General features: G+C 62.1%; 147 protein-coding genes (1 of these 147 only partly in view). 62 read left to right on the forward strand and 85 right to left on the reverse strand.

What is annotated here, in order from left to right; translation table 11 throughout:
- Positions 1-816 carry the 5' portion of a bifunctional 3,4-dihydroxy-2-butanone-4-phosphate synthase/GTP cyclohydrolase II gene (gene ribBA, locus IFU31_RS14405; protein ID WP_122477684.1) on the reverse strand. 333 nt of this gene lie to the left of the window's left edge, so only the first 816 of its 1,149 coding nucleotides appear in the window; its start codon is at positions 814-816; its stop codon lies off the left edge, out of view.
- Positions 817-904: 88 nt separating this feature from the next.
- Between ribBA and IFU31_RS14410 the strand changes: the two genes are divergently transcribed.
- On the forward strand, positions 905-1,207 hold the full coding sequence (locus IFU31_RS14410; protein ID WP_122477686.1) for a DUF1330 domain-containing protein: 303 nt from the start codon (positions 905-907) through the stop codon (positions 1,205-1,207).
- On the opposite strand, the gene IFU31_RS14415 is transcribed toward IFU31_RS14410, so the two are convergent.
- From IFU31_RS14415 to IFU31_RS14440, 6 genes are all read right to left on the reverse strand, one after another.
- Complete coding sequence (locus IFU31_RS14415; protein WP_192055357.1) at positions 1,204-1,767, reverse strand: NUDIX hydrolase; 564 nt, start codon at positions 1,765-1,767, stop codon at positions 1,204-1,206. The genes IFU31_RS14410 and IFU31_RS14415 overlap by 4 nt on opposite strands.
- 5 nt (positions 1,768-1,772) lie before the next feature.
- On the reverse strand, positions 1,773-2,525 hold the full coding sequence (locus IFU31_RS14420; RefSeq protein WP_122477690.1) for a GntR family transcriptional regulator: 753 nt from the start codon (positions 2,523-2,525) through the stop codon (positions 1,773-1,775).
- 125 nt (positions 2,526-2,650) lie between these two features.
- Positions 2,651-3,136: a flavin reductase family protein gene (locus IFU31_RS14425; protein ID WP_185793181.1), complete on the reverse strand. Its 486-nt coding sequence runs from the start codon at positions 3,134-3,136 to the stop codon at positions 2,651-2,653.
- Positions 3,137-3,147: 11 nt separating this feature from the next.
- Positions 3,148-4,629, reverse strand: a complete 1,482-nt coding sequence (locus tag IFU31_RS14430) for an aldehyde dehydrogenase (RefSeq protein ID WP_122477694.1) — start codon at positions 4,627-4,629, stop codon at positions 3,148-3,150.
- On the reverse strand, positions 4,626-5,459 hold the full coding sequence (locus IFU31_RS14435) for an alpha/beta fold hydrolase (RefSeq protein WP_192103398.1): 834 nt from the start codon (positions 5,457-5,459) through the stop codon (positions 4,626-4,628). The genes IFU31_RS14430 and IFU31_RS14435 overlap by 4 nt, the downstream gene beginning before the upstream one ends.
- Positions 5,460-5,482: 23 nt before the next feature.
- Complete coding sequence (locus IFU31_RS14440; RefSeq protein ID WP_192055351.1) at positions 5,483-6,073, reverse strand: amino acid synthesis family protein; 591 nt, start codon at positions 6,071-6,073, stop codon at positions 5,483-5,485.
- A gap of 351 nt (positions 6,074-6,424) precedes the next feature.
- Between IFU31_RS14440 and IFU31_RS14445 the strand changes: the two genes are divergently transcribed.
- On the forward strand, positions 6,425-7,768 hold the full coding sequence (locus IFU31_RS14445) for an MFS transporter (protein ID WP_185793183.1): 1,344 nt from the start codon (positions 6,425-6,427) through the stop codon (positions 7,766-7,768).
- Between the two features lie 59 nt (positions 7,769-7,827).
- Here the strand turns inward: IFU31_RS14445 and IFU31_RS14450 are convergent, their stop codons facing one another.
- Positions 7,828-8,727, reverse strand: a complete 900-nt coding sequence (locus IFU31_RS14450; RefSeq protein ID WP_185793184.1) for a LysR family transcriptional regulator — start codon at positions 8,725-8,727, stop codon at positions 7,828-7,830.
- A gap of 65 nt (positions 8,728-8,792) precedes the next feature.
- Between IFU31_RS14450 and IFU31_RS14455 the strand changes: the two genes are divergently transcribed.
- The 5 genes from IFU31_RS14455 to IFU31_RS14475 all read left to right on the forward strand — a co-directional run bounded on the left by IFU31_RS14455 (position 8,793) and on the right by IFU31_RS14475 (position 14,589).
- A complete protein-coding gene (locus tag IFU31_RS14455) occupies positions 8,793-9,452 on the forward strand; it encodes an RraA family protein (protein ID WP_244657679.1) in 660 nt (219 codons plus the stop codon).
- A 16-nt stretch (positions 9,453-9,468) separates the two neighbouring features.
- Positions 9,469-10,338 carry an NAD(P)-binding domain-containing protein gene (locus tag IFU31_RS14460; protein ID WP_185793186.1) on the forward strand — a complete coding sequence of 290 codons (870 nt, stop codon included), beginning with the start codon at positions 9,469-9,471 and terminating at the stop codon, positions 10,336-10,338.
- A 178-nt stretch (positions 10,339-10,516) separates the two neighbouring features.
- The gene (locus IFU31_RS14465) at positions 10,517-11,368 is read left to right on the forward strand and encodes a LysR family transcriptional regulator (protein WP_192103399.1); all 852 of its coding nucleotides are present in this window, start codon (positions 10,517-10,519) and stop codon (positions 11,366-11,368) included.
- A gap of 110 nt (positions 11,369-11,478) precedes the next feature.
- Positions 11,479-12,474 carry an aldo/keto reductase gene (locus tag IFU31_RS14470; protein WP_192103401.1) on the forward strand — a complete coding sequence of 332 codons (996 nt, stop codon included), beginning with the start codon at positions 11,479-11,481 and terminating at the stop codon, positions 12,472-12,474.
- A gap of 111 nt (positions 12,475-12,585) precedes the next feature.
- Positions 12,586-14,589 carry a hybrid sensor histidine kinase/response regulator gene (locus IFU31_RS14475; protein ID WP_192103403.1) on the forward strand — a complete coding sequence of 668 codons (2,004 nt, stop codon included), beginning with the start codon at positions 12,586-12,588 and terminating at the stop codon, positions 14,587-14,589.
- Positions 14,590-14,598: 9 nt separating this feature from the next.
- Here IFU31_RS14475 and IFU31_RS14480 read toward each other — a convergent pair whose 3' ends face one another.
- The 3 genes from IFU31_RS14480 to IFU31_RS14490 are packed head-to-tail and all read right to left on the reverse strand — an operon-like array spanning position 14,599 to position 17,611.
- A complete protein-coding gene (locus IFU31_RS14480; RefSeq protein ID WP_185793189.1) occupies positions 14,599-15,597 on the reverse strand; it encodes a lysylphosphatidylglycerol synthase domain-containing protein in 999 nt (332 codons plus the stop codon).
- Positions 15,594-16,832, reverse strand: coding sequence for a cardiolipin synthase ClsB (clsB, locus tag IFU31_RS14485; protein WP_192055350.1), 1,239 nt, complete (start codon positions 16,830-16,832; stop codon positions 15,594-15,596). Before clsB ends, IFU31_RS14480 begins: the two co-directional genes overlap by 4 nt.
- Positions 16,829-17,611, reverse strand: coding sequence for an endonuclease/exonuclease/phosphatase family protein (locus IFU31_RS14490; RefSeq protein ID WP_122477706.1), 783 nt, complete (start codon positions 17,609-17,611; stop codon positions 16,829-16,831). The genes clsB and IFU31_RS14490 overlap by 4 nt, the downstream gene beginning before the upstream one ends.
- 346 nt (positions 17,612-17,957) lie before the next feature.
- Here IFU31_RS14490 and IFU31_RS14495 point away from each other — a divergent pair, with 346 nt between their 5' ends.
- Both IFU31_RS14495 and IFU31_RS14500 read left to right on the forward strand, forming a co-directional pair.
- Positions 17,958-18,275 (forward strand): helix-turn-helix domain-containing protein, encoded by a 318-nt coding sequence (locus IFU31_RS14495; protein WP_122477707.1) that lies wholly within the window; start codon positions 17,958-17,960, stop codon positions 18,273-18,275.
- Complete coding sequence (locus IFU31_RS14500) at positions 18,268-19,539, forward strand: type II toxin-antitoxin system HipA family toxin (RefSeq protein ID WP_122477709.1); 1,272 nt, start codon at positions 18,268-18,270, stop codon at positions 19,537-19,539. The genes IFU31_RS14495 and IFU31_RS14500 overlap by 8 nt, the downstream gene beginning before the upstream one ends.
- Before the next feature lies 1 nt (position 19,540).
- Here IFU31_RS14500 and IFU31_RS14505 read toward each other — a convergent pair whose 3' ends face one another.
- The 3 genes from IFU31_RS14505 to IFU31_RS14515 form a co-directional block, all read right to left on the reverse strand.
- Positions 19,541-19,966 (reverse strand): VOC family protein, encoded by a 426-nt coding sequence (locus IFU31_RS14505; protein WP_122477711.1) that lies wholly within the window; start codon positions 19,964-19,966, stop codon positions 19,541-19,543.
- A gap of 122 nt (positions 19,967-20,088) precedes the next feature.
- Entirely contained in the window at positions 20,089-20,952 is an 864-nt protein-coding gene (locus tag IFU31_RS14510; RefSeq protein ID WP_192103405.1) for a LysR family transcriptional regulator, read from the reverse strand.
- Positions 20,953-21,146: 194 nt separating this feature from the next.
- The gene (locus IFU31_RS14515) at positions 21,147-22,115 is read right to left on the reverse strand and encodes an AraC family transcriptional regulator (RefSeq protein WP_192103407.1); all 969 of its coding nucleotides are present in this window, start codon (positions 22,113-22,115) and stop codon (positions 21,147-21,149) included.
- Between the two features lie 102 nt (positions 22,116-22,217).
- Between IFU31_RS14515 and IFU31_RS14520 the strand changes: the two genes are divergently transcribed.
- From IFU31_RS14520 to IFU31_RS14540, 5 genes are all read left to right on the forward strand, one after another.
- Complete coding sequence (locus IFU31_RS14520; protein WP_192103409.1) at positions 22,218-23,465, forward strand: MFS transporter; 1,248 nt, start codon at positions 22,218-22,220, stop codon at positions 23,463-23,465.
- Positions 23,466-23,946: 481 nt separating this feature from the next.
- Entirely contained in the window at positions 23,947-24,459 is a 513-nt protein-coding gene (gene fae, locus IFU31_RS14525) for a formaldehyde-activating enzyme (RefSeq protein WP_192103411.1), read from the forward strand.
- A 10-nt stretch (positions 24,460-24,469) separates the two neighbouring features.
- The gene (locus IFU31_RS14530; RefSeq protein ID WP_192103412.1) at positions 24,470-25,504 is read left to right on the forward strand and encodes an aldo/keto reductase; all 1,035 of its coding nucleotides are present in this window, start codon (positions 24,470-24,472) and stop codon (positions 25,502-25,504) included.
- The gene (locus IFU31_RS14535) at positions 25,501-26,934 is read left to right on the forward strand and encodes an NAD-dependent succinate-semialdehyde dehydrogenase (protein WP_192103414.1); all 1,434 of its coding nucleotides are present in this window, start codon (positions 25,501-25,503) and stop codon (positions 26,932-26,934) included. Before IFU31_RS14530 ends, IFU31_RS14535 begins: the two co-directional genes overlap by 4 nt.
- 100 nt (positions 26,935-27,034) lie before the next feature.
- Positions 27,035-28,399 carry an MFS transporter gene (locus tag IFU31_RS14540; protein ID WP_192103416.1) on the forward strand — a complete coding sequence of 455 codons (1,365 nt, stop codon included), beginning with the start codon at positions 27,035-27,037 and terminating at the stop codon, positions 28,397-28,399.
- Between the two features lie 58 nt (positions 28,400-28,457).
- On the opposite strand, the gene IFU31_RS14545 is transcribed toward IFU31_RS14540, so the two are convergent.
- The 8 genes from IFU31_RS14545 to IFU31_RS14580 all read right to left on the reverse strand — a co-directional run bounded on the left by IFU31_RS14545 (position 28,458) and on the right by IFU31_RS14580 (position 38,579).
- A complete protein-coding gene (locus IFU31_RS14545) occupies positions 28,458-29,333 on the reverse strand; it encodes a LysR substrate-binding domain-containing protein (protein WP_192103418.1) in 876 nt (291 codons plus the stop codon).
- A 204-nt stretch (positions 29,334-29,537) separates the two neighbouring features.
- On the reverse strand, positions 29,538-30,644 hold the full coding sequence (locus IFU31_RS14550) for a hypothetical protein (protein ID WP_244657685.1): 1,107 nt from the start codon (positions 30,642-30,644) through the stop codon (positions 29,538-29,540).
- A gap of 160 nt (positions 30,645-30,804) precedes the next feature.
- Positions 30,805-32,451, reverse strand: a complete 1,647-nt coding sequence (locus IFU31_RS14555; RefSeq protein WP_192103420.1) for a dipeptide ABC transporter ATP-binding protein — start codon at positions 32,449-32,451, stop codon at positions 30,805-30,807.
- A gap of 2 nt (positions 32,452-32,453) precedes the next feature.
- The gene (locus IFU31_RS14560; RefSeq protein ID WP_192103422.1) at positions 32,454-33,290 is read right to left on the reverse strand and encodes an ABC transporter permease; all 837 of its coding nucleotides are present in this window, start codon (positions 33,288-33,290) and stop codon (positions 32,454-32,456) included.
- Positions 33,287-34,240 (reverse strand): ABC transporter permease, encoded by a 954-nt coding sequence (locus IFU31_RS14565; protein WP_090357812.1) that lies wholly within the window; start codon positions 34,238-34,240, stop codon positions 33,287-33,289. Before IFU31_RS14565 ends, IFU31_RS14560 begins: the two co-directional genes overlap by 4 nt.
- A 75-nt stretch (positions 34,241-34,315) precedes the next feature.
- Complete coding sequence (locus IFU31_RS14570) at positions 34,316-35,950, reverse strand: ABC transporter substrate-binding protein (RefSeq protein WP_192103424.1); 1,635 nt, start codon at positions 35,948-35,950, stop codon at positions 34,316-34,318.
- A 457-nt stretch (positions 35,951-36,407) separates the two neighbouring features.
- Positions 36,408-37,637 carry a M24 family metallopeptidase gene (locus tag IFU31_RS14575; RefSeq protein WP_192103426.1) on the reverse strand — a complete coding sequence of 410 codons (1,230 nt, stop codon included), beginning with the start codon at positions 37,635-37,637 and terminating at the stop codon, positions 36,408-36,410.
- A gap of 60 nt (positions 37,638-37,697) precedes the next feature.
- Positions 37,698-38,579: a HalD/BesD family halogenase gene (locus IFU31_RS14580; RefSeq protein WP_192103428.1), complete on the reverse strand. Its 882-nt coding sequence runs from the start codon at positions 38,577-38,579 to the stop codon at positions 37,698-37,700.
- Between the two features lie 116 nt (positions 38,580-38,695).
- On the opposite strand from IFU31_RS14580, the gene IFU31_RS14585 reads away from it, so the two are divergent.
- A complete protein-coding gene (locus tag IFU31_RS14585) occupies positions 38,696-39,610 on the forward strand; it encodes a LysR family transcriptional regulator (protein ID WP_192103430.1) in 915 nt (304 codons plus the stop codon).
- Here the strand turns inward: IFU31_RS14585 and IFU31_RS14590 are convergent.
- Positions 39,548-40,783, reverse strand: coding sequence for an MFS transporter (locus tag IFU31_RS14590; protein ID WP_192103432.1), 1,236 nt, complete (start codon positions 40,781-40,783; stop codon positions 39,548-39,550). The two genes, IFU31_RS14585 and IFU31_RS14590, sit on opposite strands and share 63 nt — an antisense overlap.
- A gap of 483 nt (positions 40,784-41,266) precedes the next feature.
- On the opposite strand from IFU31_RS14590, the gene IFU31_RS14595 reads away from it, so the two are divergent.
- From IFU31_RS14595 to IFU31_RS14615, 5 genes are all read left to right on the forward strand, one after another.
- Positions 41,267-42,199, forward strand: coding sequence for a LysR substrate-binding domain-containing protein (locus IFU31_RS14595; protein WP_064054664.1), 933 nt, complete (start codon positions 41,267-41,269; stop codon positions 42,197-42,199).
- A gap of 152 nt (positions 42,200-42,351) precedes the next feature.
- The gene (gene aldA / locus IFU31_RS14600) at positions 42,352-43,776 is read left to right on the forward strand and encodes an aldehyde dehydrogenase (RefSeq protein ID WP_090362148.1); all 1,425 of its coding nucleotides are present in this window, start codon (positions 42,352-42,354) and stop codon (positions 43,774-43,776) included.
- A gap of 82 nt (positions 43,777-43,858) precedes the next feature.
- A complete protein-coding gene (locus IFU31_RS14605) occupies positions 43,859-45,178 on the forward strand; it encodes an MFS transporter (protein WP_090357825.1) in 1,320 nt (439 codons plus the stop codon).
- Position 45,179: 1 nt separating this feature from the next.
- Positions 45,180-46,397 (forward strand): mandelate racemase/muconate lactonizing enzyme family protein, encoded by a 1,218-nt coding sequence (locus IFU31_RS14610; protein ID WP_090357828.1) that lies wholly within the window; start codon positions 45,180-45,182, stop codon positions 46,395-46,397.
- A 59-nt stretch (positions 46,398-46,456) separates the two neighbouring features.
- Positions 46,457-48,064, forward strand: coding sequence for a GMC family oxidoreductase (locus IFU31_RS14615; RefSeq protein WP_192103434.1), 1,608 nt, complete (start codon positions 46,457-46,459; stop codon positions 48,062-48,064).
- A 272-nt stretch (positions 48,065-48,336) separates the two neighbouring features.
- Here IFU31_RS14615 and IFU31_RS14620 read toward each other — a convergent pair whose 3' ends face one another.
- Entirely contained in the window at positions 48,337-49,251 is a 915-nt protein-coding gene (locus tag IFU31_RS14620; protein ID WP_192103436.1) for a LysR family transcriptional regulator, read from the reverse strand.
- 231 nt (positions 49,252-49,482) lie between these two features.
- Here IFU31_RS14620 and IFU31_RS14625 point away from each other — a divergent pair, with 231 nt between their 5' ends.
- The 5 genes from IFU31_RS14625 (at position 49,483) to IFU31_RS14645 (ending at position 57,525) form a co-directional block, all read left to right on the forward strand.
- Complete coding sequence (locus tag IFU31_RS14625) at positions 49,483-50,496, forward strand: zinc-dependent alcohol dehydrogenase family protein (protein WP_192103438.1); 1,014 nt, start codon at positions 49,483-49,485, stop codon at positions 50,494-50,496.
- A 332-nt stretch (positions 50,497-50,828) separates the two neighbouring features.
- Positions 50,829-52,142 (forward strand): hypothetical protein, encoded by a 1,314-nt coding sequence (locus tag IFU31_RS14630; protein WP_192103440.1) that lies wholly within the window; start codon positions 50,829-50,831, stop codon positions 52,140-52,142.
- Complete coding sequence (locus IFU31_RS14635; protein WP_192103442.1) at positions 52,139-53,542, forward strand: aminotransferase-like domain-containing protein; 1,404 nt, start codon at positions 52,139-52,141, stop codon at positions 53,540-53,542. Before IFU31_RS14630 ends, IFU31_RS14635 begins: the two co-directional genes overlap by 4 nt.
- 84 nt (positions 53,543-53,626) lie before the next feature.
- Positions 53,627-55,279 (forward strand): VRR-NUC domain-containing protein, encoded by a 1,653-nt coding sequence (locus IFU31_RS14640; protein ID WP_192103444.1) that lies wholly within the window; start codon positions 53,627-53,629, stop codon positions 55,277-55,279.
- Positions 55,276-57,525, forward strand: coding sequence for an ATP-dependent DNA helicase (locus tag IFU31_RS14645; RefSeq protein ID WP_192103446.1), 2,250 nt, complete (start codon positions 55,276-55,278; stop codon positions 57,523-57,525). Before IFU31_RS14640 ends, IFU31_RS14645 begins: the two co-directional genes overlap by 4 nt.
- A 95-nt stretch (positions 57,526-57,620) precedes the next feature.
- On the opposite strand, the gene nuoN is transcribed toward IFU31_RS14645, so the two are convergent.
- The 23 genes from nuoN to cspD all read right to left on the reverse strand — a co-directional run bounded on the left by nuoN (position 57,621) and on the right by cspD (position 84,481).
- Positions 57,621-59,105, reverse strand: coding sequence for an NADH-quinone oxidoreductase subunit NuoN (gene nuoN / locus IFU31_RS14650; protein ID WP_122477733.1), 1,485 nt, complete (start codon positions 59,103-59,105; stop codon positions 57,621-57,623).
- 7 nt (positions 59,106-59,112) lie between these two features.
- Entirely contained in the window at positions 59,113-60,645 is a 1,533-nt protein-coding gene (gene nuoM / locus IFU31_RS14655) for an NADH-quinone oxidoreductase subunit M (RefSeq protein WP_192103448.1), read from the reverse strand.
- A gap of 39 nt (positions 60,646-60,684) precedes the next feature.
- On the reverse strand, positions 60,685-62,538 hold the full coding sequence (gene nuoL, locus IFU31_RS14660; protein ID WP_192103450.1) for an NADH-quinone oxidoreductase subunit L: 1,854 nt from the start codon (positions 62,536-62,538) through the stop codon (positions 60,685-60,687).
- Entirely contained in the window at positions 62,535-62,843 is a 309-nt protein-coding gene (nuoK, locus tag IFU31_RS14665) for an NADH-quinone oxidoreductase subunit NuoK (protein WP_043190115.1), read from the reverse strand. Before nuoK ends, nuoL begins: the two co-directional genes overlap by 4 nt.
- A 4-nt stretch (positions 62,844-62,847) precedes the next feature.
- On the reverse strand, positions 62,848-63,345 hold the full coding sequence (gene nuoJ / locus IFU31_RS14670) for an NADH-quinone oxidoreductase subunit J (RefSeq protein WP_049860090.1): 498 nt from the start codon (positions 63,343-63,345) through the stop codon (positions 62,848-62,850).
- A 9-nt stretch (positions 63,346-63,354) separates the two neighbouring features.
- On the reverse strand, positions 63,355-63,903 hold the full coding sequence (gene nuoI, locus IFU31_RS14675; RefSeq protein ID WP_122477739.1) for an NADH-quinone oxidoreductase subunit NuoI: 549 nt from the start codon (positions 63,901-63,903) through the stop codon (positions 63,355-63,357).
- A gap of 11 nt (positions 63,904-63,914) precedes the next feature.
- Entirely contained in the window at positions 63,915-64,922 is a 1,008-nt protein-coding gene (gene nuoH / locus IFU31_RS14680; protein ID WP_122477741.1) for an NADH-quinone oxidoreductase subunit NuoH, read from the reverse strand.
- Positions 64,919-67,636: an NADH-quinone oxidoreductase subunit NuoG gene (gene nuoG, locus IFU31_RS14685; RefSeq protein ID WP_192103452.1), complete on the reverse strand. Its 2,718-nt coding sequence runs from the start codon at positions 67,634-67,636 to the stop codon at positions 64,919-64,921. Before nuoG ends, nuoH begins: the two co-directional genes overlap by 4 nt.
- Before the next feature lie 130 nt (positions 67,637-67,766).
- Entirely contained in the window at positions 67,767-69,125 is a 1,359-nt protein-coding gene (nuoF, locus tag IFU31_RS14690; RefSeq protein WP_122477744.1) for an NADH-quinone oxidoreductase subunit NuoF, read from the reverse strand.
- The gene (gene nuoE / locus IFU31_RS14695) at positions 69,122-69,619 is read right to left on the reverse strand and encodes an NADH-quinone oxidoreductase subunit NuoE (RefSeq protein ID WP_122477746.1); all 498 of its coding nucleotides are present in this window, start codon (positions 69,617-69,619) and stop codon (positions 69,122-69,124) included. The genes nuoF and nuoE overlap by 4 nt, the downstream gene beginning before the upstream one ends.
- Positions 69,620-69,621: 2 nt before the next feature.
- Complete coding sequence (nuoC, locus tag IFU31_RS14700; RefSeq protein ID WP_185793203.1) at positions 69,622-71,409, reverse strand: NADH-quinone oxidoreductase subunit C/D; 1,788 nt, start codon at positions 71,407-71,409, stop codon at positions 69,622-69,624.
- Positions 71,410-71,488: 79 nt separating this feature from the next.
- Complete coding sequence (locus IFU31_RS14705) at positions 71,489-72,163, reverse strand: NuoB/complex I 20 kDa subunit family protein (protein WP_122477749.1); 675 nt, start codon at positions 72,161-72,163, stop codon at positions 71,489-71,491.
- A 10-nt stretch (positions 72,164-72,173) separates the two neighbouring features.
- Positions 72,174-72,587, reverse strand: a complete 414-nt coding sequence (locus tag IFU31_RS14710; protein WP_043190089.1) for an NADH-quinone oxidoreductase subunit A — start codon at positions 72,585-72,587, stop codon at positions 72,174-72,176.
- Positions 72,588-73,183: 596 nt separating this feature from the next.
- Positions 73,184-74,509, reverse strand: coding sequence for an isocitrate lyase (aceA, locus tag IFU31_RS14715; protein WP_192059698.1), 1,326 nt, complete (start codon positions 74,507-74,509; stop codon positions 73,184-73,186).
- A gap of 283 nt (positions 74,510-74,792) precedes the next feature.
- Positions 74,793-75,548 carry a secretin N-terminal domain-containing protein gene (locus IFU31_RS14720; RefSeq protein WP_122477753.1) on the reverse strand — a complete coding sequence of 252 codons (756 nt, stop codon included), beginning with the start codon at positions 75,546-75,548 and terminating at the stop codon, positions 74,793-74,795.
- Positions 75,549-75,771: 223 nt separating this feature from the next.
- On the reverse strand, positions 75,772-76,197 hold the full coding sequence (locus IFU31_RS14725; protein WP_192055321.1) for a GNAT family N-acetyltransferase: 426 nt from the start codon (positions 76,195-76,197) through the stop codon (positions 75,772-75,774).
- Positions 76,190-77,359, reverse strand: coding sequence for a ribosomal protein uL16 3-hydroxylase (locus IFU31_RS14730; RefSeq protein WP_122477757.1), 1,170 nt, complete (start codon positions 77,357-77,359; stop codon positions 76,190-76,192). The genes IFU31_RS14725 and IFU31_RS14730 overlap by 8 nt, the downstream gene beginning before the upstream one ends.
- 84 nt (positions 77,360-77,443) lie before the next feature.
- A complete protein-coding gene (purB, locus tag IFU31_RS14735; protein WP_122477758.1) occupies positions 77,444-78,814 on the reverse strand; it encodes an adenylosuccinate lyase in 1,371 nt (456 codons plus the stop codon).
- A gap of 89 nt (positions 78,815-78,903) precedes the next feature.
- Positions 78,904-79,524 (reverse strand): high frequency lysogenization protein HflD, encoded by a 621-nt coding sequence (hflD, locus tag IFU31_RS14740; protein ID WP_122477760.1) that lies wholly within the window; start codon positions 79,522-79,524, stop codon positions 78,904-78,906.
- Entirely contained in the window at positions 79,521-80,642 is a 1,122-nt protein-coding gene (gene mnmA, locus IFU31_RS14745; protein WP_192103454.1) for a tRNA 2-thiouridine(34) synthase MnmA, read from the reverse strand. The genes hflD and mnmA overlap by 4 nt, the downstream gene beginning before the upstream one ends.
- Before the next feature lie 58 nt (positions 80,643-80,700).
- On the reverse strand, positions 80,701-81,141 hold the full coding sequence (locus IFU31_RS14750; RefSeq protein WP_192103547.1) for an NUDIX hydrolase: 441 nt from the start codon (positions 81,139-81,141) through the stop codon (positions 80,701-80,703).
- A gap of 398 nt (positions 81,142-81,539) precedes the next feature.
- On the reverse strand, positions 81,540-83,768 hold the full coding sequence (locus tag IFU31_RS14755) for an NADP-dependent isocitrate dehydrogenase (protein WP_192103456.1): 2,229 nt from the start codon (positions 83,766-83,768) through the stop codon (positions 81,540-81,542).
- Positions 83,769-84,205: 437 nt separating this feature from the next.
- On the reverse strand, positions 84,206-84,481 hold the full coding sequence (cspD, locus tag IFU31_RS21740) for a cold shock domain-containing protein CspD (protein WP_274598220.1): 276 nt from the start codon (positions 84,479-84,481) through the stop codon (positions 84,206-84,208).
- A 223-nt stretch (positions 84,482-84,704) separates the two neighbouring features.
- Between cspD and clpS the strand changes: the two genes are divergently transcribed.
- Positions 84,705-85,067 carry an ATP-dependent Clp protease adapter ClpS gene (gene clpS / locus IFU31_RS14765; protein WP_043190060.1) on the forward strand — a complete coding sequence of 121 codons (363 nt, stop codon included), beginning with the start codon at positions 84,705-84,707 and terminating at the stop codon, positions 85,065-85,067.
- A 29-nt stretch (positions 85,068-85,096) separates the two neighbouring features.
- On the forward strand, positions 85,097-87,367 hold the full coding sequence (gene clpA / locus IFU31_RS14770; RefSeq protein WP_122477768.1) for an ATP-dependent Clp protease ATP-binding subunit ClpA: 2,271 nt from the start codon (positions 85,097-85,099) through the stop codon (positions 87,365-87,367).
- Positions 87,368-87,509: 142 nt separating this feature from the next.
- On the opposite strand, the gene infA is transcribed toward clpA, so the two are convergent.
- The 3 genes from infA to aat all read right to left on the reverse strand — a co-directional run bounded on the left by infA (position 87,510) and on the right by aat (position 89,274).
- On the reverse strand, positions 87,510-87,728 hold the full coding sequence (infA, locus tag IFU31_RS14775) for a translation initiation factor IF-1 (protein WP_002553999.1): 219 nt from the start codon (positions 87,726-87,728) through the stop codon (positions 87,510-87,512).
- Between the two features lie 99 nt (positions 87,729-87,827).
- Positions 87,828-88,535, reverse strand: a complete 708-nt coding sequence (locus IFU31_RS14780; RefSeq protein WP_122477770.1) for an arginyltransferase — start codon at positions 88,533-88,535, stop codon at positions 87,828-87,830.
- A 58-nt stretch (positions 88,536-88,593) separates the two neighbouring features.
- Positions 88,594-89,274: a leucyl/phenylalanyl-tRNA--protein transferase gene (gene aat, locus IFU31_RS14785; RefSeq protein WP_122477771.1), complete on the reverse strand. Its 681-nt coding sequence runs from the start codon at positions 89,272-89,274 to the stop codon at positions 88,594-88,596.
- A 404-nt stretch (positions 89,275-89,678) separates the two neighbouring features.
- Here aat and IFU31_RS14790 point away from each other — a divergent pair, with 404 nt between their 5' ends.
- From IFU31_RS14790 to cysG, 6 genes are read left to right on the forward strand one after another with little or no spacing between them, the layout of a single operon-like run.
- The gene (locus tag IFU31_RS14790) at positions 89,679-92,159 is read left to right on the forward strand and encodes a DNA translocase FtsK (RefSeq protein WP_244646815.1); all 2,481 of its coding nucleotides are present in this window, start codon (positions 89,679-89,681) and stop codon (positions 92,157-92,159) included.
- Positions 92,160-92,196: 37 nt separating this feature from the next.
- Positions 92,197-92,820, forward strand: a complete 624-nt coding sequence (gene lolA / locus IFU31_RS14795; protein WP_122477774.1) for an outer membrane lipoprotein chaperone LolA — start codon at positions 92,197-92,199, stop codon at positions 92,818-92,820.
- Between the two features lie 21 nt (positions 92,821-92,841).
- Entirely contained in the window at positions 92,842-94,167 is a 1,326-nt protein-coding gene (locus IFU31_RS14800; RefSeq protein WP_122477775.1) for a replication-associated recombination protein A, read from the forward strand.
- Complete coding sequence (gene crcB, locus IFU31_RS14805) at positions 94,164-94,538, forward strand: fluoride efflux transporter CrcB (protein WP_122477777.1); 375 nt, start codon at positions 94,164-94,166, stop codon at positions 94,536-94,538. The genes IFU31_RS14800 and crcB overlap by 4 nt, the downstream gene beginning before the upstream one ends.
- Positions 94,539-94,564: 26 nt before the next feature.
- Complete coding sequence (serS, locus tag IFU31_RS14810; RefSeq protein ID WP_192103460.1) at positions 94,565-95,845, forward strand: serine--tRNA ligase; 1,281 nt, start codon at positions 94,565-94,567, stop codon at positions 95,843-95,845.
- The gene (gene cysG, locus IFU31_RS14815) at positions 95,846-97,237 is read left to right on the forward strand and encodes a siroheme synthase CysG (RefSeq protein ID WP_122477780.1); all 1,392 of its coding nucleotides are present in this window, start codon (positions 95,846-95,848) and stop codon (positions 97,235-97,237) included.
- Positions 97,238-97,280: 43 nt separating this feature from the next.
- Here the strand turns inward: cysG and IFU31_RS14820 are convergent, their stop codons facing one another.
- Together IFU31_RS14820 and IFU31_RS14825 are read right to left on the reverse strand one after the other, a co-directional pair.
- The gene (locus tag IFU31_RS14820) at positions 97,281-97,583 is read right to left on the reverse strand and encodes an RcnB family protein (protein ID WP_122477782.1); all 303 of its coding nucleotides are present in this window, start codon (positions 97,581-97,583) and stop codon (positions 97,281-97,283) included.
- Between the two features lie 43 nt (positions 97,584-97,626).
- Positions 97,627-97,932, reverse strand: a complete 306-nt coding sequence (locus IFU31_RS14825) for a hypothetical protein (protein WP_192103462.1) — start codon at positions 97,930-97,932, stop codon at positions 97,627-97,629.
- 40 nt (positions 97,933-97,972) lie between these two features.
- Here IFU31_RS14825 and IFU31_RS14830 point away from each other — a divergent pair, with 40 nt between their 5' ends.
- Entirely contained in the window at positions 97,973-100,438 is a 2,466-nt protein-coding gene (locus IFU31_RS14830; protein WP_192103463.1) for an autotransporter outer membrane beta-barrel domain-containing protein, read from the forward strand.
- Between the two features lie 84 nt (positions 100,439-100,522).
- Here the strand turns inward: IFU31_RS14830 and IFU31_RS14835 are convergent, their stop codons facing one another.
- The 3 genes from IFU31_RS14835 to IFU31_RS14845 all read right to left on the reverse strand — a co-directional run bounded on the left by IFU31_RS14835 (position 100,523) and on the right by IFU31_RS14845 (position 103,780).
- A complete protein-coding gene (locus IFU31_RS14835) occupies positions 100,523-101,704 on the reverse strand; it encodes an acetyl-CoA C-acetyltransferase (protein WP_192059683.1) in 1,182 nt (393 codons plus the stop codon).
- A gap of 185 nt (positions 101,705-101,889) precedes the next feature.
- Positions 101,890-102,894, reverse strand: coding sequence for a GTP 3',8-cyclase MoaA (gene moaA, locus IFU31_RS14840; RefSeq protein ID WP_192059681.1), 1,005 nt, complete (start codon positions 102,892-102,894; stop codon positions 101,890-101,892).
- A gap of 163 nt (positions 102,895-103,057) precedes the next feature.
- Positions 103,058-103,780: a pirin family protein gene (locus IFU31_RS14845; protein WP_122477788.1), complete on the reverse strand. Its 723-nt coding sequence runs from the start codon at positions 103,778-103,780 to the stop codon at positions 103,058-103,060.
- Positions 103,781-104,049: 269 nt separating this feature from the next.
- Here IFU31_RS14845 and IFU31_RS14850 point away from each other — a divergent pair, with 269 nt between their 5' ends.
- The 3 genes from IFU31_RS14850 to IFU31_RS14860 are packed head-to-tail and all read left to right on the forward strand — an operon-like array spanning position 104,050 to position 106,140.
- The gene (locus tag IFU31_RS14850) at positions 104,050-104,835 is read left to right on the forward strand and encodes a sulfite exporter TauE/SafE family protein (RefSeq protein ID WP_122477789.1); all 786 of its coding nucleotides are present in this window, start codon (positions 104,050-104,052) and stop codon (positions 104,833-104,835) included.
- 45 nt (positions 104,836-104,880) lie between these two features.
- Positions 104,881-105,384 (forward strand): GNAT family N-acetyltransferase, encoded by a 504-nt coding sequence (locus tag IFU31_RS14855; RefSeq protein WP_192103465.1) that lies wholly within the window; start codon positions 104,881-104,883, stop codon positions 105,382-105,384.
- Between the two features lie 57 nt (positions 105,385-105,441).
- The gene (locus IFU31_RS14860; protein WP_192103467.1) at positions 105,442-106,140 is read left to right on the forward strand and encodes a dihydrofolate reductase family protein; all 699 of its coding nucleotides are present in this window, start codon (positions 105,442-105,444) and stop codon (positions 106,138-106,140) included.
- Between the two features lie 17 nt (positions 106,141-106,157).
- Here IFU31_RS14860 and prpF read toward each other — a convergent pair whose 3' ends face one another.
- From prpF to IFU31_RS14910, 10 genes are all read right to left on the reverse strand, one after another.
- Positions 106,158-107,342 carry a 2-methylaconitate cis-trans isomerase PrpF gene (gene prpF, locus IFU31_RS14865; RefSeq protein ID WP_192103469.1) on the reverse strand — a complete coding sequence of 395 codons (1,185 nt, stop codon included), beginning with the start codon at positions 107,340-107,342 and terminating at the stop codon, positions 106,158-106,160.
- 10 nt (positions 107,343-107,352) lie between these two features.
- Entirely contained in the window at positions 107,353-109,968 is a 2,616-nt protein-coding gene (gene acnD, locus IFU31_RS14870; RefSeq protein WP_192103471.1) for a Fe/S-dependent 2-methylisocitrate dehydratase AcnD, read from the reverse strand.
- Positions 109,969-110,130: 162 nt separating this feature from the next.
- Positions 110,131-111,258, reverse strand: coding sequence for a bifunctional 2-methylcitrate synthase/citrate synthase (gene prpC, locus IFU31_RS14875; RefSeq protein WP_122477797.1), 1,128 nt, complete (start codon positions 111,256-111,258; stop codon positions 110,131-110,133).
- A gap of 41 nt (positions 111,259-111,299) precedes the next feature.
- Positions 111,300-112,187, reverse strand: coding sequence for a methylisocitrate lyase (gene prpB, locus IFU31_RS14880; RefSeq protein ID WP_122477799.1), 888 nt, complete (start codon positions 112,185-112,187; stop codon positions 111,300-111,302).
- Positions 112,184-112,936: a GntR family transcriptional regulator gene (locus IFU31_RS14885; RefSeq protein WP_244646817.1), complete on the reverse strand. Its 753-nt coding sequence runs from the start codon at positions 112,934-112,936 to the stop codon at positions 112,184-112,186. The genes prpB and IFU31_RS14885 overlap by 4 nt, the downstream gene beginning before the upstream one ends.
- Positions 112,937-113,066: 130 nt before the next feature.
- Positions 113,067-114,143 (reverse strand): alkene reductase, encoded by a 1,077-nt coding sequence (locus IFU31_RS14890; RefSeq protein WP_192055296.1) that lies wholly within the window; start codon positions 114,141-114,143, stop codon positions 113,067-113,069.
- A 33-nt stretch (positions 114,144-114,176) separates the two neighbouring features.
- The gene (locus tag IFU31_RS14895; protein WP_192059671.1) at positions 114,177-114,740 is read right to left on the reverse strand and encodes a type 1 glutamine amidotransferase domain-containing protein; all 564 of its coding nucleotides are present in this window, start codon (positions 114,738-114,740) and stop codon (positions 114,177-114,179) included.
- 147 nt (positions 114,741-114,887) lie between these two features.
- On the reverse strand, positions 114,888-116,615 hold the full coding sequence (gene ggt / locus IFU31_RS14900; protein ID WP_192103473.1) for a gamma-glutamyltransferase: 1,728 nt from the start codon (positions 116,613-116,615) through the stop codon (positions 114,888-114,890).
- Between the two features lie 76 nt (positions 116,616-116,691).
- Complete coding sequence (locus tag IFU31_RS14905) at positions 116,692-117,414, reverse strand: GNAT family N-acetyltransferase (RefSeq protein ID WP_192103475.1); 723 nt, start codon at positions 117,412-117,414, stop codon at positions 116,692-116,694.
- 47 nt (positions 117,415-117,461) lie between these two features.
- Positions 117,462-117,887 (reverse strand): 3-isopropylmalate dehydratase, encoded by a 426-nt coding sequence (locus tag IFU31_RS14910; protein WP_185793226.1) that lies wholly within the window; start codon positions 117,885-117,887, stop codon positions 117,462-117,464.
- Between the two features lie 195 nt (positions 117,888-118,082).
- Between IFU31_RS14910 and IFU31_RS14915 the strand changes: the two genes are divergently transcribed.
- Positions 118,083-118,967 carry an EamA family transporter gene (locus tag IFU31_RS14915; RefSeq protein WP_197975811.1) on the forward strand — a complete coding sequence of 295 codons (885 nt, stop codon included), beginning with the start codon at positions 118,083-118,085 and terminating at the stop codon, positions 118,965-118,967.
- A gap of 31 nt (positions 118,968-118,998) precedes the next feature.
- Positions 118,999-119,532, forward strand: a complete 534-nt coding sequence (locus IFU31_RS14920) for a DUF4174 domain-containing protein (RefSeq protein WP_122477809.1) — start codon at positions 118,999-119,001, stop codon at positions 119,530-119,532.
- Between the two features lie 44 nt (positions 119,533-119,576).
- Here the strand turns inward: IFU31_RS14920 and IFU31_RS14925 are convergent, their stop codons facing one another.
- Together IFU31_RS14925 and IFU31_RS14930 are read right to left on the reverse strand one after the other, a co-directional pair.
- Positions 119,577-120,398: an aldo/keto reductase gene (locus IFU31_RS14925; protein ID WP_192103477.1), complete on the reverse strand. Its 822-nt coding sequence runs from the start codon at positions 120,396-120,398 to the stop codon at positions 119,577-119,579.
- A 74-nt stretch (positions 120,399-120,472) separates the two neighbouring features.
- On the reverse strand, positions 120,473-121,369 hold the full coding sequence (locus IFU31_RS14930) for a LysR family transcriptional regulator (RefSeq protein ID WP_192103480.1): 897 nt from the start codon (positions 121,367-121,369) through the stop codon (positions 120,473-120,475).
- Positions 121,370-121,498: 129 nt separating this feature from the next.
- Between IFU31_RS14930 and IFU31_RS14935 the strand changes: the two genes are divergently transcribed.
- The 4 genes from IFU31_RS14935 to IFU31_RS14950 all read left to right on the forward strand — a co-directional run bounded on the left by IFU31_RS14935 (position 121,499) and on the right by IFU31_RS14950 (position 124,768).
- A complete protein-coding gene (locus tag IFU31_RS14935) occupies positions 121,499-122,197 on the forward strand; it encodes a CoA transferase subunit A (RefSeq protein WP_192103482.1) in 699 nt (232 codons plus the stop codon).
- Positions 122,198-122,235: 38 nt separating this feature from the next.
- Positions 122,236-122,892, forward strand: a complete 657-nt coding sequence (locus IFU31_RS14940) for a 3-oxoacid CoA-transferase subunit B (RefSeq protein ID WP_192103484.1) — start codon at positions 122,236-122,238, stop codon at positions 122,890-122,892.
- 60 nt (positions 122,893-122,952) lie between these two features.
- Positions 122,953-124,371 carry a short-chain fatty acid transporter gene (locus IFU31_RS14945; RefSeq protein WP_122477817.1) on the forward strand — a complete coding sequence of 473 codons (1,419 nt, stop codon included), beginning with the start codon at positions 122,953-122,955 and terminating at the stop codon, positions 124,369-124,371.
- 166 nt (positions 124,372-124,537) lie between these two features.
- Positions 124,538-124,768, forward strand: a complete 231-nt coding sequence (locus IFU31_RS14950) for a hypothetical protein (RefSeq protein WP_192103486.1) — start codon at positions 124,538-124,540, stop codon at positions 124,766-124,768.
- A gap of 30 nt (positions 124,769-124,798) precedes the next feature.
- On the opposite strand, the gene IFU31_RS14955 is transcribed toward IFU31_RS14950, so the two are convergent.
- The 3 genes from IFU31_RS14955 to IFU31_RS14965 all read right to left on the reverse strand — a co-directional run bounded on the left by IFU31_RS14955 (position 124,799) and on the right by IFU31_RS14965 (position 126,827).
- Positions 124,799-125,026, reverse strand: a complete 228-nt coding sequence (locus IFU31_RS14955; protein WP_192103488.1) for a hypothetical protein — start codon at positions 125,024-125,026, stop codon at positions 124,799-124,801.
- A 34-nt stretch (positions 125,027-125,060) separates the two neighbouring features.
- A complete protein-coding gene (locus tag IFU31_RS14960) occupies positions 125,061-125,396 on the reverse strand; it encodes a hypothetical protein (protein WP_122477822.1) in 336 nt (111 codons plus the stop codon).
- A 135-nt stretch (positions 125,397-125,531) separates the two neighbouring features.
- Positions 125,532-126,827, reverse strand: a complete 1,296-nt coding sequence (locus IFU31_RS14965; RefSeq protein ID WP_122715514.1) for an Nramp family divalent metal transporter — start codon at positions 126,825-126,827, stop codon at positions 125,532-125,534.
- A 275-nt stretch (positions 126,828-127,102) separates the two neighbouring features.
- Between IFU31_RS14965 and IFU31_RS14970 the strand changes: the two genes are divergently transcribed.
- Positions 127,103-127,579, forward strand: a complete 477-nt coding sequence (locus tag IFU31_RS14970) for a hypothetical protein (RefSeq protein WP_185794151.1) — start codon at positions 127,103-127,105, stop codon at positions 127,577-127,579.
- 52 nt (positions 127,580-127,631) lie between these two features.
- Here IFU31_RS14970 and IFU31_RS14975 read toward each other — a convergent pair whose 3' ends face one another.
- The 3 genes from IFU31_RS14975 to IFU31_RS14985 all read right to left on the reverse strand — a co-directional run bounded on the left by IFU31_RS14975 (position 127,632) and on the right by IFU31_RS14985 (position 131,371).
- A complete protein-coding gene (locus IFU31_RS14975) occupies positions 127,632-129,020 on the reverse strand; it encodes an MFS transporter (protein ID WP_192103490.1) in 1,389 nt (462 codons plus the stop codon).
- A 662-nt stretch (positions 129,021-129,682) separates the two neighbouring features.
- Positions 129,683-131,098, reverse strand: a complete 1,416-nt coding sequence (gene mapR, locus IFU31_RS14980) for a GntR family transcriptional regulator MpaR (RefSeq protein ID WP_122477827.1) — start codon at positions 131,096-131,098, stop codon at positions 129,683-129,685.
- Positions 131,099-131,197: 99 nt separating this feature from the next.
- Positions 131,198-131,371, reverse strand: a complete 174-nt coding sequence (locus IFU31_RS14985) for a hypothetical protein (protein WP_192103492.1) — start codon at positions 131,369-131,371, stop codon at positions 131,198-131,200.
- A 208-nt stretch (positions 131,372-131,579) separates the two neighbouring features.
- On the opposite strand from IFU31_RS14985, the gene IFU31_RS14990 reads away from it, so the two are divergent.
- The 3 genes from IFU31_RS14990 to glgB all read left to right on the forward strand — a co-directional run bounded on the left by IFU31_RS14990 (position 131,580) and on the right by glgB (position 139,266).
- On the forward strand, positions 131,580-133,607 hold the full coding sequence (locus IFU31_RS14990) for an alpha-1,4-glucan--maltose-1-phosphate maltosyltransferase (RefSeq protein WP_192103494.1): 2,028 nt from the start codon (positions 131,580-131,582) through the stop codon (positions 133,605-133,607).
- Positions 133,608-133,702: 95 nt separating this feature from the next.
- Entirely contained in the window at positions 133,703-137,026 is a 3,324-nt protein-coding gene (treS, locus tag IFU31_RS14995; RefSeq protein WP_192103496.1) for a maltose alpha-D-glucosyltransferase, read from the forward strand.
- Positions 137,023-139,266, forward strand: coding sequence for a 1,4-alpha-glucan branching protein GlgB (gene glgB, locus IFU31_RS15000; protein ID WP_192103498.1), 2,244 nt, complete (start codon positions 137,023-137,025; stop codon positions 139,264-139,266). Before treS ends, glgB begins: the two co-directional genes overlap by 4 nt.
- A 72-nt stretch (positions 139,267-139,338) precedes the next feature.
- Here glgB and IFU31_RS15005 read toward each other — a convergent pair whose 3' ends face one another.
- From IFU31_RS15005 to glgA, 9 genes are all read right to left on the reverse strand, one after another.
- Positions 139,339-139,947, reverse strand: coding sequence for a class I SAM-dependent methyltransferase (locus tag IFU31_RS15005; protein ID WP_192103500.1), 609 nt, complete (start codon positions 139,945-139,947; stop codon positions 139,339-139,341).
- Entirely contained in the window at positions 139,944-140,702 is a 759-nt protein-coding gene (locus IFU31_RS15010) for a PIG-L deacetylase family protein (RefSeq protein WP_122477836.1), read from the reverse strand. The genes IFU31_RS15005 and IFU31_RS15010 overlap by 4 nt, the downstream gene beginning before the upstream one ends.
- On the reverse strand, positions 140,699-141,706 hold the full coding sequence (locus IFU31_RS15015) for an acyl-CoA dehydrogenase family protein (RefSeq protein WP_192103502.1): 1,008 nt from the start codon (positions 141,704-141,706) through the stop codon (positions 140,699-140,701). Before IFU31_RS15015 ends, IFU31_RS15010 begins: the two co-directional genes overlap by 4 nt.
- Positions 141,703-143,865, reverse strand: a complete 2,163-nt coding sequence (gene glgX, locus IFU31_RS15020) for a glycogen debranching protein GlgX (protein WP_192103505.1) — start codon at positions 143,863-143,865, stop codon at positions 141,703-141,705. Before glgX ends, IFU31_RS15015 begins: the two co-directional genes overlap by 4 nt.
- Before the next feature lie 222 nt (positions 143,866-144,087).
- Positions 144,088-144,438 (reverse strand): DUF2934 domain-containing protein, encoded by a 351-nt coding sequence (locus IFU31_RS15025; protein WP_192103507.1) that lies wholly within the window; start codon positions 144,436-144,438, stop codon positions 144,088-144,090.
- A gap of 14 nt (positions 144,439-144,452) precedes the next feature.
- Complete coding sequence (locus IFU31_RS15030) at positions 144,453-147,242, reverse strand: malto-oligosyltrehalose synthase (RefSeq protein ID WP_192103509.1); 2,790 nt, start codon at positions 147,240-147,242, stop codon at positions 144,453-144,455.
- Positions 147,239-149,323 carry a 4-alpha-glucanotransferase gene (gene malQ, locus IFU31_RS15035; protein ID WP_192103511.1) on the reverse strand — a complete coding sequence of 695 codons (2,085 nt, stop codon included), beginning with the start codon at positions 149,321-149,323 and terminating at the stop codon, positions 147,239-147,241. Before malQ ends, IFU31_RS15030 begins: the two co-directional genes overlap by 4 nt.
- Positions 149,320-151,113, reverse strand: a complete 1,794-nt coding sequence (gene treZ / locus IFU31_RS15040; protein WP_192103513.1) for a malto-oligosyltrehalose trehalohydrolase — start codon at positions 151,111-151,113, stop codon at positions 149,320-149,322. The genes malQ and treZ overlap by 4 nt, the downstream gene beginning before the upstream one ends.
- 35 nt (positions 151,114-151,148) lie before the next feature.
- Positions 151,149-152,711, reverse strand: coding sequence for a glycogen synthase GlgA (gene glgA / locus IFU31_RS15045; RefSeq protein ID WP_192059637.1), 1,563 nt, complete (start codon positions 152,709-152,711; stop codon positions 151,149-151,151).
- Positions 152,712-153,168: 457 nt separating this feature from the next.
- On the opposite strand from glgA, the gene gnd reads away from it, so the two are divergent.
- Genes gnd through nudC form a run of 5 tightly spaced genes read left to right on the forward strand, consistent with a single transcriptional unit; the run spans position 153,169 to position 159,392 of the window.
- The gene (gene gnd, locus IFU31_RS15050; RefSeq protein ID WP_425311959.1) at positions 153,169-154,329 is read left to right on the forward strand and encodes a phosphogluconate dehydrogenase (NAD(+)-dependent, decarboxylating); all 1,161 of its coding nucleotides are present in this window, start codon (positions 153,169-153,171) and stop codon (positions 154,327-154,329) included.
- A complete protein-coding gene (gene zwf / locus IFU31_RS15055; protein WP_192103515.1) occupies positions 154,326-155,834 on the forward strand; it encodes a glucose-6-phosphate dehydrogenase in 1,509 nt (502 codons plus the stop codon). Before gnd ends, zwf begins: the two co-directional genes overlap by 4 nt.
- Positions 155,831-156,658 carry a Cof-type HAD-IIB family hydrolase gene (locus IFU31_RS15060; protein WP_192103517.1) on the forward strand — a complete coding sequence of 276 codons (828 nt, stop codon included), beginning with the start codon at positions 155,831-155,833 and terminating at the stop codon, positions 156,656-156,658. Before zwf ends, IFU31_RS15060 begins: the two co-directional genes overlap by 4 nt.
- A gap of 57 nt (positions 156,659-156,715) precedes the next feature.
- On the forward strand, positions 156,716-158,530 hold the full coding sequence (locus tag IFU31_RS15065; protein WP_192103519.1) for a glycoside hydrolase family 15 protein: 1,815 nt from the start codon (positions 156,716-156,718) through the stop codon (positions 158,528-158,530).
- 31 nt (positions 158,531-158,561) lie between these two features.
- Positions 158,562-159,392: an NAD(+) diphosphatase gene (nudC, locus tag IFU31_RS15070; protein WP_192103521.1), complete on the forward strand. Its 831-nt coding sequence runs from the start codon at positions 158,562-158,564 to the stop codon at positions 159,390-159,392.
- Here nudC and IFU31_RS15075 read toward each other — a convergent pair.
- Together IFU31_RS15075 and tkt are read right to left on the reverse strand one after the other, a co-directional pair.
- A complete protein-coding gene (locus IFU31_RS15075) occupies positions 159,360-160,151 on the reverse strand; it encodes a TSUP family transporter (RefSeq protein ID WP_122477856.1) in 792 nt (263 codons plus the stop codon). The genes nudC and IFU31_RS15075 overlap by 33 nt on opposite strands.
- 303 nt (positions 160,152-160,454) lie before the next feature.
- A complete protein-coding gene (tkt, locus tag IFU31_RS15080; RefSeq protein ID WP_192103523.1) occupies positions 160,455-162,524 on the reverse strand; it encodes a transketolase in 2,070 nt (689 codons plus the stop codon).
- Positions 162,525-162,751: 227 nt separating this feature from the next.
- Here tkt and hemB point away from each other — a divergent pair, with 227 nt between their 5' ends.
- Positions 162,752-163,726, forward strand: coding sequence for a porphobilinogen synthase (gene hemB, locus IFU31_RS15085; protein ID WP_192103524.1), 975 nt, complete (start codon positions 162,752-162,754; stop codon positions 163,724-163,726).
- A gap of 9 nt (positions 163,727-163,735) precedes the next feature.
- On the opposite strand, the gene IFU31_RS15090 is transcribed toward hemB, so the two are convergent.
- Entirely contained in the window at positions 163,736-164,158 is a 423-nt protein-coding gene (locus tag IFU31_RS15090; RefSeq protein WP_192103525.1) for a DUF4174 domain-containing protein, read from the reverse strand.
- Positions 164,159-164,285: 127 nt separating this feature from the next.
- Here IFU31_RS15090 and IFU31_RS15095 point away from each other — a divergent pair, with 127 nt between their 5' ends.
- The 9 genes from IFU31_RS15095 to tpx all read left to right on the forward strand — a co-directional run bounded on the left by IFU31_RS15095 (position 164,286) and on the right by tpx (position 173,564).
- Positions 164,286-164,615: a hypothetical protein gene (locus tag IFU31_RS15095; protein WP_192103526.1), complete on the forward strand. Its 330-nt coding sequence runs from the start codon at positions 164,286-164,288 to the stop codon at positions 164,613-164,615.
- 214 nt (positions 164,616-164,829) lie between these two features.
- The gene (locus IFU31_RS15100; protein ID WP_192103527.1) at positions 164,830-165,768 is read left to right on the forward strand and encodes a hypothetical protein; all 939 of its coding nucleotides are present in this window, start codon (positions 164,830-164,832) and stop codon (positions 165,766-165,768) included.
- 318 nt (positions 165,769-166,086) lie between these two features.
- Positions 166,087-167,007, forward strand: a complete 921-nt coding sequence (locus IFU31_RS15105) for an aldo/keto reductase (RefSeq protein ID WP_122477867.1) — start codon at positions 166,087-166,089, stop codon at positions 167,005-167,007.
- A 12-nt stretch (positions 167,008-167,019) separates the two neighbouring features.
- On the forward strand, positions 167,020-168,321 hold the full coding sequence (locus IFU31_RS15110) for an NTP/NDP exchange transporter (RefSeq protein ID WP_192103528.1): 1,302 nt from the start codon (positions 167,020-167,022) through the stop codon (positions 168,319-168,321).
- An 82-nt stretch (positions 168,322-168,403) separates the two neighbouring features.
- Positions 168,404-170,383 carry a putative bifunctional diguanylate cyclase/phosphodiesterase gene (locus IFU31_RS15115; protein WP_192103529.1) on the forward strand — a complete coding sequence of 660 codons (1,980 nt, stop codon included), beginning with the start codon at positions 168,404-168,406 and terminating at the stop codon, positions 170,381-170,383.
- Between the two features lie 178 nt (positions 170,384-170,561).
- Positions 170,562-171,839 carry a serine/threonine transporter gene (locus IFU31_RS15120; protein WP_192103531.1) on the forward strand — a complete coding sequence of 426 codons (1,278 nt, stop codon included), beginning with the start codon at positions 170,562-170,564 and terminating at the stop codon, positions 171,837-171,839.
- Between the two features lie 88 nt (positions 171,840-171,927).
- Positions 171,928-172,422, forward strand: a complete 495-nt coding sequence (locus IFU31_RS15125; protein ID WP_122477871.1) for a hypothetical protein — start codon at positions 171,928-171,930, stop codon at positions 172,420-172,422.
- Positions 172,423-172,673: 251 nt separating this feature from the next.
- The gene (locus tag IFU31_RS15130; protein WP_122477873.1) at positions 172,674-172,937 is read left to right on the forward strand and encodes a DUF1652 domain-containing protein; all 264 of its coding nucleotides are present in this window, start codon (positions 172,674-172,676) and stop codon (positions 172,935-172,937) included.
- A gap of 126 nt (positions 172,938-173,063) precedes the next feature.
- A complete protein-coding gene (gene tpx, locus IFU31_RS15135; protein WP_192103533.1) occupies positions 173,064-173,564 on the forward strand; it encodes a thiol peroxidase in 501 nt (166 codons plus the stop codon).
- The last annotated feature ends 210 nt before the right edge of the window (positions 173,565-173,774 follow it).

Consider the following 173,774-nt stretch of genomic DNA (forward strand, 5'->3'; position numbering starts at 1 on the left):
GTTGGCGGGACCCGTGTACTCGGCGCCGACCAGGTCGCGCAGCGGGTCGATGACGTGGACCCGCACCAGAGTCGGATCTTCGCGGCGGATGTCGCCCATGACCATGGCCATGTGCACGCCGCCCTGGATGCGGTCTTCATAGCTGACCAGGCGGAACGTGCCGTGCACGGTAGGCAGCTCGCGCTCGCCCATGCGCGTCACCGTGTGCTCGGTGCTCAAGCGGTAGTGGATGAGGTCGGCGATGCTGCCGATCTTGATGCCGTGACGGGCAGCGAACAGCTCCAGGTCCGGACGACGCGCCATGGTGCCGTCGTCTTTCATGACTTCGACGATCACCGCGGCAGGGGTGAAGCCGGCCAGCCGCGCCAGGTCGCAGCCGGCTTCGGTATGCCCGGCGCGGGTCAGCACACCACCTTCGCGGGCGCGCAGGGGAAAGATGTGGCCCGGTTGCACCAGGTCCGCGGCAACCGCCTGAGGCGCTACTGCGGCGGCAACGGTGCGCGCCCGATCGGCGGCGGAGATACCGGTGGTGACCCCGCTGGCGGCTTCGATGGAAACCGTGAACGCGGTGCCGAACCCGCTGCCGTTGCTGGGTACCATCTGCTCCAGCCCCAGCCGCTGGCAGCGTTCCTCGGTGAGGGTGAGGCAGATCAATCCGCGTGCTTCGCGGGCCATGAAACTGATGGCCTCGGCCGTGCAGCAGTCGGCGGCGAGCAGCAGGTCACCTTCGTTTTCGCGGTCTTCGTCGTCCACCAGCAAGACCATCTTGCCTTGACGAAAGTCCTCGATGATTTCTTCGATGCTGTTGAACGCCATGCCTGCACTCTCTGGGATGACTGGTCTGGGATAACTGGCCTAATCGTGGTATACCATAATACGTACATTACCCCCTGTCGAGGTGAAAATGAAGGCTTATTGGATTGCTCATGTAGACGTTACCGATCCTGCGCAGTACGTGCTTTACACCCAGCGCGCGCCGGCGGTTTTCGCCCAGTTCGGGGGGCGCCTGCTGGCCCGTGGGGGGCGTTCGCAAGCCATGGAAGGCAGGGCCACGCCGCAGCGCAGCGTGGTGATCGAGTTCGATTCGTACGCCCAGGCGCAAGCCTGTTACGAGTCCAGGGAATACCAGGAAGCAGCCGCCCTGCGTGCGGGCGCCGCGAAGGCCGAGGTTATTATCGTCGAAGGTTGCGAGGCGGTCGCCGGCTAGCGCATGAAGTGGATGCGGCCGGTATCGTCGTTGCCCATGTAGATGCCGTAGGTACCGGTCGCACGCTCCTGGATGTAGCGCTCCAGGATCTGCCGGATGGCGGGGTAGTAGATACTGTCCCAGGGAATGTCCTGCGGCGCGAAGAACTGCCGTGCGGCAGTTTCCGGGCCGAACTCGTCGGTGATCTCCAGGGCCATCGCGCGAAAGATGATGTACACCTCGCTGATCCGCGGGACGCTGAAGATCGAGTACGGCGAGAGGATTTCGGCGCGCACTCCGGCTTCTTCCCACAGCTCGCGCAGGGCGCCTTCCTCGGTGGTTTCTCCGCTTTCCATGAAGCCTGCGGGCAGCGTCCAGGTGCCGGGGCGCGGCGGGATCGCGCGCTGGCACAGCAGGTACTTGCCGTCGGTTTCGACGATGCAGCCGGTGATGACCTTCGGATTGACGTAATGGATGTGGCCGCAACCGGAGCAAAAGGTCCGCTCATGGGTATCGCCCGCAGGGATTCCGAGGCTCAGGCCGCAGGCACCGCATTGGGGGCAAAACCGTGGAGTGGCCATGGCGGTCAGCGTCCGATGCGCGGTTCGTTGAGGGCTATGGGCGCGGCGATGTCGCGCACCTTGTGATCGTCGTTGCGCTGCTGACGCAATGATTCCAGGGCCACCTTCGCAGCGGCGCGGACGTGATCGACGGACGCCTGGTGCGCCGCCATCGGATCGCCGCTCTTGATCGCGGTGACGATGCGTTCCATTTCGTCGCTACTGACGCCGCGGCGGTTTTCCTGCGACACCGAGGTGGCGCGCAGGTAGCTGATGCGGGCCTGCAACTGGCGCAACTGGGTAGCGGCGACCTGATTGCCCGAGCCTTCGAAGAGCACGTCGTAGAAACCCTGGACCGAGCTCAGGACGTCGGACAATGCACGCTCTTCGAGCGCCTTGCGGTTGACCGCCAACGCTTTTTCCAGGGCGCGGATGTCCCGGGCCTTGGCATTGAGGGTGAACAGCTGGACGATCAGGCCTTCGAGCACGCAACGCAGCTCATAGATGTCGCGAGCGTCTTCCAGGGTGATGATGGCCACGCGTGGACCCTTGGCGTCGGCGAATTCCACCAGCCCTTCGGATTCCAGGTGTCGCAGCGCCTCGCGCACCGAGGTACGGCTCACGCCCAGGCGCTCGCACAGATCACGCTCGACCAGGCGATCGCCCGGCAGGAGCTGGAAGTTCATGATGGCGCTGCGCAACTTGTCGAGCACGATTTCGCGCAGGGTGACGGGGTTGCGATTGACCTTGAAGCTGTCGTCGAGGGGCAGGCGTTTCATCGGGTCCGCTCTGTTGAAAAGGCAAAAAAACAGCGGCGAGTCTAGCACGCCACCCGACCTTGCTGCCCAACGGCGACAGGCCAGGTGCCCAGGTGCGGCCGGCCTGGTGGGTCAGCGCAGGTCGATCATCCCAGGGTCGGCAATGCGCCCAGTTTGCCGCGGTGGTAAAGCATGGGCGTCAACGGCTCGCTGGGCAGGATCAGGTTCTTCACTGCACCGACGATGATCGCGTGATCGCCACCGTCGTACTCGCGCCACAGTTCGCACTCGATGATGGCCGTGGCTTTCTCCAGCAGCGGGTTGCCCAGCTCGCTGAGGTGCCAGGCGATGGCCCGCGCCTTGTCCTTGCCCTTGCTGGCAAAGGCGTAGGCTTCCGCCTGCTGGTCTGCGGACAGCAAGTGAATCGCGAAGCGCTTGCTGTCACGCAGGATAGGGTAGGTGTCCGACTCGTAGTTGGGGCAGAACAATACCAGCGCCGGGTCGATCGACAGCGCACTGAATGCACTGGCGGTGATGCCGACGATGCCGCCTTCCGGGTCCAGCGTGGTAACCACCGTCACGCCGGATGGGAACGAAGCCATCACTTCTTTGTAGATGCCGGGTTCGATCATTTCAAATTACCTCAACGCATCACGAATGGGTCGGGCATGGGGGCCTGGGACAGGTTGATCCATACCGTCTTGAGTTCTGTGTAGGCCAGCACCGAATCGATGCCGCTCTCGCGGCCATAGCCACTGTTCTTGAAGCCGCCGATCGGCGCCATGGCCGATACCGCGCGGTAGGTGTTGACCCAGATGATACCGGAACGCACGTCACGGGCCAGGCGGTGGGCACGGCCCAGATCGCGGGTCCAGATGCCGGCGGCGAGGCCGAACTGGGAGTCGTTGGCCATGGCCAGCGCTTCTGCTTCGGTGGAGAAGCGGATGACCGACGCCACCGGACCGAAGACTTCCTCCTGCATGATCTTCATGGAGTGGTTGTCGCATTCGAACAGGGTCGGCTGGTAGTACCAACCGTCGCTGTCGGTCTGTGCGCGCTGACCGCCCATGCGCAGGGTAGCGCCTTCTTCCAGCGCCTGCGCGACCAGGCTTTCGACCACGGCCAATTGCTGGGCGGTGGCCATAGGGCCCATTTCGCTGGCTTCGTCCTGGGGGTTGCCGATCTTGATGCGCTTGGCGCGCTCGACCAGACGCTCGACGAACTCGTCGTAGATCTCGTCCTGCACCAGCAGGCGCGAGCCGGCCACGCAGCTCTGCCCCGAGGCGGCGTAGATGCCGGCCACCACGCCGTTGATGGCGCTGTCCAGGTCGGCATCGGCGAAAATGATGTTCGGCGACTTGCCGCCCAGCTCCAGGGACAGCTTGGCGAAGTTTTCGGCGCTGCTGCGTACCACATGGCGCGCGGTGGCGGCACCGCCGGTGAAGGCGATCTTGCGCACCAACGGGTGGCGGGTGAGGGCAGCGCCGGTGCTCGGGCCGTAGCCGGTGACGACGTTGACCACGCCCGGCGGAATGCCGGCTTCCAGAGCCAGGCGCGCCAATTCCAGCAAGGTGGCGCTGGCATGCTCTGAGGGCTTGAGAACGATGGTGTTGCCGGCCGCCAGGGCCGGCGCCAGCTTGATCGCCGTCAGGTACAGCGGGCTGTTCCAGGGAATGATCCCGGCCACCACGCCGATCGGTTCGTGCACCGTGTAGGCGAACAGGTCAGGCTTGTCGAGCGGCAGTGTGCCGCCCTCCAGCTTGTCTGCCAGGCCTGCGGTGTAGTGGAAAAATTCGGGCAGGTAGCCCACCTGGCCGCGGGTTTCGCGGATCAGCTTGCCGTTGTCACGGCTTTCGAGCTGAGCCAGCGCTTCCTTGTTCTCGCCGATCAGGTCGCCCAGTCGGCGCAGCAGCTTGCCCCGGGCGGTGGCGGTAAGCCCGCGCCATGCCGGCGCCTCGAACGCCCGCTGTGCGGCCTGCACGGCGCGGTCGACGTCGGCCTCGTCGGCGTCGGGCAACAGCGCCCAGGGTTGGGCCAGGGCCGGGTTGTGACTCTCGAAGGTCTTGCCGGACAGCGCATCGACCCACTGGCCGTCGATGCACATCTGAAAGCGTGAAAGGGTCATGCGACGATCCCCTGTGCCTGGTTGTCCAGGCGCTGGGCCCGGGTGAGAAAATCCAACAACATCTGGTTGACCAGCCGGGGTGATTCCACCGGCATCATATGCCTTTGCTCGTGGAGTATCGCTACCTCGGCGTGGGGAATGCGCTCGGCCATTTCCCGGGCCATCTGTGGCGTGGAGCCCGGGTCGAGCTCACCCGTGGCGATCAGCGCCGGCGCCGCGATGCTGCCGAGGTCATCGGCGCGGTACATGTCCTGGGTGGCGAACAGCTCATAGGTGGTCAAGTAGCCCTGAGGATCATTGCTGGCCAGGGTCTCGCGCAGCGCGGCGATCTGCGCCGGGTTGGCCGCCTGATACTCGCGGCTGAACCAGCGCGACAACGCCGCCTCGGCGTTCGCGTTCGGGCCATGCTCGGCAGCCTGCCCGGTGCGCGCTATCACCCCGGCGCGCTGTTCGGCGCTGCGGTTGAACACGCTGTTGAGCACCACCAGGGCCTGCAGGCGTTCGGGGTAGTGCAGGGCGAACGCCCGTGCCACCAGCCCGCCCATGGAAAAACCGATGACCGTCGCTGCGGGCACCTGCAAGTGGTCCAGCAGTTCGAGCAATTGGTCGGCATAACCGAGCAACGCCGTGCCTGGCGCAGGCAACGCACTGGCGCCATGCCCGAGCATGTCGTAGGCGATAACCTGATAGTGCGGCAGCAGCCCGACGAACTGGCCTCCCCACATTTCCTTGTTCAAGCCCACTCCATGGATGAACACCACGGGCGGGCCGTCACCCGCGGCCAGGTAACTGGTACCGGCCGCAGTGCGTTCAGCGGTAAGCCGAATCATGGAGCGCTCCTGAGTCAAGTGGGTCACTGGGCCTTTTCGGCAGCCAGCTCTTCCAGGTCGATGTAACGGTTGCCGATCCGCGGGTGCAGGCGCCCGCCGTTGGCGCAGCCCAGGACGACGACGATCTCGTCGGCGCGCGGCGAATCCTCGATCTGCATTTCCAGGGTGACGTAGTGGGAGCGCAGGCCTTCGTCGTCCTTGTGCATCATCGGGATCTGGATCGAGGTGCCAGGGCCGCCGCGCTTGTTGGTGAAGCTCAGGTAGCTCTTGGCTTGCACCGCTTCACGGTAATGGTTGCCGAAGCGCAGGGTGTGGATGACGGCCGAAGCGTGCTCGATTTCGCCGTCGGCACCCACCACCGCCGCCTTGCCGTAGGCCTCGATCTTGTCCGCGCCGCCGATGCTGGCCACCAGGCGCTCGACCATCAGGGCTCCGAGGTCCGAACAGTTGGCCTTGATCTCGGGTTTCAGGTCATCGACGAAGCCGCGGCCCAGCCACGGGTTCTTCATGACCACCGCGAGGCCAACCATGGTCACGGGACTGTCGGTGGCCTTGCCGCCTTCGATGAGGGTCTCTTCGGAGTAAGTGACGATTTTGCGGATCTCGAAGCTCATGCCTGTTTCCTTCTTGGAGGGTTTGTATCTGGTATTATGGTATACCAAGAACGAGCTTCGGCAAGTGTTTTTTTGTGGCACGGGCGGTCTCGTCTGACTGCCCGTAGAACTGGGGATAGAACCCGGCTGAAAAGCCAACCATGCTCGGCGCGCGTGGCGCAGGTGATCGGATTCAACCTCGCGTTGTTGTCGGGAAGCACGGTTGGCGGTGCATCGGCGTGAACGACGCGGGCACACTTGTGCGCCGTGTCATGCCAATAGAGAATGAATGAATGTGCTTATTTATCGCTTTTTCTATTTCGCGCAGCTGGCCAAGATTGACCATCGAACAAACATAATAAAGGAACGCTCATGGTCGAATTAGCCCACACCGAGGCCGCCGCTCGGTCGGCCAGGTCGAAGTATCGCTGGATAGTGCTGTCGGTGATCGTCGTGGTGTACATGCTGGCCGCTGCCGATCGCGCTAATATCGGCATCGCTCTGCCGTATATTCAGAAGGAATTTGGCGCCAGCAACGCGCAGGCTGGCATGCTCGTCAGTGCGTTTTTCCTGTTCTATTCACTGGGTCAGATTCCGGCAGGCTTCATCATTAGCCGGTTTGGCGTGCGGCTCGTCGCGCCGGTGTCGATCACGCTGACGTCGATCGTCACCCTGTTGATCGGAACCGCGCATAACTTCGGCATGATCAAACTCTATCGGTCCGCCTTGGGCATCGCCGAAGCCGCACTCCCGCTGTCCATGCTCAGCACCATCAATCGCTGGTTTCCAGCGGGTGAGAAGGGCTTGGCCACGGGCGCATTCCTTTCTGCCGCCAAGATGGGCGCCGTCATAGCCCCACCCGTGGGCGCCGCCATCATCATGCTTTACGACTGGCGCACCATGTTCATCGTCTTCGCCATCCCCGGCCTGCTGCTGGCATTGATCTGGTGGTGGGTAGTGCCAAACGATCCCCGTGCCTGCAAGCGGGTCAACGGTGCCGAAGCCGATCATATCGAAGATCAGACCCCGGCCGAGAGCGGGCCCAAGCGCCGTCAGCGAGATTTCGGCGCGTTGGACAAAGTGCTGCGCTACCAGCGAGTGGCACCCCTGGCTTCCTCTAAATCGGTATTTGCCTCCTGGAACATCTGGGGCTGTGGCCTGGGTTATTTGCTGATGACAGGCGTGGTCAATGTGCTGCTGGCCTGGCTACCCAAGTACCTGAGCGAAGTGAAGCACTTCGAACTGATGCAGGTTGGCTTCATCGCCGCACTGCCGTTTGCCGGTGGAGTACTGGGCAACATCGTCGGCGGCTGGTTCTCGGACCGGATTCTGGACCGTCGTCGCAAGCCCACCATGATGATCAGCGCGGTGGCCACTTGCGTGATGATGGTGGCCTTGGTTTATGCGCCCAACGGGCTGTTGGCAGTAAGCTTGCTGTTGTTCGGCACGGGCTTCCTGCTGAACATCGGTTACTCGTCGTTTTCGGTCTATTCCATGGGCCTGACCAGCCGCTCCACTTACCCGGTTGCGGCCTCGTTGGTCAACAGCGCAGGGCAGGCGGGCGGAGCAATAGCACCCCTGGTCACCGGCTTTCTGCTGGACAGCTACAGTTGGACAGCGGTCTTCATTTTCCTGGGGATCTGCTCGCTGGCGGCCCTGGCCTTCGTGCTGACCATTGCCGAACCGGCTGATCAGGTCGAGCCCGCCGCGCAATGACAACGTTGCGTTGATCCTGGTAATACGCAATGGGGCGCCGAATGCACGGTGCCCCGGGCTCATCGTTGCAACTGGCGAGTGAAGTCGCACAGCTCTACTGCCAGCCCCGACACCTCGGTCATGAACGCTGAAGGGCGATCGTTTCGATACATCGCCTTGTAGGGCACTGGGGGTAATGTGGGGGTTGTGCGGATGATGTTAAGTTTGCCCTCGTCCACCAATGGCCGAAAGCATTCCAACGGCAGATAAGTCACACCCAAGCCTGCGGCTGTCAGTCCGAGCATGGCGGTCAGACTGTCCGAGGACAGCGTCTTGGGCAGGTCGACGCCCAAGGTACGCAGCCATTTGTTCACGAACAGTCCCGAGCCCGATTTCTTGCCTTGAACCAGCATTGGGTATTTCGCCAGTTCCGCGAGGTCCAGCACCTCATCGTGGCCTATCAGGCCCGGTGCGGCCATCCAGGCATTCTCGACCTCGCCCAAGGCGACAGAGGTCACTTCCGGCGCGGTAAAGGTGTCGGGAATGATGATCAGGTCGATCATGTCGTCCATGAGCTTTTCATGGAGGTTGCGGCTCATGTCGACCTCTGGCTCGATAATGAGTCCCGGATAATCGGTTACCAGCCGCGTCACCAATCGCGGCAGCCAAGTCCATGCGGTCAGTTCGGTCACACCCAACCTGAGCCGGCGCTTCACCACTTGGGTACCGTCCTTGAGGGAGTCGATGCGCTCGGCGAGCCCGAGCATTTCCCGCGCTATCACTAACAGTTCCTCGCCAGCGCTGGTCAACCGGGCGCCGCGTTGCGAACGGTCGAACAGCTGCATGCCGGTCGACGCCTCGAGTTCCTGAACGCGTTTGGATATGGCGGACTGAGTGGTGCTCAGGTGCTCTGCAGCGCGCTCGAAAGTTCCGAGCCGCTCTATCCAGTGTAAAGCAAGCAATTGGCGCAGGGTGATCATGTCCATTCCTTAATAGAATGATTGGATATTGAATAATATCGCTTTTTCTATTTCATAGCCTGTTTATGCTGGTGTTATCTGCCATCGGAGAACTGTCTATGACTGCCGTACTCGCCTCATCCGAACGTGAAGAACTGGTAACCGCATTTGCCCGCACCTCCACTTCGATCATCAGTGACTGTCTGGATCGTTTGCCGGGCGCAGCGTTGCGCCCCTTTCACAAGATCGAAGGGACCATGGCTGGTATCGCTTTGACGGTAAAAGTAGCCAATGGCGATAACCGAGCCATTCATCAGGCCCTTGAACTGCTCGAACCTGGCCACGTACTGGTGGTCGATGGCGGCGGCGATGTCAGCCGTGCATTGATGGGCGACATCATGGCGGCGATTGCTGAAAAACGTGGCGCGGCGGGTGTGGTGATTGACGGCGCGATTCGCGATCTGGCAACCATTGGCAAGGGTATGTTTCCGATGTTCGCGCGGGCCGGCATTCATCTGGGCCCCTACAAGAACGGACCTGGTGAGATAAACGTTCCAGTGAGCATCGATGGGATGATCGTGTCGCCGGGCGACTTCGTCGTCGGTGACCACGATGGCATCGTCGCCTTCGCCGCATCGCGCGCGGCCGAGCTGTTGAGCGCCTGTCATGCGACCGAACAAAAGGAAGCGGAAATGATGGCGCAGATCGCCGCAGGCACTTACAAGGGCGCCTACGCCGCTCACTGATTGCAGGAGATACAGCATGAAAATCGGAATTATCGGTGCAGGCGAAGTCGGACTGACCTATGCAAGACCCTGGGCGGCAGCTGGGCACGAAGTCGTTTTGTGCGATCTGAAGCCGTCCGCTGCTGCGGCGGCCTTTGCTGCGCAGGCAGGCAGCGATATCTGTACATCGGTTGCAGACATCGCGCCAAGCTGTGACGTACTGGTATCGTGCGTGTTTGGTACGGTGTCGCTGTCCGTCGCCGAGCAGGCGCTCGCGCATATGGCCAAGGACGCTTTATATGTGGACATGACCACTGCCGATCCCGCATTGATCAGGACGGCGGCGCAACGTGCCGCAGAATTCGACGTGAGTTATGTCGATGTGGCCATCCTCGGTGCGATTGCGCTGACGCACGAAAAAACCAACTTGCTGGGCGCCGGCACTGGTATCGAGCGCGCCCTGACGTTGTTCGCCTTCGCCGGCGCGCCGCTCAAACCAGTGGAGCACGGCGCAGCCGGTGATGCGGCGGCCCTGAAGATCCTCAGAAGCGTATTCACCAAAGGCTTGGAAGCCCTGACTATCGAATGTTTCATGGCCGCGGAGAAGCAAGGCGTCAGTGACAAGTTGCACGACGCTTTGAGCGACATTGATCAGGCAAGCCTGCGCGATTTTCTCGGTGCCCTGATCCGCACCCATGTACTGCATGCGCCGCGTCGCTTGAAGGAAGTCGAAGAAGCTGAGCGGCAGTTGCGTGCCGCTGACATGCCGGTCGCGGTGCTGCCGGGGGTCAGGGATCTCTTCCAGCGCACGACCGACCAGATCGCCGCGAATCCGATCGATGTGGCAACACCCACGCTGCCGCAGGCATTCGAGTGGTTGTTCAAGGTCAACGAAGTATCCAGATGACTGCGCGGTGACGTAGCTTGTGTTCCCTGTGGGAGCGGTCATCGGCCGCGAAAAGGGCCCCGTAGTTTGCCTGATGCTCCGTGGCGTCTGGTTCGCGGCCGCGGACCGCTCCTACAGGGCATTTGCGCGTTTTGAAGGGGGGTGGGGGTATCATGGCCTGATCACAGGCGAGGTATCCATGTTCGATTGGGAAGATCTGAGGCACTTTGCGGCCTTCGTGCGGGCGGGCTCGTTGACGGCGGCGGCCAGGGCGCTGGCGGTGGACCATGCCACCGTGGCGCGGCGCATTGCGTCACTGGAAACCGCGCTCAACCTCAAGCTGGTCGATCGCCGCTCGCGTGCCTACGTGCTGACCCACCAAGGGTTACGGATTGCCGAGTTCGCCGAGCAGATGAGCACCTCTTCGTTCGCCCTTGAGCATTACGCGGGCGCCGATCAGCCGGACGTGCAGGGCGAAGTGGTGCTGTCGGCACCGCCCGTATTGCTGGGCAGCCTGATTGCGCCCCACGCCGGTACCCTGCTGGCGCAGCATCCGGCGTTGTCGCTGCGCCTGGTGGGCACCAAATCGCGCACCTCGCTGGCGCGCCGGGAGGCAGATGTCGCCGTCAGCCTGGCCCGGCCGCTGGAGTCGACATTGGTGGCGAGTCTGCTCGGGCACCTGGACTATGCGCTGTACGCCAGCCCTGCCTACCTGGCGCAGTCAGCGAAGCCGCGTTTCATTGGCTACGACGCTTCGCAAGCCAAATCCCTTCAGCATCGCTGGCTGGTCGAGCAGGCCGAGGACGGCGAATTCGTGCTGTGCAGCAACGACCTGCGCGTGCAGGCACTGGCTGCCGCCGGCGCCGCGGGTATCGTCTGCCTGCCGGCGTTCATTGCCGCCGAACATGGCCTGCAACGGGTCGACCCTGAAGCGGCCACCTTGAACATCGAGGTCTGGATGGCGTTCCACGAAGACGTGCGCGCCACGCCACGCATCCAGGCGGTCAGCGAATTCGTGCGGCATTGCATGGCAGTGCTGCCACGCTTGTGAATTTCTGCATAGCTCAGGTGCGACGCCTGGGGGTTATGTCTGATAGGAGTGGGCGCTAAGGTAAAGGCATCGGACCGGCATGTCGCGCGGTCCTCCGCAGGAGCCTCTCCATGAACTACGTCAAGCTGGGCAACACCGGCCTGGACATTTCCCGCCTGTGCCTGGGCTGCATGACCTTCGGCGAGCCCGATGCCGGCACCCACCCCTGGACCTTGGACGAGGATGCCAGTCGGCCGATCATCAAGCATGCGGTGGAGCAGGGCATCAACTTCTTCGACACGGCCAACAGTTACTCGGCCGGCACTTCCGAAGTCATCGTCGGCAAATTGCTCAAGGAGTTCACCCGTCGCGAGGAAACCGTGATCGCCACCAAGGTGTTCTTTCCGGCCAACATGTGGGAAGGCTCGAAAAAGCCCAATGAGCAGGGCCTGTCGCGCAAGGCGATCATGGCCAGCATCGATGCCAGCCTGCAGCGGCTGGGCACCGACTACGTCGATCTTTATCAGATCCATCGCTGGGACTATCACACGCCCATCGAAGAAACCATGGAAGCCCTGCACGACGTGGTGAAAGCGGGCAAGGCGCGCTACATCGGGGCCTCGTCGATGTACGCCTGGCAGTTCGCCAAGGCCCAACAGGTCGCGGCCAGCCACGGTTGGAGCCGGTTCGTCTCGATGCAGAACTACCTCAACCTCATCTATCGCGAAGAAGAGCGCGAAATGATTCCCCTGTGCCTGGATCAGGGCGTCGGCCTGATGCCCTGGAGCCCGATGGCCCGCGGCCGGCTGACGCGCCCGCACGGCATGCGGACCGAACGCACCCGCACCGACATTTCCGGGCAGTCGTTCTATGCTGCCACCGAGGTCGAGGATGGCAAGGTGATCGAAGTGGTCGAGCAGATCGCCAAGGAACGCGGCGTGCCCATGGCGCAGGTGGCGCTGGCGTGGGTGTTGAACAAGCGCGGCGTGTCGGCGCCCATCGTCGGTGCTTCCAAGGCCGTGCAGTTGGACGATGCCCTGGCTGCACTGCAACTGTCGTTGAGCGAAGAGGAAACGGCGCGGCTCGAAGGCCCCTACGTGCCACACGTGGTGACCGGTTTTGCCTGACAGCGCTGGGCGCAGGTGGGTCGCCGAAGAATCGCGCGGATGCTATCGTTGCTGTGCGATCCACTGCCTGAGTTGAACATGACCCACCCGTTTCCCTTTTCCCGAGAGGGCATGAGCGAGAAAGTACGCTGCCACGACTGGGCCGCGACGCCGCTGGGGCCGATCCACAGTTGGCCTGCCGTGTTGCGCATTGCCGTCGATATGCTGCTGGCATCGCGGTTCCCCGGCTGTCTGGCCTGGGGGGACGAGCGCATCACCCTGTACAACGATGCGTTCGAGCCCTTGCTGGCGGGCAAGCCGCCGGCGCTCGGGGTGCCGATGCACATCGTCTGGAACGAAGTGTGGGACGACATCGAGCCGATAATGACGCGCGCCTTCCAGGGCGAAGCGACTTTCATCGAGGACTTCCCGCTGGTCATCCAGCGCAACGGCAGAGCCGAGCAGGCGTATTTCACCTTCTGCTACAGCCCGGTACGCGACGAACATGGCACCATCGTGGGCATGCTCGACACGGTCATCGAAACCACTGCAACATTGCAGGCCAGGGACAGGGCCGAGCAGGCAGCCGAAGGCTTCGAGCGCGAAGCGGTGGCGCGTACGGCCGAACGTAACCGGTTCTGGGACCTTTCATCCGACATCATGTTGGTGGCCAGCCGCAGGCTCGAAATCACAGCCATCAATCCGGCCTGGTCGCGGGTGCTGGGCTGGAGCGCCGAGGACCTGGTTGGCCGGCACGCCATCGACCTGATCCACCCCGACGATCATGAAGCGGTAGCGGTTGCGATGGTGCCGCTGTATCGCGGCGAACGCCTGCATGACATGACCTGCCGCCTGCGCCACCGCGACGGCAGTTACCGTTGGATTGCCTGGGCAGCGGTGCCTGCCGAAGACTCATTCCACTCCGTAGGCCGCGACGTGACCGAAGAGCGCGAGCGTGCGCTGATGCTGCAGCAGGTCGAAGAACAACTGCGCCACAGCCTCAAGATGGAAGCGGTCGGGCAGTTGACCGGCGGGCTTGCCCACGACTTCAACAACCTGCTGACCGGCATCAGCGCCAGCCTGGAACTGCTGCGCCAACGTGTCGAACAGGGCCGCATCGGCGAGCTCAAGCGTTACATCGACGCTGCACAGGGGGCCTCGGCCCGGGCCGCCACCCTGACTCATCGGCTGCTGGCGTTCTCGCGTCGTCAAACCCTGGCGCCACGGGCTGTCGAGCCCAAGGCCCTGATCGCCGACCTCGAAGACCTGGTACGCCAGACGCTGGGCCCGAGCATCGAGTTCAGTGCCCAGGGCGACGACGATGTCTGGTGGGTGCGCGTCGACGCCAACCAGTTGGAAAGCGCATTGCTCAACCTCTGCATCAACGCCCGTGATGCAATGCCGGGGGGCGGCAGCCTGTGGTTGCGCGCGCGCAATCACCATCAGTTCGCCCGAGCCCGCACCGAGAACGATCTGCAGCCGGGCCAGTACGTGTGCCTGAGTGTGACCGACAGCGGCACCGGCATGGATCCGCAGACCATCGCACGGGTATTCGATCCGTTCTTCACCACCAAGCCATTGGGTCAGGGCACCGGCCTGGGCCTGTCGATGGTGTACGGCTTCGTACGCCAGTCGGGCGGGCAGATTCGCGTCGATTCCTCACTGGGGCAGGGCACCGCAATGCACCTGTTCCTGCCGCGACACACCGGCGAGATCGGTGCGACGCTGCCGGTACTGACCGGAGCCCTGATAGACACCGAAGCCACCGGTGAAACCATCGTTTTGATCGACGACGAAGGAACGTTGCGGCAGATGGTGGGCGAGGCGTTGCGGGAGAAGGGCTATCGAGTGCTGGAAGCGGCCAATGGCGTAGAGGGCCTGTCACTGGTGCAAGGCGGCCTGAAGGCCGACCTGTTGATCACCGATATCGGCTTGCCGGGTGGGCTCGATGGTCGTCAGGTGGCGGATGCTGCCTGGGCGATGGAGCCGGGTCTGAAGGTACTGTTCATTACCGGCTATGTGGATCAGACCGCAGCCATGGACGAGTTGCCCGAAGCTGTTGCTCATGTGCTGACCAAGCCGTTCAGCCTGGACCACCTGACCCACACCGTGCGCTCGATGTTGGTCAGGCGTTAGCTCATACCGCTATCCGGCGCCGCTGCTGGCGCCCGATTCGCGGTCTTTCTCGATGGTTCGGGTGCGTTTCTCCAGCACCAGGTACACCACGCAAGCAATCGCCAGCGGCAGCAGGAAATACAGCGCCCGGTAGGCGATCAATGCGGCCAGCAGCGCACCTTTGGAGTATTGCCCTTGCAGCAGGGTGATGAAGATGGTCTCCAGCACACCCAGGCCGGCTGGGATATGGGTGATCACACCGGCAATGCTGCTGATCAGCAGGATCGCCAGAATGGTCGGGTAGCCGACCTTCTCGGGCAGCAAAGACCACACCAGCAAGCCCATCAGGCTCCAGTTCAACGCGCCCAGACAAGCTTGGGTCAGCGCCATCTTGAACGACGGCAGAAGAATCTCCTGCTTGCGTATCGTCCAGGTGCGTTTCTTCGAGAAGCGGCAGGCCGCCAGGTACGCCAGGCCAAGCAGGATGATCACCACGCCGATGATCTGTAGCCCGGTACTGCCGATCTTGAAACCTTCGGGAAGCGCCGGCAGGCCCATGGCGAACAGTGTACCGGCCACGAACAGGTAGCCCAGCCAGTTGGTGATCAGACACAGGCTGAGAATCTTGGTAATGGCCGGCACATCCAGACCCAGCTTGGAGTACAGGCGATAACGCAGGGCAATCCCACCGACCCACGAGCCCAGGTTGAGGTTGAATGCATAGCACACGAAGGCCAATGGCAGCACCTGCCGACTGGGCACTTCGTGGCCGATATAGCGCTTGGCCAGCAAGTCATAGCTGGCGAACGTCAGGTAGCTGGCCGCGACGATGCCGGCACCGATCAACAAGGTACTCATCTTGTAGGAGCTCAGCGCATGCTTGACCTCCTGCCAGTCGAGGTTTTTCACCAGCATGAACACCAGCACCGGGACCAGGATGAAGCACAGCACGGTCATGATGCGCTTGGCCCATACCCACTTGCTGGATTTCGGCGAGGCCTTCGGCGCGCTCTGCGATGAAGTCGTCATACCGTCTCCTTGTGATCCAGCGACGGCGCCTGGCAATGCTGCGGTTCGACATCGATCAACGGCACCAGCTTGGGCGAGTGCGCTGGAATGAACCCCACCATGGCCGGAAAGTGGCGCAGGAAGTGGAAGGTGAGGAAGATGATCGGCGCGCGCCACCAGTACCCACGCAGAACCCGTTGCAGGCTGATCGACTTGCAGGTGCTTTCGGCCAGTTCCTGCAGGTGATCGTGCAGCCGCTGGTTGAAACGGCGGTCGTTGATGATCAGGTTGCCTTCCAGGTTGAGCGACAGGCTCAGCGGATCGAGGTTGCTGGAACCAACGGTCGACCATTCCCGGTCCACCACCGCGACCTTGCCATGCAGCGGACGCTGGCAGTACTCGCGGATGACCACGCCGTCACGCAGCAGATAGTTGTAGAGCAGGCGCGAGCACAGGCGCACCAGCGGCATGTCGGGCATGCCCTGCAGAATCAGGGTCACGTGGACACCGCGCCGGGCCGCGTTGCGCAGTTCGCGCAGAAAACGGTAGCCGGGGAAGAAGTAGGCGTTGGCGATGATGATCCGTTCACGCGCACCACGAATCGCCTTGAGGTAATGGTCCTCGATATCGGTGGTGTGCTCGTTATTGTCGCGAATGGTCAGCAGCAGCCGCGCGCTGGCGCTGTCGGCATCGGGCGACGGGCTGCGCGAGCGCCATGGCGCACGATCGCGCACGACCTTGCTGGTGCGGTCGAGCAGTGCCAGGGTGGCTCGGTGCAGGTCGGCCACGATGGGGCCTCGTACACGCACGGCATAGTCCTGCTTGGCCATTGGGTCGCCGGAGTCGGCCAAGTGGTCGGAACTGTAGTTGATGCCACCGACGAAACCGATTTCGCCGTCGATGACCGCAATCTTGCGGTGCAGCCGACGAAACAGGTTGGTGCGTACGCCCATTACCCGCGGCTGCGGGTCGAAGGCCAGCAGTTTCACGCCCGCATCGGACAGCTCGCGCAGGAACTGCGTGCTCAGCTCCGCCGTGCCGTAACCGTCCACCAGCACTTCCACACGCACACCGCGTTGCGCCGCTTCGATCAGCACCCGCTGCAAATCCTTGCCTACTTCATCTTCATAGATGATGAAGGTCTCGATCAACACTTCCTCTCGAGCCTGGCCGATAGCCTCGAACACCGCCGGGAAGAACTCCTCGCCGTTGATCAGCAGCTGGATTTCATTGTTGTCACGCCATTGCTCGCTCATAAGCGAACCTCCACTGCGAGGGGCACATGATCGGAAAGATGGGACCAGGGTTTGCGCGACAGCACCTTGGGCAGGTGGGCTGTCGCGTTGCGAATGTAGATGCGGTCGAGCCTGAGCAGTGGCAGCCGGGCCGGGAACGTCTTCGCCGCACTGCCGAAGGCTTCGACGAACACTTCGGTCATGTGGCAGCTCGCCAGGGCTTCGTCGGCACGCACGCGCCAGTCGTTGAAATCGCCCGCGACGATTACGGCAGCTTTTGGATCAAGGCTGTCGAGCAACTGGCAGAGCAACTTCAGTTGCTGCTGGCGCTGGCCTTCGCGCAGCCCCAGGTGCACGCAGATGGTGTGCACCTCTCCATGCCCCGGTACGGCCAGCACCGAATGCAGCAGGCCACGCTCCTCGGTGCCATTGACGCTCACATCGAGGTTTTCGTGGCGCACGATCGGAAACTTGGACAGCAGCGCGTTGCCGTGGTCGCCGTCCGGGTATACCGCGTTGCGGCCGTAGGCGTACACCGGCCACATGCTGTCGGCGAGAAATTCGTATTGGGGAACGTCCGACCAGTTGTCGTAGCGCTGGCCATGGGAGCGATGCATCCCGAGCACTTCCTGCAGGAACACCACGTCGGCGCCCAGCGTGCGTACAGCCTCGCGCAACTCGGGGAGCACGAAGCGCCGGTTCAGCGGGCTGAAGCCCTTGTGGGTATTGACCGTCAGAACATGCAGGGAAGTTACCGCCACAGCGTCCTGGGGTAACGGCTGAGGATTGGGGGTGGTCATTCTGAAGCTCCTGAGGGGACGACAGGGGCACTTTGGCCCCTATGGTCCGACTCGGAAGCGATTGTGAAGGTTCAACGGTGCCATCATTGGAGACCAGGCCCATGCCGGAGCGACCTGATGCTGTAGAAAATGCGTTTCACAGACGTGCTCAGGTCCGCTCAGGGTGCTGGTGCGAGGCGAGGTCATGTGGACTGTATGTGACCTGAAAAATCATAAATCCAATAAGTTGTGGCATAAGTCGATAAAATTGACATAACCAACAGCATAAGGGATTTAAATTTTACCTTGGATGCATGCCCATCCTATAATGTGGGTCACTACGCCAGACAGTCCCCGAGGTTTCGCAATGTTGGATTTATATTTCAACAAGCCAGCCGAGATCGCCAAGCGCCTTTGCGGGCGCTTGCGCACCGAGCGGCTGGCACTGAACATGACCCAGGCCGATCTGGCGGCCCGCGCCGGCATAGGCACCAACACCGTTTCCAACCTTGAAGCCGGACGCAATGTCGGGTTCGAGAACCTGGTCAGGGTGGCGATGGCATTGGGTCGAGCCCAAGAGCTCGATGGCTTGTTCATGCCCAGGCTGGAAAGCATCGATGACATCCAGCGCTATGAAAACAGTGCCAAACGTCTTCGCTCTAAAAGGAAGACTGGCAATGCCTGAGCAGGTGAACGTTTTTTACGAGGGCTGGGGCGAGCGATGGCAGTGGGGCACGCTGGTGTCTACCACTGCCCTGACGGGTCGTCCGGTGATCGTGTTCGAGTACAGCAATGAAGCCAGGGAAAAGGGCTTTGAGCTGTCGTCTTACAGGCTGCCGTTGAAAGGTGCTCGATTGCGACGGGATTTTCCAGACCACCAATGGCATTTGCCAGGACCCGTCTACGACGCGTTACCAGACGGCTGGGGCATGTTGCTGATGGATCGCATGTTCAGGCGTCGTGGGCTCGGCACGGCGCGAATCGGTACGCTGCAACGGCTGGCCTACATCGGTAGCAATGCGATGGGCGCCATGACGTTCGAGCCGGTGGTACCCGAGGGGCAGGAGTCCGATGTTCATATTCCTTTGGAACAACTTGCAACCGAAGTGCAGGAAGTGCTCCAGGGAGACGGCGGTGAGTTCTTGCAGACCCTGCTTCTGGTGGGCGGCTCGCCTCAGGGTGCGAGGCCCAAAGCGCTTGTTCATCGCGACCCGGCAACGGGCGGATTCACCACGGCGGTGATGCCGGGTTTCGAGGCCTGGCTGGTGAAGTTTCCAGCCAAGGACGAACATGCGGAGGTGTGCGCCATTGAAATGGTCTATGCCGAGTGCCTGCGCATGTGCGGGATCGAAACGCCCGAGACCCAGTACTTCGGTCTGCCGGGCGGGTTGGCTGCGTTTGCCAGCAAGCGTTTTGACCGCCGGGGTGGCCTGCGCATCCCGATGCAAAGCCTCGCAGCCTTTACCGGGGCCGACTATAGATCACCGGGCGTATTGGACTACGTCAACTTCCTGCGGGCGACGCATATGTGTACCAACGACGTGCGAGCGATGGCAACGGCGTTCGAGCGTGCGGTCTTCAATGTCGCGTTTAACAACCGGGACGATCACCCGAAGAACTTTGCCTACATCATGACGCGCGACGGTCAGTGGCGATTGTCGCCGGCCTACGACGTGACGTTCTGCGAAGGACCAGGCGGATACCACCAGATGGATGTGATGGGTGAGGCGCTGGCGATTTCACGTACGCAAATGCTGCGGCTTGCCGAGGAAGCAGAGCTCGCCCCGGCTGCCGCAAGCAAAATGATCGAGGGTATTTGTGATGTGGCCAGCCGGTTCGCGACTATTGCTCAGGACCTGTATCCGCAGCTCATTACTCAAGACACCTTGCGCATGATCCAGAACCGTATTGATGAGAACGTTGCTCGGCTGCGAGCAACAGTCAGCTGAATCACTTGGCAAACAGCTGGCTCATGTCCTTGAAGGCCTTGAACTCCAGCGCATTGCCACAGGGGTCGAACAGGAACATGGTGGCCTGCTCGCCGACCTGGCCCTGGAAGCGGATGTAGGGTTCGATCACGAACTCGGTTCCGCGCGCCCTCAAGCGCTCTGCCAGGGCCTCCCACTGCGCCCATTCCAGAATGATGCCGAAGTGCGGGACCGGTACGTTGTGGCCGTCCACCGCGTTGCTGTGCACACTTTCCTGCGAAGCCGTCTTGGGGTGCTCATGGATGACCAATTGATGGCCGTAAAAATCGAAGTCTACCCACTGTGCGCTCGAGCGGCCTTCGGCAAGACCGAACACCTCACCGTAGAAGTGACGGGTGGCGGCCAGGTCGTACACGGGGATTGCAAGGTGGAAGGGCGAAAGGCTCACGGTGATTTCCTTTGGACTGGTTTTGATTTTTATCAATTCTTATCCGGAAATACCCCGAGTAAAAGCGCAAATCTTGGGTTCCGAGCTCCAATTATTCTGATGAATCAAGCGTTCGTTAAGCTTTATACCGCCTGCAGAACGCAGTCTCGAAACAGATTGAACAGCGGCGAATGCTTCTGTCGGTACTTGGCTACCAGCACGATTTCTCTGAAAAACGTCAGCTCACGCAGCTCCAGCACTCTCACGTTCTCCGACTGTTCGAGCCACAGGCCCGCTTTGGGCACCAACGAAACGCCCAGCCCACTGCGCACCATCTTTACAATCGCATCCAGCTCGTCCAATTCCAGGGTTTGGCGAACGTGGATCTTTTGCTCCTTGAGAAACTGGGTGACCAGGCGGCCGCCGAACGATCCGCGGTCATACCGCACGAAGGGCTGTTCTGCGAGAAGCTTGAGCGGATCATCGCCTGCTACATCCTTGGCGGTGATCAGCACGAACGCCTCGCGCGCGATCACTTCGGCCTGCAGATCCTTGGGTAGCGAGAAGGGCGGCTTGATCATGATGGCCAGGTCCAGCTCACCTGCATCCACCTGACTGAGCAGGTTCAACGAAACACCCGGCACCAGGTGGGTTTCGATGAACGGCGCCTGTGATTTCAAGGCCACCAATGCCTGCGGCAGGATACCGGTCTGAACCGTGCCGATGGCGCCGATGCGCAACGAGCCCTGGAAACCATTGGCACTGTCGGCCGCGCCCATTTGCTCGAAGAGGCGCAGGATTTCTTCGGCCATTGGTATGGCGCGTTGGCCTGCCGAATTGAGGGTGGCGGAGCGGCCTGTGCGGTCGAACAGCTTGACGCCGAGTGTTTCCTCGAGACCTTTGATCTGCGCGCTGACGGCGGACTGGGTCAGCCCGACCTGCTGGCCGGCGGCGGCAAAGGTGCCTCGCTGGGCTACGCAGATGAAGGTCTTCAGTTCTCGGATCATGGGGTGCCTTGGCGGGTTGACGGATAGGTGCGCAATGACGGGATATCCAGAAACTGTCCGGATCCTCGAAAAGCACTTTGACTGTACTTCTGGTCGGCAATTACAGCCTGAAAAACACCCTGTTGCTCCCAGTTTCGCCTCTCTTTTTTACCAGGTATACGAGCGTTCGCGAGTGGCGATTTCGGTGGCTGCCACTACCTGCGTTCGGCTTGCCTCACCTTACGGCTCAGCCCAGGCGTTTTGCCGGTAATGCGTTTGAACGCGCGGCTGAACGCGGCCTGGGAGGTGTATCCCAAGCGCTGCGCCACCTCTTCGATCGGCAGCCTGTCCAAGGTTAGCCACTGGCTTGCAAGGCGCATTCGCAGTTCGGTCACGTAGCGCAGCGGCGTCATGCCAACCGTTATCTGGAAGCGTTCCGCGAAGGCTGAACGCGAGGTATTGCAGTGCTCAGCCAACTGCGCGACGGTCCAGTCCCGACCCGGTTGTTGATGAAGCGCCAGCAGTGCACCGGCCAGGCGTGGGTCGCGCAAGGCCGCGACGAGCCCAGAGGCATTGCCGCAGGCGCACTCGACCCAGCCTCGAACGACCATGGCAGCTACCACGTCGGCCAACCGCGCAAGGATACCGGCGAAACCGATACGGGCGGCGCTGACCTCGCGCTCCATGGTGGCCAGAATCGGCACCAGCCCCGGGTAACGCTGGCCGCCGGCATCGATCAGCATCAGCCCCGGCATCAGCCGGCCAAGGCCATGGAGGCTGCCCAGTTCAAACTCCATGCAAGCGCTGAACAATATTGTGCTTGGCGTGGCGCTGGCATCGGTTCCGGTATCCACTTCGCTGACGGTATCACCGAGCGGTGCGCTGTCCAGACGGTCGATGTCTTGAACAGGCGCGTGCGGATGAGAAAACAGTTGATGGGCTGCCCCATGGGAGATGAACACGGCATTGCCGGCAGATAGCGCGTAGGTGCTGCCATCCTCCATTTGCAGCACCGCATCGCCGACGGCGATGAAGTGGAACCAGGCGTGCCCGGACTTTTCCGCGAAACCCAAACCGAAAGTGGGGCCCGCCTGGATACGCCGGTACTCGACGCCACGCAATCGCATGCCGCGCAACAGTTCGTTGATGAGATCCGAGGAAAGAGCAAACTGATCTGCAGACATCGTTCAGGTGTTTCGGTCAAAAACCAGAGATTCCAGATCATAGATCATCCAGATCTCGGCGCCTAGACTTCCGCTCGTAATCAAGATTGGGAGATCTGAGCAATGACTGAAGGTGTATGCAACACCGTATCCGACCGCCATACCGGTATCGACGCGGACGTAGAGCCTGCGACGCCGGCGTGGATGGCCGTCTTCTCGTTGGCAATGGGGGTGTTCGGATTGCTGACCGCCGAGTACCTTCCGGCCAGTTTGCTGACGCTGATGGCTACCGACCTGGGCGTATCCGAAGCGCTGGCTGGCCAGGCAGTGACAGTGACCGCAGTGGTGGCACTGTTCGCTGGCCTGCTGGTGCCAGGTCTGACTCGCAGCATCGACCGGCGCTGGGTATTGCTGGGTTTTTCTACCTTGATGGTCGCCTCCAATCTACTGGTCGCCGTGTCCTCCAGCTTCGCGGTGCTGTTGTCGATGCGCATCCTGTTGGGCGTCGCCTTGGGCGGGTTCTGGAGCATGGCAGCGGCGGTAGCGATGCGCCTGGTGCCAACTGCCTTGTTGCCCCGGGCGCTGTCGATCATTTTCAGCGGCATCGCTATCGGCACGGTCGTTGCGGTGCCGCTGGGCAGCTATCTGGGCGGGCTGTATGGCTGGCGCAGCGCGTTCTTTGCAGCAGCGGCGGTGGGCATGGTGACCCTGGCTTTCCAGTCGTTCACTTTGCCGCGGCTGGCGCCGCGGCGGCCGGCAAGACTGCGTACCATTTTCGAGGTGTTGCAGCGTCCGGGCATTGCCATGGGGATGTTCGGTTGCGTGCTGGTGCACAGCGGCCACTTCGCGATGTTCACCTATGTTCGGCCGTTCCTTGAAGGCACGACCGGCATCGGCACTCAAGGGCTGTCGCTGATGCTGCTGGGCTTCGGTGCGGCGAACTTCGTCGGCACGCTGTTGGCCGGCAAGCTGCTGGAACGAAACCCGCTGGCCACCCTGGTGCTCATGCCCGCACTGGTCGGCCTTGCAGCACTGGCATTGGTGTTGTTGCCAGCCTCGGTGCCGGGGCAGGCGGTACTGCTGGCAATCTGGGGCTTGGCCTTCGGTGGTGTGCCGGTAGCGTGGTCGAACTGGGTCGCCAGCGCGGTCCCTGATCAGGCGGAAAGCGCCGGAGGCATGGTCGTGGCTTCCGTGCAATCAGCCATCGCCACCTGCGCCGCCGCTGGCGGTGCGATGTTCAGCCTTGGCGGCAGCTCAGGCGTATTCGTAGCGGCGGCTGTGGTGATGCTGCTGGCTGCGTTGCTGATTGCGCTGCGGGTGCGCGTTCCTTCTGCGGCTGGAAGCCTGGATGAAGCGGCTGGCGCGAGATGAGTTCGGACAGTAGGCAGGCGGGGTCGCATGCCTACAAAGGGCCGCTGCGAAGTGATTTGAGATTAAAGACTATCCGGATCCCAAAAAACATTTTGACTGGGCTCTAGCGCAGTGATTCAAGGCTGGCCAAATTGAAATTTGCCCCCTGACGTACACAATAAAGTGCCAATCGCGTTCTACCACGCAGGGCTGGTTGACGAACAATTGTCTTCTAATACCGTGCGGGATTTTTCTGGCTATGAGCAGAACTCATATCCCCATTACTTTTAATGGTTACAGCCCCTACGGCTGCCGATGTTAAAAAATCGCAAACACAGCTCATCAAAAACAAAAAGAGCGTTTGCAATCATGACTAAACCCTACTGCCGCGTCCTCGCCAGCCTCGTGTTGCGCTCTTCATACCCTGATGTTTGCCACGCGATCTTCAAGATCCGCGTGCGCGCCTGATCACCCAAAACAAATCCAAAAAGAGGAACGACTCATGAAAGAACTCGACCTGTACATCGGTGAAGGTTTCGAAGGCCCGGGCGTGAATGCCGCGCACATCAACATCCTGATCGGGCCGCGTAACGGTCCGGCGGGGCAGGCATTTGCCAACAGCCTGGCGTCGCCGAGCCAGGGGCATTGCCCGTTCATGGTGATCGCCCAACCGAACATTCCAGTCAAGCCGATGACGCTCTACGTCAACAAGGCCGCGATCAGTAGCGACCTGCACGGCAACGCCACCTGGGGCGCGTCCCAGGCCGGGATTGCCAAGGCGGTGTTGGAAGCCCTGCTGGACGGCACCTTGCCGCCGGAAGCAGAAGACGAGTGGGCCATTGTCACCGCCAACTGGGTCAACCCGGCCTGTGATGACCTGGATTCGGTGTACCTGAATAACTACAACGCTTGCCGAACTGCGATCCGCGCCGCCCTGACCGGCAAGCCGGAAAAAGCGCAATTGGCGGATGTAGTTTATCACATCAGCAACCCCTTCTACACGCCAAAAGCCTGAGGTCCGAGCCATGCAATACATTCGTTTGGGCAACTCCGGCCTGCAAGTCTCCCGCCTGTGCCTGGGCACCATGAACATGGGTACCCCGACCTGGAAACCGTGGATTTTCGATGAGAAGCAAAGTGAGCCCATCGTCGCCCACGCACTCGATAACGGGGTGAACTTCATTGACCTCGCAGATTTCTATTCCGCTGGTGTCGGTGAAGAAGTGGTCGGGCGCATCGTCAAGCGTCTGGCTCGCCGCGAAGATCTGGTGATCACCACCAAGGTTGGCTATGGCACCCGTAACGGCATCAATGCCAGTGGTCACTCGCGCAAACACATCATGGACAGCATCGACGCCTCGCTGAAGCGCCTGAACATGGAATACGTCGATATATTCATGTTGCATTACTTCGACGTGAATACCCCAGTCGAAGAAACCATGAGTGCAATGAACGACATCGTACGTTCCGGCAAGGCCCGTTATATCGGTGTCTCGACCATGCTCACCGGACAATTGGCGAAGATCCTCATGGTCTGCGAGCGTAACGGCTGGGTCAAACCGATCAACATGCAGCTGCAACTGAACTGCGCCTACCGCGAAGAAGAGCGCGAGATGATTCCGTTCTGCCGCGACCAAGGCCTCGGCGTCTCAGTGTTCAGCCCGCTGGCTCGTGGTTTGCTGACCGGCGACGTGCAGTCGACACGCAACCAGACCGACTTTTTCACCCAGCAGATGTACAGCGACGAGGCTTCATTCGAGATCGCTCATTCGGTACAGCGGGTGGCCCGCTCCCGTGGCGTGTCGAATGCGCAGATTGCTCAAGCCTGGGTCGCCAATCATCCGGGCGTCGATTGCATGCTGGTTGGAGCCGACACCACTGCGCAGTTCGACAGTGCTCTGGCGGCGCTGGACACCAGGCTTGATGCTGAAGAGCTGCAGGAACTGGAACGCAACTACACCCCGTGCGACGTTATCAACGACTACACCGCCGGCAAACGCATCCTGCGTTCGGCCCGCCCGGGTCCTGATCGCTTTACTCTGACTGAGGCTGTGGCATGAGCTCGCTGATTCGTAACGGCAATTTTATCGACGGCCAATGGTCGAGCGGCAGTGAGACCTATCCGGTGTTGAACCCGGCCAATGGCGAAGTGATCGCCGACGTGCAAAAGGCCGGTGCCGAAGAAACCAACCTCGCCATCGCCGCGGCGAACCGTGCTTTGGCAGTCTGGCGAAAATTGACCGCCAAAGAGCGCAGCCAGCGCCTCAAGCGCTGGAGCGAACTGATGCTAAGTCATCAGAAAGATCTGGCCACTTTGCTCAGTCGCGAACAGGGCAAACCGCTCGCCGAAGCCATGGGCGAAGTGGTCTACGCCGCAAGCTTTCTGGAATGGTTTGCCGAAGAAGCCAAGCGCGCTTACGGCGACGTGATCCCGAGCCACAAAGCTGATGCGCGGATCATCGTGGTCAAGGAAGCCATCGGCGTGGTCGCGGCGATCACTCCCTGGAACTTTCCGCTGGCGATGGTCACGCGCAAGGTCGGTCCGGCGCTGGCAGCGGGTTGCACAATGATTCTCAAGCCGTCGGAAGAGACGCCTTTGTCAGCCTTCGCCTTGGCGGTGCTTGCCGAACAGGCGGGTATTCCGGCCGGCGTTTTCAACGTCATCTCAGGTGACGCCGTAGCGATTGGCGGCGCGCTGCAAGCCAGCGGTATCGTGCGCAAACTTTCGTTCACCGGCTCGACCCGCACCGGCAAACTGCTGATGCGCCAAGCGGCGGATACGCTGAAAAAAATTTCGCTGGAGCTGGGCGGCAACGCGCCGTTCATTGTGTTTGACGATGCTGATCTGGACGCCGCCGTCAAAGGCGCGATGGCCTCGAAATTCCGCAACACCGGGCAGACCTGCGTCTGCGTAAACCGGTTCTTTATCCAGGACGGCGTCTACGAAACTTTCACCGGCAAACTCGCCGAAGCGGTCGCCGCGATGCGCGTCGGCAGTGCGCTGGACGGTGACACCGAGCAAGGTCCGCTGATCAACGCAGCGGCGTTGGCCAAGGTTGAGTTGCACGTGAGTGACGCCTTGGAGAAGGGCGCCACGTTGTTGTGCGGTGGTCGTCGCCATGCGCTGGGCGGCACCTTCTACGAACCGACCATCCTCTGCGACGCCAACAGCGACATGCTGATCGCTCGGGATGAAACCTTCGGCCCGGTGGCCGCATGCTTCCGCTTCAAGGACGAAGCCGACGTATTGCAACGGGCGAATGACACACCCTACGGATTGTCGGCGTACTTCTACAGTCGCGACATTGGGCGCGTCTGGCGTATGGCCGAAGGGCTGGAGGCCGGCATGGTCGGAATCAACGAAGGAATCATCTCCACGGAAGTCGCGCCATTTGGCGGCATCAAGGAATCGGGACTGGGGCGCGAGGGTTCCAAGTACGGCCTGGAAGATTATCTGGAAATCAAATACCTGCTGATGGGCGGCCTTTGATCCCCAACCGTAATCCCTGTGGCAGCGAGCGAACTCACTCCCACAGGTTCAAGCGCTGTCGATTTCATTTCTCCGTCAATAACAACAATTGGAGACGAATATGTCCGCTCAACCTATAAAGATCGATGACCTGCCTATCGGGCGCTTCCACCTTAAAATCGCAGGCCTCACGTTCGGCGCGCATTTCACCGACGGCTACATCCTCGGCCTGATCGGTATTGCTTTCACGTTGCTCAGCCCGCAGATGCACCTCGATGCCTTCTGGCAAGGTCTGATCGGTGCGTCGGCACTCGTTGGCCTGTTTCTCGGCAGCCTGTTCTTCGGCTGGATTTCCGACAAGGTCGGTCGGCAGAAAATCTTCCTGGTCAGTTTTGTCCTGATCACCATTGCTTCGGTCATGCAGTTCTATGCCCAAACTGCGATGCAGCTATTCCTTTGTAGGGTAATAATCGGCATCGGCCTGGGCGGCGACTTCAGCGTGGGCCACGCTATGCTTGCCGAGTTCTCACCGAAAAAACATCGCGGCGTATTGCTCGGTTCGTTTAGTGTCATCTGGACCTTCGGCTACGTCGCCGCGACCTTTGTCGGCACGGCGATGCTCAGTCTGGAGGATGACGCCTGGCGCTGGATGCTGGCTTCGTCGGCGATCCCGGCGGCGCTGATCCTGGTTGCTCGAATCGGCACACCCGAGTCACCACGCTGGCTGGTCAATCAGGGGCGGATCGCCGAAGCACGGGCGATTATCAAAAAACACCTGGGCGACAATGTCGAACTCGATGAAACCCGCTCCACCGACACCCGTTCCGGGTATGCGGTGCTGGTCAGTCGTGAATACCGGAAGCGTACTGCGTTCAACTGCCTGTTCTTTGTCTGTATCGTCATGCCGTACTTTGCGATCTACACTTTCCTGCCATCGATATTGCAGAAGATGGGCCTGGCGGAGGGCTTCGGCACCGAATTGATGCTCAATATGCTGCTGATCCTCGGCGCATTGATCGGCATCTGGTGCACAGTGAAGTTCTCGCGCCGAGGCTTCCTGATCAATTCGTTCATCATCCTCGCGGTAGCCTTGTTCCTACTGGCGGCCTTGCCGGGCAGTGCGGCGTTCCTGATGGTGCTGGTGTTCGGCGTGTTCACGCTGGTGTTGTCGGCGGTGAGCAATTTGGTGGGCGTGTTCCCGGCCGAGAGCTTTCCGACCGAAGTGCGGGCCAGCGGGATTGGCTTGGCGACGGCGGTGAGTCGCTTGGGCTCGGCAGTCAGCACTTTCCTGTTGCCGGTGAGTGTGGCGGGTATCGGCTTGAGCCCAACGATGGGCATCCTGGCGTCGATTCTCGCACTGGGCGCGATCATTTCCTGGGCTTGGGCACCGGAAACCAAATCCCTGGCACTGAGCCAGGCGTGCAAGGCGCAGGGGCCAATGGAGAGCGCGGCACCCGCTGCCACAAAGGTCGCAGCCCCAATCTAAAACCCATCACACACCCAGCGTGGGAGCAAGCCCGCTCCCATGTTCGACTCTAGGTGTTTCAGGGATTGCTGACCAATCCCAACCAATCAGTAAACAACTGCACTTTTGACAGCCCCCGTTTCTCATTCGCCACATCCAGCCAGTAGCCGTAAGGCCCGATCACTTCCGCCGCAGTGATCGGCAACAGGCTGCCATTCGCCAGTTCCTTTTCGATCATCTGTCGATCAATAACCGCCAACCCGCCCCCCGCCAGCGCAGTGTGGATGACTTGATCCAGCGTGCTGAATTCGAGCCCTTGCGCAGGGTCAATATCCTCGCGACCCATCGCTGCCAACCAGTTCTCCCACACCTTCAAGCGTTTGCCGTCATGCAGTATGTGCAATAGCGGAAACTGCCGCAGATCCGGCGGCTGGCCATTGACGAACAACTCCGGGCTGGCGACTGCCATGTGCCGCTCCATCACCAGCAACTGACTGCTGCAATGGTTGACCCCTTCGAGGCCGAAGCGGATGTGGCAGTCGATTTCCGCAAGGCTGTCGTTGCCGTTCTGGTGGGTCACGCTGAGGCTGATGTCGGGGTAGCGCTGGCAGAACGCGCGCAAATGCGCTGATAACCAGCGCGTGGCCCAGGTAGGTGGCGCGGCGATGCGCAGGCGTTGGCGCAGGTTGGGCACACGTACCGCTTGCAGGGCACGTTCGACGTGGTCGAAGGCATCGCCTAATTGAGGGGAGAGGGCACGGCCGCTTTGGGTCAGCGACAGGCCTTGGGGCGTGCGTGTAAATAGAGCCACGCCCAGGTACTCTTCGAGCTGCTTGATCTGACGGCTGACAGCGCCTTGGGTAACGTTAAGATCCAAAGCCGCCTGGCTGAAGCTGCGATGCCGTGCGACTTCTTCAAAGACGCGCAGCATGTTGAGCGAGGGCAGTTGACGCATGAAAGGGTGGCTCCGTACCGGCCTTCGACGCAGCAGCGCGCGGCCAGGTTTATTGTTTTTGATGACGATTGTCTAGGGTGTAACTGAACCCTTTGGCAAGGGTTGATGCAAGTGCTGTTTGGGCCGCCGCCGCCACAGATGTACGATGAACCTGTGGCTGCGGGCTTGCTCGCGAAGTGCTTCAAAAACGCCGGATCGTCTGGATCAGAAGTAATACCCAATGTTCATGTACAGCTGATTCTCCCACTGGTTACTCCCCCCCGCCGCCAGACTTTGGGTGTAGCTGCTGCCACCAATGTAAGGATCATTTTTGCCATACAACCACTCCGTGGCGATCCACAGTTTGCTCAGGGAAAACGCGGTACCCAGGATCAGCCGTTGCGAGGTCTTGAACGCGTCGGCGGATTTGTCGAAGGCGCTGTAGTTGGCGTACAGCTTCACACCGTCTATCTGATCGAACAGGTATTTGCCAGCAACGTCGTAGCTCAGGTCGGCGACGTACAAATTGCCGCGACTGGCAACGTTGTAGGTACCGTCGTACCCGCCCAGTGTGACCACCTCATCGCTGTCAGGATTACGTGGCGACATCTGCTGCCGCGCCGCTTGCAGCTGCACGCCCCAGGGGCCGTTTTTGCCCAGATAGTGCACGGCCACGGCGTTGCGACGGCCATCGTTGTTGGTATCCTGGTTTTCCAAGGTCGAGGTCAGGCCTGAAACCCCGACTTCAGACGTCCAGCTCCCCAGGTCAAACGCCTTGGCCACCCGCAGTACGACGGTGTTGCGTTCCTGGTTGTTGCTGCCATCGCCCACGTAGCTGTCGGCCTCGGAAATCACGCTGGAATAAGTCACCCCTTTGCTGGTGCCTTTACCTTGCCACGCCGGGCGCAGGTAATAACCAGCCTGGATGTTCCAGTCGCCGCTTTGCTGGACGTACTTGGCGCCGATTTGTTGCAGATCTTCCAGGCCGATGACGTTGCCCAGGGTTTCGTAAAAAGTACTGCCGAAGTACGGCTGCAACCCGAACGGTACGGTATTCAAGCCTACCTGTACTTGTTGATCGGGATTGAATTTGTAGCCGATCCAGGCGAACTTGGCGAACTGGATATCCCCGTAGTTCTTGGTGTACCGATAGGGATAGGAGCGTCCGTAGAAACGGTACTGCGCATCGCCGATCCAGGTGTCAGAGTTGTATTTGGCGCTGAGAAACACGGTGTCCAGACCGAACTTCTGGGTGTCGCGGTCCGGGTCATAGTCCCAACGCGCCCGTACCGCGCCGCCAAGGTCTAGGTTGTCAGTGACCTGCACCGCCATGGCCGGCGGCGCAAGGGCGCCGAGCAGCGCGATGAGAGCAATGTACCGTACTGCAATCCGGGTAGTTGTGTGCACAGCGATACTCCTGTTTTTTAGTTATGGTCGGCAACAGCAGCCCGCGCCGCAACAAACGCTGCAGCTTGGGAAAAGGGTTTTCGAGTCAGTGGGTATGAGGTCGGATCAGCCTCAGCGCGGGTTCGTCGACAGGCACCAGTAGGACTGCCGAAGCGCCTGGGGCAGCCGCCAGCAAAGTCTGTGTGTAGGTGTTTTGCGGACGCAGCAACACCTGTTCAGCCGTGCCGTGCTCTACCACTTCGCCTTGGCGCATCACCGCTATGTAGTCACTGATCTGCGCTGCCACGCGCAGGTCATGGGTGATGAACAAAATGCTCAGGTTGAGGCGCTGTTGCAGCTCGGCGAGCAGCTCCAAGACCTGCTGTTGGACTGAGACATCCAGGGCCGAGACGCTTTCATCGGCGATCAACACCTCCGGGCGCATCGCCAGGGCACGGGCGATGCCAATGCGCTGGCGCTGACCACCGGAGAACTGCCGGGGCTTGCGTTTGAGGGCGTCACGCTTGAGCCCGACCTGTTCCAACAAGTCCCCGGCTTCGGTCCACGCATCCTTGGCCGACAACCCGCGCAGTTGCGCCGCGCGGGCGATGATGTCGCCGACCCGGTGCCGTGGGTTGAGCGAGCCGTACGGGTCCTGAAAAATCATCTGAATCCGCCGGCGATTGGCCGCCAGCGCAGAACCGCGCAACGCCAGGAAGTCCGTGTCACCGACCCAGACATGGCCCCTGTCGCTTTCCACCAACCGAATCGCCGCTTTAACCAGAGTACTTTTGCCCGAGCCAGACTCGCCGACAATTGCCAGCGTCTTGCCCCGTGGCAGTTGCAGCGAGACATCCTTGAGCGCCGCGACTACACGGCCACCGACGTTGTACGTCTTGGTCAGGTGCTCGATGCGCAGCGCCAACTCACCGTCCGCACAGGGTACGTGTAGCTCTGGGTGCAGGGCCGGAACAGCGGCGATCAACTTGCGGGTGTACGGGTGTCTCGGCGAGTTGAGTACTTGATCGCGCTCACCGATTTCCACCAGCACGCCGCCCTCCATCACCGCGATGCGGTCAGCGATTTCCGCCACTACGCCGAAGTCGTGGGTGATGAACAGGATGCCGTGTTGACCACGACCGCGCAGGTCGCGAACCAATTTCAGTACTTGGGCCTGTGTGGTCACATCCAGCGCCGTCGTCGGTTCGTCGGCAATCAGCAAATCCGGGTTCATCGCCAGCGCCATGGCAATCACCACCCGTTGGCATTGGCCGCCCGAGAGTTGATGCGCAAAGCTGTTGGCAATCCGTGGCGGATCGGGCAATTGTGTTGAATCCAGGAGGGCGAGCATGCGTTCGCGTCGCTCCGTGGCGGGCATTTGCGGCGCGTGTATGTCGAAAATTTCCGCGACCTGCTGACTAATGCGAATCGCCGGGTTCAGCGCCGCCATGGGCTCCTGGAAAATCATCGCAATGCGGTTGCCTCGCAGCTTGCGCAGAGCGTTTTCGTCCATGCGGCAAATATCGTCGCCGAGGAAATCAATCACGCCTCCAGTGTGGCGCAGGCCTTTGGCGTAATCGCCCATGATTGCGGCGGAGAGCACCGATTTGCCGGAGCCGGATTCGCCGATCACGCAGAGAATTTCGCCCTTGCGTACATCCAGACTGATGTCCTTGACGGCGTGGCTACGATCGGCGCCGGCGGGCAGTTCGATGGAGAGGTTTTCCACTCTTAATACTTGTTGATGACTCATGCTCAACTCCTTGCGCCTTTTTGGGCGTGTTCGTCCAGACCGTCCGCCAACAGGCTCAGGCCCAGCATCAGGGTGGAGATGGCAATGCACGGGAAGATCACCAGATGCGGGAAAGCGATGGCCATGCTGCGCCCCTCGTTAATCATGCCGCCCCAGTCCGGGGTGGGCGGCGGCAGGCCAAGACCGAGGAAACCGAGGGCGCCGATCATGATCGCGGTGTAGCCGATGCGCAGGCAGAAATCGACGATCAACGGGCCGCCGCAATTGGGCAGGATTTCCACTAGCATGATCCGCAGCGATCCTTCGCCCTGGGTGATGGCGCTGAGCACGTAATCGCGCGAGCGTATGTCGATGGTCAGTGCGCGCATGATCCTGAAGATCGCCGGGGCGCTGGTGAAGGTCACCGCAATCAGAATGTTCAGTGCCGAAGCACCGAGGGCGATGATGATCACGATGTACAACACCAGCACTGGAAAGGACAGCACGGTGTCAGCGACATAGGACAGCAACCCATCGACCCAGCCATTGAAGTAACCGGCGCACAAGCCCATGGCGATGCCGACGGCGAATGCGGTCAGCGTCGCCAGGATCGACCAGAACAACACGGTGCGCGTGCCCCAGATCAGCCGCGAGAGAATGTCCCGGCCAATCATGTCGGTGCCCAGCAGAAAGCGCAGGCCGTCGCCATCCGGCGTCATAGGCGTCAGCAGAGGGGTAAAACTCTCCAGTGGATCGTGGGGCGCCAGCCACGGTGCGAACAGCGCCATCAGCACCCAGCCGCCAACCAATAGCAGACCGAGTAACGCCAAAGGGTGTTTGAACGAATGGAAGACGTTCATTGGCCACCTCCACCAAGACTGCGCAACGTTATGCGTGGGTTGAGCCAGGTGTAGGCCAGGTCTGAGAATATCTTGGTCGCGCCAACCACGATGCCGCTGATCATCGCGCAGGCTTCGATCAGATAAACATCATGATTCAGCGACGCGGTATACAGCAGGGAACCGAAGCCCTTGTAGGCGAAGAACACCTCGACCACGATCACATTCGATAGCAACCAAGGGATGTACAGCATGATCACAGTGATGGGCGCGATCAGGACGTTACGCAGCGCATGGCGCAATACGATGCGTGAGGTCGACGCACCTTTGAGACGGGCGGTGCGAATGTACGGTGCTTGCATCACTTCGACCATCGAGGCCCGCGTGATCCGCGCCAGATACCCGATGCCGAACAGGCACAGCACCATCAGTGGCAGCGCCAGTTCCACTGGGTTGAAGCCGTCGCTCATGCTGCTCACGCCCGGCAGCCAGTTAAGCCAGAACACGAAGATCGCCGAGACAAACACCGCACTGGCGAAGTCTGGAATCGAGGTGGTGACAATCGACAGGAATGACACCAGCCGATCCACCGCCGAGCCCTGGCGAATCCCGGCAAGGATGCCGAGGGTCAACGCCACCGGCACCATTACTGCCAACGCCAACCCAGAGAGGATCAATGTTTGCCCCAGGTTTGGCAGCAGCAGGTCAATCACCGGCTCACGAAAATGCACCGAGGTGCCCCAGTCGCCGCTGAGAAAATCCTTTAACCACACCAGGTAGCGCCAGATGAAGGTTTGGTTGTAACCGTGTTCCGCCAGCCATGCAGCGCGCTGGTCGGCGGCGGAGTAGGGGCCGAGGACGTTGATTGCGACGTCTTCGATATTCAGTTCCAACGCCAGGAACACGATCACTGACACCGACAGCAAGGTTGCCGCCAGCGCCAACAACTTGCGCAATAGAAATTCAGCCATGCTCGCACGCTCCGGCTAATCAAGGGATGGCGGCCCGCCGCAGCTGAGTGGGCGGGCTCGTTCGGGGCGCTTGAATCAGGCGCTCAACCAGACTTGATCCATTGGGTAGAAGTCCGAGGGGTGAACCTGGAACCCCTGGACCTTCTTGCTCGCGGCGGTGAATTTGTCGCCCCAGAACGGCTGGACCATGACGCAGGCGTCTTGCAGGATCTGCTCGACGCGTTGCATCGCTGCGGCCCGTTGTTTCGGGTCGATGACGCCCATGGCGTTGTCCAGCGCTGCGTCGAACGCCGGGTCGCTGTAGTGGCTTTCATTCCAGGCCGCGCCGCTGCGGTAGGCCAGTTCCAGCGACATCACACCAAGCGGGCGGTGCGCCCAGTAGGTGAGGCTGAACGCGGCCTTGTCCCAGATCGGCCAGTATTGCGTGGCCGGGATCACTTTGAGGTTGATACGAATGCCGGCCTCGGCGCAGTTTTGCTGCAGGATCTGCGCGCAATCCTGTTCGTAGCGACCCTGGGTGTTGCCGACGATCAGGTCGATGTCGATGCCGTTCGGGTGGCCGGCGTCGGCGAGCAGTTTTTTCGCACTCGCCACGTCCCGCGCACGTTTGGGCAGCGGGAAGTATTCCGGGTGGGATGGCGCGACGTGGTGGTCTTCGCCCAATGTGCCCATGCCGCGATAGGCGATCTTCAGCATTTGCGCGTTGTCGGCACAGAGCACCACGGCTTTGCGAATGCGCAAGTCGTCGAACGGCTTCTGGTCGCAGGCCATGCGCATGACGATGGTTTGTGCCGACTTGCAGGTAAGTAATTGCGCGCCCGGCAGGCGTTTCGCCAGATCCAGTTCGGCCACAGTCACCCGGTACAACACGTCCACTTGCCCAGCCTGCAGCGCCGCGAGATGGGTGGAAATATCGGTGCCCATGTCGACGTAGCGCAATTCGTCGAGGTTCGCCGGTTTGCGCCAGTAATCGGCACGCTTGGCGAAGGTCGCCTGCTTGTTGACCGCGAATGACACCAGCTTGAACGGCCCGGTGCCCAGCGGGTTTTTCGCCCAGTCTTCACCGGCCTTGAAGCTGCGGTGGACGATGGCGCAGGTGAAGGCGTTGAGCATTTCCGGGATTGCCAGCATCGGTCGCTTGAGCACCAGGCGGAACTGGAAGTCACTGACTTTTTCGAAGGCTGTGATGTCCTGGAATGCCGTGCGGTTGACCGACTTGGAATCGGCGGCAATCCAGCGCTCGATGTTGTGCTGCACGTCCTCCACGTTGAAGGTGTCGCCGTTGCTCCACTTCACGTCCTGGCGCAGGTTGAAGGTCCAGGTTTTCAGGTCGTCGGACGGGCTCCAGCTTTCGGCCAGATACGGGTGAGTGATGTTGTCGGCATCGACCCAAGTCAGGAATTCGAGGCTGTTGCGCAGCAGGTTCGAGGCTTCGATCCAGGTAATCAGCATTGGGTCCTGGATTTCCTGGATTGCACAGGCAAACCGCAGGCTGCCGCCCTGGCGCGGTGTCAGCGCTTCAGCGGCATGGGCCGAATTACCGAGCAACGCGGAACCGAGAAAAGTGCTGGCGCTGGCGGCGGTGACGCCCAGCAGCGCGGCAGTGCGCAGAAATTGTCGACGATTGATCTCGCCACTTTTGACTTGGGTGCACAGGTCGTTCACCGCGGGATGCGGCAGAGTGCCGTCCAGTGTCATTAAGTCTTTCATATGCCTCTCCGATAACGTGCAAAAGTGCGTTTTTCGACTGGCCGCAGATGGAGCAAGCGGCAGACGCGGTCGGTTCGATGAACCGAGACTGTCAGTGGCCGGCAGCGCAAAGGCGCAGGCGTGACAGGCGTGAAGCCGGCAGTAGAACAAGGCGCAACGAAATCAGAAGGGCGGAGGCGAGGTATGACATAGGGCTGCTCTCATGTTGTTTTTATTAGAGATGCCCGCAGTTTTGTCATTTGGGCAACGATCGACAAACGATAAATTCAACGTTGAAACGTTCGATAAATGCATGTTACTGACCGTAATCAAGGCGGCCGCGTGAGCTAGACAGGCCGGACGGAGGAAAGCGCGGGTACAAACACTGCGCGGTGGCCGCAAACGCCCCTTGTTCCGGGTGGGAACAGGGGGAAAAACGGACGGTGTCGAAGGAGGTGACGGCGCCGTCCGGGGCAACTCAGCGCGGCATCAGGCGCGGATCGAACGGATAATCCGAGAGCAACTCGATGCCGTGTTCGTGGATGTAAATCTGCTCTTCGAGCTTGACCCCTTCGCCGCCCGCATCGTGGCCGATGTAGCTTTCCACACAGATGGTCATGCCGGCTTCGAACACCCCGTCGTAACCCAGCGCATCAATGTCTTCGCGGTGCACCACGTACGGGTACTCACCCGTCATGCCAACCCCGTGGGCCAGGGCGAAATAACGGTTGGCCTTGTAGTTGTCCGGGATTCGCCAGGCCAACTCGGCGTACTCCTTGAAGCTGCGGCCGGCCTTGAGCATTTCCATGTTGGTCTGCACTTGTTCGTAGGCCAGTTTGTACAGCTCCTGTTGCTTGGCGGTGGCGGCCTGTTCGCCACAAAGGAACGTTCGCGAGAAGTCGGCGTAGTAGCCAAAACGCCCGACTACGTCAGTGTCCAGCGCGACCAGGTCACCGGCTTCGATGGGCCGTGTGCTGCATTCCTGGAACCACGGATTGGTGCGCGGGCCGGAGGACAACAGGCGGGTCTCGACGTAGTCGCCGTCGGTGGCGATCACGTGCTGGTGCAGGTGTGACCACAGTTCGTTTTCGCTGATGCCCGGCACCAGCTTGCTTTCCATCAAGCGCACACCGGCCTCGGTGGCACGCAGACTGGCGCGGATCATCTTCAGCTCGTTCGGCACTTTGATGCAGCGCGCTCGCTCCAGCGGTTCCTGGGCGTCGAAGATCTGGTAGCCGAGTTTTTGCAGTTCGAACGCAGCGGCTGAAGTCGCGCTTTCGATGGCGACGCGTTTGTTGCCGCCGCCGTGCTTGCGCACCAGTTCACTGATTTCTGCTGCCCATTCGGCGGTGACGTTATTGAGGAAGCTGTCGCAGAAGTAATAGGAGATGGCTTTGGCCGGGCGCACTTCGTCGACGGTGTTGAGCTGTTCTGCCAGGTGCAGACAACCGCCGAATTCGAAGACCACGACCGGGCCTTCTGCCGGGATGAAGGCGTAACGCGCCGGATTTCGCGCTGAGTACACTTGCATGTTGCGCGAACCGGTGGCGTAGCGCATATGGGTCGGGTCGAACAGCACGCACGCGGCGTAGTCACGCTTTTTCAGTTCGTTGCGCACCCGTTGCAAACGGTCGAGCTGGATCTGCTGGATCTCGTCGTACGTCGGTTCGCAGTCGGCGGGGTTTCGGTTAGGGCCGGACAGACTCATGGGGTGTTCCTCGCAGGGCAAATACGGTTGGTTTTTTCTAAGAATTTTTTTTCGCATGAATCAGTCGAGCAACTGGTCGCTGCGCACCAGGTTGCGTTCGGCTTGCAGATGGGCTTCGGACAGGCGTCCGTAAAGCTGCTTGGTGCGCTGGGCACGACCGATGATTCCGGGCTTTTCGGAGTAGGCGAAGATGGCAGTATTGCGCTCGGTGGCGCCCTCGACCCGGGTTACCCGGTGCACTGAAAAGCGACCCTTGAAAATCTGCAAGTCGCCGGGGTTGAGTTCCAGTTCCTGCACGCGGCTGCGGTCGTCGCCGCGTACCACGTTGCCGACGGCGCCGAGGTTTTCCTGGGTGCGCGTGCGGATCATCGGCGCGTACTCGAACAGGCCGCCAGCCTCGGGCTTCTGGGTCATCATGCTGACGATGAATTCGTTGGTATCGAAGTGCCAGGGCTGCTCGGTGCCTTCGGGCATCACGTTGATCACCAGCCCAGCGAACGGGTCGGCGTATTCGAAAATCTCCGGCTCGTTGAGGCAGGCACCGATAAAGCGCTTCATCATCGGCGAAACGTACAGGCGATGAATGATTGCGTCCGGGGCAATCATGTCCCGCGTGACAAAACCGCTGGTGCGCTCCATGAATGTGCGGCGCGGGTCATCCTGGGGCAGGGCGGGGTCGTCTTCGGTGAAGTAGGCGTTGACCTTGCGCACCGAATAAAAGGTCTTGCCCGACAGCGCCTGACCCTCGGTACGCGCCTGTTCCAGCGCCTCGGGCCGCAGGAAATTCTTCAGCAGGCAGCAACCGTCCTCTGCCAGTTCGGCACGGGCGTGTTCGATCAGCGCCTGCAAGCGGACATGGCCCGAATCATGTATGGGGTACAACTCGGTATCAATAATGTCGCTGATATCGCCCACTTCGGCGTCGGCAAGTTGAAGGCTCATGCAAGTCTCCTGAAACTATCAATTAACAGTGTTTGGCGTTGAATCGATAGTTACTTAAAGAGGTGCGAAGTGGAAATTACAAGTTGTGATCGAATCCATCGGCAGGGGCGATAGTTATGTCAGGCGAACTGGATGGAAGCTTACTGAAGGTGTTTGTCGCGATTATCGAGTGCCACGGATTTTCTGCGGCGGCCGAGCGCCTGCACAAAACCCAATCGACCATCAGCCAGAATTTGCAGCGCCTGGAAGAGATCGTCGGCGCGCCGTTGGTTCAGCGCACCAGTCGCTCGGTGAGCCTGACACCCGGCGGCGAGACATTTCTCATCTATGCGCGGCAGATCCTCAAGCTGCATGCCGATGCGATCAACGCCGTGCAGCTGCCCGATGAGCAGGTGTGCATTCACGTCGGCATGCCCGAAGACTATGCGCAGTTTTGCCTGGCCGGGGTGTTGCGCGACTTTCAGACGCAGTTTCCCCAAATGCGGCCGGATATTTGTTGCGAGATGTCGACGGCGCTGGTCAGTCGTTTGCAACGCGGTGAACTGGACCTGGTGCTCGGCGTGCAACATGCCAATCTGCAAGCGGGTGAATACCTGTGCGACGAGCCGCTGGTGTGGGTGGCGGCTGAGGGGTGGTGCGCCGGTGCGCAGGCATCGGTGCCGCTGGCGGTGTATGCCGAAGGCTGCGCCTTTCGAGCCAACGCTGTGCGGGCGCTGGCCGAGGCCGGGCGGGCGTGGCATGTGGTTTACACCAGCCAGAGCCCGCGTGGTATTGGGATTGCCATTGAACAGGGCCAGTCGGTCGGTGTTACGGCGCGGCGCCTGGTGCCGGCAGGTTGGCAGGTGCTGGACGAGGCTCAGGGCTTTCCGCCGATTGAGCCCGCGCGGTTGATGTTCTGGCGTTCTACTCAGTGCGAGGCGCAGGCGGTGGAGGCCTTGGTGTACATTCTGTCGCGTCGCTTGGGCCGTTCAGAGTGGTTGGCCGAGCGCCGGCTCACAGCGTTGACAGCGGGCCATCAGCTGCAGCAATAACAGGCTGGCGGTGACCCAGCAGACGATCCAGCCGTGCACCAGGCCAAACTGCCCGGTCGCCTGCAGCAGCCAGCCGCACAGCCAGTTCGCGGTGGCGCTGCCCAAGCCATAACCGACCATGCTCAGGCTCACCACTTGCAGGCTTTGCATGGGGCTCAAGCGTGCGCTGAGGTAGGCGGCCATCAGGCCCCAGACCGGGAAATAGAATAGCGCGAACAGCCCGGCCGCCAGCCAGGTCAAGTTCAGGCTCGGTTGCCAGAGTAGTGCGAGCATTGTCAGGCCGAAGGCGCTGATGCTCAATGCCATCACCCTCAATGCCCCCCAGCGATCCGCCAACACGCCCAGCAACAAACCGCCAACGACCCCGCCTATTCCGATCAGTGTCCACAGTGACCCGGTGATCTGCGCGTTGGCGCCCAGCCGTTCGCTGGCAAACGCCGAAAGGAAATTCAGGAAGGGACCGCTGATCCCGCCTATGAAAGCGCTGAGCAACAGTATGTGCAACGCCACCGGGTATTCCATGCACAGGTTCACCCATTGTCTGAGTACCCGGCGTAGCGACGGCGCGCTGCTTTGCTTGATGTGTTGGCCTGTTGCCAACGGCGCCAAGGCCCAAAAGGTCAGCAGCGTGACAATCAAGGTCAGCCCGGCGCACATCAGCCAGAAGTACCGCAACGAGATGCCCTGCAACAGGGCGATCAGCACACCGTTAAGGCAGATCGCGAACGCCGCCCCAGACGACGCCAGGCCCAGCACGCGGCTGCGATGGGAAGCGGGGATCACTTCGCCGACCAGTGCGGCGATGGCGTTCCAGTTCGACACGGCGCAGGCCGAGACCAGTGCCAGGCATAGCGCGAACGGCAGCACCCACGGGGTAGCGACCGCCAAGGCCAGCAGCGCCGGGCTCAAGGCCATCGTCAGCTTTACCATGTTGCGCGGGCTGATCCACGCCGCGGCGATGCCGCTGACAATGGACGCCCCCATGTAGAACAGTTGCAGCAGCGCCGCGATGAACGCGGCCTGGCTGTAGCTCAGCTCGAACACCTGGCGGATCTGGGGTAATAAGGCCGAATAAAGGAAGATACTGAAGCCGTGGGTGGTGGCGTTACACACGGTAAAGATAAGCGCCAATAAAACAATACTTCTTGTGGGTGAGTGTGTGTTGATTGGCATGGGGTTGGCTCGGTCAGTTTAATTGCTATGGAATGGGGCATAGGTGCAAGAACTGCCCTATGTAAGTGCGTTAAATTAGACGGGTATTTAATTGAGTAAGACTAGCGCCCATATGAATAAAGCAGCCAGTGCTTAATAGTCGTGAGTATGCTGCGAAATACTCATGCTATTTATACGTCAGCGACAGTGGCGGGGCTGAAACCGACGTCATTGAATATTGCCAATTACTTGTGGCGAGGGAGCTCGCTCCCGTTCGGCTGCGAAGCAGCCGCCATCCAGTCGATAGTGGTATGTCTGGTTCACTGAGGTCGCAGGTTTTTGGGGCCGCTTCGCAGCCCAGCGGGAGCAAGCTCCCTCGCCACAGGCGATTGATGCCCGACCAGAGCGATTGTCCTGCACAACAGAAAAATGCATGTTACTCAGGAAATTTCCCGCAAGCCGTGGGATGCTTATGGCTCGTTAGCCCCAGCGCGAGTCCTGTTTATGAAACGCAAAATGCCCGCGCTCAATGCGCTCAAAGCCTTTGAAGTGGCCGGTAGTACCGGCAGTTTTACCCGGGCGGCGGAGCTGCTCAACGTCACGCAAAGTGCCGTCAGCCGCCAGGTGCGCCAGCTCGAAGAACAGCTCGGTGAGAATCTGCTGGAACGCCGGCATCACCACCTTGAACTGACCAGCGCCGGCCGGGTTTTGCTGCGGGCGCTGCATCAATCCTTCGACAAAATCGAGCTGACGGTGCGTAGCATCCAGCAGAAGTCCCACGCCAATCGCCTGCACATCAACGCACCGCCAACCTTCACCAGCCGCTGGTTGATGCCGCGCCTGGGACGGCTGCGTGAGAAGCACCCCGAATTGGAGCTGAGCATCACCACGCGTTTGCAGGACAGCCTGGCGGAAACCAGCACCCTGGACTGCGCGATCCGCTTTGGTGATGGCGAATGGGATGGGCTGGACAGCTCGCTGCTGCTCCAGGAACGGCACATTGCGGTGTGTGCGTCGTCCTTGTATACGCGGGAGGCGAGCGAGGGCGGAATCGACCTTAATCGCCTGACCTTGCTGCATGTGTTGGCCAGGGAAGACCAGCGTTACCTGACCTGGAAACACTGGCTCGACGCGGCGAAAATCAGCGGCGTGGATACCCAGGGCGGCTATGAATTCGACCTGCTGGACCTGGCGATTCGTGCGGCCACTGACGGCTTGGGCATCACCATTGCCGACTGGCACATGGTTGCCCCGGAGCTGGCCAGCGGGCAGTTGACCCAGGTACTGAACGTGCATGTGGAAGGGCATCAATCCTACTGGTTGGTGACCCGGCCGGAGCAGACGTTGATGCCGCAATTGCAGGTGTTCAGCCAGTGGTTGCAGGAGGAAATCTGGTTGGCGCAGAGGCAGCTCGAACCCTCCACCGCCGCCAGCTGACCCTCCAACCCTCCAACCCTCACGGGAAATTTGATTCTTTCCCGCGTAACCTGCATTTTTTGAATGTTACGCCGCTCAATAAATCGTTTGTTCAACCCCCTCAGGATGCCAAGACTGCGGGGACTGGATAAAAACAACGATGGGCGATGCACATGCGACTTGAGCGAAACTTTGTAAACGGTCACTTCATTGAGCCTGCCAGCGATGCGCTGATTGCAGTCTATAACCCAGCGAGCGAAGCCTTGGTCGGTCAGGTTTCTGCCGCCACCGGTACCGAAGCTACGGCAGCTGTCGAGGCTGCCGCCGTGGCCCAGAAACGCTGGGGCAAGCTCACCAGCATCGAACGCGCCGAGCATCTGCGTTCATTCGCCGACGCCTTGGAAGCGTGCGCCGAGAGCATTGGTGCCGCACTGGCCGCCGAGTCCGGCAAAAGTGTCAGCGACGCCAGCAACGAAGCCCGTTATGCCGCCCAAATCACCCGTTACCATGCCGAGTGGGCGCGACGCATCGAAGGCGAAATCATTCCCAGCGACACACCGAACGAGAACCTTTTCCTGCACCGCGAGCCGATTGGTGTGGTCGCCTGCCTGATTCCGTTCAACTATCCGGTCTACACCTTGTTGCGCAAAATCGCCCCAGCACTGATTGCCGGCAACACCGTGGTGGTGCGCCCGAGCAATAACACCCCGATCTCGGCGTTTGAAATCGCCAAGGCGGCGCAGCAATCCGGTCTACCCGCCGGCGTGATCAATATCCTGACCATGGACCATGCCACCGCCGCAACCGTATGTACCCACAAGGTCGTCGGTTTGATCACCTTGACCGGCAGCGTCAACGCCGGGCGTATCGTGCTCGATTATTGCAAAGCCAATATCGCCAAGCCTTCCCTGGAGCTGGGTGGTAAAACACCAGCGATCATCGAAGCCGACGCCGACCTTGAAGCCGCCGCCAGCGCAATCGTCGCGTCCAAGACTACCCACTGTGGCCAGTTGTGCACGGCGGTGGAGCGCGTCTATGTGCAGGAACGTGTCTACGAACACTTCCTTGCGTTACTTAAAAGCAAAATCAGCATGGTGAAGTTTGGCGACCGTGCCATCGACGCCAGCCTGATGGGGCCGCTGGTCAACGCAAGCTCGCAGCAAAACATCCATGCCATGGTCGAGCGCGCTGTCGCCGATGGGGCCGTACTGGAAACCGGCGGTTTCATTCCAGAGGGCAACGGCCATTTTTACCCGCCGACGCTGTTGAGCAACTGTCGCCAGGACATGGAAATTATCCAGGAAGAAATCTTCGGCCCGGTTCTGCCCGTGCTCAAGTACCGCGACATCGACGAAGCGCTGGCCATGGCCAACGACCATCAGTTCGGCCTGTCGTCGGTACTGTACACCGAGAACTACCGGACCACCCTGAAAGTCGCCAATGCTATCGAAGCCGGCGAGTTGTACATCAACCGGACCCCGGCCGACCCCTATCAGGGTTTCCACGCCGGATGGAAACGTTCCGGCCTGGGCGGTGATGACGGCAAGCACGGCATGCTCGAATTTACCCAGACCCGACTTGTGGTGATGAAGTACTAATCCACCCAGACACGCCTCTCGCCATACCTATAAAAACAATTATTGGGGCGCCTGGACTACCGGGCTGCCCGAGGTCTCACAGATGTCCAAGTCTGCAACCACTGTTGCCGCTGTTCAGGGTCCGAGCACGGATGCAAAAAGCCATAGTGACACGGGAAGTCGCTACGTCCAGTTGATGCTGCTGGTACTGGCCGCCGGGGCTATCTACCCGATCCTGTACCTGCGCCAGGTCTACCAGACCACCATGCTCGAAGTGTTCCAGATCAACCATAGCCAGCTCGGTTATCTGTACTCGATGCTTGGCACGATTTTCTTGCTTAGCTACTTACCGAGTGGGTGGCTCGCGGACCGGATTGCGCCACGTTTCCTGATCTTCTTTTCACTGGTGGCCACCGGAGTCTTGGGGCTTTGGTACTCCACGGCACCATCGATGAGCAGTTTGATGATCATCTTCGGTTGCTGGGGTTTGACCACCGGCCTGACGTTCTGGGCCTCGGTGCTCAAGCGGGTGAAGATGATTGCACATCACACTGAACAGGGGCGGTTTTTCGGCATTCTCGACGGCGGTCGCGGCCTGGTCGAAGCTTTGCTCGCGACTGTCGCCCTAGGGCTGTTCGCGTTCGCCACTGAAACGCGTGGCGAGTCCGCCGCAGAAGGTTTCAAACACGTGGTTTACCTGTACGCCTTCACCTGTATCGCGATCGGCTGTGTGCTGGTGCTGATCGAGGACCCGAAGTCGATGCAAGACACCGCGCCAGTGGAGAAGGGCAAGTACAACCTCCTTAGCGATCTGACCATGCTGGTGAAAATCCCGGAGCTGTGGTTGGTGACGACCATCGTGTTCTGCGGTTATCACATCTTCTGGGCCACCTACAGCTTTTCCGATTATTTGCAGGGCGGCGGCATGACGGCGGTCATGGCCGGCACCATCACCACCATCAAATTGTGGATGCGCCCGATTGGCGGTATCGGCGGTGGCTGGCTCGGTGACAGGTTCTCGAACATTTCGGTGCTGATCGTGGCGCTGTTTCTCGCGACGTTGGCGATGCTCGGCTTGATCGTGTTCCCGGCGCTCAACAGCATGGGTCTGCTGATAGGTACGGTGATTTTCATTGGTCTGATGACTTATGCGATTCGCGGTTTGTACTGGGCCATCCTCGACACCTGCAACATTCCGCTGCGCATCACTGGCCTGGCCATCGGCATTGTCTCGGTGGTGGGTTACCTGCCGGACGCCTTCATTCCCTTGATCAACGGCTACCTTACCGAGCACTTCCCCGGCGCCGTTGGTTACAAGCTGTATTTCGGCTACATCGCCTCCGTCGGCCTGATCGGGACCCTCGCGGCCCTGACCTTGCGCGCGCGTATCAATCGTCAATCTTTAGATGAAACAGGTGCCTGAGATGAAAATCGTCGCTCTTGAAACCCACATTGTTGCCGTCCCGCCACCGCACATCGGCGGCATGTACTGGCTGTTCGTCAAGCTCAAGACCGATTGCGGCATTGAAGGTGTCGGCGAAATCTACGCCGCGACCTTCGGCCCTAAAGCCATGCTGCCGATCATCGAAGACGTGTTTGAACGCTACTTGCTCAACCACGACCCGCACCACATCGAACGCTTTTTTCGCCAGGCCTATTCGAGCGGTTTCACCCAGCGCCCGGACCTGACCATGATGGGTGTGGTCAGCGGCCTGGAGATGGCCTGCTGGGACATCATCGGCAAAGCGGCGAACAAACCGGTCTACGAATTGCTCGGTGGCAAGGTCAACGAGCGCCTGCGTTCCTACACCTATTTGTACCCGGTCAACAGCCTGGGCGAGTACGACTATGACGATCCGGACCTGGCCGCCGAATGCGCTTTAGAGAACATGAGCAAAGGCTTCACTGCCGTGAAGTTCGATCCCGCCGGCCCCTATACCGCCTATTCCGGGCACCAGATTTCACTGGAGGTGCTGGAGCGCTGCGAAACCTTCTGCCGCAAGATCCGCGAAGCGGTGGGCGACAAGTGCGACCTGTTGTTCGGCACCCACGGGCAAATGGTCCCGTCCTCAGCGATTCGCCTTGCCAAGCGTTTGGAGAAGTACGACCCGTTGTGGTTTGAAGAACCGGTGCCGCCGGGGCAGGAGGAGGCGATGGCGCAAGTCGCGGCCAAGACCACCATTCCGATTGCTACGGGCGAGCGGCTGACCACCAAGTACGAATTCTTCAAGCTGTTGCAGGCCGGTGGAGCGTCGATTCTACAAATGAACGTCGCCCGCTGCGGCGGGCTATTGGAGGCAAAAAAGATCGCGAGCATGGCCGAGGCCTATTACGCGCAGATCGCACCGCATCTTTATAACGGGCCGATTGGCGCGGCAGCGAGTTTCCAGTTGGCAACCTGCACCCCGAATTTCCTCATCCAGGAAAGCATCATGACCTGGGGCGGTTTCCACGCCGAAGTCCTGACCAAGCCGCTGCAATGGGAGGACGGCTACATCGTACCTTCCACCGAGCCGGGCCTTGGGGTGGAGCTGAACATGGACGTGGTGCGCAGGCATTCGCCCTATACCGGTGAGCGTTTGCACCTGCAAATGGCGCCGGCCCCGGCAGACGTCAAAGACACATCGCCGGCCAGAGGCTGACGAAAGTGGTGCCGCGCCCTTGTGGGAGCGCCTGACGGTTTATTTGGACAACGACTTACATGACATACGACTACATCATCGCTGGCGCCGGCGCAGCCGGCTGCATCCTCGCCAACCGGCTATCGGCCTGCGGCAACTACACGGTGTTGCTGCTGGAAGCGGGCGGCAAGGACAGTTCCCTGTGGTTCAAGATACCGGTCGGCTTTGCCAAGATGTATTACAACCCGACCTTCAACTGGATGTACTATAGCCAGCCGCAAAAGCAGCTCGACAACCGCGAAATCTATGCCCCGCGCGGCAAGGTCCAGGGCGGTTCGGGCTCCATCAATGCAATGATTTACGTCCGTGGCCAGCCTCATGACTTCGACGACTGGGCGAGCAACGGCAATGATGGCTGGGGTTTCAAGGACGTCCTGCCGTATTTCCGCAAACTGGAAAACCACCCATTGGGCGAAAGTGAATATCACGGCGGCAATGGTCCGATCAGCATCACTCCGATGAAAGGAGAGACCCATCCGATCTGCGATGTGTTCCTCAAGGGTTGCGATGAACTCGGTTACCCGCAGAGTGACGACTTCAACGGGCCGAAATTCGAAGGCTCGGGTATCTACGATGTCAACACCAAGGACGGCCAACGCAGCTCCAGTAGTTTTGCGCATCTGCATCCGGCACTCAGCCGCCCGAATCTGACGGTCGAACATTACGCACTGGTGGATCGGGTGTTGTTCGAGAACGAGCGGGCCAGCGGTATTTCCGTGACCCAACACGGCGTGGTCCGCACCTTCCAGGCGCGCAAGGAGGTGATCCTCTGCGCCGGTGCCGTCGACACACCGAAGATTCTGCAGCTATCCGGTGTCGCCGATCAGGCGTTGCTGGCCAGGCACCAGATCCCGCTGGTCAAACACCTGCCGGCGGTGGGGCAGAACCTTCAGGATCACTTGTGCGTCAGCTACTACTACAAGGCCAACATTCCGACGCTTAATGACCAGCTCAGCTCGCTGTTCGGGCAGTTCAAGCTCGGCCTTAAATACCTGCTGACCCGTAAGGGGGCCTTGGCGATGAGCGTCAACCAGGCCGGTGGTTTCTTCCGTGGCAACGAGGCGCAGGCCAACCCGAACCTGCAACTGTACTTCAATCCGCTGTCGTACCAGATCCCGAAAAACAACAAGGCCAGCCTCAAGCCAGAGCCGTATTCCGGCTTCCTGTTGTGTTTCAACCCCTGCCGTCCGACGAGTCGTGGGCATATCGAGATCCAGTCGAATAACCCCCGGGATGCGGCGCTGATCGATCCCAATTACCTGAGCACACAAAAGGACATCGACGAAGTGATCCAGGGCAGTCGGCTGATGCGCAAAATCATGCAGGCGCCGGCCTTGAAAAGCATCACGGTTGCAGAAGTACTGCCGGGGCCAGTGGTCGAAAGCGATGAACAGATGCTGCAGTACTTTCGCGAAAACAGCGGTTCGATCTATCACCTGTGCGGTTCGTGCGCGATGGGGGCGGATGTACAGACGTCAGTGGTCGATAAACGGCTTAAAGTCCATGGTCTCGATGGTCTGCGCATTGTCGATGCGTCGATTTTTCCCAATGTGACGAGCGGCAATACCCACGCCGCAGTACTGATGGTGGCAGAGAAGGGCGCAGACCTGATTTTGCAGGACGCCTGATTCGTTGCCATAGTGATTGAATGTCTGCCGATTTGTTTTTGTTTAACCTGAGTAGTCGACAATACGAAAGCTGGGGTCGATGGTTGTCGAACCCTTGATCCACCTGACCAAGAGGGAACGGAGCTTAGCCTTAGACTGGGGGCATCCTTTTCAATCCGTCCAAAGCATGCCCTCAGATGTGCCCCCAATTTAGCAATCCACCGGAAGTGAATGGAGCTCCATGGTTTGTGGAAAGGCAGAAATGATCAGATAAACAGCCTGTCCGACGACGCCTAAAGACTCTCAGGATCCCCAAAAAACATCTGAATCCGCGACCTCAACCAACGCTCCCCAGGATCATTATCCTGTGACCCCCGCCAAGCCAGGTGCAACTCGAACGAAGGCGTGTCCAGCGGCAGCGGCTCGGCGCGCACGCCGCCGGCAGCGGTGAGCGAATCGGCGGTGTAGTCGGGCACGGTGGCGACGATGTCGGTGCCGGCGAGCAGGGTGCTGAGGCCGTTGAACTGGGGCACGGCGAGCACCACGTGCCGTGTGCGGCCGTGCTTTTTCAACTCTTCGTCGATGAAGCCGCTCAGGTCGCCGGCGAACGACACCAGCGCATGGGGGCGGGCGCAGAACTCGTCGAGGGTCAGGTTGCCCGGCTTGGTGTCGGCGCGCAGCAGCATGGGGCGATTGCGTCGCAGCACCTTGCGCTTGGCGTTGGCCGGCAGGTCATCGGTGTAGCTGACGCCGATGGAAATTTCCCCGGAGACGAGCAGGGCGGGCATGAGGATGTAGTTGGCGCGACGGATCACCAGCACGATGCCGGGTGCTTCGGCGCGGATGCGCTTGAGCAGCATGGGCAGCAGGGCGAATTCGACGTCGTCGGACAAGCCGATGCGAAAGACCGCGTTGCTGGTGGCCGGGTCGAAGTCGGCGGCGCGGCTGACGGCGGTCGAGATGGAGTCCAGTGCCGGCGACAGCAGGGCGAAGATCTCCATGGCCCGCGCCGACGGTTCCATGCTGCGCCCGGTGCGCACGAACAGCGGGTCGTCGAACAGGCCGCGTAGGCGTGAAAGGGCGGCACTGATGGCCGGCTGGCCGAGAAAGAGCTTCTCGGCCGCGCGGGTGACGCTGCGTTCATGCATCAAGGTTTCGAACACGATCAACAGGTTCAGGTCGACGCGACGCAGGTCGTTACGGTTCATCTATGGGCCCGCTGGAACATGAAGAAGAGGTGCAGGCGTGAATCTTAAGGGCAAAGGCTGCTACCCTGCACCGGAAAATTTCGGTTTGCGTCATCCGCGTGCCTGCCCCGCAGAGCGGCCGCAGGGTCGAATCAATGGCAAGCATGTCGACTATTAACAGGCGCTGATAGCTTAAGCGCGAATGCCCAGATAAAGTTCATGGCATTAGAGGTTTACAAGGCGAGGTTTGCGATGTCCCGCACGATCCGTTTTCATAAATTTGGTCCGGCGCAGGTCTTGACGTGCGAAGAGCATGCAGTGGCATCGCCCGCTCCGGGCGAAGTTCAGGTACGTGTCGAGGCGATCGGTATCAGCTGGTACGACGTGCTCTGGCGGCAGAACCTGGCGCCCTCGCAAGCGCGCCTGCCGGCGGGCCTCGGTCAGGAAATGGCCGGCGTGGTCACGGCGCTGGGTGAAGGGGTCGAGGGTTTCGCGGTGGGCGACAAGGTCGCCAGCTTTCCCGCAGAAAGCCCCAACGAGTACCCGGTCTACGGCGAAATGGTTCTGCTGCCGGCCACGGCCCTTACCCGTTACCCCGACATTCTCTCGCCGCTAGAGGCAGCGGTGCACTACACGCCGTTGCTGATCGCCTACTTCGCCTACGCCGAACTGGCCCGTGCCAAGCCAGGGCAGACTGCGTTGGTAACCGACGCCAGCCACTGCGCGGGACCTTCGTTCGTGCAGTTGGGCAAAGCTTTGGGCCTGAAGGTGGTCGCCGCCACGCGCAATCCGGCCGAGCGCGATTACCTGCTGTCGCTGGGCGCCGAGAAAGTCGTGGTGACCGAGGAGCAGGACCTGCTCATGCAGATCGACAAGTTCACCGGCAATCGCGGCGTGGACATGGTTCTGGATGGGCTGGGCGGGCCGCAGATGTCGGTACTCGGCGACGTCCTGGCACCGCGTGGCAGTTTGATCCTGTATGGCCTGCAGGGCGGCAACCAGACGCCGTTTCCCGCGTGTGCCGCGTTCCAGAAGAACATCCAGTTCCATGTGCATTGCCTGGGCAACTTTCTCGGCAAGCCGGAACTGGGGATCGTCCAGGATGACGAGGCCTTGCAGCGCGCGCTGCGTGATATCAACCAGATGACGGCTGACCGCGTGCTGGTGCCACAGATCGCCAAGGTGTATCCATTCGACCAGTTCGTCGAGGCGCACAAGGCCATGGATGAATGCCCCTGCGGCGGTCGCATCGCGCTGCAGCTGTAACCGGCCGACACGGCAGACCAGGCGTTCCTGCGCGGGACGCCTGGTTTTCAAAGCATCTGCATCGCTGATTCGCGCAGATTTGTAAGACCTTTCCACTCTTTTCTCAGACCTGTCCGATTGCGCCCGGCGTCGGCATGGGCGCCTCATGGTGCTCGTGCGGATTCGCCGTACGCCCGCCAATCTGCATTGTCCGTTGCCTGCTTTCTGTATCTTTTAATCGGAAAACGGCCCTTCATAATGCGAGCTCCATGCCCGTCTCCGGGGCTTTGCAAGCACGTTTCGAAGTGTGGCAGTCGTCCGGCGGGTTCTCGGCCAGTACTCGGAAAGCAGCCATGAGCGCAATGCACCAGCAAGCCATGAATCGCGTCTACCAGCAGGTGCTGTCGCGTTTGCTCGGTTCCTTTTCGCCAGCGCGGCGGGTGGCGGTACAGCCACTGATCCAGCGCTTGATGACCGCCGCCGGCGGCGCCCAGCGGCTGGGCGGCTATCGAGTCGTCTACAGGCTCTGCGGCAGCACGGCCGGCCATGCCGGTCTGGCGTTGCTGCGGGCAGCGCAACTGACCTTGGCTGCCCGTCATCAACCGACGTTTTTCATCCGTGCGGCGGTGAGCAGCCAGGCCCTGCTCGACGATGTCCGCAACGGCAATGTGCAGCGGGCCTGCAATGCGCTGTTTCTGCACGACGATCCGCGCATCGAACTGTTGACGTTCGCCGACGATGCCCTGCGGCCGTACGAGTATCGCCTTGCAGGCGTCGACGCCCAGCGCTCGAGTTGTCGCAGCGAATTGTTGAATGCTGCCCACGAATTCGCCCCCTCTGGATCCGCCGAGCTGCAGCATCGGGGCTATCGAACGATCGCGCGGGTTTATCAGCGACTGCTGGGCTACTCGGCCCCGGCCGATGCCATCGTGCTCGACCAACCGGTGTTGCAGCGGCGACGTTTCGTTGCCTGGGCAATGCGTGAGCGACGCCGGGCGGGCGCATCGCCCGCGACTCGCGACCATTGGCAGGGCAGTGGCTGTCTGCAGGGGCTGGGTGCTGCTGTCGTGGGTATGCCACGCGGCCAGCGCGTCGATCCTCTCGACAGGGCGCGATTGCTGGGTATGCATGATCTGCTCGGCGATCCGTCGGCGTCCGATGACGCCATGTGGCAGTTTCTGGGCTGCCAACCCGTGCGCCCGCTATTCGATCCACACGAAATCCGCCATCCGCAACTGGCCTGGCTGGCTTACCTGCACGGCCTGCGCAGCCAGTGCTTGCACGGGGGTAGCTTCGAGCAGGGGCTGAAGGCCTTCCGCAACACCGTGGGCCGAACGGCGGCGAACCAGGGCTGGCCTGCTACGCAACTGCCCAGAGCACTTGTGCAAGACGCCGCCGAGCAGATGCAGGCCCGCTTGACCACGTGGTACGGCATGACTCCAGCGGAGCTGAACTGTGCGGTGTACGCCCCGTTCAGCGATCGCGGGGCACGCCTGGAGGCATTCCTGACAGCGTGCCATCCGGGTATGCAGGTGGCTCTGCCCCACCTGCACCGCGCGCTGCGTGGTTCCAGGGTTGCAGCGCAGGTCTCGCAGTGGCTGGAATCGGTCAGCGGGCTGTCTTTGCCAATTCTGCAAGGGCTCTACCAGCGACCCAGATTGCCATGAACGGCGCTGCCAGGGACAAGGCCGGCGCGTTCGCTTATCAAGGTGTGTACCGCTACCTATTGCGTCTGATCGACGGGATCGAGCCAGGGCTGCGTGTCAAGCTCCCATCCCTCCGTGCGCTGGGGCGAACCCTGGATGTTTCGGTTTCGACCGTGCAGGCCGCCTACGGGCTGCTCGAAGCCGAAGGGCGAATCGAGCCGATCGCCAAGTCCGGTTACTACGCACGGGGCTCCACAGCCTTCGGGCCGGCGCTGGTCAGCCCCGATCTGCTCCAGCAGGTACTCGCCGGCGCCTGCCAGTCCAGTGTGGACGTATTCAGTGGCGCCGCACCACCGCCGCGTACCGATGCCCTGAAGACCCTGCTCAGGTTCGAAGTCGAACTGGCCAGGCGCTACCCGGCGGGGCTGGGGAGCATCGCCCAGCCGTGCGGTGAACTGGAGCTGCGCCATGCGCTGGCGGCGCGCTACACCCGCTGCCTGGACCACCACTGGTGCGCCGACGATGTCTACATCGGCGGTGACCTGCTCAGTGTGCTGCACATGACCTGGACCGCCATGCAGCTGCAAGGCGCGGTGGTGGTGGTATTGGTGCCGTGCGGCTGGCGCATTCTGCGCACCTTGCAGCAGGCCGGGGCGCGGGTGGTCGAGCTGGCGCTCGATGAGCGCGGCCGGGTGCCGATGCAGCGCCTGCGCGAAGTGCTTGCCAGGCGCCAGGTGCGTCTGATGGTGCTGGGCGCGTCTTTCCATGGCCCACACGGCACCTGCATCGGTGACGCCGACAAGCGCACGATTGCCAGCCTGCTGGAGCGGCACGGGGTGTGGGTGGCCGAGGACGACACCGAGGGCGACCTGTGCTTCGAAGCGGTGCTGCGTTTTCGCGAACTGGTAGCGCCGCAACGCTTGCTGATCTTCGGCTCGCTGCAACCCCTCTTTGGTGCCGAGGCGGCTTTCGCCTACCTGCTGTCGCGGCATTGGCCCAGCCGCCTGCAGCAGTACTGCCTGCAACGCGTGACTGCGGCGCCACCCTTGCGCCACAAGGCGCTCGCTCGGTTCATCGGCAGTGGCGCCTACGACGCTCACTTGAACCTGCAACGTGAAGCCCTGCAGCAACAGGTGACAGCCTTCACCACGCTCCTGCACACGCGGCTGAACGAACGATTGCAACTGACACGCAGCGCCGGTGGCGCCTGCGTGTGGGCGCGGGCGCGCTACCCGGTGGACATGCGCGGCGTCCACGAGGACCTGCGCAGGCAGCGTCTGCTGATCGCCCCGGGTGACATCTTCAGCCTGCAGGGCCATTGCCATCAACACCTGCGCCTCAATGGTTGCGGGCACTCGGCGATGCAGTGGGAGCGCTGCGCCGCAGCGCTGGCAGTGGCCCTGAAAGTGCACGAGGTGTAGTCCACCATCGGTCCATTTCCGATTGCCTTGGCTTTTTTCTGTATGTATAAACAGTGGCTTTCATGACACTGGTTTGGCGAAAACGTGGCATTTGCAGCGCTCGAAGACCCTTTCTATTACTTGGCCAATTTCCGTCGCGTACTGGCGTGGCTGGAGCAACGCTACCTGGACGTGCTGGATACCGAGGAGCTGAGCTTCATCCAGCGTTTCGACGCGCTGCCACAGCCGTCCCAGGCGCTGTTGGTGCGCATGATCATGCGCAAGGGCGAGATGTTCCGCGCCAGTCGCCTCGAGTACGCCGAGATCGGTTGTCCAGACGAAGCAGCGCGACCGCTGCTGGCCAGCGGTTATCTCACCGATCAAGCCCCGCTGACGCTGCAGCAGGTGGGCGAGGTGCTGCTCAAGCCGGAAATCGTCAGCTGTTTCGCGACCCACCTCGCCAAGCCATCGTTGCCCAAGCCGCAACTGCTGCTGGCCCTTGCCGAACACGACTGGCCCGTGCAGCCGTTTCGGGGCTGGTGTCCAACGTTGGCCGACACGCTCTACTGCCTGACGGTGCAAGCGCTCTGTGACCGTCTGCGGTTGCTGTTCTTCGGCAATCTGCATCAAGGCTGGACCGAGTTCGTGCTGGCCGACCTGGGGGTGTATCGCTACGAGGCAGTACAGCTGGCGCCCGAGTCACGGGGGCTGACCCATCGCGACGACGTGGCGGCCGGGCTGGCGCTGCATGCATGCAGCGAAGCGATCGAAGCCGGGCTGCCGTGCGAAGACATTCACCGTCAACTGCTGGCGGTGACCACGGACAAATCCTGGTTGCAGAGCCGTCGGCAGAAGCTGCTGTTCCGCCTGGGCTATGCCTGCGAGCGTCAGCAGGATCTGCAGCAGGCCCTGGTGGTGTACCGCAGCTGCGCGTTTGCCCAGGCTCGTGCGCGGATCATTCGCGTGCTCGAATTGCGCGGTGAATACAGCCAGGCGCTGGAATTGGCCGAGCAGGCCAGCCTGGCCCCGCTCAATCCGGCCGAGGCGCAGCAACTGCCGCGCATGCTGCCGCGCCTGCGTCGGCATCTGGGTTTGCCTGCTCAACCCAAGCGCCAGGCCGCAAAAGTCGCGCGCCTGGACCTGACTCTGGTGCTCTGCGAACAGCGCCTGAGCGTCGAGCGGCGGGTGGCCGCGTCGCTGCACAGTGAAGATGCGCCGGTGCATTACGTCGAGAACACCTTGTTCAACGCCTTGTTCGGCCTGCTGTGCTGGAAGGCGATTTTCGCACCGTTGCCCGGCGCCTTTTTTCACCCGTTCCAGAACGGTCCGGCCGACTTGCATCAGCCCGACTTCCGCGAGCGTCGCAGTGCGCTGCTCGACGCATGCCTGGGCGAGCTGGACGATGGGCGCTACAAGCACACCATCCGCCAGACCTGGCGGGACAAGCAGGGCGTGCAATCGCCTTTCGTGCACTGGGGCATGCTCGACGAAACCCTGCTCGAACTCGCATTGGGCTGTATTCCCGCGCAGCACCTCAAACACTGTTTCGACCGGGTGCTGGAAGACGTCAAGGCCAACCGCACCGGTATGCCCGACCTCATCCAGTTCTGGCCCGCCGAAGGTCGCTACCTGATGATCGAGGTCAAGGGGCCCGGCGACCGCTTGCAGGATAACCAACTGCGCTGGCTGGAGTTCTGTGCCCGCCATGCACTGCCGGTGCAGGTCTGCTACGTGGAGTGGGCAGGACAGCCCGCGTGAGCTACACCGTGGCCGTACGGGCCTTGTGCGAGTTCACGGCCAAGGTGGGTGACCTCGACCTGCGCTTCACACCTTCGCCGTCGGCTCAGGAGGGCATGCTCGGCCATCGCCGGGTGACCCAGGGCCGCGAGGCCGGCTACCAGAGCGAAGTCACCCTCAGCGGCCAATACCATGAGTTGCAGGTGCGCGGCCGCGCCGACGGCTATGACCCGGCGCTGAACCGCCTGGAAGAGATCAAGACCCACCGCGGCGACCTCGATCTGCAGCCCGACAATCATCGCCAATTGCACTGGGCCCAGGCCAAGGTCTATGCCTGGCTGATGTGTCAGCAACTGCAGCTGACGCGCATGGACGTTGCCTTGGTGTATTTCGATGTCGATTACGACAAGCAGACGGTGTTCAGCCAGCAGTGCCAGGCGCAGGATCTGGAAGCACATTTCGAACGGCTGTGTTCGCGCTTCCTGCAATGGGCGCGTCAGGAACTGGCCCGTAGCGCCGAGCGCGACGCGGCGCTGCGTGCACTGACCTTCCCCCATGCGGCCTTTCGCGTCGGTCAGCGCGAATTGGCGGAAACCGTCTACAAGGCGGTCAGCACCGGGCGCTGCCTGATGGCCCAGGCCACCACCGGTATCGGCAAGACCCTGGCGACGCTGTTTCCGTTGCTCAAGGCGATGGTCCCGCAGCAACTGGACAAGATTTTCTTTCTCAGCGCCAAAAGCCCCGGTCGTGCCCTGGCGCTGGAGGCCGTGGCGCAATTGCATCGCCAGCCGGGGCTACCGCTTCGTACATTGGAAATGGTCGCGCGGGACAAGGCCTGTGAGCACCCGGACAAGGCCTGTCACGGTGAATCCTGCCCGTTGGCCAAGGGCTTCTACGACCGCCTGCCGGCAGCTCGCGAAGACGCCGTGCGCTTGCAGATCCTGGATCAGGCACAGGTGCGCCAGACCGCCCTGGCGCACCGGATCTGCCCCTATTACCTGAGCCAGGAACTGGCCCGTTGGGCGGACGTGGTCATCGGCGACTACAACTATTATTTCGACCTCAATGCCCTGCTGTTCGGTCTGGCTCAAGAGCGCCAATGGCGTGTGGCAGTGTTGGTCGACGAGTCGCACAACCTGGTCGACCGCGCGCGCGGCATGTACAGCGCCACCCTCGAGCAGCGCACGCTGCAGGCGGTGCGCGCGGCGCCGCCAAGCAAGCTCAAGAGTCCGCTGCAACGTGTGAATCGGGAGTGGAACGCGCTGCACGCCGAGCAATCGGGGCCATACCAGGCGCACGCGCGTCTGCCGGACAAGTTGATCCTGGCGCTGCTGCGCTGCATCAGTCTGATTGGCGACGAGATGAATGCGCAGCCCCAGGGCATCGATCCGCAACTGCTGGACTTCTATTTCCAGGCGTTGCAGTTCACCCGCGTGGCGGATCTGATCGACGAGCACTATGTATTCGACGTGACTCGCCGCGACGGTTCGGGCAAGCGTGTGCAGTCGCAGCTGTGCCTGCGCAATATCGTCCCGGCGCCCTTGCTGGGGCCGCGCATCGCCGCAGCGCGCAGTGCCATTCTGTTTTCCGCCACGCTCAGCCCGCGACGCTACTATGCCGACCTGCTCGGGCTGCCCAAGGACCATGCGTGGATCGACGTGCAGTCGCCGTTCAGTGCCGAGCAGTTGGAGGTGCGCATCGTCGATGACATCTCCACGCGCTTCAACCATCGGCAGGCGTCGCTGGGGCCCATTGTGGAACTGATTGCCAAGCAGTATCTGGCGCAGCCGGGTAACTACCTGGCGTTCTTCAGCAGTTTCGATTACCTGCAGCAGGTCGAGGCACTGTTGGCCGAGCGCTACCCGAACATCGAGCAATGGGCTCAGGCACGCAAGATGGATGAAGGCGCACGGCGTGACTTTCTTGCCCGCTTCACCTCGACCAGTCAGGGCGTCGGTTTTGCGGTGCTTGGCGGTGCGTTTGGCGAGGGCATCGATTTGCCCGGCAAGCGCTTGATCGGCGCCTTTATCGCTACCCTTGGATTGGCCCAGTTCAACCCGGTCAATGAGCAGATCAAGGGGCGCATGAATACCCTGTTCGGTTCGGGGTACGACTACACCTACCTGTATCCCGGTTTGTGCAAGGTGGTGCAGGCGGCAGGACGGGTGATCCGTGGTCAGGACGACAGGGGGGTGGTAGTGCTTATCGACGACCGCTTTGCCGAGGCGCGGGTCAAGAGCCTGTTTCCGCGATGGTGGGCGGTTTAGTTTTCGGCTATGTGGGAGCGGGCTCTGCCCGCGAAGAGGCCGCCACGGAAACATAAAAAAACCCGCCGAAGCGGGTTTTTTCATACAGCCGATCTTCAGCCTTTCACAACCACCGAACCCAACTGGAACCCGGCATGCTGCACCAGCTCCAGCAGCGGTTGTGGGTACACGCCCAGGAGGAAGGCGAGGGCGGCGATGGCCAGCAGCATCACGCCACCAGTGCGCTGTTCCCACTTGAGCGGGGCATCGGTGCGACGCAGGTTCTTTTCCATCAGGAACAAGGTCACCATCACGCGCAGGTAGTAGAAGACGCCGATGGCGCTACCGATCACCAGCGCACCGGTCAGCCACCACAGTTGCGATTCCACGCCCGTGGCGATGATGTAGAACTTGCCGATGAAACCGGCGGTCAGCGGAATGCCCGCCAGCGACAGCATCATCACGGTCAGCACCGCCGTCAGGTACGGACGGCGCCAGAACAGGCCGCGGTACTCGTACAAAGCATCGGCGTCGCGGCCGTTGTACGGCGACGACATCAGGGTGATCACGCCGAACGCACCCAGGCTGGTGATCACGTAGGTCACGAGGTAGACGCCGATGGCTTCCAGAGCCAGGCCCTTGCTCGCTACCAGCGCGATCAGCAGGTAACCGAAGTGGGCGATGGACGAATAACCCAGCAGGCGCTTGAGGTTGCTCTGGGTCACTGCCAGCAAGTTGCCGATCAGGATCGATGCCACCGCAATCACCGCCAGCACATCGCTGAGCACACCGCTGCTGGCTGCCGGCGACAGCTGGAACAAGCGCACCACCACGGCGAACACCGCGACCTTGCTGGCAGTGGCCAGAAACGCAGCGACAGGCGCCGGAGCGCCCTCGTACACGTCGGGTGTCCACAAGTGGAAGGGCACCAGCGACAGCTTGAACGCCAGGCCTACCAGCATCATCGCCAGGCCCAGCTGCGCCAGCGCACTCGGCACACCGGTGGCGGCCAGGGCCAGGCCGATGCCCGAGAAGCTCAGGCTGCCGGCATCGGCGTACAGCAGCGCCATGCCGAACAGCAGGAACGCCGAGCCTGCGGCCGACAGCACCATGTACTTGATGCCGCCTTCCAGCGAGCGCTTGTTGAAGAAGGCGTAGGCGATCAGTCCGTACGTGGGTACCGAGAGCAGTTCCAGACCGATGAACAGCCCGGCCAGGTGCTGCGCGCAAACCAGTACCAGACCACCCAGCGCGGCCATCAGGATCAGCAGGTAAAGCTCTTCACGGTTGCCGGGATAGCCGGTGGCGCCATCACCCAGGTAGGCGTGCGCCAGGGTCACGCAAGCCAGTGTGGCAACCAGGATCAGCGCCATGTACAGCGCGGCGAAGTTGTCCACCTGCAGCAACGGCGTCACGGTCATGGGCGTGAGCTTGAGCACCGGCAGGATCGACAGCAGCGCCAGGTTCAAGCCCGCACACGAGAGCAGGAAGGTTTGCGAATGGTTGCGCCGCCAGGCGATCGCCAGCATCACCGCAACGACGGTGACGGTGGTGATCAGCAGCGGCGCAAGCGCAATAAAGTGTTGAATCGTCAGGTCCATAGCGCTCTTACCGGGCCGAAGCGAGTTGAGTGAAGGCGGTGCCGAACCACTGCTGCACACCGGTCATGGTGGCGGCGGAGGTATCGAGGAAAGGCTGCGGGTAGACGCCAAGCAGAATCAGCAGGCCCGCAAGACCCAGCACCATGATCAGTTCGCGATTGTCCATGCCGGCCAGTACCGCGTCCGACTTGGAGGGGCCGAAGTAGGCTCGGTGAATCATGATCAGCGAGTACACCGAACCGAATACCAGCCCGGAGGTGGCGATGGCGGTGATCCACGGGGCGACGGTGAAGCTGCCCAGCAGGATCAGGAACTCACCGACGAAGTTGCCCGTGCCCGGCAGGCCCAGCGAGGCAGCGGCGAAGAACAGGCTGATGGCCGGCAGGTAGGCAATGCGCGACCACAGCCCGCCCATTTCACGCATGTCGCGAGTGTGCAGACGCTCGTACAACTGGCCGCTGAGGATGAACAGCGCCGCTGCCGACAGCCCGTGGGCGAGCATCTGGATCACCGCGCCTTGCAGGGCCTGCTGGGTGCCGGAGTAGATACCGATCAGCACGAAGCCCATGTGCGAGACGCTGGAGAAGGCGATCAGGCGCTTGATGTCGCTTTGTGCGAACGCCAGGAATGCGCCGTAGAAAATGCCCACCAGACCGAGGGTCATGGCGATCGGTGCGAACTCTGCCGAGGCATTGGGGAACAGCGGCAGGGCGAAGCGCAGGATGCCGTAGGCGGCGGTTTTCAGCAGGATACCGGCCAGGTCCACGGAACCTGCGGTAGGCGCCTGGGCGTGAGCATCGGGCAGCCAGGAGTGGAACGGCACCACCGGCAGCTTCACCGCGAAGGCGATGAAGAAACCGAGCATCAGCAGGTATTCGACATGTTCCGGCAACTGCGCCTTGAGCAGTTCGCTGTAGTTGAACGTCATCACACCGGTGTTGCTGTAGTTGAACAGCACCAGGCCCAGGATCGCCACCAGCATGATCAGGCCGCTGGCCTGAGTGAAGATGAAGAACTTGGTGGCGGCGTAGATCCGGGTCTTCTTGCCATCCGAGGAACTGTGACCCCAGAGCGCGATGAGGAAATACATCGGCACCAGCATCATTTCCCAGAAGAAGAAGAACAGGAACAGGTCCAGCGCCAGGAACACACCGACCACACCGCCCAGAATCCACATCAGGTTGAGGTGGAAGAAGCCGACGTGGCGCTGGATCTCTTTCCACGAGCACAGTACCGAGAGAATACCCAGCAGGCCGGTGAGCAGGATCATCAGCAGCGACAGGCCGTCCAGCGCCAGGTGCACGCTGATGCCGAAGCGCTGGATCCAGTTGAGCTTGAACTCGTAGGCCCAGACAGGTTCCGCGCCGGGTGCAGGCGCCAGGGTGTAGTCGCCATTGGCCCACAGCCAGAGGCCGAGCGCGAGTTCCAGGGACATGGTCAGCAATGCGATCCAGCGGGGCAGGGTAGCGCTGCTGCGCTCCGCTACCCAGCACAGAAGGCCGCCGATGAAGGGGATCAGGATCAGCCAGGGCAAAATCATGACGGGCTCGTTTCCTTTCGCAAAGTCACAGGATTCATATCAGACCGCCGCCAGCACGACGGCGCCTAGCACCAGCACGGCGCCAGCGGCCATCGAAGCGGCATACCAGCGCAACTGACCGGTCTCGGTACGGCTCATGGCGTTGTTGCCGCCCTTGGCCGTACGCGGGATCAAGCCAATCACCTGGTCAACCGGGTCCTTGCGCAACAGGTGGCTGATCAGCAGGTAGGGTTTGACGAACAGCTTGTCGTAGATCCAGTCGAAGCCCCAGGCGGCGAACCACCAGGCCGACAGCACCCGGCCGATGCCGCTGTTGGCCACGGCCGTGGCAACGCGGCGCTTGCCGAGGAACAGCATGGCTGCCAGCAGGATACCGGCCAGGGCAATGGCGCCCGAGGCGATCTCCAGGCTGTGCTTGGCCTCGCCGCCGGCATGACCGACGCTCTGCGGCAGCACGCCCGCCAATGGCGGATGGATCCAGGCACCGATGAAGGTCGACAGCACGATCAGCACGCCCAACGGCAGCCAGTGGGCAACGCCGTGGCCGGCGTGCGCTTCGGTCTTGGCTTCGCCATGGAAGGTGATGAAGATCAGGCGGAAGGTGTACAGCGAGGTCATGAACGCACCGACCAGGCCGGCGTACAGCAAGCCGTTGTTGCCGCTGGCGAAGGCTTCCCAGAGGATCTCGTCCTTGGAATAGAAGCCGGCCGTCAGCAATGGCAGGGCCGCGAGGGCAGAGCCGCCGACGATGAAGCTGGCGTAGGCCAACGGCAGCTTCTTCCACAGACCACCCATCTTGAAGATGTTCTGCTCGTGATGGCAGGCGACGATCACCGCACCCGAGGCAAGGAACAGCAGCGCCTTGAAGAAGGCATGGGTCATCAGGTGGAAGATCGCGCCGTCCCAGGCACCGACGCCCAGGGCCAGGAACATGTAGCCGATCTGGCTCATGGTCGAGTAGGCCAGGATACGCTTGATGTCGGTCTGCACCAGCGCAGCGAAGCCGGCCAGGACCAGCGTGACCCCACCGACCACACCGACCAGATGCAGGATGTCCGGGGCCAGGGCGAACAGCCCATGGGTCCGGGCGATCAGGTAGACACCGGCGGTCACCATGGTGGCGGCGTGGATCAGTGCCGACACCGGGGTAGGGCCGGCCATGGCGTCTGCCAGCCAGGTCTGCAGGGGCAGCTGCGCGGACTTGCCCACGGCGCCGCCAAGCAGCATCAGCGTGGCCAGCACGATCCAGAAGTCACCGACCTTGAAATGTTCCGGCGCCCGCACCAGCAGTTCCTGGATGTTCAGGGTACCCAGTTGCTGGAACAGGATGAACAGGCCGATGGCCATGAACACGTCGCCGATGCGGGTGACGATGAACGCCTTGAGCGCTGCGTTGCCGTTGTTGCGGTTGCCATAGTAGAAACCGATCAACAGGTACGAGCACAGGCCCACGCCTTCCCAACCGAAGTAGATGAACAGCAGGTTGTCGCCCAGGATCAGGAACAGCATGCTGGCAATGAACAGGTTGGTGTAGGCGAAGAAGCGCGAGTAGCCTTCTTCACCGCGCATGTACCAGGAGGCGAACAGATGGATCAGGAAACCCACGCCTACCACCACGCCGAGCATGGTGATCGACAGGCCGTCCAGGTACAGGGTGAAGTTGGGTTCGAACCCATCCACCGCCATCCAGCGCCACAGCAGTTGGGTGTACACGCCACCCTCGGGCGGCGCGACGTTGAACTGCCAGATAACGTAGGCGGCAACCACCGCCGACAGGCCGATGGAGCCGACGCCGATCAGCGCCGAGAGGTTTTCCGAGAAGCGCCCGCGCGAGAACGACAGCAGCAGGAAGCCGATCAGCGGGAATACGAAGGTCAGAAAGATCAGGTTCATCCGCGCATCTCACTGGCAGCGTCGATGTCGAGCGTGTGGAAGCGGCGATACAGCTGCATCAGGATCGCCAGGCCAATGGAGGCCTCGGCCGCGGCCAGGGTGATCACCAGGATGAACATGATCTGTCCATCGGGCTGGCCCCAGCGTGCGCCCGCCACGATGAACGCCAGGGCAGAGGCGTTCATCATGATTTCCAGACTCATCAACACGAAAAGAATGTTACGGCGGACCATCAGGCCGACCAGACCAAGGGTGAACAGGATGCCGGCGACAGCCAGGCCATGCTCGAGAGGGATAGCGGGCATCTGTTTACTCCTTTTCCGTACGGCCGAGGTGGAACGCCGTCACGGCTGCAGCCAGCAGCAGCATCGACGCCAGTTCAACCACCAGCAGGTAGGGACCGAACAGACTGATGCCGACCGCCTTGGCATCGACTGTGGTCTGGCCGATACCGGCAGCGCTGGGGTTGGCGAACAGCACGTACAGCAATTCGAGCAGCAACAAGGCGCCGAGGAATACCGGGCCAGCCCAGATACCCGGCTTGAGCCACACGCGTTCCTGCTGCACCGAGGCCGGGCCCAGGTTGAGCATCATCACCACGAAGACGAACAGCACCATGATGGCGCCGGCGTAGGCGATCACTTCGAGTACACCGGCGAACGGCGCACCCAGGGCGAAGAAGGTCATCGCCACGGCGATCAACGAGATGATCAGATAGAGCAGGGCGTGTACGGGGTTGGTATTGGTGATCACCCTGAGGGTGGACACCACCGCGATACCCGACGCGAAATAGAAAGCGAATTCCATCTTTCTTCCTTAAGGGAGCAAGCTCTTCACGTTGATCGGCTGGGCTTCGTTCTGCGCGGCGCCCTTGGGCTTGCCGGCTACGGCCATGCCGGCTACGCGGTAGAAGTTGTAGTCAGGGTTCTTGCCGGGGCCGGAGATCAGCAGATCTTCCTTTTCGTAGACCAGATCCTGACGCTTGAACTCGGCCATCTCGAAGTCCGGCGTGAGCTGGATCGCGGTCGTCGGGCAGGCTTCCTCGCACAGGCCACAGAAAATGCAGCGCGAGAAGTTGATCCGGAAGAAGTCCGGGTACCAGCGACCGTCCTCGGTTTCTGCCTTCTGCAACGAGATGCAACCCACCGGGCAGGCCACGGCGCACAGGTTGCAGGCCACGCAGCGTTCCTCGCCGTCGGGGTCGCGGGTCAATACGATGCGGCCGCGATAGCGCGGCGGCAGGTAAACCGCCTCCTCGGGGTATTGCAGGGTGTCGCGCTTACGGAAACCGTGGCCGAACACCATGATCAGGCTGCGCAGCTGCGTGCCCGTTCCTTTTACGATGTCACCGATATATTTGAACATGGGTCAATTCCTCACTGAACCGTGCCGGCGGGCGTGTTCAACAACACGATCGCGGCGGTCACCAGCATGTTGATCAGGGTCAGTGGCAGGCAGAACTTCCAGCTGAAATCCATTACCTGGTCGTAGCGAGGGCGCGGGATGGATGCGCGCAGCAGTACGAACAGCATGATGAAGAACGCGGTTTTCAGTGCGAACCAGACGAACGACAGTTGCGGCAGAATTCCGAACGGACCATGCCAGCCGCCGAAGAACAGCGTCACCAGCAAGGCCGAGATCAGGATGATGCCGATGTATTCACCGACGAAGAACATGCCCCATTTCATGCCGGCGTATTCGATGTGGTAGCCGTCGGCCAGTTCCTGTTCCGCTTCCGGCTGGTCGAACGGATGACGGTGAGTCACCGCCACGCCGGCGACGAAGAAGGTACAGAAGCCGAAGAACTGCGGAATGATGAACCACAGGTTCTGCGCCTGGTACTCGACGATGTCGCGCATGTTGAAGGAACCGGCCTGGATCACGATGCCCATCAGCGACAGGCCCATGAACACTTCGTACGACACGGTTTGCGCGGAAGCCCGCAAGCTGCCCAGCAGGGCGTACTTGTTGTTGCTGGCCCAGCCGGCGAACAGCACGGCATACACCGACAGTCCGGCCATGGCGAAGAAGAACAGCAGCCCGATGTTCAGGTCCGCCACACCCCAGGTGGGGGTGATCGGAATGATCGCGAAGGCGATCAGCAAGGCACTCATGGCCACCACCGGCGCCAGGGTGAAGATCACCTTGTCGACGAAGGGCGGGTTCCAGTCTTCCTTGAAGAACATCTTCAGCATGTCGGCGGCAATCTGGAACATGCCGAACGGACCGACCCGGTTCGGGCCGTAGCGATCCTGCCACCAGCCCAGCAGGCGACGCTCGACGAAGCTGAGCAACGCGCCGCAGACGACCACCGCCAGCATGATGACCAGGGCCTTGACCACACCGATGATGATGTCGATCACTTCAGGGGTGAACCAGGTCATTGTGCTGCCTCCTGCAGGCCTTCGACGGATGCGCCGGCAAACGCCGGCGGGATGCCCGCCAGACCAGCGGGCAGACCCACCAGGCCTGCGCCCAGTTCTTCACTGATGCGCAGCGGCAGGCGCAAGGCCCGGCCGGCGACGGTGAGGCTCAGCAGGGCGCCATCGTTGACGCCCAGACGATCCGCCTCGGATTTGGCCAACGCGACGTAGGGAGCCGGAATCCGCTCCTGCACCGGTGCGGAGCGGGAAGAGTTTTCTTCGCTGCCGAACAGGTGATAGAACGGCACTGCCTGCCAGGTGCCGCGAGCGGGCGAGAAGGCCGCCGGCACGCTGGCGAACCAGCCCAGGCCGTCGCCCTGGCTTTCGATCAGGCGTGTGCCGGGGTCACCGGCACGCAGATGGCCGCCCACTTCGTCCTGGAACTTGTTCCAGGCCTGTGGCGAGTTCCAGCCTGGCGACCAGGCGAATGGCACCTGCTGACGTGGCTCGGCCGAGCCCGAGTAGCCTTCCATGGAGAACGAGAAGGCGGTATCGGTATCCTGCGATGTCCGTGGCTCGTGCACGCTGATGTTGGCGCGCATGGCCGTGCGGCCGCTGTAGCGCAACGGCTCACGGGCCAGCTTCAGGCCCTTGATGCGGAACGAGGCCGAGGGCGCGGCATCGACGATGCGCGCCAGTGGTGCAGCGCTGTTGGCCACGGCAGCGGTGACGTGGTCGAGCTGGGTCCAGTCCACCGGCTGGTTCAGCAGCGTGCTGCGCAGCGCGTGCAGCCAGCGCCAGCCTTCGTGGATCAGAATGCTGGCATCCAGGTAGACCGGATCGAACACCTGGAAGAACCGCTGGGCGCGGCCTTCCTGGCTGACCAGCGTGCCATCGCCTTCGGCGAAGCTGGCGGCCGGCAAGACCAGATGGGCGCGCTCGACGGTGCGGGTGTGCTGGTGATCGGCAACGATGACCACCTTGGCGGCGTTCAGCGCAGCATCCACTTTGGCGGCATCGACACGGGTGTACAAATCGTTTTCCAGGATCACCAGTGCGTCGGCGTGACCGTCGATCACGGCTTGCAGCGCGTCGTCCACCGACTCGCCACCGAGCATTGCCAGGCCCATGCTGTTGGCTTCCGGCACGATCAGGCTCAGCGAGCCGGCCTTGTCGCGACCCTTCAAGGCCTTGGCGATGTTGCCTGCCGCCTCGATCAGGGCGTTGCAGCCCAGCGAAGTGCCGCTGATGACCAGCGGACGCTTGGCGGCCACCAGTGCATCGGCAATGCGCTGGGCCAGCTCGAGGGCTTCGGTGTCCAGGCCGCTGACGGCGGGTGCGCTCGGATCGATCGCATGGGCCACGGCGAAGCCGATGCGCGCCAGGTCTTCGGGCGCGGCGTGCACGCATTCTTCGGCGACGTCGTCGAGCTTGGTGTCGGTCAGGCTGGCGATGAACAACGGATGCAGCTCATGTTGACCGATGTTCTTAACGGCAGCGTCGAGCCACGGTTGAACGCGCATGGCCTCGGCCATAGCCTCTGCCTTGCCCTTCACCGATTGACGCAGTGCCAGCGCCATGCGCGCGGCGGTCTGGGTCAAGTCTTCGCCCAACACGAACACCGCGTCGTGGTCTTCGACCTCGCGCAGGCTCGGGATCGGCAACGGGCTGTTCTGCAGCACCTGCAAGGCCAGGCGGATGCGCGACAGCTCGCCGGCTTCGATGCCGCTGTAGAAGTGCTTGGCACCGACCAGTTCCAGCAGGGCGTAGTTGCTTTCCAGGCTGGCCCGCGGCGAGCCGATGCCGACGATGTTGCGGCCGCGCAACAGCTCGGCAGCCTTGTCCAGCGCCTCGTCGAGGCTCAGCTTGCGGTTGCCTTCGGCCAGCAGCGGTTGCCGTGGGCGATCGGTGCGGTTGACGTAGCCGTAGCCGAAGCGGCCACGGTCGCACAGGAAATAGTGGTTCACCGAACCGTTGTAGCGGTTCTCGATGCGGCGCAGCTCACCGTAGCGCTCGCCCGGGCTGATGTTGCAACCGCTCGAGCAGCCATGGCAGATGCTCGGGGCAAACTGCATGTCCCACTTGCGGTTATAGCGCTCGGAGTGCGTCTTGTCGGTGAACACACCGGTCGGGCAGACCTCGGTGAGGTTGCCGGAAAACTCGCTTTCCAGGGTGCCGTCCTCGACCCGTCCGAAGTAGACGTTGTCGTGGGCGCCGAACACGCCCAGGTCGGTGCCGCCGGCGTAGTCCTTGTAGAAACGCACGCAGCGATAGCAGGCGATGCAGCGGTTCATCTCGTGCGCGATGAACGGGCCCAGTTCCTGATTCTGGTGGGTGCGCTTGCTGAACCGATAGCGACGCTCGTTGTGACCGGTCATCACGGTCATGTCTTGCAGATGGCAGTGACCGCCTTCCTCGCAGACCGGGCAGTCGTGCGGGTGGTTGGTCATCAGCCATTCGACGACGCTGGCACGGAATGCCTTGGATTCGTCGTCTTCGATGGAGATCCAGGTGTTGTCGGTGGCAGGGGTCATGCACGACATGACGATGCGACCACGGGTGTCGTTCTCGTCGGTGTACTGCTTGACTGCGCACTGGCGGCAGGCGCCGACGCTGCCCAGCGCCGGGTGCCAGCAGAAATACGGGATGTCGAGGCCCAGCGACAGACAGGCCTGCAACAGGTTGTCTGCGCCATCGACCTCGAGCGCTTTGCCGTCTACGTGGATAGTGGCCATGGTTCAAGTTCTTCGTTGGCCCGTTGTCAGCGGGCGTGGCTAATGGAAATCTTGTCGTTCGCCCGGCGCAGCCGGAAAGGGCGCGTCAACGGGCGATACCGGCGGCACGGGCCGCCGGGCGTGCTGTTGGTCAGGCGCCGGCCATGGTGGGTGTGGCCACCTGGGTCAGGCTGCCCGGCGTGACGGGCTTGATGCCCGCCTCGAACTCGGCACGGAAATATTTGATCGCGCTGCCCAAGGGCTCCACGGCGCCGGGCGCGTGCGCACAGAACGTCTTGCCGGGGCCGAGAAAACCGACCAGGCCCAGCAGGGTTTCGATATCCCCCGGCTGGCCGTTGCCGGTCTCGATGGCGCGCAGCAGCTTGACGCTCCACGGCAGGCCGTCGCGGCAAGGGGTACAGAAGCCACAGGACTCGCGCGAAAAGAACTCTTCCATGTTGCGCAGCAGGGACACCATGTTGACGCTGTCATCCACGGCCATGGCCAGGCCCGTACCCATGCGGGTGCCGACCTTGCCGATACCGCCGGCGTACATCTGCGCGTCGAGGTGTTCGGGCAGCAGGAAACCGGTACCGGCGCCGCCTGGCTGCCAGCACTTGAGCGTGAAACCGTCGCGCATGCCGCCGGCATAGTCTTCGAACAACTCGCGGGCGGTGATGCCGAACGGCAGTTCCCACAGACCGGGGTTCTTGACCTTGCCGGAGAAGCCCATCAGCTTGGTGCCGTGGTCTTCACTGCCCGGCATGGCCAGCGCCTTGTACCAGTCGATGCCGTTGCCGACGATGGCCGGCACGTTGCACAGGGTTTCGACGTTGTTCACGCACGTCGGCTTGCCCCACACGCCCACGGCGGCGGGGAAGGGCGGCTTGGAACGCGGGTTGGCGCGGCGGCCTTCCAGCGAGTTGATCAGCGCGGTTTCTTCACCGCAGATGTAGCGGCCGGCACCGGTGTGCACGAACAGTTCGAAGTCGAAGCCCGAGCCCAGGATGTTCTTGCCCAGCAGGCCGGCGGCTTTCGCTTCCTGTACGGCACGATTCAGGTGCTTGGCGGCTGTGGTGTATTCGCCGCGCAGGAAGATGTAGCCACGGTAGGCCTTCAGCGCGCGCGCGGAAATCAGCATGCCTTCGATCAGCAGATGAGGCTGCTGCTCCATCAGCATGCGGTCTTTCCAAGTGTTGGGCTCCATTTCATCCGCGTTGCACAGCAGGTAGCGGATGTCCATGGATTCGTCTTTGGGCATCAGGCCCCATTTGACACCGGTGGGGAAGCCCGCACCGCCGCGGCCCTTGAGGCCGGAATCCTTTACCGTCTGCACGATGTCGTCCTGCGACATGTCGGCAAATGCCTTGCGCGCGGCGCTGTAGCCGTCCTTGGCCTGGTACTCGTCGAGCCAGATCGGCTCGCCGTCGTCACGCAGGCGCCAGGTCAGCGGATGGGTTTCAGCGGCGCGGGCAATGGTATTGGCCGGGCCGAACGAGGTGAGCTTCATACGTAGCCCTCCAGCAGTTGGGCCACGCCAGCGGGCTGGACATCGCCAAAGGTATCGTCGTCGATCATCAGCGCCGGGGCCTTGTCGCAATTGCCCAGGCAGCACACCGGCAGCAGGGTGAAGCGACCGTCGGCGGTGGTCTGGCCCAGGCCGATGCCCAGCTTGCTCTGGATTTCGCTGACCACCGATTCATGCCCGCCGATGTAGCAGACCATCGAATCGCATACGCGGATGATGTGGCGGCCTACCGGCTGGCGGAATATCTGGCTGTAGAACGTGGCCACGCCTTCGACATCGCTGGCCGGAATGCCGAGCAGTTCGCCGATTGCGTACAGCGCGCCATCAGGCACCCAGCCGCGTTCCTTCTGGACGATCTTGAGGGCTTCGATGGACGCCGCACGCGGGTCCTCGTAGTGGTGCAACTCGTGCTCGATGGCCGAGCGCTCGGTTTCGCTCAGGGCGAAACGGTCTGTCTGGATGAGCGTGCTGTTCATGCTTAACGGTCCACGTCGGCCATAACGAAATCGATGCTACCCAGGTACGCGATCAAGTCCGCGACCATGCTGCCCCTGATCACCGAAGGGATCTGCTGCAGGTGCGGGTAGCTTGGGGTGCGTATGCGGGTACGGTAGCTCATGGTGCCGCCGTCGCTCGTCAGGTAATAGCTGTTGATGCCCTTGGTCGCTTCGATCATCTGGAAGGATTCGTTGGCCGGCATTACCGGGCCCCACGAAACCTGCAGGAAGTGTGTGATCAAGGTTTCGATGTGCTGCAGCGTGCGCTCCTTGGGCGGCGGCGTAGTCAGCGGGTGATCCGCCTTGTACGGGCCTTCGGGCATGTTGCGCATGCATTGGTCGATGATGCGGATGCTCTGGCGCATCTCTTCGACGCGGACCATGCAGCGGTCATAGGCATCGCCGTTGTGCGCGAGCGGCACTTCGAACTCGAAGTTCTCGTAGCCCGAATACGGACGCGCCTTGCGCAGGTCGAAATCGCAACCGGTGGAGCGCAGGCCGGCACCGGTGACGCCCCACTCCAGGGCTTCCTTGGTGTTGTAGGCGGCGACGCCAATGGTACGGCCCTTGAGGATGCTGTTCTGCAGCGCAGCCTTGGTGTATTCGTCGAGGCGCTTGGGCAGCCATTCGACGAAGTCCTTGACCAGCTTCTCCCAGCCGCGCGGCAGGTCGTGAGCCACGCCACCGATGCGGTACCAGGCCGGGTGCAGGCGGAAGCCGGTGATGGCTTCGATCACCGTGTAGGCCTTCTGGCGGTCGGTGAAGGTGAAGAACACCGGGGTCATGGCGCCGACGTCCTGGATGTAGGTACCCAGGAACAGCAGGTGGCTGGTGATGCGGAAGAACTCGGCCATCATGATGCGGATGGTGTCGACCTTCTGCGGCACCTTGATGCCGGCCAGCTTCTCGACGGCCAGCACGTAGGGCAGGTTGTTCATCACCCCGCCCAGGTAGTCGATGCGGTCGGTGTAGGGGATGAAGCTGTGCCACGACTGGCGCTCGGCCATTTTCTCGGCACCACGGTGGTGGTAGCCGATGTCGGGCACGCAGTCGACGATCTCTTCGCCGTCCAGCTGCAGGATGATGCGGAATGCACCGTGCGCGGAAGGGTGGTTGGGGCCCAGGTTGAGGAACATGTAGTCCTCGTTGGTCCCGGAGCGTTTCATGCCCCAGTCCTCGGGCTTGAAGCGCGCCGCTTCCTCTTCCAGCTGCTGCTTGGCCAGGGTCAGGCTGTAGGGGTCGAACTCGGTCGCGCGCGCCGGGTAGTCCTTGCGCAGTGGGTGACCTTCCCAGGTCGGCGGCATCATGATGCGCGACAGGTGAGGGTGACCGGCGAAGTCGATGCCGAACATGTCCCAGACTTCACGCTCGTACCAGTTGGCGTTGGGCCAGATACCGGTGATGGTCGGCAGGTTCAGGTCGCCTTCGTTCAAGGCCACCTTGAGCATGACGTCGCTGTTACGCTCGACCGACAGCAGGTGGTAGAACACCGTGAAGTCGCCCGCGCCGGGGATGGCGCGGCGATGGGTGCGCAGGCGCTCGTCCACGCCGTGCAGGTCGTAGAGCATGCTGTACGGCTTGGACACGTTGCGCAGGAACGTGAGGATCTCGACCAGCTTGGCACGGGCCACCCACAGCACCGGCATGCCGGTACGGGTTTCCTGGGCGAGGAACGCCTCGGGGCCAAAGCGCTGGTTCAGTTCGACGACCACATCTTGGTCGTCAGCCTTGTAGGGCGGGATATACAGAGCGGTGTCCGCTGTTGTCATGGTCTCGGTCGCTATCGGTCAACTACGGTGTGAAGCCAGGGGTTCTCGGCCTGCATCGGCAGGCGTGACAAACGCTGGATCAGACTTCGTCGGGGCTGCGCAGGTGGGTTACCGCAATACGCTGTTCGCGGCGCTGTTCCTTCTGCGACGGCATCTCGGCGCGGTAGACGCCTTGATCACCGACGACCCAGGACAACGGGCGACGCTCCTGCCCAATCGACTCCTGCAACAGCATCAGGCCTTGCAGGAATGCTTCAGGGCGCGGCGGGCAGCCAGGCACGTAGACGTCCACGGGGAGGAACTTGTCGACCCCCTGGACCACCGAGTAGATGTCGTACATGCCACCGGAGTTGGCGCACGAACCCATGGAGATGACCCACTTGGGCTCGAGCATCTGCTCGTAGAGGCGCTGGATGATCGGCGCCATCTTGATGAAGCAGGTGCCGGCGATGACCATGAAGTCGGCCTGACGCGGCGAGGCCCGAATGACTTCGGCGCCGAAGCGGGCGATGTCATGGGGTGCCGTGAAGGCCGTGGTCATTTCCACGTAGCAGCACGAAAGACCGAAGTTGTACGGCCACAGGGAGTTCTTGCGACCCCAGTTGACCGCGCCGCTGAGGACGTCTTCGAGTTTGCCCATGAAGATGTTCTTGTGAACCTGATCTTCTAGGGGGTCGGAAACAGTTTCCCTGGTGCCGATGGGATACTGCTCGTTGGGAGCATCGGGGTCGATCCGGGTGAGATTGTATTGCATTGCCAAAGCCTCATTGTTTCAGCTTCGCCTGCCGCTTGCGACGAGCTTCCGGTGCCCAGTCAAGGGCGCCCACTCGGAACAGGTAGACAAGACCTGCCAACAGAATTGCTATGAAAACGAGAGCTTCGACGAATCCGGTCCAGCCGCTTTCGCGGACGGACACAGACCAGGCAAAGAGAAAAAGGGCTTCGATATCGAAGATCACGAACAGCATCGCGACCAGATAGAATTTGGCGGAAAGGCGCAGGCGGGCGCTGCCGACCGGCAGCATGCCGGATTCGAAAGGTTCGTTCTTGCTGCGTCCGAAGGCTTTGCTGCCCAGCAGGCTGGAGAGCCCGAGCATGAACGCACACAGACCGGCAACACCGAGAAGGAAGATGGCAAAGCCCCAGTTGTGGGCGATGAGTCCTGTCGAATCGGGCATGCTGGTTTCCTTGGCAGGGGCCGGGGCCTCTGGGTTGAATGAAGTGTCGCAGTGACGATATGTCGCAGCAGAATCAATCGCGATGATTTTATGGGTAAAAGCCGGGCAAGTAAATTTCGGATCGCAAATTAATTCGTATCATTACGCACATAGGCTTATTCAATGTAGCTCACTGGGGGGATTTAGGTGGGTGAAACACGAAAATATCAAGCAGGCCAAGCTTTTACCGTGAGTACGCGAATATCTTAATGATAACTAATATCATTTAGCGTCTTGGATTGACCGTGCAAGTTGGCTCAATTAACTGTGCGCAGTGTTTTACCCGCTTATTCGGTTGCCGGCATTGCGCTGGATCAATCGGACGCATAAAAAAGCCGCCGGCAACTGCATGCGGCGGCTTTGGATTCAACACCCATCCCTGTGGGAGCGACGGTGACCCTGTGGGAGCGGGTTCTACCCGCGACGGCCATCTGCGGTCTGGCGGGTAAAACGCGCCGAATTCTTCGCGGGCAGAGCCCGCTCCCACAGTTACCTTGCCGCACAGGCACCTCGTCCCACAGACGCTGCGCCCTCGCGAGAGCAGCTTGCCTGGGGGATCAGTGGAACTGCTCTTCCTCGGTCGAGCCGGTCAGGGCGGTGACCGACGAGGCGCCGCCCTGGATCACGGTGGTCATGTCGTCGAAGTACCCGGTACCCACTTCCTGCTGGTGGGCGACGAAGGTGTAGCCCTTTTCGGCATCGGCGAATTCCTGCTCCTGCAGCTTCACATAGGCCGTCATGTCGTTGCGCGCGTAATCGTGCGCCAGGCTGAACATGCCATGCCACATGTTGTGGATCCCGGCGAGGGTGATGAACTGATGCTTGTAGCCCATTGCCGACAGCTCGCGCTGGAATTTGGCGATGGTTGCGTCGTCCAGGTTCTTCTTCCAGTTGAAGGAAGGCGAGCAGTTATAGGAAAGCAACTGGTCCGGGTACTCGCGCTTGATGGCCTCGGCGAAGCGACGCGCCTCATCAAGGTCCGGCTTGGCGGTTTCGCACCAGATGAGGTCGGCATAGGGCGCGTAGGCCAGGCCGCGGGCGATTGCCTGATCGAGGCCGGCACGTACCTTGTAGAAGCCTTCGGGTGTGCGGGTGCCGGTCACGAACGGCTGGTCGTAAAGGTCGCAGTCCGACGTCAGCAGGTCCGCAGCGTTCGCATCGGTGCGCGCCAGGATGATCGTTGGCACACCAGCGACATCGGCGGCCAGGCGCGCAGCGGTGAGTTTCTGCACGGCTTCCTGGGTCGGCACCAGTACCTTGCCGCCCATGTGCCCGCATTTCTTCACCGAGGCCAACTGGTCCTCGAAGTGAACGCCGGCGGCGCCCGCTTCGATCATGTTCTTCATCAGTTCATAGGCATTGAGCACGCCGCCGAAGCCGGCTTCGGCATCGGCCACGATCGGTGCAAAGTAGTCGATATAGCCTTGGTCACCAGGGTTCTTGCCGGCTTTCCATTGGATCTGGTCGGCACGTCGGAACGAGTTGTTGATGCGCTTGACTACGGTCGGCACCGAGTCCACCGGGTACAGCGACTGGTCGGGGTACATCGATTCGGCCGAGTTGTTGTCTGCTGCGACCTGCCAGCCGGACAGGTAGATGGCCTGGATGCCGGCCTTGACCTGTTGCACGGCTTGGCCGCCGGTAAGCGCGCCCATGCAGTTGACGAAATCCTTGTCGGGGCGGAATGAAGGCTTGGCGCCCTGGGTCACCAGGTTCCACAGTTTCTCTGCGCCCAGGCGGGCCAGCGTGTGTTCGGGTTGGACCGATCCGCGCAGGCGCACCACGTCGGCGGGCGAGTAGTTGCGCGTCACACCTTTCCAGCGCGGATTTTCGGACCAGTCTTTTGCAAGGGCCGCTTCTTGTTGTTCGCGTGTCAGTGCCATGGAGATAAACCTCGTGCATAGGTTCGATGATGGGGTTGCTGCGCCAGGCGCTGCTTGTGCCGAACTGCCGGTCGGCCTTCACCTTGCGGTGCGTTTGCCAGCGTGGCAAAGGCGCGGATCAGTGAAGGCGAGGCCATCATGCCCCATGGATTTTCTGCACGTCAAACGTTTTGTAGTGGAATCTACTAAGCACTACATAAAGGCCAATTTCGCGACTGTGGAGTCATTTTTCGAGGCTGCGGTCGACGATTCCCGACAGGGGTGGCGCTGTCGCGCCTCAGGCTCAGTCAAGGGTGTCGACCTTGACTCGAACGGTAGTGTCGTTACGCCCCTGAGTGCTGTATTGCCGGGCGATGCCCTGTTGGTTGATGCTCGAATGCTCGTTCATGCCGGCCACCGTGATCCACTCGCCGAGCCGGCCGCTGAGGGTCGATTGCGTACTTTGCACGTTGACCACGTCGGCCCTTTCCTGGCTCAGTCGATCGTTGTTTGTAGCGATGTTGAGGTGCACTACATCACCGGTCAGGCTCGCCGTGACGTAGAAACCCTGGGTGACATCGCGGTACTCGGTCTGCGCTTGCAGGCGACCGTACGCGTCGGTGCCTGCAGTAGTTAGGGGTACGCTTTGGCCGATCTGGATCAGTGCCGGGCTGCCTTCGCTGGCCTGAACCTGCTGCACTCCGCCGCTGCGGTTGTCGGTACCGTACTGGATGATGCGCGTAGTGCCACCGCCGTTGACGCGATAGCCGCGCTGGTTGGCGGTGTTGCTGTCGCTGGTGTCGACACTGATCAGCAGGCGTCGCGCCGGCTTGTCCAATTGCTCGAGCAGCGCCGTGAGCTCGTCGAGCTTGTCGGGCTCGGCGTTGACCACCAGTTGGTTGCCGTAGGCTGCGACGCTGCCGTCTCGTCCCACCAGTTGTTGGGCGATGGGCAGGATATCGGCACTGGTGCGATAGTGAAGGGGCATGACCTGGGTAGCCGCCTGGGCACTGGGCATCAGGCACAACAGCAGGCTGGCGAGCAGAAGGTGCAGCGGCATGTCCGTGATCTCCGCATTGGATGTGCGGACAAGTATGGCATGCGCGCTGAATGTACAGGATGCAGCATATCAGCCGAACCACGTCGCCGCTTTCGCGGCCGCTGACCGCCCGAAGGCGGATGCGAGCCTCCGTAGGAGCGGTCAGCGGCCGCGAAAGGGTCCCCGCAGTCCAGCAGGCGTATCACGATGCGCCGTTCGCGGCCGACGACCACGCTCACACGTGTCAGCTTGGACTGCGAACCATGTCCACATGGGGCAGGCCGGCTTCGAGAAACTCACCGCTGACGACGCGAAAGCCATGGTGTTCGTAGAACGTCGTGGCATGCACCTGAGCGCTGAGTTTCTGCTCGTGCAGGCCCAGTGCATTGGCATGGGCGATGACCGCTTGCAGCAACTTGTCGCCCACCCTCAGGCCGCGCCAGTCCTTGAGCACGGACACCCGGCCGATTTCACCGTCGGCGAGCAGGCGGGCAGTGCCCACCGCATAGTCGCCTTCGACGGCCAGGAAATGCACCGCGCTCAGATCGTCCTCGTCCCATTCCAGCTCGGCCGGAATCGCCTGCTCGGCGATGAACACCGCCTCGCGAATGCGCCGGATGTCGCGATTGTCCTTGTGCCAGTCCGCCACGCGCACGCCAATGCTATTCATCGATGGCGAACCCCAGGCTCCCTTGCTTCACCAGCTCGCAGAGCAGTGCGCGACCCTGTTCGTCGTGCATCCAGGGGCCCAGGTTGTCGATGTGCAAGGCGTCGGCCGCGCAGATCAGCTTCAACAGATCGCGCAGTTCGCCGGGCAACAAGCGGCTTTGGCCACTGGCGAACAACAACAGGTCTGCGTCGACTTCCGACCAGGCCAGGCGGGCGCTCGGGTTACGCACCAGCAGCGCACCCTGTTCCAGTTCGGCAAGCAGATCGGCCTCGGCCATGTCTTCGCCGGCGACCAGCTCCGGATAGCGCGGCTCGGTCATGAACTGGCCAAACCAGGTCAGCAACAGGCGCTCGTCGCTCATGTGCTCGGCCAGCAGGCGCTTGAGCCGATCCAGGGCGTCGTGCTGGATCTGGTGCGGGTCGGCCGCAGGCACGGCATCGGCGTCGCTGTAGCGCTCTTCGTCCGGCAGGAACTGGCTGAGGAAGTCGGTGAAGTGAGTCAGCACTTCGGCAGCGCTCGGTGCACGGAAACCGACCGAATAGGTCATGCAATCGTCCACGGCAACGCCGCAATGGGCCAGGCGCGGCGGCAGATAGAGCATGTCGCCGGGCTCCAGGGTCCACTCTTCGCTCTGCTGGAAGTCGGCCAGGATGCGCAGATCCGGATGATCGAGCAGCGGGCTCTGCGAATCGCACATCTGCCCGACCTTCCAGTTGCGCTTGCCCAGGCCCTGCAGCAGAAACACGTCGTAGTTGTCGAAGTGCGGACCCACACCACCGCCTGGTGCGGCAAAGCTGATCATGACGTCATCGATGCGCCAGCTGGGCAGGAAGCGGAAGTGCTCGAGCAGCTCGGCGACTTCCGGAACGAACTGGTCCACGGCCTGGACCAGCAGGGTCCACTCGGTTTCCGGCAGCTTGCTGAATTCATCTTCGGCGAAGGGGCCGCGGCGCATTTCCCATGGCTGGGCGCCGTGCTCGATGACGATCCGCGACTCGACTTCTTCCTCGAGCGCCAGGCCAGCCAGCTCGTCGGCGCTCAGCGGATTTTCGAAATCGGTGAAGGCCTGCCGTACCAGCAGGGGTTTCTTCTGCCAGTAGTCGCGCAGGAATTCAGCGGCAGTCAGGCCGCCCAGTATTTGAAGTGGGGTATTAGCTTTCATGTGTAACCTGCTGAATAATATTGCTTTTATAACTGGAATAAAAACGCCCGGCGAGGCCGGGCGTCAAAGCGTCGGTAGCGAATGTCAGACGCGCTTGGCCTGCGCTGCTGCATTGCCTATGTAGTTCGCCGGGGTCAGTTGCTTGAGTTCGGCCTTGGCTTCTTCAGGCATGTCCAGACCATCGATGAAAGTCTGCAGTGCTTGTGGGCCGATGCCCTTGCCGCGGGTCAACTCCTTGAGCTTCTCGTACGGGTTCTCGATGTCGTAACGGCGCATGACCGTCTGGATGGGTTCGGCCAGCACTTCCCAGCAAGCGTCCAGATCTTCAGCTATTTTCTGAGTATTGATCTCTAACTTGCTGATTCCCTTGAGACTTGCTTCGTAGGCGATCACGCTGTGGGCGAAACCGACACCGAGGTTGCGCAGCACGGTGGAGTCGGTCAAATCGCGCTGCCAGCGCGAGATCGGCAGCTTGCTGGCCAGGTGCTGGAACAGCGCGTTGGCGATACCCAGGTTGCCTTCGGAGTTCTCGAAGTCGATCGGATTGACCTTGTGCGGCATCGTCGAGGAACCGATTTCGCCAGCGATGGTGCGCTGCTTGAAATAGCCCAGGGAGATGTAGCCCCAGATATCACGATCGAAATCGATGAGGATGGTGTTGAAGCGGGCGATCGCGTCGAACAGCTCGGCAATGTAGTCATGCGGCTCGATCTGCGTGGTGTAGGGATTGAAGCCCAGGCCCAGTTCGTCTTCGATGAAGGCGCGGGCATTGGCTTCCCAATCGATCTGCGGGTAGGCCGACAGGTGCGCGTTGTAGTTGCCTACCGCGCCGTTGATCTTGCCCAGCAGGGGCACGGCTGCCACCTGCGCGATCTGCCGCTCCAGGCGGTACACCACGTTCGCCAGCTCCTTGCCCAGGGTCGTCGGCGAAGCCGGCTGGCCATGGGTGCGCGACAGCATCGGCACGTCGGCGAAGCGATGGGCCAGCTCGCGGATCGACCCGGCGATCTGGCGCATCAGCGGCAGCATCACATCGTCGCGGCCTTCGCGCAGCATCAGCGCGTGGGACAGGTTGTTGATGTCTTCGCTGGTGCAGGCGAAATGGATGAACTCGCTGACCTTGGCCAGTTCCGGCAGCTTGGCAGCCTGCTCCTTGAGCAGGTACTCGATGGCCTTGACGTCGTGGTTGGTGGTGCGCTCGATTTCCTTGACGCGCTCGGCGTGCTCCAGGGCGAAATCACTGGCAAGCACATCCAGTACGGCGTTGGCCTCTGCCGAGAAAGCCGGTACTTCGGCGATTTGCGGGTGCGCGGCCAGGCGCTGCAACCAGCGCACTTCGACCAGAGCGCGGAAGCGAATCAGGCCGTACTCGCTGAAAATGGTGCGAAGGGCCTGGGTTTTGCCGGCGTAGCGGCCGTCTACAGGGGAAACCGCAGTGAGCGAAGAAAGCTGCATGGGTATTCTCGGACAGTCGGGCTTTGAAAAGGGCGCGAATTATACATGAAAAAAGCCGGTTGGGCGGCCCGGGCCAACCCTCCGGTCGTTCATCCGCGCATCAGGGGGTACAGCTCTCGCAACAGCTTGCGGCGGCTGATCACCAGCTGCCAGCGATGCCCGCCCAATTGTCGCCACAGGCGTGCGGCACGGATGCCGGCCAGCAGCAGGGCACGAATCTTGGAAGCGTTGTTGGGCTGCTGCAGGTGGCGCGTATCGCCATGCACCTGGATGCGTTGGCGCAGCGTGCTCAGGGTGTCCTGGTACAGCGCACCAGTAGCGGCGATGACGTTCTCATGGCCCTGGCCGAAGTGCTCGACCTGGTTCTGGATCTGCGGAATGCGCTTGCCGATGATCTCCAGCATCTCGCCGCGCTTGGCCAGCTGCCGCTCCAGGCCCAGCATCGACAGCGCGTAGCGCAGCGGCTCGCGCTGCAGGCTGCCGGGGTCTCGCTCCAGCGCGCTGGACAGCGCGCCATAACCTTCGCGCAGATGGCTGTCGTCGCCACCGAACACTTCAAGCGTGTTCTGCGGATCGACCACCAGCAGGCTGCCCAGCAGGCAGGCGACGTCAGCCTCGGCGGCGGAACCGGTCTTGGCGATACGGTCGACCAGCACCGCCGCCTGGAACACCGCGCCCAGGGCTACCAATTGTTCCTGCAGGTTGTTCATGGCTGGCTCCAGGCCTCGGCGACTTCGATGACGCCGCCACCCAGGCAGATTTCGCCGTCGTAGAACACCACCGACTGACCTGGGGTGACAGCCCGTTGCGGCTCGTCGAATACCGCGCGATAGCCCTCGGCGGTGCGTTCCAGGGTGCATGCCTGGTCGCTTTGACGATAGCGAACCTTGGCCGTCAGGCGCCGCGGCTCGGCCAGGTCCACCGGGTTCACCCAGTAGATTTCCGAAGCGAGCAGGGCGCCGGAAAACAGCAGCGGATGCTCGTTGCCCTGGCCCACGATCAATTCGTTGGCGACCAGGTCCTTGGCCAGCACGTACCACGGGTCGTCACCGGCGTCCTTGAGGCCGCCGATACCCAGCCCCTGGCGCTGTCCGATGGTGTGGTACATCAAGCCGTGGTGACGGCCGATGACCTCGCCGCTGGTGGTCTTGATCTCGCCTGGCTGCGCTGGCAGGTACTGCTTGAGAAAGTCGCTGAAGCGGCGTTCGCCGATGAAGCAGATACCGGTGGAATCCTTTTTCTTGGCGGTCGCCAGACCGTGCATCTCGGCGATGGCGCGCACTTCGGGCTTTTCCAGTTCGCCTACGGGAAACAGCGTGCGAGCGATCTGCTCACCGCCGACGGCGTGCAGGAAGTAGCTCTGGTCCTTGTTCGGGTCCAGGCCCTTGAGCAGTTGCGTCTGCCCGTCGCTGTCGCGGCGACGCACGTAGTGGCCGGTGGCAATCAGGTCGGCGCCCAGCATCAGTGCGTAGTCCAGGAATGCCTTGAACTTGATCTCGCGGTTGCACAGGATGTCCGGGTTTGGCGTACGGCCGGCCTTGTACTCCTCGAGGAAGTGCTCGAAGACGTTGTCCCAGTATTCAGCCGCGAAGTTGGCGGTGTGCAGCTTGATGCCCAGCTTGTCGCAAACGGCCTGGGCATCCGCCAGGTCCTCACGCGCCGTGCAGTATTCGGTTCCGTCGTCTTCCTCCCAGTTCTTCATGAACAGGCCTTCCACGTGGTAGCCCTGCTCCATCAGCAGTAGGGCGGAAACGGAAGAGTCGACGCCGCCGGACATGCCGACGATGACGCGCTGTTTTGCGCAGTGGCGGGGAGCTGGCTCACGCATGGGATTCGATGGGGTCTCTGAAAAGGACGCGATTCTAACAGGGTAAGCTGCAAAACGCTCAGGTGCGAATCAGCCCCAGGCTGTGCAGCGGTCCGTTCAGGTAGTCGTCCAGGCATTGCATGACCAGCTCGCTGCGCAGTCGATGGCCCTGTGCGGCCAGCTCGTCGCGGGTCAGCCAGGTGGTGCCGCTGATGTCCGGATCCAGTTCGAGCTCGGGGTTGAGGTGCAGGGGGCGTGCACTGAAGCAGATGCGCTGGTAGGTCACGCCGTTGCTGGGCGCCGTGTACAGGTAGATGCCGACCACGCCGGTCAGCTCGACGTCCCAGGCAGTTTCTTCGAGGGTCTCGCGCAGGGCGGCTTGCATGAGGTTTTCGTCAGGCTCGAGATGGCCGGCAGGCTGGTTGAGCACCAAACGTCCGCCTTTCATTTCCTCGACGAACAGAAAACGCCCGCTGTCCTCGATGATAGTGGCGACAGTGATATGCGGTTGCCAGGTCATGATGGAATCTCCCATTGATGGACCCCTCGTAGGAGCGGTCCGTGGCCGCGAACCCGGCACCGCGGTGCATCAGACAATACGCGTTGCTCCTTTCGCGGCCGATGACCGCTCCTACGGGCGCATGCGATCTTCCGTAGGAGCGGTCCGTGGCCGCGAACCAGGCGCCGCGGTGCATCAGACAGTTCGCGTTGCTCCTTTCGGGGCCGATGACCGCTCCTACGGGCGCATGCGATCTTCCGTAGGAGCGGTCCGTGGCCGCGAACCAGAGGCGCCGCGGTGCATCAGACAATTCGCGTTGCTCCTTTCGGGGCCGATGACCGCTCCTACGGGAGATCGCCTGCGCTTAAAAAGTCAGCCCCGGCACAGGGCCAGGGCTGGGGGTGTTACCGGTTCAAACCTTACACCAGCGAAGCGATCGCGGCGTTCAGGGTTTCGCTGGGGCGCATGGCCTTGCGGGTCAGTTCGGCATCGGCATGGTAGTAGCCGCCGATGTCCACTGGCTTGCCCTGCACGGCGTTGAGCTCGGCGACGATCTTCGCCTCGTTCTCGGCCAGGGTCTTGGCCAGCGGCGCGAACTGCGCTTGCAGGGCGGCGTCGTCGTTCTGCTCGGCCAGGGCCTGGGCCCAGTACAGTGCCAGGTAGAAGTGGCTGCCACGGTTGTCGATGTTGCCGACCTTGCGCGATGGCGACTTGTTGTTGTCGAGGAATTGGCCAGTGGCCTTGTCCAGGGTTGCGGCCAGTACCAGCGCCTTGGGGTTGTCGTAGGTGCTGCCCAGGTGCTCCAGCGAAGCGGCCAGGGCCAGGAACTCACCCAGGGAATCCCAGCGCAGGAAGTTTTCTTCGACCAGTTGCTGCACGTGCTTGGGCGCCGAACCGCCAGCGCCGGTTTCGAACAGGCCGCCGCCATTCATCAGCGGCACGATCGAAAGCATCTTGGCGCTGGTGCCCAGTTCCATGATCGGGAACAGGTCGGTCAGGTAGTCGCGCAGCACGTTGCCGGTCACTGAAATGGTGTCTTGCCCGGCACGAATGCGCTTGAGCGAGAAAGCCATGGCATCGACCGGCGACATGATCTGGATGTCCAGGCCATTGGTGTCGTGGTCTTTCAGGTATTTCTGCACCTTGTCGATCATCACCGCGTCGTGGGCGCGTGCCGGGTCGAGCCAGAACACGGCAGGGGTGCTGCTGGCACGGGCGCGGTTGACGGCGAGCTTGACCCAGTCCTGGATCGGCGCGTCCTTGGTCTGGCACATGCGGAACACGTCACCAGTCTCGACCTTCTGCTCCATGAGCACGCGGCCATTGCTGTCGCTGACGCGGACCACGCCGTCGGCGGCAATCTGGAAGGTCTTGTCGTGGGAACCGTATTCCTCGGCTTTCTGCGCCATCAGGCCCACGTTGGGCACGCTGCCCATGGTGGTCGGATCGAATGCACCGTGCTTCTTGCAGTCTTCGATGGCGGCCTGGTAGATGCTGGCGTAGCAGCGATCCGGGATCAGGGCCTTGGTATCCTGCAGCACACCTTCGGTGTTCCACATCTTGCCCGAGTCGCGGATCATGGCCGGCATCGAGGCATCGACGATGACGTCGCTGGGCACGTGCAGGTTGGTGATGCCCTTGTCGGAGTTGACCATGGCCAGGGCAGGGCGAGTGGCATAGACGGCCTGGACGTCGGCTTCGATCTGCGCCTGCTGCTCGGCGGGCAGCGACTTGATGCGCGAGTACAGGTCACCGATGCCGTTGTTCAGGTTGAAACCTACCTGCTCCAGCACGTCGGCGTGCTTGTCCAGCGCCTCCTGATAGAACTCGGCGACGATCTGGCCGAACATGATCGGATCGGAGACCTTCATCATGGTGGCTTTGAGGTGAACGGAGAACAGCACGCCCTGTTTCTTGGCGTCCTCGATCTCGGCGGCCACGAAGGCGCGCAGGGCTTTTTTGCTCAGCGCGGCGCAGTCGATGATCTCGCCAGCCAGGACCTTGGTCTTTTCCTTCAATACGGTGGTGCTGCCGTCGCTGCCGACCAGTTCGATCTTGACGCTGCCGTCGGCTTCGATCAGGGCACTTTTCTCGCTGCCGTAGAAATCGCCGCTGCTCATGTGCGCAACGTGGGACTTCGAGTCGGCGGCCCAGGCGCCCATCTTGTGCGGGTGCTTGCGCGCATAGTTCTTGACCGACAGTGGTGCACGGCGGTCGGAGTTGCCTTCACGCAGTACCGGGTTCACGGCGCTGCCCTTGACCTTGTCGTAGCGGGCGCGGGTGTCCTTGTCGGCATCCGACTCGGCGCTGTCTGGGTAGTCGGGCAGGTCGAAGCCTTGGTCCTGCAGCTCTTTGATCGCCGCCTTCAGTTGCGGTACCGAAGCGCTGATGTTCGGCAGTTTGATGATGTTGGCTTCAGGCGTGGTGGCCAGGGTGCCCAGCTCGGCGAGATCGTCCGGCACGGGTTTGCCGGCCTGCAGACGCTCGGGAAAGCTTGAAAGGATGCGCGCCGCCAGGGAGATGTCGCGGGTCTCGACGGCGATGTCCGAAGAAGCGGTGAAGGCTTCGATGATCGGCAGCAGCGAATAGGTGGCCAGGGCTGGCGCTTCGTCGGTGAAGGTGTAGATGATCTTTGAGCGGGTGGGCATAATCGAATTAACTCTCTTCTTTGCTGAGCGTGCACAGAATCTCGAGATGCGCAGGATAGGCGCTTTCGCTCGTTGTCATCAATGAGGCGAAAAATCGAGCATTGGTCGCGGTGATGTGGGATGCATCAGTAGAGCGTCAAGCGGTCGACCGGCAACAACGGCCCTCTCGCGACTCGCATGGGCAGTGCACGCGGGCGGACCGGTCCGACCAAGGTGACCCTGCGGTCACTGCGGCAGTATACCACTGGTCGCGGCGATGAATACTGTGTAGGGGGCACAAAGCTGGGCGGGTCGGCAGCTGCCGGAAACGAAACAGGCCATCCGTGTGGATGGCCTGTCCGGGTGCACATTCGCAGCAATGACGGCGAGCAAGCGCTCACGTTGCACAGCATGCGCCCGAGGAACGCTTGCTCGCGATCACTGTTCCTGCGACGCGATCATGCGTTCGCGGACTCCCTTGCCTCTTCTTTGGTCGTCGCAGTGCTTGCTTGCGTGACTTCGGCCTCTACCGTCTTGATGGCCACGGCGTGCAGCCCCTTGGGTCCCTGTGAGATCTCGAAGGAAACGGCCTGGCCAGCCTTCAGCGTCTTGTAACCCTCCATGGCGATGGCGGAGAAATGGGCGAAAAGATCCTCGGTCTGACCGTCTTCGATAATGAAGCCGTAGCCCTTGGCATTGTTGAACCACTTGACTTTACCACTGCGCATACCCATATCCCTCTGCAAAGGACTCCAGCTCTGGAGTATCATCCACTTCGTGCGCAACACAACCGATTGAAAAAATTTGGTTGACTGCGCGGACCTTTCTTCCCCAATGTGGGTTCTATTGTTTGTAACACCGTTTTGCCGATAGTCAAGGTCATGCGGCGACCGAGTCAAAATTCGGTCACAAGGTCAACCCACCACTTCTATTCGCTCAACGATGAATCTTCTTTCCATGCATGCATTCAGTCAGATTCGACTAACCTTCAATCAAGACCGCCCGCAGTCGCACGAGGACGATTCGGCAGGCATTGCCGTCCAGGAATCCAAGCCTGCATTGCAGGCCCCACCGATGTATAAGGTGGTTCTGTTCAACGACGACTACACCCCGATGGATTTCGTCGTCGAGATCCTCGAGGTTTTCTTCAATCTGAATCGTGAGCTGGCGACCAAGGTCATGCTGGCCGTCCATACAGAAGGACGGGCAGTATGCGGATTGTTTACCCGAGACATCGCCGAAACCAAGGCCATGCAGGTCAACCAGTACGCCAGGGAAAGCCAGCATCCGCTACTCTGTGAAATCGAGAAGGACGGTTAACGCCGACCACTTGGGTATGAGGTGAAGCTATGTTAAACCGCGAGCTCGAAGTCACGCTCAATCTTGCCTTCAAGGAAGCGCGCTCCAAGCGTCATGAGTTCATGACCGTGGAACACCTTCTTCTGGCGCTATTGGACAACGAGGCAGCCGCCACCGTATTGCGCGCGTGCGGCGCCAATCTCGAAAAACTCAAACACGACCTGCAGGAGTTCATCGACTCCACCACGCCGTTGATCCCCGTGCATGACGAGGATCGTGAAACCCAGCCGACGCTGGGCTTCCAGCGTGTGCTGCAGCGTGCCGTGTTCCATGTACAAAGTTCGGGCAAGCGAGAAGTCACCGGCGCCAACGTGCTGGTGGCGATCTTCAGCGAGCAGGAAAGCCAGGCCGTGTTCCTGCTCAAGCAGCAGAGCGTGGCGCGCATCGATGTGGTCAACTACATCGCGCACGGTATTTCCAAGGTCCCTGGTCACGGTGACAGCTCCGAAGGCGAGCAGGAAATGCAGGACGAAGAAGGCGGTGATACCTCTTCGTCGAGCAACCCGCTGGATGCCTATGCCAGCAACCTCAACGAGCTGGCTCGCCAGGGTCGCATTGATCCACTGGTCGGTCGCGAGAGCGAAGTCGAGCGCGTCGCGCAGATTCTCGCTCGTCGCCGCAAGAACAACCCGTTGCTGGTAGGCGAAGCAGGCGTGGGCAAGACGGCGATTGCCGAAGGCCTGGCCAAGCGCATCGTCGATAGCCAGGTGCCTGATCTGCTGGCGAACAGTGTCGTGTATTCCCTCGACCTGGGCGCGCTGCTGGCCGGTACCAAGTACCGCGGCGATTTCGAGAAGCGCTTCAAGGCATTGCTCGGCGAGCTGAAGAAGCGTCCGCAGGCGATCCTGTTCATCGACGAGATCCACACCATCATCGGTGCGGGTGCTGCGTCGGGCGGGGTGATGGATGCGTCCAACCTGCTCAAGCCGCTGTTGTCCTCCGGTGATATCCGCTGCATCGGTTCGACCACCTTCCAGGAATTCCGTGGCATCTTCGAGAAGGACCGCGCCCTGGCACGTCGTTTCCAGAAGGTCGACGTGTCCGAGCCTTCGGTGGAAGACACCATCGGCATCCTGCGTGGCCTCAAGGGGCGGTTCGAGCAGCACCACAACATCGAATACAGTGACGAAGCACTGCGTGCGGCCGCCGAGCTGGCGTCGCGCTACATCAATGACCGACACATGCCCGACAAGGCCATCGACGTCATCGACGAGGCAGGTGCCTACCAGCGCCTGCAGCCTGAAGCCAATCGAGTCAAGCGTATCGAAGTGCCTCAGGTCGAAGACATCGTGGCCAAGATCGCGCGGATTCCGCCGAAGCACGTAACCAGTTCCGACAAGGAGCTGCTGCGTAACCTGGAGCGTGACCTCAAGCTCACTGTGTTTGGCCAGGACGCTGCCATCGACTCGCTGGCCACGGCCATCAAGCTGTCGCGCGCCGGGTTGAAGGCGCCGGACAAGCCCGTGGGCTCGTTCCTCTTCGCCGGCCCTACCGGTGTCGGCAAGACCGAGGCTGCGCGCCAGCTGGCCAAGGCCCTCGGCGTGGAGCTGGTGCGTTTCGACATGTCCGAGTACATGGAGCGTCACACCGTATCGCGTCTGATCGGTGCGCCACCGGGTTATGTCGGGTTCGACCAGGGCGGTCTGTTGACCGAAGCCATCACCAAGCAGCCGCATTGCGTACTGCTGCTCGATGAAATCGAAAAGGCTCACCCCGAGGTCTTCAACCTGCTGCTGCAGGTCATGGATCACGGCACCCTGACCGACAACAACGGACGCAAGGCGGATTTCCGCAACGTGATTCTCATCATGACCACCAACGCTGGTGCCGAAACCGCTGCGCGGGCCTCGATCGGGTTTACCCATCAGGACCACTCATCCGACGCCATGGAAGTGATCAAGAAAAGCTTCACGCCGGAATTCCGCAACCGCCTGGACACCATCATCCAGTTCGGTCGCCTCAGCCACGAAGTCATCAAGAGCGTGGTCGACAAGTTCCTCACCGAATTGCAGGCGCAGCTGGAAGACAAGCGTGTGCAGCTTGAAGTCACCGATGCCGCGCGCGGCTGGCTGGCGGCAAGTGGCTACGATGTGCAGATGGGCGCGCGTCCCATGGCGCGCTTGATTCAGGACAAGATCAAGCGGCCGTTGGCGGAAGAGATCCTGTTCGGCGAGTTGGCCGAGCATGGCGGGGTGGTGCACATCGACATCAAGGACGGCGAGCTGACCTTCGATTTCGAAACCACGGCTGAGATGGCATAACGGCTCGACGCGGCTTGCGCCGCTGCTACAGGGGTTGTGTGAATCTCCCTGCAGCAGCGGCGCAAGCCGCGTAGCTTTTGGTGTCCAAATACCACGCACACAAAAACGCCCGGCAATGCCGGGCGTTTTCATGTGTCTCGGTTCAGCGAGCGCGGTAGGTGATGCGCCCTTTGCTCAAATCATAGGGCGTCAGTTCAACACGCACCTTGTCACCGGTGAGAATACGAATGTAGTTCTTGCGCATCTTGCCGGAGATATGCGCGGTTACGACGTGCCCGTTTTCCAACTCCACGCGAAACATGGTGTTGGGCAGGGTGTCGACGACAGTGCCTTCCATTTCGAAGCTGTCTTCTTTCGACATGCAGTAAAACCCTCGGTATCCAGTTGATGGCCCGGTGCAACTGCGCCAGGCAAAAGCGGCGTGCATTGTGCCCGAAAAAGGGGGCTCAAGCCAAGGGGTTCAGTTAAGTGTTACCCATCTCTGATTGATAAGCAGCTCGATGGGTCGATATTGGGTCTTGTAATTCATCTTCTGGCAGTTCTTGATCCAGTAGCCCAGATAGACCGCATCCAGGTTCAATCGCCGTGCTTCCTCGATCTGCCACAGGATCGCCAGACGGCCCAGGCTGCGCCGCTCTTCGGTCGGCTCGTAGAAGGTATACACGGCGGACAGCCCGTTGGGCAGCAGGTCGGTCACGGCCACCGCCAGCAGCCGGCCTTCCAGGCGAAATTCGTAGAAGCGCGAAAACGGCAGGTCTCGGACCAGAAACGTCGAAAACTGATCACGGCTGGGCGGAAACATGTCGCCATCGGCGTGGCGCTGTTCGATATAGCGCTGGTAGAGGTCGAAATACTCTTCGCTGAAGCGGGGGGTGGCACTCGTCACCTGGACGTCGTGATTGCGCTTGACGATGCGTTTCTGCTGGCGCGAGGGGGTGAAGCCTGCCGTGGGAATGCGTGCCGGCACGCACGCGTTGCAGCGCTGGCAGTGCGGCCTGTAGAGGTGGTCACCGCTGCGGCGGAAACCCATTTCCGAGAGGTCGGCGTAGACGTGGACGTCCATCGGCTGGCTCGGATCGAGAAACAAGGTCGTGGCTTGCTCGTCGGGCAGGTAGCTGCACGAATGGGGTTGAGTGGCATAGAACTTCAGGCGCGCCAACTCAGTCATGATGAACCCTCGGAATGAAACCATTGCATCAAGTGTAAGCCAGTGCCGGAGAACTCGCCTAGCGCTGCCATGTCGCGCTATTGGGTTGGTCGAGGTATTGGCTCAGATAACCGGCGAACTGATCTCGGGCGATGCTTCGTGCGCCCAAGCTGTGCAAGTGCTCGGTGGGCATCTGGCAGTCGATCAGCACGAAACCGGCCTGCTGCAGATGCTCGACCAAAGTCACGAAGCCAACCTTGGAGGCGTTGTCGGTGCGGCTGAACATGGATTCGCCGAAGAACAGTTGGCCCATGGCCAGGCCGTAGAGCCCACCTACAAGCGTCTCGCCGTCCCACACCTCGACCGAGTGCGCGTGCCCTTGCTCGTGCAGGGTGAGGTACGCGCGTTGCATGTCGCTGGTTATCCAGGTGCCGTCGGTGTAATCGCGCGGCCCTGCGCAGGCAGCGATGACAGCGGGAAAGTCCTGGTCGAAGGTTACCGTGAAGCGTTGCTGGCGCAGTACCTTGCGCAGGCTGCGTGACACATGCAGTTCGGCGGGCATCAGCACGGTACGCGGATCCGGCGACCACCAGAGAATCGGCTGGCCGTCCTCGAACCAGGGGAAGCAGCCGTGCCGGTAGGCCTGCACCAGCCGCTCGGGGCTGAGGTCACCACCGGCTGCCAGCAGCCCATTGGGCTCGCGCATCGCCTTGCTCAGGGGAGGAAAGACCAGTTCGTTTCGTTTGAGCCACGTCAGCATGATTGTTCGCTACGGCAGGGGAGGGTGGTACCGGGGGCAGTGAGTTCATCCTGCCACGATCCGGTCGGCACGCCAATGCACGGCAGCAAGGCTGGGCAGTCAGGGCGACCGAGCTTTCATGTAACTTTTTCAGGCAATTGCAGTCCCATGTCACTGTTCTTCAAGATTGGCTCGTAAGGCCTTGTCGGCAAACACAAAGCACCGCTGAATCACATTTCGTGCGTCGCCTGATCCGAAGCTGAATGGCGCACGGCAAGCGACGCTTATATTGCAGATGCGCGAATTGCCGACAAAGCCGTACAATGCGATCTTTGCAGGGCCTGTTGTCCACCGATAGTGGCCATTTGCTGTATTTTTGTCATCCATCAGTTGCGCGCTTCGACAGGCGCAGGAAATCAAGCGTTTTGAAGAAATCCACTGCCTCATCCGCTCCCGCATCGGTGCCCGTCTGGCGCCAGCAAATGCATTATCGCCTCAAGGAAGGCGCACTGATCGCCATGGGCGCGCTGTGCCTTTATCTGTGGATGGCGTTGTTGACCTACGATCAGACCGATCCCGGCTGGAGCCACACCAGCAGCAACATGGACCAGGTGCAGAACGCGGCCGGCCGTGCCGGTGCGTTCGCCGCCGATATTCTGTTCATGGTGCTGGGCTATTTCGCCTATATCTTTCCCCTGCTGCTGGCGGTCAAGACCTGGCAGATCTTCCGTCAGCGCCACGAACCCTGGCAGTGGAGTGGCTGGCTGTTTTCCTGGCGCCTCATCGGGCTGGTGTTCCTGATTCTCTCCGGCGCGGCCCTGGCTCATATCCATTTCCATTCCGCCGGCAGCCTGCCGGCGTCCGCCGGCGGCGCGCTGGGCCAAAGCCTGGGCAACCTGGCGCTCAACGCCTTGAACATCCAGGGCAGCACCCTGTTGTTCATCGCACTGTTTCTGTTCGGCCTGACCGTGTTCACCGACCTGTCCTGGTTCAAGGTCATGGACATGACCGGCAAGATCACCCTCGACCTGCTCGAGCTGATGCAGGGCTCGGCCAGCCGCTGGTGGGCGGCGCGTGCCGAACGCAAGCAACTGGTTGCCCAACTGCGTGAAGTGGACGAACCGGCCTATGCTGCGCCCAGGGTCAGCGAGCCGCGCGATGTCGCCAAGCCCAGGCCGGTGCGGCCGGCGCCGGTGGAACCGACCCTGCAGAGCCGTCCGGTGGCGCCCATCGCGCCGGTCGCAATGGCGGCGCCGGTCGCGGCCAGCCAGCCCGTGCGGCCTGCAGTACCGATCAAGCCGTTGAGCGAAGAAAGTACCCAGGGCGCGCCCAGCGGCAAGCCGCCCGAGCAGAGCGCGCGGGTGCAGAAGGAGAAGCAGGCTGCATTGTTCGTCGATAGCGCCGTGCAGGGCACCTTGCCGCCGATTTCCATTCTCGATCCCGCCGAAGAGAAGAAGGTCAACTATTCGCCGGAGTCGCTGGCGGCCGTGGGCCAGTTGCTGGAGGTGAAACTCAAGGAATTCGGCGTGGAAGTGACCGTCGATTCCATTCACCCCGGCCCGGTGATCACCCGTTACGAGATCCAGCCGGCGGCCGGCGTCAAGGTCAGCCGCATCTCCAACCTGGCCAAAGACCTGGCGCGTTCGCTGGCGGTGCTCAGTGTCCGTGTGGTCGAAGTCATTCCCGGCAAGACCACCGTCGGTATCGAGATTCCCAACGAAGACCGGCAGATCGTGCGTTTCTCCGAAGTGCTGTCCTCGCCCCAGTACGACGAGGCCAAGTCGCCTGTGACCATGGCGCTAGGCCACGATATCGGCGGCAAACCGGTGATCACCGACCTGGCCAAGATGCCTCACCTGCTGGTCGCCGGTACCACCGGTTCCGGCAAGTCGGTGGGGGTCAACGCGATGATCCTGTCGATCCTGTTCAAGTCGGGCCCGGAAGACGCCAAGCTGATCATGATCGACCCGAAGATGCTCGAATTGTCCATCTACGAGGGCATTCCGCACCTGCTTTGCCCCGTGGTCACCGACATGAAGGATGCCGCTAACGCGTTGCGTTGGAGCGTTGCCGAGATGGAGCGACGCTACAAGCTGATGGCGGCCATGGGCGTGCGCAACCTGGCGGGCTTCAACCGCAAGATCAAGGACGCCGAAGAGGCCGGGACGCCCCTCAGCGACCCGCTTTACAAGCGCGAAAGCATTCACGACGAGGCGCCGCTGCTCAAGACCCTGCCGACCATCGTGGTAGTCGTGGACGAATTCGCCGACATGATGATGATCGTCGGCAAGAAGGTCGAAGAGCTCATCGCGCGTATCGCGCAGAAGGCCCGTGCCGCCGGTATCCACCTGATCCTCGCTACCCAGCGACCTTCGGTGGACGTCATCACCGGCCTGATCAAGGCCAACATCCCCACGCGCATGGCGTTCCAGGTATCGAGCAAGATCGACTCGCGTACCATCATCGACCAGGGCGGTGCCGAACAACTGCTGGGTCACGGTGACATGCTCTACATGCCGCCGGGCACCAGCCTGCCGATTCGCGTGCACGGCGCCTTCGTTTCCGACGAAGAGGTGCATCGCGTGGTCGAGGCGTGGAAGCAGCGCGGCGTGCCCGACTACAACGAAGACATTCTGGCCGGCGTCGAGGAAGCCGGCAGTGGCTTCGAGGGCAGCAGTGGCGGCGGCGATGGCGACGACAGCGAAAGCGACGCGCTCTACGACGAGGCGGTGAACTTCGTGCTGGAAAGCCGTCGTGCGTCCATCTCGGCGGTACAGCGCAAGCTCAAGATCGGCTACAACCGCGCGGCGCGCATGATCGAGTCCATGGAAATGGCCGGTGTGGTCACGCCGATGAACACCAATGGCTCGCGCGAAGTGATCGCGCCGGGCCCGATGCGCGACTGATGCAACGCTCGCGCCTTACCCTAGAACGAGGATTCCCATGCGCCTGATTCGCATGCTGTTGGTTTCTGCCCTGGCCCTGGCCAGCCTGTCGGTACACGCCGACCAGAAGGACGTGGCGCGCTTGACGCAATTGCTGGAGAAATCCCAGACGTTGACCGCGCGTTTTTCCCAGCTGACCCTGGACGGCAGCGGTACCCAGTTGCAGGAGACCGCCGGGCAGATGGCCCTGCAGCGGCCTGGCCTGTTCAACTGGCACACCGACGCGCCGCAGGAGCAGTTGATGGTCTCCGACGGCAAGAAGGTTTCGCTGTGGGACCCGGACCTGGAGCAGGTCACCATCAAGACCCTCGACCAGCGCCTGACCCAGACCCCGGCGCTGCTGTTGTCCGGTGACGTGTCGAAGATCAGCCAGAGCTTCGACATCAGTGCCAAGGAAGCCGGCGACGTGATCGATTTCGTGCTCAAGCCCAAGACCCGCGACACCTTGTTCGATTCGTTGCGCCTGTCGTTCCGCAAGGGTGTGATCAACGACATGCAACTGATCGACAGCGTGGGCCAGCGCACCAATATCCTGTTCATGAACGTCCGGGCCAACGAGCCGATCGCCGCGAACAAATTCAAGTTCGACATCCCCAAAGGGGCGGACGTGATCCAGGAATAATTCGAGGTCGATTGTCGCCCCATGGACCTGTTTCGCAGTGATCCCATTGCCCAGCCGCTGGCCGCGCGTCTGCGCGCCAGCAACCTGGACGAATACGTCGGCCAGGAGCATCTGCTCGCCCGCGGCAAGCCGCTGCGCGAGGCACTGGAGCAGGGCGCCCTGCACTCGATGATCTTCTGGGGGCCACCGGGCGTGGGCAAGACCACCCTGGCACGGCTGCTGGCGAAAGTGTCGGATGCTCACTTCGAAACCGTGTCGGCGGTACTCGCCGGGGTCAAGGAGATTCGCCAGGCGGTCGAGGTGGCCAAGCAGCAGGCGGGCCAGTATGGCCGTCGCACGATTCTGTTCGTCGATGAAGTGCACCGTTTCAACAAGTCCCAGCAGGATGCGTTCCTGCCCTACGTGGAAGACGGTACGCTGATCTTCATCGGCGCCACCACCGAAAACCCCTCGTTCGAACTCAACAACGCCTTGCTCTCGCGAGCCCGCGTGTATGTGCTCAAGAGTCTCGACGAGGCGGCACTGCGGCGTCTGGTCGACCGTGCGCTGAACGAGGAACGCGGCCTGGGCAAGCGCCGACTGCGCCTGGGCGACGAGGCCTTTGCCATGCTCATGGCCGCTGCCGACGGTGACGGACGCAGGATCCTCAACCTGCTGGAGAATGCCTCCGACCTTGCCGAGGACGGCGAGGAAATAGGCGTCGAGCTGTTGCAGAGCCTGCTCGGCGATACCCGCCGACGCTTCGACAAGGGCGGCGAGGCGTTCTACGACCAGATATCGGCCTTGCACAAATCGGTGCGCGGCTCCGATCCGGATGCGTCGCTGTACTGGTTCGCACGCATGCTCGACGGCGGTTGCGACCCGCTCTATCTGGCGCGGCGGGTGGTGCGCATGGCCAGCGAAGACATCGGCAATGCCGATCCGCGGGCGCTGCCGCTGTGCCTGTCGGCGTGGGATGTGCAGGAGCGCCTGGGCAGCCCCGAAGGCGAGCTGGCGGTGGCCCAGGCCATCGTTTACCTGGCGTGTGCACCCAAGAGCAATGCCGTCTACATGGGCTTCAAGGCGGCGATGCGCGAGGCGGCCGAACATGGCTCGCTGGAAGTGCCGCTGCATTTGCGCAACGCCCCGACCAAACTGATGAAGCAGCTGGGCTACGGCGACGAGTACCGCTATGCCCACGATGAACCCGACGCCTATGCGGCCGGCGAAGACTACTTCCCCGAGCAACTGAGTCCACGCCACTACTATCGCCCCGTGCCGCGCGGCCTGGAATTGAAGATAGGCGAAAAGCTCAAGCACCTCGCCAGTCTGGACGACAGCAGTCCGCGGCGACGGAGAAAGGCGTGATCCCGACCATTGTCGCGGTATCCCTGGGTGGGGTGGTCGGCACACTGCTGCGCCTGTTCACCGCGACCTACATCAATGCGAACTGGCCACGTCTGTTCTATACCGGTACGCTGGCCGTCAATATCATCGGTTGCCTGATCATCGGCTACCTGTATGGCCTGTTCATGATTCGCCCGGACATTCCGGTCGAGATCCGTTCGGGATTGATGGTGGGGTTCGTGGGTGGCCTGACCACCTTCTCGTCATTTTCGCTGGACACCGTGCGCCTGCTCGAAAGCGGCCAGGGACTGGTTGCCATGGGCTACTGCGCTGTGAGCGTATTCGGCGGCCTGCTGGCCACCTGGGCCGGCCTGGCACTGACTAAAATCTGACCAATACTGATAAACGAGAGACCGACATGCTCGATTCCAAACTGTTACGTAGCCAGCTTCAGGACGTAGCGGATCGCCTTGCCAGCCGTGGCTATGTCCTGGATGTGGCGCGCCTCGAGGCGCTGGAAGCCCAGCGCAAGACCGTGCAGACCCGCACCGAACAGCTGCAGGCCGAGCGCAATGCGCTGTCCAAGTCCATTGGCCAGGTGATGAAAAGCGGCGGCGATGTCGACGCGCTGAAAGCGCAGGTCGAGTCCATCGCCGAGGAGCTGGGGCGCGGCAAGGCGGAGCTGGAACAGCTGCAGGGCGAGCTCGACGGTATTGCCCTGGGCATTCCCAACCTGCCCCACGAATCGGTACCGATCGGCAAGGACGAAGACGGCAACGTCGAGGTCCGCCGCTGGGGAACGCCGACCACCTTCGATTTTCCGGTGCAGGACCACGTTGCCCTCGGTGGCAAGTCGGGTGGCCTGGATTTCGAGACGGCTGCCAAGCTGTCCGGTGCACGTTTTGCCATCATGCGTGGGCCGATTGCGCGCCTGCATCGCGCACTGGCGCAGTTCATGATCAACCTGCACGTCAGCGAACACGGCTACGAAGAAGCCTACACCCCGTACCTGGTGCAGGCCCCGGCCTTGCAGGGCACCGGTCAGTTGCCCAAGTTCGAGGAAGACCTGTTCAAGATCAGCCGTGAAGGTGAAGCCGATCTGTACCTGATCCCCACAGCCGAAGTGTCGCTGACCAACATCGTGGCCGGCGAAATCCTCGATGCCAAGCTGCTGCCACTCAAGTTCGTCGCCCACACGCCGTGCTTCCGCAGCGAAGCCGGCGCGTCGGGCCGCGATACCCGCGGCATGATCCGTCAGCACCAGTTCGACAAGGTCGAGATGGTCCAGGTGGTCGAACCGTCGAAATCCATGGAAGCCCTCGAAAGCCTGACTGCCAATGCCGAGCGCATCCTGCAGGCGCTGGAGCTGCCGTACCGCGTACTGGCCTTGTGCACCGGCGACATGGGCTTCAGCGCGGTGAAAACCTACGACCTGGAAGTCTGGGTGCCGAGCCAGGACAAGTACCGCGAGATATCCTCGTGCTCCAACACCGGGGATTTCCAGGCGCGGCGCATGCAGGCACGCTTCCGCAACCCCGAGACAGGCAAACCCGAGCTGGTTCATACCTTGAACGGTTCGGGCCTGGCAGTCGGTCGCACCTTGGTGGCCGTGCTGGAGAACTACCAGCAGGCCGACGGCTGCGTCCGCGTGCCCGAAGTACTCAAGCCCTATATGGGCGGCCTCGAGGTCATCGGCTAAATGGAGTTTCTGCCGCTGTTCCACAAATTGCGCGACAGCCAGGTGCTGGTGGTAGGCGGGGGCGAGATCGCCCTGCGCAAATCGCGCCTGCTGGCCGAGGCTGGCGCGGTGTTGCGCGTGGTCGCTCCGAGCATCGACCCGCAGCTTGCCGATCTGGTGCGCGGCAGCGGCGGGCAGATGCTCGACAGGGGTTACCTGAGCAGCGATCTGGACGGCTGCGTGCTGGTGATCGCCGCCACCGATGACGAACCGCTCAACGCCCAGGTGTCGGCCGATGCCCGCGCGCGCTGTGTGCCGGTCAATGTGGTCGATGCGCCAGCACTGTGTACGGTGATCTTTCCGGCCATCGTCGACCGCTCACCCTTGGTGGTGGCAGTGTCCAGTGGCGGCGACGCACCGGTCCTGGCGCGGCTGATCCGCGCCAAGCTGGAAACCTGGATTCCATCCACCTATGGCGAGCTGGCCGGCCTGGCAGCGCGCTTTCGGCAGAAGGTCAAGGCGCTGTACCCGGATGTCACCCAGCGCCGTGCGTTCTGGGAGGAAGTGTTCCAGGGCCCGATCGCCGATCGCCAGTTGGCCGGGCAGGGCGCCGAGGCCGAACGCATGCTCCAGGCGAAGGTCGACGGTGCACCGCCCCATGCCCCCGGTGAGGTCTATCTGGTGGGCGCTGGCCCCGGTGACCCGGACTTGCTGACCTTCCGCGCCCTGCGCTTGATGCAGCAGGCCGATGTGGTGCTCTACGACCGCCTCGTCGCGCCGGCGATCCTCGACCTGTGTCGTCGGGACGCCGAACGTGTGTATGTCGGCAAGCGTCGCGCCGAGCATGCCTTGCCGCAAGACCAGATCAACCAGCAACTGGTGGCCTTGGCCAAGCAGGGCAAGCGCGTGCTGCGTCTCAAGGGCGGCGATCCGTTCATATTCGGCCGGGGCGGCGAAGAGATCGAGGAATTGGCGGCCCACGGCATCCCATTCCAGGTGGTACCGGGCATCACCGCAGCCAGCGGCTGTGCGGCGTATGCCGGCATTCCCCTGACCCACCGCGACTATGCGCAATCTGTGCGTTTCGTCACCGGGCACTTGAAGAACAACACCAGTGATCTGCCGTGGCACGATCTGGTGTCCCCAGGGCAGACGCTGGTGTTCTACATGGGCCTGATCGGCCTGCCGATCATCTGCGAACAGCTGATTCGCCACGGTCGCGGCGCGGATACACCGGCGGCGTTGATCCAGCAGGGCACCACGGTAAACCAGCGGGTGTTCACCGGCACCCTGGCGGACCTGCCGCGGATGGTCGCCGAGCATGAGGTGCATGCACCTACGCTGGTCATCGTTGGCGAAGTGGTAGTGCTGCGCGAGAAGCTCGCCTGGTTCGACGGCGCGCAGTATCGCTGACGAGCACAGACCGGCGCCGGCTGTCGCTGACAGGCGACAGCCATTACTTGGGAATGGGCTGGATGTCCTGAATCACCGCGTTGCTGCGTCGGACCAGTACGAAGTTGTCGCCGATCTGCACCCACTGGCTGTCCGGGTCGGGTTGCTTGAGCCCCGAGGATTTCCACCCGATGAAAGCTGAATCGGGTTGGGCATAGGCTGCCGGAACACGGTCGCCCTTGCCCAGGGAAACCAGCTCGGTGGCGTCGCCGGGCGGGCGGAATACCTCGATGGCAAGCGTGACAGGCGATGCGGCCGACAACAGCGCGCCGGTGATGCACAGCGAAGCGAACAGCATGCGGGTCATGGGGGAACTTCCTTTAATCAACCTATTGGCCAAGCTGCAACGATCAACGCGGAACCAGAGGCCACGCAATGTGGTGAACAGGTTCCGAAGAGACGGCTAGGCTTGACGTCTGCCAGTCTGAGATCTCGATTTTTTCAACCGAATCGACCGTAGTATGCCAATTGTACAGCATGCCAAGCGTATTTGAAAAAGCTTCGACGGCAAGTAAGAAACTGCGCAAAGGCAACGTACGCAAGCTCCCATCTGTTCCAAAAATGTAACTTTGCATTACATTGGCGAAGCATGGGAAATTTCCTCTATTTTTCTCCGCCTTGCGACGATTAAAGTTGTTGAAAAATAAATGCGTCATTTTGAGTGCGTGTCATGTATGGAATACAGGATGCCAGTGAGTGCTGAATTTCGTCGGTTTTAAATATTGGTGGGCGGTTGAAATGGCTATAAAAAACAAAATTCTACAATGCTCTGGGCTGGCGTGGATGTTTGTGATGCCGCAGGATGTTGTTGCTCTATCTGTCAATGGCCCTGATCCGTTGAATTTTAATATTCCCTTTAGTCCGACTATCGGGAATGGGTTGAATGTCGGTACGTATGGGTACGGACGAGTGAATATTACAAACGGCGCAAAAGTGACAAGTCATTCAGTGGGAGCTGGATCTGGTCAGCTGGGTGTTGACGCCGGTTCTGAGGGAGTGGTGGTTGTTTCCGGATCAGGTTCTCGCTGGAATAGTACAGGAGACACCAAAGTGGGGGTCAATGGTAAAGGCCTCCTGGTTGTAGATAGCGCGGCGCGTGTTTCTGTAGGTCAGTCGCTCGAGGTCGGAGTAGAAGGGAATTCGATCGGTAGCGTAGTGGTAAGTAATGGCAGCTCTCTATCTGTCGAGAACAAGCTAGATGTCGGTGGGGAAGACTTTTCGCAGGGTAGCGTAAGCGTTACTGGAGGGAGCGTTATAAATGTTGTGGGGGCAGGTGTAGGCTCTATAACGCTCGGTAGAGCAAGCAACTCGGCTGGGGAGTTACTTGTTTCGGGGGGCGGCTCGTCCGTGAATGCGGCTGAAGTTACGGTTGTGGGTAAAGGTGGCAGTGGCATGCTCACGCTTCAGAATAAAGGTGAGCTAAACACCAATAAGCTGGTTTTGGCAGATGCCGCTGGTTCAAGCGGAGTGCTTTACATAGGTTCTTCAAACACTGACGCTCCGGCCGAAGCGGGTTCGCTGAACTCAACCGAGGGCGTTTGGCTCGGTGCCGGCGATGGCAGTATTGTTTTTAACCACACTGCATCGGATTATGAGTTTGCATCGGCTATTAAAGGAGGCGGTTCAGCGTTGATTGCAAATGGCCGAACGATATTGACCGGTGAGAGCACATACAGTGGGTTGACTAAATTAGTGGGTGGAGTGCTTGAGGCAGGAGGTATGAATGTCTTCAGTAAGAACTCTGATTACACTGTATTTGAAGGCGGGGCCTTATCGCTCAATGGATACGGCCAAACGTTGGGAGGGTTGGCCAATAGTGGTGTTGTTTCGTTGCAAGGGCCGCGTGCTGGTGCGGTACTCACAATTGATGGGGATTATACAGGAGGCAATGGATTGTTGATTTTCAACTCAGTGCTAAATGGCGATGAATCCGTGACGGATCGCTTGGTAGTCTTGGGGGACACTTCTGGTCTTACAAAAGTTAGCGTCAATAATTTGGGCGGATCAGGTGCCTCGACACTGAACGGGATAGAACTTATCACCGTCCAGGGCAATTCTTTAGCTCAGTTCGAGCAGGCCGGCCGAATCGTAGCCGGGGCTTATGATTATCGTCTCGTAAGGGGGGAAGGCGCCAATAGTGGGAATTGGTATTTGGACAGTGGAACTTCTGAGGTGCCAGAAATACCTCAGTCGCAAACTATTCGGCCTGAGGCGGGGTCTTACTCTGCAAATCTCGCGATGGCAAATGCTTTGTTTGAAATCAGGTTGGAGGATCGGCGCAGCTCGCGAGATTACACTGATCCACTGAGTGGCGAGCAAAAGACAACGCGTTTGTGGATGAAAACTATCAGGGGGTATGCCCATGGCGTAGATGTCAGCGGTCAGCTGAGTACTCACTCCGACCGTCAGGCTGTGATGATAGGTAGTGATATTGCATCAGGCGCGACAGGGAAAGGAGGAGGGTGGCGAGTAGGCGCATTGGCAGGTTATGGCAGCGGCACCAACGACACTGCATATAAACTTAATTCATACGACTCAAAAGGGCGAGTTTCAGGCTACTCAATAGGCGTTTATAGTACTTGGTACGAAGATGCCGTAGATGAAATGGGTGCTTATATCGACGGTGTATTTCAGTACAGTTGGTTCGATAATTCGGTAAAAGGTGAGGGTCTAAGTGGCGAGCAGTACAAGTCTCGTGGTCCCGTTGCTTCGGTAGAAGTTGGCCGTGTGATGGAAGTTTCCAAGTTTCGCGGTTTTTCATTTTATATTCAGCCCAAGGTGAAATTGGCTTGGTCCAGCATAAAAGCTGAAGATCACATTGAGCGGAATGGAACCGTGGTGAGATTTGGTAATGAAAGCGGTATTTCCACTCATTTGGCAGTGAGAGCATTTCTGAAAAATATAGATCGCGACTCATCAGCAGGGACTGAGATCAAGCCCTACGTAGAGGCGGGATGGATTCACAGTGACAAGGTATATAGTGTCAATATGGATCGTGTAAAAATCTCCCAGGATGGGTATCGGGATGTCGGAGAAATAAAGCTGGGTGTGGAGGGTGAGGTAACTTCTCGACTTGGCCTGAGCGGGGCAGTTGGCCATCGATTCGGTGGCCGAAATTACAGTGACAGTGTTGCCGAGGTGAGTTTGACCTACGGGTTTTAGGTAGGTCGAACTACACCGAAGCTGAGCGTGCCAGTCTCCATCCATTCACCACACGCTGGCCAGTGCGTGTTGCCTGCTGCCGGATCAGTCTCGCGCCAGAGCCAGGGCTACACCTTGCCCACCGCCAATGCACAGGGTGGCCAGCCCCTTGCTGGCATCGCGACGCAGCATCTCGTGCAGCAAGGTGACCAGTACCCGGCAGCCGGAAGCCCCTATCGGGTGACCCAGGGCAATGGCGCCGCCGTTGACGTTGACCTTGTCGGCGTCCCAGCCCAGCACTTGGCCAACCGACAGCGCTTGCGCCGCGAAGGCTTCGTTGGCTTCGATCAGGTCCAGTTGCTCGAGGCTCCAGCCGGCCTTCTCCAGGCAGCGGCGAGTGGCCGACACCGGAGCGATGCCCATCACCGCCGGATCCACGCCGGCATTGGCATAGGCGGCAATGCGCGCCAGCACCGGCAGGCCCAGTGCCTGGGCCTTGGTCGCACTCATCAGCAGCACGGCCGCAGCGCCATCGTTGAGCGACGAGGCATTGCCAGCGGTGACGCTGCCGTCGGCTTTGAAGGCCGGCTTGAGCTTGCCCAGGCTTTGCGCCGTGGTGTCGGCACGGGGCTGCTCGTCTACAGCGAACTGCACGGGCTCGCCTTTGCGCTGGGGCACGGCAATGGGGGTGATTTCATCGACGAAACGACCGGCTTCGATGGCCGCCACGGCCTTTTGCTGGGACTGCGCAGCGAACGCATCCTGGGCTTCGCGGCTGATGCCGTACTGTTCGGCCAGGTTTTCTGCGGTAATGCCCATGTGATAGTCGTTGAAGACATCCCACAGGCCGTCCTTGATCATGCTGTCGACCAGCGCGGCATTGCCCATGCGCAGACCGGTGCGTGCGGCCGGCAGCAGGTAGGGCGCCAGGCTCATGTTCTCCATGCCGCCGGCGATGATCACCTCGGCGTCGCCGCAGCGGATGGCCTGGGCGGCCAGGTGCACGGCTTTGAGCCCTGAACCGCAGACCTTGTTCAACGTCATGGCCGGTACGGCGCTGGGCAGGCCGGCGAACATCGCCGCCTGGCGCGCGGGGTTTTGCCCGGCGCCCGCGGTAAGCACCTGCCCAAGAATGACCTCGTCGACCTGTGCAGGATCCAGATCGGTCTGTGCGATCAGTCGGCGAATCACCGCAGCGCCCAGCTCGACGGCGGGTACGCTCGCCAGCGAGCCCTGGAAACTGCCGACGGCGGTGCGTGTGGCGGCAACGATAACGACGTCTTGCATGAAGGAGTCCTCGGTAGGGCGGCCGGTGGCCTTGTTCTTGTAGGAAGCGGATGGCACCGCTCAACGTACCGGACACACAGCGACGGCACAGAGTGATTGTCGGCCCTGTGCACTGATTTGATAAGTTGCATTTTCAAACAGGTTTATAAGAAAAGCAGAACAATGCCACAGACCAGCGCCCGCACTCAGCCGCCGGTCATGTTCATGAAACGCACCACCTGCACGTCATCGTCGAGGCGGAAGTTGTGGCTCCACGGCTTGAGCTGCATGGCCTGGATGATCGCCTGTTCGAGCACTTCCGGCTGGCCGGGATGATCACGCAGGACTTGCTTGAGGTCCGCCGAATGCTCGTTGCCCAGGCACAGCAGAAGGCGCCCTTCGACGGTCAGGCGCACGCGGTTGCAGGTCGCACAGAAGTTGTGGCTGTGCGGGGAAATGAAACCGATGCGCGTGCCCGGCGCCTGGGGGATGCGCCAGTAGCGCGACGGGCCTTGGGTGGAGTCGGCGGACGGCAGCAGCTCGTAACGCTCGGCGATGCGTGCGCGTACCTGATCACTCGAGTAGAAGGCTTCGGCGCGGCTGTGCTCGCTGATGGCCCCCAGGGGCATCTCCTCGATGAAGGAAATGTCCAGGCCGCGGTCGATGGCAAAGCTCACCAGGTCGACGACTTCGTCGTCGTTGCGACCCTGCATGACCACGCAGTTGAGCTTGGTATGGTGGAATCCGGCCGCGTTGGCCGCGTCGATGCCGGCAATTACCTTGTTCAGGTCGCCGGTACGAGTGAGCTCGCGAAAACGCGCTGGATCGAGGCTGTCCAGGCTGATGTTCAGGCGCTTGACGCCGGCGTCGAACAACGGCTGGGCCAAGGTTTCCAGGCGCGAGCCGTTGGTGGTCATGCACAGTTCCTGCAGGCCGGGCAGGGCGGCGATGCGTCGGCACAGGTCGACGATGCCCGAGCGCACCAAGGGTTCACCCCCGGTCAGGCGAATCTTGCGAGTCCCCAGGGCGACGAAGCTTGCGGCCACCTGCTCGAGTTCCTCGAGGCTGAGAATCTGCTGGCGCGGCAGAAACGTCATGTCTTCGGCCATGCAGTACACGCAGCGAAAATCGCAGCGATCGGTGACCGACAACCTCAGGTAATCGACTTTGCGGGCGAAGCCATCGTGCAGGGTGCGCTCAGGGGTGTGCATCGGGGGTACCAGTAAAGGGCATGACCATTTCGACTGCCAACGCCATGCAGGCGTTGCAAAAAAAATACAGACCTTGAAGGTACGCGCCACACCGGGGTCAAGCCAATCGCTTTTTTCAATGCGGTCATCGACAGGATTGATCGGCCCCCGGTGCACTGCCCGATCATGGCATCTGCGGCAACTCGTTGGGGCGCAGGTCGAATACCAGCACCTCGGCGTCGACCCCGTTGGTCAACCGCAGCACGGTTTCCTCGCGCAGGCGCACGCCATCCCCTTCATTCAGACGCTGGCCGTTGAGTTCGACGCTGCCCGTGGCGACGTGCACATAGGCGTAGCGGTTGTCCGCCAGGGTCAGCGTGGCCTGTTCCGCGCCGTCGAACAGGCCGGCGTAGACCCGCGCATCCTGGCGCACTTCAAGCGAGCCTTGCGCGCCATCGGGCGAGATGATCAGTTGCAGGCGGCCACGTTTCTGCTCGGGCGAGAAGTGTTCCTGCTGGTAGCGAGGCTCGGCGCCTGCTTGCTCGGGTACGATCCAGATCTGCAGGAAATGCACGGGGTCGACATCGCTGTGGTTGAACTCGCTGTGGGCCACGCCATGGCCAGCACTCATCAACTGCACGTCCCCTGGGCGAATGACCGAGCCGGTGCCCAAGGTGTCCTTGTGCGCCAGCGCGCCTTGCAGCACGTAGGAGAAGATCTCCATGTCGCGGTGCGGGTGCTGACCGAAGCCCTTGCCGGCGCTGACCCGGTCGTCGTTGATCACCAACAGGTCGGAGAAGCCCTGCTCCTGTGGGTTGCGGTAGTGGCCGAAGGAAAAGGTATGGAAGGATTGCAACCAGCCATGGTTGGCGAGACCGCGGTCCGAAGCTTTGCGAAGTGCGAGCATGGTGTTCTCCCGATTCTGGTGGGGGCGCAGCGTTGGAGGTGCTGTGCGATGGGTAAAGATTATGCGTTCGCCGCGCCGGGATAAATCGTTCCGGCAGCGCAGGACTGTCGCGCTCAGGTTGACAGTCATGAAGTGCAGGCTTGCTATGCGTGATCGAGTGGTGGTTATAAGCTAATGCTGCATAGTTATAATTGGCTATATCAGAAATTGTTATCCTGCCGCCCGGCTACCGCTCCCGCGATGCTGAATCTGATGTGTAGGACGTAAGAATGGACGTAGGTACCTGGGGTTTCACCGTGGCCGGGCTGGTGGTCGGTTTCATCGTCGGCATGACGGGTGTGGGCGGCGGCTCGCTGATGACGCCCATCCTGCTCTGGTTCGGCATCAATCCGGCCACGGCCGTCGGCACCGACCTGTTGTACGCCGCCATCACCAAGGCCAGTGGCGTCTGGGTGCATGGGCGCAACAAGAACATCGACTGGAAGATCACCGGCTGGCTGGCGCTGGGCAGCGTGCCCGCAGCGGCGCTGGTGCTCTGGTATCTGAAAAGCCTGGATGCCGAACCGCAGGCCATGGGCGCGGTGATCAAGCAGGCATTGGCTGCGGTGCTGTTCCTGACCGCGTTCGCCATCCTCTTCAAGAAGCGCCTGCAGGCCTTCGCCAGTCGCCATGCCGGCGACCGCTACAACCTCAGTGCCAGCACCCTCAACGGGCTGACGGTGATCACCGGCGTGGTCCTTGGTGTGATGGTTTCGCTCACGTCCATCGGCGCCGGTGCGCTGGGCACCGTGGCCCTGTTCCTGCTGTATCCGTTCCTGGCGACGCGGCGCCTGGTCGGTACCGAGATCGCCCACGCCGTACCCCTGACCCTGGTGGCGGGCATGGGCCACGCCAGTATGGGCAACATGGACTGGTCGTTGCTTGGCCATTTGCTGCTTGGCTCGCTGCCGGGCATCTGGCTGGGCAGCCATCTGTCCGGGCGGGTGTCGGACGACATCCTGCGGCCTTGCCTGGCAGTGATGCTGCTGCTGATCGGTTTCAAACTTGCTTTCTGAGCCCCTCCCACTGGCGCGGGTTATCTCATGTGCAGAGCAGATTCCATGAACGCGATAGACATTCGCCCAGTGCGATCGGATCAGGTCGCTGCAACCCTGGATTACGTCATGGCTGCGCGGGCCTCGATCTTTCCGCAGCTGGATGCCACGCAGGTGCCGGATGACCTGGCGCGCTTTGCCGAGGTTTACCAGGGCTCCGCCCAAGGCTGTTTTCTGCTGGCCTGGCAGGCGGGTCAGATCGTAGGCAGCATCGGTTACCTGCCCTACGACCAGCGCTTCAATCAGCTGCAGCTGCCGCTCGAAGCCACCGTCGAAGTCGTCCGGTTGTTCGTTTCGCCCAGCTGTCGTGGCGCCGGCGTGGCCAAGGCGCTGTATGCAGCGCTCCTGGCGCAGGCGCGTGCGGCAGGTGTGCGAACCCTGTACCTGCACACTCACCCGTTCCTGCCCGGAGCCATCGCCTTCTGGCAGAAACAAGGGTTCGAGGTGCTCGACGTCGAGTCCGATCCAATCTGGCAGACGACGCACATGAGCTGCGCCGCTTCAGGCTGAACCAACGGCCAGGGGCGTCGGTCGGTGATAGACATACCGAACGCCCTGGAGCCGCCAATGAAGCCCTATGTAATCTGCCACATGATGTCTTCCGTCGATGGTCATGCGCTGACCGACGGTTGGGCGCGGCCGTTCAAGAACGCCGCAGGTGAGCTGTACGAGCAGTTGGCCAAACAGTTCGAGTTCGATGCCTGGGCCTGTGGCCGGGTGACCATGCAGGAGATCGCCCACGACGAGGGTTATCCGTCCGGCCTGGCCACCGGGCCGATTGCGCGCATCCCGTACTTTGCCGATCGCGCGGCGAGCGCCTATGCCATTTCCATCGACCCGAAGGGCAAGGTCGGTTGGAAATCCAACACGGCGCTGGACTCGCACATCGTCGAAGTACTGACCGAAGGCGTCAGCGACGACTACCTGGCCTATCTGCAGTCGATCCAGGTGTCCTACATTTTCGGCGGCCAGGACACCCTAGACTTGAGTCGAGTGCTGGACATTCTCGGCCGTGAATTGGGCATCAAGCGCCTGGTCGTCGAAGGCGGACCGCACGTCAGTGGCTCCTTCGTGAACGCAGGGCTGGTCGATGAAATCAGTGTCCTGCTGCTGCCTTTGGTAGACGGCCGCGGCGAGCACCCGGCGTCGTTCGAGATCGACGCCGGGCAATGGCAGCAGCCGACTTACCTGGCCCTGGACAGTGCCGAAGTGCAGGAGGGCGGTGCGGTGTGGCTGCGCTACCGGCAGCAAGCACTGCCGGGCTGAAGGCCGGACGCGCGTAGCTAGGCCAGGGTCTGCGCGGGCACGCGTACCCAGCCTTCCATCAGGACTCGCGCGCTGCGGCTCATGATCGCCTTGGTCACTTGCCACTGGCCCGCGACTTCGTTGGCCTGGGCGCCGACACGCAAGGTGCCCGATGGATGGCCGAAACACACCGTACTGCGCACGCCACCCCCGGCCGCGCGGTTGACCACGGTGCCGGGGATTGCCGCGGCGGTACCGATGGCCACCGCCGCAGTGCCCATCATCGCGTGGTGCAGCTTGCCCATCGACATGGCGCGTACGGTCAGGTCGATATCGGCGGCGGCAACGGGTTTGCCGCTGGACGCGAGGTAGTCGGCCGGTGGCGCGACGAAAGCGACCTTCGGCGTGTGCTGGCGGGTCTTTGCATCCTCAAGGCGACTGATCAGGCCCATGCGCAGCGCGCCATGGGCGCGGATGGTTTCGAAGCGAGCGAGGGCCTGTGGATCGCCATTGATCGCCTCCTGCAGTTCGCAGCCGTTGTAGCCCAGGGCGGCGGCGTCGATGAAGATGGTTGGGATCCCCGCATTGATCAGGGTCGCCTCGAAACGACCCACGTTCGGCACGTCCAGCACATCGATAAGGTTACCGGTGGGAAACATCGCCCCCGCCGCGCCCTCGGCCTCGGCAGCCGGATCGATGAACTCCAGTTGCACCTCGGCGGCCGGGAACGTCACGCCGTCGAGTTCGAAATCACCGGTTTCCTGCACCATACCGCCGCTCATGGGCACATGGGCGATGATCGTCTTGCCGATATTGGCCTGCCACACGCGAACCGTGGCGATGCCGTCGTGGGGGACGCGGGAAGGATCGAGCAGGCCAGTACTGATGGCAAAGGGGCCGACGGCGGCGGACAGGTTGCCACAGTTGCCGCTCCAGTCGACGAACGCGCTGTCGATGGACACCTGGCCGAACAGATAGTCGACGTCATGCCCCGGCTGGCTGCTCGGGCTGACGATCACCGTCTTGCTGGTGCTCGAGGTGGCACCGCCCATGCCGTCGATCTGCTTGGCGTACGGGTCCGGGCTGCCGATCACCCGCAGCAGCAGGGCGTCACGCAGTGGCCCTGGCTGGCGCGCCGGCTCGGGCAGGTCGGCGAGGTTGAAGAACACGCCCTTGCTGGTGCCGCCGCGCATGTAGGTGGCGGGAATGCGAATCTGCGTCATGGAGCTGTCCTCAGTGAGCGCCGGCGGCATGGGGAGTAGGCGCGGTGGCCTGCAGGAAATCCTGGGCGAAGCGCTGCAGCACACCACCGGCTTCGTAGATCGAGACCTCTTCGGCAGTGTCCAGTCGGCAGGTCACCGGCACCTCCAGGCGCTCGCCATTGCGCCGTTCGATGATCAGCGTCACCTGCGCCTGGGGTGTCAGTCGGCCGATCACGTCGAACACCTCGGTGCCGTCGATACCCAGGGTCTTGCGGTCGGTGCCGGCGGCGAACTGCAGCGGCAGCACGCCCATGCCCACCAGATTGGTCCGATGGATGCGCTCGAAGCCCTCGGCGGCAATTGCCTCGACCCCGGCCAGGCGTACGCCTTTGGCCGCCCAGTCGCGCGAAGAACCCTGGCCGTAATCGGCCCCGGCAATGATGATCAGCGGCTGCTTGCGCAGCATGTAGGTTTCGATCGCTTCCCACATGCGCATCACCTGGCCTTCGGGTTCCAGGCGGGTCAGCGAACCTTGGCGAACCTTGCCGTTTTCCACCACCATTTCATTGAACAGCTTGGGGTTGGCGAACGTCGCGCGCTGGGCAGTCAGGTGGTCGCCGCGGTGGGTGGCGTAGGAGTTGAAGTCTTCTTCGGGCAGGCCCATTTTGGCCAGGTATTCGCCCGCAGCGCTGTCGAGCATGATCGCGTTGGATGGCGACAGGTGATCGGTGGTGATGTTGTCCGGCAGCACGGCCAGGGGGCGCATGCCCTTGAGCGTGCGCTCGCCGGCCAGGGCGCCTTCCCAGTAGGGCGGACGACGGATGTAGGTGCTCGCCGGGCGCCAGTCGTAGAGGGGCGCGACCTTCGGCCCGGTGTCCTCGTGAATGGCGAACATGGGGATGTACACCTGGCGGAACTGCTCCGGTTTCACCGACGACTTGACCACGGCGTTGACTTCTTCGTCGCTGGGCCAGATGTCCTTGAGCCGAATGGGCTGACCCTGCGGGTCGAACCCAAGCACGTCTTTTTCGATGTCGAAGCGGATGGTGCCGGCGATGGCATAGGCGACTACCAAAGGCGGTGAGGCGAGGAAGGCCTGCCGGGCATACGGGTGGATGCGCCCGTCGAAGTTGCGGTTGCCCGAGAGCACCGCCGTGGCATACAGGTCGCGTTCGATGATCTCCTGCTGGATCAACGGGTCCAGCGCGCCGGACATGCCATTGCAGGTGGTGCAGGCGAACGCCACGATGCCGAAGCCCAGGGTTTCCAGTTCCTCGGTCAGGCCGGCTTCGTCCAGGTACAGCGCCACGGTTTTCGAGCCCGGTGCCAGGGATGACTTCACCCAGGGCTTGCGGGTCAGGCCCAGGCGGTTGGCGTTGCGCGCCAAGAGGCCGGCGGCGATCACGTTGCGCGGGTTGCTGGTGTTGGTGCAGCTGGTGATGGCGGCGATGATCACCGCGCCGTCCGGCATCTGCCCTGGCACGTCGGTCCAGGGGCCGGCGATACCTTGGGCGGCCAGGTCGCTGGTCGCCACCCGCGCGTGGGGGTTGCTGGGGCCGGCCATGTTGCGCACCACGCCCGACAGATCGAAGCTCAGGTCGCGTTCGTAGACGGCGGCGTCCAGGCTATCGGCCCACAGGCCGGTAAGGCGCGCGTAGTCTTCGACCAGCTGCACTTGCTGCTCTTCGCGACCCGTGAGGCGCAGGTAGTCGATGGTCTGCTGGTCGATGGCGAACATCGCCGCCGTGGCGCCGTATTCCGGGGCCATGTTGGAGATGGTGGCGCGGTCGCCCAGAGTCAGCTCGCGCGCGCCTTCGCCGAAGAATTCCAGGTAGGCACCGACGACTTTCTGCTGGCGCAGGTATTGGGTCAGGGCCAGCACCATGTCGGTGGCGGTGATGCCGGGTTGCAGCTGCCCGGTCAGCTCGACGCCGACGATCTCGGGCAGGCGCATCCACGAGGCGCGACCGAGCATGACGCTTTCCGCTTCCAGGCCGCCGACACCGATGGCAACCACTCCCAGCGCGTCGACGTGGGGCGTGTGGCTGTCGGTACCGACACAGGTGTCGGGGAAAGCGACACCTTCACGGACCTGGATGACCGGCGACATCTTCTCCAGATTGATCTGGTGCATGATGCCGTTGCCCGGTGGAATGACATCGACGTTCTTGAAGGCCTTGCGCGTCCAGTCGATGAAATGGAAGCGGTCTTCGTTGCGACGGTCTTCGATGGCGCGGTTCTTCTCGAACGCCTGGGGGTCGAAGCCGGCGCTTTCTACCGCCAGCGAGTGATCGACAATCAATTGGGTCGGGACCACTGGGTTGACCAGCGCCGGGTCACCGCCCTGGGAGGCAATCGCGTCGCGCAGGCCGGCGAGGTCGACCAGCGCAGTCTGGCCGAGGATGTCATGGCACACCACACGCGCCGGGTACCAGGGGAAGTCCAGGTCGCGCTTGCGCTCGATCAGCTGGCGCAACGAGGCGTCCAGGGTAGTGGGGTCGCAGCGTCGCACCAGGTTTTCGGCGAGTACGCGGGAGGTGTAGGGCAGGGTGGCGTAGGCGCCGGGCTGGAGGGCTTCGACGGCTTCTCGGGCGTCGTAATAGTCCAGTGGCGAGTTCGGCAGGGACTTGCGGTGTTGTGTGTTCATCAGGTCGGCTCACGGTGCAAGGCATGGTCAGGCATGGCAAAAGTTCGGCGGGGCGGCCTTCGCGGGCAGAGCCCGCTCCCACATAAAACCCAGCTCCAGATTCGGAGGATTGTGGGAGCGGGGCGGGCGGCGAGCCATCTACCCGCGAAGAGGCCCGCCAGGTCAGCGACGATCCAGGGGCACGAATGCGCGCTGTTCCACGCCGACATACTCCGCGCTGGGCCGGATGATCCGGTTGTTCGCGCGCTGCTCGAATACGTGCGCAGCCCAGCCCGTCACCCGCGAGCAAACGAAGATGGGTGTGAACAGTTCGGTGGCGATGCCCATGAAGTGGTACGCCGAGGCATGGTAGAAGTCGGCGTTGGGAAACAGCTTCTTCTGTTCCCACATGGTCTTGTCGATGGCCTCGGACACCGGGTAGAGCACCTTGTCGCCGGCTTCTTCGCTCAGCTTCTTGGCCCAGCCCTTGATCACCTCGTTGCGCGGATCGTTGTCCTTGTACACAGCATGGCCGAAACCCATGATCTTGTCCTTGCGCTCCAGCATGGCCAAGGTGCCGCGCACCGCCTCCTCGGGCGAAGCGAACTTCTGGATCATCGCCATCGCCGCCTCGTTGGCGCCGCCGTGCAGCGGGCCGCGCAACGAGCCGATGGCGGCGGTCACGCATGAATACATGTCCGACAGGGTCGATGCGCAGACGCGGGCAGTGAAGGTCGAGGCGTTGAATTCGTGCTCGGCGTAGAGAATCAGCGATACGTCCATCACCTTGCTGTGCAATTCACTCGGCGACTTGCCATGCAGCAGGTACAGGAAGTGCCCGGCGAACGTCTCTTCGTCGCTGCTGCAGCTGATACGCACGCCATGGTGGCTGTAGCGGTACCAGTAGCACATCATCGCCGGGAACGCCGCCAGCAGGCGGTCGCTCACGTGTTCCTGCTGGCCGAAGTTGCGCTCAGGCTCCAGCGTGCCGAGGAACGAACAACCGGTGCGCATCACGTCCATCGGATGGGTGCTCGACGGAATGCGTTCGAGCACTTCCTTCAACGGCTGCGGCAGGTCGCGCAGGCTGCGCAGCTTGCCCTGGTAGGCAGCCAGTTCGGCAGGCGTGGGCAGCTCGCCATGCAGCAGCAGGTAGGCGACTTCCTCGAACAGGGCATGTTCGGCCAGTTCGCGCACGTCATAGCCACGATAGGTCAGCCCGGCACCGGGCATGCCGACGGTCGACAGGGCGGTCTGTCCGGCCACTTGGCCACGCAGGCCAGCGCCACTGAGTACTTTTGCTTCGGCCATGGGTTTTCTCCGATCTTGGATTTGTTATTGGAATGCAGTGATCATTTTTTCTGCGCAAACAGTGCGTCCAGCTTGCGCTCGAAGTCGTGGTAGTCGATTGCCTCGTACAGCTCCATGCGAGTCTGCATGGTATCGATGACATTCTGCTGAGTGCCGTCGCGGCGTATCGCGGTGTAGACGTTCTCGGCCGCCTTGTTCATGGCACGGAACGCAGACAGTGGGTAAAGCACCAGGCCCACGCCAACGCCACCCAGTTGCTCGGTGGTGAACAGCGGGGTGGCGCCGAACTCGGTGATGTTGGCCAGAATCGGCGCCTTCACCCGGCTGGCGAACAGCTGGTACATCTGCAATTCGGTGATGGCTTCGGGAAAGATCATGTCCGCACCCGCCTCGATGCAGGCGGCGGCGCGGTCCAAGGCAGACTCCAGTCCTTCCACCGCCAGGGCATCGGTGCGCGCCATGATCACGAAGCTGTCGTCAGTGCGGGCGTCCACGGCCGCCTTGATACGATCGACCATTTCCTGCTGTGAGACGATTTCCTTGTTTGGCCGATGGCCGCAGCGTTTGGCGCCCACCTGGTCCTCGATGTGCATGGCCGCCGCGCCGAACTTGATCATCGACTTGACGGTGCGCGCAACGTTGAACGCCGACGAGCCGAAACCGGTGTCGACATCGACCAGCAACGGCAGCTCGCAGACGTCGGTGATGCGGCGCACGTCGGTCAGCACATCGTCCAGGCCGGTAATGCCCAGGTCAGGCAGGCCCAGCGAACCCGCCGCGACGCCGCCTCCGGAGAGGTAGATGGCCTTGAAGCCGGCCCGCTGCGCGAGCAGTGCGTGGTTGGCGTTGATGGTGCCGACCACCTGCAGGGGTGACTCTTCGGCGAGTGCCTGGCGGAAACGTTGGCCGGGGCTGGACGGCTGATTCATGGTTGGGCTCCTGGGGTGTTGTTGTGGTTGGGTTCCAGGTAATGGCGCTCGATGTTGCGCTTGGACGCGGCGATGTGCCTGCGCATGAGCAACTCGGCCAATTCGCCATCGCGCTCGGCGATGGCGTCGAGAATACGGTGGTGTTCGGCAAAGGCCTGATGGGGGCGGTTGGGCGTGGCCGAGAACTGGATCCGGTACATGCGCACCAACTGGTAGAGGTCGTCGCACAGCATCTGCACCAACGTGCTGTTGCCGCTGCCCTGGATGATCCGGTAGTGGAAGTCGAAATCGCCTTCCTGTTGGTAGTAGCCGACGCCGGCCTGGAACGCGGCATCGCGCTCATGGGTGGCCAGCACCTCGCGCAGTTCGTCGATCTGCACTTGGCTCATGCGCGTGGCGGCCAGCCGGCAGGCCATGCCTTCAAGCGATTCGCGGATTTCGTAGAGTTCGATGAGTTCGGCGTGGTTGAGCGATACCACCCGCGCACCGACGTGCGGAATGCGCACCAGCAAGCGTTGGCCTTCGAGGCGGTGGATGGCTTCACGCAGGGGACCGCGGCTGATGCCGTAGGTGCGTGCCAGCTCGGGCTCGGAAATCTTGCTGCCAGGGGCTATTTCGCCGTTGACGATGGCCGCCTGGATACGTCGGAAGACGTTTTCCGAAAGCGTCTCGGTTTCACCCGCAACACTGGAAACGTGCGGCGCGTCGTTGTTGGGCAGGACGTGTAATGAAACAGACGTGGCAGACATATTGTCGACACCTGGGCAGGTAGTGACAAAAAAATAGCCCCGTTTAAGTGACTAGTCAATACGTCATAGGCGAAGTGTCGACAATCTGTGGAAGTGACCGGGGGCACTGGCCCCCGATACCGTGTTGCGCTCACTCGGCTGTGGGGTAGTCCACGTAGCCTTCGGGCCCCTGGCTGTACCAGGTTTCCATCACGTCCTTGTTTAGCGGCAAGCCTTCGGCGAACCGATGGGGCAGGTCAGGGTTGGCCAGGAACGGTCGGCCGAAAGCGATGGCGTCTGCTTCACCGGCGTCCAGCGCGGCTTGCGCTTTCTCATGGGTGTAATCGGAGTTGAGCACCAGTGTGCGGCTGAAGGCCTTGCGGATGACCGGATGCACGGGCGGGCGGTCGGCCTTGCCGAAGGTACCGTCGAGCGGTGGCTCACGCAGTTCCAGGTAGGCGATGCCGATCTTGTCCAGCGCAGCGGCAGCAGCGGAGAACAGGGTTTCCGGATCGCTGTCGTTGACCCCTTGCGAATCACCATTGGGTGACAGGCGCACACCGGTACGTTCGGCACCGATGGTGTCGACAACCCGCTGTGTGACCTCTGTCAGCAGGCGGATGCGGTTTTCTACCGAACCGCCGTAGGCATCGTCACGGAAGTTGCTGTTGTCGCGCAGGAACTGATCGATCAAATAACCATTGGCCGCATGGATCTGCACGCCATCGAAGCCGGCACGCATGGCGTTCTTCGCGGCATGCTCGTAGTCGTCGAGCAACCGTGGAATTTCGTGGATGCCCAACGGACGCGCCTGCACATAGGGCTGCTTGCCATCGTAGGTATGGGTCTGACCTGGCGCAGTGGTTGCCGATGAGGAAACCGGCTGCGCGCCACCTAGGAAGCTGGGGTGAACAATGCGGCCCATATGCCACAGCTGCAGGTCGATGCGGCCACCGACCTCATGCACCGCAGCGGTGATCTTCTTCCAGCCCTCGACCTGCTCGTCGCTCCAGATGCCGGGCGCGTATGGCCAGCCCAGGCCTTCCTGAGTGATTCCGGTGGCTTCGGTGATGATCAACCCGGCGCTCGCACGCTGGGTGTAGTACTCGATCATCAAGTCGGTGGGTACATGGTTGCGCGTGGCACGGCCGCGGGTCAGCGGCGCCATCAGGATCCGGTGGGGCAGTTTCTGCGCGCCGACCTGGATCGGGTCGAATAAAGAAGGCATCTGGTCTCCCTGGTCTGTGGGTTGAAAGGCGGCTCAGGCGGTGGCGAGGGCTTTGATGATGGCGTCATTGAAGGCCGGGATATCCTTCGGGTTGCGCGAGGTGATCAAGGTCCAGCCGTTGGCCCCGCACTGCTTGACCTCTTGATCCACCCAGCCAGCGGCACCGGCGTTGGTCAGGTCGAGGCTGACGCTGGGGTACGAGGTCAGGGTTTTGCCGGGGATCACGCCAGCATTGATCAGCAGCCATGGACCATGGCAGATGGCGGCCACGACCTTGCCGGCATCGGCGAATGCCTTGACCAGTTGCTGGGCATCGGTGTCCTGGCGCAGGGTGTCGGCATTTACGGTGCCGCCGGGAATCACCAGGGCGTCGAAGTCGCTGGCGTTCAGGCCCTGGATCTTGCCGTCGGATTCAACGGTACGGTCTTTCTCGGTGTCCTGCTGGAAGGTCTGCACGGTGCCGCCTTCGCTCGAAGCGTGGGTCACGGTGGCGCCTGCTTCGCGCAGCGCTTCGAGAGGCTTGAGCAGTTCATCGCGTTCGATGCCGGTGTTGGCAGTGATGAACAGGACTTTCTTGCCTTGCAGTTGGGTACTCATGAAGGTCTTCCTCGGCTCAGTGGGTGCCTGGCACGCCAGGCGATCAGGAAATCTGAGCGCGGAGGAAAATGGAAAGTTCAGGCGGATTCTTCTTCGGTGCGGCGGGCGGGCAGGCCCGATTGCAGGCCTGCCTTTGCGTTTGCCGGCTCAGTAGCCTGCGGCAAGACCAGTGTTGCGGCGGGGATCGTTGGCGCCGTAGAAACGGTTGTTGGCCACCGGTTTGGCGCCCAGTGCCGGCGCGCCTACCAGGATCGCGGCCAGGTGATTGGCGTCCTGGGGCTCACCGAACTTGTGCCCCCAGCTTTCGAGAATCTTGCGTGTGTCGGGGCTGATGGCGAAGTTTTCCAGATTGGTGACGTCGGGCATCCACTGCTGGTGGAAGCGCGGTGCATTGACCGCCTGCTGAATGTCCATACCGTAGTCGATCACGTTGAGCATGGTCAGCAAGGTGGCGGTGATGATTCTGCTGCCGCCGGGCGTGCCGAGCACCATGACTGGCTTGCCGTCCTTGGTGACGATGGTCGGGCTCATGGACGACAGCGGCGTCTTGTACGGCGCGATGGCGTTGGCCTCGCCCTGAACCAGCCCGTACATGTTGGCCACGCCGACCTTGGAGGTGAAGTCGTCCATTTCGTCGTTGAGCAGGATGCCGGTACCGCTGGCCATGACCCGCGCGCCGAACCAGCCGTTGAGGGTATAGGTCACCGACACCGCGTTGCCCCATTTGTCGACGATGGAGTAATGCGTGGTGTTGCTGCCCTCATGGGGTGCCACACCCGGCTTGATGTCGGCGGAAACGCCGGCCTTGTTCGGTGCGATGCTGTCGCGCAGCTTGGTCGCGTAGTTGGCGTCGAGCAGGTGCGCGATGGGGTTCTTGACGAAATCCGGGTCGCCCAGGTAGCTGTTGCGGTCCACGTAGGCGTGGCGCATGGCTTCGATCTGGTAGTGCATGCCCTGCGCCGAGCCATAGCCCAGCTCGGCCATCGGGTAGCCCTGGAGGATGTTCATGATCTGGCAGATGACCACGCCGCCGGAACTGGGCGGTGGCGCGGACACCACATGGTAGCCACGGTAGTCGCACTCGATCGGGTCCAGTTCGCGGGTCTTGTACTTGTCGAGGTCGGCCTGGGTGATGATGCCTTTGCCTGCCTGGCTCGAATCGACGATGGCCTTGGCCACCCAGCCTTGGTAGAACCCGGCGTTACCCTTCTCGGAGATTTCCCGCAGCGTGCGCGCCAGGTCCTTCTGCACCAGCTTCTCGCCGGCCTTGAACGGCTGGCCCTGCTTGAGAAAGATCTTTGCCGAATCCTGGCTGTCCTTGCGGAAGTCCTCGGTGGCAGTTTCCAGTAGATCGACGTCGCCCTGGGCCAGGGTGAAACCTTCGTCTGCCAGCTTGATGGCCGGCGCCAGCAGATCGGCGCGTTTGAAGGTGCCGTATTTCTGCAACGCCAGCTCCATGCCCGACACTGTGCCGGGTATGCCTACCGACAAATGGCCATCGGTGCTCAGGCCCTCGATGACGTTGCCGGCCTTGTCCAGGTACATGTCGGCGGTGGCGGCCAGCGGTGCCTTTTCGCGGAAGTCGAGGAAGGTCTTGCGGCCATCGGCCATCTGCAGGGTCATGAAGCCACCGCCGCCGATGTTGCCCGCAGCCGGGTAGACCACGGCCAGGGCATAGCCTAGGGCCACGGCGGCATCGACGGCATTGCCGCCGTCCTTGAGCACATCCACGCCAATGTGGGTGGCCAGTTGCTGCGCGGTTACCACCATGCCGTTTTCGGCAGCGACGGGGGCGGGAGAGGCGGCGAACGTACAGGCGGGCACCAGCGCGAACGCAAGGGCGATCAGCGACTTGGGCAAGGGTTCGAGTTTCAAGAGGTGGCTCTCTTCTTCTGCGGATGGGGAGCAAAAAAGCGAATGGCTTCGCCAATCGCAAGAATAGCCGTGTTTCTCAATGTTGCTGGCGGCCGGCGGTCAACGCCGTCAGCTGCTGGCCGGCAGCATCGAAGTTATCCGTCGCCAGCCACCGCTCGAAGGCTGCGCGCAGCGCCGGCCATTCGCTGTCGATGATGGAAAACCAGGCCGTATCGCGGTTGCGACCCTTGTACACCAGCGCCTGGCGGAAGATGCCTTCGAAGCTGAAGCCCAGCCGTGCCGCGGCCTTGCGCGAGGGCTCGTTGAGGGCGTCGCATTTCCACTCGTAGCGGCGGTAACCCAGTTCGTCGAACACCCGGCGCATCAATAGGTACTGCGCTTCGGTCGACAGCGGGGTGCGTTTCATCAGGGGCGAGAACGTCACATGGCCGACCTCGATGACGCCATTGGCCGGGTCCATGCGCATCAAGGCCAGGGTGCCCACCGCGCACTGGGTACGCAGGTCGATTACCGCCCAGTGTTGCGGATCCTGGCTGGCTGCCGCGTGTTGCAGGTGACTGCGGTAGCTGTCCAGGTCGGCAAACGGGCCGACCGGCAGGTAGGTCCAGTCGCTGCCATCGGTCTGTTGGCAATAGCCGCTAAACAGGTCTTCGGCGTGGGCCGCAGCGTTCAGTGGCTCGAGCCGGCAATAGCGTCCTTCGATGACGTCGTGGGCCGGGCGAGGGCGAGGGCTCCACTCGGGAAGGGCGTGACCGACAGGCTGGTGGTGCTCGTTGCGGCTGTTCTGGTTGCTGGGCATGACGACTCCTGACGTGAGCAGAGTGAGGCAATAAGGTTGCACCGACCTCAGCGCGGATCCAGCACGATGCCGAAGCCTGTCTTGGCTTCGCTGACGATACGCAGGTGCTGGCGCTCGCCGGGCTGCGCCTGCAGGCGCAGTTCGCGGTTCAGGCGGCCTTTGCTGCATAGCAGGCCACCCTGCTTGTCGGTGGTGATGCCGACGATGTGTTCGCCCGGTGGCAGGTGAAAGGTCGCCACTTCACCCACGGCCAGCAGCGCGGCGGGTTCACGGTCGATCAGCAGTGCCACGTAGCAGCCGCCGCCCAGCATGCCGATATCACGGTCCACCACCAGCTCGCTCGATGGCGACAGCGTTTGTTGCCAGGCCGACAGCCGTTCGGCCGGCACGGCTTTCAGGTGCTCCGAATCAGCGCGAAACGAGGTACAACCCGACAGGCTTGCCGCGGCCAGCATCATCCAGAACACACGCATCGTTCGATTCCTCATAGGGCACTGTGCTCCCACTCTAGCTCAAGCGAGAAGGGGTGCCGAACACTCGCAACGTGGCCAGCTTTAGAAAAGTTTTGAAACAGGTTCCCGCCAGGGTCCGCGATGGGCAAGAATGGTTGGGCTTATCCGAACGGACTGACCTGAACCTGTGGAGGTACCGTGGCACCTAGAGACCTGATGTTGGCCCTGGTCGTGATCGTTGTCTGGGGTTTGAATTTCGTGGTGATTCGCTACGGTCTCGATGGCTTGCCGCCGATGCTGCTGGGCGGCCTGCGCTTCACTTTGGTGGCGATTCCCGCGGTGTTCTTCATCCGCCGGCCGAACCTGCCACTGCGCTGGCTGATTGCCTATGGCGCGACCATTTCCCTGGGCCAGTTCGCGTTTCTGTTCGAGGCCATGGCCAATGGCATGCCCGCCGGCCTGGCCTCGCTGGTGCTGCAATCCCAGGCCTTCTTCACCTTGTTCTTCGCTGCGCTGTTCATTGGCGAGCGCCTGCGCGCCGCCAGCGTGGTGGGCTTGCTGGTGGCGGCTGGAGGACTGGCGATGATCGGCCTGGAAAGCGATCAGGCCACGCCGTTGATGGCGGTCTTGCTGACCCTGTGCGCAGCGTCGATGTGGGCAATGGGCAATGTCATCACCCGCCGCTTCGGCAATATCGACCTGGTCGCGCTGGTGATCTGGGGCGCATTGATTCCGCCCTTGCCGTTCTTCGCCTTGTCGCTGTGGCTGGAAGGTCCGGCACTGATCCAGCAGTCGCTGTTGGGCATCGGCTGGAAATCCATCGGTAGCCTGGTCTATCTGGCTGCTGTGGCTACGGTGCTTGGCTACAGCTTGTGGAGCAAGCTGTTGTCGCGCTATCCGGCCGGCAAGGTAGCGCCGTTTTCATTGCTGGTGCCGGTGGTGGGCTTGAGTTCTTCGGCCTGGATTCTTGGCGAGCGCCTGGGTGCCCTGCAGTGGTGGGGTGGAGCGCTGGTCATGGTCGGGCTGTTGATCAACGTGTTCGGCAGCAGCCTGTTCAGCCGCCTGGGCACGGGTCGCACCGAGGCGAAATCTCTGCAATGATGAGGCCATCGATACGTCAAGGAGATGCAGCATGATGATCCGGTCGCTGACCCTCGCCACACTGTTCGCGTTCGCGGCGCCCTTGCTGGCCGCCGATGGCGACAGCCCTCTGGCCCAGGACCGCGGGAGGGCCCGGCCGCTGGTGGTCATTGCTCCCAGCTCGGTGGATCCCAACCTGCTGAAGCTGCGCAAGGCGCTGGAAGAACCCGCCAACCGCGACGGCTTCAAGCAGCGCGGCATGGTCCTGTACACCGTGATCAATACCATCGGCCAGCGTGACGGCAAGGATCTCGACCCACAGGCCACCATGTCGCTGATCCGCGACTTGAAACTGGGTGCCGGGTCCAGCCAGAAGTTCGTGCTGTTGGGCAAGGATGGCGAGAAGAAGCTCGAACAGGCGGGTTACGTCGAGCCTTCACAGCTGTTCAGCACCATCGACCAGTTGCCGGCAGCGGAAAAGGACGCCAGTGCACCCGCAGCGGCAGTGCCTGCTGCACAGGAGCCCGCCAGCAAGCCCGGCAAGGCGGCCAAGCCGAGCAAGGCGCCGCAGCCGCTCGACGATTGATCCGTCAGCGCTCTACGCCGCGTTGCGGCCTCGGATTCCTGCGTTCAAACCATGTTGAGGCGCTGCTTGCGCCGGGGTGGTGGGTAAGCGGCATCCAGCGAGGCTAGATCTGCTTCGTCGAGCTTCACCTGCAGTGCCCCGGCATTCAGCCTTACATGCTCGGGCGTGGAAGCCTTGGGGATCGCGATCACGTTGTCGTGGCGCACCACCCAGGCCAGGCATGCCTGGGCCGGCGTGATGCCATGACGCTCGGCTACCTGGCGCAAGGCGGGTTGGTCGAGTAGGCGACCGCCCTGGGCAATCGGACAATAAGCCATCAATGGCATCGCCTGCTTCGCGCACCACGGCAACAGGTCGAACTCGATGCCGCGCTCTTCCAGATTGTACAGCACCTGGTTGGTCGCGCATCCGGCGTCGTCCAGTTCGGTCATGTCATCGACATCGAAATTCGACACGCCCCAACGGCCGATCTTGCCCTGGGCCTGCAGCCGCTCGAACGCTTCCACCGTTTCGCTCAGGGGATACTGGCCGCGCCAGTGCAGCAGATACAGGTCGATGCGCTCGGTGTTCAGACGCTGCAGGCTGCGCTCGCACGCCTTGATCACGCCCTGGCTGCTGGCGTTGTGCGGGTAGACCTTGCTGACCAGCATGACTTCGTCACGACGCCCTTGGATGGCTTGCCCGACGATTTTTTCGGCGCCGCCTTCGCCGTACATTTCAGCGGTGTCGAGCAGGGTCATGCCCAGGTCGATACCTTGCTGCAGCGCGGCGATTTCCTGTTGCGCACGGGCAGGATCCTCGCCCATGCGCCAAGTGCCTTGGCCGATTCTCGCGACCGGCCTGCCGGCCAGGCTGATGCTGTTCATCGCAATGCTCCGTGGTTGATAACATGGTAAACGCGCCATCGCTGCAGGATTGGGCAGTGCGATGAAGCTGCGGTTCAACCCAGTCGGCGCTGCGCCGTGTGCTCCAGCAGCACCTCCATCAACGCGTGCGCGGCGGCCGACAGCTTGTGATCGGGCAGGCGCATCAGGCCGATGCGCCGTTCGATGCGCGGTGACTCCAACGGCACGCAGCGCGCACCCAGTTCATGCATCTGCTCGACACACAATGCCGGCACCGCGCTCACCCCCAGGCCGTGGGCAACCATGCGGCCGATGGTGCTCAACTGGTGGCTCTCGAATGCCACCGCAAGCTTGCCGTGCTGCTCGCTGATGGCGCTTTCCAGCAGCAGGCGAACCGCAGAAGGGCGCTGCAGGGCAATGAAATCATGAGCGAGCAGGGTCTCCCAGGTGAGCATCGGTTGCTCGGCCAGCGGTGAATCGGCCGCCACCACCGCCACGAACCGATCGGTGTAGAAGGGGGTGAACACCAGCGACGAGGTGCTTTCCGGCTCGAAGCCTATGCCCAGTTCGACCCGCCGATGGCGGACCATCTCCACCATGTGCTCGTTGATCACATCATGCACGGCAACATTGACCCTCGGGTGCCGGTCGCGAAAGATCCGCAGTGCTGCCGGCAGCAGGTTGCCGGCGAACGACGGCATGGCCGCGATGGACACTTTGCCCAACTGCAGGGTGAAGTGCTGGCGCAGCAGCTCTTCGGTATTGTCCCAGTCCGCCAGCAAGCGGCGGGCCAGAGCCACCAGCACCTCGCCTTCCGGCGTCAGGCTGACGCTGCGCGTGGTGCGGATCAGCAGCGCGCCGCCCAGGTCTTCTTCCAGGCCTTTTATCGTCAAGCTCAGGGCGGGCTGCGAGAGATGCAGTTTTTCACCAGCCTGGGCGAAGCTCAGGGCTTGGGCGACAGCGAGAAAAGCGCGCAGCTGTTTGACGTTCATCTATTTGCAAAACCAATCAATCCCCAAGAAAAACAAAATTAACAAATTACCATCGTGGGGAGAAGATACCGTCACGCTTGCCGTTGCCGACGTGACGGCGCCATAACAAACAAAACAAGGCGAACAATCATGGCTGGACTCGATAAACGAGTGGCAACCTATGCCCAGGCACTCGAAGGCCTGCGCGATGGCATGACCGTACTGGCCGGCGGGTTCGGCCTGTGCGGCATTCCGGAAAACCTCATTGCCGAAATCAAGCGGCTGGGCGTGCGTGAGCTCACGGTGGTGTCGAACAACTGCGGGGTTGATGGTTTTGGCTTGGGCGTGCTGCTCGAAGACCGGCAGATCCGCAAGATGATCGCCTCCTATGTCGGCGAGAACGCCCTGTTCGAGCGGCAGTTGCTCGATGGCGAACTGGAAGTCGAACTGACCCCTCAAGGCACCCTGGCGGAAAAGATGCGCGCCGGCGGCGCCGGCATCCCCGCGTTCTTCACCGCCACCGGCTACGGCACACCGATAGCGCAAGGCAAGGAAATACGTGAATTCAATGGCCGCCAGTACATTCTCGAGCAGGCCATTACCGGCGACTTCGCCATCGTCAAGGGCTGGAAGGCCGACCATTTCGGCAACGTCATCTATCGTCACACCGCCCAGAACTTCAACCCGCTGGCGGCAAGCGCCGGGCGCATCACCGTGGTCGAGGTCGAAGAAATCGTCGAACCCGGCGTGCTCCTGCCCGAGCACATCCACACGCCAGGCATCTACGTCGACCGAGTGATCCAGGGCACCTTCGAGAAGCGCATCGAAAAGCGCACCCTCAAGGCCTGATTGCTCCCATCTGCTCTGTTACACAAGAGGTATTCCAAATGGCACTTACTCGCGAACAGATGGCCCAGCGCGTGGCGCGCGAACTGCAAGACGGTTTCTACGTGAACCTGGGGATCGGCATACCTACCCTGGTGGCCAACTACGTGCCGGCTGGCATCGACGTCATGCTGCAGTCGGAAAACGGTCTGCTGGGCATGGGCGAATTTCCCACCGAGGCTACCGTCGACGCCGACATGATCAACGCCGGCAAACAGACCGTGACGGCCCGCGCCGGCGCGTCCATCTTCGACTCTGCGCAGTCGTTCGCGATGATCCGCGGCGGCCATGTCGACCTCACCGTGCTCGGTGCTTTCGAAGTGGACGTACAGGGCAACATTGCCTCGTGGATGATCCCCGGCAAGCTGGTCAAGGGTATGGGGGGGGCGATGGACCTGGTGGCCGGCGCAGAGAACATCATCGTCACCATGACCCATGCCTCCAAGGATGGCGAGTCGAAGCTGCTGCCGTTGTGCACGCTGCCGCTGACCGGTGCCGGGTGTATTCGCAAGGTACTCACGGACCTGGCCTACCTGGAGATCGAAGACGGCGCGTTCATTCTCAAGGAGCGTGCGCCTGGTGTCAGTATCGATGAGATCAAGTCGAAGACGGCCGGCAAGCTGATCATCGCCGACGACGTCGTTGAAATGAGTTTCTGATTACGTTCCACCACTGCCTTCAGCCGATCTCATACCTATAAGAACAAGGGAAACACCACCATGTCTGCACAACTTGAAGAGAGCCGCTACGCTCGCTTTGCCCTGCGCTGTTCGAGCTGGGCCGAGCGCTGGTTCCCTGATTCCTACGTATTCGCCGCCGTTGCGGTGTTGCTGGTGGCACTGGGAGCACTGGCCATCGGCGGCACGCCGACCGCAACGGCAACAGCCTTTGGCGACGGATTCTGGAGCCTGATCCCGTTCACCATGCAGATGGCCTTCGTGGTGATTGGTGGCTACGTGGTTGCCAGCTCGCCACCTGCGGTGAAGCTGATTGATCGCCTCGCGCGCATCCCTCGCAATGGCCGCTCGGCCGTGGCCTGGGTGGCGTTGATATCGATGGTCGCTTCGTTGCTCAACTGGGGGCTGTCGCTGGTATTCGGCGGGCTGCTGGTGCGGGCATTGGCACGACGGACCGACCTACGCATGGACTACCGTGCGGCCGGTGCGGCGGCCTACCTGGGGTTGGGGGCGGTATGGGCGCTCGGGTTGTCGTCGTCGGCGGCGCAGTTACAGGCCAACCCTGCCAGCCTGCCACCGTCGATCCTGTCGATCACCGGTGTGATTCCGTTCACCCAGACGATTTTCCTCTGGCAGTCGGGTGTATTGCTGCTGGCACTGGTGCTGGTTTCGTTGGTGGTGGCCTACGCCACGGCCCCGGGCCCCAACTCTGCCCGGGACGCCGAGGCCTGTGGCATCGACCCGGCTTTCAGTCTGCCGCCCCTGAACAAGCGCAGTCGACCTGGCGAATGGCTGGAATACAGCCCGCTGATCACCATCTTTCTGGTATTGCTGGCCGCGGGGTGGCTGTTCCACGAGTTTTCCACCAAGCCGGCGATCACCGCCATCTCTGGGCTCAATACCTACAACTTCCTGTTCATCATGCTGGGCCTGCTGCTGCATTGGCGTCCGCGCAGCTTTCTGGATGCGGTGGCGCGTGCAGTGCCGACCACCACGGGGGTGCTGATCCAGTTTCCCCTGTACGGCTCGATCGCCGCGATCATGACCACGGTCAAGGGTGGCGATGCGCAGACCCTGGCCCACCACATCTCCACCTTCTTCGTACAGATCGCCTCGCACGATACCTATGCGCTGTTGATGGGCGTCTATTCGGCAGTGCTCGGGTTCTTCATTCCGTCGGGCGGTGGCAAGTGGATCATCGAGGCGCCCTACGTCATGCAGGTGGCCAACGAGCTGCAATATCACTTGGGCTGGGCCGTGCAGATCTACAACGCTGCCGAAGCCTTGCCGAATCTGATCAATCCGTTCTATATGCTGCCTCTGCTCGGCGTGCTGGGCTTGAAGGCGCGCGATTTGATCGGTTTCTCGTTCGTGCAGCTGCTGGTGCATGCGCCTTTGGTGCTGTTCCTGCTTTGGGCGCTGGGCACGACCCTGGCCTATGTGCCTCCCGTTGCACCCTGAGACAGGCGTGATCTGCGCGCGACGTTGATCGGGAATATGCTCCCGCCGAGCGATTGTTTGCGTAGTGGCTATTGCGAAGTAGCCAGCGCTCGGGGTACACATCTAGGTTGAATGGGATATGGGCTGGACGCCCACCCATCGTGAACCGATGAAGGGAGATCTTGAAATGCTTGATAACGGCGCGGGCGGGGGTCCGAACCAGGGTGACCAGGTCAGTCGGATCATTTCCCAGGAAATACGCAACCTGCATACCGCAGCGTCCAGGGATCTGGATCAGGCAGCGGTGCAGATCATTGGCAAGGTCGAGGGTTTCAGGGAGCAGGGTCTGATCAGTTCGGAGGTCGCTCGGCAGCTGATCTTCGACGTGCGCAACGAGCGCAGCCGTATCAGCCGCTGAGCGAACGGTCAGCCGAGGTGGCGGCGTGGGTCAGCCGCCTGCTGTGTCGATATCGGCGTCGGTTTCTTCGTCGTCCGCACTGCCGGGGTCGACTTCAGGGTCCGATTTGAAATCGGGACTGAAGCGATTGCCTTCAGGGGTGGTTGGATCCCCGGTCTCGTCAGGCTTTGAGTCGAGTGGCGGTTCTTTGGGGCGGTTGCCCTGCGAATCGTCGGTATCACGCTCGACCGTATTCGGTGCAGGTGTGTGTTCGCTCATGGTGTTCTCCCGAGGTGGCTGGATCCGTGGCCGATCAGCGCTTGCCGCCTTCGGACCCGGTGCCGTCGCCACCGTCCATGGTGCCTGAACCAGGCTTGGTCACCGCGCCGCCCATCGAACTGCCTTCGGGGTTGCCGGTATTCTGCGGCTTGATGTCGGTGCTGGTGCCGTTTCGCGGCGCGGCAGTGCCGTCGGTATTGCGATTGGTCATACCGCTATCGGTCCCCGCCGGCACGCCTACCGCTGAAGGTACGGTGCCCTTGGCGGCTGGGTTGGTCGGACCGGTGCTGTTGTCGGCCATGGCCGGTACGGCTGCAGCAGCCAACAAGCCTGCGAGCAACGCTGTGGTGATGTATTTCTGGCTTTTCATGGAGCTCTCCTTGTTCGTGAATGCTTCATGCATTGGGCTATGAGGGAGGCCAGGAGGTGCCCGCATGCCGACGAACGGCATGCGGGCAAACTTGGTGGGGGCGGCCGTCGGCCGCTCACAGGGGGGAAGGGGCGATCAAGCGAGCAATTGCATGCCCAGCTGGAACGCGACCCATACGGCGAGGATGGTGGCGAAGCCCAGCGCGATGTTTTCGAACCAGTTGTTGCGATATTTACCGAGCAGCTTCTTCTGGTTGGACATGATCAGCAGGCCAAGGGAAATCACTGGCAGGCCAATGATGTTCAGCGCATTCACGCCAATGGTCAGGGTCACGAAGTCGGGCATGCCTGGCAGCGACCACACCAGCGGCGTAACCAGGATGAACAGCATGAACCATTTGTGCATCGGGTCATGGTGGAATTCCTTGCCGTACTTCTCGCGACGCTCGGGACGGATGTGCTGGAAGGCATCGGTGATCAGCATCGGGAAGGCCGTGGTCTTGCCAGCGATGCTTGCGAACAGTGTCGCGAACACGCCGACGAAGAAGATCAGCCAGCCGCCAGTGCCGAAGAACATCTGCAGTGCCGAGCCCAGGTCGTCCAGGGTTTTCACTTCGATGCCATTGGGACGCAGGATTTCCGCACCCACCACCCAGATGGCCAGGTTGATGATGATGCCGACGAACACCGCGAACAGCAGGTCGTTACGCTGGATGCGTTTGTGTTCCGGGCCTACCCAGCCTTTCTGGCGCATTACGTAGGGGTGGACGAAGTTGGCGATGGAACCGGCCACCGCACCGATCACCGATACCGCGACCAGCAGCGCGCCATGCACGCCTTCATCCGGCGGAATACTGAAGCCGATGGTCCCGGCCAGAATGCCGCCCACGTCCGGTTTGGACATGATCGCCAAGGCCATGAAAGCCAGGGTCATCAAGGCCAGCAGCCCTTTCATCACGCCTTCGATCAGCGAATAGATGTTGCGCCCCACCAGCAGCCACACACCCAGGACCACGGCAAAGGATGCCAGCAGTGGCTGATTGATGTGGAGCAGCGTGGCCAGTGCCTCGCCGGCGCCCTTGATCATGTAGGCGTTGGTCAAGTGGCCCATGATCAATGCGTAGCCCAGCATGAACCAGGCGAAGAAAGGGTGCAGTTGTGCATAGCCCTGCAGGATGGTCATGCCCTGGTTGTTGCACAGCTGGAAGCGGGCAATGATGTTGACGATGAGGAATCTGAGCAGTAGCGATACTGCCAGCACCCACATCATGGCATAGCCGTAGTTGGCGCCCGCCACGGAGGAGGTGATCAAGTCACCGGCGCCCAGCCATGACAGCACGGCGATAATGCCCGGTCCGATGATCTTGGCAAGGCGGCCCATGCGAGTCGTGGGAGCGGCCGCCTTTTTTTCGAGCGAGTGGGTACTCGTCATTGGGTGAATTCCCTTTGTTGTTTTTGTGGATGGATCAGGGGGTCATTCAATCATGAGTTAGGATGTCATATGACCTGACAAGTTGCAAAAAGGTGTAAGGGGATATTTCACATTTTTACGATTTTAATGACCGTACCCGCCGGTCGGCTGCACTGAACCAATCCCGCCGTAGGCTTTCCGATGAGCCTTACCGCAAAAGGAATGCAGCCATGTCGCAGATCATCGTCGATGACACTCAGACGCCTGCCAAAGCCGACGCGGCAGCCGATGTGCTGATGTTCGGCAGCCCCAAGGATCGCCTGGACTTCTACCGCAAGGAGATCCAGTACGAAACCTCCATTCTTTCCAACCGCACCGACGCCTATCTGTCCGCACAGTCTTTCCTGGTCATTGCCTATGCCTCGTCCATGGCCAACCTGAACCCGGAGTGGGGCAAGCTGTTCACCCTGGTCGTGCCGCCGCTGCTGGCGCTGTTCGGCCTGGTCAGCTCGCTGCATGCCTGGCCGGGCATCCGCTCGGCCTACGACATCATCGACCATTGGCATTTCAAGCAGAGCCAGTTGTTGGACAGCGAGCCGGCGATGGGCGCGGCCTATGACGAGTCGCCCCTGTTCAGCGAGCGCGAGTCGAGTGAAAAGCGCTGGCGCGGAGCGTTGCTGTTCTCCATGAGATCGCCGTTCCTGTTCAGTGTGCTGTGGGTGTTGCTGGGTGTGTTCGCGGTGTATGCGCAGTACACCAATCCGGGCGGTTAGAACGAAAAAGGCCCCTGCATGTGCAGGGGCCTTCGGGTGATGCGGGGGTAGATCAGCGCACCGAACTGAAAGCCTCCTGGCGACTGCGCTCATACGCCTGCGGGTCCACTGCAGCGGCGCCTGGCTTGCCCAGCTCGTTCAACGGGATGCGATAGGTCTCCTTGGCACAGAACGCTGCCAACGCTGCGATGCAGCACACACCCAAGGCCAGTGAACCCACTACCATGGGGATGTTGGTGGAGCCCGGTGGAGCCATCGCGGCGAACAGCACCGGAAGCATGGCGGTGATCAGCGTGCCGACATTCTGCGAAATGGCCATGGCCGAGACGCGGTAGCGGGTTTCGAAAAGCTCAGGGTAGAAACTTGGAAACACCGCGTTGTAGCCCTGGTAGAACACGCCCCACATCAGAATCGACATGCCGATGGCCAGCGGTACGTTATGCACGCTGATCGCATACAGGTAGAAGAACGACAGGATGCCGGAGCTCAGTGCGCCACCGATGATCATCGGACGGCGACCGATCCGGTCCGAGAGGTTACCCACGAACGGGATCACGCATACCGCCACGATGTTGCCGATCACCGGGATCCACAGGTACACGCTCTTCGCGAAACCGATGCCGTAGGCCGGTTGCACCGCGTACGCGGCGCCGAAGATGGTCGCGACCACCGGGATCACGTTCATCAGCGCCATGCACATGACCAGACCCATGTTCCGCCAGCTGTGCTTGAAAGCCTCCAGGACCGGCGACTTGGTGATGGTGGCGCGCGCTTCCTGAGTTTCGAAGGCTGGGGTTTCATTGACCTCGCGGCGAATGATGTAGCCGGCGATCAGCACCACGGCACTGAGCAGGAACGGAATACGCCAGCCCCACGAGTTGAACGCTTCGTCGGGCATGAAATAGGCCAACGGCAGGAAAATCGCTGCGGCAAAGATTTGTCCGGCCTGCACGCCCTGCAAGGTGAAACTGGCGTAGAAACCTCGCCGTCCGAACGGCGCGTGTTCCAGGACCATGGAACTGGCTCCGGATATCTCCCCTGCGACCGCGAAGCCCTGGATCAAGCGCAGTACCACCAGCATGGCCGGTGCCCAGAGGCCGACCTGGCTGTAGGTCGGCAGCAGGCCGACGGCCATGGTGGCGAAGCCCATCAGGAACATGCACAACAGCAATACGTTCTTGCGGCCGCGGGTATCGCCCCAGTGGCCGAGGAAGAACGCGCCGATGGGGCGTGCAACGTAGCCTACGCCGTAGGTGGCCAGGGAGGCGACGATGGCGACCTTGGGGTCGGTGTTGGGAAAGAAGATTTGCGGAAAGATCAACGCCGCGGCCTGGGCATAGATGAAGAAGTCGTAGTATTCCAGAGCGGAACCGACCCAACCGCTGGCGGTGGCCTTCTTGGTTTGCTGCGAGCCGTGCGATTCTGACTGAGCATGCGCCATGCTGTGTCTCCGTTGTTTTTATTATGAAGCATTGGAACCGTTGGCTTCGTTTTCACCCCATTGCAGGCGACGCTGCGTGCGCTGGAGTGAGGCAAAACTAACTGGGTAGTTAATGTTTAGCAGTGGTGCCGAATGGGTGTCAATACGGCTGCATGCCAGGGTTGGAGCGGTCCGTGGGCCGGGGTGCATGCAAGACTGCCCCAAGTGGGTTCGGGTTTCAACCGACAGTGCCGGAATAGAGCGCTGCGCAGGCGCATGGAGCGGGTTGCCCGCGGGCGTGATCGTTGCCTAGCTTGCTTGCTATTGTAGCCGCTGATCGCACACATTTGGTTTTGATTCAGCCCGATCTGCAGTGCTCCCGGACGCGGCTTGCGCCGCTGCTACAGGATCCGGGTTCCACCGCATCCCCGATCGGCCAAGAACCCGAATCCCCCGTAGGAGCGGTCAGCGGCCGCGAAGAGAGCGCCGCAGTACGTCTGTCAGGCCGAGACCCCAAATCCCCCGTAGGAGCGGTCATTGGCCGCGAAGAGAGCGCCGCGGTGCGTCTGTCAGGCCGAGACCCCAAATCCCCCGTAGGAGCGGTCAGCGGCCGCGAAGAGAGCGCCGCGGTGCATCTGTCAATGCACGGTGTGTCATTCGCTGCAGCTGCTTGCGCGCCCGGCTCAGGCCAACTCGCGGACCAGATTGCCCAGCGTCTGCATGGCGGCCAACTGAACCTTGCCCATCGGCGAGCCGTAGTTCAAACGAATGCAGTTGCCGAATCGGCCGCTGGCGGAAAAGATCGGGCCCGGCGCGATGCTGATGCCTTGCGCCAACGCCAGGCGAAACAGCTGCAGCGAATCGACTCTCGTCGGCAATTCGAGCCACAGGAAGTACCCGCCCTCGGGACGACTCACCCGGGTGTCCTCGGGAAAATAACGCGCGATGGCTGCCATCATTGCGTGCTGCTGGCCCTGCAGTGCACCGCGCAACCGATGCAGGTGTCGATCATAGCCGCCGTGTTGAAGATAGTCGGCAATGGCCGCCTGACCCGGCACCGAAGCGCAGATCGAGGTCATGATCTTCAGGCGCTCGACCTTCTGCGCAAAGCGTCCGGCAGCGACCCAGCCGATCCTGTACCCGGGTGCCAGGCTTTTGGCGAACGATCCGCAATGCAGCACCCAGCCATCGCTGTCATAGGCCTTGGCCGGACGCGGCGCGTGTTGGCCGAAATACAGCTCGGCGTACACGTCGTCTTCGATCAAGGGCACCTGGTGTTCATGCAGCAGCGCTACCAGTTGACGCTTGCGCGCCTCAGGCATGCTCGCACCGATCGGGTTCTGGAACGTCGGCATGCACCAGCACGCCTTGATCGGCAGGCGCTGCAGGGCCTTCGCCAAGGCATCCACGTCCAACCCGTCGCGCGGATGGGTGGGAATCTCCACCGCCTTGAGCTTGAGCCGCTCCAACACCTGCAGGCAGGCGTAGAACGCCGGTGCCTCGATGGCCACCATGTCACCTGGCTCGGTCACCGCCTGCAGGCACAGGTTCAGGGCTTCCAGTGCACCGTTGGTGATCAGCAGTTCGTCGACCGGCAGGTTGATGCCGGCGATGTTGTAGCGCAAGGCGATCTGCCGGCGCAGCTCGGGGCTGCCTGGCGACAGATCGGTGACCGTTTCGCGCGGGTGCATGGCTCGGCTGGTACTGGCCAGCGAGCGCGCCAGGCGCGGCAATGGAAACAGGTCAGGGCTGGGAAAGGCAGACCCCAGTGGCACCGTGTTCGGATCCTTGATCGAATCGAGGATGGAAAACACCAGCTCACTGACGTCGACATCGGTCGACTCGGCCAGCACCTGCGAGGTCGCCGAGGGCTCCTCCAGCGATCGTTCGGCCAGCGCATTGACGAAGTACCCGGAACGCGGCCGGGCGCGGATCATTCCGCGTCGCTCGAGCAGGTAATAGGCCTGGAACACGGTAGAGGGGCTGACACCCTGAGTCTGGCTGGCATGCCGCACGGAGGGCACGCGCTCGTCGGGCTTCAGCACGCCGGTGCGAATGAGCTCGGCGATGTGGTGGGCAAACTGCTCGTAGCGTTTCATGACCGGCCTGGGTCCATGGGCGAGGGCCGCACTATGCCACAGCCGTGCGCACCGCCGGCAGGCCATGCGCACATGGCTTGCCGGTGATGCGTGCCAGGTTCAGGCCTGGATCGGCGCAGGGTCGATGGGAGGGTCGCCAATCGGGGTGGGTGGCACGGTCGGTTGCACCGGGACACCGTCCGGATCGTCTTGAGGCACCGTGGGTGGCACGTCCGGCAGGGGAGAATTGTCGATGTTCGGATCCGTTGATTCAGGCGGAAGAGGAAGGTTCATGGGGCGGCCTCTGGTAGGTAATGGACATATGCCTGTGGTAGACATCGTTTACAACGATTTCGGTCCGTCCAAGCGCGTTGCAACGTGTAAAAGCATATGAACTTTCCCTCGAGGCTTGGCTCCGAACCTAAGCGAAAGACAAACCCGGTTCACTTCACCGCTTGCACAAGCACAACAGCGTCCAGGTGACGCACAGGAGCGAGGCTCGATGACGGCTGATCAGACTTTCCAAGCGGACCAGAACGCGACCGACGAACAGACGCCAGACCACGTGCTGAGCCTGTCCCAGGCGCTGCTGCTGCCTCGGATCGTGATCGAAGACACGCAGCCTGTCATTGACGGTGGTCAGTTTGCCGTCAAGGCCATCGTCGGCCAGACGGTCACGGTCAGCACCAAGGTCTACGCCGACGGTCATGACAAGCTGGCCGTGGTCCTGCGCTGGCATGAGGCGGGCACCGACACCTGGCACAGCACTGCCATGCGCGAGCTGGGCAACGACAGCTGGGAAGCCGAGCTGGTCGTCGACAGCGTCGGCACCCATGCCTATTGCATCGACGCCTGGATCGACCAGTTCGCCAGCTACCGCTACGAACTGGAAAAGAAGTACGCCGCTGGCGTGACCATCGACCTGGAACTTGAAGAAGGCCGCGTGCACCTCGAGCAGGCCGCCAGCCGCAGCCAGGATACCCTGGCACGCCAACTGCGCCAGTTGCACGACGAATTGCAGGGGCTGGATCAGGACGCCAAGGTCGCGCTGCTGTTGCAGCGTGACACCCAGGCCCTGATGTCCCTGGCGGACTCGCGCGCGTTCCTCTGCTCCAGTGTCGAATATGCCCTGGACGTAGAACGCGAACTCGCGCAGTTCGCCAGCTGGTACGAGTTGTTTCCGCGCTCGATCACCGATGACAAAGCTCGTCATGGCACCTTCAATGACGTGCACAGCCGTCTGCCGATGATTCGCGACATGAACTTCGACGTGCTGTACTTCCCGCCGATCCATCCAATCGGACGCGCTCACCGCAAGGGCCCGAACAACTCCCTGACCGCCGGCCCGGACGATCCAGGCAGCCCTTATGCCATCGGCAGCGCCGAGGGTGGGCACGAGGCCATTCACCCGCAGCTGGGCACGCGGGAAGACTTCCGCAGGCTGGTGGCCGCGGCGGCCGAGCACGGTCTGGAAATCGCGCTGGACTTCGCCATTCAGTGTTCCCAGGATCACTTGTGGCTCAAAGAGCATCCAGGCTGGTTCAGCTGGCGCCCGGACGGCACCATCCGCTATGCGGAAAACCCGCCGAAGAAATACCAGGACATCGTCAACGTCGACTTCTACGCTGCCGACGCAGTGCCGGGCCTGTGGACCGAGCTGCGCGACGTGGTGTGGGGCTGGGTCGAGGAAGGCGTGAAGATCTTTCGCGTCGACAACCCGCACACCAAGCCGCTGCCATTCTGGCAATGGCTGATCGCCGATATCCGCAGCAAAGACCCAAGCGTGATGTTCCTTGCAGAGGCGTTCACTAAGCCAGCCATGATGGCGCGCCTTGGCAAGGTCGGTTACTCGCAGAGCTACACCTACTTCACCTGGCGCAATACCAAGCCGGAGCTGACCACCTATTTCACCCAGCTCAACCAGGCACCGTGGGCGCACTGCTACCGGCCGAACTTCTTCGTCAACACGCCGGACATCAACCCGTTCTTCCTGCATGACAACGGCCGCGCCGGGTTCCTCATCCGCGCCGCGCTGGCGACCATGGGCTCCGGTCTGTGGGGCATGTATTCGGGTTTCGAACTGTGTGAATCGGCGCCCATCCCTGGCAAGGAAGAGTATCTGGACTCGGAGAAGTACGAGATCCGCCCGCGTGACTTCACCGCCCCCGGCAACATCATTGCCGAGATCGCCCAGCTCAACCGAATTCGCCGTCAGAACCCGGCGCTGCAAACTCATCTGGGCGTCGAGTTCTTTCAGTGCTACAACGATAACGTCCTGTATTTCGGCAAGCGGACCGCTGACCGCAGCAACTATGTGCTGGTCGCCGTGAGCCTCGATCCACACAACGTCCAGGAAGCCCATTTCGAGCTGCCGCTGTGGGAGTTGGGCCTGGACGACGATGCGGCCACCAACGGCGAAGACCTGATGACCGGGCATCGCTGGACGTGGCACGGCAAGAGTCAGTTCATGCGGATCGACCCTGCCTATCAACCATTCGGCATCTGGAGGATCACACGCGTACAGCCGTAGGCAAGCGCGACGTCGTACGCCGCACTCGGTGTCTTACGCTGCTCCAGGCGATGTCCAGCCGCTCCAGACACGCTGCTCACTACAGGGAATCAACAATGGCGAAAAAGCCTCGGTCGCAAGCGTTCATCGATGATCCGCTCTGGTACAAGGATGCGGTTATCTATCAGGTCCACGTCAAGTCGTTCTTCGACTCCGACAACGACGGCATCGGTGACTTTCCGGGGTTGATCGCCAAACTCGATTACATCGCCGATCTGGGCGTCAATACCATTTGGCTGCTGCCGTTCTACCCGTCGCCGCGTCGCGACGACGGCTACGACATCGCCGAGTACAAGGCGGTGCACTCGGACTACGGCACGTTGGCCGATGTGCGACGTTTCATCAGCGAGGCGCACAAGCGCGGCTTGCGTGTGATCACCGAGCTGGTGATCAACCACACTTCCGACCAGCACCCCTGGTTTCAGCGCGCGCGCAAGGCCAAGAAGGGCTCCAAGGCTCGCGATTTCTATGTGTGGTCCGACAGCGACGAGAAATACGACGGCACGCGAATCATCTTTCTCGATACCGAGAAGTCCAACTGGACCTGGGACCCCGTCGCAGGCCAATACTTCTGGCACCGTTTCTATTCGCACCAGCCGGATTTGAATTTCGACAACCCGCAAGTGATGAAAGCGGTCATTGACGTCATGCGCTACTGGCTGGACATGGGCATCGACGGTCTGCGCCTGGATGCCATTCCGTATTTGATCGAGCGTGACGGCACCAACAACGAGAACCTGCCCGAAACCCACCAGGTGCTCAAGCAGATCCGTGCCGAGATCGACGCCAACTACCCGGACCGCATGCTGCTGGCCGAGGCCAACCAGTGGCCCGAGGATACCCAGCTGTACTTCGGCGATGCCCACGGCGACAACGGCGACGAATGCCACATGGCGTTCCATTTCCCGTTGATGCCGCGCATGTATATGGCACTGGCGCAGGAAGACCGCTTTCCAGTCACCGACATTCTGCGCCAGACGCCTGCTATCCCAGCCAACTGCCAGTGGGCGATCTTCCTGCGCAACCACGATGAACTGACCCTGGAAATGGTCACCGATCGTGAACGCGACTACCTGTGGAACTACTACGCGGCCGACAGCCGCGCGCGGATCAACCTCGGCATTCGTCGTCGCCTGGCGCCGCTGCTCGAACGTGATCGCCGCCGGGTCGAATTGCTCAACAGCCTGCTGCTGTCCATGCCCGGCACACCGACCCTGTATTACGGTGACGAAATCGGCATGGGCGACAATATCTACCTGGGTGACCGCGACGGTGTGCGCACGCCCATGCAGTGGTCGATCGACCGAAACGGCGGCTTCTCGCGCGCCGACCCGGCCAGCCTGGTGCTGCCGCCGATCATGGATCCGCTCTATGGCTACCAGTCGGTCAACGTCGAAACCCAGGCCAACGACCCGCACTCGCTGCTGAACTGGACCCGGCGCATGCTCGCCGTGCGCCGTCAGCAGAAAGCGTTCGGCCGCGGTACCCTGACCATGCTCACGCCGACCAACCGCCGCATCCTGGCCTACGTGCGTGAATACACCGGCAGCGATGGCAAGACCGAGATCGTGTTGTGTGTCGCCAACGTCTCGCGTGCCGCCCAAGCGGCTGAATTGGATCTGTCCCCGTACGCCGGCATGGTGCCGGTAGAGATGCTCGGCGGCAGCGCCTTCCCACCCATCGGTCAGCTGAATTTTCTGCTGACCTTGCCACCCTACGGCTTCTATTGGTTCCTGCTGGCCAGCGAAACCCAGATGCCGAGTTGGCACGTCGAACCGGCCCAAAGCATGCCTGACTTCCAGACCCTGGTTTTGAAACAACGGATGGAGGAGTTGCTCGACGAGCCGTCGCGCAGCACTCTGGAACACATTTCTCTGCTGCAGTACCTGCCCAAGCGGCGCTGGTTCGGCGGTAAGGACGTGGCCATCGACAACCTGCGCATCGCCTATGGCGTGCGCTTCGGCACGCCGCAAAGCCCGGTGCTGCTCAGCGAGTTGGAGGTCACTGCTGGTGGCCAGACCAGCCGCTACCAGTTCCCGTTCGGCTTCATTCCCGAGGAGCACAGCGGCTCGCCGCTGCCCTTGCAACTGGCGCTGTCGCGTGTTCGGCGCGGCCGTGAAGTGGGCCTGATCACCGACGCCTTCGTCCTGGAAAACTTCATCCACTCGGTAATCGAAGGGCTTCAGGTCGAGAAGACCCTGGCGACCGGCGAAGGCGAGATCCGCTTCCAGGCCACCGAGCATCTGACGGCCCTGAATCTCGACCAGACTTCGGTGATCCGCTACCTCTCGGCCGAGCAGTCCAACAGCTCGGTCGTGGTTGGCGGCAGCCTGGTGCTGAAGATGATTCGCCGCGTCAGCGGTGGCATCCATCCAGAGCTGGAAATGGGCGCCTACCTGACCGCCGCGGGCTACGCCAACATCTCGCCGCTGATGGGGTCCGTCAGCCGTGTGGATGTCAGCGGAACACCGCACTTGCTGATGATTGCCCAGGGTTACCTGAACAATCAGGGCGACGCCTGGGAATGGACCCAGAACAACCTCGAGCGCGCGATTCGCGACGAGATGGCCTTCGCCCATTCCGAACAAGGCCAGCGCTACGACGCACTGGGCGAGCTGGCAGACTTTGCCGGCATGCTCGGCCAGCGCCTGGGCGAGATGCACGTCGCCCTGGCGGCGTCCGGTGCGCAGGCCGATTTCCTCGCCCGGGTGAGCAACCGGAAAGATGCCCAAGGCTGGGCTACAAGCATCGCCAGCCAGGTCGAGCGGGCGCTGGGCCTGCTCGAGCAGCGCCGCGCCGAATTTGCCGAGCAGGACCAGGCTTTGGTGGCCGAACTGCTGGGCCGACGCGAAGAGTTGCTGGCCCAGGTCGAGCGCCTCAGCGCGCAGGCCACTGGCGGTCTGATCATGCGGGTCCATGGTGACCTGCACCTGGGCCAGATGCTGGTGGTGCAGGGTGATGCCTACCTGATCGACTTCGAGGGCGAGCCTGCACGGCCACTCGAAGAGCGCCGCGCCAAATACAGTCCTTACAAGGATGTAGGAGGCGTATTGCGTTCGTTCGACTACGCTGCGGCCATGGCGATCCGCAATGTACAAAGCACCGATGCCTCCGAGGAAGCGGCATCGGCGCGCCAGCGCGTGGCCCAGCGCTACCTGGCCGAGGCCCGCCATGCGTTCATCGGCGCCTACGACCTGGCGACCCAGGCCGTGCCACATCAGTGGCAGGACCCGGACGGCGCGCGCGCGGCACTGGATTTGTTCAGCCTGGAAAAGGCTGCCTACGAGATCGCTTATGAAGCGGAGAATCGCCCGAGCTGGTTGGCCGTGCCCTTGCACGGACTGTTCGGGCTCTTGAGTACGAGGGAGAATAAGCAATGAGTGCGCACAGCGAACATGGCAAGCGCGATTCCGGCGCGTTGCCGGCAAAAGCCGATATCGAGGCGCTGATCCGTGCCGACCATTCCGATCCGTTCTCGGTTCTGGGTGCCCATAGCGATGGCGGCACAGGCAGCTACATCCGTGCCTACCTGCCGACGGCCCTGAGCGTGCAGGTATTGGCCAAGGACGGGGGGCATCCACTGACGACCCTCGACCAGGGCGACGTGCCCGGGCTGTTTACCGGCCATATCGAGCAAAGCCAACCCTACCTGCTGCGCGTGCAGTGGGCGGGGGGGGTGCAGGTCAGCGAAGATCCGTACAGCTATGGCAATCTGCTCGGCGACATGGACATCTACCTGTTTGCAGAGGGCAAGCATCGCAACCTGGGCAGCGTCTTCGGCGCCCAGTTCATCGAAATCGAAGGCGTGCAGGGTGTGCGCTTCGCCGTCTGGGCACCGAACGCCAAGCGGGTTTCGGTGGTCGGTGACTTCAACGTCTGGGACGGTCGCCGTCATCCAATGCGCCAACGCTTCCCGGCCGGCGTCTGGGAGTTGTTCATCCCCGGCCTGCAGCCTGGCGAACCGTATAAATACGAGATTCTTGGCCAGCACGGCATTCTGCCGCTCAAGGCCGACCCCATTGCCCTGTGCACCGAGTTGCCGCCGTCCACCGCCTCGCGGGTGGCCAAGCCGATGCAGTTCGCCTGGGACGACAACGCTTGGCTGGATATCCGCGCCGAGCGTCACGCCCTGGGTGCACCACAGTCGATCTACGAACTGCACGCCGGTTCATGGATGTGCGAGCTCGACGAAGCAGGCGAGGTGGTTCGTCCCTACAACTGGCATGAACTGGCCGAGCGCCTGATTCCGTACGTGCAGAAGATGGGCTTCACCCACATCGAGTTGCTGCCGATCATGGAGCACCCATTCGGCGGTTCGTGGGGTTATCAGCCGTTGTCGCAGTTCGCGCCGTCGGCCCGCTATGGCACGCCGGAAGACTTCGCGGCGTTCGTCAATGCCTGCCACAAAGCCGAAATCGGTGTGATCCTGGACTGGGTCCCGGCGCATTTCCCCACCGACGAGCATGGCCTGGCGCGTTTCGACGGCACTGCGCTGTACGAATACGACAACCCGCTGGAGGGCTTCCATCAAGACTGGAACACGCTGATCTACAACCTGGGCCGCACTGAAGTGCATGGCTTCATGATTGCCTCCGCGGTTCACTGGCTCAAGCAGTTCCATATCGACGGCCTGCGCGTCGATGCCGTGGCGTCGATGCTGTACCGCGACTATTCGCGCAAGGCAGGGGAATGGGTGCCCAACGAGTATGGCGGCCGGGAGAACCTGGAAACCATCGCGTTCCTGCGTCACCTCAATGACGTGGTGAAACAGGAAGCACCGGGGGCCATGGTGATAGCCGAAGAGTCCACCGCATGGCCGGGCGTGACTCAGCCCACACAGGAAGGCGGCCTGGGCTTCGACTACAAGTGGAACATGGGCTGGATGCATGACACGCTCAACTACGTCCAGAACGATCCGGTCCACAGGCCGCATCATCACGGGCAGCTCAGTTTTGGTTTGGTGTATGCCTATTCAGAACATTTCGTGCTGCCGATTTCCCATGATGAGGTTGTGCATGGCAAACACTCGCTGATCGACAAGATGCCCGGTGATCGCTGGCAGAAGTTTGCCAACCTGCGTGCCTACCTGAGTTTCATGTGGACTCATCCGGGCAAGAAGCTGTTGTTCATGGGTTGCGAGTTCGGCCAGTGGCGGGAGTGGAACCACGATCATCAGCTGGATTGGTACCTCACCGAGTACTCCGAACACAAGGGTGTTCAGCAGTTGGTCGCCGACCTCAACAGGCTGTACCGCGAAGTACCGGCACTGCACCAGCAGGACTGCCAGCCCGAGGGCTTCCAGTGGTTGATCGGCGACGACGCCACCAACAGTGTCTTTGCCTGGCTGCGCTGGAGTGCCAATAACGAGCCGGTGCTGGTGGTGGCCAACTTCACGCCGGTTCCGCGCGAGGCCTACCGCGTAGGCGTGCCGTTCGGTGGCGAGTGGGAAGAGCTGCTCAACAGCGACGCCGAGCAGTACGCTGGCTCCAACTACGGCAACGGCGGCAAGGTCTTCGCCGAAGAGGAGGGCAGCCATGGCCAACCTCACGCCATCAGCCTCAACCTGCCACCGCTGGGTGTATTGATCCTGCGTCCTACGCGGGCCGATATCCAGGGCTGACGGTAATGAAAAGGGGCTCCTTCACGGAGCCCCTTTTTTTCGACTGAGTATCAAGTCTGGGTGTTCCAAGGGTCAGCGCAATCCCTCGTGCTGAGCGACGGTCGTCGACTCGCAGCTCCACAGTTCCAGTAGAAAATCACCCTCCCTGTGTTCCACCAGCCGGTGCATGCCCAATTCCGCGTGCAGCTGTTTGTGGACCTGCGTGGCCGTCTGCGGCGCACCCTCGATGCTCGCCAGCCAGTGACAAGCAACCACTTGGCCTCCGGGGTTCAAGCAAGCACGAGCTTTCTCGATGACCTGGCTGAGGTCGGCGCGACTCAGGTAGTAACCCAGTTCATTGAGGACGATGAGGTCGAAGCGTTCGCCTGGCCAGTCGGCGGGCAGGGCGGCCTGTCGCGCCTGGGCGTGGGCGATGTCGCTCAGGCGCGCCTGGGTCAGGCCCACCGCGCGGGTGTTCATGTCGCAGCTGAGCAGGGCGTCGCAGCGCGTGGCCAGTGCCAGGCTGGTCTCGCCGTTGGCACAACCGGGCTCGAAGATCGCGCCATAGCGCTCCTGCGGCAGGCAGGCGAGCAGCAATGCCCGCTTGCGCCGCTCGTACCAGCGATGCCGCATGGCCCAGGGGTCGTCGTTGCCCTCGTAGAGCTTGTCGAAATACTGGTTGTCGACGCTTTGTCCGCTCATAGAAACACCACCTCGAACGGCTGCAGCAACCGCTCCAGTACGTAGGGGGGCAGCACAGGCGCCAAGCCTATCTGTGGATCGCCTTCCAGCTGACTGGCGAAGGCATGCACCGCATGGCTCTTGCGCGCCACCATCACCTTGTCCAGCGGCAGCTTGCGCGCGCGCGACCACGGGATCCGATCGTCTTCGGGCTGCGCCCAGTGCCAGGTCCAGATCGGCAGTTCATGATGGCTCGCGCCAGCAGCCGCGGCCGCCGTTGCGCCCGCACGGCCTACCGCCTCATGGTCGGTGTGGCCATCGTTGCACCAGGTGCTGAACACCACATCGGTGGGCTTGAGGTAACGCTGAATGAACTCGGTCAGGCGTTGCTCCTCGTGCGCCACACCGCTGTCGGCAAAGCCTCCGCGAATCCATTGCAGGCTGTGCAACGGCAGGCCCAACCGGTGCAGCGCCTCGGCGCTCTCCTGCGGGCGCACTGCACTGAGGCGTTCGGCCGGCCACGTCTGCGAGCCCGGATGGCTGGCGCTGCCGTCGGTGACGGAGATGATCAGGATCTGCCGATCCAGCCCTGCCAGCAATTGCAAAAGCCCACCACAACCGAGCACTTCATCGTCCGGATGCGGGGCGATGATCACCGCCCGCGAGCCGGCCGGTACCAGAGTCTGGGCGTCGATCAATGGCAGTTCGGCCAAGTGCCGCGAGCCGCGCCAGGCCTGCAGGGGCGTGCCCTGGCCTACGATAGGGTTTTCTTTCATAAACTCCAGGTCCGCGTCGTGGGGGCGCCGAGCAACTGGCCCAGCGCAGCGAGGTCGCGCTCGGCATGGCTCTGTCGCAGGTATACCGGCAGATCGGCGATCAACCGGGCGAAATGAGGATCCTTGCAGTACGGGCCCGCGCCCAGGGCTCGGCCGACATGGCTGATGACGGTGTCGGCGGTGTGTTCAGCCACCGCGCGGCACAGTCGCGCCGAATGCTCGAAATGGCCATCGGGCTGCTGGTCGGCAGCAATCGCGGCCGAGCGCAGGACGGCAATGCAGGCCGCCAATGCTCGATCCACTGCGCCCAGGTGCGCCAGTGCATGAGGTTCGGGCCGGGCATGGCAGTGCTGGGCCAGATAGCGCCCAAGCTCACGGGCGGCACCGAACCAGCACGCGGCGATGCCGATGCCGCCCAGCCAGAAACCGGGGCGGTTGAGGTAGCTTCCTGCGGTTCCGACGCACCAGCCCTCGGCGTTTTCCAGCAGGATCTCGACGCTGCCGGTGTTGGCCATGCCCACGGCGTTCCAGCCGTCGTCGGTGACGCACAGGTTGGCCTGGTCCATCGGCACCGCGACCAGTTGTTGCTGGCCATCGTCATCCCAGGCCGTGAGCAGGCCATGGGTGACGACGCTGGCGCCCGAACACCAGGCCTTGCGGCCGCTGAGCAGCACGCGCTCACCTTCGTGGCGAACCATCACCCGTGCCTGGGGCGGCTCCGAGGCCCAAGTGCCCCAGATCGAGCCCTCGGGCGCGGGATCGGCGCCCAGTTCCTGCATGATGGCCAACGCGTCAGTGTGGCCTTCGTACAGTTTGCACAGGCCCAGATCATGCCCGGCCACGGCCGCCAGGCACTGCCAGCGCTGCAAAGTGTCGCCACCGGCGGGCAGCGGCAGGCTGTCCAGGCCCGAGGCGCACAGCCGCCGCAGTTCCTTGCCCAGCGCTGCAGTGTCGGCGTAACCCTGCGCCGGCCAGGTCAGAGCCTCGGTCAGGGTCGGTTTCATTCTTCGACATCCCGGTGCAGTTCGAACATCAGCATCGAGCGACCGGTCACCTGGAATTCGCTGCCGAATTCCAGACGCTCATGCTCACCCAGGTCCGGGCGGTTGGTGTCGATGCGGCAATTCCAGTATTCACCTTCCGGTACTTCGGGAAGGGTGAAGTTGACGACGTCATGGTGAGCATTGACGATCAGCAGCAGGGTCGCATCGGCGCCCGGTTTGCGAATGCCACTGGGCTGCGCGCGGCCATCGAGCATCATCCCCAGGCAGCGGCCATGGGCGTCTTCCCATTGCTCGGCGGTCATCTCGTTGCCCAGCGGGTCAAGCCAGGTCACGTCCTTGACGCCGATGGCTTCGTTGTACTCGCCGACCAGAAAGCGATTGCGGCGCAGGATCGGGTAGCTGTTGCGCAGCTTGATCAGGCGTTTGACGAAACGCAGCAGGCTCTTGCCGTCTTCGTCGAGCTCCCAGTTGACCCAGCCGATCTCGCTGTCCTGGCAGTAGGCATTGTTGTTGCCACCCTGCGTGCGCGAGAACTCGTCGCCGGCGACGATCATCGGCGTACCCTGGGAGAACAACAGGGTGGTAAAGAAGTTGCGCATCTGGCGCAGGCGCAGTTCGATGATTTCCGGATCGTCACTGGGGCCTTCGACACCGTGGTTCCAGGAGACGTTGTTACTGGTGCCGTCCTGGTTGTCTTCGTCGTTGTCTTCGTTGTGCTTGTCGTTGTACGACACCAAATCGCGCAGGGTAAAGCCATCGTGCGCGGTGATGAAGTTGACCGAAGAATAGGGCCGGCGACCGCGCTGGTTGAACATGTCGCCCGAGCCGGTCATGCGCGCGGCGAAGTCGGCAAGCTGGCCGTCGTCACCTTTCCAGAACGCCCGTACGGTGTCGCGGAAGCGATCGTTCCATTCGGCCCAACCCGGCGCGAAGCCGCCCACCTGATAACCACCGGGGCCACAGTCCCACGGCTCGGCGATGAGCTTCACCGAGCGCAGCACCGGGTCCTGGCGACAGGCAACGAGGAAGCTGTGACGTTCCGAGAAGCCGTCGTGGTAGCGGCCGAGGATGGTTGCCAGGTCGAAGCGGAAACCGTCGACGTGCATTTCCGAGGCCCAGTAGCGCAGCGAGTCGGTGACCATCTGCAACACGCAGGGATGGCTCAGGTCCAGCGTGTTGCCGGTGCCTGAGTCGTTGATGTAATAGCGCTTGTTCTCGGGCATCAAGCGATAGTAGGAGGCGTTGTCGATGCCGCGCATCGACAGCGTCGGCCCTTGCTCGTTGCCTTCGGCGGTGTGGTTGTAGACCACGTCGAGAATGACTTCCAGGCCGGCGTCGTGCAGGTGCGCGATCATCTCCTTGAACTCGGCGATCTTGCCGCTGGCGATGTAGCGCGAATGCGGCGCGAAGAACGCAATGCTGTTGTAGCCCCAGTAGTTGTTGAGGCCTTTCTGCAACAGGTGCTGGTCGTTGACGAAGCCATGGATCGGCAGCAACTCGATCGACGTCACCCCCAGGTTCTTCAGGTGGTCGACCACTTCCGGCACGGCGAGGCCGGCGAAGGTCCCGCGCAGGGACTCCGGCACGGCAGGGTGCTGCATGGTCAGGCCGCGCACATGGGCCTCGTAGAAGATGGTCTTGTCCCACGGCACACTGACGCGATGGTCGCGGCCCCAGGTGTAGGCCGGGTCGATGACTTTGCTCTTCGGCACGAACGGAGCGCTGTCGCGTTCATCGAAACTGAGGTCACCATCGGGATGGCCGATGGTATAGCCGAACAGGGCCTCGGACCACTTGAGTTCGCCTACCAGCTGCTTGGCGTAGGGGTCGATCAGCAGCTTGTTGGGGTTGAAACGGTGGCCGTTCTCGGGGTCGTAAGGGCCATGCACACGGTAGCCGTAGATCAGCCCTGGGTGGGCGTCGGGCAAGTAGCCGTGGTAGATCTCGTCGGTGTACTCGGGCAACTCGATGCGCTCGATTTCCTCTTCGCCACTGGCATCGAAGATGCAAAGTTCGACCTTGGTGGCATTGGCGGAAAACAGTGCGAAATTCACACCCAGACCGGTCCAGGTAGCGCCAAGCGGGAAGGGCAGGCCTTCGCGAATACGCGACGGTTCGGTCGGTTCTGGCGCGGGTGCAGCTTTCTTGTGCGGACTCATGGTCGATCCTTGCTCTTGGTTTGCACGCATACGGCGCAGGCAGATGTCATAGCATCATCGGTGTCTTCAGAGTCGGGAGGTGCTGAGGCAGGCAACGGGTCGGTGAACGTGCCGTCCGGGTGACGGGCACGTGAAGTTCGGTAACTGCAGCCATCCAGCCCTGGGGCTGGACCGACGGAAGATGTGCCCGCGTGCCAGGTAGCGGCAGTACGCGGGCGGATGTCACTTTGCAGTGGGCTTTTTCGGTGGACGCGGCTTCTTCGGTGCCGGTGGCTTACCAGCACCGTCAGCCTTGACGGCGGGATCCGCTGCTGCATCGGCTGGGTCAGCAGCCTTGCCCGGGGTCTTGGGTTTGGCAGCAGGACCCTCGCCAGCTGGCTTGGGTTTGGGCTGAGCGGCTGCCTTGGGCTTGGCCGCAGCTTTGCCCTTGGCCGGCTTGGAAGGCGCTAGCGCCTCGGCCTCGGCCAGTTTGCGTGCCATCTCCCAATGGCGCTCGTCCTGCCCTTCGGGCTGACCTTCGGATTCCCAGATCTGATAGGCGAATTCGCGGACTCGTTTATCGTCGGCACTCATTTCAACGCTCCTTATTACAGCTCACTTTGTAGGAAGAGATTGACGGGAAACTCTTTCAGCGCAGTGCTCACCAACAATTCCTTCTCTGCTGTGACTGCGTGGTCGGAGAAAAGTCCCTTCAATGTAGCCCCGGATTGCACCGATGGCAAAACGACACGGGTGTCGCCCCAAGCGCTGGCATCGATCAAAGGCGTCTGGGCATCGGCCAAAAGGCCGCTGGCCAGACGGGGCACGATCACTATGGCCGTCGTGCCGTCCAGTACGCGAGCGAACGCGTGAATGCGATCGGCATGCACACCCTGGACGTCGAGCTTCTGGTAGCTGCCGTCCCGGAATAGCGCCGGGTGTGAGGCACGCGCCTGAAGCGTGCGCTGGATCATGGCCTGCTTGATGCGACCATCGTGCCAGTCTTGCAGCAATTCGCTGACCGCAGGGCGAGCATCGAGCGAATGTTCGCGTGCGGCGTAATCCACCGGACGACGGTTGTCCGGATCGACCAGGCTGAAATCCCAGTACTCGGCACCCTGATACAGATCGGGGATGCCGGGCACGGTCATGCGCAGCAGGGTTTGCACCAGGCTGTACAGCGCGCCGCTGGGCGCAATGGTGCGACTGGCGGCGGCAATGGCATCGCGCAGCGGGCGACCCTTGTCGCCCAGCAGCAATTGCTCGAGAAAGTCGCGGCAGGCTGTTTCGTAGGCTTCGTTCGGCGCACTCCAGCTGCTGATCAGCTTGGCTTCGCGCAACGCCTTCTGCTGCCATTGGTACAGGCGCTCGGCGTAGGCGGTCAGGCCTTCGACGTCGTCACTGCGCAGGTCCAGCGGCCAGCTGCCCAGCAGTGCCTGGTAAAGCATCAGCTCGTCGCCACCACTCGGTGCATGGCCGTCGCCGAAGGCACTGCGCAAGGGCGCAGCCAGCTCCAGCCATTGCTGCACTTGCTCGACGTACCAGGGTGCGCGCTCGCTGAGCACGGCCAGGCGCGTACGGGTGTCTTCGCCCCGCTTGTGGTCGTGGGTGGCAGTGGCCAGCAGATTGTCCGGGAAATGCTCGAGGCGCTGCTGACAGGCCTGGTCGAACGCTTCCGGGGTGCCGGCGAACAGTTCGGTCTCGAAACCGACGTCGTTGCGCGAAAGCAATACGGCAGAGCGGTAGAATGCAGTGTCCTCGACAGCCTTGGCCGCCGCCGGCGATGTCAGTTGCTGGAAGCGCACGCAGGCGTGACGAATCAGCTTGCGTCGACGCCCGATAGGCAGCGCGCGCCAGCGTTCGCCACCCAGCCAGCGCTGCAGGTAATCGAGTACCGGCCAGTCGGCCTCGCCCAAGGTACCGCGTGCGCCGTCCATGGCCTTCTGGAAGAAGGCTTCGTCTTCAGCCGGGCGTCCGCACGGGTTGATATAGGTACGGTACACCGGGAAGTGCACGATCAGCTCTTGCAGCGCTCGGCGGATGGCGCCCAGGGTCAGGTCGCGGCTCATCAAGTCGCCGCGGGCCACTTGCAGCAAGGCCTGGGCCACGGACTCGAAATCGCCGGCGAGGGAACCGTTGAGTACCAGGTTGCGAGCTACGTGGGCTTCTTCGATGAACTCGCTGGGGCGGCCACTGACGCGGCTCCACAGCTCGCCCAGTGGCTGCTCGCCGTCAGGATCATGTTGCAGCAACGACACCTGGTTCATGAACTCGTAGCCGGTGGTGCCATCGACCTGCCAGTCACGGTGCAGTGTTTCGCCTGCGCCCAGAATCTTCTCGACGTAGATCGGTACGTGATCGATGCGCGCGGACGCCGGGCGCTGCTGCAACAGGGCGTTGACCCGACGTCGCAGTTTGCGCGAGTAGCCACGTGGGTCGGCCAGGCCGTCGATATGGTCGATACGCAAGCCGTCCACCAGGCCTGCGCCGATCAGTTCGAAGATCTTCGCATGGGTCGCTTCGAACACCGCCGGCCGCTCGACACGCAGGCCGCCCAACTCGTTGACGTCGAAGAAGCGCCGCCAGTTGATGTCGTCACCGGCGGTGCGCCAGCTTGCCAGGCGATAGGATTGTCGCTCCAGCAGCTCGTGCAGGCGGTTGAAGCCTTCGTCGCTGGTGGCATCGAACTGGGCGAGGGAGGCTTTAATGCCATCGTTCAGGCCGCCGCTGGCAACACGGGTCGCCAGATCGGCTTGCAGCGCGCGAGCCTCGCCGTACGCGTCGTCGCTGCCATGCAGGTTGGCGAAGCGCGCGCCCAACTCGCTGACCGGTGCATTGCCCGACGCCGCCAGGATGTGCGGGTAGTCGATCGGACAGATCGGAAAGCGATGCTCGTAGTGCTCAACGAAAAAGCTGCCTTGCTCGGCGTCGAACTTGAGCACCAGTTCACCGCCCTGCAGGGCTGCGCCGTAGTCACTGCCGAGAAAGGGCAACAGCAACTGGCCTTCGAGCAACGGGTCGGGCGAGTGCCACTGAATGTCGAAGAACTCCGAATACGGGCTGCGACGCCCCCACTCGAGCAGGTCGAGCCACCACGGGTTGTGCGCACCCCCCACGGCCATGTGATTGGACACGATGTCGAGGATGAAACCCATGTCCTGCTCGCGCAGCGCTGCGATCAGCCGCTCCAGCGCGGGCTGGCCACCCAGTTCGGGGTTGACCTGGGTCGGGTCGACGACGTCGTAGCCGTGCATCGAGCCGGGGCGGGCCTTGAGAATGGGAGACGCGTACACATGGCTGATGCCGAGCCGGGAAAAATACGGCACCAGGCGAGCGGCATCATCCAGGGTGAAATCCTTGTGCAACTGCAGCCGAACGCTGGCCGTCATTTTTTTCATCGGTAACGCTCACTGGCTTGTTGGCGGGCGCAGGCCAGCAGCTCTAGGCGTCTGGCAGCGTCTTCATCGTCGAGAAGATTCTGGGCATGGGCGCTGTAGCGGCGGCGCCAATTGGGATGACTGTCTATGGTGCCCGGCAGGTTGGCCTGTTCCTCGATACCCAAGGCATCGTCGATCGGCAGCAATACCAGCGGAGCAGGGGTCTGGCCAAGGAAGCGGGTACTGGCGTCGATCATCGCATCGATGTCGTCCACGCCCTCCACCTGACTCTGCTGCAGCTCGTGTGCAAGCACCTGGCGCAACGCGCGACGCTCGTGCTCGCGGGTCTCGCGCCAGTGTTTCTCGGTCGGCTCGTCGATCAGTTCCAGGTCGCGGTTCCAATCGATGTCACGCCCGCGCCACCAACCGTTGAGGGTCGGCAGGTCGTGGGTGGTCGAGGTGGCCAGGGCGTTATCTGGCCACGCTTGATTCTCGATGAACACGCCGTCGTTCTGTTCGAACAGCAGCACGCGCATCCCCAGCATCTGCCGGGCTGCCAGCTTCTCACGCAAGCCATCGGGCACCGTGCCGAGGTCTTCGCCCAGCACCACGGCCTGGTGACGGTGGGATTCGAGCGCGAGCAGGCGCAGCATGTCGTCGATGGGAAACTGCAGGTAGGCACCTTCGCCGGGCTTGGCGTCGGCCGGAATCAGCCACAGGCGCTGCAGGCCCATGATGTGATCGATGCGCAGGCCACCGGCGTGGGCGAAATTAGCCCGCAGCATCTCGATGAATGCGCGGAAGCCATTGCGCTGCAGTCCCTCGGGCGAGAATGCCGAGATGCCCCAGCTTTGCCCCGAGCGATTCAGAATGTCAGGCGGCGCGCCCACGGTCAGGTCGGCGAGCAACTCGTCCTGACGGCTCCAGGCCTGGCTACCGGCGCCGTCGGCACCCACGGCAAGGTCGGCGATCAGACCGATCTTCATGCCGCTGCTGCGCGCCGCTTGCTGCACCTTGGCCAAGCAGCGGTCGATCAGCCATTGGCAGAATGCATGAAAGGCGATCTCATCGCCGTGGGCTGCAGCGAACTCGGCTACGGCCGTGCCGCGCGGGTCATGCCACTGCTGGGGCCACTGGCGCCAGTCCAGGCTTTCACCGCGAGCCTTGAAGTCGGCCTGCAAGGCCTCGTAGCGGCAGTGATTCTCCAGCGCTTCGCCACCGGTGTGGCGGAACGCGTTGAAATCCGCATTGAGGGGGTGTTCGTTCTGGCAGAAGCTGTCATAGAGCGCACGCAGCAAGCGCTGCTTGGCCCCGGCGGCAGCTGGCCAGTCCACCAAAGGCAACGCTTCCAGCGCGTGCAGGGTATCGCCCAACCCGGAAGTTTCGATAGCGGTGCGCACGGCGTCTTCACCGAGCACCGCGGCAGGTGCCGCGTACAGGCTGTTGAGAAACAGCCGGCTCGAAGGCGAGTAGGGGCTGTAGCGCGTGTTGTCGCTGCTGCTCATGGCGTGCATGGGGCTGATCGCCAAGGCATCGGCACCGCGCTCGCCGGCACTGCGCACCAGCGTTTCCAGGGCTTGGGTGTCGCCGAAGCCGCCATCACCGCTGCGGCGCACTGCGTACAACTGAACACTCAGCCCCCAGGCGTGGGCCGTGTCCTGGCCATAGGCGTCGGCTACGCTGAAGCAGCGTGGTGGCGCTACAGCCAGGGTGAAATGCTGCTGCTCGATGTGCACGTCCTGATAACCGACGGGCAACAGGCCGGGCAGGGCGCCGTTTTTGTCCAGGCTCAGCGACAGCGTACTGCCGTCTTCCAGCTTGACTTCGCAGGCCGTACCCGGCTCGAAGAACCGCGCAAGATCGAGCGGCTGGCCGTGTTCGACCGTCAACAGTGGGGGCAGGCGATGCGACTGTGCCGTCTTGCGCAACTCGTCCAGGCTTTGCTCGACCTCTTGCACTGAATCGGCAGGATGGCCCAGGCCACGCAGCACCTTGCGCAGGACACCGTCGGCAACCGTCTGCGGCTTGCCATTGGCATCGGTCCAGTCAACGGCGATGCCGGCGCGCTCGGCAAGATCGTGGAGTTGGCGTTGTTCGGTCATACCGCTGTCTCCGAGTCACCCGCCGGAATCAAGCTGACCAGAGCGGTAAAGGCGGGCAGTCCTTGGTTCAGTACGGTGGTGGTGTCGTTCTGGGGCCGGCTGTCGAACAGCAGGTGTTCGGTCTGCAGATGGGCCGGCACGGTCGCCTCGCTCAGGTTCAGATCGATGCGCAACACGCTGCCATCGCCCATTCGCCATTTTGCCGTCACCGCCTTGTCGGCCAATACCTGCGCACCCAGTGACTGGGCACCATCGAGCCGCGGCACGATCTCGTCGCGGCGCAAGGCCAGCAACTGGCGATACAACTGCACCCAGGCCCCGTCCTGGCGGAACTGGAATTCGGCGAAGTCCGGCCGCGACGCTTCGAACGTGCTGGCAGCGTTCGGATCGGGAATCTTCGCCCGGGTTGCTTCGTTGGCGAAGGCGTCGAACGCGGCAAACTCGGCGCGACGCCCCTCGCGGACCGCTTCGGCCAATTCGCCGTGGTGATCGGTGAAAAACAGGAACGGCTCGTCGGCGGCCCACTCGTCGCCCATGAACAGCATGGGAATCATCGGCGACAGCAACAGCAAGGCAGTGGCGGCGCGCAGGGCCGGTTCGCCGCACAGCAGACTCAGGCGCTCACCCATGGCGCGGTTGCCGATCTGGTCGTGGTTCTGCAGAAACAGCACGAAGGCAGTGGGCGGCAGATGACCGCTGGGTTCGCCACGCGATTCGCCCTTCTGGTTGGTATCGCCCTGATAGATGAAACCCTGACTCAGGCAACGCGCCAGCTTTTCGGTCGACTGTTCGCTGAAGTCGGCGTAGTACGCCTCGTCTTCACCGGTGAGCAGTGCATGCAGCACGTTATGACCGTCGTCGTTCCACTGCGCGTCGTAACCTTGCTCGAGCAGATGAGCCTGGTTGTGCTCGTTCTCCAGCATCAGCCAGACGTGTCGATCGGCGCCGACCTGCTCGCGCAGGATGGTGGCCATCTCCTGCAGGAAGGTCGGGTCTTGAATGGCATGCACGGCGTCGAAGCGCAGGCCGTCGAAACGGTATTCGAGCAGCCACATGGCCGCGTTATCGATGAAGAAACTTCTTACCTCATCGCGACGGAAGTCGATGGCATCGCCCCACGGAGTTTTCTTGTCGTGGCGGAAGAAGCCCTTGGCGTAGCGGCCGAGGTAATTGCCATCGGGGCCGAAGTGGTTGTAGACCACATCGAGGATCACCATCAGGCCATGGCCATGGGCGCAATCGATCAAATGCTTGAGCTGTTCGGGTGTGCCGTAGGAGGCTTCCGGAGCATACGGCAGGACGCCGTCGTACCCCCAATTGCGTTCGCCGGGGAATTCGGCGATGGGCATCAACTCGATCGCGGTGACGCCCAGGGCTGCAAGGCGTGCCAGGTGGGACTCGACACCGGCGTAGCCGCCCAGCGCACCCACGTGCAGTTCATAGATGACGGCCTGGGACCATGGTCGGCCCAGCCAGCTGGTGTTCTGCCAACTGTAGGCCAGCGGGTCGACTACAAGGCTGGCTGAATGCACGTCGTCCTGCTGGGCGCGGGACGCCGGGTCAGGCACTGCCATCTCGCCATCGATATCGAAACGGTAGGCGGTACCGGCCGCGCACTTGTGTTCCAGGGTGAACCAGCCGTCGTTGCCGGCGAGCATGGGCAACGATTCGCCGTCGGCGATCTGCAGCCCGACCGAGAAAGCGTCCGGTGCCCACAATGCAAAGTGAGTGAGCCCGGAGTCCTGCATTACTGCACCGTGGGACCAGGTTTCAGTTTTCCGTGAAGGCATCGATGAAACCTCTTCCATTTATTGATTGATCGCCGTTATTTATGATTCGCAGAAGTCTTGCTGCCATGAACCAGCGCCTGATAAAGCTCGGCGTAAGGTTCCACCGCCTCGCTCCAGTTGAAAGGCTGGGTCATCGCGCGGCAGCGCATGGCATTCAACAGTTCAGGCTTGCCGAAGACATAGAAGGCGCGCGCCAGGGCGGCCTTGTAGCTTTCGATGGTCGACTCGCCGAACAGAAAACCGGTTACCCCGTCCTCGATGGTGTCGGCCAGGCCGCCGGTGTTGCGCGCCACGGGCAGCGAGCCGAAGCGTTGTGCATACATCTGGCTCAGGCCGCAGGGCTCGTAGCGTGACGGCATCAGCAGGAAGTCGCTGCCGGCGAACATGCGCCGGGCATCGGTTTCGTTGAAGCCGATGCGTACACCCACGCGACCCGGGAAGCGCAGGGCGAGCTCGCGCATGGCCTGCTCTTCCTCGGGCTCGCCGCGGCCGATGATGATCACCTGGCCGCCGTTTTCGACGATGAACTGTGTCACGCCTTCGGTAAGGTCCAGGCCTTTCTGGTAGACCAGGCGGGACACCACCGCGAACAGGGGACCATCAGATTCTTCGATTTCGAACAGCTTGCGCACGTGGGCCGCATTGACCGCCTTGCCTTCCCAGTCGTTCAGGCTGAACGGGCAGACCAGGTGCGGGTCGGTGGCCGACTCCCAGCTGGCGTCGATGCCGTTGGGAATGCCGCTGAGTTTGCCTTGCTGCGCCTTGCTGCTGAGGAAGCCTTCCAGGCCGCAACCGAATTCGGGTGTGGTGATCTCTTCGGCATAGGTGGCGCTCACCGTGGTGATGTGGTTCGCGTAGGCCATGCCGGCCTTGAGAAACGACAGCTTGCCGAAGAACTCCATGCCGTCCTGCTGCATCGCATGGTTGGGAACGCCCAGCTCCGGGCAGCAGCCGCGGCTGAACACACCCTGGTAGGCCAGGTTGTGGATGGTGAACAGGGTAGGGGTACGCAGACCACGCCAGTGCATGTAGGCAGGCGCTAGGCCGGCAGGCCAATCGTGGGCGTGAACCAGGTCGGGCTTCCAGTGCACCATGCCCTGGCCTGCGGCGATATCGGCAGCTGCCAGGCCCAGGCGGGCGAAGCGGATATGGTTGTCCGGCCAGTCGCGACCGTTGTTGGCGCCGTAGGGGGTGCCATCGCGCTCATACAGTTCTGGGCAGAGCAACACGTAGATGACCAGCCCGTCGGGCATGTCCATGCGGCCGATCTTGCACGGTGGCAGGGCGGCATGGCCGCTGAGTTCGCCGACCACGTGGATCGGGTTGTCGCTGTTGAGCACTTGCGGGTAGCCGGGAATCAGTACGCGAACGTCATGTACCTGACTCATGGCGCGTGGCAGCGCCGCCGACACGTCACCCAGGCCGCCGGTCTTGACCAGGTCGGCAATTTCCGATGTCACGAAAAGAACTTTTTGTTTGTGGACGCCAGACGGCGTCTGCAGTGCTTTGCTGGTAGGCGTGGGAACCTGCAAGTGGGCGGGTTCCGCCGCTTGCCTGTTGAAACGCTCTCCGTGGTTTTCGACAGCGGCACTGATCATTGTTCTCTCCCGTGCATTACGTACTTGTATGGCAGATCCTGACTCTAAAAAAAGCGCTGATCGATTAGCGCTTCCCGCTGACACACGCACAGGCGCCGCAGGCAACGGCGTTCCTGCCGCAGGCTGCAATGATTCACGGGATGGCAGGCTTGGCGGACAAGAAACATCAAATAACCTGCTCCCTATCCTGACCTGTCTGATTTGCAAAAAGTTTCGAGTTTTTTGCATCGGATTTCCAAGCGATACATCGCCTGTGGCCTGAGTGTAGGAGATCCGCCATTTTTTTGGGCCAGGCGCGCGACTGACGGCCGATAATTATTGGCACACTCGTACTACAGGCCTCTGCCAGAGGGCTTCCAGCGCACTTTGGCTGTGCGCCGAAAGCGCTTTTGCGCGGTCGTCCATGCCTGCCTCGCAAACCGTTGCGATTTGTGTCGGATCCCAGGTATGAACGTTGATGAAATCGACAAAAAAAGCCAAGTTTTGCCCAGCGTCGCAATCGACCAAAGGTATACTCGGAAACTTACCGGTATCGTCCGGGACTAACTTGGAAGCTCGATCGGGCAATACCCGTACAGGCTTTCAGGACAACACCGTTCAAGAAATATCTTCTTCAAGCAACATAGAGTGGAGCTCTCGCATGCAACTGGGAATCATTGGGCTGGGCCGCATGGGCGGCAACATCGCCAGAAGGTTGATGCGCGCGGGTCATCAAACGGTGGTCTTCGATCGCAATCAGGATTCAGTGCATGGCCTGGCCGGTGAGGGCGCCATCGGGGCCGCCGATCTAGCCGATCTGGTGAGCAAGATGGACACGCCGCGCGCGGTCTGGGTCATGCTGCCCGCCGGCGCTCCGACCGAGGCGACCATCGCCCAGCTGGGCGATCTGCTCGAGCCGGGCGACGTGATCATCGACGGGGGCAACACCTTCTACAAGGATGACATCCGTCGCGCACGCGAGCTGGCTGCCCGCCAGTTGCACTACGTCGACGTCGGCACCTCTGGCGGCGTGTGGGGCCTGGACCGTGGCTATTGCATGATGATCGGCGGCGAGCCGGACATCTTCGAACGCCTCGACCCACTGTTCGACTGCCTGGCGCCGGGCATGGGCGACATCCCGCGTACCCGTGATCGCAACAGTTCGGACGATCGTGCCGAGCGTGGCTACATCCATGCAGGTCCGGCCGGTTCCGGGCATTTCGTCAAGATGATCCACAATGGCATCGAGTACGGCATGATGCAGGCCTTCGCCGAGGGCTTCGATATCCTCAAGACCAAGTCCAGCAGCGAGCTGCCGGAAGATCAGCGTTTCGACCTCAACCTGGCCGACATCGCCGAAGTCTGGCGTCGCGGCAGCGTGGTGTCGTCGTGGTTGCTCGACCTGACGGCCGATGCTCTGGCCAGCGATCAGCAGCTGAGCCAATATTCCGGCGTCGTGTCGGACAGTGGTGAAGGCCGCTGGACCATCGACGCGGCGGTTGAGCAGGCCGTGCCGGTACCGGTGTTGTCCAGCGCCTTGTTTGCGCGCTTCCGCTCGCGTCAGGACGCGACCTACGGTGACAAGATCCTCTCGGCGATGCGCTTCGGCTTCGGCGGTCACGTCGAGGTTCCCAAATGAGTAGAGCGACCTCGAAAGTAGATGCCGCTCCACCGTCAACCCTGTTTCTGTTCGGCGCCCACGGCGACCTTGTCAAACGCTTGCTGATGCCGGCCTTGTACAACCTGAGCCGGGATGGACTGCTGGACAACGGCCTGCACATTGTCGGGGTCGATCACAACGAGGTGAGCGACGCGGATTTCGCCGCCAAGCTCGAAGCCTTTATCATCGAACAGGCGCGCGCCAAGGGCATCGACGAGCCGGACAAAGTGCTGGATCCGGCGCTCTGGGCCAAGCTGCGCAAGCGCATCAGCTACATTTCCGGCGACTTCCTCGACGACGCCACCTACCAGGCGATTGCCGAGCGCATCGAAGTCAACGGTACCGGCAATGCCATGTTCTACCTGGCCACCTCGCCGCGCTTCTTCAGTGAAGTGGCGCAGCGACTGGGCAGCAGCGGGTTGCTCAAGGAGCAGCCCGACGCCTTTCGCCGGGTGGTGATCGAAAAACCCTTCGGTCACGACCTGGCGTCCGCCGAAGCGCTCAACGCCTGCCTGTTGAGCGTGATGAGCGAGAAGCAGATCTATCGCATCGATCATTACCTGGGCAAGGAGACGGTGCAGAACATTCTGGTCAGCCGTTTCTCCAACGGTATTTTCGAAGCGTTCTGGAACAACCACTACATCGACCACGTGCAGATCACTGCCGCCGAAACGGTCGGGGTTGAAACCCGTGGCAATTTCTACGACCAGACCGGCGCGTTGCGCGACATGGTCCCCAATCACCTTTTCCAGCTGTTGGCGATGATTGCCATGGAGCCCCCGGCGGCCTTCGGCGCCGACGCGGTCCGCGGCGAGAAGGCCAAGGTGATCGGCGCCATTCGCCCCTGGTCCAAGGCCGATGCCTTGAAGAATTCGGTCCGTGGCCAGTACACCGCGGGGCAGGGCGACAAGCCCGGCTATCGCGAGGAGCCCAAGGTCGACCCGCAGAGCAGCACCGAAACCTACGTGGCGCTCAAGGTCATGGTCGACAACTGGCGCTGGGTCGGTGTGCCCTTCTATCTGCGGACCGGCAAGCGCATGAGCGTGCGCGACACCGAGATCGCCATCTGCTTCAAGCCAGCGCCCTATGCGCAGTTCCGCGACACCGAAGTAGACCGGCTCAAATCCAACTACCTGAAGATCCAGATCCAGCCCGACGAGGGCATGTGGTTCGACCTGCAGGCCAAACGCCCTGGGCCGGCAATGGAGCTGGAGAACGTCAAGCTGGGCTTCGCCTACAAGGACTTCTTCCAGATGCAGCCGTCCACGGGCTACGAGACGTTGATCTACGACTGCCTCATCGGCGACCAGACCCTGTTCCAGCGCGCCGACAACATCGAAAATGGTTGGCGCGCCGTGCAGCCGTTCCTCGACGCCTGGCGCGAGGGTGGCAGCATTGCCGCCTACGCGGCGGGCGAAGACGGTCCGGAGGCGGCCGACGAATTGTTGGCACGCGATGGCCACCACTGGCATCGACTGGGATGAGTGCGGCTTCGGAACACCTCATCCAGTTCGTCCTCAGCGACATGGACGGCACCCTGCTGATGCCCGATCACAGCCTGAGCCCAGCGGTTATCGAGGCGGTGGCGCAGCTGCGCGAGGCAGGGGTGCGGTTTACCCTGGCGAGCAGCCGCCCGCCGCGGGCCATGCGCCAACAGATCCAGACCTTGGGAATCGACCTGCCGACCGCTGCATTCAACGGTGGCGTACTGGTCAATCCCGACGGCAGTGAGCTGCAATCCCACTGGGTGGAGCGCGCGGCGGTCGATATTTGCCTGGCGTTGTTTGCCGAGCACCGGCTGGACGTCTGGGTGTTCGCCGACGACCAGTGGCTGGCACGCGACCGCGACGCTCACTATTTTCCCAAGGAGCTGCACGCTCTGGGTTACGAGCCGTTGATCGTCGACGATTTCACGCCCTATCTGGACCGCGTGCACAAGATGGTCGCCACCTCCAGCGACTTCCAACTGCTGATCGATCTGGAACGGCAGCTGCAGGGGCCGCTGAGCGGCAAGGCGATTGCGGCACGCTCGCAGCAGTATTACCTGGACATCACCGCGGTGTTGGCCAACAAAGGCGAAGCCCTGGCAACCTTGGCTGCCGGTTTGAGCATTGACCTGGCCAACACCGCCGTATTGGGTGACGGCGCCAACGATGTGGCCATGTTCAAGCGGGCCGGTTTTTCCGTGGCCATGGGCCAGGGCGAGCAGGCGGTGCGCGACCAGGCCGATGCAGTGACCGCCAGCAATGCGGCGGACGGCGTGGCGCAAGCCATTCATGAGCTGATATTGCCCCGCGCTCGACGTTGATACAGTTTTCCGGCGTGGCACCGACTTCCGGTCCGCGCCAGTGGTCATGAGGGTTCCATGCCGGCACTGATCGAAGACTATGCCCTGTTGGGCAACTGCCGTACCGCTGCTCTGGTTGACAAGTCGGGTTCGCTGGATTGGTTGTGCTTTCCTCGTTTCGATTCCCCTGCCTGTTTCTCGGCCCTGCTGGGTGACAGCGAAAACGGCCGCTGGCGTATCTGCCCCAGCGATGCCTTGACCGCTACCGAGCGCCGCTACCGCGACAGCACGATGATCCTGGAGACGGTGTTCCATACCGAGCACGGCAGCGCCATGCTCGTCGACTGGATGCCGTTGGGTGACCAGGACTGCGTAGTGCGCACGGTCGTCGGGCTGAGCGGGAAGGTCGCTTTCGACATGGAGCTGGTCATGCGCTTCGACTACGGCAGCAGCGTGCCCTGGGTCGAGCAGGCCCATCCCCGGACCCTCACTGCGGTGGCCGGCCCCGACATGCTGGTGTTGCGCAGCGCGTCCGACCTGCACGCGGTGGACCACCGCACCGGCAGCCGCTTCACGGTCGCCGCCGGCGAGCGGCTGTGCTATCGCCTGAGTTTCCAGGCCTCGCACCTGCCGCTGCAACCGGCCGTGGATGCCGACCGCTGCCTGGCCGAAACCGAGCGCTACTGGCATGAGTTCGCCGAGCGCTGCCCCGACGTGGGGGCATGGACGCCGCTGGTCAAGCGCTCGCTGTTGACCCTCAAGGCCATGACCTATGCCCCCACGGGCGGCATCGTCGCTGCGGTCACCACCTCGCTGCCCGAGCAATTGGGCGGCGAGCGCAACTGGGATTATCGTTACTGCTGGCTGCGCGATGCCACCATGACCTTGCTGGCCTTCATGAACCTGGGCTACTACGAAGAAGCCGCTGCCTGGCGCAAGTGGTTGATGCGTTCGGTTGCCGGCAACCCCGAGCAGATGCAGATCATGTACGGCCTGGCCGGTGAGCGCCGATTGCCCGAGCAGACCCTGCCATGGCTGGCGGGCTACGAGGGTTCGGCGCCGGTGCGCATCGGCAACGGCGCCGCGACCCAGCGGCAGCTGGATGTCTACGGCGAAGTGGCCGACGCCATGAGCCAGGCCATCCGCGCCGGGCTGCCGCGACACCCGCGTGGCGCTGCGATTTTCCGCGTCATACTGCCGTACCTGGAAAGCATCTGGGAGCAGCCGGACGAGGGAATCTGGGAGATTCGCGGTGCGCCGCAGCACTTCACCCATTCCAAGGTCATGGCCTGGGTGGCTTTCGACCGTGCGGCGAACCTCGCCGAGCCCACAGAAGAGGGGCGGGAACAGGCCGCGCGTTACCGCGCCGTCGCCGACCGCATCCATGCCCAGGTCTGCAGCCGGGGCATCGATGCGCAGCTGGGGCATTTCGTTCAGGCCTATGGTTCGACCCATACCGATGCCAGCCTGCTGCAGATTGCCTTGACCGGTTTCCTGCCGCCGGACGATCCGCGGGTGGTGGCGACCGTGGCACGTATCGAGAGCACGTTGATGCGCGACGGTCTGCTGCTGCGTTACGACACCGCCCACGGGGTCGATGGCCTGGACCCTGGCGAAGGGACTTTTCTGGTGTGCTCTTTCTGGCTGGCCGATGTCTATGTGCTGCAAGGCCGCATGGCCGACGCCGAACGGCTGTTCGAGCGCCTGGCCGGTCTGTGCAACGACGTTGGCCTGCTGGCCGAGCAGTACGACCCACAGGCGGGGCGCATGCTGGGAAATTTTCCCCAGGCGTTCAGCCAGTTGGGCATCATCAATACCGCGCTCAACCTGTACCGCGCGCAGAACCCGGCCCAGGCCCGCGCTGCCGCCGCCGTGGGCGCGCGCGTGGAATGATCGCGCGGCTGCAAGACGAGGATTCGATTCGATGAGTGAACGCTGGACCACAGCGGTGCTCGATACCGCACAACCCGGTGGCTGGGCCGTGGCTCGCAGCAGCCAGGGATTTCTCTGCAACGCCCAAGGCGTACTGTTCGAGCGTGACTGGCTCAAGCAGCGACCCATCGATGTCCTGACCGAACACGGCATCGGGCATTTCGACGGCCGGCCGGTTTACCTTCTGGAGCTGCGCAGCCCGGACGCACCGGACGGCTGCCACTGGCAGGGCCTGCGGCAGTTCATGCTCGAAGGCGATTTCCAGGTCTACCGCATGCTCGGCTATGCCGCGCAGATCGGCACCTGGGCGCGTGAGCATCGGTTTTGCGGCAGTTGCGGCGGCTCGACGTTGCAGGTGCCAGGTGAACGTGCGATGCATTGCGCGCGCTGCGAGTTGCGCAGCTATCCGCGGATCTCGCCGAGCATGATCGTACTGGTCACGCGCGGCGATGAAGTCTTGCTGGCTCGCTCTCCACGGTTCGTGCCGGGTGTCTACAGCACGTTGGCCGGCTTTGCCGAGCCGGGCGAGTCTGCCGAAGACTGCCTGCGCCGTGAGGTGATGGAAGAGGTGCAGGTGAGCGTACGCAACATCCAGTACATCGGCAGCCAGTGCTGGCCGTTTCCGCATTCGATGATGCTGGGTTTCCATGCCGAATACGCCGCCGGCGAGATCGTGCCGCAGCTCGACGAAATCGAAGACGCCCAGTGGTTTCGCATTGATGCATTGCCGGCCCTGCCGGCCGGGCGCTCGATTGCCCGGCACCTCATCGACCTGTACGTGGCGCGCCGCTCAGGCCTGCCCGAACCAGTGCTGCCAGGCTAGCCGCACGGTCAGGGCCAGCACGATGGTAATGAACACCGGGCGGATGAACTTGGCGCCGCCGCCGATCGCCGTGCGTGCGCCGAAGAACGCACCCACCGTCACTGCCAGGCCCATGCTCAGGCCGATCAGCCAGTCGACCTGACCGCTGATGATGAACACCGTGAGTGCGGCGATGTTGCTGACGAAGTTCATGCTGCGCGCCACGCCGCTGGCGCGGACCAGGTCCAGTGGGTACAGCAGCATCGTGCTGACGGTCCAGAAGGCCCCGGTGCCGGGGCCTGCCACGCCATCGTAGAAGCCCAGCGTCAAGCCTTGAGGCAATTGCCATTTGCGCTTGATCGGCGCGTGGCTGTCCAGCGGCGCCTTGGGTGTGCCGCCGAACAGCAGGTACAGGCCGCAAGCGAAGACGATCACCGGCAGCATCCGGTTCAGCCATTCGGCGGGCATGTAGTGCGCCGCACCTGCACCGAGAAATCCGCCGACCAGGGTGCCCAGCAGGGCATTCTTCCATTGCCGCGGATGGAACAGCTTGCGTTTGTAGAAGGTATAGCTTGCAGTCGCGGCGCCAAAGGTCGAGCTGAGCTTGTTGGTGCCCAGCACCAGGTGCGGTGGCAAGCCTGCAGTGAGCAGGGCCGGCGTGGTGAGCAGGCCACCACCGCCAGCGATGGCGTCGATGAACCCGGCCACGAATGCGACCAGCACGAGAATGAGCAGGACGCTCGGCGTGACGCTGAGATTGGACAGAAGATCGAAAGACATGGGGTCGGCTTCACGGCAGGGTGCATGCGAAAGGCGCAGGCGAATGCAGCCATTCTAGCCGGTGCGCGGCGCTGCATGCATCCGTAGGAGCGGTCTTTGGCCGCGAATGGGACGCCGCGGAGCCGCCGATGGACCGCGCCGCCCGTTTCGCGGCCAAAGACCGCTCCTACACAGGAGCCTGATACCGTAGGAGCGGTCAGCGGCCGCGAAAGCAACGCCGCGGGGTTCCAGACTCGCCGCGCCGCTCATTTCGCGGCCACGGACCGCTCCTACAGGGTGTCCGGCCGCGCCGCCGAGATAGGGCTAGCCAATCTGCTCTTTCGCCAGCTTCACCACATTGTCCACGGTGAACCCGAACTTGGCCTGCAGCTTGTCGATCGGCGCCGAGGCCCCGAAGCTGTTCATCACCACCTTCGCACCGGTGGCACCCACGTAGCGATCCCAACCCAGCGGTCCGGCCTGCTCGATGGCCACGCGCGCAGTCACCGCAGCCGGCAGCACCTGTTCGCGATACTGCGCATCCTGCTCCTCGAACAACTCCCAGCACGGCAGGCTGACCACGCGGGCCGCGATACCTTGCTCGTGCAACTGCTCATAAGCCTGCACGGCAAGGCCCACTTCACTGCCAGTGGCGATCAGAATCACCTGCGGATTCTCGCTGTCGGCCAACACATAGCCGCCACGGGCGACGCCCTCGGCACTGCCGAAGCGTTCGCGATCCAAGGTCGCCATAGGCTGACGCGACAACACGATGCACGACGGCCGATCAGTCTGCGCCAAGGCAATCTTCCAAGCCTGGGTGGTTTCGTTGGCATCGCCTGGGCGCAACGTCAGCAGCCCTGGGGTGGCACGTAGCTGGGTCAGGTGCTCGATGGGCTGATGGGTAGGGCCGTCTTCACCGACACCGATGGAATCGTGGGTAAAGACGAACACCACCGGCAACTCCATGATCGCCGCCAGGCGAATCGGCGGTTTCATGTAGTCGCTGAACACCAGAAAGGTCGAGGTGTACGGACGGATGTAGCACAGCGCCAGGCCATTGGCGATCGCGCCCATGGCGTGCTCGCGGATGCCGAAGTGCAGATTGCGCCCCCCAGGCTGGGTTGCCGAAAAACTGCCTGCACCGTCGAACGTCAGGTTGGTCTTGGTCGACGGCGACAGGTCGGCCGAACCGCCCAGCAACCAGGGAATCTTCTTGGCGAACGCGTTCAGCACCTTGCCGCCTGCGGCACGCGTCGCCACACCCTTGGCGTCGGTGTCGAAGGCTTCCAGTTCGGCGTGCCAACCTTCGGGCATTTCCCCAGCGCGCATGCGCCGCAGTTCCTCGGCCAGGTCGGGTTCGCGTTCTGCCAGTGTCTGCAACTGCCGTTCCCACTGCGCATGGCGTTCACCATGGCTGTTCAGCAAAGTGTCACGCAGATGATGGGCCACGCTGTCAGGCACCGAGAAGCTGCTGTTCTCATCCCAGCCGTAGGCTTTCTTGGCCAGCTTGATTTCATCGTCACCCAGCGCTTCACCGTGGGCAGCGGCGGTGTTCTGTTTGTTCGGCGCGCCGTAGCCGATCACGCTGTCGACCATGATCAAGGTCGGCGCGTCGCGGTTCTGGGTGAACTGCTCGAAGGCTTTGGCCAACGCTTCGGTGTCGTTGGCGTCGGTGACGTGCAAGGTGTTCCAGCCGTAGCCCTTGAATCGGGTCAGCACGTCTTCGCTGAACGCCAGTTCTGTGTGGCCTTCGATGCTGATCGTGTTGTTGTCGTAGATCCAGCACAGGTTGGCCAGCTTCAAATGGCCGGCCATCGACGCGGCCTCGCTGCTGACGCCTTCCATCATGTCACCATCGCCGCAGATCGCGTAGACGTTGTAGTCGAACAGCTTCAGGTCGTCGCGGTTGAAGCGCGACGCAAGCCAGTGCTGAGCCATGGCCATGCCAACGCTGTTGGCGCAACCTTGGCCCAGCGGCCCGGTGGTGGTCTCGACACCGGTAGTGAAACGGTATTCGGGATGCCCGGGAGTCTTGGAGTCCATCTGGCGAAACTGCTTGATGTCGTCCAGGCTGACTGCAGGCTGGGCGGTCTTGGTTCCGTGGGAGTCGATTTCTTCGACCCCCGCCAGGTGCAGCAGGCCGTAGAGCAGCATGGAAGCATGGCCGGCGGAGAGCACGAACCGGTCGCGGTTGGGCCAGTCGGGATGCTCGGGGTGGTAGCGCAGGAAGCGGCTCCACAGGGTATAGCCCACCGGCGCCATGGCCATGGGTGTGCCGGGATGCCCGGAATTGGCTTTCTGCACGGCATCCATGGCCAACGTGCGCAAGGTATTGATGCACAGCTGGTCGGTGGCGGTGGAACTGGCTGGGTTGGAAACCTGATTTGTCATATTGATTCGATCCCACATTGAGTTCGCGAGGAAATCGCGGTGAAGATGTCGTCAGGGTTGACCCTTGAGCGGCCGGGTAAGTTGCGTTGCAAGGCCGTGCTCTGCACTTCAACCAATTGTTACCTGCCGTGCAACTCAGCTTTATCGAAATCCGGTTTGCCCGGCGCCTGTCTCCCGGCCTAAGCTTGCCCGTTCGATGCCGTACGCCCTTATCAGTGGAATCCATGATGCCCAGCCAGTTTCCTTCCGCCAGGCCGCGCCGCCTGCGCCGCAACGCTTCTTTCCGCGACCTGTTCCAGGAAGCCGAATTCAATCTTGGCGACCTGGTGCTGCCGATTTTCGTCGAAGAAGAGATCGACGACTTCGTGCCCATCAACAGCATGCCGGGAGTCATGCGCATTCCCGAGTCGAAGCTTGCGGGCGAGATCGAGCGCTACGCGCGTGCCGGCATCAAATCGGTGATGACGTTCGGCGTGTCTCACCACCTCGATGCCGATGGCAGCGACACCTGGAACGAAAACGGTCTAGTGGCGCGCATTGCCCGTATCTGCAAGGACACCGTTCCCGAGATGGTGGTCATGGCCGACACCTGTTTCTGCGAGTACACCTCCCATGGCCATTGCGGGGTTCTGCACGGTGACCATGTCGACAACGACGCCACCTTGATCAACCTCGGCAAGCAGGCCGTGGTCGCGGCCCGCGCCGGGGCCGACTTCATTTCGCCGTCGGCGGCCATGGACGGCCAGGTCCAGGCGATCCGTGCCGCGCTGGACGAAGCCGGTTTCTTCGACACGTCGATCATGGCCTATTCGACCAAATTCGCGTCGTCGTTCTACGGCCCGTTCCGCGAAGCCGGTGGCACGGCCCTCAAGGGTGATCGCAAGACCTACCAGATGAACCCCATGAACCGTCGCGAAGCCGTGCGCGAATCGCTGCTCGACGAGCAGGAGGGCGCGGACGCCTTGATGGTCAAGCCTGCAGGGGCCTACCTAGACATCATTCGCGATATCCGCGAGGCGTCGCGCCTGCCGCTGGCTGCGTACCAGGTCAGTGGCGAATACGCGATGATCAAGTTTGCCGGCCAGGCAGGCGCGGTGGACGAGCAGCGTATCGTGCGCGAGAGCCTGGGCGCGATCAAGCGCGCCGGTGCCGACCTGATCTTCACTTACTTCGCCATGGACATCGCCCGCGAAGGCATCTGACTCGTCGATTCACTCGCCCTGGCGCATCGGCATGCGGTCGATGGTGCTGAACAAAGCCTGCGGATCGACGGGCCCCGGTTGGTCGACCTTGATGCCGCCGTCCTTGCCCACCAGCAAGACCCGGGCCTGGGCATCGGCCGGGTGCCTGAGCGCCTTGAGCAGCGCCGCGCTTGCCTCATTGCCCAACGGCTGGCCATTGCGGCTGGCCCGGCCGCCGACGATTTCGTAGAGCACCATCTCACGTTCGACGAACGCCTCGCGGTTGACCGGCCTGGCCAGCGCGGTGCGCAGGTCGACCAGGGTGGCATCGCGTGCATCAGGCGCAATGACGATCAGTGGACGACTCTGCCAACGTTCGGCAACCAGCGGGTTGGCGTCGCTGGCATGGGCCAGCGACGCGCCCAGCGCCAGGGCTGTGATCAGGTTTTTCATGTTCCATCTCCTTTCAACGAGCGGGGTCTGGCCCGACAGGGGCATTCTCGACAATGGCATTCCCGGTAGAACTTGGGCATGTGCGGTGGGTTCCAAGCCGTATCGTTCCTGCGCAATGGGTAATGCAATGCCACTTAGAATCCAGCAACACGATATAGAACAAACCAATCTGCGCACCGTCAGTGAAGTCTGGTTAGCGGGCCCGGCGTGTACGTTCAGTGCAGAAAGCGAGGTCGACACCCTGTGTTTCTGGCGTGGAAGGCCCGTTGTCAGCCACGAAATGCTCAGTGAGGGCACTCACGAGCAGAACCTGCAGCGGCTGTGGCTGGTCGTCGCTGACATTTGCGACAACCCTGCCGTTGCGGCAGTCGAGGCCAGGCTGCGTACTGCGCTGGACAAGCAGAACATGGAAGGTGAGTTCTATCCTGCGGAGCAGAAAAATACCACTCGTCAGTAGTCAGGCTCGTTTGCGTTACAGAACAATGCAGAAAGCCCGGTCAAGCGTTGACGGTTCGGGCAAATTGCATGAGTCCACGTTTAGGTTAGTTACCTAAATTTATGATTTCAAAAGCTATTATTTTTATTCTGCGTGGCACGTGTGGTGCAGTGTTCTTCCCGCAAGCATTTCGTGAGCGATCACACACGTTGAACCTGCTAGGAGCACGACAATAATGATGACCCCTGCCGACCACCTTCCTTCTGCCGCGCTATCCGCTTCGACGGACAGTTCCAATCACTCTGGTGTTTCCTGGGCCGCGATCTTCGCCGGCGCAGCGGGTGCCGCCGCCTTGTCCATGATCCTGGTGGTGCTCGGCTTCGGTCTTGGCTTTTCGGCCATATCGCCTTGGGCCGACAAGGGTGTGAGCGCCACTACGCTCGGCGTCTCTACGGTAATCTGGCTGACGTTCACGCAAATCGTCGCCTCCGGAATGGGCGGCTACATTGCCGGTCGCCTGCGGGTGAAGTGGGCCAACATGCACGGCGATGAAGTGTACTTCCGCGATACCGCGCACGGCTTCCTGGCGTGGGCAGTGGCCTCGCTGGTCACTGCGATGCTGGTGTTGGGTTCGGTCGGCAGTGCGATCGGCGGCGGCGTGCAGGCCGGCGCCAGCGTTGCCTCCGGTGCCGCCGTGGCAGCGGGCAGTTCCGCGAATGACAACGCCAGCGACCCGTACGGCTACTTCGTCGACATGCTGTTTCGCGACAACCGCCCGGTAGCGGTCAGCGACGACGCGGCACATGCCGTGGTGACCCGCATCTTCGCCCGGACTGTGAGCAACGATGGCCAGCTCGCCGGTGAAGACCGCGCCTACCTGGCGCAACTGGTCAGCCAGCGTACCAACTTGACCCAGGCTCAGGCCGAGCAGCGCGTTGATCAGGTCTACGGTCAGGCGTTGAAGTCGGTCGAAGACGCTGAAATGGCCGCCCGCCAGGCTGCCGATACCGCCAAGAAAGTTGCTGCCGCCACGGCGCTGTGGACGTTCGTCGCCTTGCTCTGCGGCGCGTTCTTCGCCAGCTTCGCGGCGACCTTCGGTGGCCGCAGCCGGGATGCCGTGGTCTGGCATGAACGCGACCGCACTCGCACTCACACACCCACTTCGATTCGCTGATCAAGGAGTAATGCCATGCGCTCGATTCTCTTGTTTTTCCTCGGTGTGCCTATCCCGATCATCATCTTGATCGCGCTGTTCATGCACTGATTCATCCAGCAGTTGCATGACAAAAAACGCCCCCGGCGCAATTACATTGCCCGGGGGCGTGTCGTTTGGGCCTGCTGTAATGCAATCGCGCGGTCGAAAATTTGTTGTCCTGATGTTTCATTTGTCATGGATGGCGCCCCGAGTCCTGTGTGCTTGGCCATACTGGGGTCTGCCATCTTCGTGGGAAATGTCTTCCCGACTCGCGTGAAAACCCTGAGGGGCTACTCCATGCCGACCCGCCGCCAATTCGTTCAGTACACTGCCATGTTGAGCGCAGCCGCCAGCTGGGGCTCGCTCATGTCACCCCTGGCATTCGCCGCACAACCCTTGTTGCAGCGCAAAATTCCCGCCTCCGGGGAACAGCTTCCGGCCATCGGCCTGGGTACCTCGCAGACATTCAACGTCGACCCTGCTTCGGCAGACATGGCGCCGCTGCGCGATGTGCTCAGGGCCTTCGTCGACGGTGGCGCCAGGGTGATCGACACGGCGCCCAGCTATGGTCGCGCCGAGCAGGTGACCGGCGACCTGGTGAACCAGGCCGGCGCGCGCGACAAGGTGTTTCTCGCAAGCAAGGTATCTGCGACCGGACGCGAGGCCGGCATGCGCCAGATCGAAGCCAGCTTCAAGGCCCTGCAGACCGACAGGATCGACCTCATCCAGGTTCATAACCTGCAGGACACCCGTACCCAGTTGGCATTGCTGCGTGAACTCAAGGCCCAAGGCCGTATTCGCTACATAGGCGTGACGCATTACGTGGAATCGGCTCACGACGAGCTGCTGGCCGTGCTGAAGAAAGAGCCGGTCGATTTCGTCCAGGTCAACTACTCGATAGGCGCGCGCAACGCCGAGCGTACCCTGTTGCCGTACTGCGCCGATCACGGCATAGCCACCTTGATCAACCGCACGTTCGAAGCTGGCCGGCTGTTCGCCAAGGTCAAAGGCCGCGCTCTTCCCGAGTGGGCTGCGGCCGAGCTGGATGCCAGTTCATGGGCCCAGTTGATGCTCAAGTTCGTGCTGGCCAACCCTGCGGTCACCACGGTGATTCCAGCCACCTCGCAGCCGCGCTATGTCCTCGACAACCTGTTGGCCGGCCAGGGCCGCCTGCCCGATGCCGGCCAGTTGCAACGCATCGCCGCCGAATTCGCCTGAGGTGCGCTACCTATGATCAGCGTCAGTGCGCGTCTGCGTCAGGCGATCAATGCCCGAGCCGATGAAGGGCGGGCAGCGCTGGCCGCGTTCGCGTTGTTTTTCTGCCTGTTCTGCGGCTATTTCATGCTGCGGCCGATCCGCGAATCCATGGGCATCCAGGGCGGTGTGGAAAACCTGCAATGGTTGTTCACGGCCACCTTCGTCGCAATGCTGGTGGCCGTGCCGCTGTTCGGCTGGCTCAACTCCAGGGTGCCCAGGCTTCACTACATCGACTGGGTATACGGATTCTTCGGCGGCAACCTGTTGCTGTTCGCCGCCGCCTTCGCTGCTGCCGAGCAGGGCATCTGGCTGGCGCGAGTCTTCTACGTATGGATCTCGGTCTACAACCTGTTCGTCATCTCGGTGGCATGGAGCCTGATGGCCGATGTGTTCGATGTCGCCCAGGCCAAGCGCCTGTTCGCGTTCATCGCCGCCGGAGCCAGCGTCGGCGGCCTGGCGGGGCCGGCCACGAGCGCGCTGCTGGTCGGCGCCATCGGCGCCAGCGGGCTGTCGATACTGGCGGCAGCATTGCTTGGCGTCGCGATCTTGCTGAAACACCGATTGATGAGCTGGCGTGCCGAGCACGGGGCAGGGCGGCCGGGTGCCGCGCACGCCGAAAGCCCGCGCAAGCCGGTGGCCGGCAACCCGTTCAGTGGGCTGACGCGTGTGCTGCAATCGCGCTACCTGCTGGGCATTTGCGCCTTCGTCGTGCTGTTGGCCACGGTCAGCACCTTTCTTTATTTCGAACAGGCCCGTCTGGTCGCCGAACGCTTCCCCGGTCGCGAGGAACAGGTGCGGGTATTCGGCATCATCGATTTCGTGGTCCAGGCCGGTGCGCTCATCGCGCAGTTGTTCATCACCGGCCGGCTGGCGCAACGGCTGGGAGTGAAGACCTTGCTGGCGCTGGTGCCGGCGCTGGTCTGCCTGGGCTTCGTCGGCCTGGCGCTGGCACCCACTTTCGCCATGCTGGCTGGGCTGATGATCGTGCGCCGCATCGGCGAATACGCCTTCGTACGTCCCGGTCGCGAAATGCTCTTCGCCCCATTGGACGCCGAAACCAAATACAAGGCGAAGAACTTCATCGACACGGTGGTCTACCGCGGCGGCGATGCCTTCAGTGGCTGGGTGAAGAGCCTGCTCGACCTGCTCGGACACGGCGTGTTGCTGATCGCCCTGGTGGGCGCTGCCTGCGCGGCGCTGTGGGGAGCGGTGGGCTGGTACTTGGGTGGCAAAGCGGATGCAGCCTCTGCAGAACATTCGGACGCTCGCAAATAAACTGCCTGGATGACCCACGGTTGGCTACAGTAAAGCTGAGTTCGGCCGACAACTTCTGATTACACCCATACGTTCGGACATGATGTCTACGACCAGACGCTTCACCTGCACCGGCCTGTTCGCGCTGATCAAACGGTTGTGCAGCGTACCTCAAGGCAATTCGCGTCTGCTGGCGGCCCAGTACCAGGCCCTGGCCAGGCAGATTCCCCTGATGTACTTCATCCTGCTCATCAACAGCTGGGCGCTGGCCTTCACCCACATGGCCAGCTCGCCCGTGTGGATGACCGTGCACATACCGCTGGTACTGACCCTCATCAGCCTGGTACGAGCGCTGGCCTGGCGCCGCGGTTGGCAGCACCAGCCAGACGATGTCGAAGTCGCCCAGGCGCTGGCACGGACCAACCGCATCTGTTGCGTGGTAGCCATCGGTTTCACTGTGTGGGCGCTGGCCCTGTTTCCCTATGGCGACAGCTACGCCAAGGCCCATGTGGCGTTCTACATGGCCATCACGGTGATCGGCTGCATTTTCTGCCTGATGCACCTGCGCTCCGCCGCCCTGATGACGGCCGCCGTGGTCAACGTGGCCTTCATTGCCTTTTTCGCCTCCACCGATAACCCGACGTTCATCGCCACCAGCGTCAACGTGATGCTGGTCACGGGCATCATGCTGGTGGTGTTGCAGAACAACTACCGCAACTTCACCGGCCTGGTGAACGCCCAGGCGCACAGCGAAGCGCTGAGCGACGAGAACTTCCTGCTGGCCAACAAGGACAGCCTGACCGGGCTACCCAATCGCCGCTGGTTCTTCAACTGCCTGGACACCTGTCTGGCCCAGGCAGGGGAGCAGGGGCACAGACTGGGCGTGGGCATTCTCGATCTGGACGGATTCAAGCCGGTCAACGACCTGTACGGGCACAGTGTCGGCGACCGCCTGTTGGCCGAGGTCGGCACGCGCCTCGCTGCGCTGCTGCCGGATGGCGTTCACGTTGCGCGTCTGGGTGGCGACGAGTTTGCACTGATCCTGCCCGATTGCGGCGACAACGCGCAGATTGCAGCCTTTGCCGAACGCATCTGCATCGAACTGGGCAAGCCCTACCTGTTGGTCGATGTGCCCATCCAGGTCGGTGCTTCGATGGGCCTGGCGACCTTCCCGGACCTTGCCACCGATGCGCACGAGCTGTTCGAGTACGCCGACTACGCGCTGTACCACAGCAAGCGCCATGTCGTCGGTCACATGTCGCTGTTCTCGGCGCTGCACAGGAAGCAGTTGCAGAGCGCGATCCTCACCGAGCAGGCGCTGCGTCGTGCCGATCTGGATCGCGAGTTCAGCGTCGCCTTCCAGCCCATCGTCGAGTTGCAGACAGGCGCCACCGTGGCGTTCGAAGCCTTGGCTCGGTGGCAGAGCGTGGAGCTGGGGCCCGTGCCGCCCGGCCAGTTCATTCCGGTCGCCGAGCGCAGCGGCATGATAAATCGTCTGACCCTGCCACTGTTGGCCAAGGCCCTGCAGGGTGCATGCACCTGGCCGGCGCCGATCCGTTTGTCCTTCAACCTGTCGGCCCACGACTGCGGCTCCCCCGAAGCCGTGCAGGCCATCGTCAAACTCCTGGCCAACGGCCCATTCGACCCCAGCCGAGTCGACCTGGAAATCACCGAAACGGCGACCCTGCAGGATCTGGACCTGGTTCAGGAAGCGATCGCATCCCTGCGGGCCCTGGGCTGCGGTATTTCGCTCGACGACTTCGGTACCGGATATTCGAGCCTGAGCCATCTACACGCGCTGGCCCTGACCAAGCTCAAGGTGGACCGCAGTTTCGTCGCCCGCCTGCACGAGAAACCGGCCAGCTACAAGATCGTCAAATCGCTGCTGGCCTTGACCCAGGACATGGATCTGGATTGCATCTTCGAAGGGGTGGAAACCCGCGAGGAGGCGCAGGCGCTGGCATTGCTGGGTTGTCGCTATGTCCAGGGCTATTACTTCGCCAGGCCCATGCCCGCGGACACTACCGCGACCTGGCTGGTGCAGAGCCTCGTACCGGAGAAATGGCTGGCAACCTCGACCTAAACGCGCCGTTGTCGGGCCGGATGGCCGTGCACCGACGGACCGTTGCTCGACTAACCCTTTGCTTTCCTTGCACAATCTTGGACAATCACGCCCCTTTTCAAGGCCGGGGCGCTGCCAGCTGCACGTTTTTCCCGCTTCCGGCCATCAGTTGAACACAGGCAAGCGGAGATTCGACCGGATGAACGAGCAGGCCAACAGCCTCGACCCACGCTACGCCCAGGCGCCCGCCGCCCTGAGCCCCTGGAGCCGCCACGACACCACCTGGATGCTCGGCCTGTTCGGCACTGCGATCGGCGCCGGCACCTTGTTCCTGCCGATCAACGCCGGCCTTGGTGGTTTCTGGCCGCTGGTCATCCTGGCCGTGCTGGCGTTCCCGATGACCTACTACGCGCACCAGGGCCTGACCCGCTTCGTGCTTTCCGGCCGCGCCGGCACGGACATCACCGATGTCGTGGAGGAGCACTTCGGCCTCAAGGCGGGGGCGTTGATAACGCTGCTGTACTTCTTCGCCATCTTTCCGATCCTGCTGATCTACAGCGTGGGCCTGACCAACACCGTCGGCAGTTTCATGGAGCATCAGTTGCACATGGATACGCCGCCACGGGCGGTGCTGGCGCTGGTACTGATTCTCGGTCTGTTGATCGTGGTGCGCTGCGGCGAACAGTTCATCGTCAAGGCGATGAGCCTGATGGTCTATCCGTTCATCGTCGCGCTGGTGTTGCTCGCGCTGTACCTGATTCCGCACTGGAATGGTGGCATCCTGGCGACCGCCGGGGACCTGCCCGCGCCCGGTGCGCTGATCCATACCCTGTGGCTGGCGATCCCGGTAATGGTGTTTTCCTTCAACCATTCGCCGATCATCTCGGCCTTCGCCGTGGACCAGAAGCGTCGCTACGGCGAGCACGCCGACCAGCGCAGCAGCCAGATCCTGGCGCGCGCCCATGGCTTGATGGTGGTGCTGGTGCTGTTCTTCGTGTTCAGTTGCGTGCTGACCCTGTCGCCTGAGCAGCTTGCCGAAGCCAAGGCGCAGAACCTGTCGATCCTGTCCTACCTGGCCAACCACTTCAGCAATCCGGTGATAGCGTTCGCCGCACCGCTGATTGCGATCGTGGCCATCGCCAAATCGTTCCTGGGCCACTACATCGGTGCCAGCGAAGGCATCAAGGGTCTGGTTCTGAAATCCGGCCGTCGGCCCAATGCCAAGGCCCTGGATCGTTTCACCGCACTGTTCATGTTGTTGGTCTGCTGGCTCGTCGCCACGCTCAATCCGAACATTGTGCGCATGATCGAAAGCTTCGGCGGGCCGGTCATTGCCGCGCTGCTGTTCCTCATGCCGATGTACGCGATCCGGCGTGTGCCGGCCATGCGCAAGTACGCCGGGCACGTGTCCAACGTATTCGTGACGCTGGTAGGCCTGGTGGCGATTTCGGCGCTGGTCTATTCGCTGAGCGCCTGAGCAAGCCTGTTACACTGACCCTCGATGCCCGACCTGCGGCCGCCGATTTGCGGCATGCCCAGGGCGGGCGCGCACCGAGGTGGTCGCGATGGACGAAGTACAGCAACTGGCTGACATGCTCAAGGAACACGCCGCAGCCCAGCAACGCCTGCAGCAGGCGTTCAAGGACCAGTGCCAGCACTGGCAAGCCAGCATCCAGGCACTGTTCGGTCAAATCGAAACCTGGCTGGCGCCCCTTACCGATCGGCAACTGCTGGCGATCGAACGTTCGCCCTGGGTCGCCACCAGCAGCAATTACCCCAGCGAGCACTCGCCTTTCATCAGTGAATCGCTGGCAATCATTCTCGCCCAGCGCCGGGTCGAACTGGTGCCGCAGGTGATGGGGCAGGGTGGGGCGATGGTGATAGCCGTCGCGGGTCTGACTTCGGATCGTCACGGCAGCATTTCCATCGTCAAGGACTCGGCGGATGGTGCCTGGTACTGGCGCAAGGAACGTGGCACCAAGGAAGCGGAGTCCAATGTGCTGGATGCCGATTTCTTCGCCCAGCAGCTTCAGGGGCTGATTCCAAAGCCGCGCGACTGAGCAGCGCGACGCCGCCGACTGCAAGCATTGTAGGGCTTTCACGGTGCTGAAACGCTTCTTTGAAATTTCTGTACAAGTATTTTATTTCTATTGATTTCAGTGGGTTGCGCTGATTTTTCGCTGAGCCGCAAACTCTCGTTGCACCTGTTCGAGCGCAGGTATATATCTCTTGGAACGAAACTGTTCTGTAGTCCCGAGGCCTAGTCCGCCGCGGGTAGGACGCCGATCACAGGCTCTACAGGAGATAGACCATGCTTCCCCCCGGACTCAGCGCGCTGGAGCTGCGCAATATCGTCGAACTGGCGTTTTTGCCACGCAAATGCGTGTGCACAGTGATCGGCGATGAATCGCTGTGTATCAAGCTGTTGAACGAGCAGACCGATGAGGTCGAGCTCTTCAAGGCGGATATTCCCTTTCAACGAGTGGTCAGCGCTGTCGAACGGGCACGGCTCGTTCTGGAACTGGAAAAGCCGCAACCTGCCACCACTGTCCATGCCCGTGCCAGAGCTGGTTGAGCCTCGTTTCAGGAGTGCCAGGGCGTCTGTGTGGCTGGAACACTTATTTTCAATCTACGCATAGGCCGTGCGTCACTTTTCATGGTTAACTTTGCCCTTTCTCAATCCCGAAAAAGGACAAGGCTCATGGCTCAAGTGACGCACAAAGGCAACGCGATCAACGTCAGTGGCGAGCTTCCCCAGGTCGGTGCCCAGGCGCCGGCGTTCACCCTGGTCGGCGGTGGCCTGGCCGAGGTGTCGCTGCAAAGCCTGGCCGGCAAGCGCAAGGTGCTGAACATTTTCCCAAGCATCGATACCCCGACTTGCGCCACTTCCGTGCGCAAGTTCAATGCCCAGGCCAACGACGTGGCCAATACGGCCATCCTCTGCATCTCCGCCGATCTGCCGTTCGCCCAGGCCCGTTTCTGCGGCGCCGAAGGCCTGGAAAACGTCCAGAACCTGTCGACTTTCCGCGCCCATGATTTTCATCACGCCTATGGCGTCGACATTGCCGACGGTGCCCTCAAGGGGCTGACCGCGCGTGCAGTCGTGGTACTCGACGAGAACGACAAGGTGCTGCACAGCGAGCTGGTACCGGAAATCGGCCAGGAACCTGACTACGCAGCCGCCCTCGCTGTACTGAAGTGATCCGTCGCAGTATCTGACAGCCCGCAGTGACCCCGGACGCGGCTCGCGCCGCTGCTACAAAAATTGCGATGTTTCTGTAGCAGCGGCGCAAGCCGCGTCCGGCGACACCGCGCTCCCGTAGCAGCGGCGCAAGCCGCGTCCGGCGACACCGCGCTCCCGTAGCAGCGGCGCAAGCCGCGTCCGGCAGCACCGCGCTCCCGTAGCAGCGGC

It is taken from the genome of Pseudomonas sp. CFBP 13602 (genome assembly GCF_014842725.1).
GTDB lineage: Bacteria > Pseudomonadota > Gammaproteobacteria > Pseudomonadales > Pseudomonadaceae > Aquipseudomonas > Aquipseudomonas baltica.

Bases quoted from the DNA above. Each gene is read 5' to 3' on its own strand.
- IFU31_RS14430 (WP_122477694.1), bottom strand. From the start codon at position 4,629: ATGACCCTTTCACGCTTTCAGATGTGCATCGACGGCCAGTGGGTCGAT.
- IFU31_RS14820 (WP_122477782.1), bottom strand. From the start codon at position 97,583: ATGACCCGCATGCTGTTCGCTTCGCTGTGCATCACCGGCGCGCTGTTG.
- nuoL (WP_192103450.1), bottom strand. From the start codon at position 62,538: ATGAACCTGATCTTTCTGACCTTCGTATTCCCGCTGATCGGCTTCCTG.
- IFU31_RS14845 (WP_122477788.1), bottom strand. From the start codon at position 103,780: ATGCTCGCACTTCGCAAAGCTTCGGACCGCGGTCTCGCCAACCATGGC.
- IFU31_RS14520 (WP_192103409.1), top strand. From the start codon at position 22,218: ATGACTGAAGGTGTATGCAACACCGTATCCGACCGCCATACCGGTATC.
- IFU31_RS14860 (WP_192103467.1), top strand. From the start codon at position 105,442: ATGAAGCCCTATGTAATCTGCCACATGATGTCTTCCGTCGATGGTCAT.
- nuoE (WP_122477746.1), bottom strand. From the start codon at position 69,619: ATGAACAGCACGCTCATCCAGACAGACCGTTTCGCCCTGAGCGAAACC.
- gnd (WP_425311959.1), top strand. From the start codon at position 153,169: ATGAAATCGACAAAAAAAGCCAAGTTTTGCCCAGCGTCGCAATCGACC.
- IFU31_RS14545 (WP_192103418.1), bottom strand. From the start codon at position 29,333: ATGCGTCAACTGCCCTCGCTCAACATGCTGCGCGTCTTTGAAGAAGTC.
- IFU31_RS15060 (WP_192103517.1), top strand. From the start codon at position 155,831: ATGAGTGCGGCTTCGGAACACCTCATCCAGTTCGTCCTCAGCGACATG.
- IFU31_RS14445 (WP_185793183.1), top strand. From the start codon at position 6,425: ATGGTCGAATTAGCCCACACCGAGGCCGCCGCTCGGTCGGCCAGGTCG.
- nuoC (WP_185793203.1), bottom strand. From the start codon at position 71,409: ATGACAACAGCGGACACCGCTCTGTATATCCCGCCCTACAAGGCTGAC.
- IFU31_RS14460 (WP_185793186.1), top strand. From the start codon at position 9,469: ATGAAAATCGGAATTATCGGTGCAGGCGAAGTCGGACTGACCTATGCA.
- IFU31_RS15075 (WP_122477856.1), bottom strand. From the start codon at position 160,151: ATGTCTTTCGATCTTCTGTCCAATCTCAGCGTCACGCCGAGCGTCCTG.
- IFU31_RS15090 (WP_192103525.1), bottom strand. From the start codon at position 164,158: ATGAAAAACCTGATCACAGCCCTGGCGCTGGGCGCGTCGCTGGCCCAT.
- nuoJ (WP_049860090.1), bottom strand. From the start codon at position 63,345: ATGGAATTCGCTTTCTATTTCGCGTCGGGTATCGCGGTGGTGTCCACC.
- IFU31_RS14610 (WP_090357828.1), top strand. From the start codon at position 45,180: ATGAAAATCGTCGCTCTTGAAACCCACATTGTTGCCGTCCCGCCACCG.
- IFU31_RS14945 (WP_122477817.1), top strand. From the start codon at position 122,953: ATGTCTGCACAACTTGAAGAGAGCCGCTACGCTCGCTTTGCCCTGCGC.
- IFU31_RS14885 (WP_244646817.1), bottom strand. From the start codon at position 112,936: ATGTCTGCCACGTCTGTTTCATTACACGTCCTGCCCAACAACGACGCG.
- IFU31_RS14895 (WP_192059671.1), bottom strand. From the start codon at position 114,740: ATGAGTACCCAACTGCAAGGCAAGAAAGTCCTGTTCATCACTGCCAAC.
- IFU31_RS14635 (WP_192103442.1), top strand. From the start codon at position 52,139: ATGAACGGCGCTGCCAGGGACAAGGCCGGCGCGTTCGCTTATCAAGGT.
- tpx (WP_192103533.1), top strand. From the start codon at position 173,064: ATGGCTCAAGTGACGCACAAAGGCAACGCGATCAACGTCAGTGGCGAG.
- IFU31_RS14540 (WP_192103416.1), top strand. From the start codon at position 27,035: ATGTCCGCTCAACCTATAAAGATCGATGACCTGCCTATCGGGCGCTTC.
- IFU31_RS14470 (WP_192103401.1), top strand. From the start codon at position 11,479: ATGAACTACGTCAAGCTGGGCAACACCGGCCTGGACATTTCCCGCCTG.
- IFU31_RS14720 (WP_122477753.1), bottom strand. From the start codon at position 75,548: ATGCCGCTGCACCTTCTGCTCGCCAGCCTGCTGTTGTGCCTGATGCCC.
- IFU31_RS14450 (WP_185793184.1), bottom strand. From the start codon at position 8,727: ATGATCACCCTGCGCCAATTGCTTGCTTTACACTGGATAGAGCGGCTC.
- IFU31_RS14455 (WP_244657679.1), top strand. From the start codon at position 8,793: ATGCTGGTGTTATCTGCCATCGGAGAACTGTCTATGACTGCCGTACTC.
- IFU31_RS14480 (WP_185793189.1), bottom strand. From the start codon at position 15,597: ATGACGACTTCATCGCAGAGCGCGCCGAAGGCCTCGCCGAAATCCAGC.
- IFU31_RS14960 (WP_122477822.1), bottom strand. From the start codon at position 125,396: ATGAAAAGCCAGAAATACATCACCACAGCGTTGCTCGCAGGCTTGTTG.
- IFU31_RS14585 (WP_192103430.1), top strand. From the start codon at position 38,696: ATGTCAGGCGAACTGGATGGAAGCTTACTGAAGGTGTTTGTCGCGATT.
- IFU31_RS15015 (WP_192103502.1), bottom strand. From the start codon at position 141,706: ATGAAACCGACCCTGACCGAGGCTCTGACCTGGCCGGCGCAGGGTTAC.
- nuoI (WP_122477739.1), bottom strand. From the start codon at position 63,903: ATGTTCAAATATATCGGTGACATCGTAAAAGGAACGGGCACGCAGCTG.
- glgB (WP_192103498.1), top strand. From the start codon at position 137,023: ATGAGTGCGCACAGCGAACATGGCAAGCGCGATTCCGGCGCGTTGCCG.
- cysG (WP_122477780.1), top strand. From the start codon at position 95,846: ATGGAGTTTCTGCCGCTGTTCCACAAATTGCGCGACAGCCAGGTGCTG.
- IFU31_RS15115 (WP_192103529.1), top strand. From the start codon at position 168,404: ATGTCTACGACCAGACGCTTCACCTGCACCGGCCTGTTCGCGCTGATC.
- IFU31_RS14425 (WP_185793181.1), bottom strand. From the start codon at position 3,136: ATGATCGAACCCGGCATCTACAAAGAAGTGATGGCTTCGTTCCCATCC.
- prpF (WP_192103469.1), bottom strand. From the start codon at position 107,342: ATGACGCAGATTCGCATTCCCGCCACCTACATGCGCGGCGGCACCAGC.
- lolA (WP_122477774.1), top strand. From the start codon at position 92,197: ATGCGCCTGATTCGCATGCTGTTGGTTTCTGCCCTGGCCCTGGCCAGC.
- IFU31_RS15095 (WP_192103526.1), top strand. From the start codon at position 164,286: ATGCCACTTAGAATCCAGCAACACGATATAGAACAAACCAATCTGCGC.
- IFU31_RS15110 (WP_192103528.1), top strand. From the start codon at position 167,020: ATGATCAGCGTCAGTGCGCGTCTGCGTCAGGCGATCAATGCCCGAGCC.
- IFU31_RS14495 (WP_122477707.1), top strand. From the start codon at position 17,958: ATGTTGGATTTATATTTCAACAAGCCAGCCGAGATCGCCAAGCGCCTT.
- IFU31_RS14465 (WP_192103399.1), top strand. From the start codon at position 10,517: ATGTTCGATTGGGAAGATCTGAGGCACTTTGCGGCCTTCGTGCGGGCG.
- IFU31_RS14555 (WP_192103420.1), bottom strand. From the start codon at position 32,451: ATGAGTCATCAACAAGTATTAAGAGTGGAAAACCTCTCCATCGAACTG.
- IFU31_RS14920 (WP_122477809.1), top strand. From the start codon at position 118,999: ATGATGATCCGGTCGCTGACCCTCGCCACACTGTTCGCGTTCGCGGCG.
- IFU31_RS15010 (WP_122477836.1), bottom strand. From the start codon at position 140,702: ATGAAAGAAAACCCTATCGTAGGCCAGGGCACGCCCCTGCAGGCCTGG.
- IFU31_RS14780 (WP_122477770.1), bottom strand. From the start codon at position 88,535: ATGACTGAGTTGGCGCGCCTGAAGTTCTATGCCACTCAACCCCATTCG.
- IFU31_RS14440 (WP_192055351.1), bottom strand. From the start codon at position 6,073: ATGAGCTTCGAGATCCGCAAAATCGTCACTTACTCCGAAGAGACCCTC.
- treS (WP_192103496.1), top strand. From the start codon at position 133,703: ATGGCGAAAAAGCCTCGGTCGCAAGCGTTCATCGATGATCCGCTCTGG.
- aceA (WP_192059698.1), bottom strand. From the start codon at position 74,509: ATGGCACTGACACGCGAACAACAAGAAGCGGCCCTTGCAAAAGACTGG.
- IFU31_RS14915 (WP_197975811.1), top strand. From the start codon at position 118,083: ATGTTGGCCCTGGTCGTGATCGTTGTCTGGGGTTTGAATTTCGTGGTG.
- IFU31_RS14935 (WP_192103482.1), top strand. From the start codon at position 121,499: ATGGCTGGACTCGATAAACGAGTGGCAACCTATGCCCAGGCACTCGAA.
- fae (WP_192103411.1), top strand. From the start codon at position 23,947: ATGAAAGAACTCGACCTGTACATCGGTGAAGGTTTCGAAGGCCCGGGC.
- cspD (WP_274598220.1), bottom strand. From the start codon at position 84,481: ATGGGTATGCGCAGTGGTAAAGTCAAGTGGTTCAACAATGCCAAGGGC.
- prpC (WP_122477797.1), bottom strand. From the start codon at position 111,258: ATGGCCGAAGCAAAAGTACTCAGTGGCGCTGGCCTGCGTGGCCAAGTG.
- glgA (WP_192059637.1), bottom strand. From the start codon at position 152,711: ATGATCAGTGCCGCTGTCGAAAACCACGGAGAGCGTTTCAACAGGCAA.
- IFU31_RS15025 (WP_192103507.1), bottom strand. From the start codon at position 144,438: ATGAGTGCCGACGATAAACGAGTCCGCGAATTCGCCTATCAGATCTGG.
- IFU31_RS14590 (WP_192103432.1), bottom strand. From the start codon at position 40,783: ATGCCAATCAACACACACTCACCCACAAGAAGTATTGTTTTATTGGCG.
- nuoH (WP_122477741.1), bottom strand. From the start codon at position 64,922: ATGACCTGGTTCACCCCTGAAGTGATCGACATCATCATCGGTGTGGTC.
- IFU31_RS14925 (WP_192103477.1), bottom strand. From the start codon at position 120,398: ATGAACAGCATCAGCCTGGCCGGCAGGCCGGTCGCGAGAATCGGCCAA.
- IFU31_RS14535 (WP_192103414.1), top strand. From the start codon at position 25,501: ATGAGCTCGCTGATTCGTAACGGCAATTTTATCGACGGCCAATGGTCG.
- moaA (WP_192059681.1), bottom strand. From the start codon at position 102,894: ATGCACACCCCTGAGCGCACCCTGCACGATGGCTTCGCCCGCAAAGTC.
- IFU31_RS14560 (WP_192103422.1), bottom strand. From the start codon at position 33,290: ATGAACGTCTTCCATTCGTTCAAACACCCTTTGGCGTTACTCGGTCTG.
- IFU31_RS14620 (WP_192103436.1), bottom strand. From the start codon at position 49,251: ATGAACCGTAACGACCTGCGTCGCGTCGACCTGAACCTGTTGATCGTG.
- aat (WP_122477771.1), bottom strand. From the start codon at position 89,274: ATGCTGACGTGGCTCAAACGAAACGAACTGGTCTTTCCTCCCCTGAGC.
- IFU31_RS14595 (WP_064054664.1), top strand. From the start codon at position 41,267: ATGAAACGCAAAATGCCCGCGCTCAATGCGCTCAAAGCCTTTGAAGTG.
- IFU31_RS15105 (WP_122477867.1), top strand. From the start codon at position 166,087: ATGCCGACCCGCCGCCAATTCGTTCAGTACACTGCCATGTTGAGCGCA.
- IFU31_RS14930 (WP_192103480.1), bottom strand. From the start codon at position 121,369: ATGAACGTCAAACAGCTGCGCGCTTTTCTCGCTGTCGCCCAAGCCCTG.
- IFU31_RS14420 (WP_122477690.1), bottom strand. From the start codon at position 2,525: ATGAAACGCCTGCCCCTCGACGACAGCTTCAAGGTCAATCGCAACCCC.
- IFU31_RS14530 (WP_192103412.1), top strand. From the start codon at position 24,470: ATGCAATACATTCGTTTGGGCAACTCCGGCCTGCAAGTCTCCCGCCTG.
- infA (WP_002553999.1), bottom strand. From the start codon at position 87,728: ATGTCGAAAGAAGACAGCTTCGAAATGGAAGGCACTGTCGTCGACACC.
- IFU31_RS14615 (WP_192103434.1), top strand. From the start codon at position 46,457: ATGACATACGACTACATCATCGCTGGCGCCGGCGCAGCCGGCTGCATC.
- IFU31_RS14990 (WP_192103494.1), top strand. From the start codon at position 131,580: ATGACGGCTGATCAGACTTTCCAAGCGGACCAGAACGCGACCGACGAA.
- IFU31_RS14890 (WP_192055296.1), bottom strand. From the start codon at position 114,143: ATGCCTTCTTTATTCGACCCGATCCAGGTCGGCGCGCAGAAACTGCCC.
- IFU31_RS14855 (WP_192103465.1), top strand. From the start codon at position 104,881: ATGAACGCGATAGACATTCGCCCAGTGCGATCGGATCAGGTCGCTGCA.
- purB (WP_122477758.1), bottom strand. From the start codon at position 78,814: ATGCAGCTTTCTTCGCTCACTGCGGTTTCCCCTGTAGACGGCCGCTAC.
- IFU31_RS14975 (WP_192103490.1), bottom strand. From the start codon at position 129,020: ATGGCGCATGCTCAGTCAGAATCGCACGGCTCGCAGCAAACCAAGAAG.
- nuoM (WP_192103448.1), bottom strand. From the start codon at position 60,645: ATGATTTTGCCCTGGCTGATCCTGATCCCCTTCATCGGCGGCCTTCTG.
- IFU31_RS14725 (WP_192055321.1), bottom strand. From the start codon at position 76,197: ATGAATAGCATTGGCGTGCGCGTGGCGGACTGGCACAAGGACAATCGC.
- IFU31_RS14550 (WP_244657685.1), bottom strand. From the start codon at position 30,644: ATGGCGGTGCAGGTCACTGACAACCTAGACCTTGGCGGCGCGGTACGG.
- nuoF (WP_122477744.1), bottom strand. From the start codon at position 69,125: ATGAAGCTCACCTCGTTCGGCCCGGCCAATACCATTGCCCGCGCCGCT.
- clpA (WP_122477768.1), top strand. From the start codon at position 85,097: ATGTTAAACCGCGAGCTCGAAGTCACGCTCAATCTTGCCTTCAAGGAA.
- acnD (WP_192103471.1), bottom strand. From the start codon at position 109,968: ATGAACACACAACACCGCAAGTCCCTGCCGAACTCGCCACTGGACTAT.
- IFU31_RS14710 (WP_043190089.1), bottom strand. From the start codon at position 72,587: ATGCCCGATTCGACAGGACTCATCGCCCACAACTGGGGCTTTGCCATC.
- glgX (WP_192103505.1), bottom strand. From the start codon at position 143,865: ATGAGTCCGCACAAGAAAGCTGCACCCGCGCCAGAACCGACCGAACCG.
- clpS (WP_043190060.1), top strand. From the start codon at position 84,705: ATGCATGCATTCAGTCAGATTCGACTAACCTTCAATCAAGACCGCCCG.
- IFU31_RS14630 (WP_192103440.1), top strand. From the start codon at position 50,829: ATGAGCGCAATGCACCAGCAAGCCATGAATCGCGTCTACCAGCAGGTG.
- IFU31_RS15125 (WP_122477871.1), top strand. From the start codon at position 171,928: ATGGACGAAGTACAGCAACTGGCTGACATGCTCAAGGAACACGCCGCA.
- IFU31_RS14410 (WP_122477686.1), top strand. From the start codon at position 905: ATGAAGGCTTATTGGATTGCTCATGTAGACGTTACCGATCCTGCGCAG.
- treZ (WP_192103513.1), bottom strand. From the start codon at position 151,113: ATGCCTTCACGGAAAACTGAAACCTGGTCCCACGGTGCAGTAATGCAG.
- IFU31_RS14500 (WP_122477709.1), top strand. From the start codon at position 18,268: ATGCCTGAGCAGGTGAACGTTTTTTACGAGGGCTGGGGCGAGCGATGG.
- nuoN (WP_122477733.1), bottom strand. From the start codon at position 59,105: ATGGACCTGACGATTCAACACTTTATTGCGCTTGCGCCGCTGCTGATC.
- IFU31_RS14575 (WP_192103426.1), bottom strand. From the start codon at position 37,637: ATGAGTCTGTCCGGCCCTAACCGAAACCCCGCCGACTGCGAACCGACG.
- IFU31_RS14755 (WP_192103456.1), bottom strand. From the start codon at position 83,768: ATGCCCACCCGCTCAAAGATCATCTACACCTTCACCGACGAAGCGCCA.
- IFU31_RS14510 (WP_192103405.1), bottom strand. From the start codon at position 20,952: ATGATCCGAGAACTGAAGACCTTCATCTGCGTAGCCCAGCGAGGCACC.
- serS (WP_192103460.1), top strand. From the start codon at position 94,565: ATGCTCGATTCCAAACTGTTACGTAGCCAGCTTCAGGACGTAGCGGAT.
- IFU31_RS14475 (WP_192103403.1), top strand. From the start codon at position 12,586: ATGAGCGAGAAAGTACGCTGCCACGACTGGGCCGCGACGCCGCTGGGG.
- IFU31_RS14730 (WP_122477757.1), bottom strand. From the start codon at position 77,359: ATGAAAGCTAATACCCCACTTCAAATACTGGGCGGCCTGACTGCCGCT.
- IFU31_RS14940 (WP_192103484.1), top strand. From the start codon at position 122,236: ATGGCACTTACTCGCGAACAGATGGCCCAGCGCGTGGCGCGCGAACTG.
- aldA (WP_090362148.1), top strand. From the start codon at position 42,352: ATGCGACTTGAGCGAAACTTTGTAAACGGTCACTTCATTGAGCCTGCC.
- IFU31_RS14490 (WP_122477706.1), bottom strand. From the start codon at position 17,611: ATGACCACCCCCAATCCTCAGCCGTTACCCCAGGACGCTGTGGCGGTA.
- IFU31_RS15065 (WP_192103519.1), top strand. From the start codon at position 156,716: ATGCCGGCACTGATCGAAGACTATGCCCTGTTGGGCAACTGCCGTACC.
- malQ (WP_192103511.1), bottom strand. From the start codon at position 149,323: ATGACCGAACAACGCCAACTCCACGATCTTGCCGAGCGCGCCGGCATC.
- IFU31_RS15100 (WP_192103527.1), top strand. From the start codon at position 164,830: ATGATGACCCCTGCCGACCACCTTCCTTCTGCCGCGCTATCCGCTTCG.
- IFU31_RS14850 (WP_122477789.1), top strand. From the start codon at position 104,050: ATGGACGTAGGTACCTGGGGTTTCACCGTGGCCGGGCTGGTGGTCGGT.
- nuoK (WP_043190115.1), bottom strand. From the start codon at position 62,843: ATGCCCGCTATCCCTCTCGAGCATGGCCTGGCTGTCGCCGGCATCCTG.
- IFU31_RS14570 (WP_192103424.1), bottom strand. From the start codon at position 35,950: ATGAAAGACTTAATGACACTGGACGGCACTCTGCCGCATCCCGCGGTG.
- IFU31_RS14825 (WP_192103462.1), bottom strand. From the start codon at position 97,932: ATGACGCATTTATTTTTCAACAACTTTAATCGTCGCAAGGCGGAGAAA.
- IFU31_RS14965 (WP_122715514.1), bottom strand. From the start codon at position 126,827: ATGACGAGTACCCACTCGCTCGAAAAAAAGGCGGCCGCTCCCACGACT.
- IFU31_RS14625 (WP_192103438.1), top strand. From the start codon at position 49,483: ATGTCCCGCACGATCCGTTTTCATAAATTTGGTCCGGCGCAGGTCTTG.
- IFU31_RS15130 (WP_122477873.1), top strand. From the start codon at position 172,674: ATGCTTCCCCCCGGACTCAGCGCGCTGGAGCTGCGCAATATCGTCGAA.
- nudC (WP_192103521.1), top strand. From the start codon at position 158,562: ATGAGTGAACGCTGGACCACAGCGGTGCTCGATACCGCACAACCCGGT.
- IFU31_RS14515 (WP_192103407.1), bottom strand. From the start codon at position 22,115: ATGTCTGCAGATCAGTTTGCTCTTTCCTCGGATCTCATCAACGAACTG.
- IFU31_RS14580 (WP_192103428.1), bottom strand. From the start codon at position 38,579: ATGAGCCTTCAACTTGCCGACGCCGAAGTGGGCGATATCAGCGACATT.
- clsB (WP_192055350.1), bottom strand. From the start codon at position 16,832: ATGAGCGAGCAATGGCGTGACAACAATGAAATCCAGCTGCTGATCAAC.
- IFU31_RS14985 (WP_192103492.1), bottom strand. From the start codon at position 131,371: ATGAACCTTCCTCTTCCGCCTGAATCAACGGATCCGAACATCGACAAT.
- IFU31_RS14800 (WP_122477775.1), top strand. From the start codon at position 92,842: ATGGACCTGTTTCGCAGTGATCCCATTGCCCAGCCGCTGGCCGCGCGT.
- IFU31_RS14750 (WP_192103547.1), bottom strand. From the start codon at position 81,141: ATGACCTGGCAACCGCATATCACTGTCGCCACTATCATCGAGGACAGC.
- IFU31_RS14415 (WP_192055357.1), bottom strand. From the start codon at position 1,767: ATGGCCACTCCACGGTTTTGCCCCCAATGCGGTGCCTGCGGCCTGAGC.
- hemB (WP_192103524.1), top strand. From the start codon at position 162,752: ATGCCCAGCCAGTTTCCTTCCGCCAGGCCGCGCCGCCTGCGCCGCAAC.
- prpB (WP_122477799.1), bottom strand. From the start codon at position 112,187: ATGAATCAGCCGTCCAGCCCCGGCCAACGTTTCCGCCAGGCACTCGCC.
- tkt (WP_192103523.1), bottom strand. From the start codon at position 162,524: ATGACAAATCAGGTTTCCAACCCAGCCAGTTCCACCGCCACCGACCAG.
- IFU31_RS14835 (WP_192059683.1), bottom strand. From the start codon at position 101,704: ATGCAAGACGTCGTTATCGTTGCCGCCACACGCACCGCCGTCGGCAGT.
- IFU31_RS14955 (WP_192103488.1), bottom strand. From the start codon at position 125,026: ATGAGCGAACACACACCTGCACCGAATACGGTCGAGCGTGATACCGAC.
- IFU31_RS14970 (WP_185794151.1), top strand. From the start codon at position 127,103: ATGTTCGGCAGCCCCAAGGATCGCCTGGACTTCTACCGCAAGGAGATC.
- zwf (WP_192103515.1), top strand. From the start codon at position 154,326: ATGAGTAGAGCGACCTCGAAAGTAGATGCCGCTCCACCGTCAACCCTG.
- IFU31_RS14705 (WP_122477749.1), bottom strand. From the start codon at position 72,163: ATGCAATACAATCTCACCCGGATCGACCCCGATGCTCCCAACGAGCAG.
- IFU31_RS15120 (WP_192103531.1), top strand. From the start codon at position 170,562: ATGAACGAGCAGGCCAACAGCCTCGACCCACGCTACGCCCAGGCGCCC.
- IFU31_RS14605 (WP_090357825.1), top strand. From the start codon at position 43,859: ATGTCCAAGTCTGCAACCACTGTTGCCGCTGTTCAGGGTCCGAGCACG.
- IFU31_RS15005 (WP_192103500.1), bottom strand. From the start codon at position 139,947: ATGAGCGGACAAAGCGTCGACAACCAGTATTTCGACAAGCTCTACGAG.
- IFU31_RS14950 (WP_192103486.1), top strand. From the start codon at position 124,538: ATGCTTGATAACGGCGCGGGCGGGGGTCCGAACCAGGGTGACCAGGTC.
- mnmA (WP_192103454.1), bottom strand. From the start codon at position 80,642: ATGCGTGAGCCAGCTCCCCGCCACTGCGCAAAACAGCGCGTCATCGTC.
- IFU31_RS14910 (WP_185793226.1), bottom strand. From the start codon at position 117,887: ATGCGTGTGTTCTGGATGATGCTGGCCGCGGCAAGCCTGTCGGGTTGT.
- IFU31_RS15030 (WP_192103509.1), bottom strand. From the start codon at position 147,242: ATGAAAAAAATGACGGCCAGCGTTCGGCTGCAGTTGCACAAGGATTTC.
- nuoG (WP_192103452.1), bottom strand. From the start codon at position 67,636: ATGGCCACTATCCACGTAGACGGCAAAGCGCTCGAGGTCGATGGCGCA.
- hflD (WP_122477760.1), bottom strand. From the start codon at position 79,524: ATGAACAACCTGCAGGAACAATTGGTAGCCCTGGGCGCGGTGTTCCAG.
- IFU31_RS14565 (WP_090357812.1), bottom strand. From the start codon at position 34,240: ATGGCTGAATTTCTATTGCGCAAGTTGTTGGCGCTGGCGGCAACCTTG.
- IFU31_RS14905 (WP_192103475.1), bottom strand. From the start codon at position 117,414: ATGCCCAGCAACCAGAACAGCCGCAACGAGCACCACCAGCCTGTCGGT.
- mapR (WP_122477827.1), bottom strand. From the start codon at position 131,098: ATGAAACGCTACGAGCAGTTTGCCCACCACATCGCCGAGCTCATTCGC.
- IFU31_RS14435 (WP_192103398.1), bottom strand. From the start codon at position 5,459: ATGATTCGGCTTACCGCTGAACGCACTGCGGCCGGTACCAGTTACCTG.